Origin of the sequence: Nocardia sp. NPDC127579, from assembly GCF_042672005.1 — a bacterium.
Lineage (GTDB): Bacteria > Actinomycetota > Actinomycetes > Mycobacteriales > Mycobacteriaceae > Nocardia.
On sequence record NZ_JBHXVZ010000001.1, the window covers coordinates 757,122 to 980,836 of the forward strand.

Annotated in this window: 221 protein-coding genes and 5 tRNA genes (2 of these 226 cut by a window edge); 95 read left to right on the forward strand and 131 right to left on the reverse strand. The window is 68.1% G+C overall.

The genetic code is table 11. From position 1 onward, the window contains the following. The 3 genes from ACFVMC_RS02885 to ACFVMC_RS02895 form a co-directional block, all read left to right on the forward strand. Positions 1-350: the 3' end of an MFS transporter gene (locus ACFVMC_RS02885; protein WP_379206296.1), read on the forward strand. 934 nt of this gene lie to the left of the window's left edge; only the last 350 of its 1,284 coding nucleotides appear in the window; its start codon lies off the left edge, out of view; it ends in the stop codon at positions 348-350. Between the two features lie 156 nt (positions 351-506). After that, positions 507-1,811: a citrate synthase gene (locus tag ACFVMC_RS02890; RefSeq protein WP_379206297.1), complete on the forward strand. Its 1,305-nt coding sequence runs from the start codon at positions 507-509 to the stop codon at positions 1,809-1,811. A 35-nt stretch (positions 1,812-1,846) separates the two neighbouring features. After that, a complete protein-coding gene (locus tag ACFVMC_RS02895; protein WP_379206299.1) occupies positions 1,847-2,206 on the forward strand; it encodes an FKBP-type peptidyl-prolyl cis-trans isomerase in 360 nt (119 codons plus the stop codon). A gap of 59 nt (positions 2,207-2,265) precedes the next feature. Here ACFVMC_RS02895 and ACFVMC_RS02900 read toward each other — a convergent pair whose 3' ends face one another. Next, positions 2,266-2,919 (reverse strand): hypothetical protein, encoded by a 654-nt coding sequence (locus ACFVMC_RS02900; protein WP_379206301.1) that lies wholly within the window; start codon positions 2,917-2,919, stop codon positions 2,266-2,268. 64 nt (positions 2,920-2,983) lie between these two features. Between ACFVMC_RS02900 and serC the strand changes: the two genes are divergently transcribed. The 3 genes from serC (at position 2,984) to ACFVMC_RS02915 (ending at position 6,610) form a co-directional block, all read left to right on the forward strand. Further along, complete coding sequence (gene serC, locus ACFVMC_RS02905) at positions 2,984-4,108, forward strand: phosphoserine transaminase (RefSeq protein WP_379206302.1); 1,125 nt, start codon at positions 2,984-2,986, stop codon at positions 4,106-4,108. 267 nt (positions 4,109-4,375) lie between these two features. Beyond that, complete coding sequence (gene sepH, locus ACFVMC_RS02910) at positions 4,376-5,641, forward strand: septation protein SepH (RefSeq protein ID WP_379206304.1); 1,266 nt, start codon at positions 4,376-4,378, stop codon at positions 5,639-5,641. A gap of 222 nt (positions 5,642-5,863) precedes the next feature. Further along, positions 5,864-6,610: a DUF6928 family protein gene (locus ACFVMC_RS02915; RefSeq protein WP_379206306.1), complete on the forward strand. Its 747-nt coding sequence runs from the start codon at positions 5,864-5,866 to the stop codon at positions 6,608-6,610. A gap of 3 nt (positions 6,611-6,613) precedes the next feature. Here the strand turns inward: ACFVMC_RS02915 and ACFVMC_RS02920 are convergent, their stop codons facing one another. Further along, entirely contained in the window at positions 6,614-6,898 is a 285-nt protein-coding gene (locus ACFVMC_RS02920; RefSeq protein ID WP_379206307.1) for a DUF2537 domain-containing protein, read from the reverse strand. Beyond that, positions 6,895-7,698, reverse strand: a complete 804-nt coding sequence (locus ACFVMC_RS02925; protein ID WP_379206309.1) for a TrmH family RNA methyltransferase — start codon at positions 7,696-7,698, stop codon at positions 6,895-6,897. The genes ACFVMC_RS02920 and ACFVMC_RS02925 overlap by 4 nt, the downstream gene beginning before the upstream one ends. A gap of 97 nt (positions 7,699-7,795) precedes the next feature. Here ACFVMC_RS02925 and ACFVMC_RS02930 point away from each other — a divergent pair, with 97 nt between their 5' ends. Together ACFVMC_RS02930 and ACFVMC_RS02935 are read left to right on the forward strand one after the other, a co-directional pair. Continuing rightward, complete coding sequence (locus ACFVMC_RS02930; RefSeq protein ID WP_379206311.1) at positions 7,796-9,004, forward strand: GNAT family N-acetyltransferase; 1,209 nt, start codon at positions 7,796-7,798, stop codon at positions 9,002-9,004. Between the two features lie 48 nt (positions 9,005-9,052). Further along, positions 9,053-9,454 (forward strand): YccF domain-containing protein, encoded by a 402-nt coding sequence (locus ACFVMC_RS02935; RefSeq protein ID WP_379206312.1) that lies wholly within the window; start codon positions 9,053-9,055, stop codon positions 9,452-9,454. A 2-nt stretch (positions 9,455-9,456) separates the two neighbouring features. On the opposite strand, the gene ACFVMC_RS02940 is transcribed toward ACFVMC_RS02935, so the two are convergent. Then, a complete protein-coding gene (locus ACFVMC_RS02940) occupies positions 9,457-9,888 on the reverse strand; it encodes a MarR family winged helix-turn-helix transcriptional regulator (protein ID WP_379207781.1) in 432 nt (143 codons plus the stop codon). 117 nt (positions 9,889-10,005) lie between these two features. Here ACFVMC_RS02940 and ACFVMC_RS02945 point away from each other — a divergent pair, with 117 nt between their 5' ends. After that, positions 10,006-10,245: a DUF2530 domain-containing protein gene (locus tag ACFVMC_RS02945; protein ID WP_379206314.1), complete on the forward strand. Its 240-nt coding sequence runs from the start codon at positions 10,006-10,008 to the stop codon at positions 10,243-10,245. Here ACFVMC_RS02945 and ACFVMC_RS02950 read toward each other — a convergent pair. Then, a complete protein-coding gene (locus ACFVMC_RS02950) occupies positions 10,242-12,278 on the reverse strand; it encodes a neutral/alkaline ceramidase (RefSeq protein ID WP_379206315.1) in 2,037 nt (678 codons plus the stop codon). The two genes, ACFVMC_RS02945 and ACFVMC_RS02950, sit on opposite strands and share 4 nt — an antisense overlap. 128 nt (positions 12,279-12,406) lie before the next feature. Between ACFVMC_RS02950 and ACFVMC_RS02955 the strand changes: the two genes are divergently transcribed. Next, positions 12,407-13,027, forward strand: a complete 621-nt coding sequence (locus tag ACFVMC_RS02955; RefSeq protein ID WP_379206317.1) for a TetR/AcrR family transcriptional regulator — start codon at positions 12,407-12,409, stop codon at positions 13,025-13,027. Here the strand turns inward: ACFVMC_RS02955 and ACFVMC_RS02960 are convergent. Continuing rightward, entirely contained in the window at positions 13,009-16,044 is a 3,036-nt protein-coding gene (locus ACFVMC_RS02960; protein WP_379206319.1) for a sacsin N-terminal ATP-binding-like domain-containing protein, read from the reverse strand. The two genes, ACFVMC_RS02955 and ACFVMC_RS02960, sit on opposite strands and share 19 nt — an antisense overlap. Positions 16,045-16,085: 41 nt before the next feature. Beyond that, positions 16,086-17,375, reverse strand: coding sequence for a DUF3027 domain-containing protein (locus ACFVMC_RS02965; RefSeq protein ID WP_379206321.1), 1,290 nt, complete (start codon positions 17,373-17,375; stop codon positions 16,086-16,088). A 71-nt stretch (positions 17,376-17,446) separates the two neighbouring features. On the opposite strand from ACFVMC_RS02965, the gene ACFVMC_RS02970 reads away from it, so the two are divergent. The 3 genes from ACFVMC_RS02970 to ACFVMC_RS02980 are packed head-to-tail and all read left to right on the forward strand — an operon-like array spanning position 17,447 to position 20,690. Continuing rightward, entirely contained in the window at positions 17,447-18,220 is a 774-nt protein-coding gene (locus tag ACFVMC_RS02970) for a glutaminyl-peptide cyclotransferase (protein WP_379206322.1), read from the forward strand. A gap of 45 nt (positions 18,221-18,265) precedes the next feature. Then, entirely contained in the window at positions 18,266-20,107 is a 1,842-nt protein-coding gene (locus tag ACFVMC_RS02975) for an MFS transporter (protein ID WP_379206324.1), read from the forward strand. Positions 20,108-20,114: 7 nt separating this feature from the next. Next, entirely contained in the window at positions 20,115-20,690 is a 576-nt protein-coding gene (locus tag ACFVMC_RS02980; protein WP_379206326.1) for a DUF2771 domain-containing protein, read from the forward strand. Here ACFVMC_RS02980 and ACFVMC_RS02985 read toward each other — a convergent pair. Continuing rightward, complete coding sequence (locus tag ACFVMC_RS02985; protein WP_379206328.1) at positions 20,677-20,952, reverse strand: alpha/beta fold hydrolase; 276 nt, start codon at positions 20,950-20,952, stop codon at positions 20,677-20,679. The genes ACFVMC_RS02980 and ACFVMC_RS02985 overlap by 14 nt on opposite strands. On the opposite strand from ACFVMC_RS02985, the gene ACFVMC_RS02990 reads away from it, so the two are divergent. Next, complete coding sequence (locus tag ACFVMC_RS02990) at positions 20,953-21,288, forward strand: MerR family transcriptional regulator (protein WP_379206330.1); 336 nt, start codon at positions 20,953-20,955, stop codon at positions 21,286-21,288. Here the strand turns inward: ACFVMC_RS02990 and ACFVMC_RS02995 are convergent. Beyond that, positions 21,285-21,707, reverse strand: a complete 423-nt coding sequence (locus tag ACFVMC_RS02995; protein ID WP_379207782.1) for a cold-shock protein — start codon at positions 21,705-21,707, stop codon at positions 21,285-21,287. The genes ACFVMC_RS02990 and ACFVMC_RS02995 overlap by 4 nt on opposite strands. A 157-nt stretch (positions 21,708-21,864) precedes the next feature. On the opposite strand from ACFVMC_RS02995, the gene ACFVMC_RS03000 reads away from it, so the two are divergent. Beyond that, complete coding sequence (locus ACFVMC_RS03000) at positions 21,865-22,095, forward strand: hypothetical protein (RefSeq protein ID WP_379206332.1); 231 nt, start codon at positions 21,865-21,867, stop codon at positions 22,093-22,095. 382 nt (positions 22,096-22,477) lie between these two features. Further along, positions 22,478-23,092 carry a resuscitation-promoting factor Rpf1 domain-containing protein gene (locus tag ACFVMC_RS03005; protein ID WP_379206333.1) on the forward strand — a complete coding sequence of 205 codons (615 nt, stop codon included), beginning with the start codon at positions 22,478-22,480 and terminating at the stop codon, positions 23,090-23,092. An 85-nt stretch (positions 23,093-23,177) separates the two neighbouring features. Here ACFVMC_RS03005 and ACFVMC_RS03010 read toward each other — a convergent pair whose 3' ends face one another. Continuing rightward, positions 23,178-23,366 carry a hypothetical protein gene (locus tag ACFVMC_RS03010; protein ID WP_209884268.1) on the reverse strand — a complete coding sequence of 63 codons (189 nt, stop codon included), beginning with the start codon at positions 23,364-23,366 and terminating at the stop codon, positions 23,178-23,180. A 182-nt stretch (positions 23,367-23,548) separates the two neighbouring features. On the opposite strand from ACFVMC_RS03010, the gene ACFVMC_RS03015 reads away from it, so the two are divergent. After that, entirely contained in the window at positions 23,549-25,747 is a 2,199-nt protein-coding gene (locus ACFVMC_RS03015) for a helicase-associated domain-containing protein (RefSeq protein ID WP_379206335.1), read from the forward strand. Here the strand turns inward: ACFVMC_RS03015 and ACFVMC_RS03020 are convergent. Then, on the reverse strand, positions 25,744-26,235 hold the full coding sequence (locus tag ACFVMC_RS03020; protein ID WP_379206337.1) for a hypothetical protein: 492 nt from the start codon (positions 26,233-26,235) through the stop codon (positions 25,744-25,746). The genes ACFVMC_RS03015 and ACFVMC_RS03020 overlap by 4 nt on opposite strands. 284 nt (positions 26,236-26,519) lie before the next feature. Between ACFVMC_RS03020 and ACFVMC_RS03025 the strand changes: the two genes are divergently transcribed. After that, entirely contained in the window at positions 26,520-27,320 is an 801-nt protein-coding gene (locus tag ACFVMC_RS03025; protein ID WP_379206339.1) for a hypothetical protein, read from the forward strand. On the opposite strand, the gene ACFVMC_RS03030 is transcribed toward ACFVMC_RS03025, so the two are convergent. The 6 genes from ACFVMC_RS03030 to ACFVMC_RS03055 all read right to left on the reverse strand — a co-directional run bounded on the left by ACFVMC_RS03030 (position 27,317) and on the right by ACFVMC_RS03055 (position 33,839). Further along, the gene (locus tag ACFVMC_RS03030) at positions 27,317-28,720 is read right to left on the reverse strand and encodes a M1 family metallopeptidase (RefSeq protein WP_379206340.1); all 1,404 of its coding nucleotides are present in this window, start codon (positions 28,718-28,720) and stop codon (positions 27,317-27,319) included. The two genes, ACFVMC_RS03025 and ACFVMC_RS03030, sit on opposite strands and share 4 nt — an antisense overlap. A 76-nt stretch (positions 28,721-28,796) precedes the next feature. Further along, positions 28,797-29,429, reverse strand: a complete 633-nt coding sequence (locus tag ACFVMC_RS03035; RefSeq protein WP_379206342.1) for a LysE family translocator — start codon at positions 29,427-29,429, stop codon at positions 28,797-28,799. 16 nt (positions 29,430-29,445) lie between these two features. Beyond that, entirely contained in the window at positions 29,446-30,114 is a 669-nt protein-coding gene (locus ACFVMC_RS03040; RefSeq protein WP_379206343.1) for a DUF3239 domain-containing protein, read from the reverse strand. 40 nt (positions 30,115-30,154) lie between these two features. Continuing rightward, complete coding sequence (locus ACFVMC_RS03045) at positions 30,155-31,813, reverse strand: DNA repair helicase XPB (protein WP_379206345.1); 1,659 nt, start codon at positions 31,811-31,813, stop codon at positions 30,155-30,157. 196 nt (positions 31,814-32,009) lie between these two features. Continuing rightward, positions 32,010-33,101 carry a 3-deoxy-7-phosphoheptulonate synthase gene (locus ACFVMC_RS03050; protein WP_379206347.1) on the reverse strand — a complete coding sequence of 364 codons (1,092 nt, stop codon included), beginning with the start codon at positions 33,099-33,101 and terminating at the stop codon, positions 32,010-32,012. Positions 33,102-33,362: 261 nt separating this feature from the next. After that, positions 33,363-33,839, reverse strand: a complete 477-nt coding sequence (locus ACFVMC_RS03055) for a carboxymuconolactone decarboxylase family protein (protein WP_379206349.1) — start codon at positions 33,837-33,839, stop codon at positions 33,363-33,365. A 131-nt stretch (positions 33,840-33,970) separates the two neighbouring features. Between ACFVMC_RS03055 and ACFVMC_RS03060 the strand changes: the two genes are divergently transcribed. Then, positions 33,971-34,135 (forward strand): DUF5993 family protein, encoded by a 165-nt coding sequence (locus tag ACFVMC_RS03060; RefSeq protein ID WP_379206351.1) that lies wholly within the window; start codon positions 33,971-33,973, stop codon positions 34,133-34,135. Then, the gene (locus tag ACFVMC_RS03065; RefSeq protein WP_379206353.1) at positions 34,132-34,770 is read left to right on the forward strand and encodes a disulfide bond formation protein B; all 639 of its coding nucleotides are present in this window, start codon (positions 34,132-34,134) and stop codon (positions 34,768-34,770) included. The genes ACFVMC_RS03060 and ACFVMC_RS03065 overlap by 4 nt, the downstream gene beginning before the upstream one ends. Before the next feature lie 7 nt (positions 34,771-34,777). On the opposite strand, the gene ACFVMC_RS03070 is transcribed toward ACFVMC_RS03065, so the two are convergent. The 3 genes from ACFVMC_RS03070 to ACFVMC_RS03080 form a co-directional block, all read right to left on the reverse strand. Continuing rightward, positions 34,778-35,656 (reverse strand): oxidoreductase, encoded by an 879-nt coding sequence (locus ACFVMC_RS03070; protein ID WP_379206354.1) that lies wholly within the window; start codon positions 35,654-35,656, stop codon positions 34,778-34,780. Between the two features lie 15 nt (positions 35,657-35,671). Next, entirely contained in the window at positions 35,672-36,787 is a 1,116-nt protein-coding gene (locus ACFVMC_RS03075) for an esterase/lipase family protein (RefSeq protein WP_379206356.1), read from the reverse strand. Positions 36,788-36,948: 161 nt separating this feature from the next. Continuing rightward, positions 36,949-37,674: a class I SAM-dependent methyltransferase gene (locus tag ACFVMC_RS03080; RefSeq protein ID WP_379206358.1), complete on the reverse strand. Its 726-nt coding sequence runs from the start codon at positions 37,672-37,674 to the stop codon at positions 36,949-36,951. Here ACFVMC_RS03080 and ACFVMC_RS03085 point away from each other — a divergent pair. Next, the gene (locus ACFVMC_RS03085) at positions 37,636-38,532 is read left to right on the forward strand and encodes a sigma-70 family RNA polymerase sigma factor (RefSeq protein ID WP_379206360.1); all 897 of its coding nucleotides are present in this window, start codon (positions 37,636-37,638) and stop codon (positions 38,530-38,532) included. The two genes, ACFVMC_RS03080 and ACFVMC_RS03085, sit on opposite strands and share 39 nt — an antisense overlap. Positions 38,533-38,579: 47 nt before the next feature. On the opposite strand, the gene ACFVMC_RS03090 is transcribed toward ACFVMC_RS03085, so the two are convergent. Beyond that, positions 38,580-38,789, reverse strand: a complete 210-nt coding sequence (locus tag ACFVMC_RS03090; RefSeq protein ID WP_379206362.1) for a hypothetical protein — start codon at positions 38,787-38,789, stop codon at positions 38,580-38,582. A gap of 173 nt (positions 38,790-38,962) precedes the next feature. On the opposite strand from ACFVMC_RS03090, the gene ACFVMC_RS03095 reads away from it, so the two are divergent. Continuing rightward, positions 38,963-40,138 carry a pyridoxal phosphate-dependent aminotransferase gene (locus tag ACFVMC_RS03095; RefSeq protein WP_379206363.1) on the forward strand — a complete coding sequence of 392 codons (1,176 nt, stop codon included), beginning with the start codon at positions 38,963-38,965 and terminating at the stop codon, positions 40,136-40,138. On the opposite strand, the gene ACFVMC_RS03100 is transcribed toward ACFVMC_RS03095, so the two are convergent. The 3 genes from ACFVMC_RS03100 to ACFVMC_RS03110 form a co-directional block, all read right to left on the reverse strand. Beyond that, positions 40,135-40,785: a trimeric intracellular cation channel family protein gene (locus ACFVMC_RS03100; RefSeq protein ID WP_379206364.1), complete on the reverse strand. Its 651-nt coding sequence runs from the start codon at positions 40,783-40,785 to the stop codon at positions 40,135-40,137. The genes ACFVMC_RS03095 and ACFVMC_RS03100 overlap by 4 nt on opposite strands. A 74-nt stretch (positions 40,786-40,859) precedes the next feature. After that, on the reverse strand, positions 40,860-41,504 hold the full coding sequence (locus ACFVMC_RS03105) for a LysE family translocator (RefSeq protein ID WP_379206366.1): 645 nt from the start codon (positions 41,502-41,504) through the stop codon (positions 40,860-40,862). Between the two features lie 90 nt (positions 41,505-41,594). Continuing rightward, entirely contained in the window at positions 41,595-45,203 is a 3,609-nt protein-coding gene (locus ACFVMC_RS03110; protein WP_379206368.1) for an amino acid adenylation domain-containing protein, read from the reverse strand. A gap of 118 nt (positions 45,204-45,321) precedes the next feature. Here ACFVMC_RS03110 and ACFVMC_RS03115 point away from each other — a divergent pair, with 118 nt between their 5' ends. Then, positions 45,322-46,932, forward strand: coding sequence for a (2,3-dihydroxybenzoyl)adenylate synthase (locus tag ACFVMC_RS03115; RefSeq protein ID WP_379206369.1), 1,611 nt, complete (start codon positions 45,322-45,324; stop codon positions 46,930-46,932). Here the strand turns inward: ACFVMC_RS03115 and ACFVMC_RS03120 are convergent. Continuing rightward, a complete protein-coding gene (locus tag ACFVMC_RS03120) occupies positions 46,929-48,242 on the reverse strand; it encodes a salicylate synthase (protein ID WP_379206371.1) in 1,314 nt (437 codons plus the stop codon). The genes ACFVMC_RS03115 and ACFVMC_RS03120 overlap by 4 nt on opposite strands. 151 nt (positions 48,243-48,393) lie before the next feature. On the opposite strand from ACFVMC_RS03120, the gene ACFVMC_RS03125 reads away from it, so the two are divergent. The 3 genes from ACFVMC_RS03125 (at position 48,394) to ACFVMC_RS03135 (ending at position 52,787) form a co-directional block, all read left to right on the forward strand. Then, a complete protein-coding gene (locus ACFVMC_RS03125; RefSeq protein WP_379206372.1) occupies positions 48,394-50,835 on the forward strand; it encodes a glycerol-3-phosphate 1-O-acyltransferase in 2,442 nt (813 codons plus the stop codon). Further along, positions 50,832-52,247, forward strand: a complete 1,416-nt coding sequence (locus ACFVMC_RS03130) for an HAD-IB family hydrolase (protein ID WP_379206374.1) — start codon at positions 50,832-50,834, stop codon at positions 52,245-52,247. Before ACFVMC_RS03125 ends, ACFVMC_RS03130 begins: the two co-directional genes overlap by 4 nt. 99 nt (positions 52,248-52,346) lie before the next feature. Beyond that, positions 52,347-52,787, forward strand: a complete 441-nt coding sequence (locus ACFVMC_RS03135; protein WP_379206376.1) for a DUF6069 family protein — start codon at positions 52,347-52,349, stop codon at positions 52,785-52,787. Positions 52,788-52,843: 56 nt separating this feature from the next. On the opposite strand, the gene ACFVMC_RS03140 is transcribed toward ACFVMC_RS03135, so the two are convergent. The 6 genes from ACFVMC_RS03140 to ACFVMC_RS03165 form a co-directional block, all read right to left on the reverse strand. Continuing rightward, entirely contained in the window at positions 52,844-53,563 is a 720-nt protein-coding gene (locus tag ACFVMC_RS03140; protein WP_379206378.1) for a polyprenol monophosphomannose synthase, read from the reverse strand. Positions 53,564-53,679: 116 nt separating this feature from the next. After that, on the reverse strand, positions 53,680-53,856 hold the full coding sequence (locus ACFVMC_RS03145; RefSeq protein WP_379206379.1) for a hypothetical protein: 177 nt from the start codon (positions 53,854-53,856) through the stop codon (positions 53,680-53,682). Between the two features lie 84 nt (positions 53,857-53,940). Continuing rightward, positions 53,941-54,017 (reverse strand) — tRNA-Phe (locus tag ACFVMC_RS03150). 66 nt (positions 54,018-54,083) lie between these two features. After that, positions 54,084-54,157 (reverse strand) — tRNA-Asp (locus ACFVMC_RS03155). Between the two features lie 29 nt (positions 54,158-54,186). Next, positions 54,187-54,259: transfer RNA gene (locus ACFVMC_RS03160), tRNA-Glu, on the reverse strand. A 98-nt stretch (positions 54,260-54,357) separates the two neighbouring features. Next, positions 54,358-55,023, reverse strand: a complete 666-nt coding sequence (locus ACFVMC_RS03165; RefSeq protein WP_379206381.1) for a TetR family transcriptional regulator — start codon at positions 55,021-55,023, stop codon at positions 54,358-54,360. Between the two features lie 813 nt (positions 55,024-55,836). Here ACFVMC_RS03165 and ACFVMC_RS03170 point away from each other — a divergent pair. Continuing rightward, positions 55,837-55,909: transfer RNA gene (locus tag ACFVMC_RS03170), tRNA-Lys, on the forward strand. 337 nt (positions 55,910-56,246) lie between these two features. After that, positions 56,247-57,209, forward strand: coding sequence for an acyl-ACP desaturase (locus ACFVMC_RS03175; protein ID WP_379206382.1), 963 nt, complete (start codon positions 56,247-56,249; stop codon positions 57,207-57,209). A 114-nt stretch (positions 57,210-57,323) separates the two neighbouring features. Here ACFVMC_RS03175 and ACFVMC_RS03180 read toward each other — a convergent pair whose 3' ends face one another. Continuing rightward, a complete protein-coding gene (locus tag ACFVMC_RS03180; protein ID WP_379206384.1) occupies positions 57,324-57,965 on the reverse strand; it encodes a hypothetical protein in 642 nt (213 codons plus the stop codon). A 117-nt stretch (positions 57,966-58,082) separates the two neighbouring features. Between ACFVMC_RS03180 and dusB the strand changes: the two genes are divergently transcribed. The 3 genes from dusB (at position 58,083) to phoU (ending at position 62,534) form a co-directional block, all read left to right on the forward strand. Then, positions 58,083-59,231, forward strand: a complete 1,149-nt coding sequence (gene dusB, locus ACFVMC_RS03185; RefSeq protein ID WP_379206386.1) for a tRNA dihydrouridine synthase DusB — start codon at positions 58,083-58,085, stop codon at positions 59,229-59,231. 305 nt (positions 59,232-59,536) lie between these two features. Beyond that, a complete protein-coding gene (locus ACFVMC_RS03190; RefSeq protein ID WP_379206388.1) occupies positions 59,537-61,804 on the forward strand; it encodes an LCP family protein in 2,268 nt (755 codons plus the stop codon). Positions 61,805-61,865: 61 nt separating this feature from the next. After that, entirely contained in the window at positions 61,866-62,534 is a 669-nt protein-coding gene (gene phoU / locus ACFVMC_RS03195) for a phosphate signaling complex protein PhoU (RefSeq protein ID WP_379206390.1), read from the forward strand. Between the two features lie 66 nt (positions 62,535-62,600). Here the strand turns inward: phoU and ACFVMC_RS03200 are convergent, their stop codons facing one another. The 8 genes from ACFVMC_RS03200 to ACFVMC_RS03235 all read right to left on the reverse strand — a co-directional run bounded on the left by ACFVMC_RS03200 (position 62,601) and on the right by ACFVMC_RS03235 (position 69,911). After that, positions 62,601-63,020, reverse strand: a complete 420-nt coding sequence (locus ACFVMC_RS03200) for a hypothetical protein (RefSeq protein ID WP_379206392.1) — start codon at positions 63,018-63,020, stop codon at positions 62,601-62,603. Positions 63,021-63,249: 229 nt separating this feature from the next. Further along, positions 63,250-64,026: a phosphate ABC transporter ATP-binding protein PstB gene (gene pstB / locus ACFVMC_RS03205; RefSeq protein WP_379206394.1), complete on the reverse strand. Its 777-nt coding sequence runs from the start codon at positions 64,024-64,026 to the stop codon at positions 63,250-63,252. 12 nt (positions 64,027-64,038) lie between these two features. Continuing rightward, positions 64,039-64,944: a phosphate ABC transporter permease PstA gene (gene pstA, locus ACFVMC_RS03210; protein ID WP_379206395.1), complete on the reverse strand. Its 906-nt coding sequence runs from the start codon at positions 64,942-64,944 to the stop codon at positions 64,039-64,041. Continuing rightward, complete coding sequence (gene pstC / locus ACFVMC_RS03215) at positions 64,944-66,029, reverse strand: phosphate ABC transporter permease subunit PstC (RefSeq protein WP_379206397.1); 1,086 nt, start codon at positions 66,027-66,029, stop codon at positions 64,944-64,946. The genes pstA and pstC overlap by 1 nt, the downstream gene beginning before the upstream one ends. 16 nt (positions 66,030-66,045) lie before the next feature. After that, positions 66,046-67,152, reverse strand: coding sequence for a phosphate ABC transporter substrate-binding protein PstS (pstS, locus tag ACFVMC_RS03220; protein WP_379206399.1), 1,107 nt, complete (start codon positions 67,150-67,152; stop codon positions 66,046-66,048). A gap of 196 nt (positions 67,153-67,348) precedes the next feature. Then, complete coding sequence (locus ACFVMC_RS03225; protein WP_379206401.1) at positions 67,349-68,110, reverse strand: hypothetical protein; 762 nt, start codon at positions 68,108-68,110, stop codon at positions 67,349-67,351. A gap of 59 nt (positions 68,111-68,169) precedes the next feature. After that, positions 68,170-69,084, reverse strand: a complete 915-nt coding sequence (mshD, locus tag ACFVMC_RS03230; RefSeq protein ID WP_379206403.1) for a mycothiol synthase — start codon at positions 69,082-69,084, stop codon at positions 68,170-68,172. 71 nt (positions 69,085-69,155) lie between these two features. Further along, the gene (locus ACFVMC_RS03235) at positions 69,156-69,911 is read right to left on the reverse strand and encodes a winged-helix domain-containing protein (RefSeq protein ID WP_379206405.1); all 756 of its coding nucleotides are present in this window, start codon (positions 69,909-69,911) and stop codon (positions 69,156-69,158) included. Between the two features lie 194 nt (positions 69,912-70,105). Here ACFVMC_RS03235 and ACFVMC_RS03240 point away from each other — a divergent pair, with 194 nt between their 5' ends. The 7 genes from ACFVMC_RS03240 to ACFVMC_RS03270 all read left to right on the forward strand — a co-directional run bounded on the left by ACFVMC_RS03240 (position 70,106) and on the right by ACFVMC_RS03270 (position 74,852). Further along, complete coding sequence (locus ACFVMC_RS03240) at positions 70,106-70,921, forward strand: LmeA family phospholipid-binding protein (RefSeq protein ID WP_379206406.1); 816 nt, start codon at positions 70,106-70,108, stop codon at positions 70,919-70,921. Beyond that, a complete protein-coding gene (locus ACFVMC_RS03245) occupies positions 70,918-71,349 on the forward strand; it encodes a thioredoxin family protein (RefSeq protein ID WP_379206408.1) in 432 nt (143 codons plus the stop codon). Before ACFVMC_RS03240 ends, ACFVMC_RS03245 begins: the two co-directional genes overlap by 4 nt. A 352-nt stretch (positions 71,350-71,701) precedes the next feature. Further along, on the forward strand, positions 71,702-72,256 hold the full coding sequence (locus ACFVMC_RS03250) for a DUF4395 domain-containing protein (RefSeq protein ID WP_379206410.1): 555 nt from the start codon (positions 71,702-71,704) through the stop codon (positions 72,254-72,256). A gap of 33 nt (positions 72,257-72,289) precedes the next feature. Beyond that, complete coding sequence (locus ACFVMC_RS03255) at positions 72,290-73,123, forward strand: sulfurtransferase (RefSeq protein WP_379206412.1); 834 nt, start codon at positions 72,290-72,292, stop codon at positions 73,121-73,123. A 5-nt stretch (positions 73,124-73,128) separates the two neighbouring features. Then, entirely contained in the window at positions 73,129-73,434 is a 306-nt protein-coding gene (locus ACFVMC_RS03260; protein ID WP_194817162.1) for a DUF1416 domain-containing protein, read from the forward strand. A 181-nt stretch (positions 73,435-73,615) separates the two neighbouring features. Beyond that, positions 73,616-74,329, forward strand: coding sequence for an FABP family protein (locus tag ACFVMC_RS03265; RefSeq protein WP_379206414.1), 714 nt, complete (start codon positions 73,616-73,618; stop codon positions 74,327-74,329). A gap of 286 nt (positions 74,330-74,615) precedes the next feature. Further along, entirely contained in the window at positions 74,616-74,852 is a 237-nt protein-coding gene (locus ACFVMC_RS03270; RefSeq protein WP_379206415.1) for a hypothetical protein, read from the forward strand. Here the strand turns inward: ACFVMC_RS03270 and ACFVMC_RS03275 are convergent. The 5 genes from ACFVMC_RS03275 to ACFVMC_RS03295 all read right to left on the reverse strand — a co-directional run bounded on the left by ACFVMC_RS03275 (position 74,818) and on the right by ACFVMC_RS03295 (position 81,940). Beyond that, positions 74,818-76,455, reverse strand: coding sequence for an ATP-binding cassette domain-containing protein (locus ACFVMC_RS03275; protein WP_379207784.1), 1,638 nt, complete (start codon positions 76,453-76,455; stop codon positions 74,818-74,820). The genes ACFVMC_RS03270 and ACFVMC_RS03275 overlap by 35 nt on opposite strands. Positions 76,456-76,550: 95 nt before the next feature. After that, complete coding sequence (gene cydD, locus ACFVMC_RS03280) at positions 76,551-78,395, reverse strand: thiol reductant ABC exporter subunit CydD (protein ID WP_379206417.1); 1,845 nt, start codon at positions 78,393-78,395, stop codon at positions 76,551-76,553. A 3-nt stretch (positions 78,396-78,398) separates the two neighbouring features. Further along, entirely contained in the window at positions 78,399-79,448 is a 1,050-nt protein-coding gene (cydB, locus tag ACFVMC_RS03285) for a cytochrome d ubiquinol oxidase subunit II (RefSeq protein ID WP_379206419.1), read from the reverse strand. Between the two features lie 9 nt (positions 79,449-79,457). Next, complete coding sequence (locus tag ACFVMC_RS03290; protein ID WP_379206420.1) at positions 79,458-80,912, reverse strand: cytochrome ubiquinol oxidase subunit I; 1,455 nt, start codon at positions 80,910-80,912, stop codon at positions 79,458-79,460. A 107-nt stretch (positions 80,913-81,019) separates the two neighbouring features. Then, a complete protein-coding gene (locus ACFVMC_RS03295; RefSeq protein ID WP_379206422.1) occupies positions 81,020-81,940 on the reverse strand; it encodes an aminodeoxychorismate lyase in 921 nt (306 codons plus the stop codon). Positions 81,941-82,083: 143 nt separating this feature from the next. On the opposite strand from ACFVMC_RS03295, the gene ACFVMC_RS03300 reads away from it, so the two are divergent. The 4 genes from ACFVMC_RS03300 (at position 82,084) to ACFVMC_RS03315 (ending at position 85,196) form a co-directional block, all read left to right on the forward strand. Then, on the forward strand, positions 82,084-83,196 hold the full coding sequence (locus tag ACFVMC_RS03300; RefSeq protein ID WP_379206424.1) for a YgfZ/GcvT domain-containing protein: 1,113 nt from the start codon (positions 82,084-82,086) through the stop codon (positions 83,194-83,196). Next, complete coding sequence (locus ACFVMC_RS03305) at positions 83,196-83,870, forward strand: MOSC domain-containing protein (protein WP_379207785.1); 675 nt, start codon at positions 83,196-83,198, stop codon at positions 83,868-83,870. The genes ACFVMC_RS03300 and ACFVMC_RS03305 overlap by 1 nt, the downstream gene beginning before the upstream one ends. After that, positions 83,867-84,817: an asparaginase gene (locus tag ACFVMC_RS03310; RefSeq protein ID WP_379206426.1), complete on the forward strand. Its 951-nt coding sequence runs from the start codon at positions 83,867-83,869 to the stop codon at positions 84,815-84,817. Before ACFVMC_RS03305 ends, ACFVMC_RS03310 begins: the two co-directional genes overlap by 4 nt. Before the next feature lie 175 nt (positions 84,818-84,992). After that, entirely contained in the window at positions 84,993-85,196 is a 204-nt protein-coding gene (locus ACFVMC_RS03315) for a DUF3073 domain-containing protein (protein WP_379206428.1), read from the forward strand. A gap of 222 nt (positions 85,197-85,418) precedes the next feature. Here ACFVMC_RS03315 and purM read toward each other — a convergent pair whose 3' ends face one another. From purM to purF, 6 genes are all read right to left on the reverse strand, one after another. Next, complete coding sequence (gene purM / locus ACFVMC_RS03320) at positions 85,419-86,498, reverse strand: phosphoribosylformylglycinamidine cyclo-ligase (protein WP_379206430.1); 1,080 nt, start codon at positions 86,496-86,498, stop codon at positions 85,419-85,421. Between the two features lie 109 nt (positions 86,499-86,607). Further along, positions 86,608-88,344 carry an ABC transporter ATP-binding protein gene (locus tag ACFVMC_RS03325; protein WP_379207787.1) on the reverse strand — a complete coding sequence of 579 codons (1,737 nt, stop codon included), beginning with the start codon at positions 88,342-88,344 and terminating at the stop codon, positions 86,608-86,610. Continuing rightward, entirely contained in the window at positions 88,337-89,317 is a 981-nt protein-coding gene (locus ACFVMC_RS03330) for an ABC transporter permease (RefSeq protein WP_379207789.1), read from the reverse strand. Before ACFVMC_RS03330 ends, ACFVMC_RS03325 begins: the two co-directional genes overlap by 8 nt. Before the next feature lie 89 nt (positions 89,318-89,406). Further along, on the reverse strand, positions 89,407-90,417 hold the full coding sequence (locus ACFVMC_RS03335; protein ID WP_379207791.1) for an ABC transporter permease: 1,011 nt from the start codon (positions 90,415-90,417) through the stop codon (positions 89,407-89,409). Between the two features lie 95 nt (positions 90,418-90,512). Beyond that, positions 90,513-92,126: an ABC transporter substrate-binding protein gene (locus ACFVMC_RS03340; RefSeq protein ID WP_379206432.1), complete on the reverse strand. Its 1,614-nt coding sequence runs from the start codon at positions 92,124-92,126 to the stop codon at positions 90,513-90,515. Between the two features lie 253 nt (positions 92,127-92,379). Beyond that, positions 92,380-93,996: an amidophosphoribosyltransferase gene (purF, locus tag ACFVMC_RS03345; RefSeq protein ID WP_379206433.1), complete on the reverse strand. Its 1,617-nt coding sequence runs from the start codon at positions 93,994-93,996 to the stop codon at positions 92,380-92,382. 255 nt (positions 93,997-94,251) lie between these two features. On the opposite strand from purF, the gene ACFVMC_RS03350 reads away from it, so the two are divergent. Further along, the gene (locus ACFVMC_RS03350) at positions 94,252-95,484 is read left to right on the forward strand and encodes a YhgE/Pip domain-containing protein (RefSeq protein WP_379207793.1); all 1,233 of its coding nucleotides are present in this window, start codon (positions 94,252-94,254) and stop codon (positions 95,482-95,484) included. A 1-nt stretch (position 95,485) separates the two neighbouring features. On the opposite strand, the gene ACFVMC_RS03355 is transcribed toward ACFVMC_RS03350, so the two are convergent. The 4 genes from ACFVMC_RS03355 to purL form a co-directional block, all read right to left on the reverse strand. Next, on the reverse strand, positions 95,486-95,878 hold the full coding sequence (locus tag ACFVMC_RS03355) for a sterol carrier family protein (RefSeq protein WP_379206435.1): 393 nt from the start codon (positions 95,876-95,878) through the stop codon (positions 95,486-95,488). 10 nt (positions 95,879-95,888) lie between these two features. Continuing rightward, on the reverse strand, positions 95,889-96,530 hold the full coding sequence (locus ACFVMC_RS03360; RefSeq protein WP_379206436.1) for a CPBP family intramembrane glutamic endopeptidase: 642 nt from the start codon (positions 96,528-96,530) through the stop codon (positions 95,889-95,891). Next, the gene (locus ACFVMC_RS03365; protein ID WP_379206437.1) at positions 96,527-98,278 is read right to left on the reverse strand and encodes an alpha/beta hydrolase; all 1,752 of its coding nucleotides are present in this window, start codon (positions 98,276-98,278) and stop codon (positions 96,527-96,529) included. Before ACFVMC_RS03365 ends, ACFVMC_RS03360 begins: the two co-directional genes overlap by 4 nt. Before the next feature lie 182 nt (positions 98,279-98,460). Continuing rightward, positions 98,461-100,755 (reverse strand): phosphoribosylformylglycinamidine synthase subunit PurL, encoded by a 2,295-nt coding sequence (purL, locus tag ACFVMC_RS03370; RefSeq protein ID WP_379206438.1) that lies wholly within the window; start codon positions 100,753-100,755, stop codon positions 98,461-98,463. Positions 100,756-101,110: 355 nt separating this feature from the next. Between purL and ACFVMC_RS03375 the strand changes: the two genes are divergently transcribed. After that, on the forward strand, positions 101,111-102,328 hold the full coding sequence (locus ACFVMC_RS03375) for a glycosyltransferase family 87 protein (protein WP_379206440.1): 1,218 nt from the start codon (positions 101,111-101,113) through the stop codon (positions 102,326-102,328). Here the strand turns inward: ACFVMC_RS03375 and ACFVMC_RS03380 are convergent. From ACFVMC_RS03380 to ACFVMC_RS03390, 3 genes are all read right to left on the reverse strand, one after another. Beyond that, on the reverse strand, positions 102,280-103,569 hold the full coding sequence (locus ACFVMC_RS03380) for a M18 family aminopeptidase (RefSeq protein WP_379206442.1): 1,290 nt from the start codon (positions 103,567-103,569) through the stop codon (positions 102,280-102,282). The two genes, ACFVMC_RS03375 and ACFVMC_RS03380, sit on opposite strands and share 49 nt — an antisense overlap. Positions 103,570-103,590: 21 nt before the next feature. Continuing rightward, positions 103,591-104,553, reverse strand: coding sequence for a nitrilase-related carbon-nitrogen hydrolase (locus ACFVMC_RS03385; protein WP_379206444.1), 963 nt, complete (start codon positions 104,551-104,553; stop codon positions 103,591-103,593). Positions 104,554-104,693: 140 nt separating this feature from the next. Beyond that, on the reverse strand, positions 104,694-105,227 hold the full coding sequence (locus ACFVMC_RS03390; protein WP_379206446.1) for a MarR family winged helix-turn-helix transcriptional regulator: 534 nt from the start codon (positions 105,225-105,227) through the stop codon (positions 104,694-104,696). Between ACFVMC_RS03390 and ACFVMC_RS03395 the strand changes: the two genes are divergently transcribed. After that, a complete protein-coding gene (locus tag ACFVMC_RS03395; RefSeq protein WP_379206447.1) occupies positions 105,178-106,254 on the forward strand; it encodes a substrate-binding domain-containing protein in 1,077 nt (358 codons plus the stop codon). The genes ACFVMC_RS03390 and ACFVMC_RS03395 overlap by 50 nt on opposite strands. A gap of 6 nt (positions 106,255-106,260) precedes the next feature. Here ACFVMC_RS03395 and purQ read toward each other — a convergent pair whose 3' ends face one another. Then, entirely contained in the window at positions 106,261-106,938 is a 678-nt protein-coding gene (gene purQ, locus ACFVMC_RS03400) for a phosphoribosylformylglycinamidine synthase subunit PurQ (RefSeq protein ID WP_379206449.1), read from the reverse strand. Beyond that, entirely contained in the window at positions 106,935-107,171 is a 237-nt protein-coding gene (purS, locus tag ACFVMC_RS03405; protein WP_357312513.1) for a phosphoribosylformylglycinamidine synthase subunit PurS, read from the reverse strand. Before purS ends, purQ begins: the two co-directional genes overlap by 4 nt. Positions 107,172-107,263: 92 nt before the next feature. Here purS and ACFVMC_RS03410 point away from each other — a divergent pair, with 92 nt between their 5' ends. Beyond that, a complete protein-coding gene (locus ACFVMC_RS03410) occupies positions 107,264-107,908 on the forward strand; it encodes an MBL fold metallo-hydrolase (protein WP_379206451.1) in 645 nt (214 codons plus the stop codon). Positions 107,909-107,983: 75 nt separating this feature from the next. Here the strand turns inward: ACFVMC_RS03410 and ACFVMC_RS03415 are convergent, their stop codons facing one another. Beyond that, positions 107,984-109,321: a dipeptidase gene (locus ACFVMC_RS03415; RefSeq protein ID WP_379206453.1), complete on the reverse strand. Its 1,338-nt coding sequence runs from the start codon at positions 109,319-109,321 to the stop codon at positions 107,984-107,986. A 148-nt stretch (positions 109,322-109,469) separates the two neighbouring features. Here ACFVMC_RS03415 and ACFVMC_RS03420 point away from each other — a divergent pair, with 148 nt between their 5' ends. Then, positions 109,470-110,849 (forward strand): glutamate decarboxylase, encoded by a 1,380-nt coding sequence (locus tag ACFVMC_RS03420; RefSeq protein ID WP_379206455.1) that lies wholly within the window; start codon positions 109,470-109,472, stop codon positions 110,847-110,849. Here ACFVMC_RS03420 and ACFVMC_RS03425 read toward each other — a convergent pair. Continuing rightward, a complete protein-coding gene (locus tag ACFVMC_RS03425) occupies positions 110,846-111,547 on the reverse strand; it encodes a DUF2334 domain-containing protein (RefSeq protein WP_379206456.1) in 702 nt (233 codons plus the stop codon). The genes ACFVMC_RS03420 and ACFVMC_RS03425 overlap by 4 nt on opposite strands. A gap of 87 nt (positions 111,548-111,634) precedes the next feature. On the opposite strand from ACFVMC_RS03425, the gene ACFVMC_RS03430 reads away from it, so the two are divergent. After that, complete coding sequence (locus ACFVMC_RS03430) at positions 111,635-111,928, forward strand: hypothetical protein (RefSeq protein ID WP_379206457.1); 294 nt, start codon at positions 111,635-111,637, stop codon at positions 111,926-111,928. Positions 111,929-111,974: 46 nt separating this feature from the next. Here ACFVMC_RS03430 and ACFVMC_RS03435 read toward each other — a convergent pair whose 3' ends face one another. The 6 genes from ACFVMC_RS03435 to ACFVMC_RS03460 form a co-directional block, all read right to left on the reverse strand. Next, positions 111,975-114,122, reverse strand: coding sequence for a S9 family peptidase (locus tag ACFVMC_RS03435; protein ID WP_379206459.1), 2,148 nt, complete (start codon positions 114,120-114,122; stop codon positions 111,975-111,977). 58 nt (positions 114,123-114,180) lie between these two features. Next, positions 114,181-115,140: an alpha/beta hydrolase gene (locus ACFVMC_RS03440; RefSeq protein WP_379206460.1), complete on the reverse strand. Its 960-nt coding sequence runs from the start codon at positions 115,138-115,140 to the stop codon at positions 114,181-114,183. 122 nt (positions 115,141-115,262) lie between these two features. Continuing rightward, on the reverse strand, positions 115,263-115,685 hold the full coding sequence (locus ACFVMC_RS03445; protein ID WP_379206461.1) for an HIT family protein: 423 nt from the start codon (positions 115,683-115,685) through the stop codon (positions 115,263-115,265). Between the two features lie 165 nt (positions 115,686-115,850). Continuing rightward, positions 115,851-117,272 carry an adenylosuccinate lyase gene (purB, locus tag ACFVMC_RS03450; RefSeq protein WP_379206463.1) on the reverse strand — a complete coding sequence of 474 codons (1,422 nt, stop codon included), beginning with the start codon at positions 117,270-117,272 and terminating at the stop codon, positions 115,851-115,853. 80 nt (positions 117,273-117,352) lie between these two features. Beyond that, positions 117,353-118,036 carry a TetR/AcrR family transcriptional regulator gene (locus ACFVMC_RS03455; protein ID WP_379206465.1) on the reverse strand — a complete coding sequence of 228 codons (684 nt, stop codon included), beginning with the start codon at positions 118,034-118,036 and terminating at the stop codon, positions 117,353-117,355. A gap of 131 nt (positions 118,037-118,167) precedes the next feature. After that, complete coding sequence (locus ACFVMC_RS03460; RefSeq protein WP_379206466.1) at positions 118,168-119,373, reverse strand: pyridoxal phosphate-dependent aminotransferase; 1,206 nt, start codon at positions 119,371-119,373, stop codon at positions 118,168-118,170. Between the two features lie 90 nt (positions 119,374-119,463). Here ACFVMC_RS03460 and ACFVMC_RS03465 point away from each other — a divergent pair, with 90 nt between their 5' ends. After that, the gene (locus ACFVMC_RS03465; RefSeq protein WP_379206468.1) at positions 119,464-120,429 is read left to right on the forward strand and encodes a M23 family metallopeptidase; all 966 of its coding nucleotides are present in this window, start codon (positions 119,464-119,466) and stop codon (positions 120,427-120,429) included. Between the two features lie 33 nt (positions 120,430-120,462). Here ACFVMC_RS03465 and purD read toward each other — a convergent pair whose 3' ends face one another. Further along, positions 120,463-121,752 carry a phosphoribosylamine--glycine ligase gene (purD, locus tag ACFVMC_RS03470; protein WP_379206470.1) on the reverse strand — a complete coding sequence of 430 codons (1,290 nt, stop codon included), beginning with the start codon at positions 121,750-121,752 and terminating at the stop codon, positions 120,463-120,465. A gap of 85 nt (positions 121,753-121,837) precedes the next feature. Next, the gene (locus ACFVMC_RS03475) at positions 121,838-122,410 is read right to left on the reverse strand and encodes a hypothetical protein (RefSeq protein ID WP_379206472.1); all 573 of its coding nucleotides are present in this window, start codon (positions 122,408-122,410) and stop codon (positions 121,838-121,840) included. A 120-nt stretch (positions 122,411-122,530) separates the two neighbouring features. Between ACFVMC_RS03475 and ACFVMC_RS03480 the strand changes: the two genes are divergently transcribed. After that, complete coding sequence (locus ACFVMC_RS03480) at positions 122,531-122,956, forward strand: HIT family protein (protein ID WP_379206474.1); 426 nt, start codon at positions 122,531-122,533, stop codon at positions 122,954-122,956. 198 nt (positions 122,957-123,154) lie between these two features. On the opposite strand, the gene ACFVMC_RS03485 is transcribed toward ACFVMC_RS03480, so the two are convergent. The 3 genes from ACFVMC_RS03485 to ACFVMC_RS03495 all read right to left on the reverse strand — a co-directional run bounded on the left by ACFVMC_RS03485 (position 123,155) and on the right by ACFVMC_RS03495 (position 124,499). Next, a tRNA-Thr gene (locus tag ACFVMC_RS03485) sits at positions 123,155-123,226 on the reverse strand. Between the two features lie 114 nt (positions 123,227-123,340). Beyond that, complete coding sequence (locus ACFVMC_RS03490; RefSeq protein ID WP_379207795.1) at positions 123,341-123,583, reverse strand: MbtH family protein; 243 nt, start codon at positions 123,581-123,583, stop codon at positions 123,341-123,343. Between the two features lie 106 nt (positions 123,584-123,689). Further along, positions 123,690-124,499 carry an alpha/beta fold hydrolase gene (locus ACFVMC_RS03495; protein WP_379206475.1) on the reverse strand — a complete coding sequence of 270 codons (810 nt, stop codon included), beginning with the start codon at positions 124,497-124,499 and terminating at the stop codon, positions 123,690-123,692. A gap of 120 nt (positions 124,500-124,619) precedes the next feature. On the opposite strand from ACFVMC_RS03495, the gene ACFVMC_RS03500 reads away from it, so the two are divergent. From ACFVMC_RS03500 to ACFVMC_RS03515, 4 genes are all read left to right on the forward strand, one after another. Next, positions 124,620-124,787: a hypothetical protein gene (locus tag ACFVMC_RS03500; RefSeq protein WP_379206477.1), complete on the forward strand. Its 168-nt coding sequence runs from the start codon at positions 124,620-124,622 to the stop codon at positions 124,785-124,787. A gap of 100 nt (positions 124,788-124,887) precedes the next feature. Continuing rightward, positions 124,888-126,432, forward strand: coding sequence for a trehalose-6-phosphate synthase (locus ACFVMC_RS03505; RefSeq protein WP_379207797.1), 1,545 nt, complete (start codon positions 124,888-124,890; stop codon positions 126,430-126,432). 67 nt (positions 126,433-126,499) lie between these two features. Then, the gene (locus ACFVMC_RS03510; protein WP_379206479.1) at positions 126,500-127,213 is read left to right on the forward strand and encodes a response regulator transcription factor; all 714 of its coding nucleotides are present in this window, start codon (positions 126,500-126,502) and stop codon (positions 127,211-127,213) included. Continuing rightward, positions 127,213-128,736: an ATP-binding protein gene (locus ACFVMC_RS03515; RefSeq protein ID WP_379206481.1), complete on the forward strand. Its 1,524-nt coding sequence runs from the start codon at positions 127,213-127,215 to the stop codon at positions 128,734-128,736. Before ACFVMC_RS03510 ends, ACFVMC_RS03515 begins: the two co-directional genes overlap by 1 nt. Here the strand turns inward: ACFVMC_RS03515 and ACFVMC_RS03520 are convergent. The 12 genes from ACFVMC_RS03520 to ACFVMC_RS03575 all read right to left on the reverse strand — a co-directional run bounded on the left by ACFVMC_RS03520 (position 128,733) and on the right by ACFVMC_RS03575 (position 140,420). Further along, positions 128,733-129,230: a h domain protein gene (locus tag ACFVMC_RS03520; protein ID WP_379206482.1), complete on the reverse strand. Its 498-nt coding sequence runs from the start codon at positions 129,228-129,230 to the stop codon at positions 128,733-128,735. The genes ACFVMC_RS03515 and ACFVMC_RS03520 overlap by 4 nt on opposite strands. Continuing rightward, positions 129,227-130,159: a hypothetical protein gene (locus tag ACFVMC_RS03525; RefSeq protein ID WP_379206484.1), complete on the reverse strand. Its 933-nt coding sequence runs from the start codon at positions 130,157-130,159 to the stop codon at positions 129,227-129,229. The genes ACFVMC_RS03520 and ACFVMC_RS03525 overlap by 4 nt, the downstream gene beginning before the upstream one ends. Beyond that, positions 130,156-131,583 carry an MCE family protein gene (locus ACFVMC_RS03530; RefSeq protein WP_379206486.1) on the reverse strand — a complete coding sequence of 476 codons (1,428 nt, stop codon included), beginning with the start codon at positions 131,581-131,583 and terminating at the stop codon, positions 130,156-130,158. Before ACFVMC_RS03530 ends, ACFVMC_RS03525 begins: the two co-directional genes overlap by 4 nt. Further along, a complete protein-coding gene (locus tag ACFVMC_RS03535; protein ID WP_379206487.1) occupies positions 131,580-132,797 on the reverse strand; it encodes an MCE family protein in 1,218 nt (405 codons plus the stop codon). Before ACFVMC_RS03535 ends, ACFVMC_RS03530 begins: the two co-directional genes overlap by 4 nt. Continuing rightward, on the reverse strand, positions 132,794-134,038 hold the full coding sequence (locus ACFVMC_RS03540; RefSeq protein ID WP_379206489.1) for an MCE family protein: 1,245 nt from the start codon (positions 134,036-134,038) through the stop codon (positions 132,794-132,796). Before ACFVMC_RS03540 ends, ACFVMC_RS03535 begins: the two co-directional genes overlap by 4 nt. Then, a complete protein-coding gene (locus ACFVMC_RS03545; RefSeq protein WP_379206491.1) occupies positions 134,035-135,108 on the reverse strand; it encodes an MCE family protein in 1,074 nt (357 codons plus the stop codon). Before ACFVMC_RS03545 ends, ACFVMC_RS03540 begins: the two co-directional genes overlap by 4 nt. After that, a complete protein-coding gene (locus ACFVMC_RS03550) occupies positions 135,101-136,129 on the reverse strand; it encodes an MCE family protein (RefSeq protein ID WP_379206493.1) in 1,029 nt (342 codons plus the stop codon). Before ACFVMC_RS03550 ends, ACFVMC_RS03545 begins: the two co-directional genes overlap by 8 nt. Beyond that, complete coding sequence (locus ACFVMC_RS03555; RefSeq protein ID WP_379206494.1) at positions 136,126-137,301, reverse strand: MCE family protein; 1,176 nt, start codon at positions 137,299-137,301, stop codon at positions 136,126-136,128. The genes ACFVMC_RS03550 and ACFVMC_RS03555 overlap by 4 nt, the downstream gene beginning before the upstream one ends. 4 nt (positions 137,302-137,305) lie before the next feature. After that, positions 137,306-138,157 (reverse strand): MlaE family ABC transporter permease, encoded by an 852-nt coding sequence (locus ACFVMC_RS03560; protein WP_379206496.1) that lies wholly within the window; start codon positions 138,155-138,157, stop codon positions 137,306-137,308. Between the two features lie 4 nt (positions 138,158-138,161). Beyond that, positions 138,162-138,926, reverse strand: coding sequence for an MlaE family ABC transporter permease (locus tag ACFVMC_RS03565; RefSeq protein ID WP_379206497.1), 765 nt, complete (start codon positions 138,924-138,926; stop codon positions 138,162-138,164). A gap of 355 nt (positions 138,927-139,281) precedes the next feature. Further along, a complete protein-coding gene (locus ACFVMC_RS03570; protein WP_379206499.1) occupies positions 139,282-140,187 on the reverse strand; it encodes a 3-oxoacyl-ACP reductase in 906 nt (301 codons plus the stop codon). A 44-nt stretch (positions 140,188-140,231) separates the two neighbouring features. After that, entirely contained in the window at positions 140,232-140,420 is a 189-nt protein-coding gene (locus tag ACFVMC_RS03575; protein WP_379206500.1) for a ferredoxin, read from the reverse strand. A 153-nt stretch (positions 140,421-140,573) separates the two neighbouring features. Between ACFVMC_RS03575 and ACFVMC_RS03580 the strand changes: the two genes are divergently transcribed. Continuing rightward, on the forward strand, positions 140,574-141,767 hold the full coding sequence (locus ACFVMC_RS03580; RefSeq protein ID WP_379206502.1) for an acyl-CoA dehydrogenase family protein: 1,194 nt from the start codon (positions 140,574-140,576) through the stop codon (positions 141,765-141,767). Between the two features lie 16 nt (positions 141,768-141,783). Then, entirely contained in the window at positions 141,784-142,887 is a 1,104-nt protein-coding gene (locus tag ACFVMC_RS03585) for an acyl-CoA dehydrogenase family protein (protein WP_379206504.1), read from the forward strand. Between the two features lie 67 nt (positions 142,888-142,954). Here ACFVMC_RS03585 and ACFVMC_RS03590 read toward each other — a convergent pair whose 3' ends face one another. Beyond that, the gene (locus ACFVMC_RS03590; protein WP_379206506.1) at positions 142,955-143,392 is read right to left on the reverse strand and encodes a cupin domain-containing protein; all 438 of its coding nucleotides are present in this window, start codon (positions 143,390-143,392) and stop codon (positions 142,955-142,957) included. Between the two features lie 63 nt (positions 143,393-143,455). Between ACFVMC_RS03590 and ACFVMC_RS03595 the strand changes: the two genes are divergently transcribed. Further along, complete coding sequence (locus ACFVMC_RS03595) at positions 143,456-143,719, forward strand: type II toxin-antitoxin system Phd/YefM family antitoxin (protein WP_379206508.1); 264 nt, start codon at positions 143,456-143,458, stop codon at positions 143,717-143,719. Further along, positions 143,716-143,985 (forward strand): type II toxin-antitoxin system RelE/ParE family toxin, encoded by a 270-nt coding sequence (locus tag ACFVMC_RS03600; protein WP_379206510.1) that lies wholly within the window; start codon positions 143,716-143,718, stop codon positions 143,983-143,985. The genes ACFVMC_RS03595 and ACFVMC_RS03600 overlap by 4 nt, the downstream gene beginning before the upstream one ends. 14 nt (positions 143,986-143,999) lie before the next feature. On the opposite strand, the gene ACFVMC_RS03605 is transcribed toward ACFVMC_RS03600, so the two are convergent. From ACFVMC_RS03605 to ACFVMC_RS03615, 3 genes are all read right to left on the reverse strand, one after another. Then, positions 144,000-144,581 carry a TetR family transcriptional regulator gene (locus tag ACFVMC_RS03605; protein WP_379206512.1) on the reverse strand — a complete coding sequence of 194 codons (582 nt, stop codon included), beginning with the start codon at positions 144,579-144,581 and terminating at the stop codon, positions 144,000-144,002. Between the two features lie 40 nt (positions 144,582-144,621). Next, a complete protein-coding gene (locus ACFVMC_RS03610; RefSeq protein WP_379206514.1) occupies positions 144,622-145,482 on the reverse strand; it encodes an acyl-CoA thioesterase domain-containing protein in 861 nt (286 codons plus the stop codon). An 84-nt stretch (positions 145,483-145,566) separates the two neighbouring features. Next, entirely contained in the window at positions 145,567-147,216 is a 1,650-nt protein-coding gene (locus tag ACFVMC_RS03615) for an acyl-CoA synthetase (protein WP_379206516.1), read from the reverse strand. Positions 147,217-147,275: 59 nt separating this feature from the next. Between ACFVMC_RS03615 and ACFVMC_RS03620 the strand changes: the two genes are divergently transcribed. Next, positions 147,276-148,052 carry a crotonase/enoyl-CoA hydratase family protein gene (locus ACFVMC_RS03620; protein ID WP_379206518.1) on the forward strand — a complete coding sequence of 259 codons (777 nt, stop codon included), beginning with the start codon at positions 147,276-147,278 and terminating at the stop codon, positions 148,050-148,052. A 76-nt stretch (positions 148,053-148,128) separates the two neighbouring features. Here the strand turns inward: ACFVMC_RS03620 and ACFVMC_RS03625 are convergent, their stop codons facing one another. Then, positions 148,129-148,545 (reverse strand): VOC family protein, encoded by a 417-nt coding sequence (locus ACFVMC_RS03625; RefSeq protein ID WP_379206520.1) that lies wholly within the window; start codon positions 148,543-148,545, stop codon positions 148,129-148,131. A 184-nt stretch (positions 148,546-148,729) separates the two neighbouring features. On the opposite strand from ACFVMC_RS03625, the gene ACFVMC_RS03630 reads away from it, so the two are divergent. Then, on the forward strand, positions 148,730-149,725 hold the full coding sequence (locus tag ACFVMC_RS03630) for a sigma-70 family RNA polymerase sigma factor (protein ID WP_379206522.1): 996 nt from the start codon (positions 148,730-148,732) through the stop codon (positions 149,723-149,725). Positions 149,726-149,816: 91 nt separating this feature from the next. Here ACFVMC_RS03630 and fadD8 read toward each other — a convergent pair whose 3' ends face one another. Together fadD8 and ACFVMC_RS03640 are read right to left on the reverse strand one after the other, a co-directional pair. Continuing rightward, the gene (gene fadD8 / locus ACFVMC_RS03635) at positions 149,817-151,424 is read right to left on the reverse strand and encodes a fatty-acid--CoA ligase FadD8 (protein WP_379207798.1); all 1,608 of its coding nucleotides are present in this window, start codon (positions 151,422-151,424) and stop codon (positions 149,817-149,819) included. Between the two features lie 49 nt (positions 151,425-151,473). Next, positions 151,474-152,508 carry an LLM class F420-dependent oxidoreductase gene (locus ACFVMC_RS03640; protein ID WP_379206524.1) on the reverse strand — a complete coding sequence of 345 codons (1,035 nt, stop codon included), beginning with the start codon at positions 152,506-152,508 and terminating at the stop codon, positions 151,474-151,476. A 236-nt stretch (positions 152,509-152,744) separates the two neighbouring features. Between ACFVMC_RS03640 and ACFVMC_RS03645 the strand changes: the two genes are divergently transcribed. From ACFVMC_RS03645 to ACFVMC_RS03660, 4 genes are read left to right on the forward strand one after another with little or no spacing between them, the layout of a single operon-like run. After that, positions 152,745-153,668, forward strand: a complete 924-nt coding sequence (locus ACFVMC_RS03645; protein ID WP_379206525.1) for a Zn-ribbon domain-containing OB-fold protein — start codon at positions 152,745-152,747, stop codon at positions 153,666-153,668. Between the two features lie 12 nt (positions 153,669-153,680). After that, entirely contained in the window at positions 153,681-154,715 is a 1,035-nt protein-coding gene (locus ACFVMC_RS03650) for a thiolase domain-containing protein (RefSeq protein ID WP_379206527.1), read from the forward strand. Beyond that, positions 154,712-155,878 carry a thiolase domain-containing protein gene (locus ACFVMC_RS03655; protein ID WP_379206529.1) on the forward strand — a complete coding sequence of 389 codons (1,167 nt, stop codon included), beginning with the start codon at positions 154,712-154,714 and terminating at the stop codon, positions 155,876-155,878. The genes ACFVMC_RS03650 and ACFVMC_RS03655 overlap by 4 nt, the downstream gene beginning before the upstream one ends. After that, positions 155,875-156,288 carry a nuclear transport factor 2 family protein gene (locus ACFVMC_RS03660; protein ID WP_379206531.1) on the forward strand — a complete coding sequence of 138 codons (414 nt, stop codon included), beginning with the start codon at positions 155,875-155,877 and terminating at the stop codon, positions 156,286-156,288. Before ACFVMC_RS03655 ends, ACFVMC_RS03660 begins: the two co-directional genes overlap by 4 nt. 48 nt (positions 156,289-156,336) lie before the next feature. On the opposite strand, the gene ACFVMC_RS03665 is transcribed toward ACFVMC_RS03660, so the two are convergent. Then, positions 156,337-157,596 (reverse strand): cytochrome P450, encoded by a 1,260-nt coding sequence (locus ACFVMC_RS03665; RefSeq protein WP_379206533.1) that lies wholly within the window; start codon positions 157,594-157,596, stop codon positions 156,337-156,339. 129 nt (positions 157,597-157,725) lie between these two features. On the opposite strand from ACFVMC_RS03665, the gene ACFVMC_RS03670 reads away from it, so the two are divergent. Continuing rightward, positions 157,726-158,892, forward strand: coding sequence for a steroid 3-ketoacyl-CoA thiolase (locus tag ACFVMC_RS03670; protein WP_379206534.1), 1,167 nt, complete (start codon positions 157,726-157,728; stop codon positions 158,890-158,892). A gap of 408 nt (positions 158,893-159,300) precedes the next feature. After that, positions 159,301-159,717: a helix-turn-helix domain-containing protein gene (locus ACFVMC_RS03675; RefSeq protein WP_011207048.1), complete on the forward strand. Its 417-nt coding sequence runs from the start codon at positions 159,301-159,303 to the stop codon at positions 159,715-159,717. A 333-nt stretch (positions 159,718-160,050) separates the two neighbouring features. On the opposite strand, the gene ACFVMC_RS03680 is transcribed toward ACFVMC_RS03675, so the two are convergent. The 5 genes from ACFVMC_RS03680 to ACFVMC_RS03700 all read right to left on the reverse strand — a co-directional run bounded on the left by ACFVMC_RS03680 (position 160,051) and on the right by ACFVMC_RS03700 (position 164,730). Then, on the reverse strand, positions 160,051-161,079 hold the full coding sequence (locus ACFVMC_RS03680) for a hypothetical protein (RefSeq protein WP_379206535.1): 1,029 nt from the start codon (positions 161,077-161,079) through the stop codon (positions 160,051-160,053). Beyond that, on the reverse strand, positions 161,076-161,591 hold the full coding sequence (locus ACFVMC_RS03685; RefSeq protein ID WP_379206536.1) for an ImmA/IrrE family metallo-endopeptidase: 516 nt from the start codon (positions 161,589-161,591) through the stop codon (positions 161,076-161,078). Before ACFVMC_RS03685 ends, ACFVMC_RS03680 begins: the two co-directional genes overlap by 4 nt. A 14-nt stretch (positions 161,592-161,605) precedes the next feature. Continuing rightward, positions 161,606-162,799, reverse strand: a complete 1,194-nt coding sequence (locus tag ACFVMC_RS03690) for a hypothetical protein (protein ID WP_379206537.1) — start codon at positions 162,797-162,799, stop codon at positions 161,606-161,608. Between the two features lie 197 nt (positions 162,800-162,996). Beyond that, positions 162,997-163,920, reverse strand: coding sequence for an SDR family oxidoreductase (locus ACFVMC_RS03695; RefSeq protein WP_379206538.1), 924 nt, complete (start codon positions 163,918-163,920; stop codon positions 162,997-162,999). A 30-nt stretch (positions 163,921-163,950) separates the two neighbouring features. Continuing rightward, complete coding sequence (locus ACFVMC_RS03700) at positions 163,951-164,730, reverse strand: SDR family oxidoreductase (protein WP_379206539.1); 780 nt, start codon at positions 164,728-164,730, stop codon at positions 163,951-163,953. Positions 164,731-164,795: 65 nt separating this feature from the next. Here ACFVMC_RS03700 and ACFVMC_RS03705 point away from each other — a divergent pair, with 65 nt between their 5' ends. The 6 genes from ACFVMC_RS03705 to ACFVMC_RS03730 are packed head-to-tail and all read left to right on the forward strand — an operon-like array spanning position 164,796 to position 168,849. After that, entirely contained in the window at positions 164,796-165,560 is a 765-nt protein-coding gene (locus ACFVMC_RS03705; protein WP_379206540.1) for an enoyl-CoA hydratase family protein, read from the forward strand. 5 nt (positions 165,561-165,565) lie between these two features. After that, positions 165,566-166,441, forward strand: a complete 876-nt coding sequence (locus ACFVMC_RS03710) for a CoA transferase subunit A (RefSeq protein WP_379206541.1) — start codon at positions 165,566-165,568, stop codon at positions 166,439-166,441. Next, complete coding sequence (locus ACFVMC_RS03715; protein ID WP_379206542.1) at positions 166,438-167,196, forward strand: CoA-transferase subunit beta; 759 nt, start codon at positions 166,438-166,440, stop codon at positions 167,194-167,196. Before ACFVMC_RS03710 ends, ACFVMC_RS03715 begins: the two co-directional genes overlap by 4 nt. Next, complete coding sequence (locus ACFVMC_RS03720) at positions 167,193-168,275, forward strand: NAD(P)H-dependent flavin oxidoreductase (RefSeq protein WP_379206543.1); 1,083 nt, start codon at positions 167,193-167,195, stop codon at positions 168,273-168,275. The genes ACFVMC_RS03715 and ACFVMC_RS03720 overlap by 4 nt, the downstream gene beginning before the upstream one ends. Before the next feature lie 32 nt (positions 168,276-168,307). Further along, a complete protein-coding gene (locus ACFVMC_RS03725) occupies positions 168,308-168,586 on the forward strand; it encodes a type II toxin-antitoxin system Phd/YefM family antitoxin (protein WP_379206544.1) in 279 nt (92 codons plus the stop codon). Beyond that, positions 168,583-168,849 carry a Txe/YoeB family addiction module toxin gene (locus ACFVMC_RS03730; RefSeq protein WP_379206545.1) on the forward strand — a complete coding sequence of 89 codons (267 nt, stop codon included), beginning with the start codon at positions 168,583-168,585 and terminating at the stop codon, positions 168,847-168,849. The genes ACFVMC_RS03725 and ACFVMC_RS03730 overlap by 4 nt, the downstream gene beginning before the upstream one ends. Positions 168,850-168,888: 39 nt before the next feature. Here ACFVMC_RS03730 and ACFVMC_RS03735 read toward each other — a convergent pair whose 3' ends face one another. Continuing rightward, on the reverse strand, positions 168,889-169,644 hold the full coding sequence (locus ACFVMC_RS03735; protein WP_379206546.1) for an SDR family NAD(P)-dependent oxidoreductase: 756 nt from the start codon (positions 169,642-169,644) through the stop codon (positions 168,889-168,891). Between the two features lie 363 nt (positions 169,645-170,007). On the opposite strand from ACFVMC_RS03735, the gene ACFVMC_RS03740 reads away from it, so the two are divergent. Continuing rightward, positions 170,008-170,208 carry a hypothetical protein gene (locus ACFVMC_RS03740; protein WP_379206548.1) on the forward strand — a complete coding sequence of 67 codons (201 nt, stop codon included), beginning with the start codon at positions 170,008-170,010 and terminating at the stop codon, positions 170,206-170,208. 86 nt (positions 170,209-170,294) lie between these two features. Then, positions 170,295-171,263: a helix-turn-helix transcriptional regulator gene (locus ACFVMC_RS03745; protein ID WP_379206550.1), complete on the forward strand. Its 969-nt coding sequence runs from the start codon at positions 170,295-170,297 to the stop codon at positions 171,261-171,263. Here ACFVMC_RS03745 and ACFVMC_RS03750 read toward each other — a convergent pair. The 7 genes from ACFVMC_RS03750 to ACFVMC_RS03780 all read right to left on the reverse strand — a co-directional run bounded on the left by ACFVMC_RS03750 (position 171,247) and on the right by ACFVMC_RS03780 (position 178,813). After that, the gene (locus ACFVMC_RS03750) at positions 171,247-172,428 is read right to left on the reverse strand and encodes an acetyl-CoA C-acetyltransferase (protein ID WP_379206552.1); all 1,182 of its coding nucleotides are present in this window, start codon (positions 172,426-172,428) and stop codon (positions 171,247-171,249) included. The two genes, ACFVMC_RS03745 and ACFVMC_RS03750, sit on opposite strands and share 17 nt — an antisense overlap. Positions 172,429-172,441: 13 nt before the next feature. Next, positions 172,442-173,062, reverse strand: a complete 621-nt coding sequence (locus tag ACFVMC_RS03755; RefSeq protein WP_379206554.1) for a TetR/AcrR family transcriptional regulator — start codon at positions 173,060-173,062, stop codon at positions 172,442-172,444. A 71-nt stretch (positions 173,063-173,133) separates the two neighbouring features. After that, a complete protein-coding gene (locus tag ACFVMC_RS03760; RefSeq protein WP_379206556.1) occupies positions 173,134-174,186 on the reverse strand; it encodes an acyl-CoA dehydrogenase family protein in 1,053 nt (350 codons plus the stop codon). Between the two features lie 64 nt (positions 174,187-174,250). Beyond that, on the reverse strand, positions 174,251-175,246 hold the full coding sequence (locus ACFVMC_RS03765) for an acyl-CoA dehydrogenase family protein (protein ID WP_379206558.1): 996 nt from the start codon (positions 175,244-175,246) through the stop codon (positions 174,251-174,253). Continuing rightward, complete coding sequence (locus ACFVMC_RS03770) at positions 175,243-176,385, reverse strand: acyl-CoA dehydrogenase family protein (RefSeq protein ID WP_379206560.1); 1,143 nt, start codon at positions 176,383-176,385, stop codon at positions 175,243-175,245. The genes ACFVMC_RS03765 and ACFVMC_RS03770 overlap by 4 nt, the downstream gene beginning before the upstream one ends. Next, positions 176,385-177,260, reverse strand: coding sequence for an enoyl-CoA hydratase (locus ACFVMC_RS03775; RefSeq protein ID WP_379206562.1), 876 nt, complete (start codon positions 177,258-177,260; stop codon positions 176,385-176,387). Before ACFVMC_RS03775 ends, ACFVMC_RS03770 begins: the two co-directional genes overlap by 1 nt. Further along, positions 177,257-178,813, reverse strand: coding sequence for a FadD3 family acyl-CoA ligase (locus tag ACFVMC_RS03780; RefSeq protein WP_379206563.1), 1,557 nt, complete (start codon positions 178,811-178,813; stop codon positions 177,257-177,259). The genes ACFVMC_RS03775 and ACFVMC_RS03780 overlap by 4 nt, the downstream gene beginning before the upstream one ends. 76 nt (positions 178,814-178,889) lie before the next feature. On the opposite strand from ACFVMC_RS03780, the gene ACFVMC_RS03785 reads away from it, so the two are divergent. The 4 genes from ACFVMC_RS03785 (at position 178,890) to ACFVMC_RS03800 (ending at position 181,984) form a co-directional block, all read left to right on the forward strand. Next, entirely contained in the window at positions 178,890-180,080 is a 1,191-nt protein-coding gene (locus ACFVMC_RS03785; RefSeq protein WP_379206565.1) for an acyl-CoA dehydrogenase family protein, read from the forward strand. Between the two features lies 1 nt (position 180,081). After that, positions 180,082-180,876 (forward strand): SDR family oxidoreductase, encoded by a 795-nt coding sequence (locus ACFVMC_RS03790; RefSeq protein ID WP_379206567.1) that lies wholly within the window; start codon positions 180,082-180,084, stop codon positions 180,874-180,876. Between the two features lie 251 nt (positions 180,877-181,127). Next, positions 181,128-181,763, forward strand: a complete 636-nt coding sequence (locus ACFVMC_RS03795) for a hypothetical protein (protein WP_379206568.1) — start codon at positions 181,128-181,130, stop codon at positions 181,761-181,763. 38 nt (positions 181,764-181,801) lie between these two features. Continuing rightward, positions 181,802-181,984 carry a DUF427 domain-containing protein gene (locus ACFVMC_RS03800; RefSeq protein ID WP_379206570.1) on the forward strand — a complete coding sequence of 61 codons (183 nt, stop codon included), beginning with the start codon at positions 181,802-181,804 and terminating at the stop codon, positions 181,982-181,984. On the opposite strand, the gene ACFVMC_RS03805 is transcribed toward ACFVMC_RS03800, so the two are convergent. Continuing rightward, positions 181,951-182,193: a hypothetical protein gene (locus ACFVMC_RS03805; RefSeq protein WP_379206572.1), complete on the reverse strand. Its 243-nt coding sequence runs from the start codon at positions 182,191-182,193 to the stop codon at positions 181,951-181,953. The two genes, ACFVMC_RS03800 and ACFVMC_RS03805, sit on opposite strands and share 34 nt — an antisense overlap. A 92-nt stretch (positions 182,194-182,285) precedes the next feature. On the opposite strand from ACFVMC_RS03805, the gene ACFVMC_RS03810 reads away from it, so the two are divergent. Continuing rightward, positions 182,286-182,816 carry a hypothetical protein gene (locus tag ACFVMC_RS03810; RefSeq protein ID WP_379206574.1) on the forward strand — a complete coding sequence of 177 codons (531 nt, stop codon included), beginning with the start codon at positions 182,286-182,288 and terminating at the stop codon, positions 182,814-182,816. Here ACFVMC_RS03810 and ACFVMC_RS03815 read toward each other — a convergent pair. The 3 genes from ACFVMC_RS03815 to ACFVMC_RS03825 all read right to left on the reverse strand — a co-directional run bounded on the left by ACFVMC_RS03815 (position 182,808) and on the right by ACFVMC_RS03825 (position 185,606). Next, positions 182,808-183,956 carry an alpha/beta hydrolase family protein gene (locus ACFVMC_RS03815; RefSeq protein WP_379206575.1) on the reverse strand — a complete coding sequence of 383 codons (1,149 nt, stop codon included), beginning with the start codon at positions 183,954-183,956 and terminating at the stop codon, positions 182,808-182,810. The genes ACFVMC_RS03810 and ACFVMC_RS03815 overlap by 9 nt on opposite strands. A 115-nt stretch (positions 183,957-184,071) precedes the next feature. Beyond that, entirely contained in the window at positions 184,072-184,401 is a 330-nt protein-coding gene (locus ACFVMC_RS03820) for a hypothetical protein (RefSeq protein WP_379206576.1), read from the reverse strand. Continuing rightward, positions 184,401-185,606 carry a Rieske 2Fe-2S domain-containing protein gene (locus ACFVMC_RS03825; protein WP_379206578.1) on the reverse strand — a complete coding sequence of 402 codons (1,206 nt, stop codon included), beginning with the start codon at positions 185,604-185,606 and terminating at the stop codon, positions 184,401-184,403. Before ACFVMC_RS03825 ends, ACFVMC_RS03820 begins: the two co-directional genes overlap by 1 nt. Before the next feature lie 227 nt (positions 185,607-185,833). Here ACFVMC_RS03825 and hsaA point away from each other — a divergent pair, with 227 nt between their 5' ends. From hsaA to ACFVMC_RS03850, 5 genes are all read left to right on the forward strand, one after another. Next, on the forward strand, positions 185,834-187,003 hold the full coding sequence (gene hsaA / locus ACFVMC_RS03830) for a 3-hydroxy-9,10-secoandrosta-1,3,5(10)-triene-9,17-dione monooxygenase oxygenase subunit (RefSeq protein ID WP_379206580.1): 1,170 nt from the start codon (positions 185,834-185,836) through the stop codon (positions 187,001-187,003). An 11-nt stretch (positions 187,004-187,014) separates the two neighbouring features. Further along, complete coding sequence (gene hsaD, locus ACFVMC_RS03835; RefSeq protein WP_379206582.1) at positions 187,015-187,896, forward strand: 4,5:9,10-diseco-3-hydroxy-5,9,17-trioxoandrosta-1(10),2-diene-4-oate hydrolase; 882 nt, start codon at positions 187,015-187,017, stop codon at positions 187,894-187,896. 1 nt (position 187,897) lies between these two features. Next, positions 187,898-188,860, forward strand: coding sequence for an iron-dependent extradiol dioxygenase HsaC (gene hsaC, locus ACFVMC_RS03840; protein WP_379206584.1), 963 nt, complete (start codon positions 187,898-187,900; stop codon positions 188,858-188,860). After that, complete coding sequence (gene hsaB, locus ACFVMC_RS03845; RefSeq protein WP_379206586.1) at positions 188,857-189,435, forward strand: 3-hydroxy-9,10-secoandrosta-1,3,5(10)-triene-9,17-dione monooxygenase reductase subunit; 579 nt, start codon at positions 188,857-188,859, stop codon at positions 189,433-189,435. The genes hsaC and hsaB overlap by 4 nt, the downstream gene beginning before the upstream one ends. A 118-nt stretch (positions 189,436-189,553) precedes the next feature. Then, positions 189,554-189,922 (forward strand): YdeI family protein, encoded by a 369-nt coding sequence (locus ACFVMC_RS03850; RefSeq protein WP_379206588.1) that lies wholly within the window; start codon positions 189,554-189,556, stop codon positions 189,920-189,922. On the opposite strand, the gene ACFVMC_RS03855 is transcribed toward ACFVMC_RS03850, so the two are convergent. The 6 genes from ACFVMC_RS03855 to ACFVMC_RS03880 form a co-directional block, all read right to left on the reverse strand. Then, positions 189,919-190,350: a PIN domain nuclease gene (locus ACFVMC_RS03855; protein ID WP_379206590.1), complete on the reverse strand. Its 432-nt coding sequence runs from the start codon at positions 190,348-190,350 to the stop codon at positions 189,919-189,921. The two genes, ACFVMC_RS03850 and ACFVMC_RS03855, sit on opposite strands and share 4 nt — an antisense overlap. Continuing rightward, positions 190,347-190,562, reverse strand: coding sequence for a type II toxin-antitoxin system VapB family antitoxin (locus tag ACFVMC_RS03860; protein WP_379206592.1), 216 nt, complete (start codon positions 190,560-190,562; stop codon positions 190,347-190,349). Before ACFVMC_RS03860 ends, ACFVMC_RS03855 begins: the two co-directional genes overlap by 4 nt. Positions 190,563-190,762: 200 nt before the next feature. Further along, the gene (dmpG, locus tag ACFVMC_RS03865) at positions 190,763-191,809 is read right to left on the reverse strand and encodes a 4-hydroxy-2-oxovalerate aldolase (RefSeq protein ID WP_379206594.1); all 1,047 of its coding nucleotides are present in this window, start codon (positions 191,807-191,809) and stop codon (positions 190,763-190,765) included. Between the two features lie 12 nt (positions 191,810-191,821). Beyond that, positions 191,822-192,763, reverse strand: coding sequence for an acetaldehyde dehydrogenase (acetylating) (locus tag ACFVMC_RS03870; RefSeq protein ID WP_379206596.1), 942 nt, complete (start codon positions 192,761-192,763; stop codon positions 191,822-191,824). Positions 192,764-192,792: 29 nt separating this feature from the next. Then, positions 192,793-193,578, reverse strand: coding sequence for a 2-keto-4-pentenoate hydratase (locus ACFVMC_RS03875; protein ID WP_379206598.1), 786 nt, complete (start codon positions 193,576-193,578; stop codon positions 192,793-192,795). Position 193,579: 1 nt separating this feature from the next. Beyond that, entirely contained in the window at positions 193,580-195,187 is a 1,608-nt protein-coding gene (locus ACFVMC_RS03880) for an FAD-binding protein (protein WP_379206600.1), read from the reverse strand. Positions 195,188-195,291: 104 nt separating this feature from the next. Here ACFVMC_RS03880 and kstD point away from each other — a divergent pair, with 104 nt between their 5' ends. Continuing rightward, positions 195,292-196,974 (forward strand): 3-oxosteroid 1-dehydrogenase, encoded by a 1,683-nt coding sequence (kstD, locus tag ACFVMC_RS03885; protein ID WP_379206602.1) that lies wholly within the window; start codon positions 195,292-195,294, stop codon positions 196,972-196,974. A gap of 29 nt (positions 196,975-197,003) precedes the next feature. Continuing rightward, entirely contained in the window at positions 197,004-197,864 is an 861-nt protein-coding gene (locus tag ACFVMC_RS03890; protein ID WP_379206604.1) for a MaoC/PaaZ C-terminal domain-containing protein, read from the forward strand. Positions 197,865-197,918: 54 nt separating this feature from the next. Here the strand turns inward: ACFVMC_RS03890 and ACFVMC_RS03895 are convergent, their stop codons facing one another. Continuing rightward, on the reverse strand, positions 197,919-198,701 hold the full coding sequence (locus ACFVMC_RS03895; protein WP_379206606.1) for a hypothetical protein: 783 nt from the start codon (positions 198,699-198,701) through the stop codon (positions 197,919-197,921). 138 nt (positions 198,702-198,839) lie between these two features. Between ACFVMC_RS03895 and ACFVMC_RS03900 the strand changes: the two genes are divergently transcribed. Together ACFVMC_RS03900 and ACFVMC_RS03905 are read left to right on the forward strand one after the other, a co-directional pair. Then, positions 198,840-199,196, forward strand: coding sequence for a type II toxin-antitoxin system RelE/ParE family toxin (locus ACFVMC_RS03900; RefSeq protein WP_379206608.1), 357 nt, complete (start codon positions 198,840-198,842; stop codon positions 199,194-199,196). Next, positions 199,183-199,476 carry a helix-turn-helix domain-containing protein gene (locus ACFVMC_RS03905; RefSeq protein WP_379206610.1) on the forward strand — a complete coding sequence of 98 codons (294 nt, stop codon included), beginning with the start codon at positions 199,183-199,185 and terminating at the stop codon, positions 199,474-199,476. The genes ACFVMC_RS03900 and ACFVMC_RS03905 overlap by 14 nt, the downstream gene beginning before the upstream one ends. 3 nt (positions 199,477-199,479) lie before the next feature. On the opposite strand, the gene ACFVMC_RS03910 is transcribed toward ACFVMC_RS03905, so the two are convergent. The 7 genes from ACFVMC_RS03910 to ACFVMC_RS03940 form a co-directional block, all read right to left on the reverse strand. Further along, complete coding sequence (locus ACFVMC_RS03910) at positions 199,480-199,911, reverse strand: hypothetical protein (RefSeq protein ID WP_379206612.1); 432 nt, start codon at positions 199,909-199,911, stop codon at positions 199,480-199,482. Further along, on the reverse strand, positions 199,908-201,182 hold the full coding sequence (locus ACFVMC_RS03915) for a DUF58 domain-containing protein (RefSeq protein ID WP_379206614.1): 1,275 nt from the start codon (positions 201,180-201,182) through the stop codon (positions 199,908-199,910). Before ACFVMC_RS03915 ends, ACFVMC_RS03910 begins: the two co-directional genes overlap by 4 nt. Continuing rightward, entirely contained in the window at positions 201,179-202,174 is a 996-nt protein-coding gene (locus ACFVMC_RS03920; protein WP_379207800.1) for an AAA family ATPase, read from the reverse strand. The genes ACFVMC_RS03915 and ACFVMC_RS03920 overlap by 4 nt, the downstream gene beginning before the upstream one ends. Before the next feature lie 13 nt (positions 202,175-202,187). After that, entirely contained in the window at positions 202,188-202,682 is a 495-nt protein-coding gene (locus ACFVMC_RS03925; protein WP_379206616.1) for a hypothetical protein, read from the reverse strand. Continuing rightward, complete coding sequence (locus ACFVMC_RS03930; RefSeq protein WP_379206618.1) at positions 202,679-203,614, reverse strand: DUF4129 domain-containing protein; 936 nt, start codon at positions 203,612-203,614, stop codon at positions 202,679-202,681. Before ACFVMC_RS03930 ends, ACFVMC_RS03925 begins: the two co-directional genes overlap by 4 nt. A gap of 140 nt (positions 203,615-203,754) precedes the next feature. Next, positions 203,755-204,702 (reverse strand): cell division protein ZapE, encoded by a 948-nt coding sequence (gene zapE, locus ACFVMC_RS03935; RefSeq protein ID WP_379206620.1) that lies wholly within the window; start codon positions 204,700-204,702, stop codon positions 203,755-203,757. Positions 204,703-204,775: 73 nt separating this feature from the next. Continuing rightward, positions 204,776-205,213, reverse strand: coding sequence for an NUDIX domain-containing protein (locus ACFVMC_RS03940; RefSeq protein WP_379206622.1), 438 nt, complete (start codon positions 205,211-205,213; stop codon positions 204,776-204,778). Positions 205,214-205,408: 195 nt separating this feature from the next. Between ACFVMC_RS03940 and ACFVMC_RS03945 the strand changes: the two genes are divergently transcribed. Next, complete coding sequence (locus tag ACFVMC_RS03945; protein WP_379206624.1) at positions 205,409-206,512, forward strand: agmatine deiminase family protein; 1,104 nt, start codon at positions 205,409-205,411, stop codon at positions 206,510-206,512. A gap of 109 nt (positions 206,513-206,621) precedes the next feature. Here ACFVMC_RS03945 and ACFVMC_RS03950 read toward each other — a convergent pair whose 3' ends face one another. The 6 genes from ACFVMC_RS03950 to ACFVMC_RS03975 form a co-directional block, all read right to left on the reverse strand. Further along, on the reverse strand, positions 206,622-207,797 hold the full coding sequence (locus tag ACFVMC_RS03950) for a lipid-transfer protein (RefSeq protein WP_379206626.1): 1,176 nt from the start codon (positions 207,795-207,797) through the stop codon (positions 206,622-206,624). Beyond that, positions 207,794-208,195, reverse strand: a complete 402-nt coding sequence (locus tag ACFVMC_RS03955) for a MaoC family dehydratase (protein ID WP_379206628.1) — start codon at positions 208,193-208,195, stop codon at positions 207,794-207,796. The genes ACFVMC_RS03950 and ACFVMC_RS03955 overlap by 4 nt, the downstream gene beginning before the upstream one ends. Continuing rightward, the gene (locus ACFVMC_RS03960; RefSeq protein WP_379207802.1) at positions 208,192-209,085 is read right to left on the reverse strand and encodes a bifunctional MaoC family dehydratase N-terminal/OB-fold nucleic acid binding domain-containing protein; all 894 of its coding nucleotides are present in this window, start codon (positions 209,083-209,085) and stop codon (positions 208,192-208,194) included. The genes ACFVMC_RS03955 and ACFVMC_RS03960 overlap by 4 nt, the downstream gene beginning before the upstream one ends. A 69-nt stretch (positions 209,086-209,154) precedes the next feature. Then, positions 209,155-210,324, reverse strand: a complete 1,170-nt coding sequence (locus tag ACFVMC_RS03965; protein ID WP_379206630.1) for an acyl-CoA dehydrogenase family protein — start codon at positions 210,322-210,324, stop codon at positions 209,155-209,157. Next, positions 210,309-211,373 carry an acyl-CoA dehydrogenase family protein gene (locus ACFVMC_RS03970; protein ID WP_379206632.1) on the reverse strand — a complete coding sequence of 355 codons (1,065 nt, stop codon included), beginning with the start codon at positions 211,371-211,373 and terminating at the stop codon, positions 210,309-210,311. Before ACFVMC_RS03970 ends, ACFVMC_RS03965 begins: the two co-directional genes overlap by 16 nt. 18 nt (positions 211,374-211,391) lie before the next feature. Then, positions 211,392-213,521 (reverse strand): acyl-CoA dehydrogenase, encoded by a 2,130-nt coding sequence (locus ACFVMC_RS03975; protein ID WP_379206634.1) that lies wholly within the window; start codon positions 213,519-213,521, stop codon positions 211,392-211,394. 148 nt (positions 213,522-213,669) lie between these two features. Between ACFVMC_RS03975 and kstR the strand changes: the two genes are divergently transcribed. The 6 genes from kstR to ACFVMC_RS04005 all read left to right on the forward strand — a co-directional run bounded on the left by kstR (position 213,670) and on the right by ACFVMC_RS04005 (position 220,364). Then, positions 213,670-214,317, forward strand: a complete 648-nt coding sequence (gene kstR / locus ACFVMC_RS03980) for a cholesterol catabolism transcriptional regulator KstR (protein WP_379206636.1) — start codon at positions 213,670-213,672, stop codon at positions 214,315-214,317. Positions 214,318-214,708: 391 nt separating this feature from the next. Then, the gene (otsB, locus tag ACFVMC_RS03985; protein ID WP_379206638.1) at positions 214,709-217,279 is read left to right on the forward strand and encodes a trehalose-phosphatase; all 2,571 of its coding nucleotides are present in this window, start codon (positions 214,709-214,711) and stop codon (positions 217,277-217,279) included. A gap of 177 nt (positions 217,280-217,456) precedes the next feature. Further along, positions 217,457-218,341: a metal ABC transporter solute-binding protein, Zn/Mn family gene (locus ACFVMC_RS03990; RefSeq protein ID WP_379206640.1), complete on the forward strand. Its 885-nt coding sequence runs from the start codon at positions 217,457-217,459 to the stop codon at positions 218,339-218,341. Between the two features lie 6 nt (positions 218,342-218,347). After that, entirely contained in the window at positions 218,348-219,262 is a 915-nt protein-coding gene (locus ACFVMC_RS03995) for a metal ABC transporter ATP-binding protein (RefSeq protein ID WP_379206642.1), read from the forward strand. Further along, positions 219,262-220,128, forward strand: coding sequence for a metal ABC transporter permease (locus ACFVMC_RS04000; RefSeq protein WP_379206643.1), 867 nt, complete (start codon positions 219,262-219,264; stop codon positions 220,126-220,128). The genes ACFVMC_RS03995 and ACFVMC_RS04000 overlap by 1 nt, the downstream gene beginning before the upstream one ends. A 26-nt stretch (positions 220,129-220,154) precedes the next feature. Continuing rightward, the gene (locus ACFVMC_RS04005) at positions 220,155-220,364 is read left to right on the forward strand and encodes a hypothetical protein (protein ID WP_379206645.1); all 210 of its coding nucleotides are present in this window, start codon (positions 220,155-220,157) and stop codon (positions 220,362-220,364) included. A gap of 229 nt (positions 220,365-220,593) precedes the next feature. Here ACFVMC_RS04005 and ACFVMC_RS04010 read toward each other — a convergent pair whose 3' ends face one another. After that, positions 220,594-223,715, reverse strand: partial view of a BTAD domain-containing putative transcriptional regulator gene (locus ACFVMC_RS04010; RefSeq protein ID WP_379206647.1) — the 3' portion only. The gene runs 301 nt beyond the window's last position; 3,122 of the gene's 3,423 nt are visible here — the last part of the coding sequence; its start codon lies off the right edge, out of view — the gene reads right to left on this strand; its stop codon occupies positions 220,594-220,596.

A 223,715-nucleotide genomic window follows, 5' to 3' on the forward strand; every position in this document is an offset into this window, starting at 1 on the left:
CCGGACACGGCCTCGGAGTCACGGCCGGACTGTGGATCGCGCTGGCCTGCTCGGCCTTCGGCGGCGCGGTCGACATGGTGTCGGCGGCCCTGCGGGTGGCCATGCTGCAAACCGTCACCACCGACGAGATGCGCGGCCGGCTACAGGGCGTCTTCACCGTCATCGTCGCTGGTGGGCCTCGAATCGGTGATGTTGCACACGGTTTCGCGGCGGCGAGCCTGGGTACCGCCGTGGCGGCGGCCGGCGGCGGTGTCCTGGTCGTGGTCGGGGTAGTTCTCGCGGCCCTGGCGTTTCCGGCTTTCCTGCGTTACCGCGTGGCCGGGACACACCCGATGCGGGTGTCGGCATAACCGGCAAACCTCACGCCTTCACGGGAGGTTTGTGAGGTCGCCGGGTGGGCACCCTCGTTCTCGGGCCGCGTGGACAGCGACTAGCGTCTAGGTAATCGCACCGCCGTGCCGACCGCACTTCGATGCCGACGGTCCTAGCCTGAGAGGGATCCTTCCGTGCCCGAGAACGACCACATCAACGACGCCAAGCCGGTACTGAGCTACCCCGGCGGCGAATACCCCATGACGATCGCCCAAGCCGAAGAGGGCAACGACGGCATCGATCTGGGCAAAATGCTGGCCAGCACCGGGTACGTGACCTACGACCCCGGCTTCATGAACACCGCGTCGACCAAGTCGGCGATCACCTACATCGACGGTGAGCAGGGCATCCTGCGCTACCGCGGCTACCCGATCGAGCAGCTGGCCGACTCCTCGACCTTCATCGAGGTCAGCTACCTGCTGATCTACGGCGAGCTACCCACCCAGGCCCAGCTCGACGACTTCACCGACCGGATCCGCCGGCACACCCTGCTGCACGAGGACCTCAAGCGGTTCTTCGACGGCTTCCCGCGCAACGCGCACCCGATGCCCGTGCTGTCCTCCGCGGTCAACGCCCTTTCGGCGTACTACCAGGACTCGCTGGACCCGCGCGACCCCGAGCAGGTCGAGCTATCCACCATCCGACTATTGGCGAAGCTGCCGACCATCGCGGCCTACTCCTACAAGAAGTCGGTGGGCCAGCCCTTCCTCTACCCGGACAACTCGCTGTCGCTGGTAGAGAACTTCCTGCGCATGACCTTCGGCTTCCCCGCCGAACCGTACGAGGTCGACCCCGAGGTCGCCGCCGCACTCGACATGCTGCTGATCCTGCACGCCGATCACGAGCAGAACTGCTCCACCTCCACCGTCCGCCTGGTCGGCTCCTCCGACGCCAACCTGTTCACCTCGGTGTCCGGCGGCATCAACGCGCTGTGGGGCCCGCTGCACGGCGGCGCCAACCAGGCCGTGCTGGAGATGCTGGACGACATCAAGGCCAACGGTGGTGACGTCAAGGAATTCATCCGCAAGGTCAAGAACAAGGAAGACGGCGTGAAGCTCATGGGCTTCGGGCACCGCGTCTACCGCAACTACGACCCGCGTGCCGCGATCGCCAAAAAGCACGCCGACGCCATCCTGCGCAAACTCGGCGGCGACGATCAGCTCTTCGATATCGCCAAGGCGCTCGAGGAAGCGGCGCTCACCGACGAGTACTTCGTCGAACGCCGCCTGTACCCGAACGTCGACTTCTACACCGGCGTCATCTACCGGGCCATGGGCTTCCCGACCCGCATGTTCACCGTGCTGTTCGCCATGGGCCGGCTGCCGGGCTGGATCGCGCACTGGCGCGAGATGCACTCCGAGCCGCTGAAGATCGGCCGTCCGCGCCAGATCTACACCGGCTACGGCGAGCGCGACTACCAAGCCATCACCACCCGCTGAGTCACACCACCTCACCTATCGAAGGGATAGACCGAATGTCGAAGCCGGAGATCGAATTCCAGGCGGGCCCCGCGCCCACCGAGCTCGTGATCAAGGACATCATCGAGGGCGAGGGCACCGAAGCCGTGCCCGGCGGCACCGTCGAGGTGCACTACGTCGGTGTGGAATTCGACACCGGTGAGCAGTTCGACTCGTCCTGGGACCGTGGCGAATCCATCTCCTTCCCGCTGCGCGGCCTGATCCAGGGCTGGCAGGACGGCATCCCCGGTATGAAGGTCGGCGGCCGCCGCCAGCTGACCATCCCGCCGAAGCTGGCCTACGGCGAAGCCGGCGCCGGTCACCACCTCTCGGGCAAGACCCTGGTCTTCGTGATCGATCTGCTCGAGGCGAAGTAACCCGATCCGCACCGCGGCCCGTGTTCCCTGGGGAACACGGGCCGTTGTCGTCGAAAGCCCTAGTCCTCGCCCAGCGACGCCGCCCAGTCGACCGCCACGGTTTCGCCGTGGTCGACGGTGAAGAAGGCGACCTCCAGGTGCTGGCCCAGGTCGATCAGTCCGATGGCGTGCAGCGGGACCGGCTGGGTCAGGCGGACCCGCCAGGGCTTCGGCTCGTCCCAGGCGCGCAACTCCAGGTGCAGGCGCAGGATCGGGTCGCGGCGGGCGGTGTAGTCGGCGGCTACGGGAGCGGCGGCGAGGACGGTGCCGTCGGCGCGGCGGCCGTCGGCGAGGATCTTCGCGATACCGACACCGGTGGCCTCCGGCGAATTCGGCGGATACAGGACCAGGCGGTCCTGGTCGCCCGGGTCGACGCGACAGCCGATCACATCGCCGGGACCCATGTCCTCCAGTTCGGCCGCGCGCACGCGTTGCCGCACCCGAGCCTCGTAAGGCCGCTCACCGTCCAGTTGCACCCGCACCCAGAACGTCCACTCCGACTCCACGGCCTTGCCGGAACCACGGCGCAGGCCGAGCACGGTGGCGGTGCCCGCGGAACCGTGTAGCAGCAGCTCCCGTCGCGCGGCGTCGGAGAGAACCGAGCTCCGCCCGCCGAATGTGCGAGATCGTCTCGCGCGCAACAGCCACCCCGGATTCGCCGACGCCATGTCCATGAGCGGCTACGTTAATGCCAGTGTGGTCAGGGACACAGAGATACCACCCTTTAGTCTGTTCGCCATGACCACTGCGCTCCCGACCATTCCCGCCGACCTCAAGCCTGCCGACGGACGGTTCGGCTGCGGCCCCTCCAAGGTCCGCCCGGAACAGCTCCAGTCGCTGGTCGACACCGGCGCTTCCGTGTTCGGCACCTCGCACCGGCAGAAGCCGGTCAAGGATGTGGTGGCGCGGGTGCGCGGCGGTCTGCGCGACCTGTTCTCGCTGCCCGAGGGCTACGAGGTGGTGCTGGGCAACGGTGGCACCACGGCGTTCTGGGACGCCGCCGCCTTCGGCCTGATCCGGGAGCGTTCGCTGCACCTGACCAACGGCGAATTCTCCTCGAAGTTCGCCTCGGTGGCCAAGGGCAATCCGTTCATCGGTGATCCGATCGTGGTCAAGGCGGAGCCGGGCAGCGCGCCCGCGCCGACCTCGGACCCGTCGGCCGACCTGATCGGCTGGGCACACAACGAGACCTCCACCGGTGTCGCGATTCCGGTGCAGCGCCCCGCCGGTTCGGAGCACGCGCTGATCGCCATCGACGCCACCTCGGGCGCGGGCGGCCTGCCCGTCGACATCAACGACGCCGACGTCTACTACTTCGCGCCGCAGAAGTGCTTCGCCGCGGACGGTGGCCTGTGGGTCGCGCTGATGAGCCCCGCCGCGCTGGCGCGGGTCGAGGAGATCAAGGCGTCGAACCGCTGGACCCCGGACTTCCTGTCGTTGCCGATCGCGATCGACAACTCCACCAAGGACCAGACCTACAACACCCCGGCGCTGGCCACCCTGCTGCTGTTCGCCGACCAGATCGAGTGGCTGAACGGTAACGGCGGCCTGGACTGGGCGGTCAAGCGGACCCTGGATTCCTCGTCGCGCCTGTACAGCTGGGCCGAGGCCAGCGAGTACGCCACCCCCTACGTGGTCGATCCGGCGCACCGCTCGCAGGTGGTCGGCACCATCGACTTCGCCGAGTCGGTGGACGCGGCGCAGGTCGCGAAGGTGCTGCGCGCCAATGGGATCGTCGACACCGAGCCGTACCGCAAGCTGGGCCGTAACCAGCTGCGCATCGGCATGTTCCCGGCCATCGATCCGGAGGACGTGTCGCAGCTGACCCGCTGCATCGACTGGGTCGTGGAAAACCTCGCCTGACTCGAGCAGTAGTGCACGGTTCTTACCCACCCCGCGGGCTCCGCAAGCTCCGCCCGCTGCCATCCCCCTGGTGTTGCCCTGCGACACACCGGAATTCGACACGCCGTAGATCGAATTCCGCGCAGTCGAACAGAGCAGATTAGCGGGTGCAGCGCGTTCTGGGCCGATATTCGGCCCGCGTGTCTTGCCTCGAGAACAACAACTGTGCACTACTGTTTCGCAAGAGTGGTGGGCGGTGTCGCGAGCCGACGCGATAAGGAGGTAACGGTGCGTGAACTTCGAGTGATCGGGGTGACGCCCGACTCCACCCACATCGTGTGCATCGATACGGAATCCGGCACCAAGTTCCGGCTGCCCGCCGACGACAAGCTAAGAGCCGCGGCCCGCGGAGACCTTGCCCGATTCGGCCAGATTGAGATCGAGATGGAAGCAACTATGCGTCCCCGCGATATTCAAGCTCGTATCCGTGCCGGGGCCTCCGTAGAACAAGTCACCGAAGAATCCGGTATGCCGTCGAGCCGGGTGGAGCGTTTCGCCTACCCCGTGCTGCTGGAACGCGCCCGCGCCGCCGAACTCGCGCAGAAGGCGCATCCGGTGCGGCCCGACGGGCCCGCCGTCGAAACTCTCATCGATATCGTCACCGCCGCGTTCACCGAGCGCGGGCACACCCTCGACAATGCCGAGTGGGATGCCTGGAAGGACGAGAAGGGCTACTGGGTCGCCCAGCTCCAGTGGCAGAACGGACATTCCGAGATCGCCGCGCACTGGCGCTATCAGCCCGACGCGCACGGTGGTTCGGTCTCCCCGCTCGACGATCCCGCCGCCGACCTGGTCGATCCCGATTTCGGCCGGGCACTGCGCGGGCTGGCCACGATTCTGCCCGCCGCGGCGGAAGTCGAAGTGCCCGTGGTGGAGCCGGAGCCCCCGGTGGTCGAATCGCAGCGGCCCGCCGAGACCCGCCCGGCCACGCGCGAGGCGATGTTGCCGCCGCGTCCGGCCGCCCGGCAGACCCAGCCGGCCGTCGAGGAGTACTACGAGCCGCAGCGTGCGGTCGCGGCCGGTGGTGGCGCGGCGGCGATTCCGGCTCCCGCGACACCGGCTCCCGCGCCCACTCCGGCTGCCGCGCCTGCCGCGGCGAGCGCACCCGCTGCCGCCGCAACTCCGACCGTCACCGCCGGCGGCAACGCACCGACTGTCACCGCGGGCAGCAGCGCACCCTCGGTCGCGGCCGGCACCGGCGGTTCGACCGTCACCGCGGGCGACAGCGCTTCGACTGTGACCACGGGCGGAAATGCACCGACTGTCACCGCAGGTGGCAGCGCACCGACGAGCGCCGCTGGTGGCAGCGCCCCCACCGCGCCGAAGCCGAGCGCTCCGGAAACCCCCGAGGCCGCGGCCCCGGCCGAACCTGCTCCGGCGGAGAAGAAGCCGGCCAAACCGGCCCCCGCGAAGGCCACGCGCAACAAGCGGGGCAAAGCGCCCATGCCGTCCTGGGAGGACGTGCTGCTCGGCGTCCGCAGCTCCGGTCACTGAGCCGGTTCCCACGGGTTTACCCGCGCCCGAAAAGGTTGCTGGCGGCTATCTGAAACTGCAATTTTTGAGTCTCCCTGGCGTGTTCGCACGCCGAACCGACGGCATTGGCCGATATGTACGGGTAAATTTGATGAACAGTTCGCGGTAGCCGGGCCGTCAGCGCTGACGGTTAGAGTTGCCAACGGTTTGCTTAGCTGGTGTAACCATCGGGAGGTGCCGTTCGTGCTGTCCAAAGCCTCGACTCTCTGGTACGTCGACGCCCCCGATCCGCTGGCCGTACTGCGCGATCACCGCGACCCGGATCCGGAAGCCGCTCTGGCACTGGCCAAACAGCTGCACGCCGACCGCGACGTCCGTCCGATCATGGTCGGCACCCTGGCCGGTTGCGCGGGTCCGGCGGTCGGCGAGGTGTACATCGGCTGCTATCCCGGCGTCACCGTGCTGTGCTCCGCGCAGGCCGCACTGGTCCGCCCGACCGCGCTCTCGGAGCTGCTGATCCGCCCGCTCGCCTCCGAGCACACCTTCCTCGTCGCCTTCGACTCCGCCTACGCCTGGGGTGCGTTCGCGCATTGGGAGCGTGGCGAATTCCGCCGCTCCTTCAGTTCCACCCGGGTCAACATCCTGGAGGACGAGGGCCTGCCGCTGGTGTGGGAACGCGAATTCTGGGCGGGCGAGCATCCGGTGCGCTGGCGCGCGGGCGAACTGCCCGACCCGCAGATGCTGCCCTTCGATCCGCCCGAATTCGCCGACGCCGCGAACAGCGAGTGGCTCGGATTCCGTTACCGCGCCCCCGCGCCCGCGGGCGAGCTGACGCCCCGCGACATCGCGGTCTGCGGCTTCACGCTGTACCCGAAGGGCCAGGCGCCGGAACCGGAAACCCGGCTGTCACCGCAGGAGCCGGACCTAGCCGTGCGGCCGCAGCGCCGCAGCATCCTGCACTGGATCCGCGGACGCGACCGCGTCTCCTGACGCTCAGCCGAAGACCAACCCGGCGAACAGCGCGATCCAGGCCAGCAGTACGCCGGCCGTCAGCCCCGCCACCACCCACCTGGTGACCGGCGCGCCGCGCCAGCGCCAGGCGGTGGGCGCGGCGCCGCCCGCCGCCACCAGGTTCACCACGATCGACAGCAGCGGATGGACCTGGGCGAGCGCGTCGCCGAAGGAGTAGACCGCCGCCGCGGTCAGCAGCGCGACCAGCACCGATACCGTGATCCCGGCCGCCCACGGGGTGGGGTCGCGGTATTCGCCTGGGATCACGATGTCCTCACCCGCTCGTAGAACGCCATAGCGGCGGCCGTGGCCACATTCAGGGAATCGGTGCCGGGCGACATCGGGATCCGCGCCCGGATGTCGGTGGCCCGCATGGCTTCCTCGGTCAATCCCGGGCCCTCCGCCCCCAGCAGCAAAGCCACCCGCTCCCCCGCCATCGCGGTGGCCAGATTCACCGCCGCCGGATTCGGTGTCAGCGCGATGATCCGAAAACCTCTGTGCCGCAGTATATCCAGGCCATCCGGCCAATCCGGCACAGCCGCGAACGGCACCCGCAGTACATGACCCATCGAGACCCGCACCGCGCGGCGATACAGCGGATCGGCGCACCGGTCGCCGAACAGCACCGCGTCCGCGCCCAGCCCAGCGGCATTGCGGAACATCGAGCCGAGATTCTCGTGGTCGTTCACGCCTTCCAGCACCGCGACAGTACGCGCGTCGGCGAGCACGTCGTCCAAGCTCAGTTCCGCGGGCCGCGGCGCGACGGCGAGTACGCCCCGATTGAGGTGGAAACCCACCACTTCCGCCATCACCTCGGCGCTCGCCCGGTAGTACGGCGCGGCGACCCCGGCCAGATCCGCCGCGAGCTGCTCGTAGCGTTTGCCGACGCCGAGCAGCGCGCTCGGCGTGAACCGCGAATCCAGCATGCGTTGTACCACCACCACCCCCTCCGCGATCACCAACCCCTTCCGCCCCGGCAGGTCCGGTCTGCGGTCGGCGGAGGAGAGATCGCGGAAATCGTCGACCCGCGGGTCCGCGGGATCGTCGATATCGATCACTTCAGCCACGGGCCCTATCCTGCCGGGTCGCCTGTGCGGGGACGTACCCCGGTGGCCACGCCCCCGGAATTCAGGTGCGTGCGTGGGGTCGACATGCCATGGTCGGATGATGACGACCGAATCCGGGATCACACTTCGTTCGGCCACCACCGCGGATGCGGAGCAGATCGCGCTGCTCGCCGCGGTCTCGTTCACCTGGCCCGCCGAACCGGCCTATCGGGAGCGGTCCGCGCGACTCTTCCCGCTACAGGACGCGATCGTCGCGGTGGACGGCGACCGGGTGGTCGGGTGCACCAAATCCCGCACCATGACGCTGACCGTGCCGGGCGAGCGCACGGTCGAGGCCACCGGCATCGCGGGCGTGACAGTGTCGCCGATGTATCGGCGGCGCGGCATCCTGCGGGCCATGTACGAGGAGCAGCATCGGCGCACCGAGGCGGCCGGGCTGCCGCTGACCATCTTCACCGCCAGTCAGGGCGGCATCTACGGCCGGTTCGGCTACGGCCCGACGATCCGGGAGAACCGGATCACCGTCGACCGGCGCTTCGCCGAGTTCCGGCCGGGCACGCCGGACCCGGGCGGGGTCGAGTCGGTGCCGGTCGCGACCGCGATCGAGCCGATCAAGGCGCTCTACGACCGGCTGCGGCGGTTCACACCCGGCATGCAGGCGCGCCCGGACGCCTCCTGGGAGATCCGGTTCGGCGATCCCGAGGGCTGGCGCGGCGGCGGCACCGAACTGTTCGCGCTGCTGCACCCGGACGGCTATGTCCTCTACCGCTACCACCACCGGGACAGCGGAACCGACGTCGAGGTCGTGGAGCTGCGGACGGTGACCGCCGAGGCGCATATCGCCCTGTGGCGGGCGCTGTTCGGGCTCGAGCTCGTCGTCGGGATCGAGGCGGTGCTCGCCGAGCACGACCCGCTCCCCTACCTGCTGACCGATCTGCGGCTGGTCCGCACCCAGGCCCGCTACGACGCGCTCTGGCTGCGCTGTATGGACGTACCGGCCGCGCTGACCGCCCGGTCCTATCGCACCGATCTGGATGTCGTTCTGGCCGTGCGGGATCCGTTCCGCGAGGCGGGCGGCACCTTCGCGCTGCGCGTGCGCGACGGTGCCGCCGACTGCGCCCCGACCACCCGGACCCCGGATATCGAACTCGGCATCGACGTGCTGGGCAGCCTGTATCTCGGCGCCTATCCGGCTCGGGTGTTCGCCGCGGCCCAGCGGCTCCAGACGAAGGATCCGGCCCGGATCCAAGCCTTGGAACACGCCTTCGCCACCGACCACGACGCCGAGCTCGGCTGGCATTTCTGAAAGATCATCCCAAGCGTTCCTTCAGAATCCGGTCGTATCCTGGGCCTCATGAAGCCGATACAGCTGATTCTCAATATCCTCTGGCTCATTTTCGCCGGATTCTGGATGGCGGTCGGCTACGTGATCGCCGGTGTCATCTGCTGCGTCCTGATCATCACCATTCCCTGGGGTATCGCCTCGTTCCGGATCGCGGCCTATGCGCTGTGGCCGTTCGGGCGCAGCGCCGTGGAGAAGCCGGGCGTACGGCCGGGGTCGATGCTCGGCAACATCATCTGGTTCGTTTTCGCGGGCTGGTGGCTGGCACTGGGACACCTGCTGACCAGCATTCCGCTGTTCCTGTCGATCATCGGGATTCCGTTCGGCTGGGCGAACCTGAAGATGATTCCGCTCTCGCTGTTCCCGCTCGGCCGCGAGATCGTGGACAGCGATCAGCCGTTCGGCGCCCGATAGGGCTACTCCGACTCGGTGACGATCTGCTTCATGATGCCGACCGCCCGGGTCAGGGTGGCCAGTTGCTCGTCGGAGAGCTGCGAGAGCTGCTCGGTCATCCAGGCCTCGCGAGCGCTGGCCTCGTCATCGATCAGGGCGCGGCCCGCGTCGGACAGCGACACGATGATCTGCCGGCCATCGGTGGGGTGCGGTTTGCGCTCCACCAGCGACAGGTCGGTGAGCGAGGCGATCACCCGGGTCATCGACGGCGGCTGCACCCGTTCCTTGGCGGCTAACGCACCCGGGGTCATCGCACCGTCCCGGTGCAGGGTGGCCAGGGCGGACAGCTGGGTCAACGAGATCTGAGCATCGGCGCGGCGGCCCCGCAGATGTCGCGTCAGCCGTACCACGGCGAGCGAGAGCTCCCCGGCGAGGGCTCGAACATCCGATGGCATGGTCACAAGGGCAAACGATACGGGACCTGTGCAGGGCGGGCGGGCGGTATGCACAGCATCGCGTAGCGAACCCGTGGCGGGTGGTGGCCGGGCGGTGAGTGGGCCTACGCTTGGCCGGTGACCCAGAACGTCCCCGAGATTCCACCGCGCTTCACCGATCCGCGGCCGGTACTCGCGATCGGAAGCGCGCTGTGGTTGGTCGCGACCGTGGTGGTCTGGGCCGGGGGCGAGCGGTGGGAGTCGGCGCGGCCGGTGTGCCTGATGGGGCTGGCGGTGGGGCTGCTCGGCACCACGATCTTCCTGATCCAGCGCAGGGGCGCCCGCCGGGGCGACAAGGGCGCGCAGACCGGCCTCTAACCCACGGCGAACTCGTTGCTCACACCGGTGAACGGATGCAGCGCGCCGTCACCGCCCAGACTGTCCGCGTAGTGCACGAAGCGGTGGGTGCCCGTCGCATCGGCCGGAATGTCCCAGGTGAAGCGGGCCACCGATGCGGCGGCGTCGTGCTTGCTCCAGTGGTAGCGCACCGCCCATTCGCCTTCGTTGGCCACCCGCTCCCAGCCGCCGGAATCGTTGCGGCGCTGGACTTCCAGGAAGGTGCCGCCACGGCGCGGGTTGTGTTTCGGGTGCGCGGAGACGAATTCGACCGCGGCCCGCGTGCCGGGCCGGTAGCCCGCGGCGGGTTGCACCAGGACCTCACCGAAGGCACGGCCCGCCGGGGTGGCGTCCGGGCCGGGCGCGGGTACGAAATTCGGTTGCAGAGCCGAGACGTCGCGCGGCGCGGGACCGCGCGCGATCTGCTGCCGGGCCGCGAAAGCCGTTGCCAGACGGGTGAATTCTTGAACGTACGCCGGAAGGGTGTAGCGGCCGAAGAGGGTCGAACCGCCCTCGTACTGCTGGGCGTCGTATTCCTCAGGGGTGGTGACGTATTCGTGGTAGCTGTTCGCGTATCCCTGGAGCAGCACCTGCTCCAGGCCGACACCGAGCACCTCCGCCACCGCCCGGCGGATCCGCAGCCCCGACACGATGGTGAACTCGCCACCCGCGGCCGCCAGATACAGCTCGCCGATTCGCATGATCTGAATCGGCACCACGCTGGGCACCCAGCCCACCGGGGGCAGCAGACCCAGCGGGGCCACGATCGCCTTGGGCGCCTGGGCGTCGGCCAGCCAGGCGGGCGCGGGCCGGCGCGGGTCACCCAGGGCGTCCACGAGCGGATTGCGCACGCCCTCCGGGATCGGAACACCGGGTAGACCCGGTCCGTCCTCGACGCTGCCCGCGATCAGCGCGACACCGGCCGCGGCCGGTGCGGTACGCCCGGGCTGCCCACTGTCGGTGTAGCGGCCGTCGACCGCGATATCGGCCAGATCGATGTAGCAGAGCATGGCGCCGACCGTGCCGTCGATCGAGCGTGCCTGCGCCAGTGCGGCTTTCGAGGCGGCATACTGGCGTTCGCCGATGATCCGGGTGTTCTCGAACTCGTCCTCGGTGGGGCCCGAGGTGGGACGCAGATTCAGGTTCGGCGACATGTCACCGGCATTGGTCTGCGCGAACGCGGATACGAAATCCGGTGCACCGTCCAGGTATCGGACACCGTGCTCGGTGTACTCGTGTGTGAACGCGGCGAACCCCTTGTTGTCACCGCTGATCAGCCGGTTCTTGTTGCTCATCGAGGTGTTGTGGGTGGCGAACCAGGTGATCGCGCCGACCGGCTTGCCGCCCTTGCTGATCGAGAGCGCGGTCACCGCCGGATCGATCGCGGCGGGCGGGAAGTGTTCCCGATCCGCGGCGGGGTTGCGGTCGAACGCGATTCGGGACCGGTTGACGCTCGCGTCGTGCAACTCGCTGCGCCCGAGGGACAGTGTGGCCGGGCTCAGATCGGCGTGCGCGGCGGCGATCGCCTCCACGATTCCGGTCACCTCGGCGTCGTAAACCTGTTGCTGGAAACCGAGAATCGCGAGGTTGTAGGCGTAGTCGTGGCTGGAGCCACCGCAGGTGGCGTGCGAGTGCGTGGAGGTGAGCAGCACGTTCTGCTCGGTGTAGAGATCGCCGAAACGTCGTGCGAGTTCCAGCATTACGCCGCGATGCACGGAACCGAAGATCATGCCGTTGTCGGCCACGACGAAGGCGACGCGCTGGGCACCATCGGCGATGACGAAGGCGCGGACCCGGGGCCGCAGGTGGATGCCCGCGGTGGTCTGCTCCAGCTGGGAGTAGCCCATCATGCCGCATTCGGCAGCGGGACCGGTGATGTCGGAGATGCCGAGACCTACCAGCAGGCCGCCCGAGGCAGCCGCGGTGGCCGCGCGTACGCCGGGAACGGCGCCGGTGGCCAGCGTTGCCGACCCCAGCACGGATCCGGCCAGAACGGTCCTGCGTGACAACGGCATACGGGCACTCCTTAAGTCTTCCGATGCACTGAACCACACAACTGGACAATCGTCCAGTGCAAGTTTTTCGGTCCAGCGAATTGACTGCACGCGCCACGGACGCTTAACTCCCTGTGGTGTCCTCCCGATTGAGCGTCGAAGAACGACGGGCCCACCTGATCGAGGCGGCCATTGGGCTAGCCGAGAAAAAAGGTGTCGCCGGTGTGACCACACGCGATGTGGCACAGGCGGCAGGGGTCTCGCTCGGAGTGGTGCATTACTGTTTCGAAAATAAGGACGCGCTGATGACCGAGCTGGTCAAAGCGTTGTCGATGGAATTACGCGATTCCGTGGACGCCAATGAAACAGTATGGCAGGACGTCGGAAGTGGAAAAGAAGCGCTTCAAAAATTGGTGCGCTCCGCACTCGAACTTCTGTGGCTCAATATCGAAGCCACACCCGAACGCCAACTGCTCACCTACGAAACCACCACCTATGCTCTGCGCGAAGGCGAGCAAACGCCCGCGAAACTCGCCATCGCGCGCGAACAATATGCGTTCAACGACGCCACCGTCGCCGATATCCTCGACCACGCCCGCGACGCCACCGGCACCCGGTGGTCCGTACCCGTCGGCTCGCTGAGCCGGTTCGTACTCCAGGTCATCGACGGCGTGGTGCTGCGCTGGCTGGTCGACAACGACAGCGAAGCCGTCCGCGGTCAGCTCGATCTGCTCAGCGACATGGTCGCCGGTTACGCGGAATCGGCCTGACGCTGCGGAACCCGGACGTGAGTGGCGGATTCGGTACGCCACCAGGGCACCTCGACGGTGCCCTGGGCGGCGCCACCGAGCTGTACCCGCAGGTCGTCGTGCAGGACCAGATCGCCGTCCCGCCACGGCAGCATGTCGCCGAGGACCGCCCTCAGTGACTCGTCACGACGGCCCGCGCCGAGCACGGTAGCGGAAACGACCTCCGAGGCCAGCGGCAGATCCAGCAGCGCCGCAAGAGCCTTCGCGTGCTCGGCGGCGCCGTACACCAGGCGTTGCGGCGGCAGCGCCAGCGCGAACCACGGTTGATCGAGGATCAGCGCGTCCGCCGGATCGACCACCGCGCCGGACAGGGCGCGTACCCGGTCCGGTAGCGCGAGGTCGGCGAGATCGAGCCGGTCCGCCGCGACAGCCGCGGCCAGCGCCCGGTGCGCGTGCGAAATCGACTCGGACGTCGGCATTTTCGACGGATCGGCCAGAGCTTCGAGCAGCGCGGAGGCCAGTTCCGGGGTCATCGCCGTCGAGTCGGCGAACACGGCGCGCAGCGCGTCGAGATCGGCGCGAGCGAAGCCGTCGAAACCGAAAGCGTCCAGCAGACCGGCGAATTCGGTGTCGGCGGGATGACGCAGCAGCCCCAGCGGAACACCGTCGATCCGGGCGTGGCGGCGCAGCCACCAGGCCGTGTAACCATCCCGGTCGGCCAGCAGCCGCCGGGTTCGCGGCTCGGACACCAACTGGTGCAACGCGTCCGGCCAGGCGATCTCGTCGATCAGATCGAGATCACGGACCGCGGCCAGCTCCGGCGGGTCCTCCGCCAGGCCCGCCCACCAGCGCTCCTCGTCGTCGAGCTGGTGGTCCGGACCGGTCGGATCCGATTCGGTGACAATGCCGAAATCCCAGCCGACGCCGATCGCGCGCAACGCCTCCGCGCCGTAGGCCTGCACCAGCGCCGGATCCAGCGTGCCGAGCGGCGCATCCTCGACCAGCAGCGGATACAGCGGGGCGTCGGGCAGCAGCAGTTCATCGGCGGGGCGCGAATCGCCTGCGGTATCCGGTAATTCGAGAATGCTCAGCCAGGGCGGCAGCAGGGCCGGGTTCGCGGTGGCGGCCAGGCGCAGCACCGCGTCGAGGGTGTCCTCGTCATCCGGCCGATCCGTCAACTCCGCTTGCAGCCCAGGATCATTCAGCAGATCCTCCGTCGTCGCCGACCGCGCCCCCAACCGCGCCAGCAGCGGATGCGCCGCCTCCGGATGCACCAGCCGCGCCCAATGCACCGGAATCGGCACCGTCAACTGGTCATCCAGCAGCACCGTGCGCGGCCCGGTCACCAGCCGGCCGTCCGCCAACGGCACCGCCAGCGCCCCCAGCTCCTCCGCCGCAAGCGGATCCGCCGTGCACGGCTCCAACGCCTCGTACAGCCGCCGCCACCACCCCGGCTCCCGCTCCAAACCGCCCGACAGCTCGGCCAACCGCGCCAACCCCAGCCGATGCACATCCAGCACGGCCAGCGCTTCGACCTGCCCGGGACCGGACAACTCCGGAACCACCAGCGGCCCGGCCACATCCGCCAGCAGCTCAGCCAATTCCGCTGTCAGACCGGCGAATACGCTCGCCCGCGTGGGCACAGACTGCTCTCCGGACCAGCCGGCTTCGTCCGGCGGCGCGGAATCGGAGCCGATATCGGCGGAGCCCCGATCCGCCGACGCGAGGCGGTCCTGTGGCAAGCCGCCTTCATCCGGCAGCGCGGAATCGGGGGCGGCGCTCGCCGACAACTGGTCGGCCAGGTCATCCGGGGCCGTGCCGCTGAGCACGGGGAGCCAGGCGGTGGTGCGCAGCTCCCGGGTCACGGCTTCGCGCAGCAGGGCGTCGGCTTCGCTGCGCGCGAAAGCCGGCGCCGGGACGAGCACCAGGCGGTCGCGAGGCGGCAGGGCGCGCGCGAAATCACCGTAGCCACTGACCAATTCGGCGATTCGTGCGCCGGGCAGCAGGCGGCGGCGGTCCGGTTGCATCGGGACGTCGGCGATCAGGAGGGCGGGCAGGGACAGTTCCTCATCGGAACGGGTGGGTGCCCGCAAGACATCGTCTCCGGCAGGGACGGGCCGCCCGGCCCGCACCGGCAGCAGCCAGCGCGCCCGCTCGGTTCGATACTGCCACCAGACCCGAGACTCGCCCGCCCCGTCGACACGCAGCTCCTGCAACCCGCCACCGAGCTCCCGTACCGCACTGCCGAATTCGTCCCCGGCAATCCGAATACTCCGCAGGGCGGGCAACTCCACGAGCAACTCCGCGGCCTCAGCACGCATCACCGCCAACAGCTCATCAGCGTCCGCGTCATCCCGCAGCCGCAACACGACCTCGGTATCCGCACCCGCACACGGCGCACCCGAACTCGGCCACACCAGCCGCAACACCGGCGGGTCGAAACCGCCCCGCGGCGAGTCCGCTTGCCGCTCGACACCGCTGCGCACAGGCGAATCGTCGGCAGCGGTGTCGGCCGAAACCGCGAACCCTGCGTTGCCGGGGACCGCGGTCGCGCCCCCCGGAGGCGACAGGCGCGGATCTTGTTGTGGCTCAACGGTAGTGTGAGGTGGCGATACGGGTCCTGCACCGGGGATGTGGATATTGTTGTCGTGCAGGGCGTTCAGGGTGCGCTGGCGGGAGAAGTGCAGGGAGCCGGTGGTCGAGCGGATCTCTATGTCGTCGCTGACCGACAGAACGGCGGTGAAACCGACGCCGAAGCGGCCGACGGCGCCGGGGTCGGCTTTGCCGGAGGCGCGCAGGGCGGTCAGGGCGTGGACGCCCGAGAGATCCAGGGGCGCACCGGTATTGGCGATCGACAGGACGCGCCCGTCGAGGCGTACGGTCAGGCGGCCCGGTACACCGGCCTTATTCGCCGCGTCCGCCGCGTTCTGTGCCAGCTCGGTGAGCACCCTGTCGCGGTAGCCCGCACTGACGAGATCCGCCTCGGTGGCGGCGTCCTCCCGCAGTCTGGTCGGCGAATCCCGCCATGCGGCCAGCACTCCGGCGCGCAGCCCCGCACTGTCGAACGGGTCCCCGCCGTTCAGCTCCGCGATGACCCGGACTCCTCGACCACAACCTCACCCTGACCATCGGCCACGAACGTCACCGCATCGTCGGCCTCGGGTTCGGCAGCACCCTCCGGCACTGCCAACTCCCCCTTGGGCCGCACACTCACCACCCCACCGGCATCCGCCGGACCGACACCGTTCTCGCTACCACCTTCAGCGGCACCGGACTCCGTGCCATGCCCAGCCGATTCGGCACGGTGCTCGGTTGCCTCCGTGGATGTCGAGATCATCGACGCATCCGCCTCGGATTCGCCCGCGGAGTCAGCAGCGCTCGTATCCGGAAGGGGCGCAGCCACAGCCGTGTCGGCCGTATCCGTCTGCGACTGGCGCGGTTCGGGCGTGGTTTCGGACGACGGCTCGGAAGCGACGGCCTCGATGCCCGGAGCTGTGTGCTCGGTAGCGGTGGTAGCGATGGCCTCGACATGGGGTTCCGGGGCCGTAGACGAATCGGTAGCGCCGGAAGCTGCCGTCGGCGCGGCGAGGGTTGTGTCACCGGCCTCAGACGAGAGGCTGGCTTCAGGAGCCGCGGTCTCCGACTCCGGCGCTGTCTCAGGTTCCGGTTTGCGGAGTTCTTCGGGCGGGATGACGTCGAAGGCGGCGTCGTCGTAGGCCTCGTAGAGGGGGGAGCCCTGGCCGGTGGGGGGTTCTACGTCGGAGTGGGCGCCGCAACCGTATTCGGTGTGGACGACGCGGCCGTCGGCGCCCATGGTGTTGGCGCAGACGCCGAAGGCGGCACGCATGGCGCCGGCCAGCGGCAGGTAGAAACCGCAGAGGCCGCAGGTGGCGGGGGCGGCCTTGGCCATGTCGGTGTCGGGGCCGAATTCGGCGTACCAGCGGTCGGCGGCTTCGGCGCGGCCCTCCAGGCTGAGCACCTTGCTGCGGCCGAGACCGACCTCGAAGGCGACCTCGTCGACCACCGGATCACCGGTCGCCACATAGCCGGGGACCAAGCGCGGATCGTTCGGGGGCGGGGCGAGCAGATCACCGGGCGCCAGATCGCCGGGGCGGACCCGCTGCTCCCACGGCACGAACTCGGGCGCGACCAGGGCGTCGGGGCCCGGTAGCAGCGCCGACTCGCTGACAGTCGCGTATTCGGCGCCGGGCGGCGCGGCCACTACGACCGCCCACTGCCAGCCGCGATAGCCGGGCAGCGTGGCTTCGAAGCGGTGTGTCGCCGCGCTCTCGTCCTCGAACGACACACCGAGATGGCCGCCGACCGCGGAGGGCTCCAGCTCCAGGAGCGCACGCCGAGCCACGTCCACGGCGTCAGCCAACACACGCTCTACACCGGGGTCCGAAACAGAAACTGCGCTCACGGCCTACATTTTGCCGTATGGAACGCAATCCGCGTTCGTTGGCCGCCGCTGTTCTGCTCTGCCTGCTCACGACGAGCGGGTGTGCGCGCGCCGACGACGCCCCACCGGCCCTTCGCGTCGAGGTGATCGGCACCCGTCCGCACGACTCGCGTGCCTTCACCCAGGGGCTCGAGGTGCATGAGGGAGTGTTGTACGAGAGCACGGGCCGGGAGGGCGCGTCGTGGGTGCGCGCCACCGCTCTCGACAGCGGCACGGAATTGGCCCGGGCCGACGCGCCGAGCGAGGTCTTCGGCGAGGGCATCACCCGCGCCGGCGACACCCTGTGGCAGTTGACCTGGCGCGACGGCGTCGCCTACGCCCGAGACCCGGACACGCTGGCCGCTCGCGGACAGACCCGCTACGACGGCGAGGGCTGGGGTCTGTGCCTGCGCGGCGACCGCCTGGTGATGAGCGACGGCACCGGCACACTGACCTTCCGCGACCCGGCCACCTTCGCGATCACCGGCACCGTCACCCTGGACGGCTATCCCGGCGCCAAGCCGAACGAGCTCGACTGCGCACCGGACGGCACGGTCTACGCCAACCACTTTCCGACCGACAAGATCCTGCGGATCGATCCGGACTCCGGGCGTGTCCTCGCTGTCATCGACGCCTCGGGCCTGCTCACCCCGGCCGAACGCGTGGACACCGATGTACTCAACGGCATCGCTCACCTGCCCGGCACCGATCATTTCCTGATCACCGGCAAGTACTGGCCGACAATCTTCGAGGTCCGTTTCGTCCCGGCGTGACGACCGGCGACAGACGCCCGGGCACCGATCAGTCAGAATTGAGCGGTGACGACTCCTCGTGATCCCACCGGTCCTGACCGTGGTTCCTGGGATGGCGCGGAGGAACCTCCGGTGCATCGACATCCCGGGTTCGACCGCTATCCGCCGCCTACCCGCCGCACCCCGCTGCCTCCGCTGGGCCCCGAGCACGGCGCGCGGCCGACCGGTCGGCGGCCGCCGCGCAAGGTGTTCCCGAACCGTCCGGAGCCGAGGCCGGACCCTCCGACCCAGCCTTACGATCAGGGGCCGCGGAAGGATCCGCCGCCCCAGCCCTACGGCCAACCGCCCAGAAGCGACCCGCCGACCCAGCCGTACAGCCAGCGGCCCGGAAAGGACCCCTCGACCCGGCCGTACGGTCAGCCGGATCCGGAGTCCTACGACCAAGCGCCACAGCCCGATCCGGACCAGCAGCGCGTCCCGCGCAAATTGACCGTCACCCGGGTCGCCGTGATGCGCGGCCGGGAACTGACCGGCAAGGGCATCGCGACGTTCCAGCGAGCCGCGAAAGCCGACGGCGCCGACAAGTCCGGGCTCACCGCGCTCACCTACGCGACCATGACCAACTTCGCCCTGGACGCCGCCATAGCGGTGGCGCTGGCGAACACCCTGTTCTTCGCCAGCGCGACAGCCGAGAGCAAGTCGAAGGTCGCGCTGTATCTGCTGATCACGATCGCCCCGTTCGCGGTGATCGCCCCGCTGATCGGCCCGCTGCTCGATCGTTTGCAGCGCGGCCGCCGCCTCGCGCTGGCGACATCGTTCGCGGTGCGCGCCGTGGTCGCGGTGCTGCTGATCTTCCAGTTCGACAATGTCGCGCTGTATCCACTCGCACTGTGCATGATGATCGGCAGTAAGTCGTTCTCGGTGCTCAAGAGCGCGGTGACGCCACGCGTGCTGCCGCCGGAGATCGATCTGGTCCGCACGAATTCCCGATTGACGGTGTTCGGTCTGGTGGGCGGCACGATCGGTGCGGGCGCGATCGCAGCCCTGGCCGCGGTCATCGCGGGGTCGGACGGCGCGCTCGTGCTGGCCGTACTGATCGCGCTGGCCGGAACGTATCTGAGCCTGCGGATTCCGAGCTGGGTGGAGGTCACCGAGGGTGAGGTGCCGACCACGCTCGGCTATCACGGTGAGCAGGAACGCACCGAGGTCATCCAGCAGATTCCGGATGTACCCGCGCGGCGGCGGCGCCAGCCGCTCGGCCGTTCGGTGGTCACCGGGCTGTGGGGCAACAGCACGATCCGGGTGTTGACCGGTTTCCTTACTTTCTATGTCGCCTTCGTCGCGAAGGCGACCGAGCATCGCCCGGTGCAGCAGGCGACCATGCTCGGCATCGTCGGCGCCGCCGCCGCGATCGGCAATTTCACCGGCAATGCCACCGGCGCCCGGCTCAAACTGGGCCGCCCGTCGCTGATCGTGGTGGGCTGCACGGCCGCCTGCGCCGCGGTGGCGGTGGTGGCGATCATCACCGACAACCTGCTGGGCGCGGCGATCGCGACGCTGGTCGCCTCGGGGGCGAGCGCGCTGGCGAAGGTGTCATTGGACGCCGCGATCCAGGATGATCTGCCGCCCGAGTCGATCGCCTCGGGTTTCGGCCGGTCCGAGACGGTGTTGCAGCTGTCCTGGGTGATCGGCGGCGCGGCCGGTGTGCTGCTGCCGACGGAGTGGTGGAAGGGATTCGCGGTGGTGTCGGCGATACTCGGACTCGGCCTGACCCAGACCTATCTCAGTTACCGCGGCCACACGCTGTTGCCGTTCATGAGCGGTAACCGTCCGCAGCATGTCGAGCAGAAGGTGCCCGGCACAACCACATTCATCCCCCGAGCGACTGGAGAACCCCTCAGTGAGTGAGCGACGCATGCTCAGCGGACGTACGATCATCGCCCTGCTCGCGGCGGTCACACTGGTTGTCGGCGTGGCCTTCGTGGGTGTGTTGTATGTCGCGATCCGCGATGCGCCGAAGCAGGCGCCGAAGCTCACCGCGTACGCGCACGGCAAGACCGTGGATGTCGTCCCGTTCGCGTACTGCGCGGTGTCCATGCGCGATTGCCAGGTGCTGCCGCAGCAGCCGGAGGACGTGGTGGCCACGGTGTTCGAGGGCCTGCCCTGTGCGGCGGCGGGCTGTGAGAAGGGCCGCACCGCCGAGCTCGAGGTGCCGCCGGGCTATCCGCTGCAGCTGTCGCTGCCCGACGCGGTCGCGGATGCGCCGTGGGTCGCGCAACTGGTGTACGCGACCGAGGACGGTCAGCCGGTCGGAAAGGTGGTGAGCCACAACAACTATCCGGCTGGTGCGCGCGCCATCACGATCGATTCGCGGCCGCTGCCGGAACTGCGCCTGATCGGCGTCGAACTGCAACTGCCGATTCTGGCCAAGAACCAGGCCGGCCGTGAGTTCTACGTGCCGCACGCCGCCTGGTCGATCAACACCGTGTAGGCGAAGCCGATACGAAGTCGAGTACGGCCGCATGCCACCGCTGCGGCTGCTCACCCATGACCATGTGCCCGCCCGGCAGTTCGATATACCGCGCGCCGGGTATGAACCCGGCGAGCAATGCGATGCGAGCGAAGGATTCCCGGTCCCCCGCGGCCAGTGATCGCTGCCACAGTTCGAGATTGGCGCGGGTCCGATTGTCCGCCCGCGCGAATCCTGCGGTCTGCACCAGGCGGCGCACTCGCCCGGGATGCCGGAAGGTCACATGCTGATCGGCGAGCTGTCCCGGTCGACCGGTGTGACGACCCGCCTGCTGCGCTACTACGAGGAGCAGGAACTGCTGGTGCCGCAGCGGGATTCGAACGGCTATCGACGCTACGACGACCAGGCGCCCGAGCGGGTACGCCGGATCAGGACGCTACTGGATACCGGCCTGCCGACACGGTCGATCCGGGAGCTGCTGCCTTGCGCCACGGACGCGGGTATCCAGTCCTGTGACCGGACCCGCTCCGTTCTCGACGCGAATCTGACCCGGCTGGACCGCCAGATCTCGGAGTTGACCCGGCGGCGGGCCGCGTTGATCGAGTTGCCGCTGGCCTAGTGGTCGAGTTCGCGGGCGACGGCCCGGACGACCTCCGAGATGCGCTGGGCCATCTTGCGATCCGGGTACTTGCCCTTGCGCAGGTCCGGCTGCACCTTCGTTTCCAGCAGCGTGATCATGTCCTCGACCATGCCGTGCAGTTCGTCGGGGGTGCGGCGCGGGGTGGCCGGGTCCTTGCGGGGGGCGCGCTCGCGTTCCTGCCCCCGGACCGACGGGGGTGCTTCCAGCAGCTTCAGGCTCAGGGCCTGCGGTCCCCGGCGGCCGGCGGCCATACCGAATTCGACCCGCTGGCCCGGCTTCAGGGATTCGATGCCCTGCGGCAATGCCGACGACCGGACATAGACGTCCTCACCCTCGTCCTGGGAAAGGAAGCCGAAGCCCTTTTCGACGTCGTACCACTTCACCCTGCCGGTCGGCACTGCGCTCACCCGTTCATCATCGACACTCGGAACCCCAACGGCCCGAGCAAATTTTCTGCTTGCGAAAAGAACGCGCCCCACAAGCCTGTAGGACGCGATTGTCACAGAGTCTACCCCGGTGGGTATGCCCCTGGCACACCAGTTTTACGGTCGACTTGTGACAAACCCTTCCGCTCCGCAGCCCGGACGCCCCCGGCGCTTCGGGTTTCTCCAGATCGCGCTCGGGCTGTTCGCGCTCGGGTTGCTGGCGATCATCGGCATTTTCCTGACGCCGATCCTCACGGACGGCTCCGCGGGGCTGTGGCTGTATCTGGCCGCGATGCTCGCACCGCTCGGATTCATTCTCGGCGTGGGCTACGCGCTCTGGTCGGGCCGTCGGGCCCGGTGAGTTACCCGGGACCTCCGTTACCGAACCTCAGATGTGATCCTGATCACATAACGGAGCGGTCACGGGGCGGCATCGGATCGTTACGGGACGATTCGGACGGCTTCTAGCTGCGCAGAAGCACTTTCACCCACGCACACCCCGACTCGAGACCAGCACATACACGCCGGTTATCAAATAGTGATTTTTCGCGGCGATCGTCGTACCGTCTATTTCAGCCGGGGCACCCCGGCACCACCGGCCCGCCGCACCGAGCCTCACCCCGCGGGTACCGGACCCCGACTGGAACAGGGGTGAGGGCGGTACGGACGACCTCTCAGTCCGTTTCCGAGCGCTGGATCTGACAAGACGCCTCGCAGGTGCGGACGAGAGGAAGACACCGGATATGAGTGGACGCCATCGCAAGCCGACCTCCACCGGCCGCACCGTAGCCAAGGTCGCCGTCACCGGCGCCATCTTCGGCACCGCGGGCGTGGCCCTGGCCGGAAACGCCAGCGCGGCACCCGACTCCGACTGGGATCGCCTCGCACAGTGTGAAGCCGGCGGCAACTGGGGCATCAACACCGGCAACGGATTCCACGGCGGTCTCCAGTTCTCCCCCAGCACCTGGAACGCGCACGGCGGTCAGGAATACGCGCCCACCGCCTACCAGGCGAGCCGCGAAGAGCAGATCGCCGTCGCCGAGAAGGTGCTCGCCTCGCAGGGTTGGGGCGCTTGGCCCTCCTGCTCCTCATCCCTCGGTCTGCGCAGCGCCCCGACGCAGCGCGATGTCCCCGCCGAGCCCTCGCTGCCGCAGTGGAACCCCGCCCAGGTACAGGCTCCGAGCGACCAGGAGATCTACCAGGCCGTCGACCGCGCGGTCGCGCTGGTGCAGCAGCAGGGCGTGCAGATCCCGCAGCCCGCACTCGACTTCTTCAACGCCGCCAAGGGCAATGGAGCCAAGCTCGATCCCGCGATCGTGAACTTCTACGAGGCGAACAAGGGACTGCTCCCCTCCTGACCCGAGGTTCGTCATACAACAAGGCCCCCGCATCAGAGCCGATGCGGGGGCCTTGTTCGTGCGTGAGGCTTTCCAGCCCGGAAATTCACCGATTGATCACCGTGTGCGGGTGCATGTACGGCAGCTGCTCGGCCGGGACCGGAAACTCGGTGTCCTCGCCGAACGGCGAAAGTCCACCGGAGCGGGTCGACGAGAGTTCGGTGACGGCGTGGTCACCCTCGGCCAGCTTGGGCCAGCCATTGTCGACATACGGTTTCTTCGATTTGTTCACCACCGCCACATGCTAGCGAAAGACCCCACCATGTGCGGCTCGGGGATCGCAGCTAATGTCGGTAACGACTGATCTCGCACGAACGGGAGGCGGAACAGCTGAGCGTTAGTTCTCTGGCGGAGTGGCTCGGTGCCCGGACCGATGCCCAACTCGTAGCGCTGCTGGAGCTGCGGCCCGATCTCGCGGTGCCGCTGCCGTCCTCCATGCAGGTGCTCGGTGCCCGCGCCGAACAGCGGGCCTCGGTGCTGCGCGCCACCGACGACCTGAACACGCTCGAATTCGCCATTGTGGAAATGCTTGCCGTGCACAAAGCCTCGAATGCCGAGGGGCTGGGCCGCAAGGCGCTCCAGGCGCAGCTGAAGGGCCGGGTGACCAAGGCCGCCCTGGACGCCGCGCTGGAACGGCTGATGGCGCGCGCACTGGTCTGGTCCGACGGCGACGAACTGCGGCTGGTCGCCGCGGCCACCGAGGCGCTGCCCTGGCCGATCGGCTCCACCACCGAGATCCCCGACGCGCTGACCGAACCCGAGGTCGTCGCCGCCCTCCAGGACGTTTCACCGCCTGGCCGCGCCCTGCTGGACAAACTCGCCACCACCAACCCGCTGGGCCGCACCAAGGACGCCGCACCCGGCACCCCTGCGGATCGCCCGGTACAGCAGTTGCTGAACGCCCGGCTGCTGCATTGGATCGACGCGGAGACCGTGGAGCTGCCGGTCACCGTCGGACAGGTGCTGCGGCGCGAACCTGTCACCCATCCCCATGCGCTCACACCTCCGAAACCAGAGCTCAGGAAGCAGACTTCGGCGGAGGTGAACGCGGTGGCCGCGGGCGAAGTCGGTGAGCTGCTGCGGCATTGCGCGGATGTGCTCGAGGCCCTGGGCCAGACGCCCGCTCCCGCCTTGCGGGCCGGTGGCCTGGGTGTGCGGGAGTTGCGGCGGATCGCCAAGCAGACCGGGGTCGACGAGACCCGCGCGGGACTGCTTGTCGAGTTGCTGGCGGCGGCGAAGCTGGTCGGCAAGGGGTTGCCCGAACCCGAACCGGGCTACGACAACGCCGAGGACTACTGGGCGCCCACGCCCGCCGCCGATGGCTGGCTCGACGCACCGGCCGCGCGCCGCTGGACCGCGCTGGCGCTGGCCTGGCTGGACCTGGACCGAATGCCGTGGATGATCGGCATGCGCGATGCCAACGACAAACCGCTGGCCGCACTGTCTTTCGAGCTGCGCATGCCGAACGCACCGCGCGACCGCCGGACCATACTGGCGCTGCTGACCGAGTATCCGTCCGGCACCGCACTCGATCCCGCCGATATCGGCCGTCTGCTGGCCTGGCGACAACCGCGCTGGCGCAGGCACTTTCGGCTGGAGGCGGTGGAGCAGACGCTGCGGGAGGCGGCCGAGCTGGGTTTCATCGGCCGTGGCGCGCTTGGTTCAGCGGCCCGGGCGCTGCTGCACGGCACGGCGACCAGCGCGGCCGACGCCGAAGCCGAGATGGAGGCGGCGCTGCCGGAGCCGCTGGATTACGTACTGGTGCAGGCGGATCTGACGGTGGTCGCGCCGGGCCCGCTGACGCCCGAGCTACAGCAGCGGGTCGTGCTGGTCGCCGATGTCGAATCGGCCGGTGCGGCAACGGTGTACCGGATCGGTGAGACCTCGGTGCGGCGCGCACTGGACGCCGGGCTCACCGCCGCCGAACTGCACGCCCTGTTCACCACGCACTCGCGGACACCCGTCCCGCAGGCGCTGTCCTATCTGATCGACGATGTCGCGCGCCGGCACGGCCAGTTGCGGGCCGGGATGGCCCAGTCGTTCGTCCGCAGTGACGATCCGGCGCTGCTGGCGCAGGTGCTGGCCGCGCCGGTGGCGGGCACGCTGGCGTTGCGGGCGATCGCGCCGACCGTGGCCATCGCGCAGGCTCCGCTCGGCGAACTGCTCGAACAGCTGCGGGCGGCCGGTTTCGCCCCCGCGGGCGAGGATTCCTCGGGCGCGATCGTGGATCTGCGGCCGCGAGGCGCTCGAATCACGGTGCGCCCCAACGCCCGTACGCCCTATCGACCCACGCCACCGAGCAGCGAGCAATTGCAGTTGCTGGTTACCGAGCTGCGTGCCGGGGACCGGGCGGCCAGCGCCAAATCCGGGCAGGCGGTGCGCGCCGACGGCACCCGCACCAATACCGCCGCGACCCTGGCGTTGCTCCAGTTGGCGGCGCGGGTACGGCGGCCGGTGAATATCGGCTACGTGGACGCGCAGGGCGTCGCCTCACAGCGGGTGGTGGAACCGGTGCAGGTCGGCAACGGTCAACTCGACGCGCTCGACCCGGTGACCGGCGCGATCCGGCATTTCACGCTGCACCGGATCGCGTCGGTCGCCCTGCTGGATCCCTAGGGCTTACCGAGGCAGAACAGCGTCTTCGGCTCGTTCAGGATGTCGAACGCGTTGGTTCCCTCGGGGCATTCCATCTCATCGATGGTGCCCTCCACCCGCTCGAGCACCTTGATGGTGGCGTCGGGGCCGCATTCGGCCCACTTGTACGGCGAGTTGCCGGCGTCGTTGTAGCAGGAGTCCTGCTTCAGATTCAGCGTCAGGCACATGAAGGTGGTACCGCTCGGCCGCTGTTCGGTGTAGGTGTCGTAGTCGTCGCTCGGGCAGGCGGTTTCTTTGTCGAAAGTCTGGAAGACCTGGTAAACGGCCTTGGGCGACGCGCAGTCGATGGTTTCGCCCTGGGTGTCGGTCGGCGAGTTGTTGGTGATGTTGATGCAGTCACCGACCTTGGTCTTGGCGACTTCGGTCTTGCTTGCCTCGTCGACCGCGGAACATCCGGCCACCGCGACCGCGATCGCGGCCACCGCCAGGAGGGCGCCTGGGAACTTCACGGGTTAAACCTTCTCTCAACCGAGCATGTTCACGTGATCGTGAACGCGGTGAGAATACCCTCGCGCGGGCGGTGGCCGCACCTGCTCGAAAGCTGGTCAGAGCGCGCCGAGCCCCCACAGCGCCATCATCGAGTAACCCAGCAGCCGGGAGGGGAGACCGATCAGCAGTTGAAGTCCAAAATTGTTCATTAGCAGTGCCTTCCACAATTCGTCCAACTCGTGGACAATCGTCCAATTCAGGGAGTCTGTCGTCGTCGGACGGCGAGTCGTTACGCTTGCCCAGTATGACGGTCGACGACGTTGCCCGTGAGCTGTACGGGCTGGAACCCGCGGACTTCGTGGCGGCGCGCACGGCCCGGGCCCGGGCCGCCAAGGACGCCGGGAACAAAACCCTGGCCACGGCCATCGGCAAGCTCCGTAAACCGACCGTCACCGCATGGACGGTGAACCTGCTGGCCCGCTCGGCGCCCGAGGAGGTGGCGGCGCTGCTGCGCCTGGGCGCGGCCCTGCGGTCGGCTCAGCGCAAGCTGTCCGGCGACCAGCTGCGGGAACTCACCGCGCAACGGCAGCAGGCGGTCAACGCGCTGGCCAAGCGGGCCGGAGCGCTGGCCGCCGAACACGGCCACCCGGTCGGTGAAACGGTCCTACGCGAGGTCGGCCAGACCTTGACCGCGGCCCTCGCCGACGACGCCGTGGCCGCGCGGGTACACACCGGGACACTGGCCACCGCCGCCACCTACGAGGGCTTCGGTCCGACCGGCCCCGAGCTGGTCGCCCTCGGCGACGTCCCCGAATCGGCACGCACCACCGCCGCGGCGGCCCGCCATGAACTCGACGACGCCCTTGAAGAACTCGAATCTGCCCGGGCCGCTGAGGATTACGCCCAACAGGAGGCCGACGTGGCGGCCCGGCAACTGGCCGACGCCGAGGCGCGGATCACCCGGCTGCGCACGGAACTCGAGCACGCCGAGCAGGCGAAGCAGTTCGCCAAAACCACCGAACGCACCGCGCGCGACCAACTCCGGACCGCCGAACGCCACCTCGAGCGGGCGCGACGCCGAGTCGAGCGGGCCCGCGCCGACTAGACGCGCAGCACCCCCGGATACAGGAATTCGTCCGGTGGGGGCGCCTCGGTCGACAGCCAGGCATGGAAGAAACCGGTCAGATCGGCCGTCGTCTTCGACTGGATGAACGCGCGGAACTCCGGCATCGAAGCATTACCGTAGGCGTGCGCGCGCAGGAATTCCTTGACGGCGCCGAAGAATACGTCGTCGCCGATCTGTTTGCGCAAGGCGTGCAGGAACAGTGGGCCCCGGTAGTAGACGGAACTGAATTCCCGGCCCGCGCCGGGATCTTCGAGCGGGATCCGCCAGAATTTCGGCCTCCCCAGCGTTTCGGCGAGCCGTTCGCGATACTTCGCATCCACATCCTCGCCGTCCTTCTGCTCCGGCCACAGATATTCGGCGGTGTAGCTGGCGAAGCACTCGTTCAGGCAGATATCGGACCACTGCCGCACCGACACCGCGTCACCCCACCACTGGTGCGCGATCTCGTGCACCACGGTCTCCAGATCGGTCCAGGGTGCGTAGATCGGGCGGGTCTGGGTCTCGAGCGAGATCTCGATATCGGCGTCCACATAGATGCCTCCGGCGACGTCGAATGGATAGGGGCCGTACAGGTTCTCGGCGAAATCGAGAATCTCGGGCAGGCGCTGCTCGGTCTCCCGGTTGTGCTCGGCCGCCGGGGCGAACGCGCTCAACAGCGGCGTGCCGTCGGCGCGCCGCTGCTCCAGGAAGGTGAACCGGTCGATGGCGACGGTGGTCAGATAGCCGAGCACGGGATACTTCGACTCCCAGTCGACGACGCGTTTGTCGCCGCGCACCTCGTTGCGGACGCGCCGGCCGTTGGACATCACCTCCCAGTCGGCGGGCACGGTGGCGTGCAGCGCGAAGGTGGCCTTGTCCAAGGGCGTGTCGTTGAGCGGGTACCAGGTGGTCGCCGAATGGGGTTCCCCCGCGGCGAACGCGCCGCCGCTGGGCGTGATGGTCCAGCCCGCGCCGACGGCGTCCACGGCGGTGCCCGCGTAGTCGACGATCGCGACGAACGGCAGGCCCGGCAGCAGCGGCAGCAGCGGTGTGATGGTCAGTTCGTGTTCGTCCGAGCGTTCCCAGGCGGCGGGCAGACCGTTCACGGTCACCATCCGCACCTCGGGACCGGCGAAATCGAGATTGAAGGTACGCAGGGCCTGGGTGGCGCGGGCCTGTACGCGGGTCTGCCCGATCAGGTGGCGGCTCGGCGGGTCGTAATCGATGCCGACGTCGTAGTGGCCGACGTCGTAGCCGCCGTTGCCGTCCATCGGATAGTAGGGGTCGCCGAGGCCCGGAGCGCCCACGAGCGGATCCGCCTGCGCCGGATCCGCCAGCGCCGGGGCCGCCGCCACCAGCAATCCGACCGCGATCGCACAACACAGGGCGGACACCCTCATTCGACCAACCGCCTCTCTCGATCACCTCGGGTTCGGGATCGTGCCGGCGAGCAGGGCACCGCGGAATGGTAACCGGTTATTTCGCCGCGCCGCTGAGCGCCACCGACGCGCCGAGTCCGACGATCATCGCGCCGCCGGTCGCGCCGACGGCTTCCAATCGGCGCGGCGAACGGGCGAACCAGTTGCGCGCGGCCGCGGCGCCCAGCGCCCAGGCGCTGTCGGACACCAACGCGATGGCCAGGAAGACCCCGCCCAGGATCAACAGTTGCAGCACGTACGCCCCGGCGGCCGGATCGATGAAGTGCGGCAGCACCGCGGAGAAGAAGATGATCGCCTTCGGATTGGTCAGGCCGACGATCAGTCCCTGCCGGATCACGCGGGTGTCCTGCCGCGCGGGCTCGCTCATCGCCGCGCGCAGCGACTTGCGATCGCGAATCGCCTGGATTCCCAGATAGATCAGATACAGCGCACCGACGAACTTCACGAGGGTCAGCGCCAGCGCCGATGCGGTCAGCAGGGCGCCGAGCCCGACCGCGACCAGCAGCAGGGATACGAACACCCCGGCCGCGTGCCCGAGCACCGACAGCAACGCCGCCCGGCGACCGAGTGCCAGCGCGCGCCCGATCGCGAACAGCACGCCGGGGCCCGGCACGACAATGATGACAAGAGCGGCGACCGAGAAGGCCAGCAGATTCGCGACCGGGACCATTGTCCGAGTCTAGGCCTCAGGCGCCCAGGTCGTCGGGCAACTGCTGCGGATCCAGCAGCAACCGCTTGGCGGAGGTGCGCCGCACCTTCGCGGCCAGGCCGAGATTATTTGTCAGCAAACGCCATTCGGATTCACTGATGGCGGCGCGGGCGCGGTCGATGACCGTCCCGTCGGAGGTGCCCCAGGCGATCGGCATCGGATTCACCGCCTGCCACCGCTGCCCCACCTGCCGGGGCGCGCGCTCGCTGCGCACCGCCACCGACGGCACCCGCTCACCGGCGCGTTTCACATGCCCGGGCAGCTCGCGCACCTTCCGAATGACCAGCGCGTAGCGCGGATCGGCGGCCGACGGTGTCGCGACATCGACCAGGGCCAGCAGCACCACGCCGCCGGGATGGGTCTCCGAGACCACCGCGGGCACGAGATCGCCGGTGGCGTAGAGCTTGTCGATGCTGAAGCGGCGCGGCGCCCACAGGGTGACGAAGAGTGCGACCACCGCGCCGAGCACGAACGCGACCGCCAGCAGATAGGACCAGGCGTGATTCAGCCAGATCAGATACGCCGCGATCAGTCCGGCGACGACAGCCCCCGAGATCGCGAGCACCCGCAGGCGGCGCACATCGGCGAGGACTTCGTTCACCGCATGCGCGTGCCGGTGGTCGACCGGAAATTCGAAGCGTCGCACGTTTTCTTCCTAGCACAGCCGAAGGAGGGAATTCCTCCGCTTATCCGATGGCCGGCCCCAGCAAGTCGTCGGCATCCGTAATGCGATACGCATACCCCTGTTCGGCGAGAAAGCGCTGCCGGTGCGCGGCATATTCGGCATCCAGCGTGTCACGTGCGACGACCGAATAGAAGTGGGCTTGGCCACCATCGTGCTTGGGCCGCAACAACCGACCGAGCCGTTGTGCTTCTTCCTGACGGGAACCGAAGGTGCCCGAAACCTGCACCGCCACAGAGGCTTCCGGCAGGTCGATGGAGAAGTTGGCGACCTTGCTCACGACCAGCACCGGGATCTCCCCGCGCCGGAAAGCATCGAAAAGCGCTTCGCGCTCTTTGGTTTTCGTCGAACCTTGAATCACCGGGGCGTTCAATGCCGCGCCCAATTCGTCCAGTTGATCCAGATACGCGCCGATGACGAGCGTCGGTGCGTCCGGATGCCTGGCCAGAATCGATTGCACCACCGGAATCTTCGTACGTGCCGTAGAACACAATTTGTAGCGTTCCTCGGGTTCGGCTGTCGCATAGGCCATTCGCTCGGCATCGGTGAGCGTGACGCGCACCTCCACGCAATCGGCCGGGGCGATCCAGCCCTGCGCTTCGATGTCCTTCCAGGGTGCGTCATAGCGTTTCGGCCCGATCAGGGAGAACACATCGCCCTCGCGACCGTCCTCGCGCACCAGCGTCGCGGTGAGGCCGAGGCGACGGCGAGATTGCAGGTCGGCCGTCATCCGGAAGACCGGTGCGGGCAGCAGATGTACCTCGTCGTAGACGACCAGACCCCAGTCCCGGCTGTCGAACAGCTCGAGATGCTTGTACTCCCCTTTGGTCCGCCGCGTGATCACCTGGTAGGTGGCGATGGTGACCGGCCGGATCTCCTTGCGCTCGCCGGAGTATTCGCCGATCTCGTCCTCGGTCAGCGAGGTGCGGGCCAGCAGCTCACGCCGCCACTGCCGCCCGGCGACGGTATTGGTGACCAGGATGAGCGTGGTCGCCTTGGCTCGGGCCATCGCGGCCGCGCCGACCATCGTCTTCCCGGCGCCACACGGCAGCACCACCACACCGGAGCCGCCCGCCCAGAACGAATCCGCGGCCAGCTTCTGATAATCGCGTAACTCCCAGTGCCCGCCCTCGTAGTCGAGCTCGATCGCGTGCGCCTCCCCATCAACGTAACCCGCGAGATCCTCGGCGGGCCAGCCGATCTTGAGCAGCATCTGCTTGATCCGGCCGCGCTCGGACGGGTGTACCACCACGGTGTCGTCGTCGATGCGGGCGCCCAGCATGGGCGCGATCTTCTTGTGCCGCAGCACTTCCTCGAGCACCGCCCGATCCAGGCTGTTGAGCACCAGGCCGTGGGCGGGATGCTTCATCAGCTGCAGGCGGCCGTACCTGGCCATGGTGTCGACCACGTCGACCAGCAGCGGCTGCGGCACCGCGTACCGAGAGAAATTCACCAGCGCGTCCACGACCTGTTCGGCATCGTGACCGGCGGCCCGGGCATTCCACAGGGCCAGTGGCGTGACGCGATAGGTGTGCACGTGCTCGGGCGCGCGCTCGAGCTCCGCGAACGGCGCGATGGCCTGGCGCGCGACGTCGGCCAGCTCATGGTCGACCTCGAGCAGCAGCGTCTTGTCACTTTGCACGATCAACGGACCGTCGGTCACAGATCTCTCCCTCGTCGGCGGTAGCTGGACCATTCCCCGGGTCCGATCGCTTGCACGCGGTCGGCCTCATTCTCCCCGACCCCACCGACAAGCCGCGGACACGGACCGAACCCGCTACTTCAGCGTCCGGACCACTGCTTTTGTTCCCGCCGCCCGCCGCCCCGGCCGAACCGGGCGGCGTGGCGGCGACGAACTCTCAGCTGTCGCGACGCTGCTGGACGGCGTCGGCGAGCCGGTCCAGCTGGGCGGCGGTGGTGTCCCAGTCGATGCAGGCATCGGTGATGGACTGGCCGTAGGTCAGGTCCTCGGAACGACCGAGGGTCAGGTCCTGACGGCCCGCGATCAGGAAGCTCTCCAGCATCACACCGACCACATTCGCCTCACCCGCGGCCAGCCGCGCGGCGATATCGGTGACCACGTCGACCTGACGGTTGTGGTCCTTGTTGCTGTTGCCGTGGCTGGCGTCCACCACCAGGCGCTGGGCCAGACCCGCCTTCTCCAAGCGCAGGCAGGCCTCGGCGCACGAGGCGGCGTCGTAGTTGGTTCCATTGCTGCCGCCACGCAGGATGACGTGACAGTCGGGGTTGCCGCTGGTGCGGATGAGGGCGGAGCGACCGTCGAGATCGGTGCCCGGGAAGACGTGGCTGGCCGCCGCGGCCCGCACGCCGTCGACCGCGACCTGTACGTCGCCGTCGGTGCCGTTCTTGATGCCGACCGGCATGGACAGCGCGCTGCTCAGCTGCCGGTGCACCTGGCTGGCGGCGGTGCGCGCGCCGATCGCGCCGTAGGAGACCAGATCCGCGATGTACTGCGGGGTGATCGGGTCCAGGAACTCACACGCCACCGGCAGGCCCAGGCCGGTGATGTCGACCAGTAGCTTGCGCCCGATACCGAGCCCGGTGTTCACGTCGAACGAGCCGTCCAGGTGCGGATCGTTGATCAGGCCCTTCCAGCCCAGTGTGGTGCGTGGCTTCTCGAAGTAGACCCGCATCACGATGTGCAGCCGGTCCTGCAACTCCGCGGCCTTGGCCGCCAGCAGGCGCGCGTATTCGATCGCGGCCGCGGGGTCGTGCACCGAGCACGGGCCGACGATCACCATCAGGCGGTCGTCGTCGCCGTTGAGTACATCGACGGTGGTCTTGCGGCCCGCGCGCACGGTGTCGGCGAGCGCGTCGGTGATCTGGTGCACGCGGCGCACCTCGGCCGGTGAGCGCAACGGGCTCACGGACAGGGTGCGCTGGTCGTCCAGATCGGAATGCCGCGCGTCGACATCAACTGCGGTGGTCATAGTGTGGGTTCCTTTTCGTCAGGCCGACCCACGGAATTCGAAACCCGTCGAGCCGGTCGTCATCCGGCTCGGGGTGGAAGTTGGTCAGCGCAGGCAGGTGCCGCAGACCGGCCCACCCAGGGCCGGCTTGCTAAACCAGAAATATGCGCGCTGCACGTCGCTGACTGTAGCAGGGGCGAACCAGGCACCGCCGACGAGGCGTTGAACGTCACATCCGGTGGCTCGAGATTATCGAGCCACCGGCGATTCGTGTGACCTATCTCAGGCGGCGAACTGGCCGGGCTGGTAGCTGCCGGCCGGGACCCGGGCGATGACGTTCATCCGGTTGTAGGCGTTGATCAGCGCGATGAGCGAGATCAGCGCGGCGATCTGGTCCGCGTCGTAGTGCTTGACGACCTCGGCCCAGGTCTGGTCGGAGACGCCGTGGTGCGCGTCGGCCAGCCGGGTGCCCTCCTCGGTCAGCGCCAGCGCCGCGCGTTCGGCCTCGGTGAAGACCGTCGCCTCGCGCCACGCGGCCACCAGGTTCAGGCGGACCTGATCCTCGCCGAGGTGCACGGCGTCCTTGTAGTGCATATCGGTGCAGAATCCACAGCCGTTGATCTGGCTGGCGCGCAGCTTCACCATTTCCTGGGTGAATGTGGGCAGGGTGGAATTGTCGACCAGCTGGCCGGCGTTGCCGATGCGCTTGACGAACTTCGCGCCGTTCTCGTTGCCGTGGTAGTTGAACCGAGCGTCCATGGTGCCGACCTTCTTTCGTGCTGTATCCGTTGGCTTCACAGAGACGACGACGCGGCGGCCCGGAGTGTGACATTCAGATCCATCGAGTGTCATTCCCGCTGGTCAAGGCCGAAAAGAGTAGCGTTCGGCAGATGGACACCCTCATTTTCGGTGGGTTGCTGTTCACTCTTTACGCGATCTACGCCCAGCGATCGCGGCGGGTGGTGCTCGTCGCCTGGTGGATCGTCCTGATCGCCGGTCTGGTGCTGCTGCGCCACCACATCACCAGCGGGCTCGGCCTCGGGCTGACCTGGTGACCGAGACGACCACGCCCCGCGCGGGCGTCGCCGGGCACTTGCAGTACTGGCTCGCCTGCGTTTTCGTGGTGGGCTGGACCGGTGTCATCTGCGGCGGTCTCGCGGTGCAGTTCGGCACCTGGGACTATCCGTGCCCGCTGTGCATGCTGCAACGGATGTTCATGGCGCTGGCGGCGCTCGGCGCGGCGGTGATCGTCCGCCGGGGCATGCTCGGTGTGATCACCGCCCGTGATTACATGTCCGGCTGGGGGCTGGCGCTGATCGCCTGTATCGCAGGCGGTTTCACCTCGTGGCGGCAGACCATGCTGCATATCAACGACTGGCAGAAGCCGGACGGTCCGGTGGGCTACGGCGGCGCGGTGCTCGGCCTGCACCTGTATGTGTGGGCGTGGATCCTGTTCGTGGCGGCGGTCTTCGCGATCGGACTGGTGCTGAGTTTCGGGCACGGCACCGCCGCGTCCGGGTTCGCCGCGACCGGCGGGCATCGCGCCGTCGGCATGATCGCGCTGTGGTTCCTCGGCGCGGTGCTGGTGGTCAACCTGGTGTCGGTGTTCTGCCTGGCGGGCCTGCACTGGTTCCTGCCCGACGACCCGGACCGCTACCAGCTCTTCTACGACCTGGGAATCCTGAAGTAGGGCAGCGTTATCCGGCCAGCGGGTAGACCACGCCGGTCAGCTTCTCCGACAGCTGCCACAGTTCACCGGCCATCCGCTCGTCCCGCGCGGCCTTGCTCTGCCCGCAGCGGATCGGGTAACCCCGCAGGCCGCCGATGCCCTCGGGACCGTAGTAGGCACCGGGCTCCACCTCGGCGGTACTGGCGAAAAGCTGTGGCAGCGCGCCTATTTCGACGCTCTGTGCGACGAGCCGGTCACTCACGGCCATGATGGCGCCGAAGAACGACTCGGTGTGCTTGGTCAATTCGGTGAGCGCGTAACCGGGGTGTGCGGCGACGGCGAGCTTGGCCGACCCGGCCGCGGCCAGGCGGCGCTGCAATTCCCCCGTGAACAACAGATTGGCCAGCTTGGACTGGCCGTAGGCGAGCCAGCGGTCGTAGCGGCGGCGCTCCCAGTTCGGGTCGTCGAGGTTGATCCGGCCGAAGCGGTGCCCCCAGCTGGAGACGGTGACGACCCGTTCGGTGACCTTGTCCAACAGCTGCCCGGTCAGCGCGAAGTGGCCGAGATGATTTGTGCCGAACTGCATTTCGAAGCCATCCGCGGTGCGCCGGGACGGCACCGCCATCACCCCGGCATTGTTCATCAGCACGTCGACCCGATCGATCGAGTCCGCGAATTCGCGCACCGAGGCCAGGTCGGCCAGGTCCAGCCGGCAGACCTGGACCGCTGCCCCGATCTCGGCGGCGACGCGCTCCGCCTTCTCGACATCGCGGCAGGCCATGATCACCTCCGCGCCCGCGGCGGCCAGCGCACGTGCCGCCGCGGCCCCCAGACCGCTGTTCGCGCCGGTGATGACGATCCGCCGCCCACCCTGCTCGGGAATGTTCGAAATGTCCCAGCCACTCATGGTTCGCGAGTCTAATTAGAAACTGCCCCCACCGCCGATCAGCCAGGGATTGAACGCGCACACCAGTTCCGGATGGGCCGCGGGATCCAGCGCGCGCAGCGTAATCGACACGGCCCGAGGCGAATACATCATGGTCAGGTGATCGGAGAAGTCCTGTTCGCACCCGTCCTGGAGGGTGATGTTGTCGACGGTCGCGTCCGGCCCCGCCGTCAGGAAGGTCAGCGGGTACGGGTTGGTCACCTCGTCGTAGCGCGAACCGACCGCGGTGTAGGCGATTCCGGGGACGGTATCGCCGTTCTTGTTCAGCGCCAGCACGAACGGCGAACCGACGGTCTGCTGGATATTCGCGTGGCCGACGAACAACTCGTTGAACCCGAGAATGTCGAGGCCGAGGTTGTTGATCATCCGGCCCAGGGTCGCCAGCCCGAGCAGCGAGGTGCCGTGGTGGGTGGCGCCGAAGCTGATCAGCTTGCCCACCTTGGGCGCGCCGTTCTCGAACTTCAGATACTGATTGGCCACCGTGCCGCCCTGCGAGTGGGCGACCACATCGACCTGTTCCGCGCCGGTGGCCGCGAGCACCTGGTCGACGAAGGCCGAGAGCTGGCGCGCGGATTCCTCCATGTAGCCGACACCGTTGCGCCCGGGCAGGATCGCGCCCAGCCCACCACCTTCGAGCAGATTCGATTGACCGTAATTCAGTGCGTAGACACAGAATCCGGCACGCGCCAGGCGTGGCGCGAGGTAGGCGAAGCTGTCGTAGGCGTTCATCCAGGTGCCGTGCATCAGGACCACCGGGCGGGGATGCGCGGCGCTCGGACGGCAGTTCCAGTCATTGGTGCCCGGCGGCGCGGCGTTCGGATGCAGCAGGCCGTACCCGAAAGCGGCTACGGCGGAGCTGAGTTCAGGGCCCGGGCCGACGGCGACGGCCGATCGGCTGCCCGCCGATCCGGAACTGCTGCCCGAATCCGCCACCGCGATCGGGCGGCCGCCCTGATTGATGTAGTCGGCGAGTTGCTGCTCGGTCGGTGTCGGCGCGTCAGCGCTCGCGCCGGGCGCCCCCACACCGATCACCAGTGCGGCGGCCGCGGCGATCACCGCGCTGCCGAGCATCCGGCCGGTAGGTCGAGTCATGGGTAAACCTCCTCTGGCGCGCCGTCGTTGGGCGCCGATCCGGAGACTAACGGTGTTAGGTGAGCGCTCCGCCGGATCCGAGGGCAGCGCTGGAGCTATCCACGACGGCCACCCAACCGGATGGGAGCAATCCACAACAAGTTACGGAGAATTCCCGAAAATCACCGTGGTCGCGCGAGGACGCCGAGCAGATCACCCGCGGTCACCGCCCGGGAATCGAAACCCGCCGCGTCCAGATACCCGACCAGCTTGTCCGATGACGGCTTCGGACCGACCGCCGTCGCGGTGTCCGGGCTGCCGTATCCGTAGAACAGGGCCAGCGTCCCGCCCGCGCCGAGCAGACGGCGGATCAGCGCGAGTTCGGTGACCGGCGGCTTGGTCCAGAACAGATTGACGTTCACCGCCAGAACCTTGTCGAAAGTGCCGGAGCCGAAGCTGATTCCGTCCACGGGCCGGTCGAGACGAAGCTGCTCCACACCCGCCTGGACCAACCGGACCCGGCCCACCTCGACCAACGCCGCATACCGGGTCCGGGCCCGCGTCACGGCGGCGGCCGAGCGATCGACGCCGATGTACTCGCCGGATTCCAGCGCCCCGGCCACACAGCCGATCGACGCGCTGGAGCCGGGCCCGATCTCCAGCACCCGATCACCCGGGCGCAGCGCCATGGTGTCCACGATCCATCGGAAACGCGCGTCATCGGCCATCTCCGCAATGTAGGACGGCACCGGGCCCGCGGCGGGCGATCCGATCGAATCGGCGATCCCGATTCCGGGGCGCACCCGGCGACCGGGTACACGCGCGGGCGGCGCGCCGACCGTCGCGCCGGGCCCCGTAGAATCCACCCGGTGGTAGCCGCTCTTCTCGCTGATCTGTTCGAATCGCATCGAACGCATCTACTCTCCGTCGCCTACCGGCTGACCGGAAGTGTCAGCGATGCCGAGGACGCGGTACAGGAGAGCTGGCTGCGGCTGGCCGGGGTGCACCAATCCGAGATCGAGGAGCTGCGAGCCTGGCTGACCACCGTGGTGACCCGAATCTGCCTGGACCGCTTGCGTAGCGCCGCCGTGCGCCGGGAAGCCTATGTGGGGCAATGGCTTCCGGAGCCGATCGTCACGGGTGTGACCGGATCGCGCGCGCCCGATCCGCTGGAACAGGTGGTGCGCAAGCAGGAATTCCGGTTGGCGGCCATGGTCGTGCTGGACACCCTGACTCCTCCGCAGCGCGTGGCTTTCGTACTGCACGACGGGCTTTCGGTGCCGTTCGACGAGATCGCGGATATCCTCGGGGTTTCCGCCGATGCCGCGCGTCAACTGGCGGTACGCGCCCGCAAGGCGGTGGCCGGAGCGCCGGAGCCGGTGGCCGATACCGAACACGAGGACGCGGTGCGACGACTGCTCGACGCGCTGGCCGTCGGCGATGTCGGCGCGGTAACCGCCGCGCTGCACCCGGATTCGCGCATGGTGGGTGATGCCAACGGCACCACCTCCACCGCGGTGAATGTGATCGACGGCGCGGAGCGGGTGGCCAGGTTCCTGCTCGGCCTGGTCGGCAAATACGACATCGGCGCTGCCGAATCGGCCGCTGTACGTTACGAATTCGTCCGGGTGAACGGGCAGCTCGGCCTGGTGCTGCGCTGGAACGAAGGCCCGGCGCGGGTCATCGGTTTCACCGTCTCCGACGGAACCATCTGGGGCACTTACGATCACGCCAATCCGGCGAAGCTGTCCGGTGTGCGGCTCTGAGCGACCGGGCCGGACCCTCATCGTCCCGCCCGGCCGCTACCGGGGAATTACGGGATGGTCGAGCCGGTGAACCAGTCACCGGTCGAGGAGCCGCTGCTCTGGTCGCCGGTGGACGAACCGCCGAAGAAATCACCGGTGGAGGAGCCGAGGAAGGTGTCTCCGATCAGGTCGGAGGCAATGTCGCGGAGGTAACCCAGTACTGATCCGGCGACCTCCGACGCGGCCGGTTGCAGTATCAGGTCGAGATACGAGGCCATGAGCGCCCCTTTCGAGAATCCGCCCGATCGGGCGGTGTGAGGTAGAACACGGCGAGGCTAGCTGCCTCAGGGACAACCCACAACTATGCAGGTAGAAGCCTCGATTCAAAAGTGAAACATAGCCTTTCGCTATCTAATAGCAACGATGGCGACCGCTGGGCTACTCTTCGGAGGTGTCCCCGAGTCCCGCGACTGTCAGCCGCCTGCGCCCCTTCGCCTCGACGATCTTCGCCGAGATGACCGAACTCGCCGTCCGGCACTCGGCGGTCAATCTCGGCCAGGGCTTTCCCGACACCGACGGCCCCGCCCGCATGCTCGAGGTCGCCCGCGCGGCCATCGCCGACGGGCTCAACCAGTACCCACCGGGCCGCGGCATGCCCGTGCTGCGCCAGGCCATCGCCGCTGACCGGGCCCGCCGCTACGGCACGCAGTACGACCCCGACACCGAAGTACTGGTCACCGTCGGCGCGACCGAGGCGATCAGCGCCGCCCTGCTCGGCCTGGTCGAACCCGGCCACGAGGTGGTGCTGATCGAGCCGTACTACGACTCCTACGCCGCCGCGGTCGCACTGGCCGGCGCCACCCGGCGCACCGCGCGACTGGTCCCCGACGGCGACCGCTTCGTGCTCGACCTGGACAGCCTGCGCGCCGCTATCACCCCGGCGACCCGGATGATCGTGCTCAACTCGCCGCACAACCCGACCGGCGCTCTGCTCGACCGCGCGGACCTGACCGCCATCGCCGAACTCGCCTGCGCACACGACCTGCTGGTGCTCAGCGACGAGGTCTACGAGCACCTCGTCTTCGACGGGCGCGAGCACATCAGCATCGCGACCCTGCCCGGCATGGCCGAGCGCACCGTCGTGGTCTCCAGCGCCGCCAAGACTTTCAGCGTCACCGGCTGGAAGACCGGCTGGGCCTGCGGGCCCGCCCGGCTCATCGACGGCGTGCTGGCCGCCAAACAGTTCATGACCTTCGTAGCCGGCGGCCCGTTCCAGCCCGCCGTGGCCCACGCGCTCGAACACGAACTCGACTGGGTGGCCCAGCTCCGGGACACACTGTCGGACCGGCGAATCCGGCTCTCGGCCGCGCTCGCCGACACCGGCTTCGATGTGAAGTCCAGTGCGGGCGGCTATTTCGTGTGCGCCGACATCACCCCGCTGGGCGGCACCGATGGCCTGCGGTTCTGCCGCGAGCTGCCCGAGCGGCTGGGGGTGGCCGCGGTGCCGGTCAGCGTCTTCGCCGACGACAAGGCCGCCTGGGACACGCTGGTGCGCTTCACCTTCTGCAAACAGGACGCGACCATCGACGAGGGCGTACGGCGGCTGCGCGCGGGCGTGCGAGTCTAACCGCCGGTCGTGTGCCTGGCCTGCGGTGCGCGCCACTGCAATCGGCGCGCCAGCAACCGGAACACGATGGCCAGCGACGCGGCCAGAAAGCCGGTCCAGGCCTGATAGACCCCGAAGTGCAGCAGCGCCGCGGTGGCCGACGCGCCCAGTAGCGCCGGCACGGCGTACAGATCCTGGTCGGGGCGCAGCACACTGGGCACCTGCCCGCCCAGCAGATCCCGGATCATGCCGCCGCCGATCGCGGTCACCATGCCCAGCAGCGCGGCCGACGGCGCGCCGGTGCCGTGCGCATAGGCGACGACGGTGCCGTTGACACAGAACAGGCCGAGCCCGATCGTGTCGGCGATCTCCAGCGGACCGCGGGTCAGCCGCGCCGAGGGGTGCCGGAAGAAGATGACCAGGGTGACCAGCAGCGCCGCGGTCAGGAAGGTCAGATCGGTGAACGCGGCGGGCGGTGTCCGCCCGACCAGCAGATCGCGAATCACGCCGCCGCCGAGCGCGGTCGAGCAGGCCAGCACGGCCATGCCGAAGATATCGAGATTCTTGCGCACCGCGAGCAGCGCGCCCGAGGTCGCGAACGCGATCACCCCGAGCAGCTCACCGCCGCCCTGCGCGGCGTTCACGGCGGAGTCGATCCCGGCGCTCATCCAACACTCCCTTCGTGCGCACTCTGCTTGCAGAGTTGCACGCCGGTGCGACTGTCGCGCCCGCGACACCCGGTTCAGGCAGGAACGGGCCGGGCCCGATCGGTCGCGAGGGTTACCGCGATCGCGCCGAGCATCGAGCCCATTACCCAGCGCTGGGTCCGCAACCACAGCGGCCGCCCGGTGAGGAAACTCGAGATCCCGCCCGCGCCGAGCACGATCAGACCGTTGACGGTCAGCGCCACGGTGATCTGCACCGCGCCCAATTCCAGGCTCTGCAACCACACCGCGCCCCCGTCCGGCGCGACGAACTGCGGGATCAGCGCCATGTACATGATGGCGATCTTGGGATTGAGCAGATTGGTGACCAGTCCCATGGTGAACAGCCGCCGCGCCGGATCCGCGGGCAGGTCCGCGGGCGTGAACACCGAGGCGCCACCGGGTTTGACCGCCTGCCAGGCCAGCCACAGCAGATAGACCGCGCCCGCCAGCTTCATGGCCAGGTACAGCCCGGGCACCACCGCGAAGACCGCTGTGATGCCCACGGCCGCGGCCGCGAGATACACGGCGAACCCGGCGGCCACGCCACTCAGCGAGATCAGTCCGGCGCGCCGCCCCTGCGAGACCGTCCGCGAGACCAGATACATCATGTTCGGCCCGGGCGTCAGCACCAGGCCGAGGGCCGCCGCCGCCACACCGAGAATCGCCGCCGTTTCCACCATGACTCGATCCTGCCTTTCGGGAGCGCCTCTCGTCTCGGGCCACTCCAGCGGCACTGGCCTGCACCGATGTGTGATCCGGGTCGCAGCCCGTCAGGACTGCGCCAGCACCTCGTCGTCGCTCATCGCGGCCACCTCCAGGTACAGGGCGGCCACCGATTCCAACCGCCCGGCCCCGCCCCGCGCCCGTTCCCGGGCGAGCAGGCGCTCGGCCAGGCCGCCGATGGTGCGCCCGGCGAACAGGTCGGCGACGCGGGCATCCTCGATCTCCAGCCACTCCCGGGCGCGGGCGACCGCGGTGGTGGCGAGCACGGAATCGCCGCCGAGCGCGAAGAAGTCGTCGCGCGGGCCGATCCGCTCGACACCGAGCACCTCGGCCACGATCGCGGCCAGCGCGGCCTCCAGGGCCGAGCCGGGCCCGGTGTCGGCCACGGCGTTCGCGCCCGGTTCCAGCAGCGCGACCACCGCCCGCCGATCCAGCTTCCCGTTGGCCGTCAACGGCATTCGCTCCAGGATCTCGATCCGCGTCGGAATCATGTAGCCGGGCAGCAGGTCCCGCACCGCGGCCACGATCTCCGCCGCCGAGGCGACCTCGCCCGCGACCGCGGCCACGAGCTTGGGCGCGCTCGCGCCGACCACCGCGGCCACCGCGTGCCGCACACCCGGCGCGGTCCGCAGACCGCTCTCCACCTCGCCCAATTCGACCCGGTAGCCACGGATCTGGACCTGATGATCGGCACGGCCCAGGAATTCGATGGTGCCGTCCGGCCAGTAGCGGGCCATGTCACCGGTGCGATACCAGCGGATGTCGTCGTGCACTACGAAGCGCTCCGCCGTGCGCTCAGGATCGTTGCGGTAACCCGCAGCCACATTCGCGCCGCCGACCCAGAATTCACCCGGCACCCAGTCCGGGCAGTCCCGCCCGGCCGAATTCACCACGCGGCAGCGCACATTGCGCAGCGGCACACCGAACGGGACGGTGGCCCAGTGCGCGGGCGGGTCGGAGACCTCGCAGATGGTGTTGTGGATCGAGGTCTCGGTGGCGCCACCGAGGCCGGAGAACCGGCAGCCGGGCACCTGCCGAGCCAACCGGCGGGCCAGATCCGCGCCGACCCAGTCGCCGCCCAGCGTGACCGCGCGCAGCGAGTCACCGAGCTGATCGCCGCCGATCTCCAGAATCATGTCGAGCATGCTCGGCACACAGTTCAGGATCGAAACCCGGTGGTGGGTCAGCAGTTCCACCCAGCTGGTGGCCTCTGCCCGCTGTGCGGCCGAGAGCGCGACCACCGAACCGCCGACCGCGAACATGCCGAACATGTCGTAGACCGACGCGTCGAACTCCAGCGCGGACAGGCCGAGTACTCGATCATGCTCACCGACCTCGAACCACTCGTTGACCGCGTCGATGGTGTTCATCGCGCCGCGATGCGGCACGTCCACCCCCTTCGGGACACCCGTGGAGCCGGAGGTGAACAGGACGTAGGCGATCGATTCGGGATCCGGAAGCACCGGCGCGGCAAGCGGATCCGGATGCCGCCGCGCCGCCGCGAGCGACAGGCAGGTCAGATCGGCGCGGCCCAGATCGGCGTCGTCCACGGTGAGCGCCGCGACCACGTCACCGGTGCGCAGAATCTCCGCGCGCCGGCCCACCGGCTGATCGAAACCGATCGGCACATAGGCCGCGCCCGCCGCGAGCACACCGAGCACGGCCAGGATCTGATCCGGCCCCTTCGGGAGTTGCACGGCCACTGTCGATCCCGGTGCCACGCCGGCATCGCGCAGCGCGGCGGCGACTGAAAGCGCCTGCGCGGCAAGCTCGGCGTAGGTCCAGGCGCCGTCGACGCCGTCGGTGCTCCAGCACACGGCCACGGCGTCCGGGGTGCTGCGCGCGAAGTCGAACAGCCCCTGATGCAGGACGCGGCCGGAGACCGGGCCGTCGGTCGCGTTCACCGCGGCGCGCACTGCGGCCTGGGAAACCGGAAGGCGCACAGCGGCTTCCGCGTTCCAGCCGGCTTCGCCCGCGCCCAGGCGTCCGATCGCGTCGGTGTACCGGGCGAACATGGCCTCGATCATCCCGGCCGGGAACGCCGACTCGCGCACATCCCAATTCAGCAGCAGCCCGCCGCGGACCTCGGTGACCTGGGCGTCCAGCAGCACCTGCGGGCCCTGCGAGATTATCCACACCGGTTCACCGAAGGTCTCCGTGACCGCGTCGGCGAACAGCTCACCGAGGTTGAGCGCGCTGGTGTAGACGATCGGCGCGAGCACCGGCTCGCCGCGGTGGCGGCCCAGATCGCGCAGCACCTCCAGACCGGAATAGGCCGTGTGCGAGCCACTTTCGTGCATGGCGCGCTGCAAGGCCCGGGCGCGCTCGGTGACCGTCACGTTCGCGCTGACATCCACCTCCAGCATGATCGAGGAGGTGAAATCGCCGATCACCCGATCGATGTCGGGATGCACCGGTTCACGATGGAACAGCGGCACATTCAGCAGGAACCGGCTCTGCGCCGACCAGCCGCCGATGGTCTCGGCGAACACCGCGGCCAACGCCATCGCGGGGGTGATGCCGCGCGCGTGCGCCGCGGCCATCAGCCGCTGTTTGGCCTCCGGGGCCAGCCAGTGGTTGTAGCGGACGGTGCGATGCGGATCGACCCGCTCGCTGACCGGAATGGTCGGCAGTTCCGGCGCACCGGGCAGATCCGCCAGCCGATCCTGCCACCACTGCCGGTCACGATCGCGCGCCTGCGGATCCACGGTGCGCTCGGTGCGGTAGCGGCGGTAGCTGTATCCCTGCTCGGGTACGACACCGCCGTGATAGAGCTCCGCCAGGTCCGAGATCAGCACGCGATAACTCATCGCGTCGCCCGCGGTCATGTCCACGTCCAGGTGCAGGCGGGTGCGGCCGTCGGCGAGCCGGCTCAGCGTGACATCCAGGACCTGCCCGTTCTCGATGTCCAGCCGCTGGTGGGTCTTGCTGTCGCGCAGTCGCTCCAGTTCGGCCGCGGCCGACTCGGCGGAGTGCGCGCGCAGGTCGGCCACCGAGAACACCGGTACGCCAGGTGCGTCGAGGGTTTGCTGGGTGCCGTCGGGCAGCACCCTGGTGCGCAGCATCGGATGCACGACGACCAGGTCTCGCACGGCAGCCGCCAGGCGCTCGGGATCGACGTCGGCACCGTCGAATTCGACATAGAGATGCGCCGCGACCCCGCCCAGGTCCTGCTCGTCGGAGCGGCCGATCCAATACGCATGCTGCATGCCCGCCAGCGGGAACGGCTCGTTCGCACCGGCCGCTGCGTCGGGGAGGTCCGCTGCGCCCGACGTGCTCGGCCCGTGGTCGCGGTGGCCGACGGCCGATGTGCTCGGCGCTGGCTCCGGGTCGCGGCGGCCGGCGGTCGACGTGCTCGCCTCGGGCTCCAGGTCGCGGCGGCCGACTGTCGGTGCGCTCGCCTCGGCGGGTTCGTCGGCGCCGCCGAGCAATTCGTACCACCTGTCGACGGTGGGGTCGGCCGCCAGCTGCGCGAAGTTGATATCGATGCCGCGTTTGCGCCAGCCGCCCGCGAGTTTCATGGTGCGAATGGAGTCGAGGCCGAGTTGGATGAGGTCGTCGCCGGTAGCGATGTCCGCGGCGGCGAGGCCCAGCTGGGCGGCGACGGCCGCCCGGATATCGTCCCGGCTGATGGGGGTGGGCTGCGCTGACTCCATGTGCGGCATGTGCTCCTCGGTTGCCGCCGCGCGGGCGGATCGATACTGCTCGCGCCAAGGGTAGCGCACTGAGATAGGGTTGCCTAACCTACCTAATACTCAGCATGCGAGGCAGATCGTGACATCCACGCCCACCGGCCACCGCACCGGTTACGTCCCGTTCCCCGCCGCCGCGGCGGCGTCCTACCGCACGGACGGCTACTGGTCCGGCCGCCCCCTGGACGACCTGCTGCGCCGCTCGGCCCAGCGGCACCCCGACCGCCCGCTGCTGCTCGGCAACGACGAGGTGCTGAGTTATGCACAGGTGGACACAGCCGCCGACCGGATGGCACACGGACTGCTCGCCCTCGGTATCGCACCCGGCGATCGAGTGGTCGTGCAACTACCGAACATCCCGGAATTCCTGACCGTGCTCTTCGGCCTGCTGCGCGCCGGGATCATTCCGGTGCTGACGCTGCCCGCGCACCGCCGCGCGGAGATCGAGCACTTCGCGGGACTGTCGGAAGCGGTCGCCTACATCGTCGCCGACCGGCAGGGTGATTTCGACTACCGCGAGCTCGCCGCGACGGTCCGCGCCGCGGTGCCGTCGCTACGCCACGTGCTGGTCGCGGGCGAGCCGGGCGCGTTCACCGATCTGAATACCGTGCCCCGCGACGGTGATTCGCTGCCGTCGGTCGACCCGAGCGAGATCGCGCTCATGCTGGTCTCCGGCGGCACCACCGGCCTGCCGAAGCTGATCGCGCGCACACACGACGACTACGCCTACAACGCCGGCGCCAGCGCCGCGGTCTGCGCGCTCACCGCCGACGACGTCTACCTCGCGACTCTGCCCGCCGCACACAACTTCCCGCTCGCCTGCCCCGGCATTCTGGGTACCGTCGCCACCGGCGGCGCGGTCACCTTCGTCACCGATCCGAGCCCGGAGAGCGCTTTCGCCGCTATCGCCCGCCATCACGTGACGGTTACCGCCGTGGTACCACCCCTGGCCCAACTCTGGTGCGCGGCAACCGAATGGGAGGACGCGGACCTGAGCTCGCTGCGCCTGCTCCAGGTCGGCGGCGCCCGCCTGGCCGAGGTGAATGCCAAGGAGGTGACGCCCGCGCTGGGCGCCACCCTGCAACAGGTGTTCGGCATGGCCGAGGGCCTGCTCAACTTCACCCGGCTCGACGACGACGCGGAATTGCTGCACACCACTCAGGGTCGCCCGCTGTCCCCCGCCGACGAAGTCCGGGTGGTCGACGCCCTGGGCAAGGATGTCGCGCCGGGCGCGGAGGGCGAGCTGCTCACCAAGGGCCCGTACACGATTCGCGGCTACTACCGCGCACCCGAGCACAATGCGCGGGCCTTCACCCCGGACGGTTACTACCGCAGCGGCGACCTGGTCCGGCAGTTGCCGTCCGGGCATCTGGTGGTGTCCGGCCGGATCAAGGACGTGATCAACCGCGGCGGCGAGAACGTCTCCTGCGACGAACTCGAGGAGCACCTGCTCGCACATCCGGCGGTGCGGCACGCGGCCGCGGTCGGCCTGCCCGATCCGGCGCTCGGCGAAAAGGTCTGCGCCGTACTGGTTGTCGAGGGCACGCTGCCTACGCTGGCCGAGATCAAGACCTTCCTCACCGACCGCGGGCTGGCCACCTACAAGCTGCCGGACGTGCTCCGGCAGGCGGACAGTCTGCCGGTCACGGCGGTCGGCAAGATCGATAAGAAGGCGCTGCGCGCCGCGAACTAGGCGCGCACCACGTAGGGCGCTACGCTGCCGAGCTTTTCGCAGGTCTCCTCGAATTCCCGCTCAGGCCGGGACTGGCCGACGATGCCGGCCCCGGCGCGCAGCCACGCGCCCCCGGCATTCTGATAGACCGCGCGCAGCACCAGGGTCGCCTCCATCGCGCCGCTCGACGAGACCGCCAGCACCGCACCGGAATACAGCCCACGGGCGGCACCGTCGAGCCGGAAGACGGAGTCGACGCCCGGCCGCTTGGGAATCCCCGACGCCGTGACCGACGGGAACAGCGTTTCCAGTGCGTCCCAGCTGGAGCGGTCGGCGGCCAACCGGCCGCGCACCGTGGAGGCCAGGTGCTGCACGCTGCCGCGCTCGCGCACCGCCATGAAGTCCGAGACCGCGGTGGTGCCCGGGTCGGCCACCGCGGCGATCTCCGCGAACGAGGTCTGTACCGAGATCGCGTGCTCCACGATCTCTTTCGGGTCGCTGAGCAGGTCCGTGCGTGCCGCCAGATCCAGCTGCGCACCGAATCCGAAGGCGCGGGTTCCGGCCAGCGGTTCGGTCGTCACCACTCGCCCCGCGTCCACCGCCGCGACCAGTTCGGGGCTGAAGCCGGCGGCCTCGAGCCCGCCCAGGCGCAGCAGGAACGACCGCGCCGGAGTGTTGCCGGCGCGACCGAGCCGATAGGTGGCGGGAATGTTCACGGCGAAGGGCAGGTCGACCTTCCGAGAAAGAATGACCTTCTGGTAGCGCCCGGAACGGATCTCCTCGACCGCGGTCGCGACGCGCTCCTGGTATCCGGTCGGGTCCAGGCGGATGTCGACCGGTTCGGCCTGCGGCAGCGCGCTCGATTGCGCGGCCGCGATGAGCGCACGGATATCGGCGGCCTCGGCCTCGGTGGCGCCGGTGATCCGCACGCCGTATTCGTCGAGGACGACCTCCAGCCGCGGAATCATCAGGTGCGCCAAGGGCGTCCGCGTGTCGACGTGGGCGGTCGCGTCCAGCGCCCAGGCACAGAATTCGAATCCGATCCAGCCGTAGGCATTGCGCTGCCCCAGTGGCAGCTGTTCGAGCGTGCGGTCCAGGACCGCGGCGGGGCGGCCGGTCCAGGCGCTGACGGTGGTCTCGCCGTCCCAGGTGACCCGCAGCTCCCCCGCGTCGAGTTCGACGGCGCCGATCGGATCGGCCGCGAACACCCACTGCCCGGGCCGCTCGTACATGACGTACTCGCCGAATCGGTCCGCGGCCGCCAGGTCGGCCATCGCTGCCGCCGGATCGGTTACATATTCAACACGCAAGCGCTCGTCCGTGGTCGACAACGATCCTCCAAGGTAAAGCAAACCTAACTCAAGGAGGTAAGGTTAGCATTACCTGAACGTTGGCGACATGGAGGTGGAAGCGGCCGAGATACCTGCGCGAATCGCCCCGTGACGCTTGAATAGGGGGATCGGCAATCGCGGAGGGACAGTCATGATCGATCACGGCCACGGTGCGTCCACACCGGCGCAGCGCACGACACCACCCGAATCGGTCGTGGCCCTGATCGAAGCCTCCTCCCCAGTGGAGCGCCGGCTGGTCGGCGACTGGCTCAGCGCCGGCGGCATTGCCACCGAACTCGGCGCGAATCTGCCGGTGACCCAACTGGATCTGGACGCGCACGCCGTCGCCGGGCGGCTCGTCGGCCGCCGCGACGATCCGCTCGTGGTGCCGGTGCGGGTGCTGTGGCTGCCGCCCGAACGCGACGGCGTGCGCCGCATGACCTTCACCGACCTGGCCACCATGACCAACCCGCGCAAGCCGAACCGATTCGCGCAACGGCGGCTGGCCCGCCGGGAACCCGACCGGCACGTGGTGCTCACCGGTCAGCCCGCACTGCTCAGCGAACTCCGCGCGAACAACCCCGAGGCGACGGCGATGCTCGCGGCGGGCTCCGGAGAACCACTGGCCCGCGCCATCGTCCGCGCCGGAGTCGTCGCCCTGGAACGCGCGGAACGCACCATCATCGGCGACCGGTACAAAGTGCCGCGGCTGGTCGCCGAGGAAATCCTGGACTCACCCGAATTCCTGCGCCGCCTGGAACTGATCGCCGACCAGATCGACACCACCGCGCAAGAGGTCTACCGGCGCGCGGAGAAGGCGCTCAACGAGCTCGTGGCCGCCCAGTCGCGGCTGGTCTCGGATCTGTTCACCCAGGCCATGCGCCCGGTACACGCCTCCACCTGGAAGGTGGACACCGACGAGTCGGGCCTCAGCGCGCTACGCACCCGCAACCGGCGCTACCCGCTGGTCTTCCTGCCCTCGCACCGCTCCTACGTGGACGCGTTCGTGCTCGGAGACGTGCTGGCCCGCAACGACTTCCCGCCCAACCACGTGATCGGCGGCGCCAACCTGAGCTTCTGGCCGATGGGGCCGATCGCCCGGCGCACCGGCACCGTGTTCATCCGGCGCAGCTTCGGCGACGACGAGGTCTACAAGGCGGTCGTCGAGGAGTACTTCGCCTACCTGTTGGCCAAACGCTTCAATCTGGAGTGGTACTTCGAGGGCGGGCGCACCCGCACCGGCAAACTCCGCCCGCCCCGCTACGGCCTGCTGAACTATCTGGCCGCCGCGGTCCGCCGGAACCGGGTCGAGGATGTGCTGCTGGTTCCGGTGTCGATCACCTACGAGCGGCTCAACGAGCTGGGCGCGATCGCCCACGAGCAGGGCGGCGGGAAGAAGAAGCCGGAGGGCCTGACCTGGCTGGCGCGTTACGTTCGCAGCCAGCAGCATTCGGCCGGGCGGGTATACGTCCGCTTCGGCGAACCGCTGTCCGCGCGAGACCGGCTCGCCGCACACGGCGACCCACTGTCTGCGCCGCCCACCGCGATTCCGCTGCACCGCACCGATCCCGTTGGTGCGGACCGGGTTCCGGCACCCGACGACGGAGCCGCCGAGCTGGAACGCAAAGCGGTGCAGCGCTTGGCTTTCGAAGTCGCCGTTGGCATCAACGCCGTCACCCCCGTCACCGTGAACGCGTTGGCCACCCTGGCCTTGCTCGGCGTGCACGACCGTGCGCTCACGCTCGGCGAGGTGCGGGCCGTGATCGATCCGGTGCTGCGCTACATCGACAAGCGTGGCCTGCCCGGCGGCGAGCTCGCCGCCCTGCGCGACGAGCAGAGCCTCGCCGTTGTGCTGGAACAGCTTTCGCTGGCCAAGGTGGTCACCGTCTACCGGAGCGGGCTGGAGCCGGTGTACTCCATTGAACCGGGCGCGCACCTCGAGGCCGCCTTCTACCGCAACAGCGGCGTGCACTGGTTCGTCAACCGGGCCATCCTCGAACTGTCCATCCTGGCCGCCATCGAATCCGAAGAGCCCGATACTCTCCAGGTGGGCTGGGACGAGGCGTTCCGGCTGCGCGATCTGCTCAAGTTCGAGTTCTTCTTCCCGGACCGCACCGAATTCGCCGGCCAGATGACCCGCGAGATGCTGCTGGTCGATCCACAGTGGCGCGTGCACACCCCCGAGGACACCCTCGGCGCCGACATCCTCGACCGGCTCACCGAATCCGGCTTCATGATGGCGCACCGGGTACTGCGGTCGTTCTTCGAAGCGCAGCTGGTGGTGGCCGAACGGCTCGCCGCCCGGGCGCCGGCGGCGGAGGTGGATCGCAAGCAGTTCATCGACGAATGCGTGCAGGTCGGCCGCCAGATGTTGTTGCAGCAGCGCCTGCACAGCCCCGAATCGGTCTCCACCGAATTGTTCACCAGCGCCTTGAAACTCGCCGACAACCACGGCCTGCTCAGCGCACCCGAGGCCGAGCACGCCGAGCTGTCCGAGCGCCGCGCCGCGTTCGCCCGGCAGCTGCGCACCATCACGATCCGGATCTCGCACGCCGCCGCGCTGGACCCGTCCAATCGGGAGCCCGCGCGGTGAACCTGACCGAAACCCTCGCCGCGATCCGCTCCGGCCCCCAGGGACCGCGCGTCGCGGCCGTCTTCGACTTCGGCGCCGTGGTCGACGGTTTCGCCCGGCCCCGGCTGTACCGGACGTTCTTCCGGCGCGGCGCGGGCGCGGCGACAACCCTGCTCGGCGGCATCCGCAGCGGCCGCACCGACGCCGAATACCGCCGGTTCCTCCAGCAGGCGTCCTTCGCCCTCGCCGGGCGCACGGCCGAGGACCTCGATCAACTGGGCGCCGCGCTGTTCAAGAGCACGGTGTACGGGCACATCTACCCCGAAGCCTGGCAGCTGATCCGGACACACCGGGCCGCGGGCCACACCGTGGTGCTGGTCAGTTCGCTGACCCGATTCCAGGTCGCCCCCGCCGCCGCGGCACTCGACATCCCCCATGTGCTGTGCACGCCGATGGCCACTGTCGATAACCTGCTGACCGGCTACGCCGAGGGCAAAACGCTGTGGCGCAACGGCAAAGCCGACGCCGTGCGCGCCTTCGCCGACGCCCATGACCTCGACCTGGCCGAGAGCTACGGCTACGCCGACGCGGCCGCCGACCTACCCCTGCTGACGCTGCTCGGGCGGGCGACGGCGGTCAACCCGGATCGCGGACTGGCCGCCACCGCCGCCGAAAGACAGTGGTCCGCCCTGACGTTCCGCCCTCGCCGCGCTCCGCGGCCCGCCGATTACGCGCGCACCGCCGCGGGTTTCCTCGCGCTGCTCGGCGGCGCGTGCACCGGCGTGCTCAGCAAGTCCTACACCCGGCGGCGGCGCGATATGGCCGACGCGCTGATGGCCCACGGCACCTCGGCCACCCTCGCCGCGCTCGGTGTGCGGCTGCGCGTCACGGCCGGCGCCGAATACGCGAGCGCCCCACGGCCCGCGGTATTCCTGTTCAACCATCAGAGTCAATTCGACGTGATCATCGTGCCGAAGGTGCTCGGCGGCGGCGTCACCGGCATCGGCAAGCAGGAATTGACCAAGAACCCGGTGTTCGGGCCGCTCATGCGATTCGTCGGCGTCACGTTCATCGACCGCCGGGACAGCGCCAAGACGCGGGCCGCGCTGGCACCGGTGGTGGCGACCCTGCGCGCGGGACTGTCCATCGCGATCGCGCCGGAGGGGACCCGTTCCTACACACCGGAAGTCGGGCCGTTCAAGAAGGGCGCGTTCCATATCGCCCAGCAGGCGGGTGTTCCGGTGATTCCGGTGGTGATCCGCAACGCCGGTGAAATCTCCTGGCGCAACTCGATGGTCGCGCGCCGGGGCACGGTCGAGGTCGCCCTGCTGCCGCCGATCGAGGTCGGCGCGTGGACCCCGGCGGAGTTCGACGCGCAGGTCGCCGCAGTGCGCCAGCGCTATATCGACACCATGCTGAACTGGCCGGAGTGATCTGTATCACGATGCGCACCAATGCGATTGACCCAAACAATTGTTGAGGTTTCAGGATGGTCTCCAGACGAAGACACGACGTCACCACAGGAGATCACCATGACCACCGCGACCGCCACCACCGGCTACCCGACCCGCGTCCCCGCCCTCAATCGCCCCGTCGCCGTGCTCGGCGCCACCGGCGCCGCCCTGCTGGCCAACCTGATCGTGTGGCTGATCGGCGCGGCCGCCGGCGGCACCTTCGAGACGACCAACAATGGCCAGGTCCAGAGCGTCGCGCCCGGCGGCATCATCGTCATGACCGTGGTTCCGATGCTGATCGGGCTCACCGCCGCCGCACTGCTGTCCTACCGGTGGACCGGCGTGCTGCGGGTCGCCGCGGTGATCGGGTCCACGCTGGCCATCGCCACCATCGCCATGACCGTGGCCGCCGACTTCGACACCGCCTCCACCGTCGCGCTGTCGATCACCCACCTCACCCTTGCGCCCGCGATCATCGCCGCCACCGAGGGGCTGCGCCGCAAGCTGATCGAGGCGTGAGAACGCGAAAAGCCCCGCATCCCAACCGGGATGCGGGGCATTCGCATGGGCTCAGATCAGACCGAGCGGCCGAACATCAGCTTCCACGGCATCAGCGCCGACTCCAGCTGCACCTTCAAACTCATCTTGGAAGCGCCGAGCGTGCGCTCCTCGAACCGGATCGGCACCTCCGCGATGCCGATGCCCTTGCGCACGGTGCGATAGTTCATCTCCACCTGGAACGAATAACCGTTGCTCTTGATCGAGGCGACGTCGATCGCGCGCAGCGTATCGGCCTTCCATGCCTTGAAGCCGGCGGTGGCGTCCTTCACGCCCAGGCGCAGCAGCAGGTTCACGTAGAAGTTGGCCCACGCCGAGAGCGCCTTGCGGTACCACTTCCACTCCTCGGCGGTCGATCCGCCGGGCACATACCGGGATCCGAGCACCACACCCGCGTCGGTCGTCGCCAGCTTCTCCAGCATCGCCGGGATCACCTCGGCCGGATGGGAGAGGTCGGCGTCCATCTGGATCACCACGTCGGCACCCTCGTCCAGCGCGCGGGTGATGCCCGCGACGTAGGCGCGGCCGAGACCATCCTTCTCGGTGCGGTGCAGTACGCCGACCACGTTCGGCAGCTCGGCCGCCAGCTTGTCGGCGACCTCACCGGTCCCGTCGGGGGAACTGTCGTCAACGACGAGCACATGCAGGTCGGACACCGGAAGCGCCGTCAGCCGCTCCACCGCCACCGGCAGATTCTCCCGCTCGTTGTAGGTCGGCACAACAACGGTAACCCTCAAGGGTCGCCCTCCCTGCTCACCAGCATTCGTCGATTTTCGCGAAACTTACCGAGAAACCGTACTTGATCGACCTGATCGCGCCCTGAGCAGTTCCACCTACGCGCTCCGGCGGCGCCTCAGTTTTCCCAGGAGTCCCGCGCGTCCTCCCGCTCATTACGCTGTTTCACGATCTCCAGCGCCCGCTCGGCGGTCGCCTGATCCGGGTACGGCCCCATCCGATCCGCGAACCAGCAGCGCTTGCCTTGCTCGGCCCGATGATGCTTGAGGCAGTAGTACCACTGTTCATCACCCATCCCCCCAGCATCCCACCGACCACGATCAACCGCCCCCGCGAAACGCAAAAAATCCCCTTGACCAGTACCGCGTCAAGGGGATTGTGGTGGCCAGGGCCGGGATCGAACCGGCGACCTTCCGCTTTTCAGGCGGACGCTCGTACCAACTGAGCTACCTGGCCGCAGGCACCCGGAGCGAATGCCATGCTAATGCGAAACGCCGGATCACTCCGGCGTTTACACACTTGCGACCCTGACGGGACTCGAACCCGCGACCTCCGCCGTGACAGGGCGGCGCGCTAACCAACTGCGCCACAGGGCCTTGCTTTGCTTCCAACAGTCCGAAGACCGTACCCCCTACGGGATTCGAACCCGCGCTACCGCCTTGAAAGGGCGGCGTCCTAGGCCGCTAGACGAAGGGGGCTCGTCCCAGATTGCTCTGGACCGGCTATTTCAACGGTGTGTTCCGTTGGGAGCTCGCATAGCTTATGACAGGCTCTGTACGACTTCCAAATCGGCTGGTCACAGGCCCAAACCGAGCTCCTCCAGACGAGCGGAGGCACGCCACCCGTCGGCACGGAACTTCTCGGTCCACTCCGGCGCGGCCATCGACTCGACGATAACCTCCAGCGCCTCGGCGAACCGGGACCGCAGATCGATGCCGCCGCCGAGCGTGTCGATCAGATAGCGCTGACCGGCCAGGGCGGCGGTGAGCGTGCGAGTGAAACGATCCGGGTCCGCGTCCGGGCGCAGCTGGCCCTGCTCGATCGCGCGCACCGCGAGCGTGCGGGTGGCCCGCGCGAGGATCCGGCCACCACCGGACTGCACATCCCGGTAGAAGTCGGGTTCGATGATGAGCCGGTTCTCCGCCTGCACGATGATGTCGTGCTCGAGCCGCAGCGCCATCTCGTCGATCATCCCGTGCAGGGTGTCGAGCGGGCCGAGATCCGTTCGCGTGAGCCATCGTTCGGCGGAGGCGCGATAGCGCTCCACCGCCGTCTCCAGGACCGCGCGCGCCAGGTCTTCCTTGGAATCGAAATGGAAGTACATGGCGCCCTTGGTCGCGCGGGAACCTTCCAATATGCGGTTGAGCGAAGCAGCGGCATAGCCGCTCTTCCCGAACTCAACGGCGGCAGATCTGATTATCGCCGCACGTGTCCGGCGGGCCCGCTCTTGCTGCCGTGCCATGCTCGAAACGCCTCCGAAGCCTTATCGCCGCCAATCGAACCCCCCAAATGGAACGGACCCCTTGGCGCGAAGTTATGGGATTTTTAAATACTTCAAACCGGGTTTGGACCCGGGTTTCAAACTTTCGGTACGAAAACTTTGCGAAAACCTGAAACACACCAGCTGGTATAGTTTTCCTGCCCGGGTGCGCTACAGGGGGTGCGCACCCGGGTTCGCCTTCTTCTCGGATCAGCCTCCTGCGGCGTCGACTCCTGTGAAGTCGCGGCCGGCCGTACCGTCCGCGACACGTTGGGGCACAACAACGACAAGTCGAATTCCGGACCGCCGATCGAGTCGAGGATTAGTCCGGAATTCACCAATGCGTCACGGTACCCGGAATCGTCACCCGACACGCGGCAAACCGAAGAGTCAGATAGCCGAGAAGTCGAACCGGCCTTTGTAGCAAATAGTTCGCAATCTTCCGGGCTGTTGCGACCGATTGTCGAATTCGCCAGCGCCGCAGCCGCGTTCACCCGAGTCGGCCGGCGCGGCCACCACGTGGCCCGGCCGCGGGCGACCACGCCACCCGCCCCGGCCCGCCGCCCCCGAACTCCGCCCGCACGCCCCCAGCGGCATCAAAGCCTTTGGTGCACAACATATTTGGATGATATCCGGGCTCATCGGAATGAACAAAGCTGGGGTGCAACCGGTTACCGCCAGGATCGCGGCGACACCGTCGGGCGTTACCCCTATCCGGCGGGCGATCCCCTATCCCGAACCCGACCAGTCCCCCGGTTAGGGGTTCGGCCCCACGCCTATTACACTGCCCCTCGCGCCCCTATAGCTCAGTTGGTAGAGCTACGGACTTTTAATCCGCAGGTCGTAGGTTCGAGCCCTACTGGGGGCACTGCACAGGCGTCCGGTACCCCACCGGACGCCTGACCCGTATCCGGGCCCCTGACCGGCCGGTTCACTGCCCACGCTAACGACTTCCCGCTCCCGCCGATAGACCACGCGGCACGCGGACACGCTCCGCGCGCCCTCGGCACCTTCACCGGTGCGGCATACACTCGGCCCCGCGGGGGTACGCCGATACTGGACCTATGAGGTGTATCACCGGGCGGGAAATGTCCGGTGCATGCGCTTCGCATCACACCTACGGTGCCGTAAGGTATGGCCGCAACGGCATGGTCTACACGGGGACAGACCGGCAAGCGTGGACGCACTCAATGAAGGGCTATTGCATGGCAAGGGATCTGACTCAACTCGAGCTGCTCACGGAGTTGGAGCCGGTTGCCGAAGAAAACGTCAACCGCCACCTCTCCCTGGCAAAGGAATGGCATCCGCACGACTACGTCCCGTGGGACGAGGGCCGCAACTTCGCGGCACTCGGCGGGGTGGATTGGGACCCGGAGCAGTCCCAGCTGAACGAGGTCGCCAAGGCGGCCATGATCACCAACCTGCTCACCGAGGACAACCTGCCCTCCTACCACCGTGAGATCGCGGAGAACTTCTCCCAGGACGGCGCCTGGGGCACCTGGGTCGGTCGCTGGACCGCCGAGGAGAACCGCCACGGCATCGTCATGCGCGACTACCTGGTGGTCACCCGCGGCGTCGACCCGGTCGCGCTGGAGAACGCTCGGATGATCCACATGACCAACGGCTTCGCCTCCCCCACCGAAGCCGACGCCGGATTCCTGCACTCGGTCGCGTACGTGACCTTCCAGGAACTGGCCACCCGCGTCAGCCACCGCAATACCGGCCGGGTCTGCGACGACCCGATCGCCGACCGCATGCTGCAGCGCGTGGCCGCCGACGAGAACCTGCACATGATCTTCTACCGCAACATGTGCGGCGCCGCGCTGGATCTGAGCCCCGATCAGGCACTGGACGCGATCACACTGATCCTGGAGAACTTCCAGATGCCCGGCGCCGGAATGCCCAACTTCCGCCGCAACGGCGTGCTCATGGCCAAGCACGGCATCTACGACCTGCGCCAGCACCTCGAGGAAGTGGTGCAGCCGGTACTCAAGAAGTGGAACATCTTCGAGCGCACCGACTTCACCGCCCGCGGCGAAGAGACCCGCGAGCGGCTCGGGGAGTTCCTGGAGAAGCTGGCCGGCGACGTCGTCAAGTTCGAGGAGCAGCGCGACCGCATGCTCGCCCGCGAGGCCAAGAAGCGCGAACTGGCGGGCGCCAACAGCTGAAAAGCGCCGCCCAGCAACCCGTTCGAAATCGAACGAGCCGCCACCGGATCACTCCGGGGCGGCTCGTTCGCTATTGGATGGGTACGCGGCGAGGTTATTGCTTCAACCTCGGTCTCACTTCAACGGCAGCGCGCCGTCCATGCCGCCCACATCGGTGATCTTCCAATCCGAGTTCTGATCCACGGTGACGTTGTAGGTGACTGTGGTTTGCGCGCCCTCGGGGCTCTGCGCATTCGTCGAGGACACATTGACGAACACATTCACCTTGTAGACGCCATTGTCCTCGGAGATCACCTTCGCGGTGATCGGCGCGGCGGTCGAGGTCCACTGCAGCGGCACCAGAATCTGTTCCAGTTTCGGCGCGGTCGCGTCGAATTTATTGGCCAGCTGCGGGGTCGTATTGGCTTTCAACTTGGCCACCCAGGCATTGATGTCCTGGTAGTTGACCGTGGCCGCGCCGACCGCGTAGTCGGTGGCGACCTGCTCGGCGTGCCGATCGTCGGCCGCCTGGGTGTTCATGTCGTCGAGATCGCCCTTGGCCGACATCCACAGGAATCCGAACAGACCGGCCAGAATCGCGCAGAGCACCGCCACCGCGCCGAGCACCAGCGACGCCAGCGGTACCGACACCGTGGCGCCGGACGGCCGAGCCGGTGCGAGGTACTGGGCGGCATCCGGGACGGGTGGGGCCACCGGCGTGGCGGCCTGCTCCTTGTCCAGCTTCACCGTCTGTTCGCCGTCTTCGTGCGCTGCCATTGGGTCCTCTCCGATGGGTGGTTGCCGAGTCCGCGACCCGCCTTCATTCCTCGCGGCATTGCAATGCCCCAGGTACAGGCTACTGAGCCCGCGTCGCGGTCTGAGACACTGGAGTGCGTGACTGTCATCGCCGAGAAGAAGAACCAGCTGGCGATCGGGCCGTATCCGGTCGATCCGCCGGTGGTGCTCGCGCCGATGGCGGGAATCACCAATCTGGCGTTCCGCAAGCTGTGCCGTGAGTTCGGCAGCTCCACCACCATCTACGTGTGCGAGATGATCACCGCCCGGGCGGTGGTGGAGCGCAACGAGAAGACACTGCACATGATGTCCTTCGACGCCGACGAGCACCCGCGCTCGATGCAGCTCTACGGGGTCGACCCGGCCACGCTCGCCGAAGCGGTCCGGATCATCGTCGGCGAGGGCTGGGCCGACCACATCGACACCAACTTCGGCTGCCCGGTGCCCAAGGTCACCCGGCTCGGCGGCGGTTCGGCGCTGCCGTACAAGCGCAAGCTGTTCCGCGACATCGTCCGCGCCATGGTGCGGGCCGCCGAGCCCGCGGGTGTGCCGGTGACCGTGAAATTCCGGATCGGCATCGACGACGAGCACCTGACCTACCTGGACGCGGGCCGCATCGCCGAGGAGGAGGGCGCCAAGGCGGTCGCACTGCACGCGCGCACCGCGGCGCAGCGCTACTCCGGCGAGGCGGACTGGTCGGCCATCGCGCGGCTGAAGGAAGCCGTCACCACGATCCCGGTGCTCGGCAACGGCGATATCTTCTCCGCCGACGACGCACTGCGGATGATGGCCGAGACCGGCTGCGACGGCGTCGTGGTCGGGCGCGGCTGCCTGGGCCGCCCGTGGCTGTTCGCCGAATTGCAGGCGGCGCTGCGCGGCGAACCGCTACCGGAAGCGCCGAATCTGGGCCGGGTCGGCGAGATCCTGTACCGGCACGGCGCGCTGCTGTCGGAACATCTCGGCGAAGAGAAGGCCATGCGCGATCTGCGCAAGCACATGGCCTGGTATCTGATGGGCTTCCCGGTCGGCGCGGACCTACGCCGGTCCTTCGCCTCGGTGTCGGGCCTGCCCGAGCTGCGGGATCTGATCGGGCAGCTGGATCCGAGCGCGCCGTTCCCGAGCGATGCCGAGGGCCCGCGCGGTCGACAGGGTTCGCCCGGCAAGGTGGCGCTGCCGCACGGCTGGCTCGACGATCCGGAGGACCCGACGGTTCCCGCGGGGGCCGATGTCATGCACAGCGGCGGCTAACCGACTGTCGGGCAGATCACATCCGCGGACCGCGCGGGCGGTCCACCCGTCCGGAAGCGCCCTGATCAGGGTTAGCCGCTGCAGCAAACTCGAGCCTGTGGCAACGTCTCAGCATCGGCGATACCGCCGGTTCGATAGCTAATATTCAGCAATCGATCGGCAGGTCGGCGCGTCGTCCTCCGGCGGCGACGGCGAGTTCGCACTGGACTGGCTCGCTGTGGCGTAATCGTTATCATTGGCGGAATCGGTCATGCCGGATCGAGTTCGATCCAGGCGACGACGAAGACGAAAAGCGAGGTTCGTTGGTGGGTGACGATCGGCACGGGCAAGCGCCACGGCCCGGAGATCGCGCCCCGTGGGAGCGCTATCCCACGGCGGATTACCCCGAGCGAGACGGCTCCCAGACGTCCCGGCGCTCCCGGCACACCGACTCCGCCGACGAATCCGGCAACGCACCGCTGACCGTCCAGGACCTCGTCCAGAAGGTCGACTCCGAACGCGGCGGCCGCCGCCGCCGCGCCGAAGGCGGAACCCGGCCCGCCCGCCGCGCCGAAACCGCGCCCGCCCATCCCACCGAACGCGGGCAGCGCCAGCCCGACAGCGCGACGCGCCCGAGTGGAGCACCGGCTCACTCCCCCGACGCCGCCACCCGCCAAAGCGAGCGCACCCCGCGTCCAGCGTCCTCCGCGCAACGCCCCGATCAACCTCCGAAAGCCGCGTCGCAGGCACCCGCCCGCACCTCCGGCAATCCATCCGCCACCGGCGCGGCCCCCGCTCGCTCGGCCACCGGGCGACAGCGCACCACGGGTCGGTCCGCCGTTGTCGACGACATCGCGGGCACACCGGGCGGCGGACTCGCCGCCGCCGCGAAACGCCGTGGCGGTGCGAAGAAGTCGGCACGACGAGTGGAGCGGCCCGAGGAAGTCACCGATGTGATGGCCCCGGTCGGCGCGGAGCCCGACGAGGCCGACGGCGGCGACTGGCCCACTACTGACAAGTCGAAGGCCAGCCCCAAAAGTGTTGGGAGCCCAGCCCTTTCCCGGCTGGCCGCGAGTAAACAGCGGCGGCTTCGGCGGCTGCGCACCGCCGGGCGCGCCAGCGCCGCCGTAATCGCCGTACTGGTCCTGATCATCACCGGTGGCGGCTGGAGCTACATCCGCTCGACCGGTGACGGCCTCACCAAGGTCGCCAGCGGCATCGATGAGAACCCGCACGACGTCGTGGACGCCAATCTGCAACTCGGCGACGAGAACTTCCTGGTCGTCGGCACCGACACCCGCGCTGGATTGAACGGCAAACTGGGTGCGGGCACGCTCGCGGATGCCGAGGGCGCCCGGGCCGACACTGTCATATTGGTGCACATTCCGAAGAACCGGAAGCGTGTGGTCGCGGTGTCTTTCCCCCGCGACCTCGATGTCTCCCGGCCACAGTGCGATGCCTGGGATAACGACAAGGGCGAATACACCAAGGACAAAGTCCCCGCCGGCAGCGGCGCAAAACTGAATTCGGTGTACCAGGACGGAGGCCCCGCCTGCGTCACAAACGTCATCCGCCGACTGACCGGCTTGCGAATCAACCACGTCATCGGGATCGACTTCGCCGGCTTCCAATCCATGGTCGACATCGTCGGCGGTGTGGAGGTCTGCGCGCCCAAACCCATCGAGGACGGCATCCTCGGCACCGTGCTGGAGAAGGCGGGCAAGCAACTCGTCAACGGCGAGACCGCACTGAACTATGTGCGCGCCCGCCACGTCTACGGCGAGGAACGCAGCGACTACGACCGGATCAATCGCCAGCAGAAATTCATGTCCTCGCTGCTGCGTGGCACGCTGTCCACCCGCGTGCTGTTCAATCCGAGCAAGCTCGGCGAGATCGTCGATGCCTTGCAAAAACACGCCTGGGTCGATGAAACCCTCAAGCCGGAGGATCTGCTTACGCTGGGCCGGTCGCTCCAAAAAATGGAAGCCGGCGCGGTCACATTCCTGACCATCCCGACCGCGGGCACGACTTCCTACGGCAACGAGATCCCCCGCGAAACCGACATCACGGCGATTTTCACCGCGATCCGCAACGACACTCCGCTGCCCGGTGAGCAGACCGCGGAGGCCGCGACGCCCAGTACCAGCACCGCTCCGCCCGCACCCCCGACCTACACCGCCGTGGACCCGGACAGTGTGTCGGTCCAGGTCTCCAACGGCTCCGATATTCAGGGCCGTGCCCTCCAGGTGGCCAACAAACTGGGCAACCAGGGCTTCAACATCTACAACACCACCAACTACTCCGGCGGGACTTCGCAGACCACCAAGGTCCGATTCGCTCCGGGCGACGAAGCCGAGGCCGCCACGGTAGCCACGGCCATCCCCGGCGCCAGCCTGGAGGCCGATCCCGATCTCGAAGGCCAGGGCATCGTCGAGGTCGTGCTCGGCAAGGACTTCACCGGCACCATCCGCACCGCGATCCCGGTCGGCGATCCGATCACGAATGTGCCGACCATCGCCTCCACCGAAGCGACCACCGTCGCCCTGCCCTCGGACCTGGAACACATCAACGCCGCGGACGAGACCTGTAAATAGCGCACCAGTATTTACCCACTGTTGGTGACGACGTCAGCAGGGGGAACTAATGTGCATGTCCATGCGTGTCATCTACAACGAGCAAATGGCCGATCTTGCCCACCTGCTGGGTGAGATGGCCGGACTGGCCGGGTCGGCGATGGAGCGGGCCACCCAGTCGCTGCTCCAGGCCGATCTCTCGCTGGCCGAGCAGGTGATCAGCGAGGGTGATCGGATCGCCGAGATGATCACCGACGCCGAGGAGAAAGCCTTCGCACTGCTCGCGCTGCAAGCGCCGGTCGCGGGTGATCTGCGCCAGGTCGTGAGCGCCATCCAGATCGTCAACGACGTCAACCGGATGGGTGCGCTGGCACTGCATGTCGCCAAGACCACGCGACGGCGGCACCCGAACCCGGCCCTGCCGGAATCGGTGCACGGCTACTTCGCCGAGATGGGCCGCGTCGCGGTCAATATGGGCGCGGGCGCCAAGGAGGTGCTCGAGACCCGCGATCCCGAGCGCGCCGCCCAGCTCAACCAGGACGACGAAGCGATGGACGACCTGCACAAGCACCTGTTCACGCTGCTGATGGACCGCGACTGGAAGGATGGCGTCGCCGCCGCGGTGGACGTCACCCTGCTCGGCCGCTACTACGAGCGTTTCGCCGACCACGCCGTCGAGATCGGCCGCCGGGTGATCTTCCTCGTGACCGGCGTGCTGCCCCCGGACGAAGACCCCGAAACCGTCCTCTGACGGCACAACTCACCCGACACGCCGAGTGGCCCGCGCGCTGCGCGGGCCACTCGCTGTCGTGAACGGTTACATCCACACGCTGTTCTGGACGTTCCAGTTGGTGCAGCCCTGGCCGTCGACGCACAGCTTCAGGCCGACCTGGAGGATGCGGGCCGGGCCCTCGGCGAAGGGCTGGTCGTGGGCGTGCCGGTTGCTACCGAAACGGACCTCACGCTCCCCGCCGCTCTGCATCCCGAACTTGGCGAACACCTCGAACGAGCAACCCACGCCGCTGTTGTCGGTGCGACCGGTCTTGACGTACCACTGCACGCCGTAGCCGTTCATCGGCACGCCGCCGATCGGCACGACGTCGGCGCTCCACGTGCAGCTGCCGAGCTGCTGGTGCACGACCGGGCTGGCGCTGGCCACACCCGTGCCACCGATCATCATGGCGACCGATCCCGCGATCGCCGCGGTACCGACCAGAACATTCTTCGTCTTCGACATTCTTCTACCCCTTCGTATGGTTGAGAACCCACGCTCGAATAGGCCGAAACAAGGGTTGGGAATTCCCAATCCTGTTCCGCACCAACAGTTTTCGGTGGATCTACTAAATTTGACGCGGCCCCGGCCGGATCGGTTCCAGTCTGTGACCCACGTCTCACCTGCGAAAATAGGGCTGAAACGACGAGGGCCCGCGCACTCGCGCGAGCCCTCGAACGGAAGCGAAGAACGATCAGCCGAAGCGGCCGGAGATGTAATCCTCGGTGGCCTTCTTGCCCGGGTTGGAGAAGATCTTCTCGGTGTCGTCGATCTCGACCAGCTTGCCGGGCTTGCCCTGGGCCTCCAGGTTGAAGAAGCCGGTCTGGTCACTCACGCGCGCCGCCTGCTGCATGTTGTGCGTGACGATGACGATGGTGAATTCCTTCTTCAGCTCGGTGATCAGGTCCTCGATCGCCAGGGTGGAGATCGGGTCCAGGGCCGAACATGGCTCGTCCATCAGCAGCACGTCGGGCGAGACGGCGATGGCGCGGGCGATGCACAGACGCTGCTGCTGACCGCCGGACAGGCCGCCGCCCGGCTTGTCCAGCCGGTCCTTGACCTCGTTCCACAAGTTCGCGCCGCGCAGCGAACGCTCGGCGACCTCGTCCAGCTCCTTCTTGTTGCGCACACCCTGCAACTTCAGGCCGGCCACCACATTGTCGCGAATCGACATGGTGGGGAACGGGTTCGGGCGCTGGAACACCATGCCGATGGTGCGGCGCACCCCGACCGGGTCGATGGCCGAACCGTAGATGTCCTCGCCGTCGAGCAGCACCGCGCCTTCGACCCGGGCGTTCGGGGTCACCTCGTGCATGCGGTTCAGCGAGCGCAGCACGGTGGACTTACCGCAGCCGGAGGGACCGATGAAGGCGGTCACGCTGCGCGGCAGCACGGTCAGCGAGACATCGGCCACGGCGTGGAACTTGCCGTAGTAGATGTTGAGGTCTTTGACGTCGATCCGCTTGGCCATCAGAGTTTTCCCTTATCGATTGCGCGTGAGCAGCTTGTTGACGACCGCGGCCGCCGCATACAGCAGCGCGATGAGCAGGATCAGCGTGAGGGCGGCGCCCCAGACGCGTTCCCGGCCCGCCGCCTCCGGATTGGCCAGCTCCTGGTAGATCAGCAGCGGCAGCGAGGCCATATTGCCGTCGAAGAGATTGGTGTTGATCGACTTGGCGTAACCGACGAGCACCAGCACCGGCGCCGTCTCACCCATGACGCGGGCGAGCGAGAGCAGAATGCCGGAGAGCATGCCGGGCAGCGCGGTCGGCACCACGATCTTGACGATGGTCTTCCACTTCGGGATACCCAGCGCGAAAGACGCCTCACGCAGCTCGTCGGGGACGAGTTTGAGCATTTCCTCGGTGCTGCGCACCACCACGGGCAGCATCAGCAGCACCATGGCCAGCGACACCGCGAACGCGCTCTGCGGGAATCCGAAGGTGGCGATCCACAGCGCGAAGATGAACAGCGCGGCCACGATGGACGGAACACCGGCGAGGATGTCGACCATGAAGGTGGTGACCTTGGCCAGTCGGCCTCGGCCGTACTCGACCAGGTAGATCGCGGCCATCACACCCAGCGGCACCGCGATCACGGCGGCCACTGCGGTCTGCACGATGGTGCCGTAGATGGCGTGATAGACGCCGCCGCCGACCTGATCCGGCAGGATGCCCTTCTGCGAATTGGTCCACCAGGTCGAGCTGGTGACCGCGGTGATGCCCTTGCTGACCACCAGCCACAGCACCCACACCAGCGGGATCAACGCGATGGCGAAGCAGGTGGCGAAGGTGGCGGTGGCGAGGTTGTTCTTGATCCGGCGCGCGGTGCTCACATGCCGGAATGTCGGCGCCTTGATCGGCTGCTCGAGCGTGGTCGTCGTGGCCATTACTGGTTGACCTTTCCGCCGGACGCAAGCCGCGCCAGCGCGTTGACCAGGAAGGTCAGCGCGAACAGCACGAAGCCTGCCGCGATGTAGGCGCCGGTAGGCAGCGGGGAGCTGAATTCCGAAGCCGCGGAGGCGATCTTGGAAGCGAAGGTGTAGCCGCCGTCGAACAGCGACCAGTGCCCGGCATTCCCGACCGCAGTGCGCAGCACTACGAGCACCGCGATCGTCTCACCGAGCGCGCGCCCGAGGCCGAGCATGGAACCGGCGATGACACCGCTGCGCCCGTAGGGCAGCACCGTCATCCGGACGACCTCCCACTTGGTGGCGCCGAGCGCCTGCGCCGCCTCGATGTGGCTGCGCGGCGTCAGGTTGAACACCTCACGCGAGACCGAGGTGATGATCGGCAGGATCATCACCGAGAGCACAATGCCGGCGACGAAGATCGTGCCGTTGTAGGAGGTCAGGTTGCCGTCCGCGAACAGCGGGAACCAGCCGAGCTTGTCGTTCAGGAACTCCTGCACGTCGAGCAGCTGCGGCGCGAGCACCAGGAAGCCCCACAGACCGAAGACGATCGAGGGCACCGCGGCCAGCAGATCGACCAGCACGGTGAACGGCCGCGCGACCGCCTTGGGCGCATAGTGCGTCAGGAACAGCGCGATGCCCACACCGATGGGCACCGCGATGGCCAGTGCGAACACCGAGCTCAGCACGGTGACCATGAACAGGTCCCGGATACCGAAGCGCAGGTTGTTCGCGTCGGTGGTGCTGAACTCGGTGCTGGTGAAGAAATTGGCTTCATCCGCCCTGAGCGAGGGAACCGCGCGGATCAGCAGGAACAGCGCGATCAACGCGATGGACGCGACGATGATCGCACCGGCCGCCGTGGCGAGCGAGCGGAAAATGGTCTCGGCTCGCTGGCTGTGCGGCCGACGGGGCGTGACCTTGGCCGACTCCGGCTGCGGAGTCTCCTTCGTGAGGTTCACGTCGTCTTGCGGTTCGCTCGGCATATGCGCAGTATCTCCGGCCGCGGCCGGGCCCGTCGAGTCCGACGAGCCCGGTGCGGTCACCTCAGGGTGCACGGTCATGACTTTCGATCAGAAATCAGGAGATGGCGTTGATCGCGGTGGTCAGGCGGGTCTTGAACTTGTCGGGGATCGGGATGTACCCGTTCTCCTCCAGGCCGTTCTGACCGTTGGTGGTGGCCGAGGTCAGGAACGCCTTGACGGCCTTGCCGGTGTCGGCGTCGCTGTACTTCGAGCACACGATCTCGTAGGTCGGCATCATGATCGGGTAGGAACCCGCCACGGTCGGCTTGTAGAACGAGGTGGTGTCGAGGATGAGGTCGTTGCCCTCGCCCTTGATCTTCACGCCGTCGATGGCCTTGCCCGCGGTCTCGACCGACAGCTTCACCGGATCCTTGGACGCCGAGGTGACGATCTGCGCGACCGACAGGTTCTGCGCCTTGGCGAAGGACCACTCGTTGTAGGTGACCGAGTTCTTGGTGCTCTTGATGGCGTCCGAGGTGCCCTCGTTGCCCTTGGCGCCCTCGCCGACGCCACCGTTGAAGATCTTGCCCGCGCCCTTGCCCCAGGCGCCGTCGGAGGCGGCGTCGAGGTAGAGCTGGAAGTTGTCGGTGGTGCCCGACTCGTCGGAGCGGGAGATCACGGCGATCTTCTCGGCCGGCAGCTTGGCGTTCGGGTTGAGCGCCTTGATCTCGGGCGCGTCCCAGGTGGCGACGGAGCCGTTGAAGATCTTGGCGGCGGTCGCGCCGTCCAGCACCAGGTCGGTGACGCCGTCGATGTTGTAGGTGATGGCGACCGGGCCGAAGACGACGGGCAGGTTCCACGCCGGGGAGGCGCAGCGCTGCTCCGCCTTGGCGGGCTCTTCCTTCTTCGAGCTCAGCGGGGAGTCGGAACCACCGAAGTCGGTCTGGTTGCCGATGAACTCGTTGACGCCCGCACCGGAACCGCTCGAGGTGTAGTTGAGGGTGTAGCCGTCGCAGTTGGCCTCGTAGGCCGCCACGAAACGCTCCATGGCGTTCTTCTGCGAGGAGGCGCCGCTGGCCTTGAGTGCCTTCTTGCCACCGCACTGGACGTTGGTGTTGGCGGCGGTGCCGGAACCGGTGTTGTCGTCACTGCCACAGGCGGCGAGCGGCATGGCAACGGCGGCCAGCACACCGACGAGGGCGCTACTGCGCTTGAACTTCACTATTCCTCCGGGGAATCGCTTCACGCCCGGTCCCTCACCGGCCCGGGCGGTTACTGAAGGCGGCCGTTGCCACCCACAGCTAACGTAGGGTCGTCCGGTTGACAGTCAGCCCGAGCTGGGTGAACGGAAAGTGAACAGCCCGGCGCGAATACGCTGGACCGATGTGACATTAGCCGCAGTGTTACTGGAGGGGCCGTCACAACGCGCGAACAGTGGCGATGATCCGTTCCGCGGCGGCGTCGGTCAGCGCTTTGTGTGTACCGCCGTCGGCCGCGAGACACAGCACCAGCGTCGCGCCGGTCGGCCCGCGGAACGCGAAGCTGAAGACCGAGAACGTCTTCGTGTCGCAACCGGTGGGCGTCGGTGTCCAGAACCCGTAGTTCGGCGAGAAACGGCCGCTGATGCCGGACTGGGTGGTCATGCTCCTGGGCGCTCCGAGGAGTCGCCCGGGCACCTCGGAGTAGGCGCTCTCGGACGCGGTCACGGTGACGAACTTCGCGGCTTCGGACAGATCGGTGACGTCCGGCGCGACCAGGAAGCTCAGTGCCCGGAACGCCGAACCCGGGCAGTATCGCGGGCCTTCGGCCGCGCGGCCCAGCGCGACGAGCGTCCCGAGCGACCCGGTGTGGGTGGCGGGACCGGTGTCAGCGGACCAGCCCGCGGGCAGGTCGTAGGCGACGCCGAATTCCGGCACGGTGATCGTGGCGGGCGGGGACGGCGGGACCGTGGTGGAGGTGCCGGACGCGGTGCTGGTCGCCGCTGCGGCCTCGGCCGGTGCGGGGCCGCGGCTGAGCACCACCGCGGCGATCCCGACACCCAGCACGACCACGATCACCAGAACGACGGCAACGATCAGCGCGGTATTCGTGCGATTGGGCGGCGGAGGGCCGTATCCCGGGTACTGCTGCCCATGGGGCGGCGGGGCCGGATACGACTGCCACGGCTGCTGGTCGGTCACGCTGTTCGTCCCCCTCGATCGCTATCGCCTTCATCATGGCGGTGCGAGGTGCGACAGCGCTAATCGAGCACGGGGGCGGCGTAGGCGAGGTCGATGTGCGCGGGCGCGAAACCGAGTTTCGTGTAGGTGTTCACGGCCGCGGTGTTGTCCGCCTCGGTGTAGAGCAGAACGTCGCCGAGCCCGCGTTCACGCAGGTAGTGCAAGCCCGCGAGGGTGAGCAGGCGGCCCAGGCCGCGCCCCTGGGCGGCCGGGTCGACACCGACGACGTAGACCTCGCCGACCGGCGGGTGCTCGTCGAGGTGCACCTTGGTCCAGTGGAAACCGAGAATACGCGCGGGGTCCAGCGGATCCACCGCGATAAACAGGCCGTTCGGATCGAACCAAGCGGAATGGCGGCGCTGGTCGAGGTCGCGTTCGGTCCAGGCGCCCTGCTCCGGATGCCAGGCGAACGCGGCACCGTTCACCCGGAGCAATTCCGCATCGTCGGCAGGGCCGGCGTAGGTGCGCAGGAGGATATCGTCCGGTACCGCCAGCACCGGTAACTCCGGTGTAGCCAGATCGCGTCGCATCTGCCAGAGTTCGCGCGCGGTGCGCAGGCCGAGCCGGGCCGCGACGGCCTTGGCCGCCGGCCGGTCACCGTGCGCCCAGACCCGGGCGCCCGGGCCGCCCGCGGCCAGCGCGGCCGACACCAGATCGGTGCCGATGCGCTGCCCCCGGAAACGTGGATCGACCGCCACCTCGGCCATCGCCGGATGCTCGTCGTGCGCCGCCACCAGATTGGCGTAACCGACCACTGTCTGCTCGCGCAACGCGAGCAGATGCCGGGCGGGTGTCTCGGAGGTCAGCGACAGCACCACCTGCTCGGAAACCGGCGCGACACCGTCATCGGTGGTCGCCCGCGCGAGCACGTCGTGCACCTGCTGGGCACTGTCCTCGGGCAACTGCTCGACCCACCGCAATTCCGCACCACTCATGGCCGACCCTTTCGACATTCGCGCGGGTGCGCACCCGCTACAAGCGCCGCGCCGACCCGCGGCATTCCGAGCTACTGCGAGGAGTTCTGCACTGGAGTCCGCGGCGACTCGTCCTCGGCGTCCTCGTCCGGGAACACGGGTTCACCCTTGTTCGCCGTGCGCGACGGGCGCACCGCCTTGTAGCCGACATTGCGCACGGTGCCGATCAGCGATTCGTATTCGCTGCCGAGCTTGGCGCGCAGGCGCCGCACGTGCACGTCGACGGTGCGGGTACCGCCGAAGAAGTCGTAGCCCCAGACCTCCTGCAACAGCTGCGCGCGGGTGAACACCCGGCCCGCGTGCTGCGCGAGATACTTGAGCAGCTCGAATTCCTTGTAGGTCAGATCGAGTGGGCGACCGCGCAGCCGTGCGGTGTAGGTGCCCTCGTCGATCACCAGCTCACCCAGGGTGATCTTGCCGGTGTTCTCCGGACTCGCCACGCCGCCGTTGCGGCCCACCAGCAGCCGCAGGCGGGCGTCGAGTTCGGCCGGGCCGGTACCGGGAAGCAAGATGTCGTCCAGACCCCAGTCGGCGTTCACCGCCACCAGCCCGCCCTCGGTCAGCACGGCGACCACGGGCACCGACGAACCGGTGCTACCCAGCAGGCGGCACAGGCCGCGCGCGGCGGCCAGATCCGTCCGGGCGTCGACCAGCGCCACATCGGCCGTGCCCGCCTCCAGTAGTGAGGCCACCTCGGTCGGCGCCGGGCGCACGGTGTGCGCGAGCAGCGCCAGGGAGGGCAGCACGGACTCCGGGTTGGGGTCGGAGGTCAGCAGGAGCAGCTCCACAAGCCCTCCTCCCATCTCTCATAGCCGTAGCCACGCAAGTCATCAGCAACACTGCTGGTGGTTACGTCGCTGATCGCAGGTGATCGGATGCAAGATTAGCGCGTGAACCGTCGAGACCACGTGCAGCGGGTGACCGTTATGCCAGCAATGACACCGTTCCGGCCGACGACGCGCCGCCGGATAGGGTTTCTGTCATGCGCAAGCTGATCATCGGGCTGCTGGTCCTCGCGGGGCTGGCCGTGGTTGTCGACTTCACCGCGGCCGCCTACTCGGAGTACCGCGTGTCCCGGGCGTTGCGCATCGGTGCGGACCTGACCGCCGACCCCGAGGTGACGATTCACGGCTTCCCGTTTCTGGGCCAGGCGATGGACGGCGCCTACGAGAACGTGTGGATCAAGGCGCGGTATATGCGCCCTGACATTCCAGGCGAGATTTCAGTCGAGGCGAACCTGCGGGACGCGCATCTTCCGTTCCGCGATCTCGCCGACGGTAACGTGCGCCATGTCGCGGTGGACCGGGTGACCGCCACCATGCGGGTCGAGCCGATCGAGCTCGGTCGCCTGTTCAAAATCCCTGATCTACAGGTGCATTCGCGTCCGGCGGACAAATCCGACGGCACCGGCGGCTCGGGTGGTTCGGGCATGACGACCGCGGGCGCGCTGGTACTTACCGGCACGCTGCCGGAGAACTTCGCGCTCAGCGATGTCTACGGCAAGCCACTCGGCGGCCAGAGTGTGAAGGTGAAGGCCGATCTGCTGCTCGACGGCGATCAGGTGAAGATCGTGGCCACCGGTTTCTATGTCGAGAAGAGCTCGGATCCGAACCCGGCAGCGCGCATCTCCGAGAACGACCAGACCATGGTGCTGGAACGGTTCACCCACACCATCAACACCAAGGAACTGCCCTTCGGCATGACCCCGAAACGGGTGTACGCGCTGGGCGGCCAGATCGTCGTGGAAGGCGAGGAGGAGAACGTGGTGATCGATCTGGACCGATTGCAGACGCCATGATCGAAATCACAATCGTGCTCGTCGTGCTCGCGGCGGCGCTCGCGGTCGGGCTGGTGTGGCGACGGCGCCAGGGCGCGGTGCGGCAGACCGAGACGCCGGTGGCGGCGGATCGGGCGACGCTACTCGCCGCCGAGGGCTTCACCGGCGCCGGCCCGCTGGTGCTGCATTTCTCGGCCGACTGGTGCGGGCCGTGCGCGGCGGTGCGCCGAGTGGTCGCCACCGTCACCGGCGAACTGGCCGACACTCCGCGTCCACCGCAGGACCTGGAGGTCGATATCGATGCCGCAGCCGGTCTGGCGCGCGAGCTGAACGTGCTGTCGCTGCCGACCACGTTCCTCTTCGACGCGGAAGGCAAGGAGCGGTTCCGCATCTCGGGTGTGCCCAAGGCCACGGATCTGCGCACCGCGCTCGCGCCGCTCACGACCTGACCGGAAGATTTTGCGGCACTGCGCTTTTCCAGCGGAAAGACGAGCGCCCGGCCACGGGAAAACCGGCCATCCGCCCACACTCGGACAAGTGTGACGAACCCCGGGTCCAATTCTCCGGCCGAACCGGGTAAACTCGCTTCCGTGCAAACCAACCACGAGCTGATGCTCACCCGACGCCGCACAGTGGACCTGTGTCGCCTCGGTGGTTGTTGCTGCCTGTGTGCCTGATCGGTCGGCCCGTCCCCTTTCCTGACGCCGACCTGTTGTCTCCGCCGCGTGCGTGATTTCCGATCACCCGGCTATTCGGCAACGTCCCCGCTAATCAGACATATTCAGCGCAGGAGTACTTCCAATGCCCACTGACCTCCGTCCAGCCATACCCCTCGACAGCGTCGACGTGCGTGGCCCGCGATTCGCCGCGTGGCTCACCAGCACCGTGCTCGTCCTGGTACTGGTGCTCGCGGCCGCCGCACCCGCGGCCGCCGCACCCGCGGCCGCCGCACCCGCGGCCGCCGCGGTTCTGCTCGGCGCGCAGGCGATCGTCTTCGCGCTCGGCGCCCTCCAGGGCCCGCGCCGCTCCCCCTACGGCCGGATCTACGCCGCGCTCATCGCGCCCCGCGTCGGTCCGGTAACCGAAACCGAACCGGCAGCGCCGCTGCGGTTCGCCCAATTACTCGGCCTGGTCTTCAGTGCCGTCGGCCTGCTGGGTTTCCTGGCCGGCTCCACCGTGGTCGGCGGGTTGTTCGTCGGCTTCGCCCTGTTCGCCGCGTTCCTGAACGCGGCCTTCGGGATCTGCCTGGGCTGCCAGATCTACCCCCTGGTAACCCGTCTCCGCCGGATCACTGGCCTTACCCACCCCGGCGGCTCCGCCACCGACCATCCCCGTGTGACCCCGGCACCGAACTGACCATCGCATAGCGCAATTCTCGAAAGGAACAACATGGCTCGCTCCGATGTCCTGGTCTCCGTTGACTGGGCCGAAGAGAACCTCGACACCCCCGGCGTCGTCTTCGTCGAGGTCGACGAGGACACCTCCGCCTACGAGGGTGGCCACATCGAGGGCGCCGTGCGCCTCGACTGGAAGCAGGACCTGCAGGACCAGATCCGCCGCGACTTCGTGAACCAGGAGCAGTTCTCCGACCTGCTCTCCGCGCGCGGCATCGGCAACGACGACACCGTCGTGCTGTACGGCGGCAACAACAACTGGTTCGCCGCCTACGCGTACTGGTACTTCAAGCTCTACGGCCACAACGACGTCAAGCTGCTCGACGGCGGTCGCAAGAAGTGGGAGCTCGACGGTCGCCCGCTCTCCCGTGACGCGGTGAACCGCCCGGCCACCAGCTACAAGGCCGCCGCCCCCGACCTGTCGATCCGCGCCTTCCGCGACGAGGTCATCGCCGCCATCGGCACCAAGAACCTGGTCGACGTGCGCAGCCCCGACGAGTTCTCCGGCAAGATCCTGGCGCCCGCGCACCTGCCGCAGGAGCAGAGCCAGCGTCCCGGCCACATCCCCGGCGCCATCAACGTGCCGTGGAGCAAGGCGGCCAACGAGGACGGCACCTTCAAGTCCGACGCCGACCTCGCGGAGCTCTACAAGGAAGCCGGCCTGGACGGCGAGAAGGAAACCATCGCCTACTGCCGGATCGGCGAGCGTTCCTCGCACACCTGGTTCGTGCTGCAGGAGCTGCTGGGCCACAGCAATGTCAAGAACTACGACGGGAGCTGGACCGAGTACGGCTCCCTCGTCGGTGCACCGATCGAGTTGGGAGCGTAATCAATATGTGTGCAGCACCTACCCAGGGTCAGGCCATTCCCGCGGGCGTCGACGTGGAGAAGGAAACGGTCATCACCGGCCGCGTCCTGAGCACCGACGGCCAGCCGGTGGGCGGCGCGTTCGTGCGCCTGCTCGACGGCAACGGTGACTTCACCGCCGAGGTCGTCGCCTCCGGCACCGGTGACTTCCGGTTCTTCGCGGCTCCGGGCGCGTGGACCGTGCGGGCGCTCTCCTCGGCCGGTAACGGCTCGGCGGAGGTCCGTCCCGAGGGCACCGGCATCCACGAGGTGGAAGTCGCCGTCGCGCGCTAGGCGATCCGTTCCAAGGCTTGCGGCCCCGGAGGTTTCGAACCTCCGGGGCCGTTGCTTTGCCCGGGGCGCGGAGTCGTTAGACTCCAGGGGTGGTCCTCTTCTTCGAAGTTCTGCTGGTCCTCTGCACCGTGCTGATCACCTGGTTCGCCGGGTACGTCGCCTATCGGCTGTTCACCGAGTCATGAGCGAGCTCGCGAGCGAAGGTTCCGATCCGGCCGAGCGAGCGAGTCAACACATGAACGGCAATGGTCAGCCCGCTGACGCGGCCGGCGCGCGCCTCAGCGGCGATCAGGCGGTAGCCGATGCGGCCGAGCGCGCCAAATCCACCGGCGGACGCAATATTCCGGTCCTGCCGGATCTGCCGCTGCCCGAGGACACGGCCAATCTGCGTCTCGGCCCCGACCTGAGCTCGTCCATGCTGGCCCTGCTACCCATGGTCGGTGTGTGGCGCGGTGAGGGCGAGGGCAACGATCCCGAGCGCGGCGACTACCGCTTCGGTCAGCAGATCGTGGTCTCGCACGACGGCGGCGACTATCTGGCCTGGGAGTCACGCTCCTGGGTCCTCGACAGCGAAGGCGCCTACGCCGGGCCCGACCTGCGTGAGAGCGGGTTCTGGCGGGTCGGCATCGACGGCGACGACGAGGTCATCGAACTGCTGCTGACCCATTCCAGCGGCATCGTCGAACTCTTCTACGGCACCGCCCTGACCCAGTCGTCCTGGGAGCTGGCCACCGATGTGGTCATTCGCTCGCAGTCCGGGATCGTGGTCGGCGGCGCCAAGCGGCTCTACGGCATCGTCGAGGGCGGCGATCTGGCCTATGTCGAGGAGCGGGTGGTCGCGGACGGCCCGCTGGAGCCGCGGCTGTCGGCTCGCCTCCAGCGCTATATCGGCTGAGAAACGGGACGACCCCCGAGCCATACCGTCCGGATTGCTCCGGCGCGGTCCCGGTCGGACTGGACCGGTGACTCGGGGGTCGGGTGGCTGCCTTGGATTCACCGGCGCTCGCGCGGGGAAATCCACCGACAGCGGTGGCGCTAGTGGACAGCCACCTCACGCGTCCGTTGGAAATACATCTTTCGAACCACCTCCTTCCTTGTGTACCGATGAAGTTAGTGGACTGCGACCCACCGGGCAACGGAATTAATTCACCGGCACTGACCTGCGGCAATACGATGGATCGATGAGTGCGGACAAGCCTGCCACGATCACCGGGCGGATCAACGCCGAGGCGCTGCGGTTACTCGAGGAGAATCCGGCCGGATTGCAGTGGTCCGAGCTGAACGCGCGGTTGGCTGAAGCGGATCCGAGCTGGCATCCCAAAACCATCAACGGGTGCGTGTGGAAACTCGTCGAGACCTTTCCCGACCAGGTGCACAAGCCCGCTAAAGGGCTGTTCCAGCTGCTGAAATACCGCTGACCGTGCCCGCGGCGTCGACGTGCACGACCACGTCGGCCGTATGGTCGGCCGGGAGCTGATGGGTGACGACCACCACCGTGCGCTCGGGCTCGACCAGGCCGGACGCCGGGTCGAGCAGGTCACGCAGGAGCTGTTCGCCCGCTTCGGCTTCCACGTGTTCGGTGGGCTCGTCGAGCAGCAGGGTGTGCGCCGGGGCGAGCAGAGCGCGAGCCAGCAGCAGGCGGCGGCGCTGACCGCCCGAGACCGCGGCCGCGCCGCCGACCAGATCGGTGTCCAGACCGTCCGGCAGATACTCGAGCCAATCACCCAGACCTACCGCACGCAGCGCCTTCTCCGCTTCCGCCTCGGTGACATCGCCGCGCGCCACCCGCAGGTTCTCCAGCACCGTGGTGCCGAACAGGTGCGCGTCCTCGGCGAAGAAGGTGACGCCGGGCCGCGGGGTGTCGAACAGGCCCGCCCAGTGCATCAGCAGCGTGGTCTTGCCCGCACCGCTGGGGCCGATCACCGCGATCCGCCGCCCACTCGGCATTTCCGGCAGACCCATTCGAGGTGCGGCGGATTCGCTTCCTCGGAGCCCGTCGATCCGGCGCAGGGCAGCGCGCCCGTTGGTGAGCGCCTGCGCGGCGGCGGGCAGCATGCCGACGGCTTCGAAAGCCGACAGCGGCACCAGCACGAGCACGGCGAACGCCATCGGCGAGATTCCGCCGGGCACGACGGTCTGGAATCCGGCCGTGGGCGCACCGGAACCCGCTCCGTACAGCGCAATTCCGATCAGCAGCGCGCCCAGCACGGTCACACCGACGGAGAGCGGGGTCGCTGCCGCGGCCCACGCGCTGCGTGACGCCGCGCGGTCCTCGGCGGCCACCGCCCGCTGCCCGGCCGCATCGGCGGCGGCCAGCGCCGCATCCAACCGTCCCGCCACCCGCAGTTCCGGCGCGTGGTCCAGCACGGTGAGCGCGGCCGCCGTGAATTCGGTTCGATCCGCCCGCACCGCCAGCTCCGCTTCCCGGGCCGCCCGGGCCGAAAGCCACGGCGCCACAATGCCAGACAGGGCGAGCGCCGCCGCCAGAATCAGCGCGGCCGGAACCGAGATCGGCAGTAGCAGGCCGATCGCGAACAGCGACAGCACCACCGCGACCGCGATCGGAACGAACGCCCGCACCACCACGGCCCCGAGGTCATCGATGTCGCCCAGCACCCGGCCGAGCAACTCACCTCGCCGCAACTGCGCCGAATCGTCCAGGGGTGCCGGCCTTTCCGGTACCGATTCGCCGGTCGCCCAGCTCGGCGGCACACGCCGCAACCTCCAGATATCGGCGGCGGCCAAGGCACGGTAGGTGCTGGTCCGCGCGGTGTCCATGGCGCGCAGTGCGACGTCGTGGGTGGCCAGTCGTTCCAGGTAGCGGCACAGGCCGCGCGAGATACCCAGCGCCCGAACGGTTACCACGGCAATCGTCAGATCCAATACCGGCGGCATTTCCCACGCGCGGGCGATCAGCCACGCGGCCAGGGCGGCCAGTCCGAGTCCGCTGCCGAGCGCCAGCACACCCCACCCGATGGAGATCACCATCCGCCCCGGCGACAGCGCGAGTAACCGCCACATCTGCCGGATATCACCGAGCAGACCGGTACCGGCATTGCCCGGAGGCGTCTTTCGCAGGGCAGCGGGCGGCCGGACGTGCCCTTCGGGTGTCGGGATCATCGGGCAGGCACCTCCTCGGCCTCGGTAACCGCGCGGACGGTGACGATATGGTCGGCGGCGGACAGGATGGTCGGGCGGTGGGCGATGACTATGACGGTGGCGCCCTGCCGGGCGCGGGCACGCAGGGCGGACAGGACGGTGGCTTCGCCGGCGGGGTCCAGGTGAGCGGTCGGTTCGTCGAGCAGCAGGACGGGCCGGTCGGTGGCCAAGACGCGAGTGAGGGCGAGCCGCTGGCGTTGACCGAGCGACAAACCGGTGCCGCCCGCGCCGACCACGGTGTCCCAGCGATCCGGGAGTTCGTTCAGGACGGTGTCGAATCCGGTTGCACAGCACGCGGTTTCGAGGCCATCCAGGGTTCCGGCGCCGAGCAGCTCGAGGTTGTCCCGCAGGGTGCCGGGTATGAGCACCGGCCGCTGCGGCAGCCACGCCACCGCCGCCCACCAGTCCTCGGGGGTCATATCGCGCACGTCGACGCCGTCGACGGTCACCGCACCACTGTCCGGCGTGATCAGGCCGAGGATCGCCTGCACCGCGGTCGACTTCCCGCTCCCGTTACGACCGGTCAGCACGGTCACCCGACCGGGTCGGCACACGGCCGACAGGTCGGCGGGGGCCATCCCGTCGCGCGCCCGCACACCGAGATCGCGAATCTCGACGCACCGTCGGTCATCCCGGCGCGCTCTCGAGCGCGCGACGGCGCCCCCGAATGTCCGCGCATCTCCTTCCGCCGCTGCCCGGGATTCTCGCGCCGCCGACCGCGACACGGCTGCGTCGCCCTGGGCCGACTCGGTCCCCGACCGCACCGACGCCGACGCATTCCCGATCGAGGGGACCGGCTCCGTACGGGTCGACGCCGGGTCCAAGACCGCGAAGGCCTTGTCGGCGGCGGCCATACCGTCCTGGGCGGCATGGAACCGCTCTCCCACCATGCGCAGTGGCAGGTAGACCTCGGGGGCGAGGATCAGCGCGACCAGTCCGGCGTAGAGCTCCATATTGCCGAAAACCAGGCGCATGCCGATGGATACGGCCACCAGGGCGACGCACAGGGTGGCCAGCATTTCCAGCACCATCGAGGACAGGAACGCGATGCGCAGTGCCGACATGGTGCGCTTGTGCAGCGCGGCGCCGAGGTCGTGGACCCGCCCGGCCATGCCCGCCGCACCCGGGTCCGCTTGCCCCCGGCCGGTTTCGCGGCCCAGTGCCCGCAGCGTGGGCATTCCGGCGAACAGGTCGAGCAGCTGATCCGACAGCCGGGTGGTGGCGGCCAGAGTGTCGGCGGACTTGCCCTGGGTGAGCAGTCCGATCAGGACCATGAAGATCGGGATGAGTGGCAGGGTCACCAGGATGATGCCGCCGGATACCAGATCGTGAAAGGCAATGACGCTCAGCACGATCGGCGGCACCGCCACCGAAAGTAGCAGTGCGGGCAGGTAACCGGCGAGATAGCCGCGCAGCCCTTCCAATCCGGAGCCCGCCACCACCGCCAATTCGGTACGGCGCGACTCCAATTCGCGTGGCGGCAGCTGAGCGCCGGCCGCGACCACGGCCGACTCCAGTTCCGCCACCACGCGAGCTCCGGCCCGGTGCGCGAGCCGGGACTGCCACCACGTGGCGGTGACCCGGCCCGCGACGACCATCCCTATGACCACCAATTCGGTTGTCCACGAGGCGATATCGCGTCGCGCCGGATCGGTGATCACACCGGCCAGCACCCGCGCCAGCGCCAGCGCGGCGACCACGATGCACCCGGTGGTCATCAGTGACAGCGCCACGCTCACCGCGAGATACCCGCGGGTGGAGCGGGCGTGCCGCCAGAGGCGCGGATCGACCGGTCGGGCCATGACTCAGTGCCGCGCTTTCTCCGGCAGCAGCCCGATCGGATCGGGGATCTGCTCCATGGTGAGTCGCTTGCGGAACACCCAGTAGGTCCACGCCTGGTAGACCAGCACCACCGGCACCATGACCGCGGCCACCCAGCTCATCACCACCAGCGTGTAGTGCGTGGACGAAGCACTGACCGTGCCGTCCCGGCCGTCGACGGTGAGGCTGAACGACGGGTCGATGTTCGAGGGCAGCACGTCGGGGAACAGCGAGCCGAACAGCAGGACTGTGGCCGACAGGATGGTGAGCGCCGTGCCGGTGAAGGCCCAGCCGTCCCGCCCCCCGCTGTGTGCCAGGCCGGTCAGGGCGAGCCCGACCACGGCCAGCGCCAACGGTATCCAGGTCCAGCCGACACCGTAGGACAGCTGCGTCCAGATCCCGAAGGCCGCCACCACGACCGCGGTGGGAACGAAGAGCCGCCGCACCACGGCCTCCGCGTCGGTACGCACCTCACCGGCGGTCTTGAGGCACAGGAAGATCGCGCCGTGCAGCAGGAACAGCAGCAGCGTGGTCAGCCCGCCGAGCAGCGCGTAGGGGCTGAGCAGATCGAGCAGGTTGCCTTCGATCTGCCGCTTCTGGTTGAGCTGGACGCCGCGCACGATATTGGCGAACGCCAGGCCCCAGGCCAGCGCGGGAATCCAGGAGCCGAGCCCGATACCGATGTCACACCAGCGCCGCCACCGGTCGTCGTGGATCTTGCTGCGCCATTCGATGGCGCAGGCCCGGGTGATCAGCCCGACCAGAATCAGCAGTAGCGCGAGGTAGAACCCGGAGAACAGGCTCGCGTACCACTCCGGGAAGGCGGCGAACATGGCGCCGCCCGCGGTGAGCAGCCACACTTCGTTGCCGTCCCAGACCGGCCCGATCGTATTGAGCACGACGCGGCGCTTCACCTCGGATTTGCGCCCGATGATCGGCATGAGCATGCCGACGCCGTAGTCGAAGCCCTCCAGCACGAAATAGCCGATGAAGAGCACGGCGACCAGCAGAAACCAGAACACTTGCAGAGTCATCCGGGTCTCCTAGTAGGCGAAGGAAAGCTTCTCGACGGGTTCGGAGGCGCCGTCCGAGGATTCGGCCGCGGCCGGTTCCGGACCGGCCAGCACGTAGCGCCGCTGCAGGTAGAACCATGCGACCGCGAGGATGCCGTAGAGCAGGGTGAAGACGATCAGCGAGGTCAGGATGGTGCCCGCGGAGACACCGGAGACGCCCTGCTGCACCGTCATTCGGATGTTCGGGTCGCCGGTGGGGTTGGGCGCGACCACCCAGGGCTGGCGGCCCATCTCGGTGAAGACCCAGCCCGCGCTGTTGCCGAGGAAGGGGGTGGCGATGGCCAGCAGCGACAGCCAGCCGTACCACTTCTGATCCGGCACCCGGCCGCGGCGGGTGAACCAGAATCCGGCCAGCGCCAACAGGATCGAGCCCGCCATCCAGGTGATCATGGCGCGGAAGGACCAGTAGGTGACGAACAGGTTGGGGCGATAGTCGCCGGGACCGAATTTCTCGCTGTAGGACGCTTGGAGATCCTTGACGCCTTCCAGCGTCACGCCGGTGAACTTGCCCTCGGCCAGCCACGGCAGCACGTAGGGCACCTCGATGAGGTGGTCGACGCTGTCGCAGTTGTTGTGCGTGCCGACGGTGAGCACGGAGAACTGCGGGTCGGTTGCGGTGTGGCACAGCGATTCCGCCGAGGCCATCTTCATCGGCTGCTGCTCGAACATCAGCTTGCCCTGTACGTCGCCGGTGTAGATCAGCGCGATGCAGGCGATCGGAATGATCCACAGGCCCAGGCGGGCCGCGGGCCGCCACATGGTGCGCGCGTCGTCCACGTCGGCGCCGCCCTTGCGTACCGTGCGGACCATCCACCAGCCCGCGATACCGGCGACGAAGGTCGCCGAGGTCAGCAGGGCGCCGGCGATGACGTGCGGGAAGGCCGCCAGGGTAGTCACATTGGTGATGACTTCCCAGATGCTGTGCAGCTCAGCGCGTCCGGTCTCGGGGTTGTAGCGCGCGCCGACCGGATGCTGCATGAACGAGTTGGCCGCGACGATGAAGTACGCGGAGGCGTTCACGCCGATCGCGACCAGCCAGATGCAGGCCAGGTGCACCTTTTTCGGCAGCCGGTCCCAGCCGAAGATCCACAGGCCCAGGAAGGTCGACTCCAGGAAGAAGGCGACCAGCGCCTCCATCGCCAGCGGTGCGCCGAATACATCGCCGACGAAGCGGGAGTATTCGCTCCAGCCCATGCCGAATTGGAATTCCTGCACGATGCCCGTGGCGACGCCGAGAGCGAAGTTGATCAGGAACAGCTTGCCGAAGAACTTGGTGAGTCGCTTCCAGTGCTCTTTGCCCGTCACCACCCACGCCGTCTGCATACCCGCGACGAGGGGCGCCAGGCCGATCGTGAGCGGTACGAAGATGAAGTGATAAACGGTGGTGATTCCGAACTGCCAGCGCGCGACGTCTACGACATCCATCCGACCTCCCTGCCGATCTACGACATGTCGTAGTAAACGATACGCTGGAAGATGTCCGGTTCAACGTGCTCTGCGACACGACACGCCAGCGAACTGCCGGCATCTGGTCACCAGTCCTGAACAGACCCCGCCTTCTCGATGCCACGATCGACCAGTTCGATGATCTCGGCGGCATTGTCCGGGGCCGACATGCGCAGTCCGTCAAGCGAATTCACCCGGGCCGCCAGCGTGACACTGGACAGCAGCCAAATGCTGTCGCAGGTCAGCAAATCCGCGGTGAACAAGGACTTGTAGGTGCACTCCCAGCCCGCCCGCTCCGCCTCGGCGAACAGCGCGCGCTGCGTCACCCCTGGCAGCACACCGTTTTTGGCAGGCGGCGTGAGCAGTTGCTTGTCGCGGGCGATCACCACCGTCGAGCGCGGCCCCTCCAGCACCCGGTTCTCGGTGCTGGTGAAGATCACGTCGTCGGCGCCCATGCGCTGGGCGAAACGCAACGCCGCCATATTCGTCGCGTACGACAGGGTTTTCGCGCCCAGCAGCTGCCACGGCGCGGCCTGGGCGAGATCGATCGAGATCCCCCGGGCCAGCGACACCACCTTGATGCCCTCGGCCCGAGCCCGCGCCACCCGCTCCCCGACCGGCACCACCGAGACATAGGCGGTCGGCACCGGCACGGCGGCCGCGAGAGCGCCCGTGGTGACGCTGTCCTTGACACTGGCCAGCTCGCTGTCGCGGCCGCGGGTCAGCACGAGGCGCAACAGGCCCTCGCGGTCACTGCCCCACTCCTTGGCGGCCGTCTCGACAGCCTCGCGCCAGGCCTCCAGATCCGGCTCGGGTAGGTCGAGCGCCTGCGCCGAGTGCCGTAGCCGGCCTAGGTGATGTTCGATCGCACACGCTTTACCGCTACGCACCAGTACCGTCTCGAAGACGCCGTCACCGCGCAGCACACCGATGTCGTCGGCAAACAGCAACGGCGCGTCCGCATCCCGAACCGCGCCGTCGAGTGTTACAAGAACTCGATCTACCATGCGTCGAGCCTAGGCCGTACGCGTTGGTCACGCCTAGGTCACAACGGAATCGGGTCATTCATTCGTTCCCGGGACTTCGTGGTGATGCATATCTTGGTCGGCCTGGCGGCGGCGTGGCGGGTGATGCGCCTAGAGTGGTTTACGTGTCCGTGGTCGTTGCGCCCAGTCCCTTGCTTGCCGTCCCGGGTGCCGTCGCGGGGTTTCCGGATTCTCCGGATGCCGCGGTGGCCTGGCATTACGGGGATCCCTTCGGTGAACAGCGCGCGGCCGCGCAGCGGGTGGCGATCGTCGATCGCTCGCATCGCTTCGTGCTGACGATCACCGGGAAAGAGCGGCTGAGCTGGCTGCACACCATCACCAGCCAGCATGTGGCGGCCCTGGCCGACGGCCGCTCGGCGGAGAATCTCGACCTCGACCTCAACGGCCGGGTACTGCACCACTTCGTGCAGACCGAGCTCGCCGAGACCGTCTGGATCGACACCGAGGCCGAGCGCGGGCCCGAGTTGCTGGCGTTCCTGCAGAAGATGGTGTTCTGGGCCGACGCGAAACCGGCCGCCGCCGAGTACGCGGTGCTGAGCCTGCTCGGCCCCGGCGCCACCGACCTGACCGGCGCGCTCGGGATCCCCGAACTGCCCGCGGTGCTGGCGGCCGTGCCGCTGCCCGGCGGCGGTTTCCTGCGGCGCATGCCCTGGCCCACCGCCGACTCCTACGACCTGGTCATCCCCCGCGAACACCTCGGCGACTGGTGGACGAAGCTGACCGGCGCGGGTGCCACCCCCGCCGGTATGTGGGCCTTCGAGGCGCTGCGGGTGGCCGCCCTGCGTCCCCGAATCGGCCTGGACACCGACGAGCGCACCATCCCGCACGAGGCCCGCTGGATCGGTGGTGCGGACGAATACGGCGCGGTGCACCTGAACAAGGGCTGCTACCGCGGGCAGGAGACCGTCGCCCGCGTACACAACCTGGGCAAGCCGCCGCGCCAGCTGCTGCTGCTGCACCTGGATGGCTCGGCCGACGCGCGTCCCGCGCCCGGCGAGGACGTCACCGCCGGGGGCCGCACGGTCGGCCGCCTCGGCACCGTCATCGACCATTACGAATTCGGCCCCATCGCACTGGCTTTGATCAAACGCGCCGTTCCCGCCGACGCGGCGCTCACCGCCGGGCCGACCGCCGCCGCGATCGACCCCGACTCGGTGCCCGCCGACGACGCACCACAGGCCGGCCGCCTCGCCGTCGATCGGCTGCGCGGCCGATGATGCCGGGCGAGGTGCTCGCGGTCTGCGTCGTACACGCCGAGCGCCAGGTACCGGGCCGGGTCGGCCGCACCGCGATCGACAAGCGCCCGGTCGACGGTCGGGTCGCGGTGCGCGCGCTTGGCCTGGCCGGTGACCATGTCGCCGACACCAAACACCACGGCGGCGTGCACCAGGCGGTCTACGCCTACGCCCGGGCCGACGCCGAGCGCTGGGCCGCGGAACTCGGCCGCGACCTGCCCGCGGGGTGGTTCGGCGAGAACCTGCGCATCGACGGGCTCGCGGTCAGCGACGCGGTGCTCGGCGAACGCTGGGCGATCGGCGACACCCTGCTCGAGGTCAGCGCGCCGCGCGTGCCGTGCGCGGTCTTCCAGCACTGGGCCGGCGAGGCGCACTGGGTCAAACGCTTCACCACGCAGAGCGACACCGGCGCCTACCTGCGGGTACTCATCGAGGGCAGCATCGGCGCGGGTGACGAGGTCCGGGTGGTGCACGTCCCGGAACACGGCATCACCGTCCGCGACGTATTCACCGGCGCCGACCTGGACCGGCTGCGTCGGCTGCGCGCGGTGGAACCGACGCTCTCCGACGACATCCGCATGCAGATCGACCGGCACGAGCGACGGCACGCGGGCGCCGCTCGGGCCGCGGCACAGCGAACGGGAGCGCGCGCATGAGCGTCGAGTTGGTCGAAGTGGTCCGGTCCGGTTTCCGGGAGTGCGTGCATCGCGGCTCGGTGGTGGTGCTCGGCGCCGACGGCGAGCCGGTGGTGCAGCGCGGCGCGGTGCACCTGCCGATCTTCCCGCGCTCGACCAATAAGCCGATGCAGGCGATCACCTTGCTGCGCAACGGTTTCGACCCGGTCGACGACGCCGAGCTGGCGATCGCGACCGCCTCGCACTTCGGTGAACCCGAGCACGTCCACCTGGTCGAGCGGCTGCTGCACCGGTACGGCTTCGACGAGAAGCAGCTGCAATGCCCGGCCGACTATCCGTTCGAGGAGCGCGCCCGGGCCACCGCCGTCAGTGCCGGGCACCCGCGCCGGATCTACATGAACTGCTCGGGCAAGCACGCGGCCATGCTGGCGACCTGCAAGATCAACGACTGGCCGACCGAGGGATACCTGGCCGAGCAGCATCCGCTGCAACAGTCGGTGATCGCGACCATCGCCGAGCTCACCGGCGAACCGGAAACCGATCTCGGGATCGACGGCTGCGGCCTGCCGATCATCCCGGTGTCGCTGGTGAATCTCGCGCGGGCGTTCGCCGCCATGGTCACCGCCGCGCCCGGCTCACCGCAGCGGCGAGTCGCCGAGGCGATTCGCGCCCATCCGCGAGTGATTTCCGGCACCAATGGGGCCGATCTGCTGGCCATGGGGGCCACGCCCGGACTGGTCTGCAAGATCGGCGCCGACGGCGTGCACGCGGGCGCGCTGCCGGACGGATCGGCGTTCGCCTACAAGATCGATGACGGCCACGACCGCGCGCGAATGCCCCTGACGCTGGCTGTTTTGCAGCGGCTCGGAGTCGAATGGACCGACGCGCACAGCGAACTCGCCGCGCAGCCGATCATGGGCGGTGGGGCCCGGGTCGGGGTGATCCGGGCGATCCCGGGCGCGCTGTAGGCAACCGGGCCGGACGGCGACAACCGGGCAAACACACCACTTCCGGAGCACTTCCCCCACTCCTGGAAGCGCGAGCGCCGGACACACGCTAAAGTGTCTGTCAGGAAGAGTATTAATTCGAACGGGGCCGCCAACAAACCCCAGGCCGCCCCGCAGTGACGCGAGGGGGTCAGCCATGGGCCGTGGCCGGGCTAAGGCAAAGCAGACCAAGGTTGCACGCGAGCTGAAGTACAGCACGCATAACACCGACTTCGCGAGCCTTCAGCGCGAGCTCGCGGGTAGCCCCAACTCTCAGCCGAGTGGTGGAGTGCTGTCCGACGAGCACGACGCAGACGAGTCTTCATCCCGCTGGGATGAAGACGACGACTGGCGCCGCTGAGATTCGGATCTTCGGCGAAGGGGGAGGCCGGCGGGCCTCCCCCTTCGAACGTTGACACCGGTCTGGCGAACGCGAGGCTCGCCATAACGAAATCAGCGCCCTCATCGATTCGATGCGGGGCGCTGAGTCGTACCTGGGGCACGCCCGATTCCCTTGGCCGCCAACACCTCCGGACACACCGAAGGCCCCGGCCGGAAGCCGGGGCCTTCGAGGTTTCAGAGCTCAGAAGCGCGGGTGCTCGCCCACCAGGATCGCACGCACCGCGGCGGCGTCCTTGGCCTTCTTCACCGTGCCGAGGGTCCAGCATTCGATGTGGCGGGCGGTGAGCACCGCCAGCGCCCGGTCCACGTCCTCGGGCGCGACGACGGCGACCATGCCGACGCCCATGTTGAAGGTCTTCTCCATCTCGACCCGCTCGACACGCCCGCGCTGCGCGATCATCTTGAACACCGGCGCCGGGCTCCAGGTACCGCGATCCAGCTCGGCCACCATCCCGGCGGGCAGCACCCGGGCGAGGTTGGCGGCCAGGCCGCCACCGGTGACGTGGGCGAAGGTGCGCACGTCGGTCTCGGCAATCAGCGCCAGGCAGTCCTTGGCATAGATCCGGGTCGGTTCCAGCAACTCCTCGCCCAGGGTGCGGCCGAATTCCTCGACGTGCCCGGTCAGCGACATCCGGTCGATATCGAGCAGCACCTTGCGGGCCAGGCTGTAGCCGTTGGAGTGCAGGCCCGAGGAGCCCATGGCGATGACCACGTCACCGGGACGCACCCGGTCCGGACCCAGCACCGAATCGGCCTCGACGACGCCGACGCCGGTGGCGGACAGGTCGTAGTCGTCGGGATCCATCAGACCCGGATGCTCGGCGGTCTCGCCGCCCAGCAGCGCGCAACCCGCCTTCACACAGCCCTCGGCGATACCCGAGACCAGTTCGGCGACCTTCTCCGGAACGACCTTGCCGATGGCGATGTAGTCCTGCAGGAACAGGGGCTCGGCGCCGCAGACCACCAGGTCGTCGACCACCATCGCGACCAGGTCGAGCCCGACCGTGTCGTGCTTGTCCATCGCCTGCGCGACCGCGATCTTGGTGCCGACGCCGTCGGTGGAGGCGGCGAGCAGCGGTTCGCGGTAGCCACCCTTGAGCGCGAACAAACCGGCGAAGCCACCCAGACCGCCCTGTACTTCGGGACGGCTGGCCTTCTTCGCCAATGGTCCGAACAACTCGACTGCGCGGTCACCGGCTTCGATGTCCACGCCGGCGGCGGCGTAGGAAGCCCCGGTACCGGAGGGGGTCTGTTCAGTCATTTTCGGGGAAAGCTCCAAACCGAATCGGCGGATAGATGCCTGCTCACGCTACCGGAACCCGATAACGGCCAGCCCGCCTCCCCGCGACTTCTGCCGGTCGTACGTGCCATTACGTCGCCTCCGTGGCGAACAACGCCGCGGTTTCCGCCCGCCGACGGCGCTGCTCGATCGGGTCCGGAACCGGGACCGCGGCCACCAGGCGCTGGGTGTAGTCCTGTTGCGGTGCGCGCAGGATGGCATCGCGTGGTCCCTGTTCGACGACGCCGCCGTTGCGCAGCACCACGATGCGGTCCGAGAGCTGGTCCACCACGGCCAGGTCGTGGCTGATGAACAGGCACGCCCAGCCGCACTCGCGCTGCAGTTCGCCGAACAGGTCGAGCACCGCCGCCTGCACGGAAACGTCCAGCGCACTGGTGGGTTCATCGGCGACGAGCAGATCCGGGTTGGTGACCAGGGCCCTGGCCAGGCTCGCGCGCTGACGCTGACCGCCGGAGAGCTCGTGCGGGTATCGGCGTTCGGTGCCGGCGGGTAGCTGCACATCGTCGAGCATCTTGCGGACCCGCACCCTGATCTCGGCGGCGGTGCCCATCTTGTGGACGAGCAACGGCTCGGCGACGCACTCACCGACCGTGAGCCGGGGGTTGAGCGAGGTCGCCGGGTCCTGGAAGACGAAACCGAAGCTCTTGCGCAACGGCCGCAGCTGACGTTGGGACAGCTTGCCGATGTCCTCACCACGGACCAGGACCGTGCCCGAGCTGGGTCGTTGCAGCGCGGCCACACACCGCCCGATGGTGGACTTTCCCGAGCCGGATTCACCGACCAGGCCGACTGTTTCGCCGGCCGAGATGGTGAAACTGACGTCGTCGACGGCGCGGAACCGCGGTCGACCGAACGGCCCCGGGAATTCCACCACCAGGTCACGGACCTCGAGGACAGGTTGCCCGGCCGAGCCGCGATCCGGCTCGCAGGCCCACTCTCCCGGCACCGGGTCCTTCGCCGCGGTTTCGGCCGCCGGAGTGGATGTCGACCGGGCGCCGAGATGCGGCACAGCTGCCAGCAACTTCTGTGTATAGGGCTGTTTCGGATTCGCGAAAAGCTCGTCCACCGGCGCGGTTTCGACCACCGCGCCGTTCCACATCACCACGACGCGGTCGGCGAGATCGGCGACCACGCCCATGTTGTGGGTGATCAGGACGATCGCGCTACCGATGCGATCACGCAGATCGCGCAACAATTCCAGGATCTCGGCCTGCACGGTGACGTCCAGGGCGGTGGTGGGTTCGTCGGCGATGATCACCTTGGGCTCGCAGGCGATGGCGATGGCGATCACCACGCGCTGCTTCTGCCCGCCGGAGAGCTGGTGTGGGTAGAAGTCCACCCGGTGCTCGGGATCGGGCAGCCCGACCATGCGCAGCAGTTCCACCGCCCGCGCCTTGGCCTGCTTCTTGGTCATATCCTGGTGCGCGCGCAACGCTTCGGAGATCTGGAAGCCGACGGTGAACAGCGGGTCCAGCGCCGAGCCCGGCTCCTGGAAGACCATGGAGATGGCCCCGCCGCGCAGCGCGGTCAGCTGTTTCTCGCTCATTGCCGTGATGGATTGCGTGCCGAGCGTGACCAGACCGGTGACCTGCGCCGTACTCGGCAACAGCGCCATGGCCGTGCGCGAACTCACCGACTTGCCGGACCCGGACTCCCCCACGATGGCGAGCACCTCACCGGGGAACACCTCGTAGGACACATTGCTGACCGCGTGCACCGGTCCGGCGTCGGTGGCGAACGTCACCGACAGCCCTTCGATGGACAGCGCGGGCGCGGCGGTCGCCGCGGCTGACTGTTCGTTACTCAGCTCGGGACTCCTTGCTCAGGTCGGCGCCCGAATCCTCGGTCGCGACCGCCATATCGGGAGCGCCGGATTCGCCGACGACGACATCGCTGCCGACGGTGGTCGGCCGGGCCGTCCGCCGGGTCCGCAGCAACGGGTTGAGCACCTCGTTCAGGCTCTCCCCGACCAGGGTCATGCCGAGCACCACCAGCACGATGGCGACACCGGGGAAGATGCCGGTCCACCAGATGCCGTTGGAGACATCGGAAATCGCCTTGTTCAGGTCGTAGCCCCATTCGGCGGCCTGGGTCGGCTCGATGCCGAAGCCGAGGAAGCCCAGGCCCGCCAGGGTGAGGATGGCCTCGGCGCCGTTCAGCGTGACGATCACCGGCAGCGACTGGGTGACATTGGCGAGGATGTGCCGGAACAGGATGCGCGCGGTGGACGCGCCCGTAACCCGGGCCGCGTCGACGTACGGCTCCTGTTTCACCGCCACGGTGGCATTGCGCACCACCCGGAAATACTGCGGGACGAAGATCGCCGTGATGGCGACCGCCGCCGACAGCACACCGCCGAAGCTGCTGGACGTACCGCCCGCGACCACGATGGACACCACGATCGCCAGCAGCAGCGTCGGGAAGGCGTACATCGCGTCCATGAACAGCACCAGCACGCGGTCCAGCCAGCGCCCGACATAGCCGGACACCAGCCCCAGCGGCACGCCGACCAGCAGTGACAGCACCAGCGAGGTGACGATCACGTACAGCGCGGTGCGGGCGCCGAACAGCACGCGGGAGAACACGTCCTCGCCGCGCACCGAGGTGCCGAACCAGTGCTGCGCCGAGGGCGCCTGCTGGCGCACGAAGTCCACGCCGTCGGATTGGATCTGGGAGAACCCGTAGGGTGCCAGCAGCGGCGCGAAGATCGCGGCGAGGACGAACAGCGCGATCAGTGCGAGCCCGAAGATCAGCGTGGCCCGCTGCAAACCCGAGGTCATCGAGAACAACCGCAGCCCGGGAATACCGCGGCGCGGCCCGACCACCGGCGGGGTCACGATCGGCTCGTTGAGCAGTTCCGGTGTGGTCATCAGAACCTCACCCTCGGGTCGATCAACGCGACGATGGCGTCCACGATGAAGCTCATCAGCGCGATCGCCACCGCGATGAACGCGACGATGCCCTGCACGGCGATGAAGTCACGCGCCTTGAGATATTCGGCGAGCTGGAACCCGAGCCCCTTCCATTCGAAGGTGGTCTCGGTGAGTACCGCACCGCCGAGCATCATGGCGATGTACATGCCCATCACCGTGACGATGGGGATCATCGCGTTGCGGAAGGCATGCCGTCCGGTGACCACGCGACTGGACAGCCCACGTGCCCGCGCCGCGTCGACATAGCCGCTGCGCAGGGTCTGGATCAGGTTGATCCGCACCAGCCGCAGGAACACGCCCGCGGTCAGCAGGCCCAGCGCGATGGCAGGCAGCACAGCGTGTTTCAGTACGTCGATCAAGTAGCTGGTGTCGCCGTAGAGGATCGCGTCGATCACCAGGATGTTGGTCTTCGGCGACACGTGCTGCAACCGCAGCTCGACATTGGTGCTGGCCCGGCCCGCCACCGGCAGCCAGCCCAGCTTGACCGAGAACACCAGCTTCAGCAGCAGGCCGACGAAGAACACCGGCGCGGCGTAGGCCAGGATCGCGAAGATCCGCAGCACCGCGTCCGAGGCGGAATCCCGGTGCGTCGCCGCCCATCTGCCCAGCGGTACGCCGACCGCGAAGGCCACCAGCAGCGACCAGAACACCAGCTCCAGGGTCGCCGCGCCGTAGGTCGTGATGACCTCGCCGATCTCCCGATTATCCTGCGAGCGACCGAAATCCAAGCGCACCAGATCCGAGATGTACTCCCAGTACTGGGTCAGGATCGGCCGGTTCAACCCGGCCGCCGCCTTGCGCTCCTCGATCTGCGCCTGCGTCATGCGTCCACCCATGGCCGCGCTGATCGGGTCACCGATCACCCGCATCAGGAAGAACACCACGGTCACCAGAATCCACGCCGTCAACGGGATCATCAGCAACCGAACACCCAAATACCGCAGCAGGGCGGCGTGACGAGTGTCGCCCCTACCGAATCGCGGCAGCCCGAACCGCCGGGGCGGGACCGGCTCCGGTCCCGCCTCGGCTTTCTCCACCGAGGTCACTTGCTCAGCGTCGTGTATCGGAACTTGAAGGAACCGTCCAGGACCACGCCCTGCACGCCGGTGCCGGCCACCGCGATCTGCTTACCGGCCAGCAGCGGCAGCGTCGGGATGTGCTTGTCGGCGATTTCCTTCTGGATCTGCTTGATGATCTCGAGCCGCTTGGTCTTGTCCGGCTCGGTGGTCTCCGCGGTCAGCAGCCGGGTGATCTCGGGATCCTCGAAGTGCGATTCCAGGAAGTTGTTGGGCGCGAAGAACGGGGTCAGGTAATTGTCCGGATCCGGGAAGTCCGGGAACCAGCCCAGCTGGTACATCGGGTATGCGTCGCGGGCCCGCTCCCGCTGGTAGGAAACCCATTCGGTGGACTGCAGATTCACCTTGAACAGCCCGCTGGCTTCCAGCTGCGATTTGACCGCCGCGTACTCCTCCGGGCTGGAGGGCCCGTAGTGGTCCGGGTTGTACTGGAGGTTCAGCTCGACCGGGGTGGCGACACCCGCGTCGGCCAGGAACTTCGCCGCCTTCTCCTTGCTCGGCGCCGCGCCGTAGAGCTCCTTGAACGGCTCGATCGCGCCCGGCTGCCCCTGCGGCACCGGCGAGTACGCCGGTAGGTAGGTGCCCTTGTAGACGCCCGTGGCCAGCGCCTCACGATCGACCGTGGACGCCATCGCCTTGCGGATGGCCAGCTTCTTTTCAGGGCTGTCACCCGGCATGGTGTTCATGTTGAACACGATGTAGCGCAGCTCGCCGCCGGGGCCCTCGTGCACCTTCACCTTGTCCGAGGATTTCAGCGATTCCACGTCGGTGGGCGTGAACGAGCGGTAGGCCGCGTCCAGCGCGCCGTTCTGCAGATCCAGCTTCATGTTGTCGCTGGTCGCGTAGTACTTGGCGGAGATCTGCTTGGTCTTCGGGGTGCCCAGGATGCCCTTGTAGTCCGGGTAGGCCTGATACTCGACCAGCTTGTTCTTGTCGTAGCTGGTGATGGTGTACGGGCCGGAGTAGCCCTTGGCCTTCACCACGTCCTCGTCGGGCATGACCTTGTCGGCGGGATAGACCTTCTCGTCGACGATCGGGCCCGCCTGGGTCGGCAGGATGGCCGGGAAGGTCTGGTCGTTGGGCACCTTCAGCGTGAAGTTGACGGTGAGTTCGTCGCCGACCTCGGTCTTGTCCAGGTTCTGCAGCAGCGCTCGCGGACCGTTCGGATCATCGATCTTGATCATGCGGTCGAAGGAGAACTTGACGCTTGTGGCGGTCAGTGGGTTCCCGTTGGCGAACTTCAGGCCGGGCTTGAGTTTGCAGGTGTAGACGGTCGGCGCGCTGAAATCGCATTTCTCGGCGGCATCGGGCTTGGGCGTGGTGTCGCCGGGCTCGAAATTCAGCAGATACGAATAGATCTGGGTCTCGGCGACCAGCGAACCATTGTCGTAGGCGGCCGCCGGGTCGAGGGAGAAGACCTTGTCCGTGGTGCCGACAACCAATCCAGCGCCGTCACCCGCGTCGTCCTGCTTACCGGAACCACACCCCGCCACCACGGACGACGCGAGCGCGGCCAGGCCGACGGCCGCGATAACTCTCGTTCTGGTGCGCTGCCGCCCGGGCGTCTTCGAAACCATCATCAGGCCCCACTTCTCGTGCGTGTCCGCACCTGGTCGCCCTGGATCACAGGGCGGGTGCGGACACGGTGAACTAGCGATATATCCGGGGAACCTACCCAGGAACCATTTCGTGGGAGTTGCGTTTTCGAAGAAAAAATCACGGGGGTGTTAGCAGACGAACGGTGTCCGGCGCATGGAGAGACCCCTTGACAGGTCGAATGTCCAGGTTGGGATCGTTCGGGTGCTAGCTGTGTCTCGAGGACGCCACGGCACGCTACGGGCGGCTGAGCGCGCTCGCGTTCGCGTTCTCGCTCAGCAGTGCGGCTTCCGGCTGCCCGGCCCGGGGGTGGCTAGCCGTCGGAGCTTGCGGAGACGGCGGGGTGGGTGAGCTCAGCATGCCCTCGAGCAAGTTCTTGCCGATCGCCGCCTCGGTGGGCAGCGCGATCGGATAGTCACCGTCGAAGCAGGCGGCGCACAGACGCGAACGCGGCTGCTCGGTGGCGGCGATCATGCCGTCGGTGGAGATGTAGCCGAGGCTGTCGGCGCCGATCGAGCGGCGCACCGCCTCCACCATGTCGTCGTAGCTGTCGTCGGCGCCCGCGCCGTTGGCGATCAGCTCCGCGCGCGAGGCGAAGTCGATGCCGTAGAAACAGGGCCACTTCACCGGCGGCGAGGCAATCCGGACGTGGATCTCCAGTGCGCCCGCTTCGCGCAGCATGCGCACCAGCGCACGCTGTGTATTGCCGCGCACGATGGAATCGTCGACCACGACGAGCCGCTTACCGCGGATCACCTCGCGCAGCGGATTCAGCTTCAACCGGATACCGAGCTGGCGGATGGTCTGGCTGGGCTGGATGAACGTGCGGCCGACATAGGCGTTCTTCATCAGGCCCTGGCCGTACGGAACGCCCGAGCCCTGCGCGTACCCGACCGCGGCGGGAGTGCCGGATTCCGGCACCGGGATGACCAGGTCGGCGTCGACCGGATGCTCCTTGGCCAGGCGGCGGCCGATCTCGACGCGGGTGGCGTGCACCGAACGACCGGAAATGGTGGAGTCGGGGCGGGCCAGATAGACGTATTCGAAGACGCAACCCTTGGGTTCGGGATTGGCGAAGCGCATGGAGCGCACGCCGTCGGCGTCGATCGCCAGCAGTTCGCCCGGCTCGATCTCGCGCACGAATGCCGCGCCCACGATGTCCAATGCTGCGGTTTCGCTGGCGACCACCCAGCCGCGCTCCAGCCGGCCCAGACACAGCGGGCGCACGCCGTGCGGATCGCGGGCGGCGTAGAGGGTGTGCTCGTCCATGAAGGTCAGGCAGAAGGCGCCGCGCAGCTGCGGCAGCAGCTCCATGGCGGCCTGCTCGATCGAGGAGTCGGCGGCGGCGTGCGCGAGCAGCGCCGTCATCACATCGGAGTCGGAGGTCGCGCCCACCGGCTGCGGACGCCCGCCCTGCACCGGTGCGCCAACCAGGCCGAGTTCCCGTGCGCGACCGGCCAATTCGGCGGTGTTGACGAGATTTCCGTTGTGGCCCAGGGCAAGTCCGGAGCCGACGGCGGTGGTGCGGAAGATCGGCTGGGCATTTTCCCAGGTCACGCCGCCCGTGGTGGAGTAGCGACAGTGGCCGACCGCGATATGACCGGGCATCGCGGCGAGCGTCTGCTCGTCGAACACCTGGCTGACCAGGCCCAGATCCTTGAACACCAGGATCTGCGAACCATCGGATACGGCGATGCCCGCCGCCTCCTGGCCACGATGCTGCAATGCGTAGAGCCCGTAGTACGTGAGCTTCGCCACGTCCTCGCTGGGGGCCCAGACACCGAAAACGCCACACTCCTCGCGTGGTTCGTTCTCGTCCTGATCGGGATTGACGGCCTGGCTGACGTCGGTCAACGTTTGCTCCCTATTCGGGCGGGCTGGGGGCATCCCCATTCTACGGATGGAAATAGCGCCCGGACCACCGCCACCGCATACCGGCGGCAATCACCGGCCGCGAGTGATCCGGGACACCCGCACGACCTGCCGAATATCGGCCTCATCTGCTGTTACCGTCCCCACGTGACGACATCGGCGGATGTGGAAGCGACCCCGGCCCAGCGCCTGCGGCCCCGTGCCTGGCTGGCCCCGATCGCGGTGCTCACCCTGTTCATGGCCCTGCTCGGCACCATGTATCTCGACTACGTGGTCGACCCCGAGAAGAACCTGCACGACTTCCCGATCGCACTGGTCAACCAGGACGAGGGCGAAGTCACCGGCCCGCCCGGCGCGCAGCAGCGGGTGAACTTCGGCGACCAGGTCGCCGCGGGTATGAGGCAGAACATCCCCGCCGACAAGATCGACCTGCGCGAGCTCGGGATCAACGAGGCCGAACTGCAGATGCAGTCCGGCAAGGTCTACGGGACCATCATCATTCCCAGCGACTTCAGCAAGCGGCTCGGCATCCTCGGTGTCGGCAGCGTGGTCCCCGGTGACATCCAGAAGCCGATCATCACCCTGCAGACCAATCCGCGCACCGGCGCGTTCGTCACCAATATCGTGCAGAAGGTCGGCGCCGAGGCGCTCACCCAGGTCGACAAACAGGTCGGCGAACAGCTCACCGAGCAGGTGCGCGCTCAGCTGGCCGCGGGCGGCACCGCGCCCGAGCTGACCGGCGCCACCCGGCTGACGCTGGCCGACCCGGTCGAGATCATCGTCGAACCGTTCCGCCGGCTGCCCGCGGGCACCGGCGAGGGATTGACCGCCTTCTTCTACGCGCTGCTGCTCCTGCTGGCGGGTCTGGTCGGGTCGATGACCGTGCACACCATGATCGACGCGGCGCTGGGCATCGTGCCCACCGAATACGGGCCGTGGTTCGTGCACTATCCGCGGACCCGGATCTCGCGGTTCAAGACCCTGCTGATCAAGTGGGGTGTCATGGTCGTCACGTCGGTGGTGGTGTCCGGTGTGTTCGTCGTGGTCGGCCAGGCGCTCGGCATGCCGATCCCGAACTGGTTCGGGCTGTACCTGTTCGGCGTGCTGGCCATCGCCGCGGTCGGCATCACCGGGCTGGCCGTGCTCGCGGCCATCGGCTCGGCGGGTCTGCTGGTGAACCTGATTCTGTTCATCATTCTGGGCCTGCCCTCCTCCGGCGGCACCGTCCCGATCGAGGCGACGCCGCCGTACTTCGGCTGGCTGGCCCAGTTCGAGCCGATGCACCAGGTCTTCCTCGGGGTGCGCGCGATCCTCTATTTCAATGGCAATTTCGAATCCGGGCTGGCACGCGGCGTGTGGATGTCGATGCTCGGCTTGGCCATCGGGCTGGCGCTCGGCGTGGTGGTCACCCGCTTCTACGACCGCAAGGGCCTGCACCGGGGCGCGGAGATCATCGTCGGCGACCGTTAGGTCAACTCGCGGCCTTCGCGATCGGGAGCCAGTGCGCGACCTCGGCGGCGCGGCTGCCGGAGGCGGTGACCGCGCCGTCGGCGACCGCGACGTCGAAGTCGAGCAGGCCGGTGGCCAGTAGCAGCCAGGTGCGGGGCGTGGTCTCCACGACGTTCGGGGGCGTGCCGCGCGTATGTCGCGGGCCCTCGACGCACTGGACGGCGACGAACGGCGGCACCCGTACCTCCACCGAATGGCCCGGCGCGGAGGCGGCCAGGGCCCGGACCGTGGCGCGCACGGCGGCGGCCAGCTCGGCGCGCGCCGGGGCGGCCGCGGATTCGTCCAGGAGCCAAGGGGTCACCGCCGCGACAGCTGCGCGCAGCTCGGCGGGGTCGACAGTGGTGCGTCCGGCCATGCGGGCGAGACTACTGGGCGGCCCCGACAGCCTCGCACCGTCGCGCGAGCCGCGCCGCGAGGACACCGCCCGCGTTGAGCGCCCAGTGGTGCAGCGCGGGGGCGGTGGCGCTGCCGGTGCGCCGCCGCAGCCAGCCGAAGACGAGTCCGCCGAGCGCGGTCACCGCGACGGTGCCCGCGACGCTGTCCGCACCGGCGCGCGCGGGATGGATGTGCCACAAACCGAATGCGGCCGCGCCAAGGACGGTGCCGGCGCACGGCCCGAACTCCTTGTCCAGCAACGGATCCAGGGTGCCCCGGAAGACGAGTTCCTCGCTGTAGACGGTGCCGATCGGAATGTGGATCCCGGCCCATTCGGCGACCGGCACCTCCGGCTCGGCATCGGCCAGTTCGAGCACGCCCCGGCGCAGCTCCGGAATCGCCACGGCCGCGGCGTATCCGGCCGCGACCGGCAGCACCGAAAGCATGCCCAGGCGCAGGCCGCGCGCCGAGAACCAGTGCGGTGCACCGTCGAACAGCAGCGCGTAGCCAGTGGCGAAGACGGCGTTCGCCGCGGTGCGCCCCCGCAGGCGCAGCGCCAGGCGGGGCAGCAGCCAGTTGTGCCAGAGCAGCGGAACACCCACCGCGGCGACGATTCTGGCAGGACGGCTCACTTCTGTTCGCGCTCCAGGTCTTCCGCGAGCACCAGCTCGGATCGGATCTTCTCGGCGAGTTCCGCGGTCCAGCCCGGCGGTTCGGCGATGGCGACCCAGCCGTCGAGCACCAGGGAACCGTAGCGGTGGCCGTGGCCGTCGGTGACGCCCTGGGCATTGGTCAGGTCGGCGGCCACCTGCCAGAAGGTGACGAAAGGCCACCAGCGCATCTGCGAGGAGACATCGGACCCGCGCGGCTCGGCCAGCCAATCCGGTTGGGAGAAGATGAGATCCGGCGACCACCAGACGATCGGATCCGAGGGATGCTGTAGGTAGGCGATGCGCGGCGGGCGCCACTCGGTACTCGGGCGGGCCAGATCGGCGCGGTCGGCGGCGAACCGCACCACCAGGCCGTCGGCGTACATCGGCTGCACCTCGCGTGAACCCGGATCGCGGCGCGAGACCAGCTGCTTCCACATCTGATTCGAGTTGGGCGGACCGACCCACAGCGCGCCGTCGACCTTCGCGCGCAGATCCGACAGACCGTCGAACGCGGCCTCCGAACCCTGCGAGCCCAGGCTCTCGCCGTAGACCAGCAGCTGGGGCCGCTCCTCCGGCGGCCGGGCGGACCAGCGCGAATGCACCGCGTCGAACACCGCCCGGCCCGCGGTGGTGGCCTTGCCGCGGTCGGCGAGGAAAGACAGCACGCTCGGTAGATATGAGTACTGGGAGGCGACGATCGCGGTATCGCCGCCGTACATGTACTCGATCGCCCCGGCGGCCAGCGAGTTCACCCAGCCAGTACCGGTGGTGGTGACCACCACGATCACCTCGCGGTCGAAGGCGCCGGTGCGCTCGAGCTCTTCGGCGGCGAGCGCGGCCTGCGCCGCGGGCCCGTCGGCGGATTCCAGGCCCACGTAGGCGCGGATCGGTTCCCGGGCGGGCCGCCCGGTGACCGCGCTGATCTGCTCCGCGCTCGGCCCGTGCGAGACGAACCAGCGGCCCTCGAAACCCAGTGTCTCCCAGCGGGCCAGGGACGCCGGGCTGCCGGAACGTTCGGGCCCCAGCGGCTGCACCGCGTTCACCGAGGTGTGGTCGTTGCGGACGCTGAACGCGGAGTTGGCCACCGCGAACAACGCGCGGGACGCGACACCGTTGACCACGGTCACCGTGAAGATGGTGAGCAGCAGCAGCCCGAGGGCCGGCGCGAATTCGCGCGGCACCCGGATCCAGCGGTTGAGCTGACGGGCCAGGGCCAGGACGAGCACCCGCAGGGTGCGGTACACCGCGACCACGGCCGCGCCGACCGCCACGCTGAGCAGCCCGGTCCGCAGGTAGGCGGGTGTGGTGGTGCCCTCCATACCCATCAGCGCGGTGATCTCACGCTGCCAGCGCGCCGACTGCACCAGCATGAACCCGGCGCTCAGGGCGGCGGTCAGCAAGATCGCCGCCTTCACCGCGTACCGCACCCAGGCGGGTGGAACCGCCTCGCGCACCCGCGGCCCCAGCTTCGGCGAATGACGCAGCCAGACCCGGAACAGCCACTCCAGCACGCAGCCGACGCCGTAGCCGAGCGCCGCGTTGATCCCGCTGATCAGGCCCTGGAACAGCCAGTCCCGCGGTACCAGCGACGGCGTCACCGACAGCGCGAAGAACAGCGTCGCGAAGATCAGGCCGACATAGTTCAGATCGATGATCCGCTCGATCCGGCGCACCACTCCGACGCCGCGCGTACGCAGCCTCGTCAGGGCATCCGCCTTCTCGAGCACCCGAACAGTATGGCGGGCGCGACCGACAATCAGCGCTTTTCGATTGCCTGATTCGCTACGGCCTCCATGGTTACGCTGCGCTACCGCCTCCGGCCGCTGAGCTCATCAGGCGGTATCCACTTGCCTGATTCGCTACGGCCTCCATGGTTACGCTGCGCTACCGCCTCCGGCCGCTGAGCTCATCAGGCGGTGTGCGCTCCGAACAGTTTGGGCAGTGTGCCCTCGAACGCCGTGCGCAGCTCGGTCAGCGGCACGGTGAACTGGCCCTGCACCTCGATCTCGTCCGAACCCTGATCCACCACGCCGATGCGCACCCACGGCAGGCCGCGCGCGTCGCACATCTTGGTGAAACGGGTCTCCTCGGTGCGCGGCACCGCCACCAGCACGCGGCCGGCGGATTCGGAGAACAGCTGGACGAACGGGTCCGAACCCTCGGGAAGCAGGATGCGGCAACCGGTTTCACCGGCCAGCGCGGCCTCCACCACGGCCTGCGCCAGCCCGCCCTCGGACAGGTCGTGCGCGGCGCTGATCATGCCGTCGCGCGAGCCCGAGGTCAGTACCTCGGCGAGCAGCTGCTCGCGGGCGAAGTCGACCTTGGGCGGTACGCCGCCGAGATGATCGTGGGCGACCTGCGACCAGATCGAACCGCCGAGCTCGTCGTGCGTCTCGCCGAGCAGGATCAGCGTCTCGCCCGGCTCCAGGCCGAGGCCGGTCGGGATGCGACGGTGCACGTCGTCGATGACGCCGAGCACGCCGACCACCGGGGTGGGCAGGATGGCGTCCTGGCCGGTCTGGTTGTAGAAGCTGACATTGCCGCCGGTGACCGGAATGCCCAGGGCCACACAGCCGTCCGCGAGACCGCGCACGGCCTGCTGGAACTGCCACATCACGCCCGGGTCCTCCGGCGAACCGAAGTTGAGGCAGTTGGTCACGGCCTTCGGGGTGGCGCCGGTGGTGGCGACATTGCGGAACGCCTCGGCCAGCGCGAGCTGGGCGCCGGTGTAGGGATCGAGCTTGGTGTAGCGGCCGGAGGCGTCGGTGGCCAGCGCGATACCGCGGCCGGAGGATTCGTCGATCCGGACCACGCCCGCGTCGGCGTGCTCGGCCAGCACGGTGTTGCCGCGCACGTAGCGGTCGTACTGCTCGGTGATCCAGCGACGGCTGCACAGCTGCGGGCTGGCGATCATCTGGAGCAGGGTGGCGCGCAGTTCCTCACCGGTCTTGGGCCGCGACAGCGTGTCGGTGCTGTCGGCGATCAGCGCGTCCTGGTAGTCCGGGCGCTGCACCGGGCGCTCGTAGACCGGGCCCTGATGCGCGACGGTGCGCGGCGGGACGTCCACCACGGTCTCGCCGTGCCAGCTGATGACCAGGCGCTCGCCGTCGGTGACCTCACCGATGACGGTGGCCAGCACGTCCCACTTCTTGCAGACGGCCATGAAGGCGTCCACATTGTCGGGGCTGACGACCGCGCACATCCGCTCCTGCGATTCGCTGGAGAGGATTTCGGCGGGGGTCATGTTGGCGGCGCGCAGCGGGACCTTGGTCAGGTCGATGTGCATGCCGCCGTCGCCCGCGGCCGCGAGTTCGGAAGTGGCGCAGGACAGTCCGGCGCCGCCCAGGTCCTGGATGCCGACCACCAGCTCGGCGGCGTACAGCTCCAGACAGCACTCGATGAGCACCTTCTCGGTGAACGGGTCGCCGACCTGGACCGAGGGCAGCTTCTTACGGCCGGTGCCGGACTCGTCGCCGGAGAAGGTGTCCGAGGCGAGCACGGAGACGCCGCCGATGCCGTCGAGGCCGGTGCGCGCACCGAACAGGATGATCTTGTTACCGGTGCCGGAAGCGAAGGCCAGATGCAGATCCTCGACCCGCATGACACCGGCGCACAGCGCGTTCACCAGCGGGTTGCCCTGATAGGAAGCGTCGAAGACGGTCTCGCCGCCCACATTCGGCAGGCCGAGCGAGTTGCCGTACCCGCCGACACCGCGCACCACGCCGTCGACCACGCGCCGGGTGTCCGGGTGCTCGGCCGCACCGAAACGCAGCTGGTCCATCACCGCGATCGGGCGCGCGCCCATGGCCATGATGTCGCGCACGATGCCGCCGACGCCGGTGGCCGCGCCCTGGTAGGGCTCCACGTAGGACGGATGGTTGTGCGATTCCACCTTGAAGGTGACCGCCCAGCCGTCGCCGATGTCGACCACGCCCGCGTTCTCGCCGATGCCCGCGAGCATCGAGGCCTTCATCTCGTCGGTGGTGGTCTCGCCGAAGTAGCGCAGGTGCACCTTCGAGGACTTGTAGGAGCAGTGCTCGCTCCACATCACCGAGTACATGGCCAGCTCGGCGTCGGTGGGGCGGCGGCCGAGGATCTCCTTGATGCGGGCGTACTCGTCGTCCTTGAGGCCGAGTTCTTTGTACGGTTGCGGCGCATCGGGGGTTGCTGCGGCTGCGCTGACGGTATCGACCTGCGGAGTCACGGAGTACCTGGGTCCTTTCGGCCGGGCCTGGGAAAACGGCGCAGCGACGTGCGTTGTCACTGGGTTGCGGCGAAGTGCCTGACCTCAGTCTAGAGGGAGCGCCCAGGTCGCCCGGTGCCCACCCGGCTGCCGCACCGAGCGCCAATTGCCTTCCGTTAGCCAAATACCCGATCGCCATGCTCGGCAACTAATGAAAGCCCTTGTCGGGGCGCAAAATTTGCTCACGAAACACCGATTGCGGAAGACCTGGTCCGAGGGGTGACGCGGATTACGCTGTCGCCCGGGAGCGCCCACAGCCGATGTCACACCCGAGCGCACTCAGTCATGCGGGAACCCCCAGCGGCGAGGTGGAGTCATGAACGAGCGCGCGGTGACGGATTCGGTGTGGGCCCGGCAGGGCTGGGTGGTGCTGGCGGCGGTGACGGCGCTGGCGGCTTCCGCACTGATCTCGGTGCGCGCGCAATGGTGGCGCGGCTACATCGACCTGCTGGTCTACCGCAACGGCGCCCGGGCCTGGCTGGACGGGAAATCCATCTACGGCGAACTGCCGCCGGTACTCGGCATCGAGCTGCCCTTCACCTATCCCCCGCCGGCCGCGCTGCTTTTCGCACCGCTCGCGCTGCTGCCGCTGCCGCTGGCCGAGGCGGCGATGCTCACGGTGTCGGTCCTGAGCCTCGCGGTGACGCTGTGGCTGGTGCTGGCGCGGCTGCGCCCCGCGCTGGACCGTCCGGTCGCGCTGGCGCTGGTCATCGTCGCCGTCGCGCTGGCGCAGCTGCTGGAACCGGTGCGCCAGACCCTGGGGTTCGGGCAGATCAACCTGGTCCTGATGGCGGCCGTGGCCGCCGACTGCCTGGCCCGCGAACCGCGCTGGCCGCGCGGGCTGCTGATCGGCCTCGCCATCTCGGTGAAACTGGTCCCGGCCGCGTTCCTGCTCTACTTCCTGCTGCGACGCGACCGGAAGTCGCTGCGCACGATCGCCGTGTCCGCGCTCGCCGCGGCCGGTACCGGCCTGCTGCTGATGCCGGGCGATTCGCTGCGCTACTGGCTGCACATCATTCTCGACACCGGCCGCATCGGCGCCCCGGAGTTCGCGGGCAATCAGTCGATCAAGGGCCTGCTGTTCCGGCTCGGCTTCGCGGGTCCGATAGCGACCGGTCTGTGGCTCACCCTGGCGGCGCTGACGCTCGGACTCGCCGTGCTGTGGATGCGTAAGCTGCTCGACGCGGGCTCACCGGTCTCCGCACTGCTGGTGAATGCCTTCGCACTGCTGCTGGTGTCGCCGGTGTCCTGGTCGCACCACTGGGTCTGGACCGCACCGGCGCTGCTGGCGGCCGCGCTCGCCGTCGAACGCGGCCACCGCAATCCGTGGTTCCTCGGCTCGGTGCTCGCGGGCACCGCGCTGCTGGTGGTCGGCCCACAGTGGCATCTACCGTGGCACCGCGAACTCGACTGGAACTGGTGGCAGCAGCTCGTCGGCAGTAGCTATGTGCTGGTCACGTTCGCGGTGCTGTGCCTGGCGGCGGCTCAGCCGGCCGGAGCGGGTGTGAGGAAGGCGGCCAGCGCGGCGGCGTAGGCGGCCACGTCGGCCGAGCCCATCAGCTCCCGGGCCGAATGCATGGCCAGCTGCGGCGCGCCGACATCGACGGTGGTCATGCCGGTGCGCGCGGCCGTCATCGGGCCGACGGTGGACCCGCATGGCAGATCGGCGCGATGTACGTAGCGCTGCAACGGAACTCCGGCCTGGTCGCAGGCCAGCGCGAAGGCGCCGGCCCCGGCGGCGTCGGTGGCGTAGCGCAGGTTCTGGTTCACCTTCAGCACCGGGCCGCCGTTGACCTCGATGCGGTGCGCGGGCTCGTGCCGGTCCGGGTAGTTGGGGTGCGTGGCGTGCGCCATGTCACCGGAGGCGACCACGGAACCGGCCAGCGCCGTGAGGAATTCGGCCCGGCCGCCGCCGCGGGCCAGCACGATCCGCTCCAGCACCGTCGGCAGCAGATCCGATTGCGCGCCGCGATCGGATTGGCTGCCCACCTCCTCGTGATCGAACATGACCAGCACCGGCAGCGCCGCGCCGGGCTCGGCGAGGGCCGCGAGGAAAGCGTGCAGGCCCGCGTAGCAGGTGCCCTGATTGTCCAGGCGCGGCGCGCTGAGCAGGTCCTGGTCCCGCCCGACCAGCCGGCTCGGGGCCAGATCGTGGGTCATGAGCTCCCAGCCGAGCACCGCGTCGGGACGCACCCCGGCGTGTTCAGCCACGAAATCCAGGAACGAACGCGGCCGGTCGCCGATGCCCCACACCGCGTTCACGTGCCGCTGCGGATCGAGCTGGACGCCGCGCCGGTCCTCGGACAGGTGGATCGCCAGCTGCGGTACCCGCAGGATCGGGTCATCGATGCGAACGAGCTTGTCGCGCACCGTGTTTCCCTCGCGCACACTCAGCCGCCCGGAGATGCCCAGCTCCCGGTCCAACCAGGAGTTCAGCCACGCGCCGCCGTAGGGCTCCAGGCCGACCAGCTGCCAGCCCGCGTTCGCCAGATCCGGATGCTGCTTGACCCGCAGGTTCGGGCTGTCGGTGTGCGCGCCCAGCACCCGGAACGGCAGCGTCGCGTCGTCGGTGCCGGCCCAGGCGATCAGCGAACCGCCCCGGACCACGTAGTACCGGCCCGGCGCGCTCGGCCACGGCTCCGCCTCGGCCAGGGCCGTGAAACCGTGGGCGTCCAATTCCGCCGCGACGGTCCGGCAGACGTGGAACGGGCTCGGCGAGGCGTCGATGAACGCGCACAGCCCTGGGGCCGTGGCAGCGGTGGTAGTCGCGGGCATCCCCCGATCGTAATGAGCGATCTAGATTCCGACGATCTCCTGGACCTGCTCCTGTGCCTTCACGGGATCGTTGATCCAGGTGCGGTAGAAGTCGAGCGGGCAGTCGGCCACGCCGAAGGCGTCGGTGTCGCGGGATTCGCCGCGATGCAGCAGCCCGTAGGGCCCGAAGTGGTCGCGGCCGTAGTGGCGGGCCTCGCGGATGTCGCGCAGCGAGAGCCGAGCCGAGCGCAACTCGTTCGCCTCCGAACCGCATTCGCCGAGGGTGCGCCCGTCGTGGCCGACGATCATCGAGTGGCCCGCGTAGGAGTGCACGCCGTCGAAGCCCGACGCGCCCGCGACCGCCACGTAGACGCCGTTGGCCCACGCCATCGCCTTGTCCAGCCCCACCCGCTGTTCGGTCTGCGAGCCGCGCAGCACCCTGCTGTGCACCACCAGTTCGGCGCCCTTGGCCACGCAGTCGCGCCACACCTCCGGATAGTCGCCGTCCTCGCCGAGGATCAGCGACAGCTGGATGCCCTTGGGTCCCGCGCAGACGTAGGTGGTGTCGCCGGGATAGCAGGCTTCGCCGTCGGGCGGGGGTGCGAGTTTGCGATAGCGCTGCACGATCTCGCCGAGATTGTTGATCAGAATCGCGGTGTTGTAGGGGGCGCGCAGCGGATGTTCCTCGTGCTGCTCGGCGAGCGAGAAGACACCCCACAGGTCGTTGCGACGGCAGGCCTCGGCGAGCACCTGGGTCTCCTCGCCCGGTATCACGGTGGCCGTGGAGTACAGCTCGGTCTCGTCGTACATCACGCCCATCGTCGAATATTCGGGTAGGACGACCAGGTCCACGTCGCGGTGTCCGAGTTTGAGTCCGTCGAGGAGATGTCCGATCCGGTAGGCGTTGGCCAGCACCTCCGGACGCGAATGCAGGCGTGGCATCGCGTGATTGATCACCGCGACATTGACCGTGTCAGGGTTCGACACAACCGATTCGTTTCCCATCTTCCGCTCCTCGCCGTCCCGTAAAACAATTCCATTCGGAAGGTAATGGAGAAAGATCACCGTCTGGAGACGAAAGATTCGGAATGCGACTTTTGGGACGCAAGTGTCCCGATCGAAACCAGGCCGGAACCGGTGCCGGATTACGGCCGCTCGGCCGCCGATATGAGCTCGAGCACGCGCAGCAATTCGCCGTAGCGACGAGCGCCGATCCGCTCCCGCAACTCCTGTTCGGCCCGCGCCTCCTCGGCGCGCACCGCGGCCACGAGCTCGACGCCGAGCGCGCTCAGGCCGATCAGGATGCGCCGCCGGTCGTCCTCCGCGGCCACCCGGAAGATCAGCCCGCGCTCGGCCAGATAGTCCGCGTGCCGGGTCGCCGACGACGGGGCCAATTGAGCTCTGCTGGCCAATTCGCTCATCGTCACGCCGGAATCACTGGACAAATTGCACAGCATCGTCCATTGATCCGGGGAAAGCCGCCTGGCACAAAGCACTTCATCGAGATGGCACAGCCAACGGCGTTCCGCAGCCCGCAGCGCACCATGCAGTGTGGATTGTCCGCCTACAATGGTCGTCATTGTTTCCTGCCCCGCCAAGAATCGTCTCGAACGAGCAGAAGAGTACCGAATGCCTCCGTTCGGCGAGAGCCCAGACGGCACCATCGAGATCCTGGACATCGTCCCGCGCCAGGGCCCCGGCGGGATCCTGGCGCCCTCCTGCGATGCCGCGATTTCACTCGCGGTAGCCGAAATCAACAGCGGCGCCGGAATTCTCGGCCGCGAAATGCGCACCACCCATATCGACGGCGGCCGCCCCGCGGAGCAGGTGGCCGACGAGGTCGCCGCGCTGCTGGCGACCGGGATGGTGCACGCGATCACCGGCTGGCACACCTCGGCCGTGCGGCGCGCGGTGGCCCGGGCCAACGCCGGCCGGGTGCCCTACCTGTTCGCCACCGGACACGAGGGCCTACCCGACGAACTACCCGGAGTCCTGATGCTCGGCGAACACCCGGCCCGGCACACGGTGCCCGCCGTGCGGTGGCTCCGCCGCGAATACGGCATCCGGCGCTGGGCGATCATCGGCAGCGACTACATCTGGCCACGCGAGACCGCCCGGCTGGTCCGGGCCGCGCTGGTCGACCCGGAATCCCTTGTCCTGGAACGTTTCATCCCGCTCGGCAATCAGGATTTCGGCAGCTTCCTGGCCGCACCCGAACTGGACCGGGCCCAGGGCATCATCATCCTGATGGTCGGCAACGACGTGGCCCGGTTCAACCGGCAGTTCGCAGCGACCGGACGAGCCGCCACCCAACTGCGCCTGAGCCCGGCCGCCGACGAGAACGTGCTGCTGGCCGGCGGCCTCGGCGCGAACCACAATCTCTTCGTACCGTCGAGCTTCTTCCTCGACGACCGGCTGGACGACGGCGCCGCACGCCGAGCCCGCTACCGGAACCGGCACGGCCACTTCGCACCCACACTCACCAGCTTCAGTAACGCCACCTACGAGGCGGTCCACACCCTGCGCGCGCTGGCCGAGGCCGTCGGCTCACTCGACGTGCCGAGCATCCAGCGCGCGCTACGCGACGGCGTCGGCTACGAGATCCCCGGCGGTATCCGGCATTTCCGCGGCAACCAGGTCATCCAGCCGAGTTACATCGCCCGCGCCGACGGCGTCGACTTCGAACTCCTCGGCCGGATCTGCTGAATCCGATCAGGCGGTGACCAGGGCGTCGAGCACCGACAGGAACATGCCCATGCCGTCGTCGCTCGGACCGGTCAGCGGTTCGGTGGCGTGCTCGGGATGCGGCATCAGGCCCACCACCCGGCCGTTGGCCGAGGAGATGCCGGCGATACCGCGCTGTGAGCCGTTCGGGTTCTCGCCCGCGTAGCGGAAGACCACCCGGCCCTCGCCCTCCAGCTCGTCGAGCACCTCGGTCGAGGCCTGGTAGCGGCCCTCACCGGACTTCAACGGGATCAGGATCTGCGCGCCCGGCTCGTAGCGCGCGGTCCAGGCGGTGTCCACCGACTCGACCTGCAACCACTCGTCCCGGCAGATGAAATGCAGGCCCTCGTTGCGGGTGAGCGCGCCGGGCAGCAGCCCCGCCTCGCACAGCACCTGGAAACCGTTGCAGATACCCAGCACCGGCATGCCGGCCTTGGCGCTCTCCACGACCTTGCCCATCACCGGCGCGAACCGGGCGATGGCGCCGCAGCGCAGGTAGTCGCCGTAGGAGAAGCCGCCGGGGACGACCACCGCGTCGACGCCCTTCAGGTCGGCGTCGGCGTGCCACAGGCTGACCGCCTCGGCGCCGGAGCGGGTGACAGCGCGTGCCGCGTCGACATCGTCGAGCGTGCCGGGGAAGGTGATCACACCGATCCGCGCGGTCATGAGACGCGCACCACCTTCCACTCCTCGATCACGGTGTTGGCGAGCAGCGCCTCCGCGATCTGCTCGAGCTCGGCGTCGCTGACGCTGTCGTCCACGTCGAGCTCGAATCGCTTGCCCTGCCGCACATCCGAGATGCCGGCGAATCCCAGACGCGGGAGCGCACCGACGATGGCCTGCCCCTGCGGATCCAGGATCTCGGCTTTCGGCATCACCTCGACCACGACTCGTGCCACGCGTTGCTCCTCAGGGGTGGTGTGGGGGGGTTACTTGACCAGCCTAGTTGCCGACTTCCCCCGCCCAGGCCCCGGGGTCCTACGATGAGCGCATGCGGATAGCCCACTTCGGCCACTCGTGTCTCCTCGTCGAGCTGCACGGCAAGAAGGTGCTGTTCGATCCCGGCACCTTCGCCCACGGCTTCGAAGGTCTCACCGGTCTGGACGCGATCGCGGTCACCCACCAGCATCCCGACCACATCGACCCGGCCCGGGTCGACGCGTTGATCGAGGCGAACCCGGGCGCGCGTTTGTTCTCGGATCCGCAGACGGCCCAGCAGCGTGGGGGTAGCTGGGAGGCGGTGCACGCTGGCACTGTGATCGAGCTCGGCGACCTGCGGATCACCGGCGGCGGCGGACGGCACGCGGTGATCCACCCGGAGATCCCGGTGATCGACAACACCGTCTACCAGCTGGGCACCGCCGCCGATCCGGCCGAGCTGGTGCACCCCGGCGATTCGCTGTGGGTGCCGCCGGTGCCGGTCGGCGTGCTCGCGGTTCCGGCGGCCGCGCCGTGGATGCGGATCAGCGAGGCCGTCGACTATCTGCGCGCGGTCGCCCCGCGCACCGCCGTACCGATCCACCACGCAATCATCGCGCCGGAAGCGCACGGCATCTATTTCGGCAGGCTCACCGAGATGGCTCCCGCGGGCACCGAATTCCGGCCGATCGGCCCCGAGTCGGAACTGTCGCTGTAGCGGGGCAGCTCCTCACCCGACCGCGCGGCTCGTTTCGAGGACCGATTATCCCTCGGCCGAGCGGACGGGCGCGGCTCAGCGGTAGTTGGTCAGGAACAGCGCCTCGGCCAGCGCCATCCGCTCGATCTCGGCCGGGTCGACACTCTCGTTGGGCGCGTGGATCAGGCATTTGGGCTCTTCGACGCCGAGCAGCATGATCTCCGCGTCCGGGTAGGTGTCGGCGAAGACGTTGCACAGCGGGATCGAACCGCCCTGGCCCTGGGTGGTCGGCGCCCGGCCGTAGGCTTGCGTCAGCGCCTGTTCCATCGCGGTGCGCGCCGGACCGCCCCGCCCCGACCGGAACGGAGCGCCGGTGCCCTCGATCTCGATCGTCAACTGCGCGTGCCAGGGCACATTGGCCCGCAGATGTTCGGTCAGCGCGCGCAGCCCGGTCTGCGGGTCGGTGCCCGGCGGGATCCGCAGGTTCAATCGCGCCCGTGCCGCGGGCTGGACGGCGCCCGACGAACCGAGGACCGGTGGCGCGTCGATACCGAGCACCGTCAAAGCGGGCCTGGCCCAGAGCATGTCGGCGACGGTGCCCTCGCCCAGCAGATCGACGCCGCCGAGCACGCCCGCGTCGATGCGGAACTGCTCGACCGGGTACTGCACGCCGGACCAGCGCTGATCATTGGACAGCCCGTCGACCGTGGTGTTGCCGTGTTCGTCGCGCAGCGTGGCCAGCAGATGGATCATGGCGGCCAGCGCGTCGGGCGCCGCGCCGCCGAACATGCCCGAATGCATCGGCCCCGCAAGGGTTTCCACGGTGACAACCACATTTACGCTGCCGCGCAGGGTTTCGGTGAAGGTCGGCACGCCGGCCGCGAAGTTGCCGCAGTCGCCGATCACGATGGCGTCGGCGCGCAGCAGGTCCGGATTCGCCTGTACGAAGCGCTCCAGCCCGCCGGTGCCCTGCTCCTCGGAGCCTTCGCTGACCAACGTGATGCCAAGCGGCAGTTCGGGATCGATGGCGCGCAGCGCGGTCAGGTGCATGACGATATTGCCCTTGCAGTCGGCGCTGCCGCGGCCGTACCAGCGACCGTTCTTCTCGGTCAGCTCCCACACCGGGGTGCGCCAGGCGGCGGCGTCCAGCGGCGGCTGCACGTCGTAGTGACAGTAGAGCAGCACCGTCGGCGCGCCGGGCGGTGCGGGCCGGGACGCGATGACCGCCTTGCTGCCGTCCGGCGTTTCGTGCAGGCCGACCTTTGTCAAACCGACCGAGGCGAAGGCGTCGGCCACCCACTGCGCGGTCCGCTCGCATTCTTCGGGCGGGAACTGGCGCGGGTCGGCCACCGATCTGAATGCCACCAGCTGGGTCAGATCCTGCTTGGCCTGCGGCATCAGAGCGGCTACGCGCGTACGTAATTCGGTGGTCAATCCGATCTCCTGTACTCGTCTGGTTTCCAGCTGGCTATCTCACTCTGACACGAACTGTCCAGTGCCTGGACCACGCTCAGCGGACCGAGCAGTCCGTGTCGCGAACGATTGGCAATGTGAACCGCGCCGGATATGCGATTCTGTGCAGATGCCCGAGCATCCGGATTCCGACGACCTGTTCGCGATGCCCGATCTGCGGCAGGGCGCACCCCGCGCCGGCTTCCCCGCCGGAGAGATGTTCCCACAGGCAGCCTACGAGCTGGTCCGCGACGAGCTGCTGCTCGACGGCGCCGCCCGGCTCAATCTGGCCACCTTCTGCACCACCTGGCTCGACGACCAGGCCCGTCGGCTGATGGCCGAATCACTGGACAAGAACATCGTCGACAAGGACGAGTACCCGCAGACCGCCGAACTCGAAAAGCGTTGTGTGCGAATGATCGCCGACCTGTGGCACGCGCCCGACGCGGCACGCACCCGCGGCACCTCCACCACCGGTTCCAGCGAGGCCGCGCTGCTCGGCGGGTTGGCGGCCAAGTTCCGCTGGCGGCAGCGCGGCGGCAGCGGCACACCGAATTTCGTATGCGGGCCGGTGCAGGTGTGCTGGGAGAAGTTCGCCCGCTACTTCGATGTCGAGATCCGCCAATTGCCTTTGCTCGGTAACCAATTCACCCTCCGCCCGGAGGACGCGGCGGCCGCCTGCGACGAGCGCACGATCATGGTGGTGCCGACCTTCGGGCAGACCTTCACCGGCCTGTTCGAGGACGTGGCCGGGATCAGCCGCGAACTCGACCGGCTCGAGGAACGGACCGGCCTGGACATCCCGATCCACGTCGACGCCGCCAGCGGCGGCTTCCTGGCCCCGTTCTGCGCACCGTATCTGGTGTGGGATTTCCGGCTGCCCCGGGTCCGGTCGATCAATGCCTCCGGGCACAAGACCGGGCTGGCGCCGCTCGGCGCGGGCTGGGCAATCTGGCGTGACGCCACCGACCTGCCCGACGAACTCGTCTTCGACGTGGACTATCTGGGTGGTTCGACGGCCACGTTCAACCTGAACTTCTCCCGCCCCGGCGGCCAGGTCATCACCCAGTACTACGAGTTCATCCGGCTCGGCCGCGCCGGTTACAGCCGCGTGCAATCCGAGATCTACCGTGTCGCAAGGCATCTGGCCAAGCGGCTGGATCGGCTCGGCGTGTTCGAGTCGATCCACGACGGTGATCCGGGCAAGGGCATCACCGCGGTCTCCTGGCGGCTGCGGCCGGGCCACGACTACAACCTCTACGACCTCTCCGACCGCCTGCGCACCCGCGGCTGGACGGTTGCCGCCTATCCCCTGCCCGCCGCGCGTGGCGACGAGACGATCATGCGGGCGGTGCTGCGGCACGGCTTCAGCACCGACCTGGCCGATCTGCTGATCGCCGATATCGAACGCGCCCTCACTCAGCTGGCCGCGAAATCGATGGATCTCGGCCCGGCCGAAGCGGGCGCGTTCACCCACGACGCGCGACCGCGGGTCCCGGAACGGGATTAGGCCGCGCGGGCCGCCACGAACGGCTCCCAGCGATACACCTCGCTGTGCGCGCCGTGGAACAGCGCCAGGTCGACCGCGTCCAGCATGGCCTGACGCGGCCCCGGCCGCTGGAGCTGGGCGGCCGAGATCGCCAGGCGCAGCACGCCGCCGCGCCGAGCCGTGCGGGCCGCGCCGAGCACCAGGGCCCGGCACCACCACGGTTCGGCCCGGAAACCCTCGCCGATCCCGTACACCCGGGCCTTCTGCGCGGCATTGCGGTCCAGATCCAGGATGGAGGTCAGCCCGAGTGCCAGCCGGAAGCCGACCTCGGGGAGCGCGTCGATGGCGCCGTGCGAGGCGTCCCAGCGCGGCGCGGCGAACAGCCGGGTGCGCAGTTCGGCCTGCTCCATTACCCGGTCGGCGGCGGTAAGCCGCAGCCGCGCTTCGTGTTTGGGCAGCGTCGCGAACTCGGCCCGGCGGCGTTTGGTCGCGGCCTGGTCATAGCCGTGCAGGACGATCGCGTCGCCGCGGGCCCGGCGCCCGCGCAGCCAGGCCTGCGTCGCCGGATCGGCCAGCAGCCGATAGCCGCCCTTCAGGCGCGGCGCCACCAGCAGCGACAACCGGACATTCCGCTGATCCATCTCGGCGGCGAATTCGATCGCGGCATCCCGGGTGGTGTCCCGGATCCCGGATATGGATACGAGCAGTTCAGCGTTCATGTACATACGGTGCCGGATGGAAATGTACTGAGTGTGCAGGACAAGTGTCCGGGTAACGAACAGCGCGGCATGGCTAGGATCACGAAGGTGAGAGCAGCAGTATTCAGCGCCATCATCACTCCGCTACTACTGGTTGCCCCGGGGGCGGCACAGGCCGATCCGGGGGATCCCCCGCCGATCTTCACCCCGCAGGAAAGGTGCGCGGCGGCACAGAGTTTCGCCGACAAGGTACGCGCCGAGAAACCCGACGCGACGCCCGAGCAGATCGCCGACGTCTACATCGCGGTCCTGGACGCCAAGGGCGCCTACCGTGGCATCGAGCACATTCGCGAACAGAACCGTCAGCAGATGGTCGACGACATCAACAACTGCGGAATCTGATCCGCGCCGGTCCCGGCCTGACCGTCAGGCCGGGACCGTCCACTGCCTACCGATCCGCCAGACCGACCGTGTCGAGCAGCCACGCGAACTCGAAGGCGACTTCCTTCCACTTCTCGTAGCGCCCGCTGACCCCGCCGTGCCCGGCGCTCATCTCCGTCTTGAGCAGCAGCTGGGAAGCACCGGTCTTGGTGGCGCGCAGCCTGGCCACCCATTTGGCCGGTTCCACATACAGCACCCTGGTGTCGTTCAGACTGGTCAACGCCAGAATGGCCGGATAGTCCTGCGCCGCGACGTTCTCGTACGGCGAGTAGGACTTGATGTAGTCGTAGACTTCCTTGTCCTCCACCGGATTTCCCCACTCGTCCCATTCGATGACGGTGAGCGGCAGATCCTTGTCCAGGATCGAGGTGAGCGGGTCCACGAACGGGACGCTGGTCATGATGCCGCGGAACAACTCCGGCGCCATATTCGCCACCGCGCCCATCAGCAGCCCGCCCGCGCTGCCGCCGTCGGCGACCATCCGGTCCGCCGCCGTCGTCCCCGAATCGACGAGATGCCTTGCGCAGGCGATGAAATCGGTGAAGGTGTTCTTCTTGGTCAGGGTCTTGCCCTGCTCGTACCAGAGCCGGCCCATCTCGCCACCGCCACGCACATGCGCGACCGCGAACACCATGCCGCGCTCCAGCAGCGACAGCCGCGGCACCGAGAAATACGGATCGATCGGCGACTCGTAGGAACCGTACCCGTAGAGCAGCAACGGTTTCGGCCCCTCGGCGACCGCGTCCTTCTTCCACACCAGCGAGATCGGCACCCGGGTGCCATCCGCGGCGACCGCCCAATCACGTTGCTGCACATAGTCGTCCGGGTTGTAGTCGCCGAGCACCGGATGTTCCTTGCGCAGCAGCAGCGCGCCGGTCGCCGGCACGTAGTCATAGACCCGGGGCGGCGTCACGAACGAGGCCAGCCCGATCCGCACCGTCGGCTGCTCCCACTCCGGGTTGCTGCCCGCGCCCGCCGAGAACAGCTCCAGATCGAAATCCAGTTCCTTGCGCTCGCCGTAGCCGGACTCGGTCAGCGGCCACACCGCGACCCGCGGCAGCGCCTCCTGGCGATAGCTGAGCACCAGGTGGTCGCGGAACGCGTCCACGTCCTCGAGCCGGACATCGTCGCGGTGCCCGATCAGCAGCGTCATCGCCGAAGGGTCGGACACCGGGGCATCGGCCAGCACGAAGTTCTCCGCTTTGACCCCGTCCACCACGTCGTTGTGCAGGATCAGGAAGCGGTCCTCGCCGCCGATCACCGCGTGCTCGACGGAGTATTCGACGCCTTCCCGGCGCGGCAGGATGACCCGGAACTCGCCCTCGGGATCCTCGGACTCGAGCAGCCAGAGCTCACTGGTGATCTTGGACTGCAAGCCGATGATCAGGTACTTCTCCGAGCGGGTGGTGCCGATGCTGACCCAGTACCGCTCGTCGGTCTCGTGGAAGACCACGACATCGTCGGCGCGGTCGGTGCCGAGCCGATGCCGCCACACGGTGTCGGGCCGCCACGCGGCATTGACCGTCTGATAGAAGACGTGGGTGCCGTCGTGCGACCAGGTCGCGCCGCCCGCGGTACCGGCGATCTCGTCGGCCAGCGGTTCGCCGGTGCGCAGATCCTTGAAGCGCAGCGTGTAGCGCTCGTCGCCGACCACGTCCACCGAGTAGGCGAGCAGGGTGCCGTCCCGGCTGACCGAGACGGTACCGAGCGAGATGAACTCGTGGCCCTCGGCGAGGGCGTTGATGTCCAGCAGCACCTCCTCGCCCGGGATCTCCGCGCCGACCTCGAGCCGCGGCGGCGTCCAGGCGTCGATGCCCTCGGCGTTCGCGTTGATCGGGCACCGGCAGCTGGCGCCGTACTGCTTGCCCTCGAAACTGCGGGAGTAGTACCAGTAGTCGCCGATCCGGGTCGGCACCGACAGGTCGGTCTCCAGGGTGCGGGATTTGATCTCGTCGAAGATCCGCTCGCGCAGCTCACCCAGGTGCGCGGTCTGTGCCTCGGTGTAGGCGTTCTCCGCCTTCAGATACGCGATGACTTCCGGGTCGTCCTTCTCGCGCAGCCACTCGTAGTCGTCGAAGACCACGTCGCCGTGATGCTCGCGGCGCGTCGGCACCTTCTTGGCGACCGGCGCCGCCACCACACTCTCCACAGACATGGTCTCCACCCTACTGTTCGAGACCCTGAGACCTCGGTGGATGACGCCGCGTTCGCCGCTAGGCGCCGAGCCCGGCAGCCAGGGCAGGCCAGGAGGCGTGCAGGGTGTCCTGCCAGTAGGACCAGGAGTGGGTGCCGGTGAGGCTGTGGTCGATCTGGGCGGGGATGCCGAGACCGCGCAGACGGTTCTCGAACGAGACGACGCAGGCGTTCACACCGGTCTCGATCGGCCCGCCGAGGACCAGGTTCTCCGGCAGCTGCGGTTTGATCTCCAGCTCGTGCTTGCCGGGTATGCCGGAGCCGGTGGACAGGTAGATCGTCTTGCCGCGCAACCGTTCCGCCATGAGGGCGGGATCGTGAGCCGCCCATTCGGGGCTGCCCGGCGGGCCCCACATATTGACCGGATCGCCGCCGCGATTGGCGACCGAGAACATGATCGCGCCCGCGGCCATGCCGGTATCGGGGCAGGCGCTGTAACCGGCGACCGCCTGATACAGCTCGGGGTGCCGCGCGGCCAGGATGAAGGCGGCGTTGCCGCCCATGGACAGCCCGCCGATCCCGTTGACGCCGTTGCCGTCGAACGCGGCGTCGATGATCGGCGGCAGCTCGGCGGTGAGGAAGGTCTCCCACCGGTTGCGGCCGAGCCTGGGATCGTCGGCCTGCCAATCGGTGTAGTAGCTGGCCTGACCGCCCACCGGCAGCACCACATTGACTCGTTTACCCGCGAAGAACGCCTCGGCGTCGGTGGCGTTGGTCCAGGTGCTCTGCCCGACACCGGGATCCAGGCCGTCGAGCAGGTAGTAGGACGGGCGCGCACCGCCGCCGGCCGGGTGCAGTACGTCCACCTGGATGGTGCGGCCCATGGCCGTGGATTCGACGAAGACCGAAGATCTGGTCGGGCTTTTCGTTTCGATGTGCGCGATCCGCGCGGCGGCTGCCCTCGCCGGTTCGGCGACTATCTGGCATACACCCGCGAGCCCGATGACCAGCACGGCGACAGCTCCCGTCGCACGGCGCATAACCCCACCTCCATCACCGCATTCAGTTGCCTGCCAAGCTATCTCAATCCGCGCACCGGTGGCGGCGGAACAGGATAATAGCATCCACTCAGCAAACTATCCGGTACGTAAGGTCACCGGTTTCACCGATCCAGTGCGCCCCGAATGGATCCGGCGAGATAATCCAGGTCCGCGCGCGCCGGGCTCGTCGGCCGCCCGCGCAGGCCGAACCCGTCACCCGGGGTGCGCGGAATGACGTGCAGATGCACGTGGAAGACCTCCTGCCCCGCCGTCACCCCGTCCGCCAGAAAGAAATTCACCCCGTCGCAGGCCACCTCGCTGACCCGCAGCGCCGCAGCCACCCGCTGCCCCACCTGGAACAGCTTGCCGCCCACCACCGGATCCAGTTCGGCCAGACTCCGCGCCGCGACCCGCGGCACCACCAGGACGTGCCCGGGCGTCATCGGCCGGATATCCATGAAGGCCACGCAGTCGTCGTCGGCGTAGACCTGACTGGACGGCGCCCGACCGGCGATGATGTCGGCGAAGATCGTGTACGGATTCACCCCGCCGACTCTAACCCTGACGCGGGCCGACGCCTCGCTGCGCTCGGCTTACGGCCCGCTGACCGGATCGATTGCGCATCGGGGGCGCTTCGCTTCCCCGATGCGGTCCAGCTCTGGAGCTTGCTCGCTGCGCTCGCATGCGCTCTGGGTCCAGTAGGACTGGACTTACAGGATCGGTGAGGGGGTGTAGCGCGCGGCGTCGGGATACTGCTCGACCAGCTTTCCCACGGCCGCAACGACATCGGCGACCTGCGCCTCGGCTGCGCCGACGAACGCGGACTTGTCGGCCAGAGCGGCGTCGAGCGCGGCCCGGTCCAGCGGCAGCCGGTCATCAGCGGCCAGGCGATCCAGCAGATCGGGCTCGCGGCCCTGCTCACGCATCGCCAGTGCGACGGCGACCGCGTGCTCCTTGATCACCTCGTGCGCGGTCTCCCGGCCCACGCCCGCCCGGACCGCCGCCATGAGGATCCGGGTGGTGGCCAGGAACGGCAGGTAGCGATCGAGCTCCCGGGCGACGACCGCCGGGTAGGCACCGAATTCGGCGAGCACGGTCAGGAAGGTCTCCATCATGCCGTCGATGGCGAAGAAGGCGTCCGGCAGCGCGACCCGGCGCACCACCGAGCAGAAGACATCACCCTCGTTCCACTGCGCGCCCGCGAGTTCGGCGGCCATCGAGCCGTAACCGCGCAGCACGACCTGCAATCCGTTGACGCGCTCGCAGGAGCGGGTGTTCATCTTGTGTGGCATGGCCGAACTGCCGACCTGGCCGGGCTGGAAGCCCTCGGTGACCAGTTCGTGCCCGGCCATCAGGCGGATGGTGTGCGCAAAGGAGGACTGCCCCGCGCCCAGCTGCACCAGCGCGGAGAGCACATCGTGGTCGAGCGAGCGCGGATAGACCTGGCCGACGCTGGTCAGCACGGTGGCGAAACCGAGGTGCCGGGCGACCTGCTGTTCCAGCGCGGACAGCTTGCCCGCGTCACCGTCGAGCAGATCGAGCATGTCCTGGGCGGTACCCATCGGGCCCTTGATGCCGCGCAGCGGATAGCGGTCGATCAGCTCGCGCACCCGCGTCAGCGCGATCAGCACCTCGTCGGCGGCGGAGGCGAAACGCTTGCCGAGCGTGGTGGCCTGGGCGGCGACATTGTGCGAGCGGCCCGCCATCACCAGCGACTGGTATTCCGCGGCCCGCTCGGCCAGCCGCGCGGCGACCGCGACACCGTGCGCGTGCACGTGTTCCAGCGAGAGCCGGATCTGCAACTGCTCCACGTTCTCGGTGAGGTCGCGGCTGGTCATGCCCTTGTGCACGTGCTCGTGCCCGGCCAGCGCGTTGAACTCCTCGATCCGCGCCTTCACGTCGTGGCGGGTGACCCGCTCGCGTTCGGCGATCGAGGCCAGGTCGACCTGGTCGATGACCCGCTCGTAGTCCTCGACCACCCCGGCAGGCACGTCGATGCCGAGCTCGGACTGGGCCCGCAGCACCTCCAGCCACAGGCGGCGCTCGAGCACGATCTTGTTCTCGGGCGACCAGAGGTGCACGAGTTCCGGGCTGGCGTACCGGGTGGCAAGGACGTTCGGGACAAGACTCACGACTGCGCCTCGCTGGCGCTCGGCTCCGTCGTAAGCCTTGACGCTGTGTCTATGGTTCGTTCGCTGCGCTCACTCACGTCTTACGAGTCTAGTGCCCGGTACCTGTCCGCTTGCTGGGGCGTCGCGGGCGCGACGATATCGATGATCTCCAGCAGTGCGCCGCGCGCCATCCGCCGCGGTTCGGGGTCCAGTTCGGTGAGCGAGGCGACCACCGCGCCGTCGACCACCGCGACCAGCCGCCGGACCTGCTCGTGCCGGACCAGGCGGTCGGAGCGGCGCAGCACGTCGGCCAGCAGCTCGTCGAGCTGGACGCGCAGCCGCAGTTGCACCTCGCGTAGCTCCGGATGTCGGGCCGAGGCCACCGACCGCTCGTAGCGGGCGATGAGCTGGCCGAGCCGGTCCGGGGTCGCGTGCCGGCCGTCGTGGTTGCGTTGCCCGCCGGTCTCGAGCGCCTCGTCAGGACCTACGAGGAGGTCCAGCAGCAGATCCACCGTGGCCTCCGCGCCACGCCGCCGATGCGAGACCTCGGCGACCCGGCGGCGCATCACCTCCAGCTCCGCATTGCCGCTGAACTCGACCGCGCGCGCGATCAAGTCCTCCAGTGACTCGAAGTAGTAGGTGGTCGACGCCAGCGGCAGATCGGCGCGGGTGGCCACCGAGCGATGGCGCACCGCATCGAATCCGCCTTCGAGTAACAACTCGGCGGCGGCCGCTACCAAAGCCTGGCGACGCCGTTCGCCTTTGGGGGTCGTCGCGGTTATCACCGTGCCATCGTGCCAGTCGTCATCGGTTCACCCGTGCGAAATCGTCAGTAGGAATCCCAGCCATCGATGTTTTACCGTATACGACCGAGCCGGGTGGGCGTCTGGGCAAACTTGTTGCGCGCCACCGACGTTCAGCCGAGCAGGTAGGCCCGAAGGCGAAGTAGCGCCGTTTCGATATCCGCCGTCGCGCCCGCAAAAGAGAACCGGACGGTTCGGTGGCCATTGACGGTGTCGAAATCAATTCCGGGCGCTAATGCGACGCCGGTAGCTTCGAGCACTTCGGCGCACCATTTGCGGGAATCGTCGGTCAAATGACCAATATCGGCGTAGGCATAAAACGCACCGTCGGCGGGCGCGAGATCGGTGATCCCGAGCTCGGCCAACCCCGACAACAGCAGCGCACGATTGGTCGCGTAGCGCGAAACATGGCCGTCCAGTTCGGCTTTCGCCTCCGCGCCGAACGCGTGCAGCGCCGCGTACTGCGAGATGGCCGGCGGGCAGACGGTCATGTTCGAAGCCAGGCGTTGCAGCGCGGGCCGCAGATCGGCCGGGGCCAGCATCCAGCCCAGGCGCCAGCCCGTCATCGAGAAGTACTTCGAGACCGAGCCGATCACGACGGAATTCCTGGAAGTTTCCCAGGAACTCGAGCATCGCGCAGCGGTTCCGTGCGGGGTGGTGCTCGGGCGACGGGTGGGCGTCCCCTCGTCGCCGTAGGTGATCCCGTGGTAGATCTCGTCGGAGATCAGCAGCGTGCCGTGCTCGTCGCACCAGCGGGCGATGGCGGCCAGCTCGTCGGGCTCGATCATGGTGCCGGTCGGATTCGCCGGGCTCGCGATGATCAGGCCGCGCGGCGGCTCCGGCAGCGCCTCCAGCATGGCCACCGTCGGCTGGAACCGGGTGTCGGCGCGGCAATCCAGCTCGATCACCCGGCAGCCGAGCGCACTGAGGGTATTGCGGTAGGCCGGATAGCCCGGGCGGGCCACCACCACGGTGTCGCCCGCGTCGAACGCGGCCAGGAAGATCAGCGTGAACGCACCCGAGGAGCCGGTGGTCACCACCACGTCGTCGGCGTCCACCGGGTAGCCGTAGATCCGGCGGTGATGCTCGGCAATCGCCGCACGCAGCGGCAGAATGCCGAAAGTCTCGGTGTAGCCCAGTAATTCCGCGTCGATCGCCTGCTTGGTGGCGCGCAGCACCGGCGCCGGAGCCGGGGTCGACGGCTGCCCGGCGGCGAGAACGACGACGTCACCGTGGGTGCGTGCACGCTCGGCAGCGGCCTTCCAGACATCCATCACATAGAAGGTCGGAATGATCGAACGGCGCGATTCTCGGGACACCCGAGAGACCGTAATCGCTCCGGCCCCACGACACCACGGCTCCCCCGCGCAACCTTTGTCCCAGGCGCGACAACGGCTAGGGTCGGCCTAATGCTTGACAGCATCCACCCACCCCGGCGGCTTCGCCGCCTGCCATCCCCCGGGGCTCGCCGCACCGAGCTCGACAGGGTCGTGGGCGTGGGTGGCATCGGGGTCATCACGCCGGATTGGCGTACTCGGCCGACGAACCCGAGAACCAGACGCTGGCTACCACGAAGAAGACCACACCCGGACCTACGCAGCGTCTGGAACAGACATCGCGACCGCGACTACCGCGCACTGCTGTACAGACATCGGGTGAAGCTGGCCGTCTTCCTCGCAGTGGCCCTGTTCGCCTCGGCCGACTCCTCGTACGACCGGGGCGTCGGCGACCGCCCCCTCGGCCCGAACGAAGCGCAGCGCGTCGCCTTCGCACACGAACAGCTCGTCCAGGCCACCGTGCCCTCGGTGAAGCGCTACCTCACCGCCATCGCCAACGGCGAACGCCGCCGCGAACAGGCCGTCGTCGCGGCCGCCGCCCGCGCCACCCTCGAACGCGCCAAAGCCGAGGCGGCCGCGGCCGCCGCCGGTGAGTACCAGCCGTGGATGTCGGCCACCACCCCGCTCCCGCCCGGGTCCATCCGGCCCGGCATCGGCGGGCTGGTCCTGCCCACCATCGGCACCTTCACCTCCGGATTCGGTTCCCGCTGGGGCACTTTCCACAACGGCATCGATATCGCCGGGCCGATCGGCACCCCCATCTACGCCGTCGCCGACGGCACCGTCATCGACGCCGGACCCGCACAGGGATTCGGCCTGTGGGTGCGCATCCGCCACAACGACGGCACCATCACCGTCTACGGGCACATGTACGACTTCTTCGTCTCGGTCGGCGAGCGCGTCCCCGCCGGAATGCAGATCGCCCGCATGGGCAACCGCGGCGACTCCTCCGGCCCGCACCTGCATTTCGAGGTGATCGCGGGCGGCCAGCACATCGATCCGCGCGCCTGGCTCGCCGCACACGGACTCGGCTTCTGACCGCGCCGCGATCGACCTGCGGCGCGGTCGCTCTCAGTCCGCCTGCGATACGCGCGACGGCACCGCGATGCGGTCCTCCACGGCGGCCAGGCCGATATCGGTGCGGTAATGGCTGCCCGGCAGCTTGATTCCGCCGATCCGGGCGTAGGCGTTGGCGCGCGCCTCGGACAGATCCGCGCCCGCGCCCACCACATTGAGCACCCTGCCGCCCGCGGACACCAGCGCGCCGTCCTCGCGCAGCGCGGTCCCGGCGTGCATCACCGCGGTGCTGTCGTCACCGCCGTCCGCGCCGGTGATGACATCGCCGAGCCGCGGGCGGCCCGGGTAGTTCTCGGCGGCGATCACCACGGTGATCGCCGACCCGTCCCGCCAGCGCGGCGCCGCGACCTGATCCAGGGTGCCCGCGGCGGTGGCCGCGAGCAGTTCGCCCAGCGGGCTGTCCAGCAGCGCGAGCACGGCCTGCGTCTCCGGATCGCCGAAGCGGCAATTGAACTCGACGACCGCGGGACCGGACGAGCCGATCGCCAGACCGGCGTAGAGCAGACCCGAGAACGGGCAGCCGCGGCGCGCCATCTCGACGGCGACCGGCCGCACCACGTCCTCGACGATCGCGGTGAGCGTCTCGGCGGGCAGCCACGGCAGCGGCGTGTAGGCGCCCATGCCGCCGGTGTTCGGCCCGGTATCGCCGTCGCCGACCCGCTTGTGGTCCTGGGCGGGCAGCAGCGGAACCACCGTCTCCCCGTCCACGAGACAGAACAGCGAGACCTCGGGCCCGTCCAGGAACGATTCCAGCAGCACCGGATGCCCCTGCTCCAGCAGTTCCGCGCCGTGATCGCGCGCCGCCGACCGGTCGGCGGTCACCACCACGCCCTTGCCCGCGGCCAAGCCGTCGTCCTTGACCACCCAGGTGGGGCCGAAGCGGTCCAGCGCGGCGTCGAGTTCGGCCGGGTTGTCCACGATTTCGCTGTGCGCGGTGCGCACGCCCGCCGCCGCCATCACATCCTTGGCGAATGCCTTGGAGCCCTCGATCCGCGCGGCCGCGGCCGACGGGCCGAAACAGGCGATGCCCGCGGCCCGCACCGCGTCGGCGACGCCGAGTACCAGCGGCACCTCGGGACCGATCACGACCAGATCGGCTTCCAGCTCGGCGGCCAGCGCCGCCACCGCCTCGCCGGAGGACGGATCGACCGGATGGTTCTGCGCGTGCTGCGCGGTGCCGGGGTTGCCGGGCGCCGCGAACAGCGCGGTCACCGCCGGGTCCTTGCGCAGGGCCAGGACGAGGGCATGTTCACGGGCTCCGGAGCCGATCACGAGTACGCGCACGGCCAACAGCTTAAGTGGGCGTGACGGCGGCACGCCAAGAGGCATCCGGTCGCACTTCGTCGCGCCCGGATCCCGCTCGAGCGCTTCAGCCCGGGATGGCCACGGCCACCAATTCCGCGACGATCGCGGTCATCGACAGCGCGCCGGTGCCGAACGCGGCCGCGAGCGCGTACCCGATCAGGAGATCCTCGGTGCTCGGAATCGGCGGTTCGACGGTCTTGCCGAGCAGCTCGACGGTTTGCGGAACAGCCCAGAGCACGTCGACCGTGCCGTCCACCCTGGCTGTGAGATCGCAGAAGTGCTTTTCGATCTCATACGATTTCCCGTTGATGAACATGACGGTATCGATCGTCGAGGGCCGAAAGCTCAGATACCGATCATCGATCCGCACGACGATCCGGAACGTCCGCTTCAGCAAGCGCCCCATACCCGGTGAAACCTTGATTTCGCGGTCGTCGACGCGCGCCACGATGCGGTTCGTGTCCCGAGTGCCGAGCGGGACATTCTTCCGAGTCCTGGGGCCCACCCGTTCGATCGAAACGACCGTCGATTCACCGGATTCCAGCCGGGTCGTGATTCGGTCTTCTTTGCGATCGACAATGACATTTCCGAACAGCACGGTGTCCACCACCGACTGCCCTGGTTCGAAATCTGTCACTGCCGCCCCTCCGGAAACACCCGATCTCGTGACACCTGATCGGCTGCGGCCCAGCATATTACAGCGCACAGGGCGACCACGCCGGAGTGCGGCCGTCTCGCCGGGCGCTACGCTGCGGGCATGGCTTCTGTCTTCAGCGCGATCATCGAGGGCCGGCTTCCCGGCCGGTTCGTCTGGGCGGACGACGAATTCGTCGCCTTCCTGACCATCGCACCGGTCACCCAGGGGCACACCCTGATCGTCCCGCGCCGGGAAATCGACCAGTGGCAGGACGTCGACGGCGCGACCTTCGCCCGGCTCAACGCCCACGCCCAGACCATCGGCCAGGCTGTCCGCAAGGCGTTCGACGCGCCCCGGGCAGGCCTGCTCATCGCCGGATTGGAAGTGCCGCACCTGCACGTGCACGTCTTCCCGGCGTTCGAACTCGGCGATTTCAACATCTCCGGCGCCGACCCGAACCCCACCCCGGAATCCCTCGACGAGGCCCAGGCCAAAATCAAGCAGGCCCTCCGCGACCTGGGCCACGGCACCAACGTCCCGGACTGACCCGCAACACCGAGCCACGCCGCCAACCTCGAAACCGAGCCCACGCCCCGAGCCCACGCCGCCGACCTCCGGACCGAGCCCACGCCGGGGGTCCGGGGGCGAAGCCCTCCGGGTGGGGTTTGGGGGCTTCGCCCCCAAGAAAAATGCGAAGGCCGGCATCTGCGGATGCTCTTTATCCGCAGATGCCGGCCCGGACGGAGCCCCCTGTCAGGATTGAACTGACGACCTTCGCTTTACAAGAGCGGTGCTCTACCACTGAGCTAAGGAGGCGGGTGGCGGAAGACATCATAACTGGGCGCGCCGCCGACGCGACACCGAGTAACGGTGCCGTGCCCGGCGGCGGCCCAGTTCGCTGTCCCCGGCGCAGTATTCAGATACCGCGGGTCAGGACTTGGCGCCCTGACGGGCCGCATCATCGGCGGCCATGGCATCGCGCAGGCTCTTCGGACGCATATCCGTCCAGTTCTTCTCGACATACTCGACGCATGCGGACCGGCTGTCCTCGCCGAACACGACTCGCCAACCGGCCGGGACCTCGGCGAAAGCCGGCCACAGGGAATGCTGTTCCTCGTCGTTGACGAGAACGAAGAAGCGGCCGTCTTCGTCGTCGAAGGGGTTGGTGCTCAATTTCACCTCACTGGATACTGGCGCTGTGTACGGGATCTGCCCCGGGATCGAGTCCCTGAGCGTGTGTCGACACTAGCAAGGCCGACGTTACCTGTAGGGAGTTACCTCATGCCGCGAAGAAATCGAGCAGGATCTTGTTGACCGCCTCCGGCCGCTCCAGGTAGCCGAAGTGGCCCGCGTCGGGAATCTCCTGGTAGCGCGCGCCCGGGATGGCGGTCGCCACCTCACGCGACAGGTAGGGCGGGATCATCCGGTCATCGGCGAATCCGACCGACAGGCACGGCACCGTGATGGCGCGGTAGGCGGCGATCCGATCGAAGTCGTGGTCCATACGCCGCTGGGCGCGGATACCGGGCGTCACCGGGCCGCCGGTGAATTCGAACAGGTCCAGCCAGTCCCGGGCGGCGTTGGCGTCGGCCATGGTGGCGGGCGAGAGGTTCATGACCGCGGTGAGCGCGGCCTCGTATTTCGGGGGCAGTTTCGCGCCACCGGCGTCGAGTTCGTGTTCGCCGAGCGAGAGCGTCTTCTGGAACTGGTCCAGCCGCCCGTGCCCGGCCAGGAACACCGCCTTGCGGACCAGCTCGGGCCGGGCCAGCGCCAGCTCCTGGGCTACCCGCGCGCCCATCGAGGTGCCGACGACCAGGGCCGGGCCCCCGCCCAGCAGTTCGATCAGCGCCGCGGTGTCGGCGACCAGGTCCTCGATGGCGATACCGTCGGCGGATTCGAACGTGGGGGCGATGCCGCGATTGTCGAAGGTGCACACCCGGTAACCGGCGGCGACCAGCGCGGGCACCTGATGCAATTCCCAGACCCGGCCCGGGCTGCCGGTACCCATGATCATCACGACCAGCGGCTCGGCCCGGTCGCCCTTGACCTGGTAGTTGAGGGGAATTCCGTTTACCGTGGCCAGCGGCATGGTCGACCTTTCTATTGGTTGATGCTCGCCCCCACGGTATAGGGAGCCATGCTCGGACACCGAGGGCATATACCATTGACTATTCGCACGTACGAGCGTAATGAGCCGGGAGGAAATGAGATGGCCGCGAAGGGTAGCGCGAACGACATCGCGGACGACGACCTGGAACCACTCGCCGATGAAACCGCACGTCAGGCCCAGCGCGTAGTCGCCGCCTACGCCGAGGACGCGGACGAGTGCCGGATGCTGCTGTCGATGCTGGGTATCGGCCCGAGCAGCAACGGGTAACACCCCGCCGCCGATCGACGACAACGGCGCCGTCGACTCTTCCACCCTGCGATCCCCGACCGGGACACCGCGACGCGCGAAGGATGCGTGAATGGACCAGATGACCGACCAGCCGTCCCCAGAATCCGAGTCCACCCCGGCCGCATCCGATTCCGGCCTCTTACCGGAAGCCGGCTCCGGCTTCGTCGTCGTCGCCAACCGGCTGCCGGTCGACCTGGAACGACTACCCGACGGCAGTACGCGCTGGAAGCGCAGCCCGGGTGGCCTGGTCACCGCGCTGGAGCCCGTGCTGCGGATGAACAAGGGGGCCTGGGTCGGCTGGGCGGGCGTCCCCGACGTGGATATCGACCCGATCAACGAGGACGGCCTGGAGCTGCATCCGGTGCCGCTGAGCTCGCGCGAGGTCGCCGACTACTACGAGGGTTTCTCCAACGGCACCCTGTGGCCGCTCTATCACGATGTGATCGTGCGGCCGATCTACGATCGCACCTGGTGGGCCGCCTACGTCGATGTGAACCGGCGCTTCGCCGAGGCGGCGGCGAAGGTGGCCGCCGAGGGCGCCACGGTCTGGGTGCAGGACTACCAGTTGCAGCTGGTGCCGAAGATGCTGCGGATGCTGCGGCCCGATCTGACCATCGGCTTCTTCCTGCACATTCCCTTCCCGCCGGTCGAGCTGTTCATGCAGATGCCGTGGCGGACCGAGATCATCGAGGGCCTGCTCGGCGCGGACCTGATCGGGTTCCATCTGCCCGGCGGCGCACAGAACTTCCTGTACCTGGCGCGGCGGCTGGCGGGTCAGCCCACCTCGCGCGGCAATGTCGGTGTGCGGTCCAAGCTGGGTGTGGTGCAGGTCGGGTTCCGCACGGTACGGGTGGGCGCGTTCCCGATCTCGATCTCCTCGGCCGAACTGGACGAGCTGTCCCGGCGCAAATCGGTGCGGGATCGGGCCGCGCGCATCCGCGCGGAACTGGGCAATCCCAAACACATCCTGCTCGGCGTGGACCGGCTCGACTACACCAAGGGCATCGACATCCGGCTCAACGCGCTGGAGGAACTGCTGGTCGAAGGCCGGATCGACAAGTCCGAGACGGTCATGGTGCAGCTGGCCACCCCCAGCCGCGAGCGGGTCGAGTCCTACATTCAGATGCGCGGCGACATCGAACGCCAAGTGGGCCGGATCAACGGCGAATTCGCCGAGGTCGGGCATCCGGTCGTGCACTATCTGCACCGGCCGATCGCCCGCGAGGAACTGATCGCGTTCTTCGTGGCCGCCGATGTCATGCTGGTGACGCCGCTGCGCGACGGGATGAACCTGGTCGCCAAGGAGTACGTGGCCTGTCACAGCGGCCTCAACGGCGCCCTGGTGCTGAGCGAATTCACCGGCGCCGCAGCCGAATTGCGCCAGTCCTACCTGTGCAACCCGCACGACCTGGACAGCGTGAAGGATGCCATCGTCGCGGCCCTCTCCGATGAACGCGACACCAAGCGCCGCCGCATGCGCTCGCTGCGGCGGCAGGTGCTGGCCCACGATGTGGATCGCTGGGCGCGATCGTTCCTGGAGGCGCTGGCCCAGGATCAGGTGGCGGGCAGCGCGCTGCTCACCGATGACGATGTCTACCCCGAGGAGCGCACCCCGCGCCGGTAACGCGTTCACAGCAACCTCCCAGGCGGGGTCCAGCGACTTCGCAGTGCGGTGGCGCAGGATGGACGATGTGACTGATTCCGCGGGAGCCGCCCCGGAGGCGCGGGTGCTGGTCGTCGACGACGAGCCGATGATCGTCGAGCTGCTCGCCGTGAGCCTGCGCTACCAGGGCTTCGAGGTGGCGACGGCGGCCGACGGCGCCCAGGCCCTGGATCGGGCCCGAGGCTTCCGGCCGGACGCGCTGATCGTCGATGTGATGATGCCCGGCATCGACGGCTTCGGCCTGCTGCCCCGGCTGCGCGCCGACGGCATCGACGCGCCCGTGCTGTTCCTGACCGCGCGCGACGAGGTGCAGGACAAGGTGGCGGGCCTGACCCTGGGCGCCGACGACTACATCACCAAACCGTTCAGCCTGGAGGAGGTGGTGGCCCGGCTGCGGGTGGTGCTGCGCCGGGCCGGGCACGGCGCACCGGAGCCGGTGAACTCCCGAATCCGCTTCGAGGACATCGAATTGGACGACGACACGCACGAGGTGTGGAAGGCGGGTGCGCCGATTGCCCTGTCCCCCACCGAATTCACGCTGCTGCGCTATTTCATGGTCAACGCGGGCACCGTGCTGAGCAAGCCGCGCATCCTGGATCACGTGTGGCGCTACGACTTCGGCGGTGAGGTCGGGGTGGTGGAGACCTATGTGTCGTATCTGCGGAAGAAGATCGATACCGGTGAGCAGCGGTTGATCCACACCCTGCGCGGTGTGGGATACGTGATGCGGACGCCGCGCTGATGCCCGCCGAACCGGACGCCGCGCGTAAACCCAAGGGACGCAGGGTGGTTCGGCCGCAACCCGGCCGGGCCGGCCGGGCCCGGGCCTGGCTCGGCGACCGGCTCGGCGCGATCCCGCTGCGGGTCACGCTGGTGCTGGCTCTGGTGGCGTTGGCCGCGCTGGGCCTGCTCGCCTCCGGGATGGCCGTCACCTCGGCGTTCGAGCAGTCGCTGCTCAACCAGACCGATCAGCAGCTGCGCGAGGCGGGCATGTCCCGGATGATCGCGCGCCCGGCGCTGCCCCTGCCCAGCGCACCCGATCAGCGTGTGCCGCCCAGCCCCTTCTACATCGTCACCGAGAACCCCAGCGACACCGCGCCGCTGGTGCTGCCGCCCTTCGATGTCAAGGCCCGGCCGGACCTGACCCAGATCCACAGCGGCCGCGCCGAGACCATCGGGTCGCTCGACGATTCACCGGTGCGGTGGCGGGCCCTGACCCTGCGCAAGGGCGAGACGACCACGATCGTCGCCCTGCCGCTCACCCAGAACAACGACACCGTGCAGCGGCTGGTCCGGTTGCAGTTGCTGATCGGCGCGGCCGTGCTCGCGGTGCTGGCGGTGCTGGCCTACTTCGTCATCCAGCGCAGCCTGCGCCCGCTGGGCCGGGTGGAGAACATCGCCGCCGCCATCGCCCGCGGCGACCTGTTCCGCCGGGTCCCGGTGCGCGGCACCAACACCGAGGTCGATCGGCTCTCCCAATCCCTGAACGGGATGCTCACGCAGATCCAGTCCGCGTTCGCCGCCACCGAGGCCTCCGAGGCCGCGGCCCGCGAATCCGAGGCCACCATGCGCCGTTTCGTCGCCGACGCCAGCCACGAACTTCGCACACCGCTGACCACCATCCGGGGGTTCGCGGAACTGTACAAACAAACGGGGATGACAGGAAACCCGTCCGACGACCCGGCCCGCTTCATGGACCGGATCGAGCACGAGGCGCAGCGCATGGGCCTGCTCGTGGAGGACCTGCTGATGCTGGCCCGGCTCGACGCGCAACGCCCACTCGAGCTCGGCCCCGTCGACCTGCTCACCCTGGCCAGCGACGCCGTGCACAATGCCCGGGCCCGCGCCGCCGCCGCCGAGACCCCGGACCGGCGCATCGAACTCGAAATAGCTTCGGGCGAGGGCACACTGGAGATCACCGGCGACGAGATGCGGTTGCGTCAGGTACTGGCCAATCTGGTCGACAACGCCCTGAAGCACACTCCGGCGGACGCGTCGGTCACCGTCGGCCTGACACCCGAATCCGACGAGGTGGTGCTCCGCGTCACCGATACCGGGCCCGGCCTGCCGCCGGCGGCGGCCGCCCGCGTCTTCGAACGCTTCTACCGCACCGACAGCTCACGCACCCGGGCCAGCGGCGGCACCGGCCTCGGCCTGTCCATCGTGCAGGCGCTGGTCACCGCGCACGGCGGTCGGGTGACGGTGCACAGCATCGAAGGGGAAGGGACCACCTTCACCGTCCGGCTGCCCCGGGAACCGGATTAGACCGGCGTCACCGCGTCGACCAGCCAGCGGTCCTCGCTCTTGTCCAGGGCGACCCGCACCCGGCTGCCGGTGGTGGTGCCCTGCGGGGAATCCTTGCTGGTGGTCACCTGATTGAGGAACAGCAGCACCACGGCGTGCTCGGTCTCGGCCGAGACGATGCCGCCCGCCTGCGTGGTGGCGCGGACGGTGAGCTGCTTCTCCTTCGCCCCGGGCGCGATGGCCTGATTGATCAGCTTCAGGTAGTCCGCGCGGAATTTCGGCGAGAGCGCCTCGGCGGCCTTGGGCAGTTCCTTGTCGACGGTGGCGAAATCGTAGGTGAACATGGCGGCGACCGAGCGACCGGCCACATCGACGATCTCGGTGCGCACCTGCTCGGCCTTGCGGTCCTCCCAGTAGCGGTAGCCGTTGAAGCCGATGACGACCAGCGAGGCGGCCACCAGCACCCCGGCGACGACGGCGGCGATCAGGCCGCGGGTTCCCAGTTTCGCGCTCATGCCACGAACTCCACATTCGACGCGGACATTCCCGAATCCGTGCGGTCCACGGTGATCCGGAACCGGTAGAAACGGGTCTGCGGCTCGTTGGAGCCGGCGTTGGTCAGGGTCTGCTTGGCGGCCACCAGCACGATGGCCGAGTCCGCGTCGTCGCTGACCAGTGCGGCCTCGACGATCTCGCCGGTGGAGGCGACCTTGGCCTGCTGCACGATCTCGAGGAACGGGTCGACGCGGCCGTCGAATTCGGTCTTGAACTTGCCCGAGGCGGTGGACAGGATACGGTCCACGTCCTCCTTGGCCGAGTCCGCGCGGATGGTGGTCAGATTCAGCACGGCCTGCCGGGCGGCCTGCACGTATTCGGTGCGGCGGTCCTCCCGGACGCTGTTGCCGTGCACGAGGTAGAACGAGAATCCGGCGGCCGCGACCAGGGCGAGCACCAGTACCGCGCTCGCGGCCAGCGCCACGATCCGGCCGGTGCTCAGGGGGCCGGGGTCCGTGCGGCGGGTGACGAAGTCCGCGGCCGCCGGGATCACCGCGGCTTTCGCGGTCGGCTGCTCGGCCGCGGACGTCTTGCTCAGCGCCACCTCGACGGTGTCCGCCTCGGCTGCGGTTTCCGCTTTCACGGTGTCAACCGCCGCCACGGTGTCCGCCTTGACGGTGTCCGCTTCGGCCGAGGTCTCGGCTTGCACGGTGTCGGCGGATGCCGTCTCGGCGTCTACGGTCTTCGCGGCGGGCTTCTCGGTCGACACCCGCACGGTGTCGGCGGACGGGGCGGTGTCCGCAACCGCGTCCACCGGCTCCGCGCCGCCCTCGACAACGGCGGCACTGGGCACCGTGACCTCGCCGGCCCCGGTCTTCTCGACCGGTGGCCCCGCTGGACGGCCCGCACGCCTGCGCGTGCGGCGGGTGTCGCCGCTGTCCTGGTTCATCGTTGTTGCTCCTCGAACATTGCCTGCCAGCTGGCCGGTACCGCGCCCGATCCGCCGGGCCCGACATCGCCCTGCCGATAGGTTCTACCGTCGGTTCCGATGTACACCCCGGTGTCCGGGTCGTAGGTCCGAGCCGCCGCGGGTGTCTGGCCACCATAGGACGCCGGTGCGACCTGAGTCACGTCCGGGGTTTGCGGATCGGTTGCGGGCTGGGGTGCGGCGTCGTCGCCGAAGGCCGGATTGGTGCCCTCGGGAACGAATCCGGTCCGGCACAGTTCGGGGGTCGGCGCCCGCCGCCCGGGGAACTCCGCGCACGGCGTGTTGCGGATGCCGCGCACACTGATCGGCGAGTCCTGCGGCACCTTGCAGTACAGCCCGGAGGGGCTGTCGATGAACGACAGGTCCGCGGGCGAACGGCGTTGATCGGGCGGCAGGAAGCCGGTGGTGCAGGCGGGCGGATCATTCACCACCGCTTGGAAATCCACCATCGCGCCGTATTTGGCCGGGCCTCGGATAATCGTCTTGAAGGCCGCGATCAGCGGCGGGAAGACGACCAGGATCTGTTCCAGCCCAGCGTGATACGTGACGCCGACCTGGCCCAGGCCGACCAGATTGTTCAGCAGCAGCGGCAGCGTCGGCCGCAGTGATTCGAACTGCGCGCTGACGGTCTGCATGGCCGAGGGCCCATTGCGCAGCAGACCGCGCAGCGCCGGATCATGTTCGCGCAGTTGATCGGTCACCGCCGCGAGATTCTGGGTCCAGGACCGGATCGCGGCATCGGATTCGATCTGGGTATCCAGCAGCGGGCCGATCTGATCGAGCAGTTTCTTGGTCGGCTCGGCGCTGTTGTTCGCCTCCTGGATCAGCAGCGAGGCCGAGTCGATGAAACGTTGCAGATCCGGGCCCGCGCCGTTGAATGCCTGGAAGGCCTCGTCGATGACCTGGCGCAGCCGGGTGTCGGCGACGGTGGACAGCAGCCGGTCGGTCTGGTCGAGCAGACTGCCGACATCCTGGGGCAGCCGGGTGCGATCCTGGTCGATCACCGCGCCGTCGGACAGGTTGCCGCCCTGCGGATTCTGGTTCGGCACCAGATCGACGTACTGCTCACCGATCGCGGACACGCTGCGCACCCATGCCACCACATCGACCGGAACCTTCTGGTCGCTGTCGATGGACAGTTTCGCCTCCACCCCGTCCGTGGTGAGCAGGACCGCCTCGACCTTGCCGATATTGGTCCCGCGGTAGGCGACATTGGCGGTCTCGTAGAGCCCGCCGGTGGCGGCCAAGCGCACCGTGACGTCGTAGCGGCCGATGCCGAGCATGGCCGGCACCCGCACGTACATACCGCCCATGACCACCAGGCCGATCACCGTCAGGATGGCGAAGATGATCAGCTGGGTCCGGACGAAACGCGTCAGCGTCATCGCGGTGCTCCTTCCGGTGCGGGATTCTCCAACGGCACCGTCAGCCCCGGAATCGCGGGCAGACCCGGGATCGCGGGCAGACCGGGAATGGACGGGGTCGGCGACAGCGGCGCGGTGGCCGGATTGCCCCCGTCGGCGGCCGTGGTCGGTGCGAAGCTGCCGACCACGCCTTCGACGCCGCCGAAGCGCCCGCCCAGCGGCGTGCCGGAGAGCCAGTTGCTGTCCAGGCGTTTACCGGTCAGATCCACGGTGATCCACAGGTTCAGATAGTCGCCCTTGATCGCCTTGGTGATGTTCTTCATCGGGAACGGGAAGGTTGGCAGGATCTTCAGCGACTCGATGAGGTTGTTGCCGGTGTCGGCCAGCGTGTTCAGGATGGGTTCCAGATTGGCCAGGTTGGTCTTGAGGTCCTCGCCGCTGACCTGCACGATGCGGTCGGTGACATCGCTGAGTTCGCCGAGCGTGTTGACCGCGTCGGTGATGGTGCGAGTGCGATCGGCCAGCACGGTGAGCGCCGGATGGATCTGGTCGATCGCCTTGCCGATCACGTCGCGCTGGGTGGCCAGCTGCCCGCCCAGATAGTCCAGGCCCTCCATGGCCCGGATGATGTCCGAGGTCTGCTGCTGTAGGCCGGTGGTCAGCGTGTTCAGCTGCGGCAGCAGGTCACGGATGTCGTTCTCGCGGCCGTGCAACGCCGTGTTCAGTTCGCGGGTAATGGTTTCCAGCTGCGAGATGCCGCCGCCGTTGAGCACCACCGACAGCGAGGACAGCACCTGCTCGGTGGTCGGGTAGGCCCCGGCCCGCTCCAGCGGGATGACATCGCCCGCTTTGAGCTGCCCCTGCGGCGCGACCTCGGTCGGCTCGGCCAGCTCGAGATGGTTGCTGCCCAGCAGACTGGTCTGGCCGATCTTGGCGACCGCGTTCGCGGGCAGTCGCACGTCCGGCGCGAGGGCGACGGTGACCAGCGCGTGCCAGCCCTCCACCTCGATCCCGGTGACCGTACCGACCGCCACATCGGCCACCCGAACCGGCGAATTCCGGGTCAGAGTGGTGACATTCGGCATCTGGATGCGCACTTCGTACGCGCCGTCGGCGATATCGGTGCCGGGCAGCGGCACGGAGTTCAGGCCGTCCCATTCGCAACCCGATATCGACAGCGCGATCGCGGCGCCGAGTGCGACCGCCACCAGCCGCCTGCGCGATTTGCCGATCATCGCGTTCCTCCTGGAATGGCAAGTCCGGCAATGTCATCGGGCACCCCGACCTCGGGCGTGGCCGATCCGGCCAGGCTTGGCGGGCTGTACTGGATCTGGTTCGGGAAGGCGTGCACGCCGGTCGCCGGGTTGGTCATGATCGGCGCGTAGTTCATCGCGACCGAACTGATCACCGGCGCGATCATTTCCGCGCACAGCTGCGCCGAACGATCGGAGTCGTTGCTCTCGATGGCGGCGATGGAACCACACAGGAAGCTGAGCGGATCGCGGGGATTGTTCAGCGCGACAGCGCCGCCGAGGGTGCCCTGCGCGGGGCTGTAGATCTGATAGAAGTTCACCAGCGCAGTCGGCCCGGAGTGCAGCACACGCTCGATCTCGGGCCGCTTGTCGATCAGGATCTGGGTGACATTGGCCAGCTTGGACACGCCCTCGGTGAGTTCGGTGCCGCTGCCCTCGATGAACCGCTTCAGATCGGCCAGCGCGACATCCAGATTGTCCAGTCCCGCACCCAGATCGGCGGAGGTGTCGGCGAGCACGTCGGTGACCGAGGCCAGCCGCCCGCCGAACTGCACGATCTGCTCGTTGCTGGCCGAGAGCACCTCGACGAATTTCTGCAGGTTGCGAATGGTGCCGAAGAGGTCGGTGCGGCCGTCCGAGAGCGTGGTCAGGGTCGCGGAGAGTTCGCGCAGGGTGTCGCGGAACTTCTGGCCGTTGCCGTCGAGGTTCTCGGCCGCGGTGTTGAGGAAGCGCCCGAACGAACCCTGCTCGTCGTCGCCGACCGGGCCCAGAGTGGTTGCCAGTTTGGACAATTCGGCCTTGATGTCATCCCATTCGACCGGCACGGCGGTGCGCTGGAGCGGGATCTCGGCGTCGTCGGCCATTTTCGCGCCGCCGGTGTAGGCGGGCGCCAGCTGGATGAAGCGCGCCGACACCAACGACGGGGAGATGATCACCGCTTTGGCCTCGGCCGGTATGTCGATGCCACGGTTCACCGTGATCCGCACCTTCACCTGATCGCGGCCCGGTTCGATGGAGTCGATCTGCCCGACGTTCACCCCGAGGATGCGGACGTCGTCGCCCTCGTAGAGCCCGTTGGTGGACGGGAAGTACGCGGTGATGCTGGTCGTGCCGATCCGGGTGACGCCGGTGTAGACACCGACCGCGACCAGCGCCGCCGCCACAACTCCTGATACCACGAGCACCCAGCGCGGTAATTTCGCGACCTTGTTCTTCAACATCATCGCGGCGGATCCTCTTCTGACGGTTTGATGGTGGTGAAGGGGTTCGGTTCCAGGAACATCTTGCGCAGGTCCTCGGGCAGATGCTGCGGCCAGACCATGGCGTCGGCCAGGACCTGCAACGCCGGTGAGGTGGCGTTGACGACGTAGGCGTTGAACCACGGCCCGCTGCCGACCTGCTCGCCGAGCGCGGCGGCATAGGGCCCGAGATTATCGAGCGCGTCGTTGATGTTCTGCCGGTTGCTCTCGAGCACCGTCAGCACCGAGTTGAGGCGGTCCAGGGTGTTCTTCAGCTGCGGTTCGTTGTCGTTGACCAAGCCGGTCAGCTGCTGGGCGATCCCGTTCACGTTCACGATCAGCTGGCCGATCGCGGATCGTCGGCGATCCAGTTCACCGAGCAGGCTGTTGCCGTCGAGCAGTAGCGCGTTGATCTGGTTGGCACGGTCGGCCAGGATCTTGGTGACGTTCTGCGCCCGGGCCAGCAGCTGGGTGAGTGCTTCGTCGCGGGCGTTGATACTGCGCGACAGTGCCGTCACCCCGTCCAGTGCCGAACGCAGCGGCGCCGGTGTGTCGGCGAAGGTCTCCGACAGCGCGTTCAGGGTCTTGTCGACCTGGGCCATATCCAGGCCCTGCACCGTCGCACCCAATTCGCTGAGCGCGTCGTTCAGCGAATACGGCGAGGTGGTGCGCTCCAGCGGAATCGTGTCCGCGGCCCGCAGCGCGCCGTGCCCGGCGGGCGTCACCTCGAGCGATTTGCGGCCGAGCACCGTGTTCGTCTTGATCGCGGCGGCGGACTTGTCGCCCAGCACGATCGACTCGTCCAGGCTGAATCGGACCAGCACCTTCGCGCCGTCCAGCTCGACCTTGTCGACCTCGCCCGAGCGCACGCCCGCGACCTGTACCTGATCACCCGGCACCAGGCCGCCCGCGTCGGCGAAGTAGGCGGTGAAGGTGGCGCCGCCGCGAATGAACGGCAGCTTGGTGAACTGCAGCGCGCTCAGCGAAACACAGACCGCCACCACGATGCCGACGACGCCGATGGTGATGACCGGAGACTTCTTGCTGTCAGCCATTGCTCGCGCACCTCCCGGTCGTCTGCCCGCCCGGCAGGGTCATTTCGATCGGCTTGCCGTCCGGGCCGTCCACCAGCAGCCAGGTGCCGCAGATGTAGAGCTGGAGGAACGAGCCGTACGCGCCGATCCGGATCAGCTTCTTGTAGGTCTCGGGCAGCTCGCCCAGTACCCACTCCAGGGTGTCGCTGCCGTTGTCGAGGTTGGTGGACAGCCGGCCGAGCCCGCCGATGGTGCCGGCCAGATCCGGTCGCGCCTGGGCGAGCAGATCGGTCAGGTCGCCGGTGGCGCCCGCGATGCGCGGAATCGCATCGCCGATCGGATCCTTGTTCTCGGCCAATCCCGTGATCAGGCGCTGCAATTCGTCCAGCGTGGTGGCGAACTGGTCGCCGCGTTCGTCGATGGTGGCCAGCACCGTGTTGAGGTTGTTGATCACGGTGCCGATCAGTTCGTCGCGCTCGGACAGCGTCTTGGCGAAGGAGCCGCCGCTGTTGAGCAGCGACACCAGCGTGCCGCCCTGTCCCTGGAAGATCTGGAGCAGCGCGTTGGTCAGATCGTTGACCTGCCCCGGATCCAGTCCGCGCAGCAGCGGTTTGAACCCGCCGAGCAGCATGTCCAGATCCAGCGCGGGCGCGGTCTTGTCCGTGCCGATGGTGCCGCCCTCGCGCAGTGCGTCGGTGTCGCCGGGCCCCTCGAGCAATTCCATGTAGCGGTCGCCGACCAGGTTCTCGTACTTGATCGTCGCGCGGGTGCTGCTGAGCAGCCGGTAGCGACGGTCCACGTCGAATTCGACGTGCGCGAGATTGTCCTTACCGACCTTCACCGAGGTGATCGAGCCGACCGGGACACCGGCGATCCGCACCTTCGAACCGGGCAGCATGCCCGAGGAACTGGTGAAGACCGCCTTGTAGCCGTACTCCCGGGAGAACCGCATCTGGCTGAACACGACCACCAGCCCGGCGAAGATCAGCGTCATCACCAGCGTGAAGATCGTCAGTTTGACCGTCGTCGCGGTGTTTCTCACTTCGGCACCCCCGGCAGACCGGAAAACAGGATTTGGAAGACCTTGGGCGGGTTGTCGTGCAGGCGCATCGGTGTCGCGTTCGGCACGTGCGGCGCCCCCTCACTGGTATCGGTGACGATGTAGGGCGCGTGGCTCTCCGGCACCCGGTTGTTCACGCCTTCGCAGTGCGGTCCGCCGGTGGCGTTCACCTTGGGCAGGTCATCCGGATAGGTGTACGGCTTGGAACCCATCTGGAAGTTGGTGTTCATACCGACGCCGTCGTACATACCGCCGAAGATCTGGTCCGCCAGCGGCATCATCTCGCCGATCGCGTTGATCAGGCATTCGGTGCCCTCGTTGTAGTCGTAGAGCAACTGCACCGTCGGCGTCATCAGATCCAGCGCGGTGATCAGGCGGGACTCGTTGTCCCGCAACAGCGAACCGGTGGTGTCGGCCAGGCCGATCACATTGGTCAGCACCTCGTCGACGTTGCCCGCCTCCTCGGCGAAGGTTCGGCTGGTCGTGGTGGCGTTGTCCAGCGTGCGGAGCAGATCCCCCGCGGTGTCGCCGTAGATGCCGGTGACGGTGGCGGTCTTGTCGAGATCCGTTTGCAGCGTGGGCAGATACGGATTCAGGTCCTTCAGATAGGTATTGCTGGTCGTGAGCAGTTCACCCAGCTTCTCGCCCCGGCCCCCCAGCGCGGTGCCGAGCGCGGCCATGGTCGCGTTGAGCTTGTCCGGCTCCACCTTGGCCAGCAGGTCGGACAGGTGCTGGAACAGGGTATTGAATTCGACCGTCACCTTGGAGCCTGCGATCACCGCACCCGGCTTCAGGGCGGTCTTCGACGGCTGATCCGGCAGGACGAAGTTCACGTACTTGGCGCCGAAGACGGTGGTGGAACGAATGTCCACGCCCACGTTCTCGGGCACCAGCTTCAGCTTGTCGGGGTCGATCTCGAGCCGCAGCCGCGAGGCGTCGTCGGCGTGATCGACCGAGGCGACCCGGCCGATCTCGACGCCGCGCACCTTCACCTTCGCATCGATGTCGAGCACCAGGCCGCTGCGCGGCGCGGTCACGGTGACGGTCTCGGTGGTGGTGAATCCACCGACGAACATGACCATCGCCACCGCGACCAGGGCGGCCAGCGTGAGCACCATTGCGGCGCCAGCCAATTTCAGCTTCATTGTTCCCATACCGCTATCCGGAGAGATGGAAGTTGCCGGAGGTGCCGTAGATGGCAAGCGACACCAGCAGCGTCACCGTGACCACCGCGACCAGCGAGGCGCGCACCGCGTTGCCGACCGCGATGCCGACGCCCACCGGGCCGCCCGCGGCCGTATAGCCGTAGTAGGTGTGAATCATCATGACCGCCAAGGCCATCAGGATCGCCTGCGCGAACGACCAGAGGATGTCGCTGGGGATAAGAAAGGTGGAGAAGTAGTGGTCGTAGACGCCCGCCGACTGCCCGTAGATGACCACGGTGGCGAAGCGCGCGGCCATGAACGAGGCGATCACCGCGAGCGCGTAGAGCGGGATGATCGCGATCATCCCGGCCAGCACCCGGGTGGCGACCAGGTACGGCACCGGCCGGATGGCCATGGTCTCGAGTGCGTCGATCTCCTCGGAGACCCGCATGGCGCCCAGTTGCGCGGTGGACCCGGCGCCGATGGTGGCGGCCAGGCCGACGCCCGAGATCACCGGCGCCGCGATCCGCACGTTGATGAATGCCGAGAAGAAGCCGGTCAGGGCCTCGACGCCGATATTGCCGAGCGAGCTGTAGCCCTGCACCGCGATGGTGCCGCCGGCGAACAGCGTCAGGAAGCCGACGATCACGACGGTGCCGCCGATCACGGCGAGGGCGCCGGTGCCCATGCTGATCTCGGCGATCAAGCGGATGGTTTCGGTGCGGTAGTGCACCAGCGCCCGTGGCAGCGCCGCCACGGTCTCGCCGTAGAACATCGCCTGTTTGCCGACCGAGTCCAGCGAGTCGGAGAAGCGCTTGGCGCGGCGCACGGTCTTGGGGAACCGGGAGCTGATCACGAAGGCCATCGGATCACCGCGCCCCGAGCTTGACGCTGACCGCGGTCGCGACCACGTTCACCACGAACAGCGCCATGAACGCGAAGACAACGGTCTGGTTCACCGCATCACCGACACTCTTGGGTCCGCCTTTGACGTTCAGGCCGAGGTAGCAGGCCACCAGCCCGGCGATCAGCCCGAACAGCCCGGCCTTCACCTCGGAGATGATCAGCTCGGGCAGGTTGGTCAACAGCGTGATGCCGTTGACGAAGGAACCGGGGTTGACGTCCTGGAGGTAGACCGAGAACAGGAAGCCGCCGACGATGCCGATGGTGCAGACCAGGCTGTTCAGCATCAGGGCGACGAACAGCGAGGCCAGGATCCGGGGTACGACCAGACGGTGGATCGGGTCGATGCCGAGCACCCGCATGGCGTCGATTTCCTCGCGGATGGTGCGAGCGCCGAGGTCCGCGCAGATCGCGGTGGCGCCGGCGCCGGCCACGACCAGCACGGTGACGATCGGGCCGACCTGTGTGACGGCACCGAATGCCGCGCCCGCTCCGCTGAGATCGGCGGCGCCGATCTCGCGGAGCAGGATGTTCAGCGTGAAGCTCACCAGAACGGTGAACGGAATCGCGACCAGCAGGGTCGGCACGATCGAGACGCGCGCGATGAACCAGGACTGATCGATGAACTCACGCGCTTGAAAGGGCCTGCGAATGCTCGCCCGGGCTACATCGGCGACAAGTTCGAAGAACCCCCCGACGGCCCGCAACGGCACGGCAAGGACCTCGTTCATTCGCGATCCTCCTTGCTCAACGTGCTCGTATTGCTGACGGCACGGCCCCACCCAGGAGGCCGCATCGCCGGATTGATTAGAACATGTTCACTTACAGGCCGTGAGGTTTTGGTCACTTTCCAGCTGCACTTTTCCCCAAACCCTGCCTCTGCACTTGCAACGTGTGTCAGTTCTGTCCGCTTCGACCGTTGTGAGCCGTCACACACGTTGACTCACATGTCTAACAAAGTCGATCGCCGTGATCAACAATTGGACAGATGATCAGGTCGGGATGGCCGCTCCTGCCAACCATCGGCAACCCACACCGGGCCGCCCGGCGGGTGCGCATCGGCACTCCGCCCAGCCCTTTTGTGCTTTATCCCAACTCGCGCAGCGCGGGACCCGCCGAGAAGGTGCGGTCCGCCGGACGGTCGGCGAAGTAGCCGCCGAGCGCGGCCGCGAGCCCCTCCGGGCTCCACTCGGCGCCCTCGGCGTCGAACCGCTGCTCCACCACCGGGGCCGCCATCAGCGCGACCATCGGCCCGTAGACGACGAAGAGCTGACCATTGACCGACTCGGCCGCCGGTGCGGCCAGATAGGCCACCAGCCGCGCGACATGCTCCGGGGACAGCGGATCCACATCGCCCTCCGGCGCCGCCGCGAACACGGCCTCGGTCATCTTGGTGCGGGCCCGCGGCGCGATCGCGTTGGCGCGAACGCCGTATCGGGACAGGCCGCGCGCGGCCGAGAGCGTCAGCGCGGTGATGCCCGCCTTGGCGGCGCCGTAGTTGGCCTGCCCCTCCGGGCCGAGCAGACCCGCCTCGGACGAGGTGTTGATCAGGCGGCCGTAAACCGGCGCGCCGGCGGCCTTGGACTTGGCCCGCCAGTACGCGGCGGCATTGCGCGACAGCAGGAAGTGGCCGCGCAGATGCACGGCGAGCACCGCGTCGAAGTCCTCGTCGGACATGTTGAACAGCATCCGGTCGCGGGTGATACCCGCGTTGTTGACCACGATGTCGACACTGCCGAACGATTCCTGCGCGGTGCGCAGCAGCGCGTCGGCGGTCTCGCGTTCGGCGATGCTGCCCGCGACGAACTCCGCCTTCGCGCCCAGCGCCCGGATCTCGGCGAGGGTCTCGGCGACGACATCGGTCTCGGCCAGATCATTGACCACGACGGACGCGCCCGCGGCGGCCAAGGCGAGCGCCTCGGCCTTACCCAGCCCGGCACCGGACCCGGTGACGATCGCGACTTTTCCGGCCAAGTTAAGTTCGTTGCTCACCGGGCCGACTTTAGAACGTGTTCCAGCTAACTGGCAAGCATCGATCAGAGGAGTTTCAGCGCGGCCTTCGGGCACTGCGCGACGGCATCCCTGACCACCTCGAGCTGGTCGGCGGGTACGTCGTCGACGAGCACGTGCAGCTGGTCCTCGTCATCGAGTTCGAACACGTCGGGGGCGAATCCGACACAGATTCCGTTCGCTTCACACTGGTCGAAATCGACTGCGACCTTCATGATTACTCCTTCGCTCGAGCCTCGCTCGAAGCCTATAGGCGATACCGGAGGGCTGCCGGGCATCGCACGAATCAGAACTCAATACTGGAACATGTTTCAGTCGATATGCAATCATCGGGGATAACTGGACTAGTCGAAGGCCGAGGTATAGCCATGCGCATCGCGTACACGCCGCAGCAGGAGGAGCTTCGCGCCGAACTGCGCGACTACTTCGCGCGGCTCATCACTCCCGAGCGCCGGGCGGCGCTCAGCTCCACCACCGGCGAGTACGGCGAGGGCAATGTCTATCGCGAAGTCGTCCAGCAGATGGGCAAGGACGGCTGGCTCACCATGGCCTGGCCCAAAGAGTACGGCGGCCAGGACCGTACGACAATGGACCAGTTGATCTTCACCGACGAGGCCGCTATCGCGGGCGCTCCGGTGCCGTTCCTGACCATCAACTCGGTCGCGCCGACGATCATGCACTACGGCAGCGAGGAGCAGAAGAAGTTCTTCCTGCCGAAGATCGCCGCGGGCGAATTGCATTTCGCCATCGGCTATTCCGAACCCGGCTCGGGCACCGACCTGGCCAGCCTGCGCACCTCCGCCGTGCGCGACGGCGACGACTACGTGATCAACGGCCAGAAGATGTGGACCAGCCTGATCGCCTACGCCGACTACGTGTGGCTGGCCGTGCGCACCGACCCGAACGCCAAGAAGCACAAGGGCATCAGCATGCTCATCGTGCCGACCAGCGCGGAAGGCTTCTCCTGGACCCCGGTGCACACCATGGCGGGCCCGGACACCAGCGCCACCTACTACCAGGACGTGCGCGTGCCGGTGAGCTCGCTGGTCGGCCCCGAGAACGGCGGCTGGTCGCTGGTCACCAACCAGCTCAACCACGAGCGCGTCGCGCTCACCTCGGCCGGCCCGCTGCTGGTGGCGCTGAACCAGACCATCGAGTGGGCACGAGAAACCAAGGCCGCCAACGGTGATCGCGTCATCGACCAGGAATGGGTGCGGGTCAACCTGGCCAAGGTCTACGCCAAGGTGGAGTACCTGAAGCTGCTGAACTGGCAGGTCGCCAGCGGCGCCGACCAGGGCGGCGAGGCCGCGCCGAAGATGTGGGACGCCTCCACCTGCAAGGTCTACGGCACCGAACTCGCCACCGAGGCCTACCGGCTGCTCATGGAGGTCCTCGGGCCGCAGGCCTACCTGCGCCAGGACTCCCCCGGCGCCGAGCTGCGCGGCCGGCTGGAGCGCTTCCACCGGGCCGCGCTGATCCTGACCTTCGGCGGCGGCACCAACGAAGTCCAGCGCGACATCATCGCCATGACCGCGCTGCAGCAGCCCGCCTCCGCACGTTGAGAACAGGGGAACAACAATGGATTTCACTCCCACCGAGGCCCAGAACGATCTGGCCGGACTGACCGCGGAGGTCTGCGGCAAGCTGGTCACCGCCGACCGCCTGCGCGAGCTCGATGCCGAGGGCCGCTTCGACGCGACCCTGTGGAACTCGCTCGCCGAGACCGGGATTCTCGCGGCCGCGCTGCCGGAGTCCCTGGGCGGTGGCGGTTTCGGCATGCTCGAGCAGACCTCGGTGCTGCGCGAGCTCGGCAAGGCCGTCGCGGCCGTGCCGTACCTGTCCTCGATCGTGGTGGGCGCGGGCGCGCTGGCCACGTATGGTTCGGCGGCACAGCAGGATTGGGCCCGCAAGGCCGCGACCGGCGAGGTCGTCCTCACCGCCGCGCTGGCCGAGGTGCACAACTGGGAGCCCACCGCGCCCACCACCGTCGCGCGCGAAGCCGACGGCGGCTGGCGGCTGGTCGGCGCCAAGACCACCGTGCCCTACGCCGACCGCGCCGCCCGAATCCTGGTGCCCGCCACCGTGTCCGGGGCCGCGGCCGTGTTCCTGGTCGACCCGACTGATGCTTCGGTGACGCTGACCGGTCAGCGTGTGGTCGACTTCAGCGCCGAGTTCGAGGTCGAATTGCACGACACCCCGGCCGAATTGGTCGGCACGGTGGAGTCGGGCACGGAAATCCTGGATTGGCTGCTGACCCGCGCCTGGGTCGGCCTGGCCGCCCAGCAGCTCGGCACCCTGGACCGGGCGCTGGAGCTGGTCGCCGACTATGCCCGGGAGCGCGAGCAATTCGGCAAGCCGATCGGCGCGTTCCAGGCCGTGGCCCAGCGGCTGGCCGATGCCTACATCGACGTGCAGGGCCTGCGCCTGGCCGTCACCCAGGCCGCCTGGCGGCTGTCGGAGGGCCTGCCCAGCGCCGAAGCGGTGCACACCGCCAAGTTCTGGGCCGCCGATGCCGGCCACCGGGTCGCCCACACCGTCGTCCACGTGCACGGCGGCGTCGGCATCGACCGCGACCACATCGTGCACAACTACTTCACCGCCGCCAAACACAACGAGTTCGCCCTCGGCACCGGAATCGACCACCTGCGCGCCCTCGGCGCCACCCTGGCCGACCCGGCCTGACCCGTCTCCGCAACGGCCCGGCAGCCACCGCTGCCGGGCCGTTGCGCGTCCGCGGCGGGTTACGTTGTCACGCAGCGTGATCCGGTGCAGGCAACCAGCGCCGTTCCCGGCCGAGGCGGCGAGCGAGGCGGGCCAGACCGCCCAGCACCAGGCGCTGGAGCCAGACGGGAATGCCGCCGAGATAGCCGTCCTGGTAGTCCCAGAGCAGCCCGAGCGCGAGTGGGTTACGCGGAATGCCGCCCCGGGTGGTCTTCCCGGCCGCGTCGAGGGATTGCCAGAGCTGGAACATCTCCCAGTGCCGCAGCGGCGGCCGGATCTCGTGATCGAGGACGGTATCGGGCGCCTCGGACCAGAACTCGTGCACCGCACCGGCCGGCGCGGCGGCGGAATCCCCTTCACCTGCCAGCACTTCCGCACCGTCGATCCGAAAACGCACCCGGCCGCGGCGGATGGTCCAGGCTTCGGCGAGCACGGGATGCCAGTGCGGCCCGGCCTGATTCCCCATCGTCGGCGTATCCGCCTCGCGACGAGCAAGCCTTGTGTACGCATGAAGTGTACACTTGCTGGCATGACCGACATCGTTACCGTCCGAGAACTACGTGCCGCGCTGGCCAAGACCCTCGACGCCGCCGCCCAGGGCGAGACCACGATCGTGACCCGCGATGGGCACCCGGTAGCAGCGATGGTGCCGGTCTCGATGCTCAAGGCGCTGGAGGATTGGGAGGATGAGCGCCTGGCGGAAATCGCCAAGCACCGATACGAGACCTACAAGGGTGAAGGCGCCATCAACCTCACCGACATGTTCGCCGAGATCCTGGACGAACCCCAATGAAGTACCGGTTCGAGTTCACCCCGGAAGCACAACAGGACATCCGTAATATCCCCAAACCGGACGCGATTCGCCTACTGCAGAAGCTTGCCCTCCTCGGCGACGACCCGCACGCTCCGAACAACGCGGTCAAGCCATTGACCGGAGAGTTCAAAGGTTTCTATCGCCTCCGCTACGGCGATTACCGGGCGATCTATCGAATCGAGGATGGTCGGCTCGTAATCCTGGTAATCGCCGCCGGTGGCCGCGATGTCGTCTACGACCGCTAGGGACGAGTGCCCGATCAGGCCGGGGTCGAGGTCAGGTAGTGCTGGAGGGTCGGGGCGATGTCGGCGACGATCTGGTCGGTGGTCATGACCAGGACGGGCGGTAGTTGCAGGATGTAACGGCACAGGGCCAGGCCGAGGAGTTGGGTGGCGATGAGCCCGCTGCGGCGCGGGGCGTCGGCAGGGTCGCCGACCCGCAGGACGGCGGGCAGCACCTGCTCGGCGAAGACGGCGCGCGCACGGCCCGCGAGCACCTCGTCGGTGATCGCGGTGCGCAGCAGGGTGAGCATCACCTCGTTGCCGGGCGGTTGCTCCCACACCTCGAGGAAGCGGCGAATCAGCAACTCGCCCATGGTGTCCGGCTCGGCGGCGGACAGGTCGGGCAGATCCAGGTAGATGTCCACGGCAGCCGCGAACAAACCCTCCTTGTTGCCGAAGTACCGCATGACCATGGACGGATCGATCTCCGCGTCGGCGGCGATGGCGCGAATGGTCGCCTTGCGGAAACCCTCGGCCGCGAAGCGGGCGCGGCCGGCCTCGAGAATGGCGGCGCGGGTCGCATCGGAGCGGCGCACAGGCTGATCAGGCTCGACGGTCATGTCAACGACTGTAGGCCAACAAGCGTTGGCGTCCAAGCGGCTACTGCGCCAACCGCTCCGAGGGATGCCGATAGCCTTTGCCGAAATTCACCGCGCGCTGCGCGTTCGCCAGCGCCGTCACCACACAGGTACCGAACGCGCCGCGGCGATCGAACAGCGTGGCGCTACCGACGGCGACACCGTCGGCGCTGAGATGATTGTCGGCTTCCAGGCCGATCTCCAACCCCTCACCCGGACGGGTCAGGGCGAGCGTCAGGTCGGCATTGATGAACCCGACGCCCTCCTCGCTCCAATTGGTCAGCAGACTGGTCGACTCGCCGATGATGGCGGCGCCCACGAACGGCGACGGCGCCTCACCCAGCACCGCCGAGATCGGCGCCTGCCACAGCTTCTTGTGCCCGCTGTTCTGATGATCGCCGATCCGGCCGGTCCAGCCGTCGGGGCGGCCGTTCGAATTCCACAGCGGCACGGTGGGCCCGTCGGCGGGCGGCACCTCCGGGGGCACCGGCGCCGCGTCGCGGGTCCAGCGCTCCCCCGGCGGCTGCTCGGACAGCTTCAGGAAGACCGCGGTCGCCCGCGCCATATCCTGCTCGCCCTGCCGGAAGACCGCGTCGGCCACCACGATTCGATTGCCCTCGCGCACCACCGAGGTCAGCACCGTGGTCGTCGCCTTCTGCGGCGGCCGGAACATGTCGACGGTCAGCCGCGACGGCAGAAAACCCGCGGGACAGTGCGCGTTCTCCAGGGCCCGCGCCAGCAGTCCGCACACGGCCGGACCATTGATCATGGTCGGCGACCAGGCGCTGTTGGCGAACGGCAGCGGCTCGAACCCGTCGGCCGTGGCCTCGAAAAAGGCCAGCGGAGGCATATCCGCGTCCGGGAACGCCTGCGAGGTAGCCAATACGGTCTCCTTTGTCCGTGCAGCGACAGCGAACAGGGGCCGCCGCTCACGCGGCGACCCCTGCCCGGTGATCCTTAGCCGAACTTACTTGCCACTGGCTTCGGCGTGCTCATCGGCCGGGCGTGCCTCGGTCTGCTCCTTGGCCCAGCGGTAATCCGGCTTGCCCGCCGGGGACCGCTTGATCTCGTCGACGAACCACAGGCTGCGCGGCAACTTGTAGGCCGAGATCTCCTTGGTCAGGATCGGCCGCAGCTCCTCGAGCGTCGGGCGCTTGGTGCCGCGGCACTGCACGACCGCGGTGACCCGCTGCCCCCAGCGCTCGTCCGCCACGCCGACGACCAGCGCGTCGAAGATCTCGGGGTGCATCTTGAGCGCGCCCTCGACCTCCTCCGGGTAGATCTTCTCGCCGCCGCTGTTGATGCTGACCGACCCGCGGCCGAGCATGGTGACGGTGCCGTCCTCCTCTACCCGGGCGAAGTCGCCGGGGATGGAGTAGCGAACGCCGTGGAACTCCTTGAACGTCGCCTTGGTCTTGACCTCGTCGCCGTAGTAGCCGAGCGGGATGTGCCCCTTGCGCGCGAGGAAGCCGATCTGGCCGGAGCCCGGCTGCACCGGGTTGCCGTCATCGTCGAGCACCTCGGTGGAGGCGTCGATCTTCACGCGCGGGCCGCCGGTGTGGGTCTGCCCCTTGGCGACCACGGCCAGGCCACCGAAACCGGTCTCCGAGGAGCCGATCGAGTCGGTGATCATGGTGTTGGGCAGTTCCTCCATGAACTGGTCCTTGAGCGTGGGCGAGAACAGCGCCGCGCTCGAGGCCATCGCCCACAGGTTCGAATGCTTGTAGGGTTCACCGGTTTCCGGGTTGCCCTCGCGCAGCGCGTCCAGCATCGGGCGGGCCATGGCGTCACCGGTGATGAAGATCAGGTTCACGGTGTGCTTGTCGATGGCCTGCCACACGTGATGGCCGCTGAACTCGGGCAGCATGATCGCCTTGCCGCCGTCGAAGAGCGCGTGGAACACCGCACACTGGGAGCCACCGTGGATCAGCGGCGGGATCGGGTAGCGCACCAGCTGCGCGTTGCCCGCGCCGGTCTTGGCCTGCTGCCACTCGTCCTCGATCCGATCGCCGGTGACGAAGTTGATGCCGCCGCCGAGCACCCGCCACCAGTCCTCCTGACGCCACATGACGCCCTTGGGCAGGCCGGTGGTGCCGCCGGTGTAGAGCATGAAGATGTCGTCGCCGGAGCGTTCGCCGAAGTCACGCTCGCCCGAGGACTCCGCGAGCACGGTGGCGTATTCCACCGAATCCGCTGCGGTCGGTACGGTTGCGGCCGTATCGTCGTCGACGACGATGACAGTTCCAAGCTTGGGGGTGTTCGGCCGCACCGCGGCCACCTTGTCGCTGTAGCGGCGCTCGTGGATCAGCGCGACCATATCCGAGTTGTCGAAGATATATTGCAACTCGTTCTCGACGTATCGGTAGTTCACGTTGATCAGCACCGCGCGGGCCTTGAAGACCGCCACCATGGCGATCACGGCCTCGATCGTGTTGCGCGAGTACAGGCCCACCTTGTCGCCCTGCTGGACACCGTGTTCCAGCAGGTAGTGGGCGAGTTTGTTGGCCCGCTCCTCGAGCTGGGCGTAAGTCACCTCGCGGTCGTCGTCGACCAGCGCGACGCGATCCGGCATGAGGTCGATGGCGTGTTCGACAAGGTCCGCTATGTTGTAACTCACAGCCCTAAAATAGAACGTGTTACTGTTCCTGGCAAGGTTAGAAAGTCAGGAGATTTCGGATGCCGCACTGCCTTGTCGAGAAGCGCGAGCACGTCCTCGTCGTCACCATGAATCGCCCCGAGGCGCGCAACGCGCTCTCGGCGGAGATGATGGCGATCATGCGCGATGCCTGGGACCAGGTCGACAGTGATCCCGACATCCGCGTGGCCATCCTGACCGGCGCCAGCGGCGCGTTCTGCGCGGGCATGGATCTGAAGGCCATGAGCGCCAAGCACCCCGGTGACAACGAGTCCAGCTTCGATCCCGCCAACCTGCCGGCCCTGCTCAAGGGCCGCCGCCTGACCAAACCGCTGATCGCGGCCGTGGAGGGCCCGGCCATCGCGGGCGGTACCGAGATCTTGCAGGGCACCGATATCCGCGTTGCTGCCGAGAGCGCGAAATTCGGTGTCTCCGAAGCCCGCTGGGGCCTGTTTCCACTGGGCGGGTCGGCGGTGCGCCTGGCCCGCCAGATCCCCTACACCGTCGCCGCCGACATCCTGCTTACCGGACGGCACATCACCGCCGCCGAAGCCAAGGAGTATGGGCTGATCGGGCACGTGGTGCCGGACGGCACCGCGCTGGACAAGGCGCTGGAACTGGCGGGCCAGATCGCGAACAACGGACCGCTGGCAGTGCAGGCCATCTTGCGCACACTGCGCGATACCGAGGCGATGCACGAACTGGACGCCTTCCAGCTCGAGGCCAAGATCGGTATGTCGGTGTTCCGCTCCGCCGATGCCAAGGAGGGCCCGAAGGCGTTCGCGGAGAAGCGCAAACCCAACTTCACCGGTCAGTAGAAATACGTCATCCCGGCGAACGCCGGGACCCACCGCAGTTGGGTTCTGGCTCTCGCCGGGATGACGACCTCGTGGATCAGGCGGGCTGGTAGTTCATGAAGAACGGCTCCCACTGGTGGCCGTCGGGGTCGAGGAAGGTGCGGCCGTGCATGCCCACCTGCGCCTCTTCGGCCCGCTTGTCCGTATTGACCTCCTCGGTGCCGCCCGCCGCGACGGCGGCGTCGGTGAGCGCGTCCACCTCCTGCGCGCTGCCGAGCGAAAGCGCGTAGGCCGCGGCGGTGGCCGCGACGGTGTCGGCGATCGGGCGCTTGGTGAAGGTGGTGAAGAAGGTCTTGGTCAGCAGCATCAGGCAGATGTTGTCGTCGACCACGATGCACGCGGCGTTCTCGTCGGTGAAGTCGGCGTTCACCTTCCAGCCCAGCGCCTCGTAGAAGGCCTTGGACCGGTTCAGGTCCGCCACCGGAAGGTTGATGAAGATCATCTTGCTGCTCATGTTCTCGTCCTCTCGAGTACGTCGGTGCGTTCACAGATAAGGACGGGCGACCGGGGCGGAACTCATCGCTACTCCCGAAAATTCTTCGCGGAGCGAATGATCTACCGCTGTATTGATCTTGAAGACCCTGGTCCACGCCGGTTTCCGCTGCGACCTGTCGGTGGGCTGTGGCATCGTGGCACCCATGAACGACTCGGCTGGCCCCGCCACCCTCACCCCCGAGGTACTCGCTTCCTTCGAGGGTCATAGGCGCGAGCTGTGCGCCTACGCGTACCGCATGCTCGGCTCCTCCTTCGAAGCCGAGGACGCCGTCCAGGAAACCTTCACCCGCGCCTGGAAGTCCTACGATTCGTTCGAGGGCCGCGCCAGTCTGCGCTCGTGGCTGTACCGCATCGCCACCAATGTCTGTCTCGACATGCTCGACGGCCCACAGCGCCGGGCCCGGCCGATGGATCTCAACAGCCCCGGCAGCCCCGCGTCCCCGCTCCCGCCGCCGCAGCCGGATTACGTCTGGATCGAGCCGATCCCCAACGCCCTGGCCTTCGGCGCCGATCCGGCCGAGCACGCCACCGCCAAAGACACCCTGCGCCTGGCCTTCGTCGCCGCCTGTCAACACCTGCCCGCCACCCAGCGCGCCATCCTGATCATGCGCGAGGTGCTGCGCTTCTCGGCCAACGAGACGGCCGAGGCGCTCACCATGTCCCCCGCCTCGGTGAACTCCGCCCTGCAGCGCGCCCGCACCACCATGTCCAAGGTGCAGCCGAGCGATTTCGACGATTTCGACGAGGCCGACGACAACCAGCGCAAACTGGTCGACGATTTCGTCTCCGCCTTCGAGGCCTACGACATGGACGCGCTCACCACATTGCTGAAAGCCGATGTGGCCCTGTCCATGCCTCCGTTCGAGCTCTGGATCTCCGGCCCCGCGAATGTCGCCGAGTTCATGCTCGGCACCGGAAACGCCTGTGCCGGTTCCAAACTCATTCGCCTGGAGGGCGCCAACGGCCACCCGGCCTTCGGTCACTACAAGCCGTCGGGCGAGCCGGGCGTCTACGTCCCCTGGTCGATCACCGTCCTGGAACTGGACGGCGACACCATCGCGGGCCTCAACTTCTTCCTCGACACCGAGAAGCTGTTCCCGCTGTTCGATCTCCCCATGGAGCTGCGCGAGAACGCCTGATCCACGGCAAAAGAAATCCGCCCCGTCCTGGCTCTAGACGGGGCGGATTCGTGCGGGCGGCCCGACCACCAAGTCGCCCGCAGTTCAGGGGTCAGGCGATGCCTAGTCGCTCGTTGGCGAGAATTCGGATGGCTTTCTTGTCGGGCTTGCCCAGACCGGTCAGCGGCAGCTGCTCGACGACGACATAGTGCTTGGGTACCTGCACCGAGCCCTTGCGCTGTTTGACCAGCTGCGAGATCTCGCCGGTGGCCCGCTCGACGGCCGCGGCGTCGGCGGCCACGGCCGGGTCGAGCACCACGACGGCCGTCACGGCCTCGCCCCACTGCGGATCCGGCACGCCGACCACGGCCACGCCGAGCACGCTGTCGTGTTCGGCGACAACGTCTTCCACTTCGCGCGGGAACACGTTGAAGCCGCCGGTGACCACCATGTCCTTGCTGCGGCCGACGATGTGCAGGAAGCCGTCCTCGTCCTGGCGGGCCAGGTCGCCGGTGCGCAGCCAGCCGTTCTTGAACGTCTCGGCCGTCACCTCGGGCAGATTCAGGTATCCGGCCGCCAGCAGCGGTCCGGAGACACAGATTTCGCCGACCTCACCGGGCGCGACCACCTGGTCTTCGGTGTCGATCAGCGCCACGCGCAGCGCGGCGGAGGGCCGGCCGCAGGAGGTGAGGCGCTCCTTGTCGTGCTCGTCCTTACCCAGGTAGCTGATCGCCATGGGCGCCTCGGACTGACCGAAGTACTGCGCGAAGATCGGCCCGAACTTCTCGATGGCCTGGGTGAGGCGGGTCGGGTCGATGGCCGAGGCGCCGTAGTAGACGGTCTCCAGCGAGGACAGGTCCCGCTTGTCCACGTCGGGGTGATCGAGCAGGGCGTAGATCATGGACGGCACCAGCATGGTGGCGCTGATCCGATGCTCCTCGATCGCTTTGAGCACCTCGCCCGCGTCGAAGCGCGGCACCACGATGCACTCGCCACCGAGCAGCACGACCGGCAGGAAGAAGGCCGCGCCCGCATGCGAAAGCGGCGTGCAGATCAGGAATTTCGGCCGCTTCGGCCATTCCCACTCCGACAGCTGGATCTGGGTCATGGTCGCCATGGCCTGCGCGGTGCCGACCACGCCCTTGGGCTTGCCGGTGGTGCCGCCGGTGTAGCTCACCGAGATCACGTCGTCGGGCCGCAGTTCGACGGCTTCGACCGGCCGCGGCTCGTGCTTGGCCACTTCGGCGAGGAAGTCGACACCGACATCGGACAGTTCGTCCGGCACCGGCCCGAGCACGAGCACCTTGGTCAGGCCCGCGACCCGGTCCACGAGTTCCCGGGCGCGCTGCACGAACATCGGCACCGGATCCAGGATCAACGTCGAGATACCCGCGTCCGCGAGCACATACGCGTGATCGTCGAGTCCGCCGATCGGATGCAGGGCGGTGCGCCGGTGTCCGCGGACCTGCCCGGCGGCGATGGTGAACAGCACCTCGGGCCGGTTCAACGCGAGAACGCCTACCGGAGAACCGGTTTCGATGCCATTGGCCTCGAAGGCCGATACGTAGCGGCTGATCGCGTCGAGCACGTCCGCGCCGGTGAGCACCGTGTCGCCCAGCGTGACCACGGGACTCTTGCGGTGCCGCCGCAAGCCGGCCAGCAGGCTGAACCCGTTGTGCACGGGCATCCGCAGCAGGGTGTCGGGATCGATCGTGGTCATCGTCACCTCAATGAATCTAGAACGTGTTCTATCAATGAACAAGGGGCAGTCACGAGGCGAGCGCGGCCAGCGCCCGCACCTGCTCTGCACTGTCGGCGGAGACCAGCATCATGGTGACGCCCGCCGCCTCCCAGATCTTGATCTGCTCGCGGACATGCTCGGCACTGCCGATGATCGCGGTGTCCAGAATCAGCTCGTCCGGAACGACGGCCGCCGCCTCGGCCTTCTTACCGGACAGGAACAGCCGCCCGATCTCGTCCACTTCGCGTTCGTAACCCATGCGCTTGTAGACCTGCGCGTGAAAATTCTGCTCCGGCGCGCCCATGCCGCCGATGTAGAGCGCCATGATCCAGCGCATCCGCTCCAGCTCGGCCCGGGGATCGTCGGTGATCACCACCTGACAGCTCGCGGCGATCTCGAAGGTCTCGCGAGTGCGGCGCGCCCCGGCGCGGGCGAAGCCCTCGTCGAGCCAGTCGTTGTACATGTTCGCCAGCCGCGGCGCGTAGTAGATCGCGAGCCAGCCGTCGGCGATCTCGGCGGTCAAGGCCACATTCTTCGGCCCCTCCGCGCCCAGCCAGATCGGAAGATCCGCACGTAGCGGGTGCACGATCGGCTTGAGCGGCTTGCCGAGACCGACCGAACCGGGCCCGGTGTACGGCAGCGGGTAGTGCGGCCCGGCATTGGTGACCGGCGCTTCGCGCGCGAGCACCTTGCGGATCACCTCCACGTACTCCCGGGTGCGCGCCAGTGGTTTGGCGAACGGCTGCCCGTACCAGCCCTCGACCACCTGCGGGCCGGAGACGCCGAGTCCGAGCACCGCGCGCCCACCGCTGAGGTGATCGAGGGTGAGCGCGTGCATGGCGGTGGCGGCGGGCGTGCGCGCCGACATCTGCACCACCGAGGTGCCCAGCCGCACCCGTTCGGTCTGCGAGCCCCACCAGGTGAGCGGGCCGAAAGCATCCGAGCCCCAGGACTCGGCGGCGAAGACCGCGTCGAATCCGGCCGCTTCCGCGGCGGCCACCAGCTCACCCGCGTTCTGCGGCGGCTGCGCCATCCAATATCCGAGCTGCAAACCGAACTTCACGGCGGACCTCTTCCTCCCGCCCCGACCGACGGGGCTGTCGCGTACACCACATCTTGCCAGCAGAATAAGAACCTGTTCTACTCGAAGTCGTAAGCCAGGGGAATAGTCCATCCGGCAATTTCGCGGATGAGAGAGGGTTGCCAATGAACACCGCATCGCGCAGCGATTCCGTGAGGAGTGGCGGTCGGGCGACGGGTGGGCACACCGCCCCGGATGTATTGAGTGCACCGCTTCGGATGAAGTTCGACTACACGCGGTCCGTCGGACCGACCATCGGCGCGTTTCTCACCGGCCTGCGTGGACATCAGGTGATCGGCGTGCGCGGCTCGGCCGGCCGAGTGCTGGTGCCGCCGCCGGAGTACGACCCCGTGACCGCGGCGCCGCTGACCGAATTCGTCACCGTCGCCGATGTGGGCACCGTCGAATCCTGGACCTGGGTATGCGACGTGCTGCCCGGCCAGCCGTTCGACCGCCCGTTCGCCTACGCGCTGATCCGGCTCGACGGCGCCGACACCGCACTGCTGCACGCCGTCGACGTCGCCACCCCGCAGGACCTGTCGACCGGCATGCGGGTGCGCGCTCGCTGGGCGGCCGAGACCACCGGCAGCATTACCGATATCGTCTGCTTCGAACCCGGCGAAACCTCCGGTGCGCCAGCTGATTCCGGCGCGGACCAGGAGCCGATCACGCAGATCGTCACGCCCGTCGACCTGCACTACAGCCACAATGCCTCGCCGCAGGAGACGGTCTACCTGCGCGGGCTGGCCGAGGGCAAGCTGCTCGGCGCGCGCTCCGGCGCCGGCGACAAGGTGTATTTCCCTCCGCGCGGGGCGAATCCGACCAATGGCCTGCCCACCGACGACTATGTCGAGCTGTCCGACCACGGCACCGTCACCACCTTCTGCATCGTCAATGTGCCATTCCTGGGCCAGCGCATCAAGCCGCCGTACGTCGCGGCCTACGTCCTGCTGGACGGCGCCGACATCCCGGTGCTGCATCTCGTACTCGGTTGCGCGGCAACCGAAGTACGCATGGGCATGCGGGTGAAAGCAGTGTGGAAGCCGCGTGAGGAGTGGGGCTTCGGCCTGTCCAACGTGGACCACTTCGAGCCCTCCGGCGAGCCCGACGCCGATTACGACTCCTACAAGCATCACCTCTGAGAGGCCGCGCCGTTGACTGACCATTCCAACGACATCGCTGTCGTGGGTTTCGCCCACGCGCCGCACGTGCCGGAGACCTTCGGCACCACCAATGGCGTCGAGATGCTGGTGCCCTGCTTCCAGCAGCTCTACTCCACGCTCGGCATCACCAAGTCCGATATCGACTTCTGGTGCTCGGGTTCCTCGGATTACCTTGCCGGACGGGCTTTCTCGTTCATCTCCGCGGTCGACGCGATCGGCGCGGTGCCGCCGATCAACGAGTCGCACGTCGAGATGGACGCCGCCTGGGCGCTGTACGAGGCGTACGTGAAACTGAAGTCCGGGCAGGCTCGGACCGCACTGGTCTACGGCTTCGGCAAATCTTCGGCAGGCACCCTGCGGCAGATCCTGTCCATGCAGCTCGACCCGTACACCGTCACCCCGCTGTGGCCCGATTCGCATGCCATCGCGGGCCTACAGGCCCGGGCCGGGCTGGCCGCCGGACGCTGGACCGAGCGGGATATGGCCACGGTGGCGGCCGGCGCCGACGGCGACATCGAATCCCTTTTGGCCGCACCGTATGTCGCCGATCCGCTGCGCGAGCACGATATCGCGCCGATCACCGACGGCGCGGCCGCGATCGTGCTGGCCGTGGGTGACCGTGCCAAAGAACTGTGCGAGCGCCCGGCCTGGATCACCGGCATCGCACACCGCGTCGACACCCCGATGCTCGGCGCGCGAGACCTCACCGTCTCCCCCTCGACCGCCGCGGCGGCACAGGCGGTCACCGCTGGCGACACCTCCGGATTCGATATCGCCGAACTGCACGCGCCGTTCAGCCATCAGCAGCTGATCCTCGCGGAGGCTATCGGCCTGAAGCCGCAGACCTCGGTCAACCCGTCCGGTGGCGCACTGGCAGCAAACCCGATGTTCGCCGCCGGATTGGAGCGCATCGGATTCGCCGCGAACGCGATTATGGCGGGCACAGCTAATCGCGCGCTCGCGCATGCGACCAGTGGCCCCGCGCTGCAACAGAACCTGGTTACCGTCCTGGAAGGCACCCGATGAGCTCCCCCGCTGCGGTGCTTGGCACCGGACAAACCCATCACGTGACGAAACGAACCGATGTATCCATGTCGGGGATGTGTCGCGAAGCAATCGATCGCGCGCTCGATGATGCGGGCCTCACCATGGCCGATATCGACGCGGTCGTGGTCGGCAAGGCGCCGGATATGTTCGAGGGCGTCATGATGCCCGAGCTCATGATGGCCGACGCGCTCGGCGCCACCGGAAAACCCCTGCTCCGCGTGCATACCGCCGGATCGGTCGGCGGCTCCACCGGCATTGTGGCCGCCAACCTGGTCCAGGCCGGCATGCACAAGCGGGTTCTCGCGGTGGCCTGGGAGAAGCAGTCCGAATCCAATGCCATGTGGGCGCTGTCGATTCCGGTGCCGTTCACCATGCCGGTCGGCGCGGGCGCGGGCGGCTACTTCGCCCCGCATGTGCGCTCCTATATCCGCAGGTCGAACGCGCCGGGCCATATCGGCGCCATGGTCGCGACCAAGGACCGGCGCAACGGCGCCAAGAATCCGCTGGCCCATCTGCACCAGCCCGATATCACCGTCGAGCAGGTGCTGGCCTCGCAGATGCTGTGGGATCCGATCCGCTTCGACGAGACCTGTCCGTCTTCGGACGGTGCCTGCGCCATCGTCATCGGTGACGAGGACGCCGCGGCCACGGTCGAAGCTGCCGGCAAGAAGGTGGCCTGGGTGCACGGCACCGCCATGCGCACCGAACCGACCACCTTCGCCGGCCGCGATCAGGTGAATCCGCAGGCCGGGCGCGACGCGGCCGCCGCCCTGTGGAAGGCCGCCGGGATCACCGATCCGCTCGAGGAGATCGACGCCGCCGAGATCTACGTGCCGTTCTCCTGGTTCGAGCCGATGTGGCTGGAGAACCTGGGGTTCGCGGCGCCGGGTGACGGCTGGAAGCTGACCGACAAGGGCGAGACCGAAATCGGCGGCAAGATCCCGGTGAATCCGTCGGGTGGCGTGCTGTCCTCCAACCCGATCGGCGCCTCCGGCCTGATCCGCTTCGCCGAATCGGCCAAGCAGGTCATGGGCCGTGCCGGGGCCTACCAGGTCGAGAACGCGCGTAAGGCGATGGGCCACGCCTATGGCGGCGGCTCGCAGTACTTCTCGATGTGGGTCGTCGGATCGGAGAAGCGATGAGCGCGCAACATCCGGCCCGTGCGGCCGGGCACGCCTCGCAGGCGGCCGTGCGAGCGCGAGACAAGGACGCCTGGATCGCGCTGTTCGCCGCCGACGGCATCGTCGAGGATCCCATCGGCCCTTCCGGATTCGATCCGGAAGGCAAGGGGCATCGCGGCCACGAGGCGATCGGAGCGTTCTGGGATATGGCGATCGCCAAGACCGATTCGATCGAGTTCCTGTTCGACGACTCCTTCGCCTGCGGTCACGAGGTCGCCTTCACCGGCAAGATCCGCACCCGTATCGCCGGGCAGCAGATCGACGCCGAGGGCGTGTTCACCTACCTGGTCGACGAGTCCGGGAAGATCCTGGCGCTGCGGGCCTTCTGGGAGACCGACCGCGCCATGGGCACCATGAAACCCGCCGAATGACGGTTTCGGCCGGGACCATACAGGTCCCGGCCGAGTGCTGTTCATCGACTAGTGCGCGACCGGACATCCCTTGGTCCGGTAATCCACCGGGAATTCCTTGATTCCGTTCAACCAGCCCGACCGCAGGCGCTGCGGATCACCGAGCTTGGTGATATCCGGCAGATGATCGGCAATGGCATTGAAAATCAATTCGACTTCCAGTCGCGCCAAGTTGGCTCCGATGCAGAAATGCGCGCCGGTCCCGCCGAATGACAGGTGGTCGTTGTTCTTTCGCAGGATGTCGAAGGTCTCCGGATTCTCGAAGACATCCTCGTCGAAGTTGGCCGAGCGGTAGAGCATGACCACCCGCTGCCCCTTCTTGATCTGCACGCCCCCGAGTTCGGTGTCCTCGAGCGCGGTCCGCTGGAACGACGTGACCGGGGTGGCCCACCGAATGATCTCGTCATAGGTGGTGGCCGGACGCTCCTTCTTGAACAGCTCCCACTGCTCTGGGTGATCGAGGAACGCCATCATGCCGTGCGTAATCGCATTGCGTGTGGTCTCGTTGCCGGCCACCGACAGCATGATCACGAAGAAGCCGAACTCCTCGGGCTTGAGGTGGTCACCGTCGATATCGGCTTCGATCAGCTTGGTGACCAGGTCATCGGCCGGGCATTCCTTGCGGGCGGTGGCCATTTCGTAGGCGTAGCCCAGGATCTGAGTGGTCGAGGCGAGCGGGTCGACGTCGGCGTACTCGGGATCGTCGTAGCCCGTCATCTCGTTGGACCACTGGAACAGCTTCATCCGATCCTCTTGTGGCACCCCGATCAGATCGGCGATGGCCTGGAGCGGAAGTTCACAGGAGACCTGCGTGACGAAGTCACCCGCACCCTCCGCGGCCGCACGCTTGACGATATCCGCGGCACGAGCCGACAGCTCGGCTCGCATTCCGTTGATCACCCGCGGGGTGAAGCCCTTGGAGATGATCTTGCGCAGCTTGGTGTGCTCGGGCGCATCCATGTTCAGCAGCACCACTCGCTGCATCTCGATGTTCTCGCGCGGAATGTCGTCGTTGAAACGCGGCAGCGCGGTGTTCTCGGAGCTGGAGAAGACATCGCTGCGCCGGGAGACTTCCTTGACATCGGCGTGCTTACTCACCACCCAGAAACCGTCGTCGTGGAAGCCGCCGACTTCCTTCGGCTGCGGGTTCCACCAGACCGGGGCGGATTTGCGCAGCTCCGCGTACTCCTCGACAGGAACGCGCCGCGCGTAGATGTCCGGGTCGGTGACGTCGAAACCCTCGGGTAGATCAGGACGAGTGTGAACCACCAGTTGTCTCCTTTGAGAACTGAAACACGTTCTACACTCATTGCAGCACAGGGGGTATTACTAGTAAAGAAGATCCAGGGGACCGTCTAACACGCGTTCCAGTTTTTCTCCTGAACGGAAGGTTCGGACATGGGTAATCCCGTAATCGTCGAGGCCGCTCGCACCCCGATCGGCAAGCGCAACGGCTGGCTGGCCGGACTGCACGCCGCCGAACTGCTCGGCGCCGCACAGCGCGGCATCCTCGACAAGGCGGAGCTGGATCCGAGCCTGGTCGAGCAGGTCATCGGCGGCTGCGTCATGCAGGTCGGCGAGCAGGGCAACAATGTCACCCGTACCGCCTGGCTGCACGCCGGGCTCCCCTGGCAGACCGGCGCGGTCACCATCGACAACCAGTGCGGTTCGGCCCAGCAGGCCGTCGGCCTGGTCGCCGGCCTGATCGCCACCGACGCCATCGAGATCGGCCTGGCCTGCGGCCTCGAATCCATGAGCCACGTGCCGCTGGGCGCGAACGTGGGCACGCACGCCGGCCCGCGCCGTCCCGAATCCTGGGATATCGACATGCCCAATCAGTTCGAGGCCGCCGAGCAGATCGCCAAGCGGCGCGGCATCACCCGCGACGACATCGAAGAGCTCGGCGAGCGCTCCCAGCGGCTGGCCGCGCAGGCGTGGGCCGAGGGCCGCTTCGACCGCGAGGTGCTGACCATCAAGGACACACCGCAGGTGGACAAGGAGGGTAACCGCACCGGCGAGAGCATGGACGTCGCCCGCGATCAGGGCCTGCGCGAGACCACCCGGGAGGGCCTGGCCAAGCTGAAGCCCGTGCTGGAAGGCGGTATTCACACCGCTGGCACCTCCTCGCAGATCTCCGACGGCGCCGCGGCGGTGCTGCTCATGGACGAAAAGGCCGCGCAGCGCCAGGGATTGCGCCCCCGCGCCCGGATCGTGGCGCAGGCGCTGGTGGGCGGCGAGCCCGAATACCACCTGGACGGCCCGGTCCAGGCCTGTCAGCGACTGCTCGACAAGTCCAGCATGAGCATCTCCGATATCGACCTGTTCGAGATCAACGAGGCCTTCGCCTCCGTGGTGCTGTCCTGGGCATCGGTGCACAAGCCGGACTTCGATCGGGTGAATGTGAACGGCGGCGCGATCGCGCTCGGTCATCCGGTCGGCTCCACCGGATCCCGGCTGATCACAACGGCTTTGCACGAGCTGGAACGGACCGGCAAGAGCACCGCCATGATCCTCATGTGCTGCGGCGGCGCCCTCGCCACCGGCACCATCATCGAGCGCGTCTAGCAGTCCGGCGCCGGTCCCGGGCGGGCCGGCGCCGTCGACTCGACCCTCCCCCAATCCTTTTCGCCCCGGTTTGTTGAACGTTCATCCCAGAACCGCCAAAACGTGTCGTACGCCACACAATCCGCGGTACAGAGAGGTCGATGAGACGTCAGCTAACTTTCGGCTATCATGAGCCGGTCGCGGAAGACCTCTGCGACGGGCCAGAACCGGTGCATATCACGTCTCCACCAGAGACCTTGGGGTGACCCGCAAACGCTGCGGTCCCAGTACCTTCACTCGAGGTACACCTAGAAGCTTCAAGGAAATCCGGAATCAGGCGTAGGTTTTCAGTTACTGAGCCGCTAATATCAATGATACGTATCCGAGATAACGACTGTTAGTACAGCGAAGGGAATTGGGCGGCTCACAATGGCTGATTTCGCGGCGCGGCTGAACAAGCTGTTCGAAACCGTGCATCCCCCGGGGCGCAAGCCGCACACCAACGCGGAGGTTGCGGCTGCGCTGACAGCCTCCGGGCATCCGATCTCGAAACCGTATCTCTCGCAGCTGCGGTCGGGACAACGGACGAACCCGTCGGACGAAACGGTGGCTGCACTGGCCAAGTTCTTCAAGGTCAAGCCGGACTACTTCTTCAATGACATCTATGCCGCCAAGATCGATCACGATCTAGAGCTGCTGTCCCAGCTGCAAGGCTACGGACTGCGCAGGCTGTCGAGTAGAGCGTTCGACCTGTCCGAGGAATCACAGAACCTACTTACCTCGATGGCGGAGAAGCTTCGGGCCAGCGAAGGCTTGCCCGAAATCCCGCCGGACGGAACGGAATAGGACTGTAGGGTCACCTACCGCCACGGCCTTCGGGACGTTGGTGGTGGTTGTGTAGGCGGGCTCCTTGGGGTGCCCGGCGTATTACCCATGCGCGAACTCAGTTGGCCAGGGGGGTAAGCGTCGTAGCAGCTGAGTCCGGCTCGGCCGATGGGCCGTGCCGGATTTTCTGCTGCCCGAGGGGAATTCGGCGCTACACACGACCGGATCACGAATCTTCCAGCAGGCAGCGCAGTTTCGAACATTGCGCGCACACTGATTCCCGCAGGCGAATCAGACCATATGGGTTGTTTTCCGGCAAACTCATCTCAGATGTACTTGCAGATGAAATCGACACTAGCGCGCGGCGTTTCGCGCCGGTGCCGTCGCGCCGCCGTAGGCGTCGAAGGAACGGGCGATCGCCTGCACCCAGCCGCGCGGACTGATACCCTCCGGCGGCGCGATCCAGCGCGCATCACACACAATGTCCCCCAGCGGGTTTCGCGCCCATTCCGCCACCAGATCGGCGCGCTCCACGATCGACTCCGGCGGCTTACCCGCCTCCACGAGCTCCAGACCGCCGCCTGATTGCAGATACAGCGCGTCCATGATCTGGGCGACCTGATCGGAAGCCTTGAGCTGAGTGGAGGTTCCGGTGTGCTCGTGCGCCAGCACCTCGGGGAACCGGCCGATCATCAGGCGATGCAGCTCCCGGATCTGCCGCAGCAGCAGCCGGGCCCGCAGCCACAGCTCGACCACGATCCATACCGCGCCGAAGGCGATCAGCAGCGCGGCGATCTCCCACACCGGCCAGCCCCAGGTCGGCTGACCCGGCGCCGCCCGGGGGGCATCGATCAGAGCACGCCGAATATTGAAGGCGGCCAACACCGCTACCACGGCGGTGCCCGTGGTGTAGATGGCGATGCCGCGGCCCAACGTGGTCCAGTCCAGATTGCGCACACCGGTCACGACGATGAACACGCACGCCAGCACCACGTACACCCAGCCCAGGGTGTAGGACCAGGCGAGCGCGAGCACGATGACGCCGATACCACCGGCGTAGATGTAGGACGCGATCCGCCCCAGATTCCGGCGCGACACGATCGGCCAGGCCGCGGCGGCGACCACCGCGGTGGCGGTCGAGAACAGGATCCAGGCCGACACCACGACCCCGTCCGACAGCAGCCCGGCATGCAGGCCGCTCGACAGCAGATTGTCTATGGCCAAAGCAATTTCGGGGACGGCGACGGTGGCTCCGAGTGCGACCGCCGCGACGGCGACCACGATCGCCACCCGCGCCGTGGTGGCCGGCTTGACCAGCACCCGGCCCACCCGCGCACCGGCGGCCATCCACACCAGCATGGCTGTCAACCACAGGGTCATCATCCGAGTGCCTCGTCGAATCGAAGGACCGAGACGCCTGCGCCCCGGGTGTTGAACACGCGCAGCCGGGTCATCAGCATGGCCGCGAACGTCTCCGCCTCCCACTCGGCCCGCTCATCCGCCCCGTCGTCGAGGATCTGCTGGTGTGCGCGCTGGCTGAGCATGTACGCGATCAGATCGTCGCTGGCCTCCAGGGTGACCTCGGGGGCCGGTGCGCCCTCGTGATCGAAGATGATGTGGCCGAGTTCGTGCGCGAGGGTGTGCTCGCGGCTGGGCAACGCCGCGGCCAGCACGATGACATCGCGGTCCGGATAGAACCGGCGCTGCCCGCACACGCCGGGACCCAAATGGGCACTGGCGATCTCGATCTCGCGCTGGCGTTCCCGGGCGATGGCCTCGACCACCTGGTCCAGCGTGGTGGCGTCGAAATCGGCCGCGACCGCGCATACGGCGTCCACCGCGGCCGCCACCCTGCGATAGGACCTGGCGCTGCTCTGCGTCTTCGATTCGCTCATGCCGCCGCTCCCCCTCACGACCTCGGTCCGAAGAACTCCGCGCGCGCCGCGTCGATGCGGGCCTGGGCCGCCGACGCACTCTGGAAACTCACCGCGCCGGAACCGGTTCCGGCCAGGGCGAGGGCGATCAGACCGCCGACCACGGTCAGCACATCCGGTTCGGGCAGGCCGTCATTCGACGAGGTCGGCCGCACATCGGGATTCGGCTTCTGCGGGGCCGCGGGCGGCGCGGCCGGCGGAGGTGGTGGCGGGGGTACCTCCGGCGGAATCTGTTGCGGCGCAGGCGCGGCCACGACCGGCAGCGGCAGCGCGGGCACGGACGGCACCGGCGGGATCGCCATCGGCACCGGGGGCGGCGCGGGCGCGGGCAACGGCGGAATCGGAATCAACAGCAGCAGTAGCGGAGCCGCGGAGCCGACCGCGGCCGAACCCACGGCGGCCGAACCCACGGCCGCGGAACCCACTGCGGCGGAACCGGTTCCGAGCACCGCGGAGCCCGTACCGGCGAGCGCGGCCGAACCGGTACCGAGAATCACGCCCAACCCCGCCGAACCCGTACCGAGCACCACACCGAGACCGGCCGAACCGGTCGCGAGACCGGCGCCCAGACCCGCGGAACCGGTACCGAGGATGACACCCAGCCCGGCCGAACCGGTACCGAGCACCGCGCCCAAACCGGCGGAACCGGTCGCGAGACCGACACCGAGCCCGGCCGAACCGGTACCGAGCACGGCGGCCGCACCGGCGGAACCGGTCGCCAGCGCCGCGGAACCGGTACCGAGCACCGCGCCGACGCCGGCGGAGCCGGTGCCGAGCACAGCGGACCCGGCGGCCGAACCGGTACCCAGGACGACGCCGAGCCCGGCGGAGCCGGTGCCCAGCAGCGCGCCCAGCCCGGCGGCCGAACCGGAACCCACGGCGTTGGTCGGCGGAATCGGCGCGGCGGCGTCGGTGGGTACGGGCTGAATCGGCGTGGGCTGGCCGGGAATCGTCATCGGCGTCCACTGCTCGGCGATCTCGGGAGCGGCTGGTTCGGGGCAGCCCGCGCTGAGCGAACAGCCGGGCTGCGCCAGCACATCCGAGCCCGCGGACGGCTCCGGTTTGGCGGAGCCGTCCGGCTGCGCCATGGCGGCCATGGGACCGAGTAGCGCGAAGCCGGAAACCAGCCCGGCGACCGCGACAACTCGCATCATGCGACCAATGGCCATGCGCAGCCTTCCCCTTCATCAAACAGCGCAGTTACGTGCCCGGTCGCGATACTCTCCGGGACTTATACGGACGAGATATAAGAATAATGGCCGATGCGATCTTGCGCAGCGAGACCGGGTATCCGCAAACAGTCCGCGGCCCCGCACGCGAGCACGCGTACGGGGCCGAAGTTGTTCGGGCGAACCGGGCGAACCGGTCAGGCTCCGTAGACCGGTTCGGGCGTCACAGCTTTGGCGAGCAGGTCCCTGACCACGGGTCCCAGCTCGGCAGGCGCCCAGCGGGCGCCCTTGTCGACCGCGGCGCCGTGCCGCCAGCCGTCGGCCACCGCGACCTTGCCGGCCTCGACTTCGAACATCCGACCGGTGATCCCGGCTGATTCGGCGCTACCCAGCCAAACCACCAGCGGCGAGACGTTTTCCGGCGCCATGGCGTCGAAACCACCGTCCTCGGGAGCGGCCATTGTGTCGGCGAACACAGTTTCGGTCATCCGGGTGCGGGCGGCGGGCGCGATCGCGTTGACCGTCACGCCGTAGCGGCCGAATTCGGCGGCCGCGGTCAGGGTCAGGCCCGCGATGCCCGCCTTGGCCGCGCCGTAGTTGCTCTGCCCGACACTGCCCTGCAGACCCGCGCCGGAGCTGGTGTTGATGATGCGCGCGTCGACGGCGTTGCCCGCCTTGCTTTCCGCGCGCCAGTACTCGATCGCGTGACGCATGGTGGCGAAGTGGCCCTTGAGGTGCACGCGGACCACCGCGTCCCATTCGTCCTCGGACAGGTTGGCCAGCATGCGGTCGCGCACGAAACCCGCGTTGTTGACCAGGACGTCCAGCCGGCCGAAGGTGTCGACCGCCGTGCGGATCAGCTGACGCGCGCCGTCGAAGTCGGCGACGTCGTCACCGTTGGCCACGGCCTCGCCGCCGAGCGCCTTGATCTCCGAGACCACCTGCTGCGCCGGGGTCTCGGCGGTGGCGTCGCCGTTCAACGCGGAGCCGAGGTCGTTGACCACGACCTTCGCGCCCGCGGCCGCGAACGCCAGCGCGTGCGCGCGTCCGATGCCGCGGCCCGCGCCGGTGACGATGACCACGCGCCCGGCGCAGAGCTGGGCGTCCTTGCTTTCAGCCATACCTGTTGTCCCTCTTTCGTCTTCGATGGTTCAGCGCTGGTCGGCGGTGGAGGCCGCGAGGAAGGCCGGTCGCTCGCCGCCGCCGTGCACCAGCAGCGTCGCGCCGCTGATGTAGGCCGCCAGCGGCGAGGCCAGGAAGGCGGCGCTGCGGCCGATGTCCTCGGGGCGCGCCATCCGGCCCAGCGGGATGGTCGCGGCGACGGCGGCGATGCCGTCCTGGTCGCCGTAGTGCAGTTCGCTCTGCTCGGTCTCGACCAGGCCGACGATCAGCGAGTTGACCCGGACCTTGGGTGCCCACTCCACCGACAGGGACTGGGTCAGGCTGTCGATGCCCGCCTTGGCCGCGCCGTAGGCCGCGGTGCCGGGCGAGGGCCGGTGCCCGCTGACGCTCGAGACCATGACGATCGAGCCGCCGTCGGGCTGCTCCTGCATGACCGCGTTGGCGATCTGCGAAACCAGCAGCGGCGCAAGCAGGTTCAGCTCGACAATCTTGGCGTGGAAATTCTTGCTGGCCTGCGCGGCGAGCGCGAAGGGCGCACCGCCCGCGTTGTTGACCACGTGATCCAGGCGACCGTGGTCGCGCACGATGGTCTCGATCAGCTCGGTGACCGAATCCGCGTCGCGCACATCGCAGGGCAGGTAGACGATTTCGCGGCCGTCGTAGGTCACCGGCGCTTCGGCGGGACGGCGCGCACACGCGATGACGGTCGCGCCCGCGGCGAGGAATGCCTTGCTCACTCCGGCGCCGACGCCGCGTACCCCGCCGGTGACGAGGACGACGCGGCCGGACAGGTCGATTTCGAGAGCCACCGTGCTAACCTACCAAGCAACTGCTTGCTTCGGCAATGTGCCTGCCAAGAACGATGGGACATTCGATGGGGATCAACCGTCATACCGAAACCGACGGCGTGGAGGTCGTCACCGTCGACTATCCGCCGGTCAACGCCCTGCCCTCGGATGGCTGGTTCGCCCTCGCCGACGCGGTGCGCGAGGCCGGGCGCGACCCGCGGACCCGCGTGGTCGTACTGCGCGCCGAAGGCCGCGGCTTCAACGCGGGCGTCGACATCAAGGAAATGAACGACGACACCGGCCATGCCAAGCTGATCGCCGCCAACCACGGCTGCTTCGAAGCCTTCGCCGCGGTCTACGACTGCCAGGTTCCGGTGGTCACCGCCGTCAACGGCTTCTGCCTCGGCGGCGGCATCGGCCTGGTCGGCAACTCCGATGTCATCATCGCCTCCGACGACGCCACCTTCGGCCTGCCCGAGGTGGATCGCGGCGCGCTCGGCGCCGCCACCCACCTGGCCCGGCTGGTCCCCCAGCATCTGATGCGCACCATGTTCTACACCGCGGGCAAGCTCACCGCCCAGCAGCTGCACCACTACGGCTCGGTGTACCAGGTGGTGCCGCGCGCCGAACTCGACGCCGCCGCACTGGAAGTCGCCAAGAACATCGCGAACAAGGACGGGCGCGTCATCCGCGCCGCCAAACGCGCGCTCAACGGCATCGACGTGCAGGACGTGCACCGCTCCTACCGCTACGAGCAGGGCTTCACCATGGAACTGAACCTGGCCGGTGTGGCCGATGAGATCCGGGCCCGCTTCGACGACGACCTGGCCGCACAGAAGAAGGGGAAGTAGAAGCCATGCGCGACAAGCGAATGTCGCTCGACGACGTGGTCGGCGAGCTGCGCAGCGGAATGACGATCGGCATCGGCGGCTGGGGTTCACGCCGCAAGCCGCTCGCCCTCGTGCGCGCCCTATTGCGTTCGGACATCAAGGATCTGACGGTCGTCACCTACGGCGGACCCGACCTGGGCCTGCTCTGCTCGGCCGGCAAGGTGCGCAAGGCCTACTACGGCTTCGTCTCCCTGGACTCCGCGCCGTTCTACGACCCGTGGTTCGCCAAGGCGCGCACCGGCGGCGAGATCACCGTGCGCGAGATGGACGAGGGCATGGTCAAGTGCGGTCTACAGGCCGCCGCCGCCCGCCTGCCGTTCCTGCCGATCCGAGCCGGACTGGGTTCGGCCGTCCTCGATTTCTGGGAGGGCGAGCTGAAGACGGTCGAATCTCCGTACCCGACCGACGGCAAGACCGAAACCCTGGTCGCCATGCCCGCCCTGACCCTCGATGCCGCCTTCGTGCACCTGGATCTGGCCGACAAGCACGGCAACGCCGCCTACACCGGCGTCGACCCGTACTTCGACGACCTGTACTGCCTGGCCGCCGAACGCCGCTACCTGTCGGCGGACCGGCTGGTGGAAACCGAGGAACTGGTGAAAGCCGTTCCGCACCAGTCGATCATCCTCAACCGCATGATGGTCGACGGCGTCGTCGAGGCGCCCGGTGGCGCGCACTTCAGCTTCTCCGGCAGCTACGGCCGCGACGAGAAGTTCCAGCGCCACTATGTCGAGGCCGCCAAGACGCCCGAGTCGTGGGCCGAGTTCAAGGCGCGCTATCTGGATGTGTCCGAGGACGAGTACCAGGCCGCCGTTCGCGCGTTCGCCGAGGAGCAGAAGTGACAAGCACAGAGACGATTACCCGGGCCGAGGTGTGCGTTGTCGCCGCGGCCGAGATCTTCCGCGGCGCGGGCGAGATCATGGCCAGTCCCATGTCCACCGTGACCACCATCGGCGCGCGCCTGGCCCGGCTCACCTTCGAACCGGATCTGCTGCTCTCCGACGGTGAGGCGCTGTTCTTCGCCGAGGTTCCGGCGATCGGCGGCAAAGCGCCGATCGAGGGCTGGATTCCGTTCTCCAAAGTGTTCGACGTGGTCGCCTCCGGCCGCCGCCACGTGGTGATGGGCGCGAACCAGATCGACCGGTTCGGCAACCAAAACCTGTCGGCTTTCGGTGCGCTGCAACAGCCTTCGCGGCAGATGTTCGGTGTGCGCGGCGCGCCCGGCAACACCATCAACCACGCCACCAGCTACTTCGTGCCGCGGCACACCGCACGGGTGTTCTGCGAGACGGTCGACATCGTCTCCGGCGTCGGCTACGACAAGATCGATCCGGAGAATCCGGCCTACCGGTTCCACCACCTGCACCGGGTGGTGTCCAACCTGGGCGTCTTCGACTTCGGCGGGCCCGATCACACCATGCGCGCGCTGTCGCTGCACCCCGGCGTGACCGCCGGTGAGGTCGCCGAGAACACCGCGTTCGAGATCGCCGGGCTCGGCGAAGCCGGCGAAACCCGACTGCCCACCGAGGAAGAGCTGCGCATCATCCGAACCGTGCTGGATCCCAAGGGATTCCGCGAGAAGGAGGTGCAGGCATGAGCCGGCTGCGGACACCGCTGACCGAGCTGGTCGGCATCGAGCACCCGATCGTGCAGACCGGTATGGGCTGGGTCGCCGGGCCCGGGCTGGTCGCCGCCACCGCGAACGCGGGCGGCCTCGGTATCCTCGCCTCCGCGACGATGAACCTCGATGAACTCGAGGTCGCCATCGCGAAGACGAAAGCCAAGACCGACAAGCCTTTCGGCGTCAATATCCGCGCCGATCTGTCGGACGCACCGGATCGCATCGAGATGATGATCCGGGAGGGCGTGCGGGTGGCGTCCTTCGCGCTGGCGCCGAAGAAGGAACTCATCGCCCGGCTCAAGGACAACGGTGTGGTCGTCATGCCGTCCATCGGCGCGGCGAAGCACGCGGTGAAGGTCGCGTCGTGGGGTGCGGATGCCGTCATCGTCCAGGGTGGTGAGGGGGGCGGGCACACCGGGCCGGTCGCCACCACGCTGCTGCTGCCTTCCGTCCTGGACGCCGTGGACATCCCGGTGGTCGCGGGCGGCGGCTTCTTCGATGGCCGTGGCCTGGCCGCCGCGCTGTCCTACGGCGCGGCCGGCGTCGCCATGGGTACCCGCTTCCTGCTGACCCAGGACAGCAGTGTGCCGGACTCGGTCAAGCAGGAGTATCTGAGGCGCGGACTACAGGACACTGTCGTCTCCACCAAGGTCGACGGGATGCCCCACCGCGTGCTGAAGACCGAGCTCGTGGAGAAGCTGGAGCATTCCGGTCGCACGCGCGGTCTGGTCACCGCTCTGGTCAATGCCGCCAAGTTCAAGAACATGACCGGCATGAAGTGGACGGCCATGGCAAAGGAGGGCCTGAACACTCGCAAGCACAAGGACCTCACCTGGTCACAGGTCGTGATGGGCGCGAACACGCCCATGCTCCTGAAAGCCGGTCTGGTGGAGGGCAATACGCAGGCAGGCGTGCTCGCCTCCGGCCAGGTCGCCGGAATCATCGAGGACCTGCCCACCGTGCAGGAACTGATCGATCGGATCATTACCGACGCCGTCGCCCGCATCGGCGCGGTCTCCGCGCTCGCCGAGGCACCCACCTCCGCATCGCAGTAGCGCGCACCTCGGAAGGCGACGGAGGAGGTGCCATGCAGGCCATGCATCAAAGTGCCGCGCGCGAGAATTTCACTGCGGTTCTCGACGCGGCGACCGAGGACAATGACGAGGTGATCATCACTCGGTCCGGCGGCAAAGGTTCGGCGGTCGTGATCTCCCTGGCCGAATACAACGCCATGAAAGAGACCGCTTATCTACTCGGCAACCCCGCGAACGCGGAATGGCTGGCCAGAGGTATCGCGCAGTACCGGGCGGGCGAAGGCGAACCCCGGGAGTTGATCGACGTCGAAATCGAGGACGCCCACGAATGACCCGAAAGGTCGTCTTCATGGGCACCGCATGGGCAGACTACAAGTCCTGGCCGGCCGATGATCGCCGCATGGTGGCAAAGATCAACCGCCTGATCGATGACATCATGCGTAATGGCAACGCCGAGGGAATCGGAAAGCCGGAACCGTTGCGAGCCAATCTGTCCGGATTCTGGTCACGCCGAATCGACCAAGAGCACCACTTGGTGTACGTAGCCACAGACGACGAGGTATCGGTCATCGCCTGTCGCGGCCACTACGAATAGCATCGCCTTCTATTGGTTACAAGGAGGCTTGCACAGCGTCTACCAGGGCAGCTGAGAGTAGGTGGTGTCATCCTCGGCGCCCCAGCGGTAGCCCCAGAGCTGGCCGGAGGGGCCGTCCGCCGGGAGGGTGGCCAGTGCGACGCTGACTTCGGCGCCCTGTGCGGCGGTGCGGAAACCGCTGTTGCCGTTGAATTCGGTGGCGCAGTAGCCGGGGTTGGCGGCATTCACCTTGATCGGGGTGTCCCAGAGTTCCTTGGCGTACTGGGCGGTCACCATGTTGAGGGCGGCCTTGGAGGTCGGGTAGGCGATGGCGGCCGCGGACCACATCGGGCTGGTCTGGTCCATCATGAAGCCGATCGAGCCGACTTCGCTGGATACTTGGACGATCCGTGCCGCCGGGGCCTCGCGCAGCAGCGGCAACATGGCGTTGGTGATCGCGACAATGCCGAAGACATTGGTCTCGAACACTTCTCGCAGCCCGTCCAGCGAGGTCGCCGACGGCTTCTCGAAGCTCCCGCCCGAGATCCCGGCATTGTTCACCAGCACATCCAGCCGCCCGAACTCCGCAGCGATCCAGGCGGCGGCCGCGGCGATCGAGGCGGCGTCGGTGGCATCGATCTCGACCGCGCGCACGTCGACCCCCTCCGCACGCAACTTCTCGGCGGCTTCGGCACCCCGCTCCGCGGACCGCGCACCCACCAGCACGGTCATCCCGCGCCCGCCGAGCTGGCGCGCGGTTTCATATCCGATCCCCCGGTTCGCGCCGGTGATCAAGGCAATCTGCTGTGTCGTCATATCTCGATGGTGCGCGCGCGATCGGTGGCATGGGAGGACCAGCTCAACCTGGTACAGGCTGTACCTCCCGGCCGATGCAACAGGGCAAATTGAGCAGTGGTAGCGGCGCTATCCAGCCCGATGGCAGGCTGAGCCTGCGATTGCCGACCACGGGACAGCACCGAACGCTCCGTGGTCTGCAATCCGCGAAGGAGGCATTCAATGACAGTCATAACCCTCGAAGCTCTCATCCGGGTCGCGACGCCACAGCACGAACTGACGGTTCATCGGTTGACGACAAGCCCTGACGGGTTCTCAGTCGCCTACTCGGTCACGCCGCCACTTGCGGAAGTCGACGTCACCCCAAGCACATTCGATGTTCGCATGGAGGCGACCGATGACCTCGGCATCAGCTACAACAACGGTGGCGGATTCCGGCGGCGCAGTGCGGACGGCCAGCAGTCGGTAGGGACACTGATGCTGCAACCCGCGTTGGCGATCGATGCCAAGCCGGTCACACTACGGTTCGTATTCTCCTCCAAGACAACACAATTCACCTGTGAGCTGCCTGTCGATCTCACCTGACCGAAATCGGTGATCCACGCCTGGAGCACTCTGCGTGGTACAGGCTGTACCACGCTGGGCTTGCCGCGCTGCCCGATACTGGATTCATGACCGATCGTGCCGAGTTGGCGAAGTTTCTGACCGCGCGGCGGGGGCGGTTGCGTCCGTCCGATGTCGGGCTGCCCGAGAGTGGGCGGCGGCGCACGCCGGGGCTGCGGCGGCAGGAGGTGGCGCAGCTGGCCGGGATTTCGGTGGATTACTACATCCGGATGGAGCAGGCGCGGGGGGCCAAACCGTCGCGGCAGGTGCTGGCGGCGGTGGGGCGGGCGCTGATGCTCAGCACCGACGAACGCGAATACCTGTTTCGGATCGCCGGGGAGAATCCGCCGGCGACCGGCGGGCCGAATCGGGTCATCTCTTCCGCTACCCGGGTGCTGCTGGACAGCTGGGCGGTGCCCGCCTATGTGGTGGACGCCAGCTACGACATCCTGGCCTGGAATCGCATGGCGATCCCGTTCGTCGGCGATCTCGCCGAGGTTCCGGAGGACGATCGGAACATGGTGCGCTGGATGTTCCGACTGCCCGCCGATGCCGAGCCGTGGTCGCACGAAGCCTCGGTGAATTTCGCCCGCTCCACCGTCGCCGATCTCCGCGCCACCTACGCCCGGTATCCGGGCAATCAGGCGCTGGCCGCGCTGGTCACCGAATTGCTGGGCACCTCACCACGATTCGCGCAGATGTGGGCGGATCACGACGTACAGGTGCGGCGCGGCCACCACAAGCAGATCCAGCACCCCGAGCTCGGCCCGCTCGAATTCGAATGCCAGGTCCTCTACATCTCCGATTCGGATCAGCGGATCATCGTCTACTGTCCGGAGCCCGGCTCCCCCACCGCGGCGGTATTCGCCTCGGTCGCCGCGTCCGCCGCCGCCCCGGGAGCCATGTGCGGCACGGCAACCCACCACGATCGCGCGACGGACACGATTCCAGGTGCCCGGAATCCGGCCTGGGGACAGCGGCCGTCGGCGGCGACCCGTGCCGCCACCGACGGCCCTTACCTCAAACGCGTTCGATGATGGTGACGTTGGCGGTACCGCCGCCCTCACAGATGGTGAGCAGGCCGTAGCGGCCGTTCACCCGCTCCAGCTCGTTCAGCAGGGTCGCGAAAAGCTTTGCGCCCGTAGCGCCGAGCGGATGGCCCAGGGCGATGGCGCCGCCGTTGACGTTCACCTTGTCGGGGTCGATGCCGGTTTCCTTGATCCAGGCCAGTACCACCGGCGCGAACGCCTCGTTGATCTCGGCTACGTCGATGTCGTCGATGGACAGGCCGGTCTTCTCCAACGCCCACTTGGTCGCGGGGATGGGGCCGGTGAGCATCATGATCGGATCGGCGCCGCGAGCGCTGACGTGGTGGATGCGAGCGCGCGGCTTCAGGCCGTACTCCCCCACCGCCCACTCCGAGGCCAGCAGGGTGGCGCTCGCGCCGTCGGAGATCTGGCTGGCCACGGCGGCGGTCAGCGAGCCGCCCTCGGCCAGCACCTTGAGTCCGGCCATCTTCTCCAGGCTGGTCTCGCGTGGGCACTGGTCGATGGCGAAATCGCCGACCGGGACGATCTCGTTGTCGAAGCGGCCGTTCTTGATCGCGTCACGCGCGCGGTCGTGGCTGCGCAGCGCCCACTGCTCCATCTCGAGCCGCGAGATGCCCCACTTGTCGGCGATCATCTGCGCGCCGTTGAACTGGGACACCTCGCCGGTGCCGTACCGGTGATCCCAGCCCTGCGAGCCGACGAACGGCGACTCGAACCCGTACTCCGCGCCCGCGAGCATGGCCGCGGAGATCGGGATCGCGCTCATGTTCTGCACGCCGCCCGCGACGACCACCTCGGCGGTGCCGCTCATGATGGCCTGCGCGCCGAAATTGATGGCCTGCTGGGAAGATCCGCACTGGCGGTCCACCGTGACGCCCGGCACCTCCTCCGGGAAACCCGCCGCCAGCCAGGCGGTGCGGCCGATATTGCCCGCCTGCGGGCCGATATTGTCGACACAGCCGACGATCACGTCGTCGACGGCGCCCGGATCGATCGGACTGCGGTCGAGCAGGCCCTTCAACGCGGCCGCGCCGAGGTCCGCCGGGTGCACGGCGGCCAGTGCGCCGTTCTTCTTGCCGACGGGGGTGCGCACCGCGTCGATGACGAAAGCGTCGCGGACAGGAGCGTACGGGCGGCGGGCTGGTGCAGACATAGAGAGCTCCAAACTAGTTGTGCTGGACCGTAAGTCCGTCGAGCACGATGGTCAGGTACTGCTTGGCGAGATTTTCGACGGTGATCGGACCGCCCGGCTGATACCACCGGACCGCGACCCACACCGTGTCCCGCAGGAACCGGTAGGCCAGTTCGACATCGAGTTCGGCCCGGAAGCTGCCGTCCGCGACACCGTTGGTCAGCACCTGGTGCCAGAGTTCGCGGAATTCGTTGTTGTATTCGTCGATGTAGGCGAAGCGCTCCGCGCCGCGCAGCCGCTTGGCCTCGGCCTGGTAGATCGCGACCGCGGCGTGGAAGTGGTCGAAGGACTCGTAGGAGGCCAGAACCAGGGCCTCCAGGGTGTCGCGCGAGCTCAGCCCCGCCGCGACGATTTCCCGATACCGCCCGAACAGGTCGTCGAGGAATCCGCGCAGGATCTCGTCCACCATGGATTCCTTGGAATCGAAGTGGTGGTAGAGGCTGCCGGATAGGATTCCGGCCGCGTCGGCGATATCGCGGACCGTGGTGGCGCGCAGGCCCCGCTGGGCGAAGAGATCCGCCGCGAGCAGGAGCAGTTCGTTGCGCCGTGCCGATTTCGAGGTATCCGCCGATTTCGAGGCGTCAGGTGCGGTCACACTGCGATCGTACAACCAAGCATTTGCTTGGTCCAGTGTGGTACCGGAACCGACGCCTCGAACCGGGCGCATTACGCCGACGCGACCAGCGGTCTGCGGGGCGTACCGAAGAGCTGAGCGGCACCGTGCGCACGCTTGAAGAACAGATGCGCGTCGTGCTCCCAGGTGATCGCGATACCGCCGTGCAGCTGCACGGTTTCGGAGACGATCTCGGTGAACGCCGCCGAGCAGTGCACGCGCGCGGCCCACACGTCCTCGGCCGCCGACGGGCTGCGCTCCGCGACCGCGACGGCCGCGGCGTGCGCCGCCGACTTCGCCGACTCCAGCAGCACGTACATATCGGCCATGCGGTGCTTGAGCGCCTGGAAACTGCCGATGGCCCGGCCGAATTGAACGCGGGACTTGCTGTATTCGACCGTGGTCTCCAGGCACTGCTCCATGGCGCCGACCTGCTCGGCCGCGACCGCCGCCCAGGCGATCTCGCGCAGCCGCGCGAGAACGGCGGCCGGATCGCCGGAGCCGAGCCGGCGGCCGGTGACACCCGCGAAGGAGATCTCGGACAACTTGCGGGTCGGGTCCATGGTCGCGACCACGCGCCGGGTGACGCCCGCGGTATCCGCGTCGACCTCGAACAGTCCGGCGGCGGTCACCACGACCAGCGTGTCGGCGTGCGTGCCGAGCACGTAATGGGCCGTGCCGGAGAGGGTTTCACCATCGACGTGCACGCCGCAGTCGTCCCAGCCGTCCGGGCCGGCCCAGCACACCGCGAGGGTCCGGCTTCCCTCGGCCACACCCGGCAGCAGCCGGGCGCAGGCGTCGGCGTCGCCGGAGAGCAATACCGCCTGCGTGCCGAGCACGGCGGAGCCAAGCATCGGCACATCGGCCAGCGTCCGGCCCAATTCGCTGACCACCAACAGGGATTCGAGCAGCGTCGCGCCGATTCCGTCGTACTCCTCCGGAATCGCCAGGGCGGCGACGCCGATCTGTTCACAGAGCAGCTGCCACAGCACCGAGTCGTAGCCGAGGTCGCTGTCCATACCGGTGCGCACGGCCGCGCTCCCCGCGTACTTGGTGAGCAGGGCGCGAACCGACGCGGTGAATTCCTGATGTTCGGAACTGGTCATGCCCTGCCTCCGGAGTGATTGCGGAGCTTGGTGCTCGCCGGGATGACGATGGTGCGTGCGCCGGTCATTGCGACGCCTCCGCCCGCAGCGCCCGGGCGATCCGGCCTCGATGCAGATCCGGTGTGCCCCAAGCGGATCGGAGTGCTCGCACCTTGGTCAACCACAGCGACAGGTCGTACTCGGCGGTGTAGCCGATAGCGCCGTGCACCTGAAGCGCGGCTCGGGCGGCACCATAGGCGGCGTCACCGCAGGCGATCGCGGCGGCCGAGACGTCGCGGGACCGCGTGGCCTCGCCCATGGTCAACGCCGCGCGGAACAGCAGCGGCTCGGCCAGATCCAACGCGATCAGCACATCGGCCAGCTTCTGCTTCACGGCCTGGAACTCACCGATCGGCTTGCCGAACTGCTTGCGCTGCTTGGCGTATTCGGTGGCCTGGTGCAGCAGGGCGCGGCCCGCGCCGAGCTGTTGCGCCGCACCGGCCAGCGCGCCGGTATCGAACGCGACGGCGGTTGCATCCGCCACGCCCTCGGCGACCACCGCACCGGGTTCGACGGCGAACAAGCGGCGGGCCGGATCGACCGAGCGCACCAGCGTCCCGGGCTCGGCCTGGCGCAGTTGGTCGCCGTCCACCACCAGTACGACGTCCGCCACATCGGCGTCCAAGGCCAGCGGATCCGATCCGGCGAAAGCCACGGTGCCCAGCGCGGTGCCCTCGGCCAGACCCGGCAGCCAGCGCTGGGCCGGTTCGCTGTCCGGAAGTGCTTGCAGCAGCGCGGGAATCGCGGCCGCGGTCTCCACCAGCGGTCCGGGCATCCCCGCGCGGCCGATTTCCTGGAAGGCGACCACCAGATCGATGGGCTCCGCGCCGACGCCGCCGTTGTCCTCGGCGACGGCCAACCCCAGCACACCGGAGTTCGCGAGCTGACGAATCAGCGCGCGTCCGGCGGCGGGGTCACCGTCGGCCCAGGCCCGCGTCGCGGCGGGCACCTGCCCGGCATCGAGCAATTTACGCAGGCTGGTACCGAAATCGAGTTGTTCGGGGCTGAGTGCGAACCTCATCGGCTGCTTCCTCTCGGGAGTCCGAGCAGCCGCTCGGCGATGATATTGCGCTGAATCTCGTTGGTACCGGCGTAGATCGGGCCGGACAGCGAGAACAGGTAGCCGTCGGTCCAGGGGCCGGCGAGCTCGCCCGCGACACCCAGGACATCCAGCGCGGTCTCGTGCATGGCGATATCGAGCTCGGACCAGAAGACCTTGGTGATCGAGGATTCCGCGCCGAGCCGGCCGCCCTCGTTGAGCCGGGTGACGGTGCCGAAGGTGTGCAGCCGGTAGGCCTCGCTGCCCAGCCACGCGTCCACCACCGCGTCCCGCTGCGCGGTATCGGTTTCGTCGCCGTCGGCGACCCACAGGTCGATCAGCCGCTGCGCGGTCGCGCTGAACCGGCCGGGACTGCGCAGCGACAGGCCGCGCTCATTACTGGAGGTGCTCATAGCCACTCGCCAGCCCTCGTTGACCGCGCCGATCACATCGTGGTCGGGCACGAAGACATCGTCGAGGAAGATCTCGGCGAAGCCGGGCTCGCCGTCCAGCTGCGGAATCGGGCGGACCGAGACGCCCTCGGCGGTGAGCGGGAACATCACGTAGGTCAGACCGCGGTGCCGTTGCGCCTCCGGGTCGCTGCGGAACAGGCCGAAAGCCCAGTCCGCGAACGCGGCCCGCGAACTCCAGGTCTTCTGGCCGCTGAGCAGCCAGCCGCCCTCGGTGCGGCGTGCGGTGGAGCGGATACCGGCCAGATCGCTGCCCGCTTCCGGCTCGGACCAGGCCTGCGCCCAGATATCGTCACCGCGCGCCATGCGCGGCATGATCCGCGCCAGCTGCTCGGGGGTGCCGTGCTCGAACAGGGTCGGTGCGAGCAGGAAGATGCCGTTCTGGCTGACCCGCCCGGGCGCGCCCGCCGCGTAGTACTCCTGCTCGAACAGCACCCATTCCAGCAGCGAGGCGTCCCGGCCGCCGAACTCCTCGGGCCAGGACACCACGGACAGGCGCGCGTCGGCCAGGGTGCGCTCCCAGTCGCGATGCGCCTCGAATCCGGCTTTGGTGTCCATCGACGGCAACGGCGCCGCCGGCTTGTTGGCGGCCAGGAATTCGCGGACCTCGCGCTGGAATTCCTGGGTCGCGGAGTCGAAATCCAGATCCACTAGCTTGTCCCGTTCTGCCGGGTCGCGGTCGCCTTCATCGACTTGGCGTTCATGCCGCCCAGTGAATCGGCGCCGACCTCGGCGTTGTGCGCGTGTGCGAAGTGATGCAGGCCGAACACCGAATCCATCCCGGTGCGCATACCCATCAGGTCCTCGGCCTGGTTGACGGCCTTCTTGGTCAGGGCGAGCCCGAATTGCGGCATGGCGGCGATCTTCTCGGCCAGCGCCAGGGTCTCGGCCTCGAGTTCGGCGCGCGGTACGACACGGTTGACCATGCCCCACTCCTTGGCCTGCGCCGCGTCGAAACGGTCGCCGGTGAACAGGAACTCCTTGGCCGCGCGCGGACCCATCACCCATGGGTGGGCGAAGTACTCGACACCCGGAATACCCATCCGGACAACGGGATCAGAGAAGAACGCGTCATCGGCGGCGACGATCAGATCGCACACCCAGGCCAGCATGAGCCCGCCCGCGATGCACGCGCCCTGCACCATGGCGATGGTCGGCTTGGGGATCTCGCGCCAGCGGCGGCACATGCCGAGATACACCTCGGTCTCGCGGGCGAAGCGCTGGTCGCCGCCGGCCCGGTCGACATGGTCCCACCACAGGGCGGCCTTGTTCTGGTACCGCACATGGTGATCGCGCCCCGGCGTGCCGATGTCATGGCCGGCGCTGAAGTGTTTCCCGTTGCCCGCCAGGACGATCACGCCGACCTCGGGGTCCTCGACCGCGCGTTCGAAGGCGGCGTCCAGGGCGTAGGTCATCACCGAGTTCTGGGCATTGCGGTAGTCGGGCCGGTTCAACGTGACGATCGCGACCCTTCCCCGGACCTCATAGGTGACGACTTCGCCCTCGTCGGGAACACCGTCGCTCATTTGATCTCCTCACGTAATTGCCGCTTGAGCACTTTCCCGGCCGCGCTGTAGGGCAGCTGATCCCGGAATTCGACGAATCGCGGCACCTTGAAATTGGCCAGCACGGTCGAGGCGTGCGCGCGCACCTGCTCCTCGGTGACCGCCGCGCCCGGCTTGCGCACCACGTACGCCTTGCCGACCTCGCCCATCCGGGTGTCGGGCACCCCGATGACCGCGGATTCGGCGACGCCGTCGAGCCGGGCCAGTGCCTGCTCGACCTCGGCCGGGTACACGTTGAACCCACCCGAGATGTACATGTCCTTGAGCCGGTCGGTGATCTTGAGATAGCCGCGCTCGTCGAGCGTCCCGATATCGCCGGTGTGCAGCCAGCCCTCGGCATCGATGGTCTCGGCGGTGCTCGCGGGATCGTCGAGATAGCCGAGCATCACGTTCGGCCCGCGCAGCAGCACCTCACCCGCCTCGCTGAGCTGAAGTTCGAAATCAGCGATCGGCTTGCCGCAGGTGTTGGCGATGGTCTCGGCATCGTCGTCGGCGCGGCACATGGTCCCGAAACCGGCGGCCTCGGACAGGCCGTACCCGGTGATGACCACATCGAAGCGCAGCTCCGAGCGCATCCGCTCGACCAGTACCACCGGCACGGTCGCGGCGCCGGTGACCGCCACCCGCAGCGTGCTCAGGTCGAACTGCTCGCGATCCGGGAAATCCAGGATGGTCTGGTAGATGGTCGGCGGGCCGGGCAGCACGGTGATCCGCTCGTCGCTCACCAGCCGCATGGTCTGCGGTACGTCGAAGGTCGCCTGCGGCACGATGGCCGCGCCGGTCACCAGGCAGGACAGGATGCCCGCCTTGTAACCGAAATTGTGGAAGAACGGGCTCACCACGAGGTAGCGGTCAGCGGCGGTCAGCGTGGTGCATTCGGCCCAGGCCCGCACCACGCTCAGCGCCTGCCGGTGCGCGACCAGCGTGCCCTTGCTGCGGCCGGTGGTGCCGGAGGTGAACAGGATGTCGGACAGGTCGTCGGGGTCGACGGACTCGGCGCGCTTGTGCGCATCGGCCACGGGTACCGGAGCCGCGATGCTCTGCAATGCCGACCAGTCCAGCGTCTGCGCGTCGGATTCGATCGAGCTGCCCGGTTCGACCGGTATGACCACGACCGTGTCGATCGTCAGTTCCGGTGCCGCCGCACGCAATTCGGCCAGCCGATCGCGCCCGAGGAAGCTGCCCGCGATGAACAGCGCCTTGGCGTCGACCCGGGCCAGCACGTCGGCGGCCTCGTCGGCGACGTACCGGGTGTTCAGCGGCACCAGGGCGGCGCCGGCGTAGTGCGCGCCGAGCGCGGCCACCACCCAGTGGTAGGTGTTGGGCGCCCACATGGCGACCCGGTCGCCACGTTCCACGCCGCGCGCGATCAGGGCGCGCGCCACCTCCTGGACCGCGTCGAGCAGCTGGTTCCAACTCAGCCGGACGGTGCCGTCGGCCAAGGCGGGTGCATCGCCAAAGGACCGCGCGGCGTCGTGCAGTGCCATCGGTGTCGTCTGTGCAGGGGTTGTCACGGTTGTCCTCACCGTCCGCTGGGCCGTTCCGCCAAGAGGCTAACAAAGCAAGTGCTTGGTAGGTTATCCTACCGTCGTGGTTGCGATCCAGACCTCAGATTCCAGTACCGCCGCACAGGATGCGGCCTTTTCCGCCGAAGTGCGGGAGTGGCTGGAGGAGAACCTCAATGGCGAATTCCGCGCACTGCGCGGACTCGGCGGTCCCGGCCGCGAGCACGAGGCGTTCGACGAACGCCTCGAATGGGACCGGCACCTGGCCGCGGCCGGGTGGACCTGCCTGGGCTGGCCCGAGGAATACGGCGGCCGCGACGCCACCGTGCGCCAGCAGGTGATCTTCCACGAGGAGTACGCCAAGGCCAACGCCCCCGCGCGGGTCTCGCACGTCGGCGAGGAACTCCTCGGTCCCACCGTGCTGGCCTTCGGCACCCAGGCGCAGAAGGACCGGTTCCTGCCCGGCGTCCGCAATGTCACCGAACTGTGGTGCCAGGGCTACTCCGAACCCGGCGCGGGCTCGGACCTGGCGGCCGTCAGCACCTCGGCGCACCTGGACGGGGACGAGTGGTCGATCAACGGCCAGAAGATCTGGACCTCGCTGGCCCACGTGGCCGACTGGTGCTTCGTCATCGCGCGCACCGAAAAGGGATCGGTCCGGCACAAGGGCCTGTCCTATCTGCTGGTCCCGATGAACCAGCCGGGTATCGAGGTGCGCCCGATCATCCAGCTCACCGGCACTTCGGAATTCAACGAGGTCTTCTTCGACAATGCCCGCACCGCCGCCGATCTGGTGATCGGCGCGCCCGGCGAGGGCTGGCGGATCGCCATGGGCACGCTGGCCTTCGAGCGCGGCGTCTCCACCCTCGGCCAGCAGATCCGGTTCGCCCGTGAACTCGCCGATGTCGAGGCGCTGGCCCGGCGCACGGGCGCGGCCGAGGACCCGCTGATCGCCGACCGGATCGACCGGGCCTGGGTGGGCCTGCGGGTCATGCGCGCGCACGCCATCCGCACCATGGCCAGCGCCGAGGTCGACGACAGCGGCCAGGCCTCGGTCTCGAAACTGCTGTGGGCCAACTGGCATCGCGGGCTCGGCGAACTCGCCATGGACGTGCTCGGGGCGCAGGGCCTGATCGCCGATGACAACGACGATTTGAACGAATGGCAGCGGATGTATCTGTTCACCCGCGCCGACACGATCTACGGAGGTTCGAACGAAGTGCAGCGCAACATCATCTCCGAGCGCGTGCTCGGACTGCCCCGAGAGGCGCGTTGACATGCCTGATCTTTCTGTTGCGCCGCAGCCGGTTTCCGGTCACGGGCTGCTGACCGGACGCGTCGCTGTCATCACCGCCGCCGCGGGTACCGGTATCGGATCGGCCACCGCGCGCCGGCTGTTGGCCGAAGGCGCCGACGTGGTGGTCTCGGACTGGCACGAGCGGCGGCTCGCCGAAACCGAAGTCGAACTGAAGGGCGAGTTCCCGGAGCGCCGGGTCGCGGCCATCGCGTGCGACGTGCAGAGCACCGAGCAGGTGAACGCGCTGGTGCGCGGTGCGGCCGCGGCACTGGGCCGGGTCGACATCATGGTCAACAACGCCGGGCTCGGCGGTGAGACCCCGGTCGTGGACATGACCGACGAACAGTGGGACCGCGTCCTCGACATCACGCTCAACGGCACCTTCCGCTGCACCCGGGCCGCGCTGACCTATTTCCGTGAGGCCGGGCACGGCGGTGTGATCGTGAACAACGCGAGTGTGCTGGGCTGGCGGGCGCAATACGGTCAAGCCCACTATGCAGCCGCCAAGGCCGGTGTCATGGCGCTGACCCGATGCAGTGCCGTGGAAGCCGCCGAATTGGGCGTTCGAATCAACGCGGTCGCACCGAGCATCGCCCGGCACGCATTCCTCGACAAGGTGTCTTCCACCGAACTCCTGGACACCCTGTCCGAACGCGAAGCCTTCGGCCGGGCCGCCGAACCGTGGGAGGTGGCGGCCACCATCGCCATGCTCGCCAGCGATTACACCACCTACCTGACCGGTGAAGTGGTGTCGATCAGCAGCCAGCGCGCCTGATTCCAGAGCGGTTGCTCGGCGGGCCGGGCGAGGACGGCGGCTGCGCCATCCACCCTCGCCCGCCGCGCCCGCTGTCTGTCGTCCGGCCGTCGCGAAGCACCGCCGCGCAAGAATGCGAACGCCGGTCTACATCCGCTATTTGCGCAGCGTACGGGCATCGGCCCAGCCGAAAAACCATTGCGTGCGGAGCCGTTTCGTGTGCCATGCTGGGGATGAACGGATCCCGCAAACTCCCGTGAGGGGCGATGGCTATGGGCCTGGATCGCCCAAATGCCCGCGAACAACTGGAACTCGATTTGGTACGCGAAGTCGTGCTGGCCAGGCGAAGACTGGACAGCATGGTGCTCGCCGCGCTGACCCTCGGCGCCGAACTCATGAACCATCGTCGCGAGGGCAGCACCGCCACGCGAACCGTGCAGATCCTCGCGGAGTACGGCCTCGATCAACCCGCCGCCGAACAGGATCGGCGACGGCAGCGCCAGACCGATCTGATGCGCGAGGTGCGCGCCGATCTGCTCGAGGTGCTGCGCCGCTGCCGGCAGTACCGCTACGACCGCGGCGCCGTCGACGACGAGATCGCCCGAGGGTTGTGTGCCGCGACCGACAAACTGGTGATCGGCGCCGATATGGACACCTATCAGGCGTGGCAGCGCGGGATGGTACTCAAACTCGTCGAAGAGCCGACGCCGCACGGTCCGCCGCGCGTCATGGCGACCGTCGACGCCGGCCCCGGGCGCGGCCCGCTCACCGTCGAATGGGACACGCCCGAACGGAGATTGGCGCTGGTAGCACGCCTGGCCCGCGCGGGTATCGCGCCGATGGTCATCTGCGATCGGCTCCTCGCCGACCTGTCGGTGTCCTCACCGCTGCGCTACTCCTATCGCTGAATCGGCGCCGCACCGCGCCCGGCGTACCGTCGGGCGGTATGAGCGATCCGGACGTGAAGGTCGTGCCCTGCGCCGAACGGGTGTGGGTCCTGCTGCACGGACATCTGGTGGCCGACAGCCGGAGCGCGATGCTGGTGTGGGAACACCCGTACTATCCGACCTACTATCTGCCCGCCCTATCCGGCAATCAGGTGCGCAACCAGCGGCGGCGGCGCGGATAGCGGCGGTAGACCTCGGCGACTACGCGGGAACCCAGGGAATCGGTCACATGAAAGCAGTCGCCGCCGAGTTCGGTGGCGGCGCGGGCGATTTCGGCGATCGCGCCGTGGAAGTCGCCGGCGCCCATCGGGGTGAGCCGCATTTCGACCGCGCCGATGTGGGCGAATCCCGTCTCGGGAGGTCGGTCGAGTTCTTCCGCGAGGCCACGCATGGCTCCACTGTCGGCTCGGACCGGGCGGCTCGTCAAGGCCTATACTGCTAGGACGACCTGCGACCGAAGAGCCTCCCTCGAAGGAGGGCACCATGGCCGATCCGACGCACACCAAGGTTTGCCTGACCTGCCGCGAATATCCGGATCCCGCGCTGGCGGTGTTCCTGGCGCCCGAACCGCTGGTTCGCGGCGGTTGCATCCTGCACTTCGTGGAGCAGGTTCCGATCGGAGCCGCCGGGCCCCGGCCGTTGACCTCCGACCTCGCGGGGCTCATGCAGTCCCAGGTCGATCCGGCCAGTTCCGTGCACGCCGAATTCCACGCCTTCACCACCCGCCTGGCCGATGCCGCCCGGGCCCGCACGGTCCTGCACGATCACCTGATCACCGACCCGGAGCCGCTCGGCCTGGACCCGGCCGACACCGATGAACTGACCCGCCTGGCCGCCCTCCCCGAGCATCCCATCGGGCCCCGCCGCGTCGACGACTTCCAGGACCACGCGGTCCGTGCCGCCATGCTCGCCGTCTACCGCCACTTCGAGGTGGATCAGCGCATCCCGCTGCTGTACCACGGCTATGCCGATCCCAGCACCGGCTGGTTCGCCCTGCGCGCCGGGTCAGCGTAAGACCGTGAACTCCGGATCAGCGGGCCGGTCGAGGATATCGGCCGGACGATCCCGCAGGAATCGGTCGAACATGGCCGCTACATATGTTCGAGTCAGGTCGTAGGCTCGAGCGCCGGCGATCGGCCCGATATAGGTGCTGGCGGCCGGTCGGGCGACGTCGGGGACCAGCAGGGGCATATCGGTGTAGTCGTAGTGCGCAGAATCCCGCATGGTCAGGTGCCGCCGCCAACCGGTTCCGCGCTGCCAGAACGCATTCAGCGACGGATTCGCGTCACCGACAGCTTCGGCCTGCGCACTGGTCAGCACCAGCACCGGCCGATCGCTGCCTTCGGTGACCGAACGGCCGAATTCCGCGTCGATCCCGAGTTGACCGTCGAGGTCTACGGCGGCGTCGATCCGCCGGTCGCCGTGCATCGACTCGACCGCCAGGTAGCCACCCAGCGAGTGCCCCACGGCCCCGATGTGTTCCAGATCCAAGGCACGATCCAGACCCGCGGGCAGGGCTCGCTGTCCGGTGTCCGGGTTCCTCCCGGAGGCCAGCTGGGCGACCGAGTCCAGCACGAACCGCATGTCGGCCAGGCGCGCGGCCAGATACCGCTGACGAACCTCCTGGTCGAACGCGGGGAAGGGCACGTGCTGAACGATTCTCCCGCCGGGAAACTCCACAGCGGGGCTCTCGTAGGTGTGATCCATCGTGACCACCACATAGCCGCGGCTCGCCAGATCCTCGGCCAGGCCGTTGGCCCAGATCCGCGAGACACCGGCGCCCGGCGAATAGAACACCACCGGATAGGTCCCGCTGGGGTGTGCGGGCGCTCCGGTGTGCGCGTTGGTCAGCACGCCGGGTAGCGATACGCCGAAACGCTTTTCCAGATCGGGTATGAGGGCCGAGGAGACGTAGTGCGCCTGCGGATACCGTTCGGCATCGGTGGCCGGATAGAAGACCGACACCATCAGTTCGCGCGAGCGTTCCGGCACGAACGGGTCCGGCCGGTTCGCGTCGGTCAGATGCAGTGCCGTGGTGCCGACGGCGTACACACTGGATGGACGGGGCAGCACGGGCGCGGCACCAGCTGTCGCGGTGTTTCCCGCCAGCAGCGTGAGTGCGAACGCGACCACGAATACCGTTCGGCTGATCAATTTTCCCCCACGCTCCGAGCGACGAATCGACCCGACAGTAGCCGAACTGCCCACCGCTCGCACGCGAAAGGCTCCGTACACCAACGGTTTACGGAGCCTTTCAGCAGCGCGAGCGCTACTTCGGTATCTCGACCACACCCTCGTCGACCGCCCACTGAATCGTGCGCTCGAGATCGGCGCAGGATTCCGGGCGATGCGGATGACTCTGTGTGGGACCGAGTTTCGCGAAGACGGGGCAGCGGTCGGCCGGATCGCCGGTCCACTGCACCGAGGTCTGGTGCGCGGAGTACTTGCGCACCAGGACCTCACTGGCGCAGGTCTGGCATTTCAGCGGCGTCATACCGTCTTCGAGGTAGCGCTGCTTGTCGACCACGGTCTGGGCCCGCACCTCGGCCCGCCGCTCCGGCTGGTCGGCAAAGTCGGGTGCTTTGGCCCACCTGGTCATCAGACACCTGCCTCCGCTTGATCGGCCTGCGCCGCTTCCTCTTCCGCGCGCCGCCGCAGATTCTCCGCGACCTCGGCCTCCCAGGCGATATTCGCCTTGGTGGTGTCGACTTCGAATTCGAAGCGGTCGGTCGACTTCGGGTTCACGTCGGCGAGATCGACATAGAACTGGTCGTACCAGCGGCGCAGCTGGTAGACCGGCCCGTCTTCCTCACAGAGCAGCGGGTTTTCGACCTTGGACTTGTGCTTCCAGATCTCCACGTCGCCGAGGAAGCCGACGTTGATGCCCTCCATCATCTTCTCCGCGAGCTTGGCGCCGCCCGCGTCGTCGAGCCCGGCGGGCTTCTCGGCGGTCAGGCCCCACATGAGCATGAAGGAATCCTGCGTCACCGGGTAGTGGCAGTTGATCAGCATGGTCTTGACCTCGAACCCGCCGTAACTGTTGACCAGCGAGTTGAGCATCCAGGACGGGCCGTAGTAGGACGCCACCGATTCCAGCAGCACCTCGCCGTACTTCTGGGTCCCGACGTCCTGGCGGTTCTTCGATTCCAGGAACTGGGTGGCGACATGGCCTTCGAAGACGTTCTTGAAGAACGTCGGGTAGGCGAAGTGGATGTAGAAGAAGTGGGCCATATCGACCACGTTGTCGATGATCTCGCGGCAGTTCGCGCCCTCGATGAGCATCGTGTTCCACACCCACGGGGTCCAGCGCTCGCCGAGTTGCTCGCTCGGGTTGCCCTCGGCGTCGGTGTAGGCGCCGTCGATGTAGGGGATGGTGATCCCCTCCTGCGGCGGCTTGCCCTCGTGGTCGTTCCAGACGAACAGCTGGCCGTTACGTTCCAGCGTGGTCCAGGAGCGGGTCCGCGCCAGCGGCGGAACTCGCTTGCCGTAGGGGATCGCCGAGCATTTGCCGTTGGCGCCCCAGCGCCAATCGTGGAACGGGCAGGCGATGTCGTCGCCCTTGATCGAGCCCATGCTCAGATCGCCACCCATGTGCCGGCAGTAGCCGTCCAGCACGTGCAGTTCGTTCTTGCTGTCGGCCCAGATCACGAGCTTGGTGCCGAAGGCCTGCACCGAGTGCGGCTTGCCGTCGCGGAACGATTCGGCCAGGCCGAGGCAATGCCAACCCCGCGCATAACGGGTAGGCGCGGAGCCCACATCGAGCTCGCGGACCTTGCCACCGCTCCCCTTGGGGGTTACTGCCATCGCGATTCCTCCTCCTTCTGTACTAGAACACGTTACAAAATGAGCGGCCGCGACGCCAGCGATTGGGTCCACTTCCTGGGCACCTCTATTCAAGCCTAATGCGGGCACCTGTTCTCGACATAAATAGGAACCTGTTCTAGTCTCAAGGGCAAATGACAACCGACCAGGCTGAGTTCACCCACCCCGCCGACTCCGTCGGCCTTCCACCCCGAGGAGCAGGTCCCACAATGACGCAAGAAGTGACCGACAAGGTCGACGCACTGTTGCCCTTCCTGCGCGAGCAGGCGCAAGCGGCCGAGGACCTGCGCCGCATCCCCGACGAGACCATCAAGGCGCTCCAGGGGACCGGGTTCTTCAAGATCGTGCAGCCGAAGCAGTGGGGCGGCTACGCCGCCGACCCGGTGATCTTCTACGACACCGTCCGCAAGATCGCCAGCGCGTGCGGCTCCACCGGCTGGGTGGCGGGCATCCTCGGCATCCACAACTGGCACCTGGCCCTGTTCAGCCAGCAGACCCAGGAAGAGGTGTGGGGCAACGACACCGAGGTCCGCATCTCGTCCTCGTACGCGCCGATGGGTGCGGGCACCGTGGTCGAGGACGGCTCAGGCTACCGGGTCAGCGGCAGCTGGGCGTGGTCGTCCGGCTCCGACCACGCCGACTGGACCTTCGTCGGCGGCCCGGTCATCAAGGACGGCCGCCCGGTCGACTTCGGCAGCTTCCTCATCCCGCGCTCCGACTACCGCATCGACGACGTCTGGAATGTTGTGGGGCTCAAGGGCACCGGCTCCAACACCCTGGTGGTCGAGGACGTCTTCGTGCCGCGGCATCGGTTCCTCAGCTACCGCACCATGAACGAACTGAAATCGCCGGGCCTGGAACAGAACACCGACCCGCTGTACAAGATGCCCTGGGGCACCATCCATCCCAGCACCATCACCACGCCGATCGTGGGCATGGCCTACGGCGCCTACGCCGCGCACGTCGAGCATCAGGGCAAGCGCGTACGCGCCGCCTACGCCGGCGAGAAGGCCAAGGACGATCCGTTCGCCAAGGTCCGGATCGCGGAGGCCTCCAGCGATATCGATGCCGCCTGGCGGCAGGTGCGCGGCAATATCGTCGACGAGTACGCCTACCTGCTGCGCGGCGAGGAGATCCCGGTCGAGCTGCGGCTGGCCGCGCGCCGCGACCAGGTCCGCGCCACCGGCCGCGCCATCGCCTCGATCGACAAGCTGTTCGAAAGCTCCGGCGCCACCGCACTCGCCAATGGCACTCCGCTACAGCGCTTCTGGCGTGACGCGCACGCCGGACGGGTGCACGCCGCCAACGATCCCGAGCGCGCCTACACCATGTTCGGGTCCGGCGAGTTCGGGCTGCCGATCACCGACACCATGTACTAGGAGGGGATTTCGTGACTTCGACGGTGGAACTCACCTACGAGTCGACCTCGCGTTTCGCGCAGGTTCGGCCCGATCTGAAACTGCACTACCACGAAGCCGGTGTCGGCAACGGTCCGACGATCGTGCTGCTGCACGGCGGCGGGCCCGGCGCGTCGTCCTGGTCGAACTTCTCCCGCAATATCCCGGTGCTGGCGCAGAACTACCACGTCATCGCGGTGGATCAGCCCGGGTTCGGCAAGTCCGACAAGCCGGTCGATCACCCGCAGTACTTCTCGCACAGCGCCTCGGCGCTGAAGGACCTGCTCGACCACTTGCAGATCACCGAGCGCGTGCACCTGCTCGGCAACTCGCTGGGCGGCGGCGCGGCCGTGCGGTTCGCGCTCGACTACCCCGACCGCGCCGGCAAGCTCGTGCTGATGGGCCCGGGCGGGCTGAGCGTCAACGTGTTCGGGCCGGACCCGACCGAGGGCGTGAAGAACCTGGCCCGGTTCAACTACGAGCCGACCCGGGCGAATCTGGAAGCGTTCCTGCGGATCATGGTCTTCGACCAGTCGCTGATCACCGACGAACTCATCGACGAGCGGTTCGCCTCGGCGAACACCCCGGAATCGCTGGCGGCGACCCGGGCGATGGGCAAGTCGTTCTCCGGACCGGACTTCGAACTCGGCATGCTCTGGCGTGAGGCCTACAAGCTGCGCCAGCCCGTGCTGCTGATCTGGGGCCGTGAGGATCGGGTCAACCCGCTCGACGGCGCGATCGTGGCGACCAAGATGATCCCGCGGGTGCAACTGCATGTCTTCGGCGGTTGCGGGCACTGGGCCCAGCTGGAAAAGTTCGACGAATTCAACCGTCTGGCTACCGATTTCCTCGCCGGATCGCGCAAAGGGAAGTGATATGACAGCATCGCGAAGCGATTCCTTGGGGGGTGGCGGCCGGGTGACGGGTGGGCGCAGCATTCGCGCACTCGGCTATATGCGCATCCAGGCCACCGATATGGCGGCCTGGCGCGAGTACGGGCTCAAGGTGCTCGGCATGATGGAGGCGCCGGGTCCCGACCCGAACGCCCTCTACCTGCGCATGGACGAATTCCCCGCGCGGCTGGTGATCGTGCCGGGCGAGACCGACCGGCTGCTGGTGTCGGGCTGGGAGGTCAACGACGCACCGCGCCTCCAGGAACTGCGGGAACGCCTCTCCGCGGCGGGTGTGGCCTTCAAGGAGGCCACCAGGGAAGAGCTCGCCGACCGCCGAGTCGAGGGCATGATCCAGTTCGAGGATCCCTCCGGCAATACGCTCGAGGCGTTCCACGGCGCGCAATATGTCGCCCGGCGGTTCGTGAGCCCCTACGGGCACAAGTTCGTCACCGCCGAGCAGGGCCTGGGCCACGTGGTGCTGACCTGCACCGACGATGCCGCCGCGCAGGATTTCTACCAGGGCGTGCTCGGGTTCCGACTGCGTGACTCGATGCGGCTGCCTCCGCAGATGGTGGGCCGGCCCGCCGACGGCGATCCGGCCTGGCTGCGGTTCTACGGCTGCAACCCGCGTCATCACTCGCTGGCGTTCCTGCCGCTGCCGAACCCGACGGGCATCGTGCACCTGATGGTCGAGGTGGAGAACTCCGACGATGTCGGTCTCTGCCTGGATCGCGCGGCGCGCAAGAACGTGAAGATGTCGGCCACGCTCGGACGGCACATCAACGACAAGATGCTGTCGTTCTACATGAAGACGCCGGGCGGGTTCGATATCGAATTCGGTTGTGAGGGACTCGAAGTCGACGACGACCTGTCCTGGATCGCGCGGGAGTCCACCGCGGTGAGCCTGTGGGGTCACGACTTCTCGATCCAGGCCCGCCAGCAATGAGCTCGCCGGAGCAGGTACCGGAGATCGATCCGCGGGCGTTCCGGAATGTGCTGGGGCAGTTCTGCACCGGCATCACCGTGATCACCACCTTCGGTGCGGACCACACGCCGATCGGCTTCGCCTGCCAGTCCTTCGCCGCGCTGTCGCTGGATCCGCCGCTGATCCTGTTCTGCCCCACCAAGGGTTCGCGGTCCTGGGCAGCGATCGAGCAGGCGGGCAAGTTCTGCGTGAACGTGCTCGCCGAGGAACAGCAGGCGGTATGCGCCCGCTTCGGCTCCCGCGAGCCGGACAAGTTCGCCGGAACCTCGTGGCACGCATCCGAATTGGATGTCCCGGTCCTCGACGACTCGCTGGCCACGATCCAGTGCACTGTGGACAGTGTCGTCGACGGCGGCGATCACTACATCGTGATCGGCCGTGTGCGGGCCCTGTCGGAGTCCACCGACTCCGGCAGGCCCCTGCTCTTCTATCGGGGTCAGTACACGGCCATCGAACCGGAGAAGACCACGCCCGCGCCCTGGCGCGCGGATCTGGACCATTTCCTCACGACCACGACGCTGGACACGTGGCTCTGAGGTAGGAACACGCGAACGGCCGGGAGTGCTGAACTCCCGGCCGTTCGTCGTTTCGCGGAAGACAACCGGTGCTTGAAAGTGCTCAATCGGTGAGCACTTTGACCGGCATGCTGGTCTCATGGAACAGCTCGACGGCACACCCGTCATCACCTGCGCCGACGCGGCCGATTGGCACTCCTGGCTGGCCGCCAACCACGCCACCGCCCCCGCCGTCTGGATCCTGATCGCGAAGAAGAACTCCGCGCAGCGCTCCCCCACCATCACCGAAACCCTCGACGGCGCACTCTGTTACGGCTGGATCGATAGCGTCCGCCGCACCCACTCCCCCGACTACTACCTCCAGCGCTACTCCCCCCGCCGCCCCAAAAGCCCCTGGTCGGCCATCAATATCGCCAAAGCCGAGGCCCTCATCGCCACGGGTCGTATGCACGCCTCCGGCCTCGCCGCGATCGAAAAAGCCAAGGCCGACGGCCGCTGGACCGCTTAGCTGGAATGCCCGGGCGAGTGCGAACCCAGCCACTGGAGCGGCTGACCGGTGATGGCCGCGATGCACTCGAAGGCATGGTCGCGGTGCAGCAGCGTCAATCCACGGAGTTCGGCGTTGGCGGCGAGGATCAAGTCGATCGGCCCCGCACTGCGGTGTTGCCCACGAGCGGTCAACTCCCCCTGGACTTCCCAGGCACGATCGTAAGCTCGATCGTCGACCGGTTCCCAGCCGAAGACGATGCGCATCTCATCGATGATCAGTGCGCGATCGGCGGCCGAGCGCGCGCTGTACAAGAACTCGAGTTCGGTGATCGGGCAGACAGCGATCAGTCCGGCCACCGCCGCCTCCTGCCAGGCCAGAGAATCCGCCGTCTTCTTCATGATCGACACCAACGCGCTGGTGTCGATCAAGAACTGGGCCGCGCTCACCGGCGATAGTTCCGCTTGTTCTCCAGCAGTTCTAGATCGAGCGCACCGGACGCCGCCGCATCCTGCAAACGGGTCAACGCCAAGGCTCGCTGCCGGTTCTGCAGAACCTCGCGCAGTGCCGCGTTCACGGTGTCCTTCTTCGTGGCCGTACCCAGTGTCTTGGCAACGGCAGCCACCAATTGGTCATCGAGGTCGATCACGGTCCTGGCCATAACAAACCTCCGAATATATCGCTGCGTATATCAAAAGTATACGACTAGATATCGCGCTACTGTCGAAACAGGCCGCGACCTTCGATAAGGTGCGGCCCGTTACGGTGGCCCCGAATAGGCGGCGGCCCGAAAGTCCTTGGTCGAACTGGGTCGCGACCGGCTGGTTTCCCGTGCCGATCGCGACCGCGAGTGAATGTGGTTCAGGCGGTGGCCTTTTCGCGCTGGAGTTCCAGGGCGATGTCGATGAGCTGGTCTTCCTGGCCGCCGACGAGTTTGCGCTGGCCGGCGCGGACCAGCATTTCGGCGGCGGAGACGCCGTAGCGTTCGGCTTGGCGTTCGGCGTGGCGCAGGAACGAGGAGTAGACGCCGGCGTAGCCCATCATGAGGGCCTGGCGGTCGAGCAGGCATTCGGTGGGCATGGCAGGGCGGACGACATCCTCGGCGGCGTCGGTGACGGCGAAGAAATCGACGCCGGTCTTGATGCCGAGCTTGTCGCAGACACCGATGAACGCCTCCACCGGCAGATTGCCCGCACCCGCGCCGAAACGCCGTGCGCTGCCATCGATCTGGGTGGCGCCCGCGCGCACGGCGTACACCGAGTTGGCGACGGCGAGACCGAGGTTCTCGTGCCCGTGGAACCCGACCTGCGCGTCATCGCCGAGCTCGGCGACCAGCGCCGCGACCCGGTCGGTCACCTGATCGAGCACCAGCGCGCCGGCGGAATCCACCACGTAGACACACTGACAGCCCGCGTCGGCCATGATCCGCGCCTGCTTGGCCAGCTTCTCCGGCGTGGTGCTGTGCGCCATCATCAAGAACCCGACCGTCTCCAGACCGAGCTCCCGGGCGAGCCCGAAATGCTGGATGGACACATCGGCCTCGGTGCAGTGGGTGGCGATCCGGCAGATCGAACCGCCGTTGTCCTGGGAGATCTTGATGTCTTCCTTGACGCCGACACCCGGCAGCATCAGGAACGCGATCTTGGCCTGCTTGGCCGACTCCGCGGCGACCTTGATCAGCTCCTGCTCCGGGGTCTTGGAGAACCCGTAGTTGAACGAGGAGCCGCCGAGGCCGTCACCGTGGGTCACCTCGATCACCGGCACGCCGGAGGCGTCCAGCGCGGTGACGATGTCACGCACCTCGGTGACGGTGAACTGGTGGCGCTTGTGATGCGAACCGTCGCGCAGCGAGGTGTCGGTGACGCGGACATCGAGCTCGCCCGAGTAGGGCTTCAAAAGAGTGGTCATCGGTGAAACTCCTTACACCCGTGCGGCTGTGTTCGATTGGTCGCTCCGCTGCGCTCCGCTCCGGATCTGATCGGCCAATACTTCACCGACGCGGGTGGCGGCGGCGGTCATGATGTCGAGGTTGCCCGCGTACGGCGGCAGGAAGTCGCCCGCGCCCTCGACCTCGACGAAGATCGACACCTTCGCCATGCCGCCGGACACCAGCGACGGCTCGTCGAACTGCGGTTCGTTGAGCAGCCGGTAGCCGGGCACGTACTCCTGGATCGACTTCTCCATGGCGTGAATGGATTCGGCGATGGCGTCGCGGTCCGCGTCCTCGGGAATGGCGCAGAAGATGGTGTCGCGCATGATCATCGGCGGTTCGGCCGGATTCAGGATGATGATCGCCTTGCCGCGCTTGGCGCCGCCGATCGTCTCCACGCCCTTGGAGGTGGTCTTGGTGAACTCGTCGATATTGGCGCGGGTGCCGGGCCCGGCGGACACCGAGGACACCGACGCCACGATCTCGGCGTACTCCACCGGAACGACCCGGGATACGGCCGCCACCATCGGAATGGTGGCCTGGCCGCCGCAGGTGATCATATTGACGTTGGGCGCGTCGGCCAGCGATGCCAGGTTGACCGGCGGGATGACCGCCGGTCCGACGGCGGCCGGGGTGAGGTCGACGGCGCGGATGCCCGCGGCCTCGTACTTGGGCGCGTACTCGCGGTGCACATAGGCCGAGGTCGCCTCGAACAGCAGGTCCGGCTTCTCCGGCAGCGCCAGCAGCCAGTCCGCGCCTTCGGCGGAGGTCTCCAGGCCCAGACCGCGGGCCCGCTTCAGGCCCTCGGAGTCGGGGTCGATGCCGATCATCCAGCGCGGTTCGATGTTCTCCGAACGCAGCAGCTTGTACAGCAGGTCGGTGCTGATATTGCCGGAGCCGACGATGGCCGCGGTGACTTTGTTTCCAGTCACGTCTCTCTCCTAACTCGGTGTGGTCGTTGTCAGCTGAAACGCAGACGGACAGAACCGAGTCCGGCGAACTCGGCATGGAAGCTGTCGCCCGGGTGGGCGTCGATGGCGCGGGTGCAGGAACCCGGCAGCACGATGTCTCCGGCTTTGAGGCGCACACCGAAGGAGGCGACCTTGCGCGCCAGCCAGGCCACCGCGATGACCGGGTCGCCGAGCACGGCATCGCTGCGCCCCTCGGCCACCACCTCGCCGTTCTTGGTGAGCACCGCGTCGATGGCCTTGATGTCGATATCGGCGGGCGCGACCCGCTCCGGGCCGAGCACCCAGCCCGCGGAGGAGGCATTGTCGGAGATGGTGTCGCAGAGACCGATCTTCCAGTCCTTGATCCGCGAATCGATCAGTTCGATGGCGGGCGCGTAGGCGACGGTGGCCGCGAGCACGTCGGCTTCGGTGCAGTCCGCGCCGGGCAGGTCGGCGCCGAGCACGAACCCGACCTCGACCTCGACCCGCGGGAACAGGTAGCGGCTCGCTTCGACCGGCTTGTCCTCGTACACCTCCATGGTGTCGAGCAGGTGACCGTAGTCGGGTTCGTCGACACCCATCATCTGCTGCATGGCCAGCGAGGACAGGCCGACCTTGTGGCCCACCACCTTCGCGCCGCCGGCCAGCTGGCGCCGGATATTGATCAGCTGGATCTCGTAGGCGTCGACCACGTCGATGTCGGTGTGCCGGGCGACGAGCGGATCGATGGCCACCCGATCGCGTTCGGCGACTTCGAGTTCGTCGGCGAGCTGGATTCGTACCGCGTCGGACAGCACGCTAGTTTCCTTCCGCTTGGGGGTTGGCGGCCGCGTGCGCGCCCGCGCGGCGACCGGAGAAGATGCAGTCGGCCAGGGACAGGCCGCTGACGTAGGAATCCGAGCAGATACCGACAGCGGTGCGTCCCGCCGCGAACAAGCCCGGAATATCTTGGCCGGCTTCGGATTTCACCGCGCCGGTGTCTTCGTCGACGACGACGCCGCCGAGGGTGAGCATCGGGCACGGGTTCATCAGACTGGGCTTGATCCCCACATCCAACAACCAGAACGGCCCGCTACGTACGGATTTGGTGAATTCGGCCGGTTTGCCCATCGGGTCGGGCAGGCCCGCGTCGATGGCCGCGTTGTGTTCGTTGACCGTCGCGCGTAACCCGGCCGGATCGATGCCGGCCCTGGCCGCGGCGGCCTCGATGCTGTTCTCCCGGACCGCGGTTCGCCGCAGCGCCTCGAACTGAGCCCGCTGGAACCAGGTGCCCTGATTTCCGATCTGCGAGATGGCGGTGCGCATGAGGTTGTCGTCGGCCAGCAGCCAGCCGCGACCGTCGTGGTCGGCGATCAGCTTGTGGCCCACCGCCGCGCCGTAGCGGGTCTCGTCGATGACGCGGCGGCCCTGCGCGTCGACCAGGACCGAGCCGGTGAAAGCGCTGGGCGGCAGGATGAATCGCCACGCCGAGATATTGCCCATCCGGTCGGTGGCGGCGCCGACCTGCTGCGCCATCCGGATGCCGCTGCCGTCGTCGCCGGTGGTGCCCAGGCACAGGCCGTTGCGGTACTGCGGGCCGTGCTCGGCGACCATGGCACGATTGGCGATGAATCCACCCGCGCTGACGACGACGCCGCGGCGCGCGCGCACCCGAATGGTGGTGCTGTAGCGGCGATCCAGGCGCGCCATCCGGCGCTCCAGGAAGCGCCGCAGCGGCGGATAGTAGATGCCGGGATTGGCCGCGATCTTGGCCAGCCGGGTGTACCGCTCGCGCACCGAGCCGGGCGCGTCGCGCAGCGTGCGGCATTCGGCGCCGATCACCGCGCCGCTGTCGTCGGTGAGCAATCGCGTGACCTGCGTAAGTGTTTCCACGCGCACGCCGCGGCGGGAGGCCGAGGCCGCGAGCGGGCCGGTCAGCATGCGACCGGAGATGCCCTTACCCTTGACTCGATGCCCGCGCTGCGCCGGTTCGGCGACCGCGCGACCGAAACCCGATACCTCGCTGCCGGAGTAGTACAGGTAGTAGCTGTCGTTCGGATAGGAGGTCTTGTAGGGGCACAGCGATGCCTCGAACGGCACGCCGTGGCTCTTCAGCCACTCGATCATGTCGGGGCTCTGCTCCACGAAGCGCCGCAGCGTATCCGGTTTCACGGCGTCGCCGACCTCACGCTCGAGGTAGGCGAGCATCTGCTCCGGGGTGTCCTCGACACCGCCCGCGCGCTGCACCGAGGTGCCGCCGCCGGCGTAGACGATGCCGCCCGAGATCGAGGAGGCGCCGCCGCCGGCGAAGCGCTCCAGCACGAGCACCTGCGCGCCCGCGGCGGTGGCTTCCAGTGCGGCGGCCGCACCGGCGGCTCCGTATCCGACGACGACCACGTCGGCGGTGAGGTCCCATTCGAGGCCCATGTACTAGCTCCGGATCTGAAACTGAAACGAGTTTCTCGGCAAGTGGTACGCCAAGTAGGTCTTCTGCCACTCAACATAGACCAAAGGCGCGTTCATTCTATAACGTGTTCTACATGACTGATCGGGAATACGACGTCGTGGTGGTCGGCAGCGGCGCAGCCGGCATGACCGCCGCGCTCACCGCCGCGCACCACGGGCTCACAGTGGTGATCATCGAGAAGGCCGCGCACTACGGCGGGTCCACGGCCCGCTCCGGCGGCGGCGTCTGGATTCCCGGGAACAAAGCGCTCAAAGCCTCCGGCCGCCCCGACGACCGCGAAGAAGCGCGCACCTACCTGCACAGCATCATCGGCGACGTGGTGCCCAAGGAACGGATCGACACCTACATCGACCGGGGCGCCGAAGCTTTCGACTTCGTCCTCGATCATTCGCCGTTGCAGATGAAATGGGTGCCGGGCTACTCCGACTACTACCCGGAGGCGCCGGGCGGGCTCGGCGCGGGCCGCTCCAGCGAACCCAAACCGTTCAACGCCAAAGTGCTCGGCAAGGAACTCGCCAACCTCGAACCGCCGTACGCCAAGGCGCCGCTGAACGTCGTGGTGATGCAGGCGGATTTCGTCCGCCTCAACCTGATCAAGCGCCACCCCAAGGGCATCGCCCGCGCCCTGCGGGTCGGCGCGCGCACCTACCTGGCCAAATGGACCGGCAAGCACATCCTCGGCATGGGCCAGGCCATCATCGCCGCCATGCGCAAGGGCCTGCTGGACGCGAACGTCCCGGTGCTGCTGAACACCCCGATGACCAAGCTGGTCATGGAGAACGGTGTCGTCACCGGCGTCGAAGCCACCCAGGACGGTGAACCCGTCACCTTCACCGCACGGCTGGGCGTGGTGCTGGGCAGCGGCGGATTCGAGCACAACGCCGAAATGCGCACCAAATACCAGCGCCAGCCGATCACCACCGAGTGGACCACCGGCGCGACCGCCAACACCGGCGACGGCATCGTCGCGGGCATGGAAGCCGGCGCCTCGGTCGACTTCATGGAGGACGCCTGGTGGGGGCCGACCATCTTCAAGGGCGGCAAACCGTGGTTCGCCCTGGCCGAGCGCAACCTGCCCGGCACCATCATGGTCAACGCCGACGGCAAGCGATTCGGTAATGAGTCCGCTCCTTACGTCGAGGCCGTGCACACCATGTACGGCGGCGAATACGGGCAGGGCGCGGGGCCGGGCGAGAACATCCCCGCCTGGCTGGTGTTCGACCAGCGCTACCGCAACCGATACATATTCGCCGGGCTACAGCCGGGCCAGCGGATTCCGTCCCGCTGGATGGAAAACGACTACATCGTCAAGGCCGACTCCCTGGCAGAATTGGCCGCGAAGATCGGGGTGCCCGCCGAGAACCTGGCCGCCACCGTCGACCGGTTCAACGGATTCGCCGCCACCGGCAAGGACGAGGATTTCGGTCGCGGCAACAGCCACTACGACCGGTACTACGGTGACCCGACCGTCAAGCCGAACCCGTGCCTGGCCGCGCTCGTGCAGGGCCCGTTCTACGCGGCCAAGATCGTGCCCGGCGATCTCGGCACCAAGGGCGGCCTGGTCACCGACACCGCCGGTCGGGTGCTGCGCGAGGACAACTCGGTGATCGAGGGCCTCTATGCCTCCGGCAACTGCTCGTCGCCGGTGATGGGGCACACCTATGCGGGGCCCGGCGCCACCATCGGCCCCGCGATCACCTTCGGCTACCTCGCCGTCAAGGACATCGTCGAGCGCAAGCAGGCCTGAGTCATCCCCAAGCATCCCAAGGAGTTTCGATGCCCATCGATCTGAATGCCGCGCTCGGCGCGGAGATCCCCGGCCGCGAATTCGCGTGGTCGGCCGGCGATGTCCAGCACTACAACCTCGCGCTCGGCGCGGGCGCGCGCTGGACCGACCCCGCCGAACTGGCCTACCTGCACGATCAGGAACCGCAGGTGCTGCCGTCGTTCGCGACCGTCGCGCCCAGCTTCCACGAGACCGATCCGCCGAAGGTGAAGTTCACCGGGATCGACATCGATCTGGCGAAGGTGGTGCACGGCAGCCAGGAGATCACCGTGCACCGGCCGATCCCCGCCGCTGGCAAGGCGACCACCGTCGGCCGGGTCACCGATATCTGGGACAAGGGTTCGGCCGCGGTGGTGTGGCGCGAGGACACCGTCACCGGCGCCGACGGCGAGCCGCTGTGGACCGCGCGCTCGTCCATCTTCGCCAAGGGCGAGGGCGGCTTCGGCGGTGACCGCGGACCCAGCACGAAAACCGAACTCCCGGACCGCACACCGGATTTCGACGTGCTGACGCCCACCCTCCCGCAGCAGGCCCTGCTCTACCGCATGTGCGGCGACCGCAACCCGCTGCACTCGGACCCCGCCTTCGCGCGCGCCGCGGGTTTCCCCGACCCCATCCTGCACGGATTGTGCACCTACGGCCTGGTCCTGAAAACCGCCACCGACACGGCGCTGGACTCCGACGCCACCCGCGTCCAGAGCTTCCGCGCCCGCTTCGCCGGCGTCCTCTACCCGGGCGAGACCATCCGCACCCGGATCTGGCGCGGTGCCGGCGAACTCACCATGACCGCCTCGGTGGTCGAACGCGACGACGCCCCGGTCCTGGGCGATGTCGTGCTGCGGTTCAGCTAGCGCCTGCGCACCGGCGGGCCGCGAACGGAACAGTCTCCGTTCGCGGCCTGTCTGCTATTCCGGCAGTCGCACCGGGAACACGAACTGCTCGCCGAAGATGTGCAGCCACAGACGTTCGCAGAAGTAGCCGTGCACGGTCGAACCGAAAGCCGCCTGCCGCAGGCGGACCAGTGCGCGCTCGGGCACTTTCTCGATCAGGTGATTGCGGACCGCGAAGATCGCACCGTAGCTGTGCGTGCCGACCAGATGCTGTTCGGCGAGTTCCGCGATGTCGGGCAGCTCGCACATGTCCAGGAAGTGGGCGCACATGTTGACGCCCTCGGGCAGGCGGTGCAGGTCCCGGTAGCCGCGCCCGATGGCCTCGGCGCCGCTGTCCACCCACTCCAGGGGATTGAACGTGCTGAGCGAGAACAGTTCCGGCCGCACCCGCAGACCGGGCACGATCGATCGTTCCGGGGTCAGCAGAGTTTTCGGCGGATACCCGATCTGCGCTTTCCAGCACCACGACAGCGCCTGCACATCGGACCAATCATCCGATGTGGCAAGCAATTCCAGGAAATCCGGACTGTGCTCGAACGGGTCGCCCTGCGCGAAAACCGTGAATTCCCCGCTACCTGGCCCACTTTCGAGCATGTGCGTCAGATAGGTATCCGATTCCCGCCCCGCGTTACGCAGCGTCACAAAGGTTTCCGCGCGGTCTCGCACCGCCGCCGACACCGGAGCGCCCCCTTTGTCGTAGATATGAACCCGGTAGCTCTCGGGCACATCCAGCACCCAATCCAGCGACTCGGTATACCGAGCGATCACCAGATCATGCTCAGCGGTGATTGCTTCCATCGAACTCCCCTCCTGCAGACAGCAGGTCCGAGGCTACGCGATCCGGCGGCACCCCGCCGCTGCCCACCAACACATTCAACAAAGCCCTGTTATACGAAAACAACATAACTGGCAGCCGAGACATATAGCATCAACGCTATGGGATGGGGTATCGTCGAACTGGAACCCGAGGTGGGCAAATGGCTGAACGGACTGTCGTCGGAGAGGTTCGCTCATGTCGCGTTCTACATCGACCTGCTAGCGACAAACGGCCCACTACTCGGCGAGCCGTACACCCGGCAACTGGACGGAAAGCTGCGGGAATTGCGGTTCTACCTCGACGGACAGGCCGTCCGAGTCAGCTATTGGATCGCTCCGAGGCGACGAATCATCCTGATGACGGTCTTCGCGAAGACACAAATGCGCGAACGTGCCGAGATCGGACGGGCACGTCGAGCGATGCAACGATGCGTGGCGGAGCAACACACAGCCGAGGAGGACGATGACGATGGCTGAAGACTGGGCGGAAATTCGCGGACGCCGGATGGGTGAGCCCGGCGCCAAAGAGGCATACGAGGCGGCGCGTCTTGCTTACGAACTCGGGCGAACGATCCGCCAGATGCGTGAAGAGCGGAGCTGGAGTCAGACGGCGTTGGCCGAGGCAGCAGGGATGACCCAGTCGGCGGTCGCTCGCTTCGAGGCTGGCGGGACGGTGCCGAGCTTGCAAGTGCTGGAGCGCCTTGCTTCTGCACTCGACGCCGATCTCGTTGTCGAAGTCAGGCCGCGGGTGGCGTAGGTGTCAGGTCGGGTTGGGGCGGGGCCTTCGGAACACCAAGGTGACGAGCAGGATTGTCAGGATCGGGGCGGCGAGGGGGGCCCAGGGGAGGTGGAGGGGGAGGTAGGTGGCGGCGGTGGCGGCCGTGGTGCAGAGGACGGCGGCGGCTACCGAAGGGACGGTGGTGGGGACCACGCCGGCGGGGGCGGCGGCGGTGGCGGTGGCGGTGTTGAGCAGGTAGGCGGTGGCTACCAGGCCGGTGGCGGCCGCGGTCAGGACGGTGGGGTCGGCGAAGGCGAGCACGGCGGCGGCCAGCAGGACAGCGGCTACGGCGGACGGGCGATACCACCAGCCGGCCGCGACCAGGAGCGCGGCGGGGATGGCGGCCCAGGGAACCATCAGGGCGACCGAGCCGATCAACAGCAGGCCGGACAGGACGGCGAGGAATCTGGTCATCGGCGGACCCGGCTGGTGCGGCGGCGCTCGGGAATCAGGCGCATGACCTGGTCGAGGCGGGCGTCCGCGGGCCAGGCGACGATGTCTACGCCGACCGTGCCCATATCCCGGTACATCGAGGAACGCTCCAATTGCCACATGCGCGAAAGAGTTTCGTCCAGCCCATCCCGAAATGGCGTGCCGCGCAGCACATCCACCACCACGACGACGTGACCGCGTTTGCGCAGATCGATCAGCGCCAGCGCGAACTGGGTGTCCAGCAGCGTGGAGAACGCGATGACGATCGCGCCCAGCGGCACCGCGGCATGCGGGGCCAGCGTGCCGGTGGTGGGTATGTGCTCGTCGCCGACACCGAGCACCGCGTCGACGATCCGATAGAACTGGCGACGGCCGATGTCTGGCCGCAGCCAGCGCGGCTCCCGCCCCAGGCAGACCACGGCGGTGCGATCACCGGCCTGCAGGGTGGACTGCACGACCTGCGCCGCCCCGCGCACCGACAGCTCGAGCGAATCGGTGGCGGGCCCGGGCGCCTGCTCCGAAGTGTCCACCAGCACAACGACATCCGCGGACCGATTGGTCAGCCGCTCGGTGACGTAGAGCCGTCCGCGCCGCGCACTGACCGGCCAGTTCACGGTGCGCAGCTGATCGCCGGGCGCGTAGGCGCGGATATCGGCATACTCCACGCCGGGCCCGTGTTTGCGGGTGAGATGGGTGCCGAGCCGTTCGGGTAGTTCGGTGCGCGGCAGGCCCATCAGCTGCGGATCGGTGATCGGATAGACGTAGAGCTCGCCCGCGGGCAGCACCACGTCGGCGACGGCCAGGCCCGCCGGGCTGAGCGCCGAGACCCGCACCGACGCCGGATAGCGCCCCCACCGATCCGCGGTGAGCGCCAACCGCAGCCCGGCGGGTGCCGCCCCGGAATCACTGGTCTCCTCGACGGCGATGCCCAGTCCGGGCGCGGGCACCGGTTTCAGGCGCAGCAGCGCGTGCCCGGCGTCGACGTACGCGGCGACATCGAGCACTACCTCCTCGGTTTCGAAGCAGCGCAGGGTGCCGCCGCCGTCGATCTGGATCCGGGTGCGCGACTGCTGCCAGGGCGCGCTGGCCAGCACGCCGACCAGCGGGGCCGCGAACACCACCAGCTGCCAGCGGCCCAGCGCCACCGCGCCGAGCAGGGCCGCGCCCGCGCAGATCGCCAGCATGTACACCAGTGGCGCCGGCCGCCACCGCAATTCGGCGTCGATGCTGGCGGCGGCGTCGCGATGTCTCATGTGCTCGCGGACGGGAACGGTGTGGCCGCGCTGGATGCCGCGGCGCGCGGAACGGGCAGGCGGCGCAGCAGTTCGGAGATGACGTCCTCGCCGCGGATGCGCCGCACCCACATCTCCGGCCGCAGGGTGATCCGGTGCGCCATCGCCGGAATGGCCAGCGCTTTCACGTCTTCGGGGACGACGAAGTCCCGGCCGAGCAGCAGGGCTCGCGCCCGTGACATCTGCACCAGATCCAGTTCCGCGCGCGGACTGGCCCCGACCTCGACCTGCGGATGCCCACGGGTGGCGGCGGCCAGGGCGACCACATAGCTGACCACATCCGGGTGGACGGTGACGTATTCGACCGATTGCCGCATCTCCAGCAGCCCGTTGGCGTCGACGACCTGACCGACCTGCGGTGGCAGCGCGCCGCGTTCCAGCCGCCGCCGGATCATCTGGGTCTCGTCCGCCTCGGACAGGTATCCCAGGCGCAGCTGGATGGCGAATCGGTCCAGCTGCGCTTCCGGCAGTGGATAGGTGCCCTCGTATTCGATCGGATTGTCGGTGGCCAGCACGATGAACGGCCGGGGCAGCAGGAAGGTTTCGCCGTCGATGCTGACCTGCCCCTCGGCCATCGCCTCCAGCAGCGCGGCCTGGGTCTTGGGAGGGGTCCGGTTGATCTCGTCGGCGAGCAGCACATTGGTGAACACCGGGCCGCGCCGGAAGTTGAACCGGCCGGAGTTCATGTCGTAGATGGTGGAGCCGAGCAGGTCCGCGGGGAGCAGGTCGGGGGTGAACTGCACCCGGGTGAATTCCAAACCCAGTGCCGCGCTGAAGGATCGGGCGATCAGCGTTTTGCCGAGCCCGGGCAGGTCCTCGATCAGCACGTGCCCGCCGGAGAGCACGGCGATCAGAATGAGCTGCATCTCGTCGCGCTTGCCGACGATGACCCGGGACAGTTCCCGGAGGATCGCCTCGCTGCGCTGGACCGTCAGATCCATCGGCATCGTCATAGTCTCGTCCATTTCACATTCGTTGCAGGCGGCGCAGGATCTCGTCCAGTGCCGCCCGGCCGGGCGCGGGCGTCGTCTGATCGCGCAGCGCGGAGTTCGCCGGGTCGACCCAGCGCCACAGTTCCGTGCCGAACTGGTGTCGTCCGGCGGCTTCGATGGCCTTGCGGTTCTTGGCGACCCGCTGCCCCGCGGAGAGTTCGAACTCCTTGGCGAGCAGCGGGCGCAGGTGCCGGTCCCAGTCGGCGCGGCTGCCGTCGGCCCGGTCGGCCAGCATCTGGGCCCGGGCCTGCCAGCGTTGCAGCATCTCGGCCGGTCCGTTGTCGATGTCGCCCGGCAACTCCTCGGGCGTCGGCGCGCGTTCCCGCAGCGTCCAGATCAGGTGGATCATCAAGAACAGCAGGGGAATTCCGGTGAGCGCGAGCAGTGCGCCGCGCGCGTTCGCGACGGTGACCGCCTCGAAGGCGACCACGGCGAGCACCGCGCTGACCACGGCGCCGGTTCGATTCACGCGACGACCTCCCCTTGCAGGTCGGCAAGCACGATGCGCAGGAGCTGTTCGGCGCGCAGCCGCTGCCACTCGAGCATGTCGTGCGGGCTGAACCGGGCTTCCTCGAACAGCGCCACCAGTTCGCGCGCGGAGGCGTCGTGCAGCGCACCGTGTTCGAAGGCACGCGCCAGTACCTCCATCGGGGTGTCGGAGACCAGCGGCGCGGCGGCGCGGTCGAAGGCGAGCCCGCTTTCCATGGCCAGATAGCAGGCGATGATCGCGGTGCGCGGATCCTGGCCGGGCATATTCATCGCGGCCAGGCCCATTTCGGCGGCGCGCGCCAGCGAATCCGCCTGGCTGGCGGTGCCCGTGCCGGGCGGCGGCGGTGTCTCGCCGTGTTTGCGACGTCCGGTCACCGCGACCGCCACCAGCCCGAGGACCGCCACCGCGACCAGCACGACCGCGGCGATGGCGGTGAGCAGCAGGGCTGGGCCGGTCAGTGCCGGGGGTGCGGCGGGTTCGGGCAGGGTGCCGGTGCCCGGGTCGGCGGGCGTGCCCTCGACCGGGGTGGGCGGCTGCGGCTCGGCCTCGGGCCCGATACCGAGGTGATACACCGCCACCGAGACCGCGACCAGCAGCCCGATGACCGCCAGCAGACCCAGGATCGCCAGCCCGATCCGGCCGAGTCGCCAGTTGCCGCGCGCGATCTCGCGCTCGGGTTCGGGCATGGCCAGCGGCAGCCGGTGCTGGCTGGCGATCACCCCGGCCAGCAGGATCACCACCGACACGGTCAGCAGCACCGGCATGAGCACGACGGCGACGGCGGACTGTGCGGTCGGACCGGCTTTCGAGGGCGTGGCGCCGGGGATGTAGCCGCGCAGGGCGATGGCGGCGCACACGAGCAGCGCGATCACCGCGATCGCGCGGACTATCGGCGTGCGCGCACGGACCACCCCATTACCACCAGTTCATCGAACAGCCTCAATCAGGCACATAGTTACATGCCGGGTGGTCGCTTCGGAGGCGAATCGGCGAGTTCGAATTACCAACCGCCGGATCGATATTGGGGCTTGTTACCGAGCGGCTACCGAAACTACCCGACCGGGAGGGTCGGAATTTGTGACAGCTCACCAAGACGGCTGTGGGTACGCACCAGGTCCGGGAGCGCGGGCACCGATGCCAGCAGCTCCGACAGCGGCGCTCGCGCGTAGACGATCAGCGCCAGATCGGCATCGTAGAGCACGTCGACCAGGTTGATCAGACGCATGGCCCAATCCACCGGGACCTCGCGCAGCGGCGGCACCGCGCACAGCGTCCAGTACCGGAACCGTCGAGCCAGCTCGACGTAGTCAGCCGCCGAGGTCGCCGTACCGCACAGGGCCGCGAAATCGAAGCGCACGGCCGGCCCGTCGACCGCCCGGGCATGCAGCGTGTGCGCGCCGAGTTCGATCGGGACCGTGCCGGCGCCGCCACACTCACCCACCCGGTACTCCCCCGACGCGAAACCCGTGCTCCGGTCGCGCGGTGCGCGGGTGCGGTAATCGATCGCGCCGTCGACGGCCACCACGTCCAGGTACGCGTGGATCCGCGCGATGGCGGGCTCGAACCGGTCGTGGAACAGCGGGTTGGGCAGCAGGCCGTCGGGTGGATAGTTCGAGGTGACCACGAGCACGATGTGGCGGGCGAACAGTGCGTCGAGCAGCCGGGCGATCAGCATGGCGTCGCCGATGTCGTGCACGTGGAATTCGTCGAAGCAGACCAGCCGCGCCGACCCGAGCAGGCGGTCGATGCCCCCGTCGATGGAACCGGTCTCGTGCGCCGCGGCGTGCAGGCGGGCGAAGAAGTCGTGGAAGTGGAAGCGGCGCTTACGGTCCGAGGTCACCGAGGCGTAGAACCGGTCCATCACCATGGTCTTGCCCCGGCCCGGCCGCCCGTGCAGGTAGACCCCGCGCACGCGGGGCCGCGGCCGGCCGCGCCGATCGAGCAGCTCCGACAGCCGGGCCAGCGCCCGGCGCTGATCGAGGTCCAGTGCGAGAGTCACCCCCTCAGCTGTAGCGGATCGGCCCGGGCCGAAAACAGCGATGGTGACGTTATCCACAGCCGTGCACAGCGGCTCAGCGCCACCCGCGCTCGCTGTAGGTGGCGCCGCCCGCGCGCGCCCGGATACCAGCCAGCGGATAGCCGATGATCTCCGATTCCGGCAACCGGGACAACGGAAACCATTGCAGCCCATAGCATTTGTCCGGCTCCAGATTGACCGGCTCGCCGCTCCAGCCGCGCGCCTCGAAGAACAGCCCGATCCGCGCCTCCCGTCCGGATCCGACCACATGCGCGGTATGGATGTGACGCAGATCCACCGGATCGATGTCGACGCCGATCTCCTCGCGCGCCTCCCGCACCGCCGCCGCGGTGGCCGATTCCCCCACCTCCAGCTTGCCCGCGGGCAGATGCCACAGCCCGTCGAACTCGTCGTCACCGCGGCGCTTGCTCAGCAGCAAGTGCCCGTCACGGATCAGCAGGACGTGCACGTCCACCAGGTGACGGTCGGCCATCGGACTCCTCTCACGACAGAACGCGCGGGACGTGCGGCGGAAGCGCGGAGCCGGGCGGAGCCCGGGCTAGAGTCACCGGCATAGCAGACCGCCAAGCAGACACAGCGGCGCGAGCTCAGGGCCCGGAGGCGGCAGCGCAGCGTAACCACGCAGGGCCCAGTGAGCGCCGCCGATCAGACACGAGATGGAGAGCTCATGTCCCGCGGTTCGTTCTCACCCACCTTAGCCGGGTCCCAATTACTCGCCGCCACAGTCTCCGAAGGCGAAATCCCCGCCCCACTGCCGGAACCGACCGGCGCCGGACGACGCCTCGTCGCGGAATGGGAGCCACACACCCGCACCTTCATGTCCTGGCCCGCGCGCGAGGACGTGTGGGCGGGCTACCTCGACGACGTGCGGTGGAATATCGCCGAACTCGCCCGCGCCATCGCCTACTACGAGCCGGTGGTCATGCTGGCCCGGCCGGAGCAGGCCGACGCCGCGCAGCGGGCCTGCGGCAGCGGTGTCCAGACGGTGGAGCTGGCGGTGGACGACCTGTGGGCCCGCGACACCGTGCCGGTGTTCGTGCGGGAGAGCGCCGGGGTGGTCGGCGTCGACCTGAACTTCAACGGCTGGGGCGGCAAGCAGCCACACGACGACGACGCGCGGCTCGGCCGGGAGTTGCTGTCCCGCTGCCGGATTCCGCGGGTGCGGGCTCCCTTCGTCGGCGAGGGCGGCGCGCTCGAGACCGACGGTGCGGGCACACTGCTGGTCACGGCGAGCTCGCTGGTCAACGAGAACCGCAACCCCGGTAGCAGCCGCGAGACCCTGACCACCGAACTCCGCGAAACGCTCGGCGTCGAACAGGTCGTGTGGTTCGACGGGGTGGCGGGCGAGGATGTCACCGACGCCCACGTCGACTGCCTGGCGCGATTCGCCGCACCCGGAATCGTGCTGCTGGACACCGCTTTTCCGGACGCTCCGGCGGATTCGTGGTCCCGCTCGGCCGAGCAGGCGCGCGCGGTCCTGGCTGCGGCCACCGATGCGCGCGGCCGCGGTTTCGAGGTCGTCGAACTGCCGCAACCCGATCCGGACGTGATCACCGGGGAGGGTGCGGAATTCGTGGCCAGCTACACCAATTTCTATATCGGCAACGGCGCAGTGTTCGTGCCGCGCTTCGGCGACCGCCGGGCCGATGATCGGGCGCAGGGCATTCTGCGCGAACACTTCGCCGACCGCGAGATCGTGCCGGTCTCGATCGACGAGATCGCCGCGGGCGGTGGCGGCATCCACTGCGCCACCCACGACCAGCCCGCCTGAGCGGCCACGCTTCTCGTCACCCCGGCGAACGCCGGGGCAGGGACACAGACGCCACGCCTTGTTCTGGTCCCGGCATTCTCCGGGATGACGAGAAGTACTGGTCGACAGCCTAATTCGTGGTGAGCACCAGCCCGGAGGTGGGCACCCCGGTACCCGCGGTGACGACGATGTTCGTCAGGTCGCCGACCTGGTTCACCGAGGTGCCGCGAATCTGGCGCACCGCCTCGGCGATACCGTTCATGCCGTGGATGTAGGCCTCGCCGAGCTGCCCACCGTGTGTGTTCAACGGCAGCTTGCCGCCGATTTCGATAGCGCCGTCGGCGATGAAGTCCTTGGCCTCCCCGCGCCCACAGAACCCGAGCTCCTCCAACTGCATGAGGACGAACGGGGTGAAGTGGTCGTAGAGGATCGCGGCCTGCATATCGCCCGGTCGCAGACCGCTCTGGGCCCAGAGCTGATCACCGACCAGCCCCATCTCCGGCAGACCGGTCATGGCGTCCCGGTAGTAGGAGGTCATGACGTACTGGTCGGCGCCGGATCCCTGGGCCGCGCCCGCGATGAGCGCCGGACGCTGCGGCAGGTCCCGGGCCCGTTCGGCGCTGGTGACGACGATGGCGACACCGCCGTCGGTCTCCTGGCAGCAGTCCAGCAGGTGCAGCGGTTCGGCGATCCAGCGCGAGGCCTGGTGCTCCTCCAGCGTGATCGGTTTGCCGTAGAAGTGCGCGGCCGGATTGACGGCGGCGTGCTTGCGGTCGGCGACCGCGATCCGGCCGAAATCCGCACTGGTAGCGCCGGATACGTGCATGTAGCGGTGGGCCACCATGGCCACCTGGGCGGCCGGGGTGCCCAGGCCGTGGGTGTAGGAGAAGGCGTTGTCGACCCCGGAGGAGGTCGGGTTGCCCGTCGCCAGATGCGTGGCGAACTGGCCGAAGCGATTACCCGAGCGCTCGTTGAACGCGCGGTAGGCCACCACGACATCGGCGACGCCGGTCGCGACCGCCATGGCCGCCTGCTGGACGGTGGCCGCGGCCGCGCCGCCGCCGAAGGGGATGTTGGAGAAGAACTTCAGGCTCGGAATGCCCGCCGCCCGAGCCACCGCCGCCTGGGTGTTGGTGTCCATGGTGAAGGTGGTCAGGCCGTCCACATCGGCCGGCGTCAGGCCCGCGTCGGCCAGCGCCGCGGTGACCGCCTCGGCCGCCAGGCGCAGCTCGCTGCGGCCGGAGTCCTTGGAGAAATCGGTGGCGCCGATGCCGGCGATGGCGGCTTTGCGGCTCAGCCCGGTCATGCGGTGGCCTCCTGCATCCGGATGACGGCCTCGGCCGTGATGTGATCGCCGAGGCTGTCCTTGCCCACCACCTCGATCGTGATGTCACCGTCCGCGACGCCGGTCACGGTGCCGCTCAGAGTGAGGGTGTCGTTCGCGTACAGCGGTACGCCCAGGCGCAGCGCGATCGACTTCACCACCGCGCGCGGGCCCGCCCAGTCGGTGACGAACCGCTGCACCAGCCCGGTGTCGGTGAGAATATTGACGAAGATGTCCTTGGAGCCCCGCTGCACCGCCTTGTCGCGGTCGTGGTGCACGTCCTGGAAGTCGCGGGTGGCCAGGGCGGTGCTGATCACGAAGGTCGGGTCGGCATGAATCACCAACTCCGGCAACACGGTTCCGATCTGTGGCTCGGTCATCGGATCGCCTTCCAGTAGGGCACGGTGTTGTCGTCGTCGAGCCGTTCGAATCCGGCCTCGACGGCCAGCCCGATGGTGACCTCGGCGGGCTCGATGCCGCGCAGCTCGCCGAGCATGCGCACACCCTCCTCCAGTTCGACCAGGGCCACCACGTAGGGCAGCGTGCGACCGGGCACCTTGGGCGCGTGGTGCACCACGAAGCTGAAGACGGTGCCGCGTCCGGAGGCCACGGCGTAGTCGGTCTGCTCGGCCTTGTCCTGCCAGAGCGCGGGCACCGGCGGATGCTGGAGTGTGCCGTCGGGCCGACGCTGGATCCGCAGCTCGCCCACTCGGGTGCCGTCCCAGAAGAACTCGGTGTCCTTGGACACCGTCGGCCGTACCCGTTTCACCAAGTCGTCAGCGGGCTTGGCCTGCTTGCCGGTGCCCGGAATGAACTTCAGCAGCCGGAACAGCATCTCGGTGACCAGTTCGTCGCCGACGAACCACTTCGTCCGGTAGGTGACGAACCAGCCCTCGCCCAGTCCGGTGCGCTTGGGCCCGAACATCTCGTCCAGCTGGCTGGTGACCTGCACCTGCTCACCCGGCCGCACATAGCGGTGGTAGACCTGCTCGCAGTTGGTGGCGACCACCGAGGTGAAACCGGCCGCGTCCAGCATCTCGTTGGTCGCGGTCATCGGATCGTCCTCGGGCCGAGCGCCGCTGCGCCCGAGCATGGTCCACACCTGCGCCATCGCGGGCGGCGCCACGATGCCGTCGAATCCGGCGGCCCGGGCGGCGGCCTCGTCGACATAGACCGGGTTGGCGTCGCCGAGGGCCTCCACCCAGTTGTTGATCATCGGCTGGTTGACCGGGTCGCGGGCCAGCCGCGGCGCGCTCGCACCCGCCGCCATGATCTTCTCCCCGGCGGCCTGAATCGCCTCCGGTGCAGTACTTTCCGGCACGCCGGTTCTCCTCGATAGTTAGCGGGGTACCTTGGGCAGGTTCAGTCCGGCGGTCGCGACGAGCTCACGCATGATCTCGTTGACGCCGCCGCCGAAGGTGATCACCAGGTTCTGCTTGGTGCGCCGGTCCAGCCAGGTGAACAGCTCGGCGGTCTCCGGGTCGGCCGGATCGCCGTAGCTGCCGATCACCTCCTCGGCCAGCCGGCCGGCCTCCTGCACCGCCTCGGTGGAGTAGACCTTGGTCGCCGACGCGTCCGCGATCACGCCCATCGGATCGGCGTCGGCGCTCTCGGCCTTGGCCGCGACCTGCCAGTTCAGCAGCTCGTTGAGCCGGGTCATGGCGTGGATACGGCCCAGCGCACGCTGCACATCGGGTTTGCCGAGCAGCCCGCGCGGCTGCGCCCAGTCCCGGACCCGGTCGTAGAGCTGTTCGATCTTGCCGGACGGGCCGAGCCCCACCCGCTCGTGATTGAGCTGGGTGGTGATCAGCTTCCAGCCCCGCTCCTGCTCCCCGACCAGCATGTTCGCCGGAACGCGGACATTGTCGAAGTAGGTGGCGTTGGTGTGGTGGGCGCCGTCGCAGGTGATGATCGGCGTCCAGGAGTAGCCCGGATCCTTGGTGTCCACGATCAGGATGGTGATGCCGCGATGCCGCGACTCCGTGCTGCCGGTGCGGCAGGCCAGCCAGATGTAGTCCGCCTCGTGCGCGCCGGTGGTGAAGGTCTTCTGCCCGTTGACGATCCAGTCGCCGTTCGCGTCACGCACCGCCGAGGTGCGCAGGGCCGCGAGGTCGGTCCCGGCATCCGGTTCGGAGTAGCCGATCGCGAAATGGATGTCACCGGAAAGGATTCCGGGCAGGAACTTACGCTTCTGCTCGTCGGTGCCGAAGGTCTGTAGCGTCGGGCCGACGGTCAGCAGCGTCACCAGCGGCAGCGGCACATCCGCGCGCACCGCCTCGTTGTAGAAGATCTGCTGCTCGAGCGCGCCGAAACCCTGGCCGCCGTACTCCTTCGGCCAGCCGACACCGAGCCAGCCGTCGGCGCCCATCCGGCGCACCACCGCGCGATAGGCGTCGCCGTGCCGGTTGATCCGCATCTCGGCGTCCTCTTCGGGCGTCACGAGACCGGTGAAGTAGGAACGCAGTTCGTCGCGCAGCCGGCGCTGCTCGGCGGTCAGGTCGATGAACATCTGGCCCCCAATCGGTCGAGCCGGAACGACGCGCCGCCGAGCCAGCGGGCGAGGTCCTTGGCCTGTGAGTAGTAGCGGTGCATCGGGTGGGTCACGTCGACGCCGATGCCGCCGTGCAGGTGATGGCACTTCTGCATGGCCGCGGGCAGTTCCGCGGCCACCGTGTAGGCCAGCACATCCAGGTCGTCGTCGATCCGCTCCTGGTGTGCCGGATTCGGATCCTGCTGCGCCAGTGCCCAGTTCGCCGAGACCGCGGCCACGTGCAGGGTCCGCGAGACGACGTACAGATCGGCGATCTGCTGTGCCACCGCCTGGAATTCGGCCAGCGGCCGATTGAACTGGTGGCGGGTGCGCAGATGCTGGGCGGTCAGCGTTACCGCGCCTTTGAGCAGGCCGTCGGCGACCGAGCCGATCGAGGCGACCGCGACCCGGTGCAGCTCGGCCAATCCGCCGGGCAGCAGCTGCTCGATCGGGATCTCGACATCGTCCAGGCGCACGGTGGCCTCGGGCATGCCGCCGGACACCGGCGATGGCACCCGGGTCACCCCGGGTGCGTCCGAATCGATAAGCGCTAGACCGGAATTCGTGGGTATCAGCAGCCAGCGGGCCTGCTCGGCATACGGCACCGCGACCTTGTGGCCGGTGATCCGCGCGGTTTCGCCCTCGAGCACCGCGGTGGTCTCCGGTTTGACCACGAAGGGCGCGCCGGGTTCGTGCAGGGCGACGGTCAGCACCGCGCCCTCGGCCACCGCCGGAAAGACGCGGTCGGCGACTTTGTCGGGCAGTGACGCGATCAGTGGCAGCAGCGCGAAACCGAGTGACGGCAGCGCGGGCACCGCGACCGCGTCGGTGGCGAGTTCGGTGAGCATGACCGAGATCTCCGGCAGGCCCATATCGTCGCCACCGAAACGCTCGGGCAGCGCGACCGAGAGCAGTCCACTGTCGACCAGACTCGGCCACAGCTCGTAATCCCGGGCGGCTTCGCGTTCCAGCAAACTCACGACGACTTCGGCTACCGCGTCGGGGCCTTCGTCCCTGGTGAAATCCATACTGTCTCTCCGGTTGCCTTAGCTGTCCGCTTCGCGCGGCAGGCCGAGAATCCGCTCACCGGCCACGGTCAGCAGAATCTGCTCGGTGCCGCCCGCGATCGACAGACAGCGGGTGAGCAGGAATTCCTTCACGACATCGGTGTCCTGCGCACCGGTGATTCCGGCCGCTTCCACGGCGAATTCGGCGACCGCCTGCCGGTGTCGCACACCGACCAGCTTGCGCACACTGCTCTGCGCACCCGCGTCGCCGCCGGCCAGCGTCTTGACCAGCGCGCGCTGCTCGAGCAGCAGCCCGGCGATGGCCTCGGCCACGAACCCGCCGAGGCGGTCGTTGTGCAGTTCCGCGCCCGGCCCGGACGCGGGCAGCTTGGCCACCAGCTCCTCGAGCACCGGGCCGATCCCGTTGCCGCCCATGGCGATCCGCTCCGCCGACAGAGTGGAGCGGGCGATCTTCCAGCCGTTGTTCAGCGCACCGACCAGGCAGTCGTCCGGGACGAACACCTCGTCCAGGAACACCTCGCTGAAGCGCGCCTCACCGGTGATCTGCACCAGCGGCCGCACATCGACGCCCTGGCTGCGCATGTCCACCAGGAAGTAGCTGATGCCCCGGTGCTTAGGCGCGGCGGCGTCGGTGCGGGCCAGGCAGATACCCCAGTTGGCGGTATCGCCGAGCGAGGTCCACACCTTCTGCCCGTTGAGCACCCAGCCGCCCTCGGCCCGGGTGGCCGTGGTCCGCAACGCGGCCAGATCCGAACCGGCGCCCGGCTCGGAGAACAGCTGGCACCAGATGACCTCCTCGCGCAGCGTCGGCCACGCGAAACGCTCGACCTGCTCGGGGGTGCCGTGCTGGAGCAGCGTCGGGATCGCCCAGCCCGCGACGGCCAGATCCGGCGCCTGCAAGCCGTGCTTGCGCAGCTCTTCCGAAATCACCAGTCCCGTCATGGGATTGGCGCCGCGGCCGTAGGGCGCGGGCCAATGCGGCATGGCCAGCCCGGCTGCCACGATGGCCGCCTGCTGCTCCTCGACGGGCAGCGCGGCGATCGCGGCGACCTCGGCTGCCAGATCCGGCGCCCGATCCGTCACCACATCCGCAGCGGCGAAGACCTGATCGGCGCCGGTGGTGCGGCGCTGTCCGGCGCGGGTCAATTCGGTGACCCGGGCCCGCCAGCGCGCGGAACCGCCGAACAAAGCGCGCAGCGCGGTTGCCCGGCGCAGATAGAAGTGCGCGTCGTGCTCCCAGGTGAAACCGATTCCGCCGAGCACCTGAATGCAATCCTTGGCGGTTTCCACGGCGGCGTCCAGGGCGATCGCGGCGGCGATGGACGCGGCGATCGGCAACTCGGCGCCGCCGTCGTCCACCGCGGCGGCGGCATCGGCGGCGACCGCGCGAATCAGTTCGGCGCGGCACAGCATCCACGCGCAAATATGTTTGAGCGCCTGGAAGGATCCGATTTTGCGGCCGAATTGCTCACGCACCTTGGCGTATTCGACGGCGGTCTCCAGGCACCAGCCCGCCAGACCGGCCAGCTCCGCGGTGGCCAGCACGATCGCGAGATCCTCGACGGCGTGCGAGGATACGAAGACGCGCTCGGCGGGCACCGCGACGTCGGTGCAGTGCACTCGCGCCAGTGGCGTGCTCGAGTCGAGCGACGGCAGGGCTTCCACCCGCATTCCGGCGGTGTCCGGCGGCACCAGACACCAGCGCGCGCCCTCGGCGGTCCGCACGCCCAGCAGCACCGAAGTGCCTGGGGCAGCACCGAGTACCGAATCCCAGGAACCGGATAGCAACACGGAATCGGACGCGGCTTGTACACTCGGTTCGTCGAGGGCGACGCCGCAGGGCATGTCCTCGTCGAGAGCGCCCGCGGTGATCAGGTTCGCCAAAGCCGTTGTCAGCACCGGCCCGCCGACCAGATCATGGGCGGCCTGCTCGACCAGCACGGCGAGATCGGTGACGGTCGCGCCCGCACCGCCCGCGTCCTCGGCGACCGCGACCCGGAAGATCCCGAGGTCGGCCAGTGCGGGCCAGTAGGCATGCCAGAAGCCGGCACCCTGCTCGCGCATTGTTGCAATTGGACCGACCGTTCCGGCCCATCCGCGCATCGACTCCTGAACGGCTTTATGCTCGTCAGTGGTGGCGATGGTCACACTCCGTACCGCCTTTCCGGCGTGACTCCCACACCTAGAACATGTTCTAATATCCTAGCCCGGCGGAAGTCAAGAGACGTGCCTTCCACCGAGGCGCCCCAGCGCATGCCAGCCGACCGAACGACGTTTCCGGAAAGGACCCTCACCTATGGCCAGCCCTTCCCGATCGCAGGCCGCCGACACGAACTCGCGACCCGCGACGGTGACCACTCTCAGCGAGGACGAACTGAGTTCGGCGGCGCAGCGCGAACGGCGCAAGCGGATCCTGGACGCGACGCTGGCACTGGCCTCCAAGGGCGGCTACGACGCGGTGCAGATGCGCGCCGTAGCCGAGCGCGCGGATGTCGCGGTCGGCACGCTCTACCGGTACTTCCCGTCCAAGGTGCACCTGCTGGTCTCGGCGCTCTCGCGCGAGTTCGAGCAGATCGAGGGCAAGCGCCGTCAGCTCGCCGGCGAAACGCCGCGCGAGCGCATGCATCTGCTGCTCACCTCGATCACCCGGATGATGCAGCGCGACCCGCTGCTGACCGAGGCCATGACCCGCGCCTTCATGTTCGCCGATGCTTCGGCGGCGGCGGAGGTGGATCGGGTCGGCAAGGTGATGGATCGAGTCTTCGCCCGCGCCATGAACGACGGCGAACCCACCGACCGTCAGCTCGCCATCGCCCGGGTCATCAGCGACGTGTGGTTGTCCAACCTGGTGGCGTGGCTCACTCGGCGAGCTTCTGCGACCGATGTCACTGACCGATTGGAATTGACCGTCGACCTGCTGCTCGGCGAAGGTGCCGGTAAATAGCTGCACGCTCTGGCAAGCGCGCCGGAACGCAATCGGTAGCCCTGTGATCGCGCCTTCGCGCGGTAACGGGGCTACCGTGGTTTATGCCGAAAGAATCCGACAACGGCAAACAAACCGCGAACTGCAATGTCCGGCAAAGTGACTCAATTCCGGCAAAAACACCGAACCGCCGAAGTTCTTCCACCGGTGCGATTGTCGATGTAGCCGGTAACATGAGGCGACACGCCCAGGTCGCCGGTTACCCACGAGTTACCTGCTCGTAAACTGGGGGAATCGGTTTCCGCACACGCAATCCTGCGCACGCATCCCGGCGCGTTGCCGTGCGGCGAATTCAACACAGTATTGTTCTGCCCGCCCCCGTATTGACTCCTCCGATCACTAGGTTGGATGCGTGAGCGCACAGGATCTGCCACAAGAACTTCGCCGTGCTTTGTCCACGGTCGCGCGCGAGCCTCGGCTCTTGATCGCGTCGGATTACGACGGGACCATCGCGCCCATAGTCGCCGACCCGACCAAGGCGTATCCCCATCGGGAATCGGTGAGCGCGCTACGCGCCCTCGCCGGCCTGACCGGGACCACCGCCGCCGTCATCTCCGGACGCGCCCTGCGCGATCTGGCCGCCTTGTCCCGACTGCCCGTCGAAGTACAGCTGATCGGCAGTCACGGTTCGGAATTCGATGTCGGCTTCGTGCACGCCATCGACAACGACGCGAAACAACTGCTGCAAGAGGTGCAGACCTCGCTGACCCAGATCGCCGACGAGAACCCCGGCGCCTCGGTCGAGGTGAAACCGGCGAGCGTGGCACTGCACGTGCGCAACGCGGGCCCCGAAATCGGCCGTCGCGCACTGAGTTCCGTGCGTCAGGGCCCGGCCTGCTGGGTCGGGGTACAGACCACCGAGGGCAAACAGGTCATCGAACTAGCCGTGATCCCCACCGACAAGGGGACGGCCCTGGACACCATCCGGCACCAGGAGGGTGCGACCGCGGCGGTGTTCTTCGGTGACGACGTGACCGACGAGAAGGCCTTCCGGGTCCTGTCCGGCCCGGATGTCGGCATCAAGGTCGGCGAGGGCGACAGCCTGGCCAAGTATCGCGTCGACAGCACCGAAATGGTCTCCAAGGCACTGGCTTTCCTGCTCGAGGAACGTCGCACCTGGTTGGCCGGTGCCAGCGCCCCCCGAATCGAACGGCTGACCATGCTGGCCAGCCCCCGTTCGGTCGCACTGCTCACCCCCGACGCCAATGTCACCTGGTTCTGTCATCCCGAACCGGATTCGGCGGCGGTCTTCGCCCATCTGCTGGGCGGCCCGCAGGCCGGACAGTTCAGCATCGCCCCCGAGCGCGCCGGGCTGCCGCTCTCGCAGCGTTATGTCGACGGCACCATGACGGTCGAAACCCGCTGGGCGAGTTTGGGAGTCATCGATTACCTGCCGCACGACGTGCCGCAGAACCGCACCGATCTGACCCGGGTGATCACCGGTGACGCCAAGGCGGTCGTGACCTTCGCGCCCCGCCCGGAATTCGGCCAGGTGCCGGTCAGCATCGAATGCGAGCCGACCGGCCTGCGCGTGCTCGGCACCAACGATCCGATGGTGCTGCGCTCCCCCGGCGTCCAGTGGCGGATCGACAGCGACGGCAGCCACGACGTGGCCACCGCGGTGGTGGACCCCTCCGACGGTCCGATCGTGCTGGAATTGCGTTGCGGCACACAGGATCTCACCCCGGCGATGACGGCGGAATCGGAGCGCCGCCGACATGCCGAGCAATACTGGTCGAAATGGGCGACCGGCCTCGAATTGCCCTCGCTCAAGCCGGATCTGATGAAGCGCTCCGCGCTCACCCTGCGCGGCCTGGTGCACGCGCCGTCGGGGTCGATCCTCGCGGCGGCCACCACCTCGCTGCCGGAAGACCTCGGCGGCGTACGCAACTGGGACTACCGCTACTGCTGGCTGCGCGACGCCTCGCTGACCGCGCAGGCGCTGGTCTCGCTCGGTTCGCTCACCGAGGCCGAGGAGTTCCTCGGCTGGGTGCACCAGGTGCTCGAGACCCTGCCCGGCCCCGAGCGGCTGCACCCGCTCTACACGATCTACGGCGAGACGCTGCCGCCGGAAGCCGTCATCGATCAGTTGCCCGGATACGCGGGTTCTCGGCCGGTGCGGGTCGGCAACGCGGCGAATATGCAGGTCCAGCTGGATGTCTTCGGCCCGATCGTGGATCTGATCGCCACGCTGGCGCACGCCCGCGAGCTCAAGGGCAACACTGATCCGGCCAAGGCGCTGCCCGATGCCGACTGGGATCTGGTGCACGCCATGTGCTCGGCGGTGCAACGCCGCTGGACCGAACCCGATCACGGCATCTGGGAGATCCGCGGCAATCCACGACACCACGTGTACTCCAAGGTCATGGGCTGGCTCACCGTCGACCGGGCGATCACGCTGGCGCAGAAGTTCGACCGGACCATCGACCCGGCCTGGGTCGAGCTGCGCGACACCATCGCCGAGGAGGTCAAGTCCAAGGGCTGGAACGACGAAGTCCAGTCCTACACGGCGGCTTACGACGGTACCGATCTGGACGCGGCCACCCTGCACATCGGGCTGAGCGGCTTGATCGATCCGTCCGATCCGCGCTTCGCCGCGACCGTGATCGCCACCGAGGCCGAATTGCGCAGTGGCTCGACGGTGTACCGCTATCACCACGACGACGGGCTGCCGGGCGGTGAGGGCGGCTTCCACCTGTGCGCGGCCTGGCTGGTCGAGGCGTACCTGCTGATCGGCAGGCGCTCGGACGCCGAGGCGCTGTTCGCCCAGCTGGTCGATGTGGCCGGGCCGACCGGGCTGCTCAGCGAGGAGTACGACCCGGTCGCCGAGCGCTCACTGGGCAATCATCCGCAGGCGTACAGCCATCTCGGCCTGCTGCGCTGCGCCCAGTTGCTGGGCCAGCCGGCCGACATTCTGGTCTGATCCGGGACTAAAACGCCACGCCCATCCGCTGTACGCGGGTGGGCGTGGCGTTTCGGCGTTGCTGGGGCGGTGCAAGGGCGGCACTCTGGCGGTTATCGATTTGCGGCGTCCTGGTAAAGTGAAATGGTAACGATTTCCATTATGATCTATTGCACTCGGATCCAGGAGAACCCCCGCGTGAACACCCGTTTTGCTCTGAAGCTCACCGGCCTCGTCGTGGGGGCGGCAACGACCCTGACCCTGACCGCCTGCGGCACCTCCGACAACACCTCCGGCAAGCCCAGCGTCGTGGCCTCCACCAACGTGTGGGGCTCGATCGCCACCAGCATCGCGGGCGACGACGCCGAGGTGAGCTCGATCATCACCGACCCCGCCGCCGACCCGCACTCGCACGAGACCTCCGCCGTCGAATCCGCCAAGATCAGCGACGCCGATCTGGTCGTATACAACGGCGGCGGCTACGACGAATTCATGGAGAAGGCCGTCGCGGACACCGGCAAGAAGACCGTCGATGCCTTCACTGCCCGAGCCGACCAGAGCGACGAGAACGAGCACGTCTGGTACGACGTCGACACCGTCGGCGCCGTCGCCGACCGGATCGCCGCCGCCCTCGGCGAGATCGACGCCGAGCACAAGCAGGGCTACGCCGACCGCGCGGCCGCGTTCAAGGCCCGGCTCGCCGCCATCGCCGCGCTCACCACCCGGATCGCCGAACAGCACCCGAAGACCCCCGTATTGCAAACCGAGCCGCTGGCGCACTACCTGCTGCTGGACGCCGGCGCCGAAGACCGCACCCCGCACGATTTCCAGGAGGCGATCGAGCAGGAGACCGACCCCTCGCCCGCCGCGGTCGCCGCCACCCGCGACCTGCTCTCCGGCAAGCAGGTGCGCGCGCTGATCTACAACGTGCAGACCGAGGACAAGATCACCAAGGACCTGCGCGGCCTGGCCGACAGCACCGGCACGGCGGTGGTCCAGGTAACCGAGACCCTGCCCGAGGGCGCCGATTACATTCAGTGGCAGACCGGGAACGCCGAGGCGCTCGCCTCCGCGCTGAGGTAGGCCGCCATGACCGAGGGAGTCGCGCTGCACCAGCAGTCCCCGCACCAGAACCAGCACCCCGCGGTCCGGCTCGACGCCGCGACGCTGTCCTTCGGCGACCGCACCCTGTGGGACGGGCTCGATCTCGAGGTCGCGCCGGGCGAGTTCATCGCGGTGCTCGGGCCCAACGGCTCCGGCAAGACCTCGCTGATGCGGGTGCTGCTCGGGCAACTCGAGCTCAGCTCCGGCACCGCCGCCATCGCGGGATCGCCTGCCCGCCTGGGCAATCCGGCCATCGGCTACATCCCGCAGCAGAAGACCATCGACGCGGGCGTGCAGCTGCGCGGCGTGGACCTGGTCGGACTCGGCGTCGACGGGCACCGCTGGGGGCTGGGCTGGCGCGGCCGCGGCGAACGCAGGCGCAAGGTGGCCGCGGCCATCGCCGACGTCGGCGCCGAGCGGTTCGCGGGCGCGGCGCTCGAGACCATGTCCGGCGGCGAGCAGCAGCGGCTGCGGGTGGCGCAGGCGCTGGTCGGCGACCCGAAGGTGCTGCTCTGCGACGAACCGCTGCTCTCCCTCGACCTCGCCAACCAGCGGCTGGTCTCCGAACTCATCGACCGCCGCCGCCGCACCCACGACACCGCGGTGCTGTTCGTCACCCACGAGATCAATCCCATTCTGCCGCTGGTGGATCGGGTGCTGTACCTGGTCGACGGGAAGTTTCGGATCGGCGCGCCCGAGGAGGTGATGACCTCCGAGGTGCTCTCCGAGCTGTACCGGACCCAGGTCGACGTACTGCGGGTGCGCGGGCGGCTGGTGGTCGTCGGCACCGGCGACAACCTGGACGCGCTGGGCGCGGCGGGGGCTCAGCACGGGGCGACGATAGGAGGCGCAGCCGACGGGGTGAGTAGATTCCGCGCGCAGGATGGGGTGCACGCCTGATGGACAAGCTCTCCGATGTGCTGTCGAAGCTGACCGATTTCTCCACCACTGCGCACCTGCTGTCCTACTCCTTCGTCTGGCAGGCGCTGCTGGCCGCGGCGCTGCTCGGGCTGCTCTCCGGGGCGATCGGGCCGCTGATCATCAGCCGCCAGATGTCCTTCGCCGTGCACGGCACCAGCGAACTGTCGCTGACCGGTGCGGCCGCCGCGCTCTTGGCGGGCATCGGGGTCGGCCTCGGCGCGATCCTCGGTTCGGTGGTGGCGGCGGTCCTGTTCGGATTGCTGGGCACCAAAGCGCGCGAACGTGATTCGGTCATCGCGGTGATCATGTCGTTCGGCCTCGGCCTGTCGGTGCTGTTCCTGTGGCTCGGGCCCGAACGTGCCGGGTCCAAGTTCTCGCTGCTCACCGGCCAGGTCGTGAGCGTGGGCTACAGCGGCCTGGCGCTGCTGATCACCTGCACCGTCGCCGTGCTGGCCGTGCTGGCGGCGGTCTATCGTCCGCTGCTGTTCGCCTCCACCGACCCGGAAGTGGCGGTGGCGCGCGGAGTTCCGGTGCGCGCGCTGTCGGTGGTGTTCGCGGTCATGCTCGGCATCACCGCGGCCTTCGGCGTCCAACTGGTCGGTGCGCTGCTGGTGCTGTCGCTACTGATCACCCCCGCAGCGGCCGCCGCCCAGCTCACCGCGAACCCGGCGCGGGCCACCGTGCTCACCATCGTGTTCGCCGAACTCGCCGCGGTCGGCGGCATGCTGCTCTCCCTCGCCCCCGGCGTCCCCGTCTCCACCTTCGTCACCACGATCTCGTTCCTGATCTACCTGATCTGCCGGGTGATCGGCAGCCGACAGCGCAAACTCGCCCGCGTCCGCTGAGCGCTGTCGTCGATTACCTTGGCGGCGTGGGGTTTACCGAATACGCGGCAGGCGATGTCATCTACTTTCCCGAAGGACCGTTCAGCGGCGTCTGCGGGGTGGTACGCGAGGTCGACCTCCGCCGGGCGCGGCTGCGCATCGAATTCAGCGAGGGCCTGGCCCACCGCGAAGGGGGCGTGCTGCGGGAACGGCGGCACAGTATGACCGTGGCGTTCGATGAGGTCGAGCTGGTCTGACCGGCCGAATCGCGATATCGCGATTCCGTGCGGCCTACAGCTGTCCGGCCGATACTCGGCCATAGCGAGCTGAGCCGAGAGCGCAGTCCATAGCTGGCTGAGCGAATACCGCAGTTCGATGCGCTGAGCGAATACCGCAGTCCGTTGCGCTGAGCCAATACCGCGGCTCGATGCGCTGAGCCAATACCCCGGCTCGATGCGCTGCGCCAATACCGCGGTTCGATGCAGGCTAAGCGGATATCGCGGCGGCGGCGAGGCGAGCGAGTGCGTCGGTGCGGGGCAGGGCTGCGGTATCGCGGTAGACGCGGTTGTATTCGTCCGGGCCGAGGCGGACGGTGAGGTCCGCGACGAGGGCGGTCAGGTGCGGGTCGCCGAGATCGAAGGCGCCGCGAATGGACGTGCTCAGGCCGAGGGCCGCGGCGGCGGCGCGCGGGTCGGCTTCGATCAGCAGCAGTTCCGCGAGAAGCTCTGCGGCGTGGGCGATTCCGGCGGAGATGCCCCACGCGGTCAGCCCGGCCACGGTACGGGGCAACAGGGCGCGGGCGGCCTGGGCGTCACCCGCCGCCAGGCGGATGGCCATGCGGGCGCCCGCGATCAGGTCGGCGGCCATCTCGCCGGGCAGTTGCAGGCGGTCCGCGCACGCTTCGAGGTCGTCTACCGCCCGCGCGGCGGCTGCCAGATCACCCGCACGCCGATGCAGTTCGGCGACGCTGAACAGGATCTCGGCGGCCAAGCGGCGGTAGCCGCGGTCGCGGGCACGGTGTCGAATCGCCTCGATATCACTGCGGGCTCCGGACAGGTCACCGGCGCGCATGCGCTCGGCGATCAACTGGGTGCGGTTCTGGAAAATGTCCGCCTCGCCACCCAATTCGGCGCTGAGTACCACACCGCGTTCGAAAACCGCTATGGCCTCGGCCGATTCGCCGCGCAGCGAATGCACCCGGCCAACTGCCAGCAGCGCCATGCCGATACCCCACCGGTCGCCCACTGCCTCGAAACCGCGTAGCGCGGCCGTGCGGGCCTGCGCACCGGTGGCCAGATCGCCCTGTTCGGTGTGCACGTAATCGTGCATCCACTCAGCACTGGCCCGCACCCACGGATCGGGAGCCGAGCGGGCCCGTTCGAGCAGCCGATCGCCCAGCTCGGTTGCACCGCCGGGATAGGCGAGCTGCGCGGCGAACATGAGCAGCGCCGGATGGAAATCGAGGGCTCCGGCGGCCTCGCATTCCGCGATCAGATCCAGCGTGGCGGCACTGTCGGACTGCGGGAGGCCGGCCATCAACCGGATCAGCCGCAGGGCGGCGCGGGTGCGTCCCGGGAGCCGGTCCGCCGCGGCCAGTACCTGGGCGAGGAAGGTCTCGAACTGAGTGGTCATGCCCCGGATTCCCCAGTACCAGAACAATTCGGTGACCAGGCGTGCCGCCGGCTCGATCGCATCCCGCTCGAGCGCGGATCGAAGTGCGGCGACCAGGTTTTCGTGCTCGGCGTCGAAGAACGCCAGGGCGTCGAGCTGGTCGCGGGTGCGCAGCAGTGGTTCGTGCGCGGCCGCGACGGCCAGGTAGTGCTCGGCGAAGCGCGCGTCGAGATCGTCTCCGGCACTGGCGAATCGGTCGGCGGCGAAGGCGCGGATGGTCTCCAGCATGCGATAGCGGCCCTCGGACAATCCGACGACGGACTTCTCCACCAGAGCACCGATCACGTACACCACGTCCGACGCGGGCAGCGCGTCGTCGGCGCACACCGCCTCGAGCGCGTCCAGGGTCGCACCACCGGGAAACTGCGAAAGCCGCTGCGCCAGAATGCGTTCCGGCTCGGCCAGCAGATCCCAGCTCCACTCGACCAGGGCGAGCAGCGTGCGCTGACGCGGCAGCGCGGCCCGGCTGCCGCTGGTCAGCAACCGGAAACGGTCGTCCAGGCGGCGGGCGATCTGCTCGACGGTCATCGACCGGAGTTTGGCGGCGGCGAGTTCCAGCGCCAGCGGCAGCCCGTCGAGGCGGCGGCAGATCTCGAGCACCGGCTCCACCGTGTCGACGTCCAACCCGAAATCCGGCCGGGCCGCTCGCGCGCGATCGATGAACAACCGCACGGCGGGCGACTGCGCCAGTTCCGCGAAGTCCGGTGTGCCCGTGGGGAGTCCCAGCGGCTCGACCGGGAACAGCGTTTCGCCCGTGATCGCCATCGGCTCCCGGCTGGTGGCCAGAATCCGCAGATCCGGCAGTGCCTCCAGGAGTTCGTCGGCCAGCTTCGCGACCGCTTCGATCAGGTGCTCACAGTTGTCGAGCACGAGGACCGCCTCACCGACATCGAGCAGTCCGATGATCCGGTCCACAGTCCGGCCCGCGCCATTGTCCCGCCGATCACGGACGCCTACCGCGCCGAGCACCACCCCGGCCAGCTCGGCTCCGTCGCGCACACCGGCCAGCGCGATGAACCACACCCGCTCCCGCCGCGCCGCCCGATGCCGCGCCACCACCTCCGCCGCCAACCGCGTCTTCCCGGCCCCACCCGACCCGACCAGCGACACCAACCTCCCCTCCCCCAGCAACTCCCGAACCCGCCGCAACTCCATTTCGCGCGCAATAAAACTGTTGCGCTGCAAAGGAATTCGAGACCTCTTCCCCTCGACCCAGACCCCATCCCACTCCCCCCGACCGCCCGGCTCGCGCTCACCCCCGACACGCACCCGGGTGCCCTGCCGCCCATCCGTCTCCGAACCGGCACCATCAGTCCCCAAGCCCCCACGACCATCAGCCGACACGTCCGACCCCCTCGAGCCGGACGGCCCGCGTGCGTCTTCCGGCCGCACGACGTACTCGTCGGCGCGACGGGATGGCGTCCGGGAGCTGTTCGGCTGCGAGGCGCACTCGTCGTGGCGGGCTGGGGTCTGGGATCTGTTCGGCCGCGAGGCGAATCGATCCAGTTCCCCGCGCAGCAGGGCGAGGTGCGTCTCGCGTAGTTCGGTGGACGGGTCGACGCCCAGTTCGTCCTCTAGGCGTTCGCGCATTTGTTCGTAGATGGACAGGGCGTCGGCTTGGCGGCCCGCGGCGGCCAGGGCACGTATGCGCAGGGCGGCTATTCGTTCACTCAAAGGGCGTTCCGCGCCGGCGGTTTCGAGGTCGGCGAGCACGTCCGCGTGACCTCCGGTACGGAGTTCGGCGTCGAAGCGGTCCTCGGCGGCCACCGCGCGCAGGTCATCCAGGCGGGCGGCGGCGATCTCGGCGAACGGTGCCTCCCGTACATCGGACAGGGCGGGGCCGCGCCACAGTTCCAAGGCGGACCAGAGGGTGGAGGCAGCCGCCTCGACACGCTCGGCTGCCAGTTCCTGGCGGCCTCGGGTCGCCAATTCCTCGA

What these genes read in the sequence shown, in the direction of transcription:
- ACFVMC_RS03135 (WP_379206376.1), top strand. Translation starts at nt 52,347, where the DNA reads ATGACCACCGCGACCGCCACCACCGGCTACCCGACCCGCGTCCCCGCC.
- ACFVMC_RS03500 (WP_379206477.1), top strand. Translation starts at nt 124,620, where the DNA reads ATGGCCGCGAAGGGTAGCGCGAACGACATCGCGGACGACGACCTGGAA.
- ACFVMC_RS03825 (WP_379206578.1), bottom strand. Translation starts at nt 185,606, where the DNA reads ATGGCAGTAACCCCCAAGGGGAGCGGTGGCAAGGTCCGCGAGCTCGAT.
- ACFVMC_RS03560 (WP_379206496.1), bottom strand. Translation starts at nt 138,157, where the DNA reads ATGGCCTTCGTGATCAGCTCCCGGTTCCCCAAGACCGTGCGCCGCGCC.
- ACFVMC_RS03745 (WP_379206550.1), top strand. Translation starts at nt 170,295, where the DNA reads ATGACCGATCGTGCCGAGTTGGCGAAGTTTCTGACCGCGCGGCGGGGG.
- ACFVMC_RS03275 (WP_379207784.1), bottom strand. Translation starts at nt 76,455, where the DNA reads ATGTGGCGGTTACTCGCGCTGTCGCCGGGGCGGATGGTGATCTCCATC.
- ACFVMC_RS03895 (WP_379206606.1), bottom strand. Translation starts at nt 198,701, where the DNA reads ATGGAAGCAATCACCGCTGAGCATGATCTGGTGATCGCTCGGTATACC.
- ACFVMC_RS02970 (WP_379206322.1), top strand. Translation starts at nt 17,447, where the DNA reads ATGGAACGCAATCCGCGTTCGTTGGCCGCCGCTGTTCTGCTCTGCCTG.
- ACFVMC_RS03075 (WP_379206356.1), bottom strand. Translation starts at nt 36,787, where the DNA reads ATGACTCGACCTACCGGCCGGATGCTCGGCAGCGCGGTGATCGCCGCG.
- ACFVMC_RS03760 (WP_379206556.1), bottom strand. Translation starts at nt 174,186, where the DNA reads ATGACCAGTTCCGAACATCAGGAATTCACCGCGTCGGTTCGCGCCCTG.
- ACFVMC_RS03060 (WP_379206351.1), top strand. Translation starts at nt 33,971, where the DNA reads ATGGACACCCTCATTTTCGGTGGGTTGCTGTTCACTCTTTACGCGATC.
- ACFVMC_RS03920 (WP_379207800.1), bottom strand. Translation starts at nt 202,174, where the DNA reads ATGACGATGCCGATGGATCTGACGGTCCAGCGCAGCGAGGCGATCCTC.
- ACFVMC_RS03630 (WP_379206522.1), top strand. Translation starts at nt 148,730, where the DNA reads ATGAACGACTCGGCTGGCCCCGCCACCCTCACCCCCGAGGTACTCGCT.
- ACFVMC_RS03385 (WP_379206444.1), bottom strand. Translation starts at nt 104,553, where the DNA reads ATGGGAAACGAATCGGTTGTGTCGAACCCTGACACGGTCAATGTCGCG.
- ACFVMC_RS03775 (WP_379206562.1), bottom strand. Translation starts at nt 177,260, where the DNA reads ATGAGCGACGGTGTTCCCGACGAGGGCGAAGTCGTCACCTATGAGGTC.
- ACFVMC_RS03690 (WP_379206537.1), bottom strand. Translation starts at nt 162,799, where the DNA reads ATGGCCATTGGTCGCATGATGCGAGTTGTCGCGGTCGCCGGGCTGGTT.
- ACFVMC_RS03035 (WP_379206342.1), bottom strand. Translation starts at nt 29,429, where the DNA reads ATGGTCCCGGTCGCGAATCTGCTGGCCTTCTCGGTCGCCGCTCTTGTC.
- ACFVMC_RS03260 (WP_194817162.1), top strand. Translation starts at nt 73,129, where the DNA reads ATGTGTGCAGCACCTACCCAGGGTCAGGCCATTCCCGCGGGCGTCGAC.
- ACFVMC_RS03890 (WP_379206604.1), top strand. Translation starts at nt 197,004, where the DNA reads ATGCCCATCGATCTGAATGCCGCGCTCGGCGCGGAGATCCCCGGCCGC.
- dmpG (WP_379206594.1), bottom strand. Translation starts at nt 191,809, where the DNA reads ATGACCACTCTTTTGAAGCCCTACTCGGGCGAGCTCGATGTCCGCGTC.
- hsaB (WP_379206586.1), top strand. Translation starts at nt 188,857, where the DNA reads ATGAGCTCGCCGGAGCAGGTACCGGAGATCGATCCGCGGGCGTTCCGG.
- ACFVMC_RS03425 (WP_379206456.1), bottom strand. Translation starts at nt 111,547, where the DNA reads ATGAACGCTGAACTGCTCGTATCCATATCCGGGATCCGGGACACCACC.
- ACFVMC_RS02930 (WP_379206311.1), top strand. Translation starts at nt 7,796, where the DNA reads ATGATGACGACCGAATCCGGGATCACACTTCGTTCGGCCACCACCGCG.
- ACFVMC_RS03695 (WP_379206538.1), bottom strand. Translation starts at nt 163,920, where the DNA reads ATGGCTGAAAGCAAGGACGCCCAGCTCTGCGCCGGGCGCGTGGTCATC.
- ACFVMC_RS03050 (WP_379206347.1), bottom strand. Translation starts at nt 33,101, where the DNA reads ATGACCACCGCAGTTGATGTCGACGCGCGGCATTCCGATCTGGACGAC.
- ACFVMC_RS03810 (WP_379206574.1), top strand. Translation starts at nt 182,286, where the DNA reads ATGGCCGATCCGACGCACACCAAGGTTTGCCTGACCTGCCGCGAATAT.
- ACFVMC_RS03940 (WP_379206622.1), bottom strand. Translation starts at nt 205,213, where the DNA reads ATGGCCGACCGTCACCTGGTGGACGTGCACGTCCTGCTGATCCGTGAC.
- ACFVMC_RS03680 (WP_379206535.1), bottom strand. Translation starts at nt 161,079, where the DNA reads ATGATGACCCTGTGGTTGACAGCCATGCTGGTGTGGATGGCCGCCGGT.
- ACFVMC_RS03585 (WP_379206504.1), top strand. Translation starts at nt 141,784, where the DNA reads ATGGATTTCACTCCCACCGAGGCCCAGAACGATCTGGCCGGACTGACC.
- ACFVMC_RS03165 (WP_379206381.1), bottom strand. Translation starts at nt 55,023, where the DNA reads ATGGCACGGCAGCAAGAGCGGGCCCGCCGGACACGTGCGGCGATAATC.
- ACFVMC_RS03245 (WP_379206408.1), top strand. Translation starts at nt 70,918, where the DNA reads ATGATCGAAATCACAATCGTGCTCGTCGTGCTCGCGGCGGCGCTCGCG.
- ACFVMC_RS03595 (WP_379206508.1), top strand. Translation starts at nt 143,456, where the DNA reads ATGACCGACATCGTTACCGTCCGAGAACTACGTGCCGCGCTGGCCAAG.
- ACFVMC_RS03535 (WP_379206487.1), bottom strand. Translation starts at nt 132,797, where the DNA reads ATGATCGGCAAATCGCGCAGGCGGCTGGTGGCGGTCGCACTCGGCGCC.
- ACFVMC_RS03995 (WP_379206642.1), top strand. Translation starts at nt 218,348, where the DNA reads ATGACCGAGGGAGTCGCGCTGCACCAGCAGTCCCCGCACCAGAACCAG.
- ACFVMC_RS03395 (WP_379206447.1), top strand. Translation starts at nt 105,178, where the DNA reads ATGCCTCCGTTCGGCGAGAGCCCAGACGGCACCATCGAGATCCTGGAC.
- ACFVMC_RS03375 (WP_379206440.1), top strand. Translation starts at nt 101,111, where the DNA reads ATGAACGAGCGCGCGGTGACGGATTCGGTGTGGGCCCGGCAGGGCTGG.
- ACFVMC_RS03330 (WP_379207789.1), bottom strand. Translation starts at nt 89,317, where the DNA reads ATGACCTCGGGTTTGCAGCGGGCCACGCTGATCTTCGGGCTCGCACTG.
- ACFVMC_RS03620 (WP_379206518.1), top strand. Translation starts at nt 147,276, where the DNA reads ATGCCGCACTGCCTTGTCGAGAAGCGCGAGCACGTCCTCGTCGTCACC.
- hsaC (WP_379206584.1), top strand. Translation starts at nt 187,898, where the DNA reads ATGACAGCATCGCGAAGCGATTCCTTGGGGGGTGGCGGCCGGGTGACG.
- ACFVMC_RS03420 (WP_379206455.1), top strand. Translation starts at nt 109,470, where the DNA reads ATGCCCGAGCATCCGGATTCCGACGACCTGTTCGCGATGCCCGATCTG.
- ACFVMC_RS03380 (WP_379206442.1), bottom strand. Translation starts at nt 103,569, where the DNA reads ATGCCCGCGACTACCACCGCTGCCACGGCCCCAGGGCTGTGCGCGTTC.
- ACFVMC_RS03580 (WP_379206502.1), top strand. Translation starts at nt 140,574, where the DNA reads ATGCGCATCGCGTACACGCCGCAGCAGGAGGAGCTTCGCGCCGAACTG.
- ACFVMC_RS03565 (WP_379206497.1), bottom strand. Translation starts at nt 138,926, where the DNA reads ATGAACGAGGTCCTTGCCGTGCCGTTGCGGGCCGTCGGGGGGTTCTTC.
- ACFVMC_RS03530 (WP_379206486.1), bottom strand. Translation starts at nt 131,583, where the DNA reads ATGACGCTGACGCGTTTCGTCCGGACCCAGCTGATCATCTTCGCCATC.
- ACFVMC_RS03725 (WP_379206544.1), top strand. Translation starts at nt 168,308, where the DNA reads ATGCAGGCCATGCATCAAAGTGCCGCGCGCGAGAATTTCACTGCGGTT.
- ACFVMC_RS03965 (WP_379206630.1), bottom strand. Translation starts at nt 210,324, where the DNA reads ATGTTCATCGACCTGACCGCCGAGCAGCGCCGGCTGCGCGACGAACTG.
- ACFVMC_RS02935 (WP_379206312.1), top strand. Translation starts at nt 9,053, where the DNA reads ATGAAGCCGATACAGCTGATTCTCAATATCCTCTGGCTCATTTTCGCC.
- ACFVMC_RS03005 (WP_379206333.1), top strand. Translation starts at nt 22,478, where the DNA reads ATGAGTGGACGCCATCGCAAGCCGACCTCCACCGGCCGCACCGTAGCC.
- phoU (WP_379206390.1), top strand. Translation starts at nt 61,866, where the DNA reads ATGCGTGTCATCTACAACGAGCAAATGGCCGATCTTGCCCACCTGCTG.
- ACFVMC_RS03025 (WP_379206339.1), top strand. Translation starts at nt 26,520, where the DNA reads ATGACGGTCGACGACGTTGCCCGTGAGCTGTACGGGCTGGAACCCGCG.
- ACFVMC_RS03685 (WP_379206536.1), bottom strand. Translation starts at nt 161,591, where the DNA reads ATGAGCGAATCGAAGACGCAGAGCAGCGCCAGGTCCTATCGCAGGGTG.
- ACFVMC_RS03525 (WP_379206484.1), bottom strand. Translation starts at nt 130,159, where the DNA reads ATGAACCAGGACAGCGGCGACACCCGCCGCACGCGCAGGCGTGCGGGC.
- ACFVMC_RS03795 (WP_379206568.1), top strand. Translation starts at nt 181,128, where the DNA reads ATGGGCCTGGATCGCCCAAATGCCCGCGAACAACTGGAACTCGATTTG.
- ACFVMC_RS03350 (WP_379207793.1), top strand. Translation starts at nt 94,252, where the DNA reads ATGGCCCTGCTCGGCACCATGTATCTCGACTACGTGGTCGACCCCGAG.
- ACFVMC_RS03555 (WP_379206494.1), bottom strand. Translation starts at nt 137,301, where the DNA reads ATGGGAACAATGAAGCTGAAATTGGCTGGCGCCGCAATGGTGCTCACG.
- ACFVMC_RS02980 (WP_379206326.1), top strand. Translation starts at nt 20,115, where the DNA reads ATGCTCAGCGGACGTACGATCATCGCCCTGCTCGCGGCGGTCACACTG.
- ACFVMC_RS03175 (WP_379206382.1), top strand. Translation starts at nt 56,247, where the DNA reads ATGGCAAGGGATCTGACTCAACTCGAGCTGCTCACGGAGTTGGAGCCG.
- ACFVMC_RS03740 (WP_379206548.1), top strand. Translation starts at nt 170,008, where the DNA reads ATGGAGGCGACCGATGACCTCGGCATCAGCTACAACAACGGTGGCGGA.
- purM (WP_379206430.1), bottom strand. Translation starts at nt 86,498, where the DNA reads ATGACTGAACAGACCCCCTCCGGTACCGGGGCTTCCTACGCCGCCGCC.
- ACFVMC_RS03305 (WP_379207785.1), top strand. Translation starts at nt 83,196, where the DNA reads ATGCCGGGCGAGGTGCTCGCGGTCTGCGTCGTACACGCCGAGCGCCAG.
- ACFVMC_RS03200 (WP_379206392.1), bottom strand. Translation starts at nt 63,020, where the DNA reads ATGTCGAAGACGAAGAATGTTCTGGTCGGTACCGCGGCGATCGCGGGA.
- ACFVMC_RS02990 (WP_379206330.1), top strand. Translation starts at nt 20,953, where the DNA reads ATGCTGATCGGCGAGCTGTCCCGGTCGACCGGTGTGACGACCCGCCTG.
- cydD (WP_379206417.1), bottom strand. Translation starts at nt 78,395, where the DNA reads ATGGCCCGACCGGTCGATCCGCGCCTCTGGCGGCACGCCCGCTCCACC.
- ACFVMC_RS03765 (WP_379206558.1), bottom strand. Translation starts at nt 175,246, where the DNA reads ATGAGGTTCGCACTCAGCCCCGAACAACTCGATTTCGGTACCAGCCTG.
- ACFVMC_RS03110 (WP_379206368.1), bottom strand. Translation starts at nt 45,203, where the DNA reads ATGGAGTCAGCGCAGCCCACCCCCATCAGCCGGGACGATATCCGGGCG.
- ACFVMC_RS03660 (WP_379206531.1), top strand. Translation starts at nt 155,875, where the DNA reads ATGAGCGCGCAACATCCGGCCCGTGCGGCCGGGCACGCCTCGCAGGCG.
- ACFVMC_RS03710 (WP_379206541.1), top strand. Translation starts at nt 165,566, where the DNA reads ATGCGCGACAAGCGAATGTCGCTCGACGACGTGGTCGGCGAGCTGCGC.
- ACFVMC_RS03070 (WP_379206354.1), bottom strand. Translation starts at nt 35,656, where the DNA reads ATGAGTGGCTGGGACATTTCGAACATTCCCGAGCAGGGTGGGCGGCGG.
- ACFVMC_RS03030 (WP_379206340.1), bottom strand. Translation starts at nt 28,720, where the DNA reads ATGAGGGTGTCCGCCCTGTGTTGTGCGATCGCGGTCGGATTGCTGGTG.
- pstB (WP_379206394.1), bottom strand. Translation starts at nt 64,026, where the DNA reads ATGGCCAAGCGGATCGACGTCAAAGACCTCAACATCTACTACGGCAAG.
- ACFVMC_RS03480 (WP_379206474.1), top strand. Translation starts at nt 122,531, where the DNA reads ATGGCTTCTGTCTTCAGCGCGATCATCGAGGGCCGGCTTCCCGGCCGG.
- ACFVMC_RS03505 (WP_379207797.1), top strand. Translation starts at nt 124,888, where the DNA reads ATGACCGACCAGCCGTCCCCAGAATCCGAGTCCACCCCGGCCGCATCC.
- pstC (WP_379206397.1), bottom strand. Translation starts at nt 66,029, where the DNA reads ATGACCGTGCACCCTGAGGTGACCGCACCGGGCTCGTCGGACTCGACG.
- ACFVMC_RS03295 (WP_379206422.1), bottom strand. Translation starts at nt 81,940, where the DNA reads ATGGTAGATCGAGTTCTTGTAACACTCGACGGCGCGGTTCGGGATGCG.
- ACFVMC_RS03545 (WP_379206491.1), bottom strand. Translation starts at nt 135,108, where the DNA reads ATGGCTGACAGCAAGAAGTCTCCGGTCATCACCATCGGCGTCGTCGGC.
- purQ (WP_379206449.1), bottom strand. Translation starts at nt 106,938, where the DNA reads ATGACCGCGCGGATCGGTGTGATCACCTTCCCCGGCACGCTCGACGAT.
- ACFVMC_RS03310 (WP_379206426.1), top strand. Translation starts at nt 83,867, where the DNA reads ATGAGCGTCGAGTTGGTCGAAGTGGTCCGGTCCGGTTTCCGGGAGTGC.
- ACFVMC_RS03255 (WP_379206412.1), top strand. Translation starts at nt 72,290, where the DNA reads ATGGCTCGCTCCGATGTCCTGGTCTCCGTTGACTGGGCCGAAGAGAAC.
- ACFVMC_RS03705 (WP_379206540.1), top strand. Translation starts at nt 164,796, where the DNA reads ATGGGGATCAACCGTCATACCGAAACCGACGGCGTGGAGGTCGTCACC.
- ACFVMC_RS03340 (WP_379206432.1), bottom strand. Translation starts at nt 92,126, where the DNA reads ATGATGGTTTCGAAGACGCCCGGGCGGCAGCGCACCAGAACGAGAGTT.
- ACFVMC_RS03860 (WP_379206592.1), bottom strand. Translation starts at nt 190,562, where the DNA reads ATGGCCAGGACCGTGATCGACCTCGATGACCAATTGGTGGCTGCCGTT.
- ACFVMC_RS03735 (WP_379206546.1), bottom strand. Translation starts at nt 169,644, where the DNA reads ATGACGACACAGCAGATTGCCTTGATCACCGGCGCGAACCGGGGGATC.
- ACFVMC_RS03090 (WP_379206362.1), bottom strand. Translation starts at nt 38,789, where the DNA reads ATGGCCTCGTATCTCGACCTGATACTGCAACCGGCCGCGTCGGAGGTC.
- ACFVMC_RS02900 (WP_379206301.1), bottom strand. Translation starts at nt 2,919, where the DNA reads ATGGACATGGCGTCGGCGAATCCGGGGTGGCTGTTGCGCGCGAGACGA.
- ACFVMC_RS03515 (WP_379206481.1), top strand. Translation starts at nt 127,213, where the DNA reads ATGCCCGCCGAACCGGACGCCGCGCGTAAACCCAAGGGACGCAGGGTG.
- ACFVMC_RS03820 (WP_379206576.1), bottom strand. Translation starts at nt 184,401, where the DNA reads ATGACCAGGTGGGCCAAAGCACCCGACTTTGCCGACCAGCCGGAGCGG.
- cydB (WP_379206419.1), bottom strand. Translation starts at nt 79,448, where the DNA reads ATGACTCTGCAAGTGTTCTGGTTTCTGCTGGTCGCCGTGCTCTTCATC.
- fadD8 (WP_379207798.1), bottom strand. Translation starts at nt 151,424, where the DNA reads ATGACCACGATCGATCCCGACACCCTGCTGCGGATGCCCGTGCACAAC.
- ACFVMC_RS03105 (WP_379206366.1), bottom strand. Translation starts at nt 41,504, where the DNA reads ATGGTGGAAACGGCGGCGATTCTCGGTGTGGCGGCGGCGGCCCTCGGC.
- ACFVMC_RS03675 (WP_011207048.1), top strand. Translation starts at nt 159,301, where the DNA reads ATGGCTGATTTCGCGGCGCGGCTGAACAAGCTGTTCGAAACCGTGCAT.
- ACFVMC_RS03410 (WP_379206451.1), top strand. Translation starts at nt 107,264, where the DNA reads ATGCGGATAGCCCACTTCGGCCACTCGTGTCTCCTCGTCGAGCTGCAC.
- ACFVMC_RS03390 (WP_379206446.1), bottom strand. Translation starts at nt 105,227, where the DNA reads ATGTCCAGGATCTCGATGGTGCCGTCTGGGCTCTCGCCGAACGGAGGC.
- ACFVMC_RS03970 (WP_379206632.1), bottom strand. Translation starts at nt 211,373, where the DNA reads ATGGATTTCACCAGGGACGAAGGCCCCGACGCGGTAGCCGAAGTCGTC.
- kstR (WP_379206636.1), top strand. Translation starts at nt 213,670, where the DNA reads ATGGCCAGCCCTTCCCGATCGCAGGCCGCCGACACGAACTCGCGACCC.
- ACFVMC_RS03145 (WP_379206379.1), bottom strand. Translation starts at nt 53,856, where the DNA reads ATGGGTGATGAACAGTGGTACTACTGCCTCAAGCATCATCGGGCCGAG.
- pstA (WP_379206395.1), bottom strand. Translation starts at nt 64,944, where the DNA reads ATGGCCACGACGACCACGCTCGAGCAGCCGATCAAGGCGCCGACATTC.
- ACFVMC_RS04000 (WP_379206643.1), top strand. Translation starts at nt 219,262, where the DNA reads ATGGACAAGCTCTCCGATGTGCTGTCGAAGCTGACCGATTTCTCCACC.
- ACFVMC_RS03955 (WP_379206628.1), bottom strand. Translation starts at nt 208,195, where the DNA reads ATGACCGAGCCACAGATCGGAACCGTGTTGCCGGAGTTGGTGATTCAT.
- hsaA (WP_379206580.1), top strand. Translation starts at nt 185,834, where the DNA reads ATGACGCAAGAAGTGACCGACAAGGTCGACGCACTGTTGCCCTTCCTG.
- ACFVMC_RS03645 (WP_379206525.1), top strand. Translation starts at nt 152,745, where the DNA reads ATGAAGTTCGACTACACGCGGTCCGTCGGACCGACCATCGGCGCGTTT.
- ACFVMC_RS03355 (WP_379206435.1), bottom strand. Translation starts at nt 95,878, where the DNA reads ATGGCCGGACGCACCACTGTCGACCCCGCCGAGCTGCGCGCAGCTGTC.
- ACFVMC_RS03605 (WP_379206512.1), bottom strand. Translation starts at nt 144,581, where the DNA reads ATGACCGTCGAGCCTGATCAGCCTGTGCGCCGCTCCGATGCGACCCGC.
- ACFVMC_RS03315 (WP_379206428.1), top strand. Translation starts at nt 84,993, where the DNA reads ATGGGCCGTGGCCGGGCTAAGGCAAAGCAGACCAAGGTTGCACGCGAG.
- ACFVMC_RS03805 (WP_379206572.1), bottom strand. Translation starts at nt 182,193, where the DNA reads ATGCGTGGCCTCGCGGAAGAACTCGACCGACCTCCCGAGACGGGATTC.
- ACFVMC_RS03540 (WP_379206489.1), bottom strand. Translation starts at nt 134,038, where the DNA reads ATGATGTTGAAGAACAAGGTCGCGAAATTACCGCGCTGGGTGCTCGTG.
- ACFVMC_RS03590 (WP_379206506.1), bottom strand. Translation starts at nt 143,392, where the DNA reads ATGGGGAATCAGGCCGGGCCGCACTGGCATCCCGTGCTCGCCGAAGCC.
- ACFVMC_RS03730 (WP_379206545.1), top strand. Translation starts at nt 168,583, where the DNA reads ATGACCCGAAAGGTCGTCTTCATGGGCACCGCATGGGCAGACTACAAG.
- ACFVMC_RS03600 (WP_379206510.1), top strand. Translation starts at nt 143,716, where the DNA reads ATGAAGTACCGGTTCGAGTTCACCCCGGAAGCACAACAGGACATCCGT.
- ACFVMC_RS03945 (WP_379206624.1), top strand. Translation starts at nt 205,409, where the DNA reads ATGTCCCGCGGTTCGTTCTCACCCACCTTAGCCGGGTCCCAATTACTC.
- ACFVMC_RS03850 (WP_379206588.1), top strand. Translation starts at nt 189,554, where the DNA reads ATGGAACAGCTCGACGGCACACCCGTCATCACCTGCGCCGACGCGGCC.
- ACFVMC_RS03440 (WP_379206460.1), bottom strand. Translation starts at nt 115,140, where the DNA reads ATGCGCCGTGCGACGGGAGCTGTCGCCGTGCTGGTCATCGGGCTCGCG.
- ACFVMC_RS03790 (WP_379206567.1), top strand. Translation starts at nt 180,082, where the DNA reads ATGCCTGATCTTTCTGTTGCGCCGCAGCCGGTTTCCGGTCACGGGCTG.
- ACFVMC_RS03270 (WP_379206415.1), top strand. Translation starts at nt 74,616, where the DNA reads ATGAGTGCGGACAAGCCTGCCACGATCACCGGGCGGATCAACGCCGAG.
- ACFVMC_RS03900 (WP_379206608.1), top strand. Translation starts at nt 198,840, where the DNA reads ATGGGATGGGGTATCGTCGAACTGGAACCCGAGGTGGGCAAATGGCTG.
- ACFVMC_RS03880 (WP_379206600.1), bottom strand. Translation starts at nt 195,187, where the DNA reads ATGGGCCTCGAATGGGACCTCACCGCCGACGTGGTCGTCGTCGGATAC.
- ACFVMC_RS02940 (WP_379207781.1), bottom strand. Translation starts at nt 9,888, where the DNA reads ATGCCATCGGATGTTCGAGCCCTCGCCGGGGAGCTCTCGCTCGCCGTG.
- mshD (WP_379206403.1), bottom strand. Translation starts at nt 69,084, where the DNA reads ATGAGTGGTGCGGAATTGCGGTGGGTCGAGCAGTTGCCCGAGGACAGT.
- ACFVMC_RS03125 (WP_379206372.1), top strand. Translation starts at nt 48,394, where the DNA reads ATGATCGATCACGGCCACGGTGCGTCCACACCGGCGCAGCGCACGACA.
- ACFVMC_RS03290 (WP_379206420.1), bottom strand. Translation starts at nt 80,912, where the DNA reads ATGGATGTCGTAGACGTCGCGCGCTGGCAGTTCGGAATCACCACCGTT.
- ACFVMC_RS03575 (WP_379206500.1), bottom strand. Translation starts at nt 140,420, where the DNA reads ATGAAGGTCGCAGTCGATTTCGACCAGTGTGAAGCGAACGGAATCTGT.
- ACFVMC_RS03950 (WP_379206626.1), bottom strand. Translation starts at nt 207,797, where the DNA reads ATGACCGGGCTGAGCCGCAAAGCCGCCATCGCCGGCATCGGCGCCACC.
- ACFVMC_RS03465 (WP_379206468.1), top strand. Translation starts at nt 119,464, where the DNA reads ATGCTTGACAGCATCCACCCACCCCGGCGGCTTCGCCGCCTGCCATCC.
- ACFVMC_RS03960 (WP_379207802.1), bottom strand. Translation starts at nt 209,085, where the DNA reads ATGGCGGCGGGTGCGAGCGCGCCGCGGCTGGCCCGCGACCCGGTCAAC.
- ACFVMC_RS03240 (WP_379206406.1), top strand. Translation starts at nt 70,106, where the DNA reads ATGCGCAAGCTGATCATCGGGCTGCTGGTCCTCGCGGGGCTGGCCGTG.
- ACFVMC_RS03180 (WP_379206384.1), bottom strand. Translation starts at nt 57,965, where the DNA reads ATGGCAGCGCACGAAGACGGCGAACAGACGGTGAAGCTGGACAAGGAG.
- ACFVMC_RS02950 (WP_379206315.1), bottom strand. Translation starts at nt 12,278, where the DNA reads ATGCCGTTGTCACGCAGGACCGTTCTGGCCGGATCCGTGCTGGGGTCG.
- ACFVMC_RS03625 (WP_379206520.1), bottom strand. Translation starts at nt 148,545, where the DNA reads ATGAGCAGCAAGATGATCTTCATCAACCTTCCGGTGGCGGACCTGAAC.
- ACFVMC_RS03670 (WP_379206534.1), top strand. Translation starts at nt 157,726, where the DNA reads ATGGGTAATCCCGTAATCGTCGAGGCCGCTCGCACCCCGATCGGCAAG.
- ACFVMC_RS03800 (WP_379206570.1), top strand. Translation starts at nt 181,802, where the DNA reads ATGAGCGATCCGGACGTGAAGGTCGTGCCCTGCGCCGAACGGGTGTGG.
- ACFVMC_RS03435 (WP_379206459.1), bottom strand. Translation starts at nt 114,122, where the DNA reads ATGTCTGTGGAGAGTGTGGTGGCGGCGCCGGTCGCCAAGAAGGTGCCG.
- ACFVMC_RS03910 (WP_379206612.1), bottom strand. Translation starts at nt 199,911, where the DNA reads ATGACCAGATTCCTCGCCGTCCTGTCCGGCCTGCTGTTGATCGGCTCG.
- ACFVMC_RS03100 (WP_379206364.1), bottom strand. Translation starts at nt 40,785, where the DNA reads ATGAGCGCCGGGATCGACTCCGCCGTGAACGCCGCGCAGGGCGGCGGT.
- ACFVMC_RS03655 (WP_379206529.1), top strand. Translation starts at nt 154,712, where the DNA reads ATGAGCTCCCCCGCTGCGGTGCTTGGCACCGGACAAACCCATCACGTG.
- ACFVMC_RS03495 (WP_379206475.1), bottom strand. Translation starts at nt 124,499, where the DNA reads ATGCCGCTGGCCACGGTAAACGGAATTCCCCTCAACTACCAGGTCAAG.
- ACFVMC_RS03080 (WP_379206358.1), bottom strand. Translation starts at nt 37,674, where the DNA reads ATGCGATTCGAACAGATCAGCGAGAAGAGCGGCTACCACCGGGTGGAT.
- ACFVMC_RS02895 (WP_379206299.1), top strand. Translation starts at nt 1,847, where the DNA reads ATGTCGAAGCCGGAGATCGAATTCCAGGCGGGCCCCGCGCCCACCGAG.
- ACFVMC_RS03520 (WP_379206482.1), bottom strand. Translation starts at nt 129,230, where the DNA reads ATGAGCGCGAAACTGGGAACCCGCGGCCTGATCGCCGCCGTCGTCGCC.
- ACFVMC_RS03905 (WP_379206610.1), top strand. Translation starts at nt 199,183, where the DNA reads ATGACGATGGCTGAAGACTGGGCGGAAATTCGCGGACGCCGGATGGGT.
- ACFVMC_RS03055 (WP_379206349.1), bottom strand. Translation starts at nt 33,839, where the DNA reads ATGGACGCTCGGTTCAACTACCACGGCAACGAGAACGGCGCGAAGTTC.
- serC (WP_379206302.1), top strand. Translation starts at nt 2,984, where the DNA reads ATGACCACTGCGCTCCCGACCATTCCCGCCGACCTCAAGCCTGCCGAC.
- ACFVMC_RS03750 (WP_379206552.1), bottom strand. Translation starts at nt 172,428, where the DNA reads ATGTCTGCACCAGCCCGCCGCCCGTACGCTCCTGTCCGCGACGCTTTC.
- ACFVMC_RS03720 (WP_379206543.1), top strand. Translation starts at nt 167,193, where the DNA reads ATGAGCCGGCTGCGGACACCGCTGACCGAGCTGGTCGGCATCGAGCAC.
- ACFVMC_RS03265 (WP_379206414.1), top strand. Translation starts at nt 73,616, where the DNA reads ATGAGCGAGCTCGCGAGCGAAGGTTCCGATCCGGCCGAGCGAGCGAGT.
- ACFVMC_RS03250 (WP_379206410.1), top strand. Translation starts at nt 71,702, where the DNA reads ATGCCCACTGACCTCCGTCCAGCCATACCCCTCGACAGCGTCGACGTG.
- ACFVMC_RS03915 (WP_379206614.1), bottom strand. Translation starts at nt 201,182, where the DNA reads ATGAGACATCGCGACGCCGCCGCCAGCATCGACGCCGAATTGCGGTGG.